The sequence below is a fragment of the Streptomyces sp. Y20 genome (genome assembly GCF_043195475.1).
GTDB lineage: Bacteria > Actinomycetota > Actinomycetes > Streptomycetales > Streptomycetaceae > Streptomyces.
Genome location: NZ_JBIDDP010000002.1, coordinates 402,925 through 633,610, shown reverse-complemented (window position 1 = coordinate 633,610; position 230,686 = coordinate 402,925). Strand labels below are relative to the sequence as shown.

The following is a 230,686-nucleotide window of genomic DNA, read 5'->3' as shown; positions in this document are numbered from 1 at the left end:
GTCGGTGTTCGAGTACGTGGACCGGCGCGGCTGAACCCGCGGGGACCGCGGCCCGGCCCCGGCCCGCGGTCCCCGGTCGAGTACGTCAGCCGCAGACGCGCATCTCCACGGTGAGGGCCCAGCGTTCGTGGTCGCGCCAGGCCCCGTCGACGTAGATCATGTCCGGGGAGAAGCCCTCCAGGCGGAAGCCCGCACCCCGGGCGAGGGCGATGGAGGCGGCGTTCCCGGGCTGCACGTTGATCTCCAGCCGGTGCAGGCCCAGGGGTCCGAACGCGTACCCGAGCACCAGCTCCAGGCCCTCGCGCATCAGGCCGCGCCCGGCCGCGTGCGCGAAGGCGCCGTAGCCGAGGGCGCCGCACCGGAAGCCGCCCCGCACGATGTTGTTGATGTTGATGAACCCGGCGATGGAGCCGTCGCCCTTCTCGCACACCAGGAAGCCGGCCCGGGCCGGGTCCTCGATGAGCCTGCCGGCGTAGTCGGCGTACGCCTCGTCGCTGTCCGGCGGGAACAGCCAGGGCCGGTGCAGCTCCCGGCTCTCCCGGGCCCGGGCGGTGAACTCGGGGCCGTCCGCGAGGGTGAAGCGGCGGAGCGCGACGCGGGGGCCTTCGGGGAGGCTCGGGGGCGGGGTGTGCGGCATCCGGCCAGCCTAGGGTGTCACTGGCCGCGGCGTCGCTGGAGACAGGCCCCGCACAGCCCGCCGACGAGCCCGGTGGCCAGCAGGGCCGTCCGCACGGCCCGGGTGACCTCGGCCCCCGGGACCAGCGCGAGGACGGCCAGTGCCAGGACGATCGTGCGGGCGGGCGTGGTCAGCTCGCGCCGGCCGTCGCCTGCCTCGGTGTTCCGGCTCATGCGACCGGGGTGGAACCCGGGGGGCGTGTCCGCACGGCGTGCGCCGCCGTCCGGGTGAGCCGGCCGCCCGGCGGCCGGGCGGGCGGCCGTCAGCGCAGCGCCGGTTCGTCGAGGGTCAACGTGCCGGTGTCCGCGTCCAGTTCGGCGGTGACACCGAACGGGATCGTCAACGCGCCCGCGCAGTGACCGAATCCGACGTTCTCCGCGACCGGGACGCCGAGCCCGCCGAGCCGGTCGGCCAGCAGGGGCCGCAGCCGGTCCTCGTCGGCGCAGCCCTCCCACGAGCCGAGCAACACGCCCCGGATCCCCTCCAGCAGCCCGGCGCGCAGGAGCTGGGTCAGATAGCGGTCCAGCCGGTACGTCTCCTCGCCCACGTCCTCCAGGCAGAGCAGTCCGCCGCGTGCCGAGGGCCGGGCGTGCGGGGTGCCGAGTTCCGCGGCGAGCAGGCACAGGCAGCCGCCGAGGGTGACACCGCGTGCCCGGCCGGGCACGAGGGCGGTACCGCCGTAGGCGATCACGCGCACCGTCTCGGGCGCGAAGAGCGTGGCCCGCAGATGCTCCTGCGCCCGCGCGTTCTTCACGAAGTCGACGCCGGCCGCCATCGGCCCGTACAGCGTGGCCAGTCCCAGGCGGACGGCGAACGCCTCGTGCAGCGCGGTGACGTCGCTGAACCCGACGAGAACCTTCGGGCCGGCCGCCCGCATCGCCTCCCAGTCGAGCAGGTCGATCACGCGCTGTGCGCCGTAACCGCCCCGGGCGCACAGCACCGCGTCCACGGCCGGGTCGCACCAGGCGTCCTGGAGGTCGGCGGCGCGATCGGCGTCCGTGCCGGCGAGGTAGCCCAACTCGGGGTGCCGGTCCAGAACGTGGCGGCCGGCCACCGGATCGAGGTCCCAGCCGCGCAGCACGTCGAGCCCCGCCTGGAGCCGCTCCTCGGGCACCGGCCCGCTGGGGGCGACGACGGCCACCCGAGCGCCCGGTGCCAGCCGGCGGGGTCGGACGAGTCCGTTCACGGGGCCAGCTCCACCTTGGGCGGCGGCGGTGCCGGACGCAGCTTGAACACCTGGGCGTACAGGGACAGTTCCGCCTCCAGGGCGCGGATCATCGTCTCGGCCCGCCGGAACCCGTGCCCCTCCCCTTCGAAGGCGAGGTAGGCGTGCGGCACGCCCCGGCCGGCGATCCGGGCCAGGAAGCGTTCGCACTGGGCGGGCGGGCAGATGACGTCGTCCAGGCCCTGGAGCAGCAGGAACGGCGCGCTGAGCCGGTCGGCGTGCGCGATCGGGGAGCGCTCGGCGTAGCGGGCCGGCACCTCGGCGTGCGGGCCGATCAGGGTCTCCAGGTAGCGGGACTCGAAGTCGTGGGTCTCCCCCGGGCCCCAGGCGGTGAGGTCGAGCACGGGATACAGGACCGTTCCGCAGGCGTAGACGTCGGTCGTGGTCAGGGAGGCGGCGGCGGTCCAGCCGCCGGCGCTGCCGCCCCGGATCGCGAGCCGGGCGGGGTCGGCGATGCCCTCGTCGGCGAGGGCCCGGGCGACGGCCGCGCAGTCCTCGACGTCGACCACGCCCCACTGCTCGCGCAGCCGCTCGCGGTAGGCCCGCCCGTATCCGGTGGAGCCGCCGTAGTTGACCTCGGCGACCCCGATGCCCCGTGAGGTGAAGTAGGCGATCGAGAGATTCAGCACCAGCGGTGTCCGGCCGGTGGGACCGCCGTGCGCCCAGATGACGTACGGCGGCAGCTCGCCGTCGGGCGCGGTCCGCCGGGGGTGGTGCGGCGGGTGGACGTGGGCGTGCACCTCGCGGCCGCCCGGGCCGGTGAAGGCGCGCTGCCGCGGTCGCGGGTAGTACGCCGGGTCGACGGGGTCCCGGTGCCGGGCGCCGACGGCGCGGGCGCGGCCGGTGACGGTGTCCAGCTCGATCACCTCGTAGGCGGTGTGCGGGCCGGCGCCGACCGCGATGACCCGCTCGCCGTGGGTGGCGAGGGTGGCGGTGTACTCCGTCCAGGGTCCGGCGGCGTCGACGATCTCGCCGGACTCCGGGTCCAGTATGCCGAGGACGGCCGGCCCCCGGCCGTGCACCACCGCCAGCAGGCCGCTGTCCAGCGGCGCGAACCAGCGCAGCCCGAGCTGCCACAGCGGTCCGCCGAACTCCTCCTCGCGCGGGCACAGCGGGGTGCCGTCGCGGTAGAGGTTCCACCAGCCGCCGCGGTCGCTCGTGTACAGCAGCCTGCCGTCCGGTGCCCACTCGGCCTGGGCGACGGCCTCCTCGGGTCCACCGGCTACCGACCGCGTGTTCTCCAGCCGGCCGTCCTCGGTCACGTCGGCGACCAGCAGTTCCGTCCCGTCCCACGGCATCCGGGGGTGGTCCCAGCCCAGCCAGGCGGCCCGCCGGCCGTCGGGTGAGAGGCGGGCGCCGGTCACGAACCGGTGCCGGGCGGGGGTGAGTTCGCGGACGGCGCCGCGGTCGCCGGCGGCCGAGCCGTCCAGCGGGACGGCGGCCAGGACCCGCCGTACATCGCCGGGGCCGTCGCCGGTGAACTCCTCCAGCACGCCCCACACCTCACCGCGCGCGAGGTCCACCCGGGGTTCGGCCCAGCGCAGCGCGCCGGCCACCGGGGAGGAGGGGGTGAGCGGGCGGGGCTCACCACCGGGCTCGAACCGGTACAGCCGCTGGTCGGCGAGGTGTACGAAGACGATCAGCGGCCGCCCGTCCCGTTCGGTCCCGGCCCAGGGCCGGCCGCCGTACTCGATGACCCGGCTGCGCACGTTCCACGGCGCGGGCAGCACGGACTCCTCGACGCCGTCGGCCCGGCGCCGGACCAGGGTCCGCCGGCCGCCCTCGGCGGGCCGGGGCTCGGTCCACCAGGTCTCGTCCCCGACGATACCCACCCAGTCCGGCCGCCCGTCGTGCGCGGCGGCGAGCGCGGCGTCGACGGGCGACGGCCACGATCCGTACGGCGCCTCGTGCATCACGTCCTCCATCGGTCACGCCGTCCGCAGGAAGCGGTCCAGGACATGGACACCGAAGTGCAGCGCCTCCACGGGCACCCGCTCGTCCACGCCGTGGAACAGCGCCTGGTAGTCGAGGTCCGGGGGCAGCTTCAGCGGGGTGAAGCCGTAGCCGGTGACACCGAGCCGGGAGAACTGCTTGGCATCCGTGCCGCCCGACATGCAGTACGGCACCACGTGGCCGCCGGGTGCGAACTCCTCCACCGCGGCCCGCATCGCGGCGTACACCGGCGTGTCCAGCGGCGCCTGGAGGGGCACCTCCCGGTGGGCGAACTCCCACCGCACGTCCGGGCCCACCAGCTCGTCGATCGTGGCGGCGAACTCCTCCTCGAAGCCGACCAGACAGCGGCCGTCGACGTAGGCGACCGCCTCGCCGGGGATCACGTTGACCTTGTAACCGGCGTCCAGCATGGTCGGGTTCGCGCTGTTGCGGATGGTCGCCTCGACCAGCCGGGCGGCCGGCCCGAGCTTTTCCAGCAGCCGGTCCACGTCGGTGAGGTCGGCGTCGATGCCGTTCAGGTCGGCGAGCCGGGTCAGGGCGGCCCGCACGGTCGGGGTGAGGCGGATCGGCCACCGGTGCTCGCCGATGCGGGTGACGGCGGCGGCGAGCCGGGTCACCGCGTTCTCCTCGTTCACCTTGGAGCCGTGCCCGGCCCGGCCGCGCGCGGTGAGCTTCAGCCAGCCGGTGCCGCGCTCCCCCGCGGCGATCGGGTAGATCTCCCGGCCGGTCCCGTCGTGGAAGGTGAACGCGCCGGACTCGCTGACGCCCTCCGTGCAGCCCTCGAAGAGTTCGGGGTGCCGGTCGGCGAGGAACCCGGAGCCGTCCTCGGCGCTGGCCTCCTCGTCCGCGGTGAACGCGATGACGAGGTCGCGGCGGGGCCGCACACCCTGCCGGGCCCAGGACCGGACCACGGCGAGGATCATCGCGTCCATGTTCTTCATGTCGACGGCGCCCCGCCCCCACACGACCCCGTCGCGGACCTCGCCGGAGAACGGGTGCACGCTCCAGTCGGCGGCCTCGGCGGGCACCACGTCGAGGTGGCCGTGGACCAGGAGGGCGTCGGCGGACGGGTCGGTGCCCGCGATCCGGGTGACGACGTTGGTGCGGCCCGGGGTGCGCTCCAGCAGCAGGGGTTCCAGACCGGCCCCGGCCAGCCGTTCGGCGGCGTACTCGGCGGCGGGCCGTTCCCGGCAGTCCCCGCCGCCGCGGTTGGTGGTGTCGACGCGGATCAGGCCGGAGGTGAACTCCACGACCTCGTCCAGGGCCTGCGCATCAGCCATACTGCTCCTCCACGGCGGCGGAGACGATCGTGGTGACCGCCTTGAACGTCCTGATCCCCTCGTACATGGTGGCGCCGGTGTACGCCACCTTCCGCTCACCCGTCCGCGCCACGCCGGGGACGATGGTGGCGGCCGACGCCAGATGCTCGGCGTCGAACTCGACGGCGACCGTGAACGGGCCGGCCTCGGCGGGTTCGTGGCGGACCGCCAGTGCGGCGGCGTCCTTGGCCGCCGCGCGGATGTCCGCGGTGGTCCGGGCCGGGGTCCGGCAGACGGCCGCGTACCGCGACACATGGTCCTTGACGGCGACCTTCAGAGCCTCCGGCGCGTATCCGAGCGCGTCCTCGCAGGCCACGTCGTCGCCGGTGACGAGGACGACGGGGACGCCGTACTCGGCGACGACGTGCGCGTTGAGCAGACCCTCACTGGCGCGGACGCCGTTCAGCCACACGCCGGTGATCTGGTTGGCGAGGTAGGTGTGGGCGAGGACGCCCGCCATGCCCGCGCCCGCGTGGTAGCCGACGAACGCGATGCCGTCCACGTCGCCGTGCTGGACGCCCTCCACCATGGACAGCGCCTTGTGCCGGCCGGTGAGCATCTCGACCCGCTCGTCGAGCCGCTCCAGGAGGAGGTTGCGCATGGTCCAGTGGGCCTCGTTGACGAGCACCCGGTCGGCGCCGCCGTCGAAGAAACCTTCCACGGCGGCGTTCACGTCCGAGGTGAACATCGTCCGGCACCGCTCCCACTGCGGCGTCCCCGGCAGCACGTCGGCGGGCCAGGTGACCCCGGTGGCCCCCTCCATGTCGGCACTGATGAGGATCTTCATCTCCGTCACGTTACGCGCCGGGCGCCGGTCAGGCTACGACCCGGGCACGCTCACCCACCTGCCGGAGGGCCACCGGGTCCCGGTCAGGCGCCCGCGAGGACGAACCAGCGGGCGGGCAGGTCGATGCGGGTGCCGTCCGCGAGGTACTCGGTCTGCGGCAGGGCCGTCCCGCCGTCGGCCAGGACGGTCAGGCCGGCCTCGGCGAGCAGGCGCGGGATCTCGTCGTCGCCGGCGTCGGCGGGCTTGAGCCCGTGGTGGAAGACGCGCTGGAGCTTGGGCGGCGGTCCGGCCGGTTCGGACGCCGCGCGCCGCAGGACGTCCCGGGAGGCGGAGGTCAGTTCCACCACGAACGCGCGGCCCTCCGTGCCGATGAGCCGGGCGACGGCGGCGGCCACCGCGGGGCGGGCGGCCGGCTCGCTCTGGTGGATGACGGCCCGCATGTAGACGTTGGTGTCGCCGAGCCGCTCGTGCAGGGTGCTGACGGCCTCGGTGTCGGTGAGGTCGAGCTGCTGGAACTCGACGTTGTCCGTGTGCGCGGCGCGGCGGGCGTGCTCCACGGCGGCGTGCGAGAGGTCGACGCCGACGGCGTGGGCGAACCGGGTGGCCAGGTAGTGGGTCTGGGTGCCGTTGCCGCAGCCGAGGTCGACGATCGTACGTTTGGCGTCGGCGTACGGCAGGAGCAGTTCGCTGTGCGGTGCGGCGCTCAGGGAGGGGTCGGCGTCCCATATCGCCTCACCCCGGGTGTCGGAGGTTTCGCTCCAGTAACTTTCCCAGGCGTTCCGGTAGTCGGTCGAGACGTTCATGCGATCTCCCCACGGTTCGGTTCCGTGATCGGGATATCGCGACGGCCCGGAGCGGGGCAAGAGTCCGGAGGCCACCTTCACGAGATGTACGGGCCCTGGCCGTCCCGCGAGGCGCGCGGCCCGACGTGCGCCTCGCGGGTCAGGCGGTGCCGGTGAGGGCCTGTTCGAACCAGACGGTCTTGCGGTGCCCGCTGGCGCTGGCGCCCCACTCCCGGGCGAGCCGGCTGACCACCCGCAGCCCGCGGCCGCACTCGTCGTAGGGACCGGCGCTGATCAGGCCGGGCAGGGCGGGTTCGTCGTCGGTCACCTCGAACAGCAAGGCGTCGGTGCGGACGACCCGCAGCCCGATCAGCGCGCTCCCCGCGTGCCGGACGGCGTTGGTGACGACCTCGCTGACCAGCAGTTCCGCCGTCTCCACGGCGTGCGCCAAGCCCCAGTGCACCAGCCGTTCGCGGACCAGGCGGCGGGCCCGGCCCACCTCGCGCGGGTCGGCGTCGAGCCACCACTCGGCGACGTCGTCGTCGGGGATGCCGTTGAGCCGGGCCATGAGCAGGGCGACGTCGTCCTTGCGTCCACCGCGGGTGTTGAGGGCGCGGATGATCGTGTCGCAGGCGTCGTCCATGGAGGCGGCGGGGTGTGCGGCGGACTCGCAGAGCGCGGCCAGGCCCTCGCCGATGTCGGAGCCGCGCACCTCGACCAGGCCGTCGGTGCACAGCACCAGCCGGTCGCCGGGCGCGACCTTGACCCGGGACACCTCGAAGGGAACCCCGCCGACGCCGATCGGCGCACCGGTGGGCAGTTCGAGGAGCTGGCTGCCGCCGTCCTCGGCGCGGACCAGCACCGGCGGGATGTGACCGGCATTGGCCAGGGTCAACTCGCCGCGGATCGGGTCGTAGACGGCGTACAGGCAGGTGGCGAGGTAGGTGTCGCCGAGCCGGCGGGCCAGGTCGTCGAGGTTGCGCAGGAGCTGGGCGGGCGGGGTCTCCATGGCGGCCATGGTCTGTACGGCGGTGCGCAACTGGCCCATCATCGCGGCCGAGTTCAGGCCGTGGCCCATGACGTCGCCGACGACGAGGGCGGTGCGGGAGCCGGGCAGTTTGATGCTGTCGAACCAGTCGCCGCCGATCCGGCCGAGCCGGGCGCCGGGCAGGTAGCGGGTGGCGACGTCGCAGCCGGCCATCCGCGGGGAGACCTGCGGCAGCATGCTGTCCTGGAGGGTGTCGGCGACGTTCTCCTGGTAGGTGTACATGCGGGCGTTGTCGAGCACGAGCCCCGCGCGGGCGGCGAGTTCGGCGCCGGTGGTGCGGTCCATGTCGTCGAACTGCGGCCGGTCGGGTCGGCGCATCAGCACCATGAAGCCGAGGACCACGTTGCGCGCCTTGAGCGGGACGATCAGCAGGGACCGGCCGCCGATGAGCGGCCTGAGGTCACGCTTCTCGAACTCGCCGGCGATGCGCTCGGACAGCTCCTCGGTGACCCGGGGGACGAGCACCGGCTCACCGCTGTCCATGCAGCGGTAGAACGGGGTGTGCTCGGGGAAGGCGAACGCCTCGCCGACCGGCACGGTGTCGTCCCAGCGGCCCGGTTCGTCGTTGTGCTCGACCCAGACGCGGAACATGACGGTGGTGGCGTCCGGCGGCCCGTCCGGGAAGCCCTCGCCGGCCAGCACGGCGGCGCGCAGATGGGTGCCGGCGAAGTCCGCGAACCGGGGTACGGCGGCGCTGGTGACCTCGCGGATGGTCTCGCCGAGGTCGAGGGAGGAGCCGATGCGGGAGCTGACCTCGTTGAGGAACTCCAGCCGCTCGCGGACGGCGGCGTACTCCAGGTCCTCCTCGGCGCCGGCCGGGACGCGGACCACCGGTGTCCGGTCCCGCGGTGCGACGGCTTCGGCGCGGGTGCGTCCGGCGCGGCGGGGCACACCCCAGTACGGGGTGACGGGCACTCGCTCGAACTGGCTGAACTCCAGCACGGGATAGCCGAGTTCGAGGACCTGGGAGACGATGCGGGCGCTGAGTCCCGGGCCCATGCTGGGCAGGATCTCGGGCAGGCGCCGTTCGAGCTCCTCGAAGGCGGGCAGTTCGGTGTGGCGGGCGAAGCCGGGCGAGATGCGTTCGGCCGTCTCGTCGTCGTAGCCGCGTTCGCCGCGCAGCCGGGTGGCGTCGGCGGCGAGCACGAGCAGCCGGGAGCTGCCCGGGCCGACCAGCGGGTAGGCCCACCACAGCACGTCCAGCCGCTCGCCGTCCGGGTCCTGCCGGGGCGGGACCAGCCGGGCCCGGCCCGCGGTGGCGTAGCCGGTGTGGCCGCCGAGTGAGGTCTCCAGGTCGGGGCCCGGCCCGTCGTACGCCTCGTACGCGTCGGGCAGGGCGCCGGCGTGCGGGTCGCCCGCCTCGTACGCGTCCGGCATCGCGGCGCGCAGGTCCTCCGGCAGGGCGCCGGAGACGGGCAGCAGATCCGTCACGGGATGTCCGACGGCCTCCTCCCGGCCCACGCCGAACAGGCGCCGTGCGCCGCTGCTCCAGTGGGACACCAGTCCGGCCCGGTCGACGACGACCACGGCCAGCGGGATCCGGCCCGCCGCGACGTCACCGGCGCCGTGCCCGGGGACGGTGTCCCGCTCGCTGCCACGGTCCATGGCCCAGGCCCTCTCTCCCCACGGCTGTACGCAGAACGATCTGTGCCGCCCGCCACCACGGTAAGGCGACGGCCGGTCGCGATGTGCGGCAATCCTTGAATTGATGTCACCGGATCGCACCGGCGCGCGGCCCGCCGCCGCACGTGCGCCCCCTCAGTCCTCGTGCCCGAGCTGGAGGTCCCGTTCGGTGCGTCCGCCGCCCGCGACCTGCAACACCGTGGCGACCGGCGGGTAACCGGCGGCGATGACGGTGTACTCGCCGGAGGAGAGGTCCACGAACCGGAAGGTTCCGTCGGCTCCGGTGGTGAGGGTGTCGACGACGTTCCCTGCGGCGTCGAGCAGCGTCACGCGCGCGTCCTCCACGGCTCGTCCGCCGCCGGCCCGTACGGTGCCCTTCAGCACGGCGCCGCCCGCGAGCTCGATGTCCTGCCGGGTCTCGCGGGAGGCCTGCACGGTGACCGGGAGGGCGGCGGGCCGGAAGACGGGGGCGCTGGCGGCGAGGGTGTACTCGCCGGCGACCAGCTCGGTGATCACGTAGCCGCCCTCGCGTCCGCTGCGGGTCGCGGCGACGACCTCGCCGTGCACGTTGGTGAGGGTGACGGTGGCGTCGCGGACGGGGGTGCCGTCGGCGGTGAGCACGCTGCCGGCGAGGCGTCCCGCGCCGCCGAGGACGACGTCGAGTTCGACGGGGCGTTCGCCGACGGTGACGGAGACGGCCTGCGGCTGGTGGCCGCCGGCGGCGGCGATGAGCACGTACGACCCGGAGCCGGGCGTGCCGAGGGCGTACCGCCCGTCGTCACCGCTGGCGCCCCGCCCGATCTGCTGGCCGGCGATGTCGATGAGGGTGAGGGCGGCGCGGGGCACCACGGTGCCGTCGGGGTGCTGCACGGTGCCGCAGACCGGGATGCCGGCGGTGTACGGCGCGCGGGACGGGGCGGTGCTCCCCGCGCCCGGCGGCTGGTGGCGGGCCTGCGGGACGGGGGCGGTCACGGACACGGGGTCCGTTGCGGCGGCGTTGTGGGACACCAGTGGTTTCTCCTTGAGGAAGAAGGCGATCAGCAGGCCGAGGACCAGTACCGGCACGAGGTAGAGGAAGATCCGCGGCATCGCGTCGGCGTAGGCGCGGATGTAGGCGTCGCGCAGCGCCGGGGGCAGCGCGTGGACGAGCTGCGGGGTGAGGGAGTCGGCGTCGGGCAGCCCGGTGCCCGCGTGCGGGGGCAGCTGGGCGCGCAGGGCATCGGTGAGCCGGCCGGCGAAGAGGGTGCCGAAGACGGCGGCGCCGACGCTGCCGCCGATCTGCCGGAAGTAGTTGTTGGCGCTGGTGGCGGTGCCGAGGTCGGCGGGGCGTACGGAGTTCTGCACGGCGAGGACGAGAACGGGCATCACCAGGCCGATGCCGGTGCCGAGCACGGCCATCCAGATGCTGTAGTGCAGCCGGGGCGTGTCGGTCTCCAGCCGGGACAGCAGCCACATGCCGACGGCGGAGACGGCGCTGCCGAGCACGGGGAAGATCCGGTACCGGCCGGTGTGGCTGATGAGCTGTCCGCCGATGACGGAGGCGCCGACGATGCCGGCCATCATGGGCAGCATCAGCAGCCCGGACTCGGTGGCGCTGGCCCCGTCGACCATCTGGAGGAAGGTCGGCAGATAGCTGGCCGCGCCGAACAGGGCGACGCCGATCACCAGGCCGACCAGGCCGCTGGTGACGAAGACGGAGTCGCGGAACAGCCGCAGCGGGATGAGGGGTTCGGCGGCGAAGTGCTCGGCGGCGAGGAAGGCAGCGGTGGCGGCGAGGGCGCCGGCGGCGAGACCGAGGATCTGCCGTGAGTCCCAGGCGTACTCGGTGCCGCCCCAGCTGGTGAGCAGGACCAGGCAGGTGGATGCGGTGGCGAGCAGCAGGGCGCCGGGCAGGTCGAGGCGGGCGCGGACCCGCGGTCGGGGGAGCCGGAGGACGGCGGTGACGACGGCCAGGGTGACCAGGCCGAAGGGGACGTTGACGTAGAAGCACCAGCGCCAGGAGAGGTGGTCGGTGAAGTAGCCGCCGAGCAGCGGGCCGGCGACGGAGGCGAGACCGAAGACGGCGCCGATCAGGCCCATGTACCGGCCGCGTTCCCGGGGTGGCACGATGTCGGCGATGATCGCCTGCACACCGATCATGAGGCCGCCGGCGCCGACGCCCTGGAGTGCGCGGTAGGCGATGAGCTGGTCCATGGTCGCGGCCCGGCCGGCGAGGGCGGAGCCGAGGACGAAGACGGCGATGGCGAACTGGAAGACGCCCTTGCGGCCGACCAGGTCGCCGAGTTTGCCGTACAGGGGCAGGCCGATGGTGGAGGTGAGCAGGTAGGCGGTGATCGCCCAGGACATCCGGTCCAGGCCGTGCAGTTCGCCGACGATCTTCGGCAGCGCCGTGGCGACGATCATCTGGTCCAGCGCGGCCAGCAGCAGGGCCAGCATCAGCCCGAGGAACACCAGGCGGACCCGGCGGGGGGCGAGTACGGCGGGGGACGGAGGCGGGGCGGCGCTCTCCTCGCCGGCCGCGTGCCCCTCGCCGGCGGCGCTCTCCTCGCCGGCCGCGTGCCTCCCGCCGGCGGCCGGTGCCACGACCGGCTCGTGCTGCACCAGTGTCGTCCCGCCCACGTACCGCTCCCCTCGCCCTACCTGTCACATGTGCCGCGCGAGGCGACAACTGCGAACAACTGCGGCGAGTTACGGCACGGCCCGGGGCCGGGTGGAGTTCCACCCGAACCGGTGAAGGGGTCAACACTCCTTCAACACCCCTTCGCCGGCCGGGCCTTGGGGCTACTTCTCCACTTCGGCGGCGAGGTTGGCGAGCAGGGCGTCGTAGATCCGGCCGAGGCCCTTGGGCGCGAAGGTGCGCTCGAAGAAGCCGCCGACGCCGCCTGCGCCCTGCCATGTGGTGGTGACGACGACCCGGGAGCCGCCCTCGCCGGCCGGGGTGACGCGCCAGGTGGTGACCATGGAGGAGTTGCGGTCCTTCTCGACCAGCTCGCCGTCGGTGGGCTCGGTCACCTCGAGCAGGCAGTCGCGCACGCGCTTGCTGGTGGCCTGGAGCTTCCAGTGGACGAGGGTGCCCTCGCCGTCGCCCCCCTCGCGCACCTCGTACTCGCTGAAGTGCTCGGGCAGCAGCTTCTGCCGTGTACCGCGGTAGTCGGCGAGGGCGTCGAACACCTTCTCCGCGTCCGCCGCGACGACCCGCTCCGTAGTGGCCTCGACCTGCGCCATTGCTTCCTCCAGGACCTGGTTGCTCGGGGTGGGGGCAAGCCAACCACCCCGGTACCCGGCCGCCCAAATCGGGGTGCGCACGATCATGGGAACATATGTTCTAATCTGGGGCTCAGTGCTACCGAGGAGGCGTCATGCGCTGGGAGAACCTCACCGTGGAGTCCGGCCCGCCCGGGGAGCCCGCCGAGCACGGCCGGGCCGCCGACGCGGCACTGTTCGGCGCGGACTCCGTCACCACGCGTACGTTCGACACGCCCGAGTTCCGCGGAATCACCTTCCACGAGGTCCGGGCGCGCTCGGTGCTGAACCGGGTGCCGGGCGCCTCGCGCATGCCGTTCGAGTGGACGGTGAACCCCTACCGGGGCTGCACGCACGCGTGCGTCTACTGCTTCGCCCGCCGGACGCACGGCTATCTGGACCTGGACACCGGCATCGGCTTCGACACCCAGATCGTCGTCAAGGTCAACGCACCCGAGGTGCTGCGCCGCCAGCTCGCCTCCCGCCGCTGGCAGGGCGACCACGTCGCGATGGGGACGAACGTCGACTGCTACCAGCGTGCCGAGGGCCGCTACCGGCTGATGCCGGGCATCATCTCCGCCCTCACCGACCACGCGAACCCGTTCTCCGTCCTCACCAAGGGCACCCTGATATTGCGCGACCTGGACCTGCTGGTCCGGGCGGCCCAGGTGACGGACGTGGGGATCTCGGTCTCCGTCGGCTTCCTGGACACCGAACTGTGGCGCACGGTGGAGCCGGGCACGCCCGCGCCCGAACGCCGGCTGGACGTCGTACGGACCCTCGGGGAGCACGGCATCGGCTGCGGCGTGCTGATGGCGCCGGTCATCCCGTTCCTGAGCGACGCCCCGGCCCAGCTGCGGGAGACCGTACGGGCGATCGCGGCGGCCGGGGCCACCTCGGTCACGCCCCTGGTGCTGCATCTGCGCCCGGGCGCCCGCGAGTGGTTCGCGGCCTGGCTCGGCCGGCACCATCCGCACCTGGTGGGGCGGTACGAGCGGCTGTACGCCGAGGGGGCCTACGCGCCCCGCTGGTACCAGCGCCGGATCACCCGTCAGGTGCACGAGCTGGCCGAGGAGTACGGCATCGGGCCCACGCGCGCGGGGCGGGCCCGCCGGATCGGCCCGGCGCCCGCACCGCCCCCGGCCGGCCCGGAACCCACCCAGCTCACCCTCATGTGAGCACGCCCGGGGCGTTGGGGGGATCTCGCGAACCAATCGGGTCAAGTATCGCCGGAACGCGTTCCCGGGGGGCCCGGCGCCGGGACGATGCGGCCAGAACCGTGAGCCTCGCGGTTCGCCGGCACCTCCGTCCCGGGAGGACGCACATGAGACACCGCGCAGCCGTGCTGTGCGCGGCCGCCGCCATGGTGGCGGGCTCGGCCACCACTGTTCCCGTCCGGGCGGCCGCCGCCTCTGCCGTGCCGGGACTCTCCTGGCACACGTGCGGCACCCGCGACCACCCGAGCCTGCAGTGCGCGTCCCTGAAGGTCCCCCTGGACCACGCGGACCCGTCGGGCCGGCAGCTCACCCTCGCCCTGTCCCGCGTCCCGCACACCGCGCGGACCTCCCAGGGCCCCCTGCTGGTCAATCCCGGCGGCCCCGGCGGCAGCGGCCTGACGCTCGCCGGTTTCGTCGCCTCGGCCCTGCCGCGGAGCGTGGCGTCCCGGTACGACGTCATCGGGTTCGACCCGCGCGGGGTCGGCGCCGGCGACCCGGCCCTGACCTGCGCGCCCGGCCACTTCCGGGCGGTGCGCCCGGACACCGTGCCGGTCACGCCCGCGCTGGAACGGGCCAACCTGGAGCGGGCGCGGTCCTTCGCCGCCGCCTGCGGCCGTACCTACGCCGACGTGCTGCCGTACCTCGACACCGTGAGCACCGCCCGCGACCTGGACTCCGTCCGGCAGGCCCTGGGCGCGCCGAGGATCAGCTATTTCGGCTACTCGTACGGCACCTACCTCGGCGCGGTCTACGCGAAGCTCTACCCGCGGCGCGTCCACCGGCTGGTGCTGGACTCGGTCGTCGACCCGACCGGCGTCTGGTACGACGACAACCTCGGCCAGGACTACGCCTTCGACGGGCGCCACCGGGCGCTCATGGCCTGGATCGCCCGGTACGACGCCGCGTACGGGCTCGGCCGGGACCCCGCCGGGATCGAGGCCCGGTGGTACGCGATGCGGACCGCGCTGGCGCGGACACCGGCCGGCGGCAAGGTGGGCGCCGCCGAACTGGAGGACACCTTCGTCCCCGGCGGCTACTACAACGGCTACTGGCCCTACCTGGCCGAGGCGTTCGCGGCCTACGTCCACCACAAGGACACCGGGCCGCTGGTGCAGGCGTACGAACACTTCGCCGCCGTGGACGCCTCCGGTGACAACGGCTACAGCGTCTACACGTCCGTGCAGTGCCGGGACGCCCCCTGGCCGCGCTCCTGGAACCGGTGGCGCTCCGACACCTGGAGGGTGTACGCGAAGGCGCCCTTCATGGCCTGGAACAACCTCTGGTACAACGCGCCCTGCGCGTTCTGGCCGGTTGCCGCGCGGCGACCGGTGGACATCACCAACGGCGAGCTGCCGCCCGCGCTGCTGTTCCAGGCGACCGACGACGCGGCCACCCCGTACTCCGGCGGTGCCACGATGCACCGGCTGCTGGCCGGCTCCAGCCTGGTGGTCGAGGAGGGCGGCGGCAACCACGGTGTCACGCTGAGCGGCAACGCCTGTCTGGACGGATACCTGGCCGCGTATCTCGCCGACGGCACGGTGCCGCGCGGCGGCGGTCCGGCCGACGCGGTCTGCGCGAAGTCGCCGGATCCCGAACCGCTCACCGGCAAGACGGTGTCGGCGTCGTCCGGCGGCTCGGCACTGCACGGCCTGCTGGGCTTCCGCCGCTAGGGCCGAACGACGTGCCCTGGCAACCGCCGGGCCCCGTCGCGGTGCCGGCGGCGGCACGGGTCACCATGAGGGCATGAGTGAACCGAGCCGTACCGCCGCCGCCCCCGACGGGTCCGCCGAGCCGCTCGTGAGCGCCCTGACGGTCCGCGAGATGACCCTCGCCGACTGCGGCCGCGTCTCCGAGATCCGCGTCCGGGGCTGGCAGCACGCCTACCGGGGGCTCATGCCGGACTCGTACCTCGACGGCCTGGACGTCGCGGCCGACGCCGAGCGGCGCCGGGCCCGGTTCGCCGAGGGGGACGGCTCCGTGGTGAACCTGGTCGCCGAGCGGGACGGCCGGGTGCTGGGGTGGGCGGCGCACGGGCCGTACCGGGACGGCGACGCGCCCGCCGGGGACGCCGAGCTGTACGCGCTCTACGTCGATCCCGCGCACCTCGGCGGCGGGATCGGCCGGGCCCTGCTGGCCGCTTCGGTCGAGCGGTGCCCGGCGTGTCCGCGCATGCTCCTGTGGGTGCTCCGGCACAACACCTCGGCCCGCCGCTTCTACGAGCGCGCCGGATTCCGGCCCGACGGGGCCGAGCAGCCGTTCGAGGTGGACGGCACCGCCGTGCCCGAGGTGCGGTACGCGGCCCCGCTGGGCGGCTGACGCGGGCGTCACCCGGTCATCTGCGCTGCTGTTCCGGAATCCGGGCCAGCGCGTGCACCGCCGCCTCCGCGAGCGCCGGATGGGCCAGGGCCTCGTTCAGCACCCGGCGGGCGCGGGCGTCGCCGAGCGTGCCGAGGCCCTCCACGCAGGCGAGGGCGACCTTGCGGTAGGGGTCGTGCGGGCGCAGCCGCCGCTCCAGAGTGGTGATCAGCGCGGGCACGGACTCCGGGGCGCGCAGGGCGGCCAGGAGCCGTACCGGGTGCAGGGCGTAGGCGACGCGCAGCTCGTTGGTGGCGAGGGCGGCGGCGGCCCGGGCGGTGCGCGGGTCGCCGAGCCGGGCCAGGGCGTGGGCGGCGGACGCGCAGCGCGGCGGGTCGCGGTGGTTGAGGAGCAGCACGAGGGACTCGAAGGCGCGCCGGTCGCCGGCGAGGCCGAGGCGGAAGGCGGCCAGTTCCCTGGCCCACAGGGGCTGTCCGGGCGCGGTGAGCACCTCGGCCAGTTCGGCGTGGTCCCGCGTGGCCCGCAGGCGGTCGAACGCCGGCGTGCCGCCCGACTCCTGCCGTAAGCGCTCGGTGAGCGATCGCAACTCTTCGTCCACGAGGTCCAGCGTAGGCGGGTCGTGGCGGCCGGGGGAGGTACATCACACGGTCGGTTTCCCCCCGGGGGCTGGCGCGCTCGTTACCCGCCGGTTAAGCTCATACGAGCGAGTAACCCTCTCGCTTATACGCCGACGACGGTCTGGTGACGCGGCCGTCGACGGTGTTGTCGGTCGGTTCGGTACGCCATGTGTACCGCAGTACGACCCGGCTCCGGGACAGGGCCGGTCGACGTTTCGCCGCTCCCGGGCGTGTGCACGCCCGCGGCACCGCCGGGCGTGTGCGCTCGCAGCCCGGAAACACCCGCACTCCTCCTCGCACCGTGGTGCGCCCTTCCGGCGCACCCGGCGCGCTCCTCGTCGTCACCCCTCATTCCTGGAGTCCCGCGATGGCCACTCCCCTGTCCCCCCAGCCCGGCACCCCCGTGTCCCCGTTCCGGACGGTCGCCGTGGTCGGCCTCGGCACCATGGGCACCGGCATCGCCGAGGTCCTCGCCAAGGCCGGCCGCGAGGTGATCGGCATCGACATCAGCGAGGCCCGGACCGCCCGGGCCCTGGCCGCCCTCGAGGCCGCCACCGACCGGGCCGTGGCCCGCGGCCGGCTCACCGCCGAGGATCGCGCCGACGCCCTGGCCCGGGTGCGCACCGCCACCGACCTCGGCGCGGCGGCCGACGCCGACCTCGTCATCGAGGTCGCCCCCGAGTCCTACGAGATCAAGCAGCAGATCTTCGGCGAGCTGGACGGCATCGTCCGCCCGGAGACGATCATCGCGACCGGGACGAACGCGCTGTCCGTGACCCGGCTGGCCGCCGGCTCCGCCCGCCCCGAGCGCGTGCTCGGCCTGCACTTCTTCAACCCGGCGCCGGCGATGCGGCTGGTCGAGGTCGTCTCCTCGGTGCTCACCGCGCCGCAGGCCGTCGCCGCCGTCACCGACTTCGCGATCGAGCTGGGCAAGGAGCCGGTCGCGGTCGGCGACCGCCCCGGCTTCGTCGCGGACGGGCTGCTCTTCGGCTACCTCAACCAGGCCGCCGCGATGTACGAGGCGAAGTACGCCTCCCGTGAGGACATCGACGCCGCCATGCGGCTGGGCTGCGGTCTGCCGATGGGCCCCCTCGCCCTGCTGGACCTGATCGGCGTCGACACCGCGCGGACGGTCCTGGAGGCCATGTACGCCGAGTCCCGGGACCGGCTGCACGCCCCCGCCCCCATCCTCAAGCAGCTCAGCGAGGCGGGTCTGACCGGCCGCAAGTCCGGGCGCGGGTTCTACACCTACGAGGCGCCGGGCAGCGCGACGGTGGTGCCGGACGCGACGAGCCCGGCCGCGGACGGTGCGCCCACCGCGGGCCGTACGGTCCGCTCCGTCGGTGTCGCGGGCTCCGGCACCATGGCCTCCGGCATCGCCGAGGTGTTCGCCAAGGCAGGCTACGACGTCGTCCTGGCCGCCCGCAGCGAGGAGAAGGCCCAGGCCGCCAAGGCCCGGATCGGCAAGTCGCTGGCCCGCTCCGTCGACAAGGGCCGGCTGACCGCGGAGGCCGCCGCGCAGGTCCTGGACCGGATCACCCCGGCGGGCTCCTACGACGCCTTCGCCGATGTCGACCTGGCCGTCGAGGCGGTCGCGGAGGACCTCGAGGTCAAGCGGCAGCTGTTCGGGACGCTGGACAAGGTGTGCAAGCCGGGCGCGGTCCTGGCCACCACCACCTCCTCGCTGCCCGTCGTCGCCTGCGCCCGCGCCACCTCGCGCCCGCAGGACGTGATCGGCATGCACTTCTTCAATCCGGCGCCGGCCATGAAGCTGGTCGAGGTCGTGCGGACGGTGCTGACCGCGGACGACGTGCACGCGACGGTGCGCGAGGTGTGCGGCCGGATCAGGAAGCACGCGGTCGACTGCACGGACCGGGCGGGTTTCATCGTGAACGCGCTGCTGTTCCCGTACCTCAACAACGCGATCAAGATGGTGGAGGAGCACTACGCGACGCTCGACGACATCGACGCGGCGATGAAGCTCGGCGGCGGCTACCCGATGGGCCCGTTCGAACTGCTGGACGTGGTGGGCCTGGACGTCTCGCTGGCCATCGAGAAGGTGCTGCACCGCGAGTTCCGCGAGCCCGGCCTCGCCCCGGCCCCGCTGCTGGAGCACCTGGTGGCCGCGGGCTGCCTCGGCCGCAAGACGGGCCGCGGCTTCCGCGAGTATGCCCGCCGCTGACGGCGCCGGCGACCGGATCCGCGCGGACACGGACTGGGGCGGGCTGCTGGATCCGGGCGCGTTCGCGCCACCCGCACGGCGCCGGGTCCCCCCGCCCTCCCGGACCGGCGGACCCCCGCCCTCCACGGGCGGGGGAACGCCCGCACCTGCGCACCGGGCCGCGCCCATGCAGTACGTTCGGGTCATGTCGCAGTCCGCCAAGTCCTCCCGTACACCCGCCACGCCCGACGCGCCGGAGAGTGCCGCGGGCAGCCGCGCCGCCGCCCAGCGACTCAAGATGCGCCGAGAACTGGCGGCGGCCGCCATGGAGCTGTTCGCGACCAAGGGGTACGAGGCGACCACCGTCGACGAGATCGCGGCCGCCGCCGGGGTCGCGCGCCGCACCTTCTTCCGTCACTTCCGTTCCAAGGAAGAGGCGATCTTCCCGGACCACGACGACACCCTGGTCCGCGCGGAGGCGGTGCTGAAGGCCGCCCCCGCGCACGAGCACCCGCTCGACACGGTGTGCCGCGGCATCAAGGAAGTCATGAAGATGTACGCGGCGCGGCCGGAGATCTCCGTCGCCCGCTACAAGCTCACCCGCGAGGTGCCCACCCTGCGGGAGGCCGAGATCGCCTCGGTGGCCCGTTACGAGCGGCTGTTCACCCGTTACCTGCTGGGCCACTTCGACGAGCACGCGCACGCCGACGACGCCAACGACGACCCGCTGCTGGCCGAGGTCGCCGCCTCGGCCGTGGTCACCGCCCACAACCACGTCCTGCGGCGCTGGCTGCGGGCGGGCGGCCAGGGCGACGTGGAGGCGCAGCTGGACCACGCCTTCGCGATCGTGCGGAAGACCTTCGGCAGCGGCATCGGAGCCGGCCGCGGCCCGGCCGGCCAGGCCGCGCAGGCGGCTCCCGCCGCCCCTGCGGCGGTCTCCGCGCACGGTGAGGTCCTGGTGACGGTCGCCCGCACCGACGCCTCGCTGGACGAGGTCATGAGGACCATCGAGGAGGCGCTGAAAGAGCGCTGACCGTACGGGCACGCTATCTGGACGGCCACCCTTCGGGGTGGCCGTTTTGGCATGTCAGGAGCCGTTTTCAGGGAGATTTCAGGGGCCGTTCGATCGATCATCGCTCATGTGTTACGTAAAGAATTCATCTGAGAGCAAGTTCTGGCACTCAGTGCCTTGTCACCTGACACGCGGTGTCATACGTTGAAGAGGTCCGGGCGGCCGGCGAGCAGCGACCAGACGCTCGCCGGCTGTCCCCGCAAGCCCCTTGGCCTGCGCGCCCGGACGCCTGCGTCACAGGCACCCTCCCGCGCCACAAAGCGCTGCCGAAGTACCACCGAGCCGAACCGACGGCACATCCGAAAAACCCTCAGCAGCACTCCTCGCAGCAACACCGACGAATCCACAGCGCCCCTCCCTCAGGGCGCTCACCGCCGGAGGCAATACCGTGACCGTGAAGGACATCCTGGACGCGATCCAGTCGAAGGACGCCACGTCCGCCGACTTCGCCGCTCTGCCGATCCCCGAGTCGTACCGCGCGATCACCGTGCACAAGGACGAGACGGAGATGTTCGCGGGCCTCGAGACCCGCGACAAGGACCCCCGCAAGTCGATCCACCTCGACGAGGTTCCGGTGCCCGAACTGGGGCCCGGGGAGGCCCTGGTGGCCGTCATGGCCTCCTCGGTGAACTACAACTCGGTGTGGACCTCGATCTTCGAGCCGCTCTCGACGTTCGGCTTCCTGGAGCGCTACGGCAAGGTCAGCGAGCTGACCCGCCGCCATGACCTGCCGTACCACATCATCGGCTCCGACCTGGCGGGCGTCGTGCTGCGCACCGGCCCGGGCGTGAACGCCTGGAAGCCGGGCGACGAGGTCGTCGCGCACTGCCTCTCGGTCGAGCTGGAGTCCTCCGACGGCCACAACGACACGATGCTCGACCCCGAGCAGCGCATCTGGGGCTTCGAGACCAACTTCGGTGGTCTCGCCGAGGTCGCGCTGGTCAAGTCCAACCAGCTGATGCCCAAGCCGGATCACCTCAGCTGGGAGGAGGCCGCGGCCCCGGGTCTGGTCAACTCCACCGCCTACCGCCAGCTCGTCTCCCGCAACGGCGCGGCGATGAAGCAGGGCGACAACGTCCTCATCTGGGGCGCCAGCGGCGGCCTCGGCTCCTACGCCACCCAGTTCGCCCTGGCCGGTGGCGCCAACCCGATCTGCGTCGTCTCCAGTGACCAGAAGGCGGACATCTGCCGGGCGATGGGCGCCGAGGCGATCATCGACCGCAACGCCGAGGGCTACAAGTTCTGGAAGGACGAGCGGACCCAGGACCCCAAGGAGTGGAAGCGCTTCGGCAAGCGCATCCGCGAGCTGACCGGCGGCGAGGACATCGACATCGTCTTCGAGCACCCCGGCCGCGAGACCTTCGGCGCCTCCGTCTACGTCACCCGCAAGGGCGGCACCATCACCACCTGCGCCTCGACCTCGGGCTACATGCACGAGTACGACAACCGGTACCTGTGGATGTCGCTGAAGCGGATCATCGGCTCGCACTTCGCGAACTACCGCGAGGCCTGGGAGGCCAACCGCCTCATCGCCAAGGGCAAGATCCACCCCACCCTGTCGAAGACGTACTCCCTCGAGGACACCGGCCAGGCCGCCTACGACGTCCACCGGAACCTGCACCAGGGCAAGGTCGGCGTCCTCTGCCTCGCCCCCGAGGAGGGCCTCGGGGTGCGCGACGAGGAGATGCGCGCCAAGCACATCGACGCCATCAACCGCTTCCGGAACATCTGAGGGCCTTAGATGACAGAGCGTCAGAAGGACCGTCCGTGGCTGATGCGGACGTACGCCGGCCACTCGACGGCCGAGGCGTCCAACGAGCTGTACCGGCGCAACCTCGCCAAGGGCCAGACCGGTCTGTCGGTGGCTTTCGACCTGCCGACGCAGACCGGCTACGACTCCGACCACATCCTCGCCCGCGGCGAGGTCGGCCGGGTGGGTGTGCCCGTGGCGCACCTCGGTGACATGCGCCGGCTGTTCCAGGACATCCCCCTGGAGCAGATGAACACCTCGATGACGATCAATGCCACCGCCATGTGGCTGCTGGCGCTCTACCAGGTCGTCGCCGAGGAGCAGGGCGCGGACATCACCGAGCTCCAGGGCACGACGCAGAACGACATCGTCAAGGAGTACCTGTCCCGGGGCACCCATGTGTTCCCGCCGGGACCGTCGCTCCGCCTGACGACGGACATGATCGCGTACACGGTCTCCCACATGCCCAAGTGGAACCCGATCAACATCTGCAGCTACCACCTCCAGGAGGCCGGGGCCACGCCGGTGCAGGAGATCGCGTACGCGATCTCCACGGCGATCGCCGTCCTGGACGCCGTCCGCGACTCCGGCCAGGTGCCCCGGGAGCGCATGGGCGACGTGGTGGCCCGCATCTCCTTCTTCGTGAACGCGGGCGTCCGCTTCGTCGAGGAGATGTGCAAGATGCGGGCCTTCGGCCGCATCTGGGACAAGGTCACGCGCGAGCGGTACGGCATCGAGAACCCCAAGCAGCGCCGGTTCCGGTACGGCGTCCAGGTCAACTCGCTCGGCCTGACCGAGGCACAGCCGGAGAACAACGTCCAGCGGATCGTGCTGGAGATGCTGGCCGTGACCCTGTCCAAGGACGCACGCGCGCGTGCCGTGCAGCTGCCGGCCTGGAACGAGGCCCTCGGGCTGCCCCGCCCCTGGGACCAGCAGTGGTCGCTGCGCATCCAGCAGGTGCTCGCCTACGAGAGCGACCTGCTGGAGTACGAGGACATCTTCGAGGGCTCGAAGGTGATCGAGGCGAAGGTGGACCAGCTGGTCGGGGACACCCTCGCGGAGATCGACCGCATCCAGGAGATGGGCGGCGCGATGGCCGCCGTGGAGTCCGGCTACCTGAAGTCGCAGCTGGTGGCCTCGCACGCCGAACGCCGGGCACGGATCGAGTCCGGCCAGGAGAAGATCATCGGTGTCAACATCTTCGAGGGCACCGAGCCGAACCCGCTGACCGCCGACCTCGACACCGCCATCCAGACGGTCGACCCGGCGGTCGAGGCCCGCGTCGTGGAGTCCCTGCGGCACTGGCGCGACACCCGCTACCAGCCGCCCTTCAATCACCCGCGCCCCTGCAAGGCGCTGGAGAGGCTGAAGGAGGCCGCCAAGGGGACCGGCAACCTGATGGAGGCCACCCTGGAGTGCGCCCGCGCCGGGGTCACCACCGGCGAGTGGGCGGGTGCCCTGCGCGAGGTGTTCGGCGAGTACCGCGCCCCCACCGGGGTCTCCTCCGCGCCGGTGGCCGTCACCGCCGAGGCAGGCTCGCCGCTCGCCGGGGTCCGCGCCAAGGTGGACGCCACCGCCCGTGAGCTGGGCTCCGGCAAGCTGCGCTTCCTGGTCGGCAAGCCGGGCCTGGACGGGCACTCCAACGGGGCCGAGCAGATCGCCGTGCGCGCCCGTGACGCGGGGTTCGAGGTGGTCTACCAGGGCATCCGGCTCACCCCCGAGCAGATCGTGGACGCGGCCCTGGCGGAGGACGTCCACGCCGTGGGCCTGTCGATCCTCTCCGGCTCCCACGCCCAGCTGGTCCCGGACGTGCTCCAGCGACTCCGTGTGGCCGGTGCCACAGATATACCCGTGATCGCAGGTGGCATCATCCCGAACGGTGACGCCGAACAGCTCAGGGCCGCCGGTGTGGCCGCGGTGTTCACCCCGAAGGACTTCGACATCACCGGGATCATCGGCCGCATCGTCGACGAGATCCGCAAAGCGAACAAGCTCGACCCCCTGGAGGTCCCCGCATGACCGTCAACCGTCTGCGTCCCCGCCGCTCCTGCCTGGCGGTCCCGGGAAGCAACCCGCGCTTCCTGGAGAAGGCGCAGGGCCTCCCGGCGGACCAGGTCTTCCTGGACCTGGAGGACGCGTGCGCGCCGCTGGCCAAGCCCGAGGCGCGGCACACCATCGTCAAGTTCCTCAACGAGGGCGACTGGACGGGCAAGACCCGGGTGGTCCGCGTCAACGACTGGACGACCGAGTGGACGTACCGCGACGTCGTCACGGTGGTCGAGGGCGCGGGGCCGAACCTCGACTGCATCATGCTGCCGAAGGTGCAGAACGCCCAGCAGGTCGTCGCGCTGGACCTGCTGCTGACGCAGATCGAGAAGACCATGGGCTTCGAGGTCGGGCGGATCGGCATCGAGGCGCAGATCGAGAACGCGCAGGGCCTGAACAACGTCAACGAGATCGCGCAGGCCTCCCCGCGCATCGAGACGATCATCTTCGGCCCGGCCGACTTCATGGCGTCGATCAACATGAAGACCCTCGTGGTGGGCGAGCAGCCGCCCGGCTACCCGGCGGACGCCTACCACTACATCCTGATGAAGATCCTGATGGCAGCCCGCGCCAACGACCTCCAGGCGATCGACGGCCCCTACCTCCAGATCCGCAACGTCGACGGCTTCCGCGAGGTCGCCGGCCGTGCCGCCGCGCTCGGCTTCGACGGCAAGTGGGTGCTGCACCCCGGCCAGGTGGACGCCGCCAACGAGGTCTTCTCGCCCTCCCAGGAGGACTACGACCACGCCGAGCTGATCCTGGACGCGTACGACTACTACACGTCCGAGGCCGGCGGCAAGAAGGGCTCGGCGATGCTCGGCGACGAGATGATCGACGAGGCCAGCCGCAAGATGGCCCTGGTCGTCTCCGGCAAGGGACGCGCCGCCGGCATGCAGCGCACCAGCAAGTTCGAGATCCCGGAGGGCTGAGCGCGATGCAGTTCGGACGCACGTACGAGGAGTTCGAGGTCGGGGCGACGTACAAGCACTGGCCGGGCAAGACGGTCACCGAGTACGACGACCACCTGTTCTGTCTCCTCACCATGAACCACCACCCGCTCCACATGGACACGAACTATGCGGAGAGCACGACGGACTTCGGCAAGAACGTCGTCGTGGGCAACTACATCTACTCCCTGCTGCTCGGCATGTCCGTCCCGGACGTGTCCGGCAAGGCGATCGCCAACCTGGAGATCGAGTCGCTCAAGCACGTGGCGCCGACCTTCCACGGCGACACGCTCTACGGCGAGACGACCGTGCTCGACAAGTGGCCCTCGAAGTCGAAGAACGACCGCGGGATCGTTCATGTCGAGACCAAGGGCTACAAGCAGGACGGCACCCTCGTGTGCGTGTTCCGCCGCAAGGTGATGGTGCCGACCGAGACGTACATCAAGGAGCGCGGCGGCGAGCAGCCCGGCCGCCCGGAGCTCAAGCAGCAGGAGAAGTAAGCCATGGCCCGTCTCGCCCAGACCGCCGGTCTGACCGACGTCCAGCAGGAGATCCTCTCCACCGTCCGGGACTTCGTCGACAAGGAGATCATCCCGGTCGCGACCGAGCTGGAGCACCGCGACGAGTACCCGCAAGCGATCGTGGACGGCCTGAGGGAACTCGGCCTGTTCGGACTCATGATCCCCGAGGAGTACGGGGGCCTGGGCGAGTCGCTGCTCACCTACGCGTTGTGCGTGGAGGAGATCGCCCGCGGCTGGATGTCGGTGTCCGGCATCATCAACACCCACTTCATCGTCGCGTACATGCTCAAGCAGCACGGCACGCAGGAGCAGAAGGACCACTTCCTGCCGCGCATGGCGGCCGGCGACATCCGCGGCGCGTTCTCGATGTCGGAGCCGGGACTGGGCTCGGACGTGTCGGCCATCACCTCCAAGGCCGTGCGGGACGGCGACGAGTACGTCCTGAACGGCCAGAAGATGTGGCTGACGAACGGCGGTACGTCCTCGCTGGTGGCCGTCCTCGTCCGCAGTGACGAAGGACACCCCGAGGGCACGGCGCCGCACCGGTCGATGACCACCTTCCTGGTCGAGAAGGAGCCGGGCTTCGGCGAGGTCCGCCCGGGCCTCACCATCCCCGGCAAGATCGACAAGATGGGCTACAAGGGCGTCGACACCACCGAGCTGATCATGGACGGCCTGCGCGTACCGGCCGACCGGGTGCTCGGCGGGGTCACCGGCCGAGGTTTTTACCAAATGATGGACGGCGTGGAGGTGGGTCGCGTCAACGTGGCGGCGCGTGGCTGCGGCGTCGCTCAGCGTGCCTTCGAACTGGGTGTCCGCTATGCCCAGCAACGCCACACTTTCGGCAAGCCGATCGCCCAGCACCAGGCCATCCAGTTCAAGCTGGCGGACATGGCCACCAAGGTCGAGGCCGCGCATGCCATGATGGTCAACGCGGCACGCAAAAAGGACTCCGGGGAGCGAAACGACCTGGAAGCGGGCATGGCGAAGTACCTGGCCTCCGAGTACTGCAAGGAGGTCGTGGAGGACGCCTTCCGGATCCACGGCGGCTACGGCTTCTCCAAGGAGTACGAGATCGAGCGCCTCTACCGCGAGGCCCCGATGCTGCTCATCGGTGAAGGTACCGCCGAGATCCAGAAAATGATCATCGGGCGCAGGCTGCTCGAAGAGTATCGCTTCCAGGGCTGATTGTCCGGGTACGGGGTGTTTTCTCCGAGAAGAAGATCACACCCCGTGAACGGGCTTCAGCCGCCGACTCGACTGCCTGGCTTGCCCAGTTGTGGCCCGCGACCGGTACGATCCCGGAAAGCCGCCGTCCCCCGTCAGAGCGCGGCATCATCCGCTACGAAGGTCATCCATGCCCCACAGCCAAACCTCTGCACACCGCGACAGCCTGGTAGGCGCACGCCTCGCGCGCGGAGCATCGCCGTGGCTTCTCCCGACCGTCGCCACCGCAGCACTCAGCCTGGCCCGCGCCCGCCGCTCGGGCGCCGCCAAGGCCGTCGCCGTGCCCGTCACCGCGCTCGCGGCGGGCATGCTGTGGTTCTTCCGCGACCCCGAGCGCGAGATCTCCCAGGGCCGGGTCATCTCGCCCGCCGACGGTGTGGTGCAGAGCATCATGCCGTGGAAGGACGGGCGTACCCGAGTCGCGATCTTCATGAGCCCGCTCAACGTCCACGTCAACCGCGCGCCCCTCGCGGGCACCGTGACGTCGGTCGAGCACATCGCCGGCGGCTTTGTTCCTGCTTTCAACAAGGAGAGCGAGAACAACGAGCGCGTAGTCTGGCATTTCGACACCGAACTCGGCGACATCGAGATGATCCAGATCGCCGGCGCGGTGGCCCGCCGCATCGTGCCCTACATCCCCGAGGGCACGAAGGTCGAGCAGGGCGACCGTATCGGTCTGATCCGCTTCGGCTCGCGTGTCGACCTCTACCTGCCCGAGGGTGTGGAGGTCGCGGTCGAGGTCGGACAGAAGACCGTGGCTGGGGTGACTCGCATTGACCGTGATTGATCCGGAGACCCAGGCGGGCTGGGTGCCAGAGGCCGACGACGTGGACGACGACGAGGAGATGCCCCTGTCTCTGCGCCTGTCGATAGCGGACACCCTGACGCTGGGCAACGCCACCTGCGGGTTCATGGCGGTGTACTTCACCACCACCGGCATCCTGATCCCGCACCTCACCGGCAGCCAGGAGTCCGGCATGGCCCGCCACAGCGCGGCCACGGCGGTCATCCTGATGCTCTGCGCGGCGGTCTTCGACCTGTTCGACGGCCTGGTGGCACGCAAGCTGCGCTCCTCCCCCATGGGCGCCGAACTGGACAACCTTTCCGACCTGATCAGCTTCGGACTCGCCCCCGCCTACTTCGTGCTCGTCTACGGCATGGTCGCCGACGACGCGCACCAGCGGGTGGCGGCGGTGGGCGCGATCGTGGTGCTGCTGGCGGTGGTGCTGAGACTGGCCCGGTTCAGCTGCGTGACGGTGAAGGACGGCACGTTCCAGGGCATGCCCTCGCCGTTCGGCGCGCTGACGGTCGTCTCGATCGTGCTGCTGGAGCTGCCGTTCGTGGCGACGCTGCTGGCGATCCTCGGGACGGCGTGGCTGATGGTGAGCCGCGTGGAGTACCCCAAGCCGCGGGGCCGCCTCGCCGGCGCGGTGCTCGGCTGGATCGTGCTGTCGATGGGCCTGCTGGCCGCGTGGGCCTTCGACGCCCCGAGCGGTCAGCTGCTGCTCCAGACGGGCTGCGCGCTCCAGCTGGTCATGGGCGCGGTGATCCCGCTGTTCGCCACGGCCCGACGGGTGAACAACTTCCGCGACAACCGGCGCGAGGCGCGGGCGACGCAACTGCCGTGACGTCCCGCCGAAAGGGCCCCGGATCCGACGAGGATCCGGGGCCCTTCGCCGTGTGCCGTGGCGGTCGCCTGTCCGAGGCGTCCGGGGGCTCCACGCCCGGGGCTCCCGCCCTGCCCACCTCCGGCTCGCCCGACCGGACCGGCCGTCGGCACCGCCGTTGCGGCGGGCGCCGTTCCGGCCCACGGCCGCACCGGGCGGGCGCCATGTCAGCCGCTCGATCCGGCCACCCCTCTGCCAGCGGGCCGAGCCGGGGGCCGGCGCCCCCGCCCAGCGACCAGCCGATCCGGCGGGAACTCTCGTCAGCCGGCCGAACCGGAGGGCAGGTCCCCCGTTGGTTCGCCGACCGACGCCGACGGGCACACTGTCGGGCCACCAGCCGGGCCCACCGGCGTCCATGGCCTACCGGCCCACCGCGGGGCCCGGCGGACTCCCCCGCCGGCCCACCGGACCGGTCCCGCGGGCGGCACGCCGGTGAACCGGCCGGGCCCCATGGGCGCCATGTCGGCCAGGCGGCCGTCCGTCCGGTCGGCCGGACGCAGCAGACACCTCACCAGCCGCCGGCCCACCGCGGGGCCCGGCGGACTCCCCCGCCGGCCCACCGGACCGGTCCCGCGGGCGGCACGCCGGTGAACCGGCCGGGCCCCGTGGGCGCCTCGTCGGCCAGGCGGGCCGGAACCCGCGCGTACCCAGCCGACCGAGCGAGCGGACGGCGGGTGCGCGGGGTGGGGGCAGGGTCAGCTGAGGTAGTCCTCGGCTATGCGGGCCGCGATCTGCTCCAGGATGGGGCCCGCGTCGGCGATGCAGCGGGTGACGTCCGGCTCGACGGACGTCAGGGGGTAGGCCCGCTCGATGCCGGCCCGTAGCAGCGCCTCGTCCGGCAGGGTGAGCCGTCCGCACACCGCCACCACCCTCCGGCCCGCGGCCCGCGCCGCCGCTGCGACCCCCGCCGGCGCCTTCCCGTGCAGGGTCTGCTCGTCCAGCGAACCCTCCCCGGTGATCACCAGCGAGGCCCGCTCCAGTGCGGGCGCGAAGCCCAGCACGTCCAGCATGACCTCGATGCCGGGCCGGAACCGGGCGCCCAGGAGCAGCGCGCCGAAACCGATGCCGCCCGCCGCGCCCGCGCCAGGTGCCGCGGCGTACTCCGCCGCGCGCGGTCCGGCCACCGCCTCCAGCACCTCGGCGAAGTGGGCGAGGGCCGCGTCCAGTGCCGCCACGTCGCCGGGTGTGGCGCCCTTCTGCGGGCCGTACACCGCCGGCGCGCCCTTGGGCCCGGTCAGCGGATTGTCGACATCACTGGCCAGCACCAGGTCGACCGTGGCCAGCCGGGGGTCGAGGCCGGAGAGGTCGACGCGGGCCAGGGCGGCCAGGCCGCCGCCGCCCGGCGCCACCGGTTCCCCCGCCCCGGTCAGGAACCGGGCGCCCAGCGCGGACAGCATCCCGGCGCCGCCGTCCGTCGTGGCGCTGCCGCCGACGCCGAACACGATCGTCCGCGCGCCCGCGTCCAGCGCGGCCCGCAGCAGCTCCCCGGAGCCGTACGTCGAGGCGGTCAGCGGCGCGAACACACCGGCCGGCAGGCGCTGGAGCCCGCTCGCCTCGGCCATCTCCACGACCGCGGTGCCCTCGCGCAGCGCGAACGCGGCCGTCACCTCCTGACCCAGCGGCCCGGCGACCCGCACCTCGCGCCGTTCGAAACCGGCCGCGACGGCCGCGTCCACGGTGCCGTCACCGCCGTCGGCCACGGGCAGCGCCTCGGCATCGAGGTCCGGCACGACCCGGCGCAGCCCGGCGGCCACCCGCTCGGCGACCTGCACGGCCGTCAGCGAGCCCTTGAACTTGTCCGCGGCGATGAGCACCCGGCGGGTCTCGTTCCCTGCAGCGTCCGCCACCTTGTTCTTCCCCTTGCTCTCCGGGCCCCGCGCATGTCGGGGCCAGTCGCGCCGCTGCGACCATAACCGCAGGACACCTCCGCCGTCATGCGCCGCCCGAACCGTGGGAAGCCGCCGCGCGCCGGGCCCGGCAAAGTGGGTACACCCCTGCCATGAGCACCCAGCGCACCGGACCCGGCCTCGGCGACCGCATCCACGGCGGCTGGCTCGGCCGGATCGCGGGCAACATGCTCGGCAAGCCGGTGGAGCAGGGCGAGGTGTGGACCCGCGACCGCATCGACCGCTATCTGCGCCGGGCCGCGGCGCTGCCGCTGACCGACTACCTCCCCGAGCCCGCCGACCCGGCCGAGGCCGCCGTCCTGCGCCCGGAGTGGCGCCGGTGCGTGCGCGGCCGGATCCACGGCAGCTGCCGGGACGACGACATCGACTACGCGGTCCTCGGCCTGCACCTGCTGGAGACCCACGGTTTCGGCTTCAGCACCGAGCAGGTCGGTGACCTGTGGCTGCTCAGGCTGCCGTACCTCCAGACGTTCACTGCGGAGCGGGCGGCGTACCGCAACCTCGCGAACGGGCTGAAACCGCCGCTGACGGCGACGTACGACAATCCGTACCAGGAGTGGATCGGCGCGCTGATCCGCGCCGACGTGTACGGCTGGACCTGCCCGGGCGACCCCGTCCGGGCCGCCGGCCTGGCCCGCCGGGACGCGGTGCTGTCGCACACCGGCAACGGGGTGTACGGCGCGATGTTCGCGGCGGCGCTGATCGCGGCGGCCTTCACCGCCCCGGACGTGCGGCACGCGCTGGAGAGCGCGCTCGCCGTGATTCCGGCGAGCAGCCGCCTCGCCCGGATCGTACGGCGGGTCGCGACCCTGCACGAGACCCGGCTGCCGTGGGAGGAGACGCTGGCCACCGTGGCCGCGGAGACCGCCGGGCTCGGCTGGATCCACACCGTGCCCAACGCGGCCGTCCTCACCGCCGGACTGCTGTACGGCGACGGCGACTTCACCCGGACCATCGCCCTGACCGTGCGCGGCGGCCTGGACACCGACTCCAACGGGGCGACGGCCGGTTCGGTGGCCGGCGTGTTCACCGGGGCGGACGCCATTCCGGCGCAGTGGCGCGATCCGCTGGAGGACACGGTCCGCAGCGCGGTGTTCGGCTTCGACGGCGTACGGATCGGTGCGCTGGCCGAGCGCACCCTGCGCCTGGCGGTGGACGGGACATGACCGGCCGGTGGCTGGTTACCCTTTCTTGATGACCACGACTCCTGATTTCGCCACGTACGTCGCAGGCCTGCCCCGGATCATCGCCGGTGCCGCCGCGCTCTTCCGGGACGCCGAGGGCCGGGTGCTGCTCGTCGAGCCCAACTACCGCGAGGGCTGGGCGCTTCCGGGCGGAACCATCGAGTCCGACGACGGGGAGACCCCGCGGCGGGGCGCGCGCCGGGAGACGCTGGAGGAGATCGGGCTCGACCGGGAGCTCGGCCGGCTGCTGGCGGTGGACTGGGTGCGCGGCGTGGGCCGGCCGCCGCTGGTCGCCTATCTGTACGACGGCGGTCTGCTGACCGAGACCGACCTGAAGGCCATCCGCCTCCAGGAGGAGGAGCTGCTGTCGTGGCAGCTGGTCGCGCGGGAAGACCTCACCGCGTATCTGCCCGGCGCGCTCGGGCGCCGGGTGCTGGCCGCCCTGGACGTCCTCGCGGAAGGCTCCGGCACGGCGGAACTGGAGAACGGCAACCGCGTGTCGTGACCGCCCGGCAGGCCCCTGATATCCGTTCGCGGCCGGGGGGAAGCCCCGCCTACGCTCGGTCCCATGACCAAGCCGCTCGTCGCCGTGTTCAGCGGGGCCGGTGTCTCCACCGACTCCGGCATCCCGGACTACCGCGGGCCGAACGGCCTGTGGCGCCGGGATCCCGACGCCGAGAAACTCGTGACGTACGAGTACTACATGGGCGATCCGGAGATCCGGCGGCGGTCGTGGCAGATGCGGCGCGCGAACCGCGCGCTGCGGGCCGAGCCGAACGCGGCGCACCGGGCGGTGGTCGAGCTGGAGCGGTCCGGCACCCCGGTGCGGGTCATCACGCAGAACGTCGACGGGCTGCACCAACTGGCCGGGATGCCCGCCCGCAAGGTGCTGGAACTGCACGGCAGCGCGCGTGACGTCCTGTGCACGCGGTGCGGTGCGCGCGGGTCCATGGAGGACGCGATCGCACGGGTGGAGGCGGGCGAGGACGACCCGCCCTGTCCGCGCTGCGGCGGCGTTCTGAAGCCGGCGACCGTGATGTTCGGTGAGCACCTCGATCCGGTCGTGCTGGGCGACGCGGTCGCGGTCGGCAAGGCCTGCGACGTCTTCGTCGCCGTCGGCAGCAGCCTCCAGGTGCACCCCGCGGCCGGCCTCGTGGGCGTCGCCGCCGACCACGGGGCCCGGCTGATCATCGTCAACGCCGAACCGACGCCGTACGACGAGCGGGCCGAGGAGGTGATCCGCGAACCGATCGGGACGGCCCTGCCCCGGCTCCTGCGGCTGCTCGGCGCCGGCGGCACTCCATAGGGCCGGGCTCAAGAGCAACTCCCGGCCGCGGCGCTCAGAAGAGTGCGCTGCCGCGCTCGAAGTCGAGCAGGCGCCGCTTGCGGTCCAGGCCGCCGCCGTAACCGGTGAGGCTGCCGTCGGAGCCCACCACCCGGTGGCAGGGGACGATGATGCCGACGGGGTTGCGGCCGTTGGCGAGGCCGACGGCGCGGGAGGCCCGGGGATTGCCGAGGAGGTCGGCGAGTTCGCCGTACGTCCGGGTTTCTCCGTACGGGATGCGGGCCAGTTGCTGCCAGACGCTGCGCTGGAACGGCGTTCCGTGCAGCCCGAGCCGGACGGTGAACCCGGTCGACTCGCCCGCGAAGTACGTCTCCAGCTGCTCCCGGGTCTCGGCGAAGACGGGCAGGGTGTCGTCGCGCGGCCCGAAGGACTCCTCACCGGGGCGGTGCCGCTGGCCTGCCATGTACAGGCCGCACAGGGCGCCTTCCGCGTCGGCGACCAGGGTGAGCGGCCCGTAGGGGCTGTCGGTCACGGTGTGGTGGTTCATCGGGTTCCTTCAGGCCGGGAGGAAGTTGATCGGGTGGGTGTCGGTCGCCCACAGGTACTGCACCGCGTACGCCCGCCAGGGCCGCCAGGTCGCCGCGCGGGCGGTGAGCGCGGCCGGGGTGGACGGCAGGCCCAGGTCCTTCGCGGCGCGGCGGATGCCGAGGTCGGTGGGGAGGAAGGCGTCGGGGTCGCCGAGGGCGCGCATCGCGATGATGTCGGCCGTCCACGGCCCGAAGCCGGGCAGCGCCAGGAGCCGGGCGCGTGCCTCGGCCCAGTCGGTCTCCACTCCCAAGTGAAGCGTACCGTCGGCAAGTTGGCGGACGAGGGTGGTGAAGGTGGTGCGCCGGGTGCGGGGCATGGCCAGGGTCTCGGGGTCGACGGCGGCCAGTGCCTGCGGGGTCGGGAAGAGGTGGGTGAGCCCGCCCTCCGGGTCGTCCAGGGGCTTGCCGTGCGCGGTGACGAGGCGGGCCGCGTGGGTGCGGGCGGCGGCGGTGGACACCTGCTGGCCGAGCACGGCGCGGACCGCGAACTCGTCCTCGTCGACCGTGCGCGGCACCCGGCGGCCGGGGCCGCGGTCCACCAGGGGAGCGAGCAGCGGGTCGGCGCGCAGCCGGTCGTCGACGGCGACCGGATCGGCGTCCAGGTCGAGCAGGCGGCGGCAGCGGCTGATGGCCACGGTCAGGTCACGCAGGTCGCTGAGGGTGAGGCGGCAGGCGATGTGGTCGGGCCGCGGGGCGAGGGCGGCGATGCCGTGCCCGTACGGCAGCCGGAGCGTGCGCCGATAGGCGCCGTCCCGCCACTCCTCGACGCCGGGTACGGCGGTCGCGGCGAGGTGGCCGAAGAGGTTGGAGGGGTTGAGGGGGGCGCGGAACGGCAGCCTGAGGGCGAGCACGCCCGGGGTGCCCGCGCCGCTGCGGGGCGCCCGGGCCCGCAGCTCGCTCGGGGACAGGGCGAAGACCTCGCGGACGGTGTCGTTGAAGGCGCGCACGGAGGAGAAGCCGGCCGCGAAGGCGATTTCCGCCATGGGCAGCGGGGTGGTCTCGATGAGCAGCCGTGCGGTCTGGGCGCGCTGGGCGCGGGCGAGGGCGAGGGGGCCGGCGCCCAGTTCGGCGAGCAGCTGCCGCTCCACCTGCCGGGTGCTGTAGCCGAGCCGGGCGGCGAGTCCGGGGACGCCTTCACGGTCCACGACGCCGTCGGCGATCAGCCGCATGGCGCGGGCCACCAGGTCGGCGCGCTGGTTCCACTCCGGGGAGCCGGGGCTGGTGTCGGGGCGGCAGCGTTTGCACGCCCGGAACCCGGCCTGCTGGCAGGCCGCGGCGCTCGGGTGGAAGGTCATGTTCTCCGGCTTGGGCGGCACGGCCGGGCAGCTGGGCCGGCAGTAGACGCGGGTGGTCAGGACGGCGGTGAAGAACCAGCCGTCGAAGCGCGCGTCCTTCGACCGCACGGCCTGTACGCACTGCTCCCGGTCGAGGTGCATCCCTGTCTGCATGCGTCCAGCATGGGCCACGGTCCACCCCGGCCGCTGGCGGAAATCCGACACGTACGTCGACCTGGCCAGGGACCCGGCCGACCGCATCGAGCAGTCGGGCCCGTTTCGCCGCTGCGTTCGGACGGTGCCGCCGGCGCCTCGGGTCCCCGGGCGCGCAGCGGCCTCAGCCGGCTCGCTCCTGGCGGAACCGGGTGATCCACTCGGCGGTGGTGCGCAGGCCGCCGAAGGTGTAGAAGTGCACCTTCACCACGCCGTGCCGCTCGGGGTCGTACCGGTCGGCCAGTGCGCGCAGGAAGCGGTCCGGGCCGGCCGTCCCCACGAGGTTGGTCAGCGAGAAGCCGTACTTGCGGGCCACGGAGGCGCTGGTGCCGACGCCGAACCGGGCGGCGTAGCCGAGCAGCCGGCGCACTCCGGCGGGGCCGGGAACGCCGATGCGGACGGGCAGGTGCACGCCGCGCGCCCGGAGGTCCTCCAGCCAGGCGAGGACCGGGTCGACGTCGAAGCCGAACTGGGTGATGACATCGCCGGTGAACCGGTGGGCCGCGATGGCCGCCGCCTTCTCCGTGAGCGCCGCCCACAGGGCCGGACCGGGAATCCCGGGATGGCCCTCCGGGTAGCCGGTGATGCCGACGTGCCGGACGCCGTACTGCCGGAGCGGCCCGGTGCGCAGGACGGCGAGGGCGTCCTCGTAGGGGCCCTCGGGCCGGGCGGGGTCGCCGCCGACGACGAACACGTTCCCGGCGGTGCCGTCGGCCGCCAGTCCGGCGAGGAACTCCTCCAGGGCGGGCCGGGAGGGCAGGCGCCGCGCGGAGATGTGCGGTACGGGCACGAACCCGAGCCGTCCGACCGCGCGCGCCGCGGCCAGCCGGGTGGTGGTGTCCTCACCGGCGAGGAAGGTGATGTTGATCCGGGTGCCCGGCGGAATGCCGTCGCGCGCCTCCTCGAGGCCGGGCGTGTCCTTGCCGGTCATCTCCAGGGAGAAGTCGTCCAGCAGGGAGGCGCCGGTGCCCCGACCCGGGCTCCCGGTGCCGTGCGGGCAGGGGGCACCGCCCTCGGACGGGGCGGTGACGGCGGGGTTCATCGTGCTCCTCGTACGGCGTGGTCCTGGCCCGGGCCGATGATGCCACGCCGTCCGCCACAACCGCCGCCCAGGGGGCCCGGGTCAGGCCGCGGCCGCTTCCTGCCGGGACGCGAGCGCCCAGATGACGAAGACGTCGAGCGCCATCACGATCACCGACCACAGGGGCGCGTACGGCAGGAACATGAACTGGGCGATGAGGCTGAGCGCGGCCAGGAACAGGCCGGTGAAGCGGGCCCAGGTCGCGTCCTTGAGCAGGCCGATGCCGGTGCCCAGGACGAGGGCGCCGAGGATGATGTGGATCGTGCCCCAGCCGGTGAGTGTCATCTTGTAGACGTAGGCGCCGATGCGGACGTAGACGTGGTCCCCGACGACCGCGGCGATCCCCTGCAGGAGGGCGAGGATGCCGCTGCACACCATGAGGACTCCCGCGAACGTGACGCCGCCGGTCACCCAGCCGCCGTCCCGGGCCCCGGCCTGACGTGGCGGCCGTGAGCCGCTCGCGGGTCCCGGTCCGGTGGGCTGCGCTGCCTGGCTCATGAGCGTGTCCTTTCTGCCTCCCCGTTCCCGAAGTGCCCGCACGCTCGCGGGGAGCGTGCGGGCACTTCCGAGCGTCGGGCCGGCAGCCCGCGGACGCACCGGGAGCGACGCCGTCCGGGTGAGCGGCCGTCGCGTGCCCGCGTCGCCGCGCATCGCACGGGAACGGGTCGGGCCGGCGTGGCGGAGTCCGCCCGCGCCGGCCCGCGCCGGTGGCTCAGGAGTTTCCGTGGTGCGGCGTCAGAACGTGACGTCCGAGCAGGCGTAGAACGCGTCGCCCGTGTCCGCGGTGGTCCACACGCCGAGGATGACGTGGTGACCGCTCAGTCCGGTCGGCAGGGTGCCGCTGTGGCTGAGGGTGGCCGGCGGCTGCTTGCCGCCGTAGGGGACCGTCAGGAACGGGGTCGTGTCCAGACCGGCGCGTGTCAGGGTGTGGTCCTGGTTCCAGCCCTGCTTGGTGACGTAGTACCGGAAGTCCGTCGTCGCGTGCCGCGCCTCGAACTGCCAGCGGAAGGTGTAGCTCTGGCCGCCGGTGGCCTTGGTGGTGGGCCACTCCGTGCCCTTGGGGGTCCGGGCGCCGTCGAGCTGGCCGAAGCGGCTCTCGCCGCCGGAGCAGAGCCGGCCGTCGGCCGGTCCGCCCGCCGGGAACCCCTTGGGACCCTAGACGTTCTGCGGTTCCCACTGGATCCCGCCGCAGCCCTTCACGGTGCCGTTGGCGCAGAGCGACTGCCTGCTGATGGGGAGGTCGGTGTAGCCGTGGCTGCTGGCGCCACCGCGCCGGACACACGTAGGGCCCGGCCGTCCCCGGCCGGGCCCTACGTACTTCACAGTGGCGTACGCGTCATACCGCGACGCCCGTGGCTACCAGCGGTACCAGCGGCCCTTGCGGCCACCGCTGTCCGCGGAGCGGACCACGAAGCCCAGCAGCCACACGATCAGGACGATCACCGCGATCCACCACAGCGCCTTCAGTGCGAAGCCCGCGCCGAAGAGGATCAGAGCCAGAAGAAGAACCAGAAGCAGGGGAACCATTGTTATCAACCTCCTGGCCACCGCATGCCCTTACTTCAGTCCTACAAGCACACAGAACACAAGTTATTTCTTCACATCGGCGGGCATACTCGCGCGCCGCGTGTTGTTCCCGCTCTCCCGCGCCGTACGCGTCACGGTTCGGGCACCGGCGTTCTCGGTCGGGCACCGGGGAAACCCCGCCCGTCCCGACCCGTGCGGTGGAGCACACGAGCCCACCGGGGACGGGCCGTGCCCCGTGCGGCGGACTATCCGGGCAGTTGCCGGGCGAACGCCTCGTACGCGCGGTCGTCGAACAGGACGAACCTCACCTCTTCGACGCCGGTCGGCGTGTTCCGTACGGTCCGCGTCGCGATGCGGGCCGCGTCGTCCATCGGCCACCCGTACACGCCCGTGGAGATCGCCGGGAACGCGACCGTGCGGGCACCCAGCTCGTCGGCGACCCGGAGACACTCCCGGTAGCAGGACGCGAGCAGCGCGGGCCCGTCGTCCGGGCCCCGGTACACCGGGCCGACGGTGTGGATCACCCAGCGGGCGTCGAGTTCACCCGCCGTGGTGGCGACGGCCCGGCCCGTGGGCAGGCCCTTGCCGTACCGGGAGGCACGCAGCGCGCGGCACTCCGCCAGGATCGCGGGGCCGCCGCGGCGGTGGATGGCGCCGTCCACGCCCCCGCCGCCGAGGAGCGAGGAGTTCGCGGCGTTGACGAGGGCGTCGGCGCGCTGCCGGGTGATGTCGCCCTGGACGAGGGTGAGGCGGGTCATGTCTGCCTCAGCCTGCGCCAGACGGCCTTGGCGGCGTTGTGCCCCGACATGCCGTGGACGCCGGGCCCCGGCGGAGTGGCCGAGGAGCAGATGAACACGGCCGGATGGGGCGTGTGGTACGGGAAAAGGGACAGCTTGGGACGCAGCAGCAGCTGGAGTCCGGAGGCCGCGCCGCAGGCGATGTCACCGCCTACGTAGTTGGCGTTGTGGGCGGCCATCTCGGCGGGGCCGGCGATGGCGCGGGCGAGGACGCGGTCGCGGAAGCCGGGCGCGAAGCGCTCCAGCTGGCGCTCCAGGGCGTCGGTGAGGTCGCCGGACCAGCCGTTCGGCACATGGCCGTAGGCCCAGAAGACGTGCTTGCCCTCGGGGGCGCGGGTGGGGTCGACGACGCTGGGCTGCACGGTGATCATGAAGGGCCGTTCGGGGGCGCGGCCCTCCCGGGAGGCGGCGCGCAGCGCGGTGCCGATCTCGGCCCGGCTCGCGCCGATCTGGACGGTACCGGCGACGCGGGCCTCGGGAGCCGTCCAGGGCACCGGGCCGTCCAGCGCGTAGTCGATCTTGAAGACGCCGGGGCCGTAGCGGTAGTTCGCGTAGTGGTCGCCGAAGCCCGCGATACGGGCGAGCGCGGTGGGCGAGGTGTCGAAGACGTAGGCGCGCGCCGGCGGCAGGTCGTCCAGGCGCTTGACCTCGAAGTCCGTGTGCACCTCACCGCCGAGGTCCGCCAGATAGGCGGCGAGGGCGTCGGAGATGGCCTGGGAGCCGCCGCGCGGCACGGGCCAGCCGCGGGCGTGGGCGGCGAGGGCGAACACCAGCCCGATGGCGCTGGTGGCCAGGCCGTTGAGCGGCGCCATCACATGGGCGACCAGGCCGGAGAAGAGGGCCTTGACCTGTTCGTCCCGGAAGCGGCGCATCAGCCAGGTGGACGGCGCAAGCCCGACCAGGCCGAAGCGGGCCAGGGTGACGGGGTCGCGCGGGAGCGCGGTCAGCGGCAGGGACATGAAGTCCCTCACGAGCGTGTCCCAGTGGGCGAGGAGCGGCTCGACCAGTCTGCGGTACGGGCCCGCGTCGCGCGGTCCGAAGGATGCGGCGGTCTCGGCCACCGACCGGGACAGCACGGACGCGGTGCCGTCCGGGAACGGGTGGGCCATGGGCAGCGGGGCGTGCAGCCACTCCAGGCCGTACCGGTCGAGGGGCAGGGCGCGGAACGCCGGGGAGTTGATACCGAGGGGGTGGGCCGCCGAGCACGGGTCGTGCCGGAAGCCGGGCAGCGTCAGCTCCTCGGTACGGGCGCCCCCGCCCACCGTGGGCCGCGCCTCGAACAGGGCCACGGAGAAGCCCCGGCGGGCCAGCTCCACGGCTGCGGTCAGTCCGTTCGGTCCCGCACCCACCACGACCGCATCGAGCATCGACGGCACCTTCGGACCCCTTCGTCAGCCGACGGCCATTCGCGAGCAGGATATGCCGGGAGCCTGCCCTCCCCCGGGCCGGGTGGCCCCGGACCTCAGGACGCCGCGCCCAGCAGGCCGGCCAGCCGGCGGGCGGTGGCGGCGTCACGGGCGGCGGTGAACGGCAGGACGTTCCCGCCGGTGACCCGGAACGGCTCACCGGTCAGCGTGACGTGCGTGCCACCCGCCTCCTCGACCAGGAGCAGCCCCGCCGCGTGGTCCCAGGCGGCCTCCCAGGAGAACGCGACCGCGTCCAGCTCGCCCCGGGCGACGGCGAGGTACTCCAGACCCGCGGAACCGCACGGGCGCGGCGCGAGGCCGTCGGTCCACAGGGCCTTCAGGGCCCGCTTCTGCTCTTCTGTGGTGAAGTCCGGGTGGGAGACGGCGACCACGAGGTCCCGGCCGGGCGCGGGCGGGCCGGCGAACAGCCGCTCGCCGTCGAGGAACGCGCCGCGGCCGCGGACGGCGGTGGCGAACTGGTCGCGGGCCGCGGCGTACGTCCAGGAGGCGATCACGGTGCCGCGGTGGGCGAGGGCGACCAGCGTGCAGAAGCCGTCGTCGCCGTGCACGAACTGGCGGGTGCCGTCGACCGGGTCGACGATCCAGACCGGCGCCTCGCCCTGGAGCGCCTCGTACACCGCGGGGTTGGCGTGCACCGCTTCCTCGCCGACCACGACCGAGCCGGGCAGCAGGGCGCCGAGGTCGTCGGTGAGCCGCAGCTCGGCGAGGCGGTCGGCGTCCGTCACCAGGTCGTGCGGGCCGCTCTTCTGGTCCACCTCGTGCTCGGCGAGACGGCGGAAGCGGGGCAGGATCTCGGCCGCGGCGGCCTTGCGGACCGCCTCTTCCACGTCGGCCGAGCAGCGGGCGAGAAACTCCTCGATGGTTTCCGTTTCTTCGATCATGCCTCCATGAGAGCACGTCCCCCTGACAGTCCCCGCCCCGCGGGTGCACTCCGGAGGGAATCGGTATGAACGACGGACGACGGAGCACGGAGGACCGAGCACGGAGCCCGGGGCTGCGGGAGGAGTCCCCGGGGGAGGCCCCCCGCCCGCGTCAGCGGCCCACGGCGTACCCCTGCATGCCGCGCGGGTTCGCCGCCGCCGACAGGATGCCGGTGCCCGGGTCCCGGGCCACCGCGCACAGCCGCCCCTCGGACCAGGCGGGGCCGACGGTGACGTCGTGGCCGCGCCGCCGCAGCCCCTCGATCACCCCGGGATCGGTGCGGGACTCGACGGTCACGCTGCCGGGACACCGGCCGCGCGGGTGGAAGGAACTGGGGAAGCTGTCGTTGTGCCAGTTCGGGGCGTCGATGGCGCCCTGGAGGTCGAGGCCGCCGCGGACGGGGGCGCGCAGCGCGGCGGCGAGGAGGAAGTGCAGCTGCCACTGGTCCTGCTGGTCACCGCCGGGCGTGCCGAACGCGAGGACCGGCACCCCGTCGCGCAGCGCGAGCGACGGGGTGAGCGTGGTGCGGGGACGGCGGCCGGGAGTGAGCGAGTTGGGCAGGCCCTCCTCCAGCCAGGCCATCTGCAGACGGGTACCGAGCGGGAAACCCAGCTCGGGGACGACCGGGTTGGACTGGAGCCAGCCACCGCTGGGCGTGGCCGCGACCATGTTGCCCCACCGGTCGACGACGTCGATGTGACAGGTGTCGCCCCGGGTCACGCCGTCCGCGCCGACCCGCGGCTCACCTGACACCTGGGGCTCATCGGGGAACTGCGCGACCGTCGGCTCGCCGGCGCCCGGCACGCGCGCGCGCAGGTGTCCGTGAGCGCCCGGGCCCGCGGCCGCCGATGCGAGCGCGGGCAGCCGTGGGGCGCGCCCGCCGGGGCTGCCGGGCCGCAGCTCGTAGGAGGCCGTACCGCCGACGAGTGCGCGCCTGGCCGCGTTGTATCCGTCGGACAGCAGCTCGGCGACGGGCACCTCGGCGGCGTCCCCGTACCAGGCCTCGCGGTCGGCCATGGCGAGCTTGCAGCCCTCGACCAGCAGGTGGACGTAGTCGGCGGTGCCGTAGGCGGGCAGTTCGGGCGGCAGCAGGGCCAGTTGCTGGAGCAGGACCGGTCCCTGGCTCCAGGGACCGGCCTTGCACACGGTCCAGCCGTTCCAGTCGTACGTCACCGGTGCCTCGTAGGACGCCGACCAGCCGGCGAGGTCGGCCTCGGTGAGGGTGCCGGTGTGGCGCTCGCCGCTGGTGTCGACCGTGGGCCGCCCGGACTGCCGTACCAGGGCCTCGGCGACGAAGCCCGAGCGCCACGCCTCCCGCGCGGCGTCGATCCGGGCCTCCCGGCCGCCCGCGCGGGCTGACTCGGCCAGCAGCCGCCTCCAGGTGGCGGCGAGCGCGGGATTGCGCAGCAGCGTGCCGGGGCGGGGCGCACGTCCGCCCGGCAGGTAGACCTCCGCGGACGACGTCCACTCGGTCTCGAAGAGCCGCCGTACGCTCTCGACGGTCGCGCCGACGTTCTCCACGGGCGCGTGCCCGCGCTCGGCGTACCCGATGGCGTACTTCAGCACGTCATCGAGGGACCTGGTGCCGTGGTCGCGCAGGAGCAGCAGCCAGGCGTCGAAGGCGCCGGGCACGGCGGCGGCGAGCGGTCCGGTGCCCGGTACGAGGTCCAGCCCCAGGCTCCGGTAGTGGGCGACGGTGGCGCCCGCCGGGGCCACGCCCTGCCCGCACAGCACCCGCACCGCGCCGCCCGCCGGGGCGAGCAGGACCGGCACCTCACCGGCCGGCCCGTTGAGGTGCGGCTCCACCACATGCAGCACGAACGCGCCGGCCACGGCCGCGTCGAAGGCGTTACCCCCGCCCTCCAGGACCGCCATCGCCGACTGGGAGGCCAGCCAGTGGGTGGAAGACACCATGCCGAACGTGCCGTGGAGGGTGGGCCGGGTGGTGAACACCTGTGTGCTCCTCTGCTCGCCCGGCATGCTACGGACCACACCGCCGCCGGGGAACACCCCGGGCCGACCGGGCGTTGATCTCGTGCGGGGGGAAAGGGAGGCCCTGGCAAGTGCATGGTGAGTACAAGGTGCCGGGCGGCAAGCTCGTCGTCGTGGACGTGGAGGCCGCGGACGGTGTGCTGCGGGACGTGCGGGTGGCCGGGGACTTCTTCCTGGAGCCGGACGAGGCGCTGGACGCGGTGGACCGGGCGCTGGAGGGCGCGCCGGCGGACACCGACGCGGCGGGACTCGCGGCCCGGATCGAGGCGGCTCTGCCCGCCGGGACGGTGATGTACGGCCTGACGGCGGAGGGCGTGGCGATCGCGGTGCGCCGGGCGCTCGCGCACGCCACGGACTGGACGGACTACGACTGGCAGCTGATCCACGACAGTCCGCAGCCGCCGGCCCTGCACATGGCGCTGGACGAGGTGCTGACCGCGGAGGTGGCCGCGGGCCGGCGCCCTCCGACGCTGCGCGTGTGGGAGTGGGGCGCCCCGGCGGTGATCATCGGCAGTTTCCAGTCGCTGCGCAACGAGGTGGACGCGGAGGGCGCCGTCCGGCACGGCATCGAGGTGGTGCGGCGGATCTCCGGCGGCGGCGCGATGTTCGTGGAGCCCGGCAACACGATCACCTACTCGCTGTCGGTGCCCGAGTCCCTCGTCCACGGCCTGTCCTTCCAGGACAGCTACGCCTACCTGGACGACTGGGTGCTGGGCGCCCTCGGTGACATGGGCATCCGCGCCTGGTACCAGCCGCTGAACGACATCGCGACCGACCAGGGCAAGATCGCGGGCGCGGCTCAGAAGCGGATCGTCGGCCCCGGCGGCGGGCCGGGGGCCGTACTGCACCACGTGACGATGTCGTACGACATCGACGCGGACAAGATGGTGGAGGTCCTGCGGATCGGGCGGGAGAAGCTGTCCGACAAGGGCACGAAGAGCGCCCGGAAGAGAGTCGATCCGCTGCGGCGTCAGACGGGGCTGGCGCGCGAGGCGGTCATCGACCGGATGATCGAGTCCTTCGGCGCGCGCTACGGCCTGACGCGGGGCAAGGTCACCGCCGAGGAACTGGAACGCGCCGAGGAACTGGCCCGCATCAAGTTCACGTCACGGCAGTGGACGGCGAGGGTGCCGTAGGGAAGGGGGGTTCCGCAGCCAGGGGGCGTCGGTTAACGGACATAGCGGCACACCGTGCCTGGACTGCCGTGACCGGGTGGGTACGCAGTGCGTCGGCACTTCCGCGGCACAGGCAGTCATGTGACACTGTCGTCCCCGTCCACCCTGCGGACCCTTTCCCCACCCCCTTCCCCACGAGAAGTGCGCCGTGCGTTCCCTTCCTCTGCCGCTCGCCCTCACCGCGCGCCTGTCGCCGGTCGCGGTGCTCGCCTGCGCCGGCTGGGCGCTGACGTCCGGACCGGTCACCCCGCCCGCCGCCGGGCAGCAGACGGCCCATAAGGTGCCCGCCGGTGCCTCCTCCGCGGCGCCCTCGGCCACGGCATCGGCGCCGAGGACGTACACCGCCGCGCCCGCCCCCTGCGCCAGTGTGCCCGCGGCCACCGTCAAGTCCCTGGTGCCGGGGGCCAGGACGGCCGGCAAGGAGATCCCGTCGACCGACACGGAGCTGCGCCGCACCTGTTCCTGGAACGCGCTCACGGGTTACGACTACCGCTGGCTCGACGTGTCCTTCGAGATCACCGGGTCGGACCGGGAGGCGCGCGAGGAGTACGAGCAGCGGATCCGCGAGAAGAGCGGTGGCGGGGCCGTCCCCGGACTCGGGGACGGCGGCTACTCGGTGGTCGACCTCACCACCGAGGACAAGCAGCAGACCCGCGAGGGCGTGGTGCTGGCCCGGGCCGCCAACGCGCTCGTGGTCGTCACCTACAACGGCAGCGACTTCGAGACCAAGAAGGCCCCCGCCACGGACGAGATCAACAAGGGGGCCATCAAGGCGGCGAAGGCGGCGGTCGCCGCGCTGGGCGGCGGTCGGGGCTGAGCAGCCGTACGCCGGGCCCTGGTCCACCGGGCCGGTGGGTTCCTTTCCCGATGCCGTGGACGACGACGTGGACCAGCGGGCCCAGTCGGACCCGGTCGTCGTTGCGCAGGCGGACCGCTTGGCCCGGCACCAGGACACGGCCGTTGACGCTGACGTCGTTGGTGGCGCCCCGTGGGACCTGTCGGGAACGGCCGTGCGGGCACCGGCCCCCTCCCCGGGACGGCGGGGAGGGGGAGACGAGGAGGGGCGGGGCCGGGGGCGTGCCCAGCGGGGTCAGGCGTTGACGGCGGGGATGATCCGGCTGCCGTAGGCGTCGATCGTCGCCTCCTGCGCGTCGTGCATGTCGTACACGGCGAACTGGTCGACGCCCAGGGCTCGCAGCGCGGTCAGCTTCTCGATGTGCTTCTGCGCGGGACCGATCACGCAGAAGCGGTCCACGATCTCGTCGGGCACGAACCGGGTGTCCGGGTTGTCGCTGCGCCCGTGGTGGGCGTAGTCGTAGCCGTGCCGGGACCTGATGTAGTCGGTGAGTTCCCGGGGGATCCGGCCGGAGTGCTCGCCGTACCGGGCGACCAGGTCGGCGACGTGGTTGCCGACCATGCCGCCGAACCAGCGGCACTGCTCGCGGGCGTGGGCGAGGGCCCCGGGCGAGTCGTCCTCGGTGACGTAGGCGGGCGCGGCCACGCAGACGGTGACCTCGGCGGGGTCGCGGCCGGCGGCGGCCGCCGCCTCCTTGACGCTCTTCACCATGTACTCGGTCAGGTACAGGTCGGCCAGCTGGAGGATGAACCCGTCGGCCTCCTCGCCGGCCATCTTCAGCGCCTTCGGTCCGTACGCGGCCATCCAGACGGGGAGTTCGGCTCCCTCCCCGACCCACGGGAACCGGATCCTCGTGCCGCCGAGGTCGGCCTCCTCGCCGCGGCCGAGGGCGCGGATCACCTTCATGGCCCCGCTGAGCCGGGCGAGGGTGTCGGGCGCGCGGCCGGCGACGCGCATCGCGGAGTCGCCGCGGCCGATACCGCAGACGGTGCGGTTGCCGAACATGTCGTTGAGGGTGGCGAAGGTGGAGGCGGTGACCTCCCAGGCGCGGGTGCCCGGGTTGGTGACCATCGGGCCGACCTTGAGCCTGGAGGTGTTGGCGAGGATCTGGCTGTGGATCACGAACGGCTCCTGCCACAGCACGGCGGAGTCGAAGGTCCAGCCGTAGCGGAAGCCGTTGCGTTCGGCCCGCTTCATCAGGCTGATGACGCGGGAGGCCGGCGGGTCGGTCTGGAGGACGAGGCCGAAGTCCATGGGGCCGCTCCTAGGCGAGGTACTGACAGGTGGAGCGCGGGGTGTAGACGCCGTGCCCGGCACGGCCGGTGTACTCCCGCTGGTCGATGACGAGTTCACCCCGGGAGAGGACCGTCTCGACACGGCCGGTGACGCGCCTGCCCTCGTACGCCGAGTAGTCCACGTTCATGTGGTGGGTCTCTGCGGACAGCACCTGTTCGGCGTGCGGGTCGTAGATGACGACGTCCGCGTCGGCGCCCGGGGCGAGGGTGCCCTTCTTCGGGTACAGGCCGAACATGCGGGCCGGGGTGGCGCAGGCGATCTCGATCCAGCGGCGGCGGGAGATGTGCCCGTCGACGACGGCCTGGTGCAGCAGGTCCATCCGGTTCTCCACACCCGGCAGGCCGTTGGGGATCTTGGAGAAGTCGCCGCGGCCGAGCTCCTTCTGGCCGGTGAAGCAGAAGGGGCAGTGGTCGGTGGAGACCACCTGGAGGTCGTTGGTGCGCAGCCCCTTCCACAGGGCGGCCTGGTGCTCCCTCGGCCGCAGCGGGGTGGAGCACACGTACTTGGCGCCCTCGAAGTCCGGTTCGGCCAGGTTGTCGGTGGACAGGAACAGGTACTGCGGGCAGGTCTCGCCGAAGACGTTCAGCCCCTCGTCCCGGGCCCGGGCCAGCTCGGCGACCGCCTCGGTGGCGGAGACGTGCACGACGTACAGCGGGGCGCCGGCGACCTGGGCGAGGCGGATGGCGCGGTGGGTGGCCTCGGCCTCCAGCAGGGCCTTGCGGACCTCGCCGTGGTAGCGGGGGTCGGTCTCGCCGCGGGCGAGGGCCTGTTCGACCAGGACGTCGATGGCGATGCCGTTCTCGGCGTGCATCATGATCAGGCCGCCGTTCTCGGCGGCGCGCTGCATGGCGCGCAGGATCTGGCCGTCGTCGCTGTAGAACACCCCCGGGTAGGCCATGAACTGCTTGAAGCTCGTCACCCCCTCCTCGATCAGCAGGTCCATCTCCTTGAGCGTCTCCTGGTTCACATCGGAGACGATCATGTGGAAGCCGTAGTCGATCGCGCAGTTGCCCTCGGCCTTGGCGTGCCAGGTGTCCAGGCCCTCGCGCAGGGTGTGGCCGACGCTCTGCACCGCGAAGTCGACGATCGTCGTCGTACCGCCCCAGGCCGCGGCCCGGGTGCCGGTCTCGAAGGTGTCCGAGGCGAAGGTGCCGCCGAAGGGCAGCTCCATGTGGGTGTGGGCGTCGACACCGCCCGGGATGACGTACTTGCCCCTGGCGTCGATGACCCTCCCCCACCCTTCGGCCCGGGGTTCCCCCCTCTCGCTCCGCTCGGCGGTGAACGCCCCGGCCGCGGGCGTGCCGGAGGCGGCGAGGGCGGCGATGCGGCCGTCCTCGATCAGGACGTCGGCGTGGATCTCGTCCGACGCGGTGATGACGAGACCGCCGCGGATGACGGTACGGCTGCTCATGCTGCTCCCTCGGTCGACGGTACGGTCGGGGCGCGGTCGGCGGCGCGCCCGCCGGGGGGCGGCGGTCGTCTCCGTACGCCCCCCGGCTGCCGCCGGTGGCGCTGGTCAGCTGCTGTCTTCCACGCTTCTCAGCGCCTGTTCCAGGATCGCCGCGCCCTCTTCGGCCTCGGCGACGGTCAGGGACAGCGGCGGGGCGATCCGCAGGGCGCTGGTGTCGTGACCGCCGCCCTTGCCGATGAGCAGTCCGCCGTCGCGGGCCGCCTCCAGCACCGCGGCGACGGCCTGCGGGTCGGCCTCGTCCGTGCCCGGTTTGACCAGTTCGACGCCGATCATCAGTCCCCGTCCGCGTACCTCGCGCACTCCTGGCAGCCGGGCGGCGACCGTGCGGAGCCGCTCGATGAGCAGTCCGCCGACCCGTCGGGCGTTGCCCTGGAGGTCGTGTTCCAGGAGGTGATTGAGGTTGGCGAGGGCGGCGGCCATGGTGAGCTGGGTGCCGCCGAAGGTCGAGATGCTGTTGGCGTCCAGGCAGTTCATGATCTCGGCGGGGGCGATCACCCCGCCGACGGACATGCCGTTGCCGATGCCCTTGGCGAAGGTGACGATGTCCGGCGGGCCGCCGCGGGCGTGCGCCTGCCAGCCCCAGAAGTGGTCGCCGGTGCGGCCCCAGCCGGTCTGCACCTCGTCGGCGATCCACAGGATCCCCTGGGCGGCGAGGACTTCGCGGAACGCCGCGTACAGCCCGTCGGGCGGCGAGGTGAACCCGCCGACGCCCTGGACGGGTTCGGCGATCAGCGCGGCGGGCGGCCGGATGTGCCCGAGGACGTCCTTCAGGTCGGCCACACACGCGTCGGTGAACGCGCGGTCGTCCAGCTCCGCGTACGGTCCCCGGGTGCGGACGCCGCCGTGGACGTACAGGGTGTGCAGCGGGGACAGCGAGGTCGGTGACCAGCCGCGGTTGCCGGTGATGCCGACCGTGCTGAAGGAGCGGCCGTGGTAGCTGTTGCGCATGGCCAGCACGGTGTTGCTGCGCCGGTAGGCGGTGGCGAGCAGCAGGGCGGTGTCGTTGGCCTCGGTGCCGGAGGTGGTGAAGAACACGCGGGCGTCGGGGATGGCGCTCACCTGGGCGATGCGCTCGGCGAGTTCGACCATCGGCCGGTTGAGGTAGAGGGTCGAGGAGTGGATGATCCGGGCGGCCTGCTCGCTGACCGCCTTGGTCACCTCGGGCAGCGCGTGCGCGGTCGACGTGGTCAGGATGCCGCCGAAGAAGTCCAGGTATCTGCGGCCGGCGGCGTCCCAGACGTACCGGCCCTCGCCGTGGGTGATCTCGATGGGGTCGTCGTAGTAGAGGGCGAGCCAGTCGGGCAGCACACGGCGGTGACGGGAGTAGAGGTCGTTCACGGCCGCACCAGCCCGTCGTAGGCGTCGGGGCGGCGGTCACGGTAGAAGGCCCACTGCTGCCGCACCTCCTCGATGAGGTCGAAGTCGAGGTCGCGGACGACGAGTTCCTCGGACTTGTCGTCGGCGGTCTCCCCCACGAAGCGTCCGCGCGGATCGACGAAGTACGAGGTGCCGTAGAAGTCGTTGTCGCCGTACTCCTCCTGCCCCACCCGGTTGATGGCGGCGACGAAGTACTCGTTGGCGACGGCCGCGGCGGGCTGCTCCAGCTGCCACAGGTGGGCGGACAGGCCCCGGTGGGTGGCGGAGGGGTTGTAGACCAGCTGGGCGCCGTTCAGGCCGAGTTGCCGCCAGCCCTCCGGGAAGTGCCGGTCGTAGCAGATGTAGACGCCGACCTTGCCGGCGGCGGTGTCGAAGACGGGCCATCCCAGGTTGCCGGGTTTGAAGTAGTACTTCTCCCAGAAGCCTTTGACCTGGGGGATGTGGTGCTTGCGGTACTTGCCGAGGTAGGTGCCGTCGGCGTCGATCACGGCGGCGGTGTTGTAGTAGAAACCGGACTGCTCGACCTCGAAGACCGGGACGACGATCACCATGCCGGTCTCGCGGGCGAGGTCCCGCATCCGGCGGACGGTCGGCCCGTCGGGCACCGGCTCGGCCCAGCGGTAGTGCTCCGGTTCCTGCACCTGGCAGAAGTAGGGGGCGTTGAAGACTTCCTGGAAACCGATGATCCGTGCGCCCCGGCGAGCCGCCTCCCGGGCGTGCTCCTCGTGTTTCGCCACCATGGACTCGGTGTCGCCGGTCCAGGTGGCCTGGACCAGAGCGGCGCGTACGACGTTGGCCATGAGCTGCTCCTTCGACGCGGCCTCAGAGCCTCTACGCCCGTAGAGCAGGCCGTAGAGGGACGAACTTAAGCCTCCGGGAGGCCCTTGCCAAGACCATCGCCGCCAACCCGCGCAGTCGATCACGTTTCACACTCCGGTGGGTGAGCGGCTCCGCCCGTCGGGGGCGGACCGGGTGCGCTCCCGCGCCGCCGGTCATAAACCGTGGCCGGCCACCCGCAGCGCGTGCACGACGTCCCAGTGCCGCTCGTCGGACACGCCGAGCGCGGCCGTCAGCAGGAGGGGCACCAGGCGCTCCGGACCGGCGGCGGCGCACCGGGCGGCCTCCTCGGGCGTACGGGCCCGCACGCAGGCGTCCAGCAGGGCCCACGCCTCCCGGTGCCGGCCCTCCTCGCCCAGCCGCAGCACGGCCGCACCGATCTGCTCCGCCGGCCTCGCCACGCCCTGCCGCAGCATCTGCCGCGCGTCGGCGTCCCGCCCGGCCGCGGCGAGCGCGTCGGCGGCGGCGACCAGCCGCTCGGCGGGCAGCGAGGCGGCCTCCCACAGCAGCGTGGTCCAGTCGGCCCCGAGTCCGGCCCGGCACAGGGCGTCCGCGAGCGGCGGCAGCCGGCCGGCCGGCCACCGCGCGGCCTCGGCCAGCAGCACGTGCGCCTCACCGCTGCGTCCCTCGGCCCGCAGCCGGGCGAGCCGCTCCACGGCCCCGGCGATCGCCTCCCGGGCCCCTTCGTCCACCACCGCGGCAGCCACCGGCTCCGCCACGGCCGGCCCCGCGGCCCCGGCGAACCGGGCCCCGCGAGGCGTACGGCCCCCGGCGCCGGCGCCCGGCCCGCAGGCCTGCGGCACGACCACCGGGGCGCCCGCGTCGCCCTCCCCCGCCCCGGCGAACCGCGCACCACCACGACGACGCCCGCGGGGCGGGGGCGTCACGGGCGGGGCGGGGGCCGTCGGGGGCACGGGGGCCGGTGAGGCGGGCGGCACCGGCGGCTCGGGGGCCGCCGGCGGGTACCAAGGCGCGCCGCCGGAAGCGGGAGACGGCGGACGAGCCGGGGGCGTCGCATGGGAGGGGACCTCCGGGCGCGCCGGACCCGGCGTCCGGCGGGGGAACGCGTGTGCCCTCGGTCGGTCCAACTCGGCCATGCGGGACTGCAGTTCGGCGCAGCGTGCGGTGGCGCGTTCGTGGTCGTCGCGGGCCTGGGCGAGGTGGGTGCGGAGAATCTCGGCGCGCGCCCCGGACACCGGCTCGGACAGCAGACGGCTCAGTTCGGCGTGGCGCTCCGCGGCGTAGCGCTGCTCGCCGAGCATGACGTCGAGCCGGTCGGCCAGAATGTCCCGCGCGCCGGGCCGGGCGTCGTACGCGGTGAGCGCGGCGGCGTGCAGCGCGCGGGCCCCTTCCCGTTCGGCCGCCGCGACGGCGGGACCGCAGGTCGCGCCGAGGTCCTCCAGCAGGGCCTCGACCACATCCCACGGGGGGATCTCGCGCCCGTCCAGGCAGGCCCGCATCCCCTCGGGATCACGGTGCCAGAAGACCGCGCTCCTGCCCCCGCCCTGCCCGGCCCGGGCCAGAAGTCCGTCCAGGTAGCTAGCGAACTCCCGCACGCTGCCGGGAAGTCGATCCACCGCCATCGCCTCCGCTCCCGCCCGGCTGCCAGCGCTCCGTCCGGTAGGCAACACCAGTCGTGTTACGGACCTGCTACGCAGAGTTTTCCGGCGGCGCGCGAACGGCTCCCGGCGGGATCCCCGGCCACGGCTGCCGCCCGGACCGGCACGGCCCCCGCTTCTCCTCACGGCACGAGGGCCCACCCGGAGAGGCGCGAGGAGCCGCATGGGCGGCACAGACCCCGTGCACCCGCCGACGAACAGCACCCGCTCACCCCGCCCCCGCGAGGGACACCGCGGCGAACATGCCCGCCCCAGGGGATCGTGTCATCGTGGGCATGAACCGCCCCCACCCGGTTACCCGGCGGAGCCAGTCGTCAGCGAAGGAACGCAACGCCATGACCAACGGCTACCCTCCTGACCCGTTCGGCGAGTTCCTGGCCCGCTTCTTCGGCGGCGCCCCCGGGGGTGCCCCCGGCCCCCGGCACATCGACATCGGCCGCCTGCTCAGCCAGCCGGCCCGGGAGCTGGTCAGAGGGGCCGCCCAGTACGCCGCCGAACACGGCAGCCGGGACCTGGACACCCAGCACCTGCTGCGCGCGGCGCTGTCCACGGAGCCCACCCGGAGTCTGCTGAGCCGGGCGGGCGCGGACCCGGACTCGCTCGCGACGGAGATCGACCACCGGGCCGGTCCGGCGCAGCACGGGCCGGGCGAGGCACCGCCGCCGACGTCGCTGTCGCTGACCCCGGCGGTCAAGCGGGCCCTGCTGGACGCGCACGACCTGGCGCGGGCGAGCGGCGCCGGGTACATCGGCCCGGAGCACGTGCTGAGCGCGCTGGCCGCGAATCCGGACTCGGCGGCCGGGCACATCCTGAACGCGGCCCGGTTCTCGGCGGGCTCCCTGCCGCCGGAGGCCCCGGAGAGCAGCCAGCCCCGCCCGGAGCGGCAGCGGCCCACCGGCACGCCGACCCTGGACAAGTACGGCCGTGATCTGACCGAGCTGGCCCGGCAGGGCCGGGTCGACCCGGTCATCGGCCGGGACGCGGAGATCGAGCAGACCATCGAGGTGCTGTCGCGGCGCGGCAAGAACAACCCGGTGCTGATCGGTGACGCGGGTGTCGGCAAGACGGCCGTCGTGGAGGGGCTGGCCCAGCGCATCGCGGACGGTGACGTCCCGGACGTCCTGGCGGGGCGCAGGGTCGTGGCCCTGGACCTGACGGGTGTCGTGGCCGGCACCCGTTACCGGGGTGACTTCGAGGAACGCCTGAACAACATCGTGGACGAGATCCGCGCGCACTCCGACCGGCTGGTGGTGTTCATCGACGAGCTGCACACCGTCGTGGGCGCGGGGGCCGGCGGCGAGGGCGGCGCGATGGACGCCGGGAACATCCTCAAGCCGGCTCTCGCCCGGGGCGAGCTGCACATCGTGGGCGCGACCACGCTGGAGGAGTACCGCCGGATCGAGAAGGACGCGGCGCTGGCCCGCCGGTTCCAGCCGATCCTGGTGCCGGAGCCGACGGCCGCCGACACGATCGAGATCCTGCGCGGGCTGCGCGACCGGTACGAGGCCCACCACCAGGTGCGTTACACCGACGAGGCGCTGATCGCCGCCGTGGAGCTGTCCGACCGGTATCTCACGGACCGGCGGCTGCCCGACAAGGCGATCGACCTGATCGACCAGGCGGGCGCGCGGGTCCGGCTCGGTGCCGGCACGAAGGGCACGGACGTGCGCGCGATGGAGCGCGAGGTGGAGCAGCTGGTCCTGGACAAGGACCAGGCGGTCGCGGACGAGGACTACGAGCAGGCCAAGCAGCTGCGCGACCGGATCACCGAGCTGAAGCAGCGGATCACGGCGGCCAGCGGCGACGGGAGGGCCGACGAGGGGCAGCTGGAGGTGACGGCGGAGGCCATCGCCGAGGTGGTGTCCCGCCGGACCGGCATCCCGGTCAGCAGGCTCACGCAGGAGGAGAAGGAACGGCTGCTCGGCCTGGAGGAGCACCTGCACCAGCGGGTCGTCGGCCAGGAGGAGGCCGTCGGCGTGGTCGCGGAGGCGGTGCTGCGCTCCCGCGCAGGGCTGGCCAGCCCGCACCGGCCGATCGGCAGCTTCCTGTTCCTCGGCCCGACCGGTGTCGGCAAGACGGAGCTGGCCCGGGCGCTGGCCGAGGCCCTGTTCGGCAGCGAGGACCGGATGGTCCGGCTCGACATGAGCGAGTACCAGGAGCGGCACACCGTCTCGCGGCTGGTGGGCGCCCCGCCCGGGTACGTCGGCCACGAGGAGGCGGGGCAGCTCACCGAGGTGGTGCGCCGGCACCCGTACTCGCTGCTCCTGCTGGACGAGGTGGAGAAGGCACATCCGGACGTCTTCAACATCCTGCTCCAGGTGCTGGACGACGGCCGGCTGACCGACTCGCAGGGGCGCACCGTGGACTTCACCAACGCGGTCATCGTGATGACGAGCAACCTGGGCTCCGAGGCGATCACCCGGCGCGGTGCCGGGATCGGGTTCGGGCCGGGTGGTGCGGACGCGGACGAGGAGGCGCGGCGGGAACAGATCCTGCGGCCGCTGCGGGAGCACTTCCGGCCGGAGTTCCTCAACCGTATCGACGAGATCGTGGTTTTCCGTCAGCTGACGGGCGAGCAACTGCGGCAGATCACCGATCTGTTGCTGGAGGGCACCCGGCGGCTGCTGGACGGGCAGGGCATCACGGTGGAGTTCACGGACGCGGCCGTCGACTGGCTCGCCGAGCGCGGCTACCAGCCGGAGTACGGTGCCCGGCCACTGCGCCGCACGATCCAGCGCGAGGTGGGCAACCAGCTGTCCCGGCTGCTGCTGGACGGCACGATCGCCAGGGGCAGCCGGGTGACGGTGGACGCGCAGGACGGGCGGCTGGACTTCCGCACGGAGGAAGCCCGGCCGCCCGCACCCGAGTTGTGAGCGTGTCCCCCGGCTCAGCCGGGGGACACCGGCTTCCCGGGGGACACTGCCGTCCGGGTGCCGCCGTCTACGGTGCCGGGTCGACCACCATCGCCGAGCCGCCGCCGCGCCGCACCTTCTCGGCGGCGGCCAGCCACTTCCCCCCGGGCAGCCGCTGCACGCCGGTCGCCGCGCCGATCTCCGGGTTCACCTTGAAGCTGTGCCCGAGGGCCTCCAGCCGCGCCCTGAGGTCACTGTCGTACAGGGCGGGCTCGATCTCCGTCTGGGCCGCGTTGCGCTGGCTGGCGCGCGGGGCGGCGATGGCGTCGACCAGCGGCAGCCCCCGGTCCAGGAACCCGGTGAGCGTCTGGAGCACGGTGGTGATGATGGTCGCGCCGCCGGGCGAGCCGAGCGCCACCACCGGCCTGCCGTGCCGGTCCAGGACGATCGTCGGGGAGATCGAGGAGCGCGGGCGCTTGCCCGGGCCCGGCAGGTTGGGGTCGTGCACGGCCGGGTTGGCCGGCGCGAAGGAGAAGTCGGTCAGCTCGTTGTTGAGCAGGAAGCCCCGGCCCGGGACGGTGATGCCGCTGCCGCCGGTCTGCTCGATGGTGAGCGTGTAGGAGACGACGTTGCCCCACTTGTCGGCCACGGTGAGGTGGGTGGTGTTCTCCCCCTCGTAGGTCGTCGGGGCCGCCGTGCCGCCCTTGCCGCAGGCCGCGGGGTGGCGCGGGTCGCCGGGCGCGAGCGGGCTGGTGAGGACCGCGTCGCCGCGGATCAGGCAGGCGCGCGAGTCGGCGAACCGCTGCGACAGCAGCTGCCTGGTCGGTACGTCCTCGAAGGCGGGGTCACCGACCCAGCGCCCGCGGTCCGCGAAGGCGATGCGGCTGGCCTCGATGAAACGGTGCAGATACTGCGTTTTGCTCGCCCTGGAGAGGTCGCTGTCCTCCAGGATGTTGAGCGCCTCGCCGACGGTGGTGCCGCCGGAGGAGGAGGGGGCGATGGAGTACACGTCCAGGCCGCGGTACGACGTCCGGGTGGGCGCCTGCGACTTGGCGTGGTAGACGGCCAGGTCCTTCTCGGCCAGCTTGCCGGGGCGCGCGTTCCAGTGGGAGGCGGGGTCCACGGGCGGGTGTTCCACCGTGCGGACGATGTCGTCGCCGATGTCCCCGTGGTAGACCGCGTCGACGCCCTTGCGGCCCAGCTCCTCGTAGGTGCGGGCGAGTTCGGGGTTCTTGAACGTGGAGCCGGTGACCGGGAGCCGTCCGCCCGGCAGGAACAGCTTCGCGGTGTCCGGGAAGTAGCGGAACCGGGCCTCGTTGGACGCGGTCTGCGAGCGGAAGGTGCCGTCCACCGTGAAGCCGGCGCGCGCGATCCGCTCTGCCGGTTTCAGTACCGCGGCGAGCCTCCTGGTGCCCCACTCCCCCAGCGCGCGCTGCCAGGTGGCGGGGGTGCCCGGAGTGCCGACGCTCAGGCCGCTGCTGACGGCGTCCTCGAAGGCGAGCGGTTTGCCCTTCTCCAGGAACAGGTCGGAGTCGGCGCTCAGCGGCGCGGTCTCGCGGCCGTCGATGGTGTGGACGGTGCGGGTTCGGGCGTCGTAGTAGACGAAGTAGCCGCCCCCGCCGATGCCGGCCGAGTAGGGCTCGGTCACACCGAGCGCGGCGGCCGTGGCGACGGCCGCGTCGACCGCGTTGCCGCCCTTCTTGAGGACCTCGATGCCGGCGGCGGAGGCGTCCGGGTCGACGCTGGCGACCGCGCCGCCGTACCCGACGGCCACCGGAACCTTCGCCGGCGTCCCGCTCGCCGCCGTGCCGGGCGGGGCCGCCGCCCCCACCGACACCATGGCGGCCGAGACCGCCAGTACCACCAGTTTCCGCGTGCCAGGACGACCCATCCGTACCTCCCGCCGGGACAGTCCGCGCAGCGTAACCAGATTGCCGTAGTACTGACAGTACGCCTCGGCGGCCCGCCACACGAACGTCACACATCGAACACCGGTACGTACGTCTACCCCAGGGCCCGCTAGCATGCGCGGCCATGAACGACGACGTGCGCAACATCGTCCTCGGCGTCATGGCGGCCGGCGTCAGTGCCGCGCTGGGCTGGCTGACCCGCACCTTCCTGTGGCGGCGGGGACTGCGCCGCAAGCAGGCCTTCTTCGGGCTGCCGGACCACTCCGAGGCGCTGCTGGTGGTCAACCGCAACGCGGGCGGCCCCGAACTGGCGGTGATGCGGCACGACGTGTTCGCCCTGCTGGAGTTGTCCGCGCTCATCAAGGACTGCCGCGCGCACGCCCAGGTCGTCGCACACGACGCCGCCCGGCAGGGTTTCGGGGAGCGCACGGAGTTCTGCCTCGGCGGCCCCGTCTCCAACCACCGCACGGCGGCTCATCTGTCCTCGCTGCTGCCGGGCGTGCGCGTGAACGTGGAGGCCGAGGCCGGTGCGGACCGCGGGGCCTTCCGGATCGACGGCTCCGACTACCGCGCGGAGACCGGCCGGAGCGAGTACGTGCTGCTCGCCCGGCTCACCGTGGGCGAGCGGCGCGACGCCCGCCCGGTGTTCCTCTTCTGCGGCCAGAGCGCCATCACCAACCAGGCCGCCACACGCTATCTGGCCCGCCACCACGAGCGGCTGGCCCGCAGGTACCGCACCGGTTCCTTCGTCCTGCTGCTGAAGGTGGTCAACTCGCGGGCGTACGGCCCGGATGTGGTGGAGCTGGTGGCGGACGTGACGCGGGCGGCGCGGACACCGCGACCCGAGCCCGTCACCGGCGGCGACGAGTGAGCCCTCAACAATCTTTACCCGTACGTAACTTACCGACGGGTTACTTACGGTAAGAAGGCGCGGTTACCGTCGGGTCACTTTGCACGGAACCAGTGAAGGAGTGACCCCGTGGGACACAGTCGCGCCGCCCTGCGCACCTCCGCCGCGGCAGCCGTCTCGGCGGCCCTGATCGCCGGCACCGTCACCGGCCTCGCACCGGCCGCCCAGGCCGCCCCGTCCGTCCGCTTCGTCGACATCACCGGCGACGGCGGCACCGTGCTCAAGGCCAACGTCCTCACGCCCGCGGGCGCCGGCGCCTCGGCCCGCTACCCGCTCGTCGTGCTGCCCACGAGCTGGGGCCTGCCCCAGGTGGAGTACCTCGCCCAGGCGCAGAAGCTCGCCGACTCCGGCTATGTGGTGGTCGGTTACAACGTGCGCGGCTTCTGGCAGTCCGGCGGCCGGATAGAAGTGGCCGGTCCACCCGACGTAGCGGACGCCTCCCGGGTCATCGACTGGGCACTGGCCCACACCCCGGCCGATCCGCGGCACATCGGCATGGCCGGGGTCTCGTACGGCGCCGGTATCAGCCTGCTCGCCGCCGCGCACGACAAGCGCGTCAAGGCCGTGGCCGCGCTCAGCGGCTGGGCGGACCTGATCGACTCCATCTACTCCGGCCGCACCCAGCACCTCCAGGCGGCGGCCGTGCTGGACGGCGCCGCCACCCTCACCGGCCACGAGAGCCCCGAACTGCGCGCCATCTTCGACAACCTGTACTCCTCGAACCTGTCGAAGGAACAGGAGATGATCGACTGGGGGCAGAAACGTTCCCCCGTGACCTATACCGACCAGCTGAACGCCAACGGCGCCGCGGTCATGCTGGCCAACGCCTGGGGCGACACGGTCTTCCCGGCGAACCAGTACGCCTCCTTCTACGAGAAGCTGACCGGGCCCAAGCGGCTGGAGCTGCGCCCCGGCGACCACGCCACCCCCGAACTGACCGGCCTGTTCGGGCTGCCCAACGACGTGTGGACGGACACCGAGCGCTGGTTCGACCACTACCTCAAAGGCGCCGACAACGGCATCGAGCGCGAACAGCCGGTCCGGCTGAAGCCCCGCAGCGCGGGGGGATACGAGGGCTACCCGGACTGGAAGTCGGTCGCCGCGACCCGGCGGAAGATCGCACTGGCGGGCTCCCCCACGATCCACGCGAACGTCGACTCCGGCGCGGACGGCGGCATCGTCTTCCTCTCCAGCATCCTGGACCAGGTGGCCCAACTGCCGCCCGTCGCCTCGATGCCGCTGCTGCCGCGCCGCTGGGCGGCCGTCTGGCAGTCGGAGCGGTACGGCAGCGCCCAGCGGGTGCGCGGCACGGCGAGCCTGCACACCACGCTCACCCCGACCGCGGAGAGCGGCACCCTGATCGCCTACCTGTACGACGTGGGCCCGCTCGGCCTGGGCAAGCTCGTCACCCACGCGCCGTACACCTGGCACGGGCGGACGCCCGGCGAACCGTTCACCGTCGACCTGGACCTGTTCTCCACGGCCTACGACGTCCCCGCCGGGCACCGCCTCGCGCTGGTGGTCGACACGGTCGACCCGCTCTACCTCGAGCACAACCCGTCCGGCGCGCAGCTGACCTTCTCCTCGCCCGTGGACGACCCGTCATACGTGTCCGTCCCCTTGCGCGAGCAGTGATCTCCGGCTGCCGCCGGACGAGCCTGGCCCGTGTGGTCTGCTGCCCCCTTGCGGTCCCGGGGCCATGGGGGGGCTCCCCACCCGGCAGCAGCGTCCCAGGGCCGGCCGCGGCGACCGCCACGGCCGGCCCTGGGACTGCGCTGCTCACGGCGGGACACCCGGCCGGCGAACCACGAGAGCAGCAGGCACATCCCGATGTGGATCGGCGGTCACCATCACCACGGGGATGAACGGCAAATCGTAGTCGAGGTTGGCGGCGATGCGTTTGCCGGCGTGGGGGAACTGCTCGCGGGACGCGCGCGAGCAGGGTGTGAACGCGGCCTCCCACCGGCCGCGTTCACCGGTGTCCACGGCCGCGCGAGGCAGCTCGTCCGCCGCCCCCGGCAACCGCAACTGGTCGGAATCGCAGTGGAGTTGCCGGGCCCCCGGCACCGTGCCGGCCCGAGCCCCAGGGACGCCGGCGGGGGGCAGGGAGGCCCCCAGGGAGTCAGGCCTCGGCGATCTCCGCGTACAGCTGGGACAGCTCGGGGACCCCGCTGACCGCCCACTCCTGTCCGGCCGGCACCACCTCGAACACGCGGCCGGAGGTGAGCCGCACGACGGGCTCGCCGTCGGAGGTGATCTGCCAGGCGGCGCCGGGTACGGTCCGCACCACGACCGTGCCCAGGTACAGGCCGGCGTCGTGGCCCAGCCAGGGCAGCAGCTCGGCGTCGTCCCGCCAGCGCGGCACCAGCTGGTCCAGGGCCTCCAGCGAGGCCGGAGTGTCGTCGAGGCGGACGCCCGCCCGCACCGCCTGCGAGCGCAGCAGCTCGCACTCGGAGAGCAGCGCCGCGACCGCCCCTGGGTCGGCGGGGAGCGCCGCGTCACCGTTCTTCTTGTGCCGGGGGCCCAGGAACGGAAGGTGCATGGACCCAGCGTGGCATCACACGTCCAGGTCGACCACCACCGGCGCGTGGTCGGAGGCGCCCTTGCCCTTGCGCTCCTCGCGGTCGACGTAGGCGTCCTTGACGGCCTGGGCGAACGGCACGTTGCCGTACACCAGGTCGATGCGCATGCCGCGGTTCTTGGGGAAGGAGAGCTGGCGGTAGTCCCAGTAGGTGAACGGCTGGTCGTACTTCAGCGGGCGCGGCACGACGTCGCTCAGGCCCTCCTCGCGCAGGGCGGCCAGGGCGGCGCGCTCGGCCGGGGTGACATGGGTGGAGCCCTCGAAGGCGGCCCGGTCGAAGACGTCGTCGTCCGTCGGCGCCACGTTGTAGTCACCCAGCACCGCGAACGGGCGACTGCCCTGCGCGTCGCCCCGCACCGCCGCTCTCAGGGCCTCGAACCACTGGAGCTTGTACGCGTAGTGCGGGTGCCCGACCTCGCGGCCGTTGGGCACGTACACCGACCAGACGCGGACCGGGCCGCAGGTCGCCGAGAGGGCGCGCGGCTCGGTCACACCGTCGTAGCCGGGGTCACCGGGCAGGCCCTTGACCACGTCCTCGATGCCGACGCGGGAGAGTACCGCCACGCCGTTCCACCGGCCGGTCGCGTGGACCGCCGCCTCGTAGCCCAGTTCGCGCAGCTGGTCGACCGGGAACTGCTCCTCGGCGATCTTGGCCTCCTGGAGGCAGAGCACGTCGGTGCCGCTGCTCTCCAGCCAGGCCAGCAGCCTCGGCAGGCGGGCGGTGATCGAGTTCACGTTCCAGGTGGCGATGCGCATGTCCCCCAACCTACCCGGCGGGTCCGACAACCGGCCGTGCTCACAGATCGGCGGAGGCCCCCGGATCCAGCCGCAGGTGGTCCGTGCCCCCCAGGGCGCCGATCTGGCGGTCGTAGATCGGCCGGGCGAGGTCGGTGAGCAGGGCGTCGTGGACGTCGTAGGCGCGCTGCGGCCCGACCTCGCGGACGTAGTCGATCACCTCGGAGATCTTGCTCCAGGGAGCCATCACGGGGAGCATCAGGGTCTCCACCGGGCGCGAGGGGACGGTGAGGGCGTCGCCGGGGTGGAAGACCCTGCCGCCGTCGATCAGGAAGCCGACGTTGGTGATCCGCGGGATGTCCGGGTGGATCACCGCGTGCAGCTCGCCGTGGACCTCCACCTCGAAACCGGCGGCGCTGAACGCGTCGCCGTGGCCGACGGTGTGCACGCGGCCCGGGAAGGCCGCCGCGATCTGGTCGGCGACGGACCTCGGCGCCCAGATCCGGGCGGCCGGGTTGGCCTCCAGGGCGGCCCGCAGCCGGCCCTCGTCGAAGTGGTCCGGGTGCTCGTGCGTGACCAGGACGGCGTCCGCGCCGACCGCCGCGTCCTCCTCGGAGAACCCGCCCGGGTCGATGACGAGGGTGCGCCCCTCCTTGTCGAGGCGGACGCAGGCGTGGGACTTCTTCGTGAGCTTCATGTCTCACCATCCTGCCGCGTACGACGGCCCCGCGGGGCCCTACTCGGCGGGCGTGGTCTCCTCCCGGATGACCTCCCGGGCCACCCGGAACGCGCGGTTCGCGGCCGGCACACCGCAGTAGACGGCCGCCTGGAGCAGCACCTCCGCGATCTCGTGCGGGGTCAGTCCGTTGCGCAGGGCCGCGCGGGTGTGGGCCGCCAGCTCCTCCTGGTGACCGCCCGCGACCAGCGCGGTGAGCGTGATGCAGCTGCGGGTACGCCGGTCCAGGCCCGGCCGGTCCCAGATCTCGCCCCAGACGTACCGGGTGACGAACTCCTGGAAGTCCCCGGAGAACTCGTCGGCCTGCGCCAGCGCCCGGTCCACATGCGCGTCGCCGAGCACCTCCCGGCGGATCTTCAGCCCGGTCCCGTACCGGTCGGGCTGCCCGGTGGCCTGCGCCGGTACGGCCGCCGGGGCGATCTCGGCGACCGGCGCGGCCTGCGGCGGCGCGGCCGGGACCGGGACGGCCGGGGCACTGGGCAGGACGTTCTGGCCGGTGTCGAAGGACTGCTGCCAAGCACTGGAGAAGTGGTGCACCAGCAGGTCGGTGACGGCGGCGGGCTGCTCCACCGGGACCAGGTGCGAGGCGCCGGGGACGACCGCGAGGCGGGCGTCCGGGATGCCGGCGACCAGGGTCCGGGCCTCGGCGGGACCGGTGACCTGGTCGTCGGCACCGACCAGCACCAGCGTCGGCACACCGACCCGGCCCAGCTCCGGCCGGACGTCGAACCCGGCGAGCGCCTCGCAGGCGGCGATGTAACAGCCCGGATCGGTGGTGCGGACCATCTGCACCGCCCACTCGGTGATCGCCGGCTGCGCGGCGGCGAACCCACCGGTGAACCAGCGGTCCGGCGCGGTCCGGGCGATCGGGTCGAGCCCGTTGGTGCGCACGATCACCCCGCGCTGGCGGAACTCGTCCGCGGTGCCGAACCGGGGGGAGGCCGCGACCAGCGCGAGGGAGGCCAGCCGCTCGGGGTGCCGCAGGGCCAGCTCGATGCCGACGGCCCCGCCCAGCGCACACCCCGCGTATCCGAACCGCTGCACTCCCAGCGCGTCCAGCGTCACCAGCAGCCGGGCGGTCAGCTCGGCGACGGAACCGGCCGGGTGGGCGGGGGCGCCGCCGTGGCCGGGCAGATCGAACCGGAAGACCCGCCACTGCTTGACCAGCTCCGGCACCTGGCGGTCCCACATGTGCCATGTGGTACCCAGTGAGGGACCCAGGATCAGGACTGGGGCGTCTTCCGGCCCGTCGAAGCGGTATTGCAGGGTGTTCGGTGGCGTCTCACTCACGCCCCAGACCTTCTCACGTATCACTAAATCCCACACAGCCGGGGAAAGCCGGCGGCACGCACCCGCGGCTCGACTCGTCGGGCGTCGAACCCCTGATGGTCAAGGCGATCACCGGGCGGAGAGAGCGGTGACGACCTGACACGACGTTGTGCCGCCAGGGCCGTGCCCGCTCAGGGGACGGCGGGGCGACAACGCCGCCAGCGCATCTGTCATCCGTTCATCACCACGCCCGGCCGCCGCCGGGAGGGCCTGGCCCGGGCGATGTGTACACCACGCGATGCCCGGCATCCCACACCTGCGCAACCTCGCCGTGCCGGGCCGAGTGAGCGACCCGCCCGGCGGGCATCCATGTCTCCGGCTCAGCGAAGACCATTTCGGGACAACCCTTGGCCGTGCCCACGAACAGAACTTCGCCACTTCGCCCGTAGGCCGACACCTCACATGACGAGCAGCCCGGACTCCATGGCCCTGACAACCGCAAGGGTTCGGTTGGGGCAATTGAGTTTGGCCAAAATGATGCCGACCGCGCGTTTGACTCCATGCTCGGAGATACCCAGCGATCGAGCGACTTGTCGGTTGCTCAACCCCTCGGCGATCAGGCGCAGCACCTGATGTTCACGTGCCGTCAGCGCGATCATCGACGCGCGCTTCGAGGCGGTGTCCTCACCGGCCTGGTCGGGCGACGCCACGGATCGTCGCGCCAGGGTCGCCGAGACGTGGAATCGTCCAGCCTTCACGTCGATGATCGCTTCGCGCAGGGTATCCGGACGGAGGTCCGCCCAATCCAGAAAACCGCTTGCATGATCGACCCAGGATTGCTCAACAACGTCTGCCGAATCCACCAAGATCAGTACATGGATGTTACGGAGGCGCAGCTTTTCAGCAGTCTCGCCCGGTACGGACTCCAGGGCTCTGCTGTCCGAAATGATCAGCTGACCGTTGCAGAATGTCGAGGGATCTTCGATATCCGCGACGGATTGCATGGTCAACTGGATGTCGAGCGAACGAAGCATTCCCTCGATACTGTATCGATGAATGTCGTCTTCGATTATCAGCGCCATTCCGGTCTGCAGCAGGGAACGTCCAGCCTGCGGCGAAGCCCGCCCGCCAGACATACCGGACGCCAAGTAGTCGATCTGACTGCTGTAGTTTTCGTTATTTCCGTTGTTCGAAATCAGTGGCCACGTCAGCCTGTTCTTCACGCTGCCCATGTCAGCGCGCAATCCTCCGTCGCCCATATCACTGACACCCCGTTAACTCATGTTAATTCAGTTCTGAAACGTTCGATCTTGATAGATGAGCATGGCACGGAGTCACGGGAACTGTCCACCCGGAACGGACCACCGCACGATGGGGCGTTAACGGACTCATACCGGGCTCAATCCGACAATCCTGTTGGCCGAGCGTGCGGCCTGTCGGCGCCGATCGCCGCGCTCGACTTTCACTTGTTCTTCGCGGCGACGACGCAGGAGAGCGGCAGCGAGCGACCGACTGGATGGACTCCGTGATGTTCACGGCGACCTCCGGGACGGGCAAGTCCGTCGGCATCTCCTTCGCCACGCAGAACTGCCGCCAGACCGTGCTCGATGAGGAGACATCGTAGGAGACTTATGAAGATCTTGCTCAGGGGACTGCCGGTGGAGGGCTGGGCGACCCCTTTGGCTATGTGGTGACTGGGGTGAGGTGCCAGGCGCCGTTATTGCGGGTGAGTCCGAGGTTGATCAGCGTTCGCAGTTAAGGGCGGCGGCGCGGGTGTGGAGCCATGCTGCAGGTGCTGGCGGGCGTCACCGGTGGAGTAGGCGGTGTCACCGAAGACGTCCAACGGCTGGTTCTCGCCGGCGAGCAGGTCGATGCCGACGGCGGCCTCGTGGTGCTCGGTTCCGGTGCCGGGTCGCAGGGAGACGGCGGTGTATAGCCCTGTTCTCCGGCTCGACGGCGCGGTGGGCCTTGAAGCCGTCCTGCTGGTGGCTGCGGGTCTTGTGCACGTGCCGGGAGGCGGGTGGATCGTGGAGACGCGGTCGTAGGCGGTGCCCCGGGTGATGCGCCAGCGCCCGTCGCGTCCGTCCGAGTCGTCGGCCGGCTCGACGTCTTGTCCGGCGATCAGGGCCAGGATGCCGACCGCGTTCGCGGCCCTCTCGCCCAGCTGCTGCTCAGGCAGGTGGCCCAGCAGCCGCAGCGCGTCGCCGACGAGCGCATCGACGAGATCGACGCGGGCCTGCTCGTCGTTCCAGGCGATCCGCGGTTTGCCCGGGTCGGTGTAGTCATGGGCCGTGCACTGCACCGAAGCCACCCGGTCGGCCCCGGGAACCTCACGAGTCACCGCGCGGACGGCGCCGATGAGCAGGGTGACGGTGTCTTGGGTGGCCACCGCGCCGTCCAGCACGGTGGAGTCCAGGGCCCGCTGGTGCTTGCCCTTGAGCGCCCCGGTGGCCTTCACAATCTCCCGCACCGCCTCGAAGACGCGGTCTGGTCGGGCCGAGCGGGCCGGCCGACGACGGAAGTAGGCCAGCAGAGAAGGGTCGAACGCGGTGTCGTACAGGCCCAGCCCGCACGCGGCCTTCCATCGCAGGTCGCACCGCAGTTCCTGGACGGTCTCGAAGTTCCGACACCCCGTACAGGGCGGCCTGCAGCGTGATCGTGGCGGCCAGGATCTGCGGCGGCATGCTCGGCCGCCGCCATTCGCCGAGGGATACAATGTCCGCGAACATCGCTGCCGGGAACAACGCACCGCGACGCTCGGCCAGGAACGCGAACACACTGCCCGCGGGGATCAACTCCCGGCAGGTCTCCCACACCGGGCCCTACCGTCTCGCCGACCCATTCCATCGCCACAACAAGCAGTCTGGGCCCGCCGCTCGCGCGGCGGGCCCAGAACCCAAGATCTTCATGAGTCTTCTAGCGGTTCGTCCGCAAGCATCCGGCAGCCGGAGGACGAACCGGCCCCGCCTGACGACGCGGGCGACGCGTCGTCAGGCGGGCTGGACGGTGATGGTGCAGAGGCGCTTGGTGGCCCGAGTCAGGGCCACGTACAAGTCCCTCTCCCCGCCGGGGCGGGTCGTGATGATTTCCCCGGGGTTGATGACGACGACCCCGTCGAATTCCAGGCCGCGTGCTTCGGACGCCGGCACGATGCGTGCGTGGTGGGCGATGCCTTGGGCCATCAGCTCGCTCACCCTGGTGTCCGCGCAGATCACTCCCAGAAGTTCGCCCGGGTGCGCGGCGCTCTGGGTGTGAAGTTCCTGGGCGACGGCGGTGACCAACTCGTCCGGAGATGTGGTCACGGTGCGAGGGCTCTCACCGTTTCGCAAGGACCGCGTGGGCTTCTGGTCCGGAGCGATCCGCGTGAGCAGGCCCCGCACGCTCTCCAGGATCTCCTGCGTGGTCCGGTAGCTGACGGTCAGGTTGTGCAGTTTGAACCGCGGTCCGACGTGGGGGCTCAGCGCCTCCTTCCAGTCGCGTGCTGTCGCGACCGGGCCTGCCTGGGCGAAGTCACCCACCAGCGTCATCGCCCTTGCCGGGCAGCGGCGGACAATCATCCGCCACTGCATGGCGGTCAGTTCCTGCGCCTCGTCGACGACGACGTGCCCATACGTCCGCGCGGGAGGGCCGTCGACCAGGCTCGCCGCCTCGTCCAGCAACGGCACATCGGCGTCGGTCCACGCGCCGTCCGGGCCGCGCAGCAGGAGGGACCGCTCCTGCGCGGTCAGGCGGGGCAATTGCTCGGCGAGAGCACCGGCGTCCGTCAGCAGCGCTTTCACGAGGTCACCGGGTACCAGCCGCGGCCACAACTTCTCGATCGCCTGGTCGACGCCGTCGTCATCGAGGAGATCGGCTCGGATGGCGTCCAGGTCCAGCTCGTGGACAGGACCGGGGTCGGCGGCGCCTTCGACACGGCGCTGGGCGGCTCCTGTGAACCGGTCGAGGTTGATGCCGGTCATCCTTTCGGCATCGGCGTCGATCTGCTCCAGGAGGTCGCCCATGTCTCGTTGCATCGCGTCGGTGACGGCATCGACCAAGAGCTCTTTGAACACCTGGCGCGCGGGGTTGTGACCCTGTGCAGCCGCCAGCGCGGCGTCGCGTGCCATGGCGACTTCCTCGCCGGACAGGTGGACCAGTTCCTGTCCGACCCGCACGGTGAAGTCACCGGCGGGGGCTTGGTGGACGCGCAACAGGCCGGCCAAGGCTTCGGCTAGGTCCGCGCCGCCCTTGAGACGCGCCGTATCGAACGGGTCCGCCGTGTCCGTGGCCACTCCGGCCAGTTCCTGGCAGGTCGCCAGATCGACGTCGTTCTCTCCGAGCGAGGGAAGGACCTGGGAGATGTAGTCGAGGAACCGGGCGTTCGGGCCCACCACCAGGACACCCTCCTCCGCGGCGCGCGGGAACGCGTACAGGACATAGGCCGCCCGGTGGAGTGCGACCACCGTCTTGCCCGTGCCGGGCCCGCCCTGCACCACGGTCACCCCGCGGTGGGCAGAGCGGACGATCTCGTCCTGCTCCGACTGCAGCGTCGCGACGGCCGCGTGCATCCTGCCCGTACGCCGTGCCGACAGAGCCTCGGTCAACGGCCCGTCCCCCACGACGTCCTCGTCGGTCGGGGCGGTCCCGTCCAGCAGTTCGTCGCTCACCGAGATGACCGTGCGCTCCTCCAGGCGCAGGTGCCGTCGCCGCCGCAGGTCCATGGGGTGGACCGGGGTCGCCTCGTAGAAGGGCCGCGCCGCGTTCGCGCGCCAGTCCACGAGCAGAGGCAGGTCATCCTCCTCCGTATGCAGTCCTATACGCCCGATGCGCAGGGCCGTGCCGTCCGTCCAGTCGATGCGCCCGAAGACCAGCCCCTTCTCAGCGCCCTCCAGCCGACTGATTTCCTTGGCCAGACGCTCAGCGGCCATTTCTCTCTCGTATGCCTCACCGGCGCTCTCCGTCGGGGCCTTCAGCACACTCGCCCGGTTTGCTCTCGCCTCGGAAATCCGCTCGGTGAGCAACTCGTACAAGGAGGACACGTAGTTCTGCTCGGATTCGACCGCACGCACAGCGGGATCATTCGCACTCGACAACAGGGGGCTCCTTCGATTCGATCCGCACCATACGGTCAGAATTTCCTGAAAGATAAGCCTTCACTTACTTGGTGAAGCTTGCCGCTGCTACCAGGCCCACCGCCCGCCCCGCGGACGGACGGTGGGCAGCTGGCGTTCATCGCCCTCTTCCTGTAGTCACCAACGAGCGATCGAGGGCGCGGGGAGGGCATCATGGCCCTTGGCGGAATCCATGACCGGCCGGCCGAACGGCGTGTCACACATTCCACTGGTTCGTATACCGACCAGGTCGGGTTCAGCGAATGCGCCAAGTGGTTCCGCGGATCTGCGCGACACTTCCACTTCGTTCAGAGGCGCCTTGTCGATCGAGCGTGGTGGAAACGTGGGAGTTCCCACCCTTCCACGTCAGCAGGCACCTCTTCCCATTCCCCGTCCGCGAACAGCCCGTCACGCGGTGGAGCGAGGCTCGGAGCTGCGGACCTCTTCGTATTCCGGCTCGGGTGTCGGGCTCTTCTTCTTTCCGGCAGCGGGCAAGGCGATCAGCAGCACGGCTGCCGCGAAGAGCGCGATGAGCATGATCCAGACCGAGCCGACGTGCATGGCGTGGATGAACGCATGATCGGCAGCGCGCGCAAGAGTGGGCTGGTGGAGAGTGGCAGCGACATGCCGAGCCTGCTCTGCGGAAATCCGGGCGTCGTCCCGTAGCGCCGCCGGGACATCGCCCAGCGAGGGTTCGATCGCGCCTCGATATGTGATCGACATGATCGTGCCGCCCACCGCAATCCCGATCACACTGCCGACCTGTCGCGCCGTGTTGGTGACGGCCGATCCGGCACCGGACCGTTCCAGCGACAGGCTGCTGATCAGTGCTCCGGTCACCGGGGCCATCACCATGCCGACGGAAAGGCCCTGCACCAGCAGCAGGATTTCGATCCAAATGAGCGGGGTGTTCAGATCGAGAAGTGCGACCGCGCCAAAACTGACCGCCGCCACGGTGAGGGCCGGCACGGCGATGGGGCGCAGCGACCAGCGGCCGACCAGACGTGCGCCCAGCGGTGCCCCTACGACAGCGCCGACCGCGGTCGGAACATTGGCCAGGCCCGCCTCCATCGGCGAGTAGCCCAACGCACCCTGCATATAGAACGCGTTGTAGAAGGTGATGGCAGCCACGGAAAAGAGCAGCAGCCCCATGGCCGCGTTGCCGCCACCGAACATACGCTGCGCGAGCATCCGGGGGTCGAAGCTGGGTTCCCTGGTCCGCAATTCGACGAGCACGAAAGCGGTCAGCAGGACAAGCCCGACCGCGACCGGCACCCAGACGTCCGAGCGGCTCCAGGAGTCCACCTGCCCCGCGCGAATCAGGCCGTAGGTCAACGCCGCGAGTCCGGTGATCGACAGCAATATCCCGGCCGGGTCCATCGACCGCACGGTAGGGCTACGAAAATTGGGGACCAACAGGACGATTCCGGCCAGTGCGAGGACGATGATGGGAACGTTGACGAGGAATACCGAACCCCACCAGAAATGGCTGAGCAGGAGTCCTGCCAGCACCGGGCCCGCTGCCATTCCGACACCGGTGGATGTCGAAGAAATGGCGATTGCGGTTGCCCGCGAGGGGCCGGTGAAAGTCCACAACAGGATGGCGAAGTTGGCAGGCATGATCAGTGCGGCGCCGACGCCCATCGCGGCCCGCGCGGCAATCAGCTGGCCCGCATCGCCCGCGTACGCCGCCCAGATCGAGGCCCCGGCGAAGATCACCAAGCCGATCGCGAGCACATTCCGGTGGCCGAAGCTGTCGCCCAGCGCACCGGCGGTGAACATCAGGGTTGCGAAGACCAGGGTGTATGCGCCTGTGGCCCATTGCAGCTCGGCCGGGCTGGCGCCCAGCCCACGGACCGGATCGGCAAGGGTCTCCAGGAGAATGCTGAGGACGGTGTTGTCCAGCCAGATCACCAGCGAACACACCATAAGAACGGCAAGAATTAACTGCTGCCTAAACTTCGGCAGCGCGGGAGGCGCAGTCATGAACACCTTGGATATCGATCGGCAGGAGCTTGGACGACAGGACTATAAGCAAACTGCACAACGCTGTCAATCGTAGAGTTTCTCGCCGACACTGTTGCGGACGAGCGAACTGTATGCCTCTGCCGAATTTGCGGACTGAATAGTTTTGTGCCTTTGACGGATTTCCAAGTTGAGGAGATTCACCCTCGAGGAGGTTGCGACTGAGCGAACTTTTTGCCTTGAGCGAGCTGTCGCGCTGTGTCCTGCGGACCAGCTGGCTGCACGCCTGCGGTCATCGGGGCTCCGCCTGCTTCGACGCGGGGTCACCCGTGGGCGTCCCGGGCAGGGACACGGTTGCGTGGTCGACGCCGAGGTGATCGCCCACTCGCGCCAGGGACCGGCCGAGGCTGTACGGGTGGAAGGCCCGTGCCCGGTCGCAGCGTGTGTACGTCGTCGCGCCGGACCGGTGGTCGCCCATCAGCTGCTCGACTTCATCAGGTAGGGCTCGTGTTCGTCCAGGATCGATGCCCCGTTGGTGGCCTTGACCAGCAGTTCGTCGAGACTCCGGGCGCGGGCTAAGCGCCGTACGGTCGAGTGGTACGGCCGCAGTTGACGGCCGATCGCGGCCAGGGACTCGCCCGCGAACAGGAGTTGCCGCACCGCCGTGTACCACTGGGTGGTGCGGGCCACCAGCCGCCTCGGGTGCCCGAGGACGTCCCGGGTGCCGTCCGGCGGGACGAATGGCATCCCTGCCGGCGGGGGCGCCACCGTCCCCTTGGGAGCCGTGGCGGACTCCGTGACGGCCGGGGATGTCATGAACGCCGCGCGGATGCACCGGTGATGGGCGCCGACCGGCTTCTCCACAGCTTCGGCGAGGTTGCGCAGCAGGTGCCAGGCGTCTGCGGGCTGGTCAGCCCCTCGATCTGCTCGGCGGACGTCACCGCCGGACGCTGCGGATTGAGGCACTTGAACCAGCGCACCATGAGTTCGACCACCACCGGGGCTCCGCCGACGGGCGCGTCAGCGAGCCGGCGCGCGTACCGGCCGTGGACACGCCACGGCACCACCCCGCATCTTGGGCACCTCGCCGTCGGCACGGCGGAGTGAGCGCAGAACGTGACCGTTCCGGCCGCAGCTCGATCGACTCGACCACCACACCGGCTAAATGCGGTAGCAACCGTTCCAAACCCCCTGAACCGCACACCCGGTAGATGCCCAGACAGGGCAGGTGACGTCACAAGATTGCCGACAGAGCCGATTACCTGACCATCGAGACTGGCCCCGCCCCAAGCAGCGGCGGACCGCGTGAACGGCGTCGATGCCCGGCCGCCCGCCCATACACGCCTGGCGGGCGGCCGGGCTCATCCAGGCCTGTCAGGTGGCCTCGTTCCTCGAGTCCGACGGTTCGGGCATCAATGGCCGCTGAGTGAATCGAGCCAGCGCCGGAGGTGCCCGGCGGTCTCTGCCGCCTGTTCCTCGATGATCGAGAAGTGATCTGCCTCGACGTGCTCGATCAGGCCACGGTGTTGCCAGTCGGGGACGGGGGCAACGTCTCCGAAGCTGCTCAGCGTCACATCGGCCCGCAGATTCAGCGTCGGCGCGGCGATCGGCTTGGCCTCACGCTCGGGATATATCTGCATGTAGGCGCCCAGAGCGACCAGGCTGTGGTCGTCGACGGGGGTCAGTGCGTTGTCCCGGGACAGGATCTGCCCCAGCGCGTCGGTGAGCACGAGACGGTTGAGTTCGTGCTCTTCCGGGGAGTAGGTGTCGATCATCGCGACGCCCGCGAGTTCGCCGCCGTCGTCTTCGAGCCGCCGGGCGACCGCATGGGCGAGCGCACCACCGGCCGAGTAGCCGATGAGCGCCACCGGGCCTCGCTCGAGTTCGGATGCGACGGCCGCGGCGAGGCTCCCGATCACCGCCGCCCACGTCGCCGGCAGGTCGTCGCCTGCGCGCATGCCGGGCAGCCGCAACGCACTGACCTGCCGCTCGCCGCCCAGCTCGCGAGCCAGGCGGGCGAACTGGTGCGGGCCCGATCCCGCCAGGAACGAGGGGATGCAGATCAGTGCCGGTGCCGCGGCGCCGCGCGCCAGAAGCTGCGCAGCCGGGCGCCGCGCGGCGGCCTCGTCGGCGGAGTACGTGGTCATCAGAGCCGAACTCGCGATCAGCAGGGGCATCGCCTCTGCCAGTTCACCCCTGCGGTGCGCCGCCGACACCAGGTCGGTGATCGTGCCGCGCACACCGGCCGGTGCCTGCTCGCCCACGCCGTTGTCGGATTCCTCGATCCGCGATCGCACCAGTTTCGCCACATCGGCGGCGGTCGGGTGGTCGAAGATCAGCGTCGACGGCAGCGTCAACCCGGTCAGCTGTGCGAGCCGGTTCCGGAATTCGACGGCCCCGAGGGAGTCGAAACCGAGCTCGGTGAACGGCGCGTGCGGGTCGATCGCGTCGCCGGACAGGTGGCCGAGGACCGCGGAGGCCACGTTGCGCACCTCCCGCAGGATCACACCGTCGCGGTCGGCGCAGGGTAGTGCGGCCAACTGCTGCGCCAGGCCGACATCGGCAGTCGCGGCGGCCTGGGGAACCCGGATCATGCCGCGCAGTACCGCGGGCAGGGTGCCGCCGCGCGCCAGGTCGGTGAGCGCCGCCGTGTCCAGCAGTGCCGTCATCGGTGTCGCCCGCTCGGTCGCGAGTGCGTGGTCGAGCAGCGCCATCCCGGACTCCGCATCGATCGGGACCAGGCCCAGCCTGGCCCGGATCTGGCGGGCGTACTGCTCGGCGCCATCCCCGCTGAGCATCCCCGCCATGCCGACGGTCCACAGTCCCCAGGCCAGCGAGTGCGCGGGCAGGCCCGCCCTCCTCCGTACACGTGCCAGCGCGTCCAGCACGCTGTTCGCGGCGGCGTAGTTGCCCTGTCCTTGTCCGCCGAGCAACGGCGCCGCGGAGGAGAACAGCACGAACGCCGACAGATCCAGGTCGCGGGTCAGCTCGTGCAGGTGCAGTGCCCCATCGACCTTCGGTGTCAGCACCCGCGTCGTCTGCGCGGTGGTGAGGGTGTCGATCGTGCCGTCGTCCAGAACGCCCGCCGCGTGGATGACGGCGGTCAGCGGGGCCTCGGTGCCGATGTCGGCCAACAGGGCTTCGACGGCGGCCCGTTCGCTGACGTCGCACGCCACGACCCGGACGTGGGCGCCGAGTTCGGCCAGCTCCGCGACCAGTTCGGCGGCGCCGTCCGCGGCGGCACCGCGCCGCGAAGTCAGCATCAGTCGTCGTGCGCCGTACGCTGCGACCAGGTGCCGGGCGACGATCGCGCCGATCCCGCCCGTGCCGCCGGTGATGAGCACCGTGCCGTGGTCGAACGACAGGGGCACGCGCGGTTCGGTGGCGGGCAGCTGCTGAAGTCGCGGTGCCAGCAGCCGGCCCTGGCGAACGGCCACGTGCGGTTCGTCCTGGGCCACGGCATCGGCGAGCGACTTGATCGGCAGGGCGTCGCCGTCGTGGTCGATGAGCAGGAACCGGCCCGGGTGCTCGGACTGTGCGCTGCGCACCAGGCCCGCCACGGCGGCTCCGACCAGATCGGGTTCCTCGCCGGGCAGGCCGGCGGCCGTGTGCGTCACGATCGCGAGCCGGCCTGGGCGTTCGGCGCCTATCCAGTCCTGCAGCAGCGCGAGCGCCGTCAGCACCCCGGCGTGTACGTCGACCGCGCCGGCGCCGGTTCCGCGGGGCGCCGTCCACACCACCGTGTCGGGAACATCCCGCAGTCCGGCGAGTTCCGCGAGATCGACACGGCACGTCGGAGGCTCGGAGGCCTCGATGGTCGTCGGGTCGCCGAGTACGACGATGCGTCCGGCGTCCGCCTCGGGGGCGGCAGACACGGCGACCCACTCGAGGTCGAACAGCGGTGCCGCACCGCGCAGTCGGGCCAGCTCCCGCCGCTCGACAGGGCGGGCCCGCACCGACTCCATGCTCAGCACGAGGGCACCGGCCGCGTCGACCGCTTCCACGCACCAGGTGTCCGGTGCGATGCGGGCGATGCGGACGCGCAGGGCACCTACGCCGGACTGTGCCAGCTGGACGCCGTCGAAGGCGAAAGGCAGTGACACCCGGCCGTCGGACCCGCCCTCGTCGAGCGGGTCGACAACCGCGTGGAACACCGCGTCCAGCAGTGCCGGATGCAGTCCGAAGGCGGTGGCGCGCGCTGCGGTATCGGTGTCGAGCGCCAGGTCGGCGAACACTTCCTCCCCACGCGACCACACGGCACGCACGCCCTGGAACACCGGTCCGTACCCGAAGCCGAGGTCGCCGAGCGCGCCGTACACCTGCTGCCCGTCGACCCGATCGCCCGCAACCGGAGGCCACACCTCGGACCAGCCCGGCGCCGCGACCGGCGCGGCGGGCGTGAGCCGGCCACGGGCATGCAGCACCCAGGCGTCGCCGGCGCGGGTGTGGATGGCCACAGTCCGGTGTCCGTCGGCGGCGGGTTCACCCACAGCGAGCTGAAGGTCCGCGCCACCATCGGGCGTGAGACTCAGCGGCGCCGCGAGCACCAGTTCCGCCAGGCGCGGCATGCCGAGCCGGGCACCAGCGGCCAGCGCCAGTTCCACAAATCCCGTACCCGGCACCAGGACCGTGCCGAAGACGGCGTGGTCGGCGAGCCATGGGTGCGTGCGCAGCGAGAGCCTGCCGGTGAACAGCCACTCGTCCTTGCCGGCCAGCTGCACCTGGGCGTGCAGCAACGGATGGTCGACCGCGTCGGCGCCGGCGAGCGGCGCGGCGGTCTCCGCGGGCAGCAGCCAGAATCGTTCGTGCTGGAAGGCATAGGTGGGCAAGGTGATCCGCGCCTGCGGCCGAGCGCCGAAGTAGGCCGCCCACCGCACCGGCCGGCCCGCGCAGTGCGCGGTTGCCAGCGCGGCAGCCAGCTGCTCGGGTTCGGCGACCGTGCGACGGGATCCCGCGACCACCGATGCGTGCGCGGCGAGGTCTGTCGGCACAGTGGCGCGGGTCATGGTCGTCAGCACCGCGTCCGGGCCCAGCTCGACAAAGAGGCGCACCCCCGAATCGAGCAGTGACCGCACCGCCGGGGCGAAGCGCACTGCCTCGCGCACCTGCCGCACCCAGTACTCGGGTGTGCCCATCGAGTCTCCGGCGAGTGCGCCGGAGACCGTGGAGCACAAAGGTATGCGTGGCTCGTGATAGGTCAGGCCCGCGGCGATCTCCGCGAACTCGCTCAACATCGGATCCATCAAAGCGGAGTGGAACGCGTGGCTCACCCGCAGCCTGTTGGTCTTGACGCCCTCGGCCACCAGCCTCGACTCGAGCGCCGATATCGCCTCGGTGTCTCCGGAGAAGACCACCGAGTCGGGAGCGTTCACAGCGGCCAGCGAGAGTGGGCCGGCCGCCGGATCGGCATGATCCGCCGCCAGCAGCTCCACGGCCCGCCGCTCCGGCACCGCGGCGGCGAGCATGCTCCCACCCGTCGGCAGCGCCCCCATCAATCTTCCCCGGGCCGCGACGAGTCTGCACGCGTCCGACAACGACCACACACCGGCCACGTACGCCGCGGCCAGCTCGCCGATCGAATGCCCGGCCATCACGTCGGGCGTCACGCCCAACGACTCGACAAGGCGATACATCGCCACCTCGAACGCGAACAACGCGGGCTGGGCGTACTCGGTGCGGTCCAGCAGGGTCTCGTCCGTCGCGCCGCTCGCAGCGGCCGGCGCGTCGAGCTCACTCGCGTCCTGCCCGATGCCGGTGCGCCGCATGCCGAACATGACGTCCCGGAGCGGAATCCCCAGGCGCGCGTCGAATTCGGCGCACACCTCGTCGAGCGCGGCGGCGAAGGTCGGGAACGCCCGGTACAGTCCAGCGCCCATCCCAGTCCGCTGCGCGCCCTGACCGGTGAACAGGAACGCTGTCGTGCCCGCCCGGCCGGCGCCGTCGGCGATGCCCGGTCCTGGCTCGTCGGCTGCCAGGCGTGCCAAGGCCGCCAGCAGCGTCTCCCGGTCCGAACCCACGACGGCTGCGCGTTGCTCCAGCTGCGCGCGGTGCAGCGCGAGCGTCGCCGCGACGTCGGTCAGATCGAGCTCCGGACGTTCGCGCAGCGTGTCGTGCAGACGGCGCGCCTGGGTCCGCAGCGCGGCAGTCGTCCGCGCGGACAGCAGCAGCGGCAGGGCCGCCGGGCGCGGTGGATCGACCGGCCGCGGCGCGACCGCGGGCGCCTCTTCAAGGATGACGTGCGCGTTGGTCCCACTGATCCCGAAGGACGACACTCCTGCCCGGCGCGGACGCTCCCCGACCGGCCACGGCTCGGCCTCCGTCAGGATCCGTACCGCGCCCGCCGACCACTCCACGTGCGGCGACGGTGCGTCGACATGCAGGGTGGACGGCAACTCCTCGTGCCGCAGCGCCTGCACCATCTTGATCACACCGCCGACACCGGCAGCCGCCTGCGTGTGACCGATGTTCGACTTCAATGACCCGATCCGCAGCGGCTCGGCGCGCTCCTGTCCGTAGGCGTTGATCAGTGCCTGCGCCTCGATCGGGTCACCCAGCGTGGTGCCGGTGCCGTGCGCCTCCACTGCGTCCACGTCGGCCGCGGACACCCCCGCGTTGACCAGTGCCTGCGCGATCACCCGCTCCTGGGACGGACCGTTCGGTGCGGTCAGGCCGTTGCTCGCACCGTCCTGGTTGATTGCGCTGCCGCGGATCACGGCCAGCACCGGGCGCCCGTTGCGCTGCGCGTCGGACAACCGCTCGAGGGCGAGCATGCCGACGCCCTCGGCCCACGAGACACCGTCCGCAGCACTCGAGAACGCCTTGCAGCGCCCGTCCGGTGACAGCGCCCGCTGCCGGGAGAACTCCACGAACAGCAGCGGGGTCGACATGACCGTCACCCCGCCGACCAGGACCAGCGACGTCTCCCCGGCGCGCAGTGCCTGCACCGCCAGATGCAGGGCCACCAGCGACGACGAGCAGGCCGTGTCCACCGTCACCGCCGGTCCTTCAAGACCGAGGGCGTAGGACACCCGTCCGGAGACGACGCTGCCGGCCGCTCCGGTCGCCAGATAGCCTTCCGCGGCACCGTCGGCGGCATCGCGCGCCAAGTAGCCGTAGTCCTGGTACATGACGCCCGCGTACATCCCGGTGTCGCTGCCCCGCAGTGAGGTCGGATCGATACCGGCGTCTTCGAGCGCTTCCCAGGACGCCTCCAGCATCAACCGCTGCTGCGGGTCCATCGCCGCTGCCTCGCGGGGCCCGATCCCGAAGAAGGCGGCATCGAAATCACCTGCGGCATGCAGGAATCCGCCTTCGCGGGTGTACATCTTGCCGGGTTTGCCAGGGTCGGTGTCGTACAGGTGGTCGAGGTCCCAGCCGCGGTCGCCCGGGACCGGGGTGATCGCGTCGACCCGCCCGGCGACCAGGTCCCAGAGCTGGTCGGGATTCTCGACTCCGCCGGGATACCGGCAGCTCATGCCGACGATCGCGATCGGCTCGTCGGCCCTGCCCCTGCCTCTGGCGCCGGTCGGGGCGGGGCGCGGGCGCGTCGGCTCCGAACCGTCCACCCGGGTTCGCAGGAAGCCCGCGACGGCGGCGGCGGTCGGATAGTCGAACACGAGCGTGGACGGAAGCTGAACACCCGTGGCGGCGGTCACCCGGTTGCGGAACTCGACTCCGCCGAGCGAGTCGAAGCCCAGTGCCGTGAACGGCGTTTCGGGGTCGATGGCGTCCGCCGACTCGTGGCCGAGGACCGCGGCGGCGATCGCGCGGACCTCATTGCGGATCAGGGCCTCCCACTGATCGGCGGGGGCGTCGAGCAGCCGTTGGCGCAGCGGGCTGTCGGCGATCCGGCCGCGCGGCGGTACGTGGATCAGGCCGCGCAGCAGCGCGGGCAGCGTGCCGAGCCGGCCCAGCGCGGTGAGGGCGGGCGTGTCGAGCAGCGCGGTCATCAGCATCGGTTCACCGGTGGTCAACGCGCTGTCGAACATCTGCATGCCCGTGTCCGGCTCGATCGGGGACAGACCGAGACGCGTGCGGATCTGCCGCACCAGATATTCGGCACCCGGGTCGTTCAACGCCGCGGCCATGCCGCGCTTCCACAGCCCCCAGGCCAGCGAGTGCGCGGGCAGACCGGCGCCGCGGCGCGCCTGGGCGAGCGCGTCCAGCGCCGCGTTCGCGGCCGCGTAGTTGCCCTGGCCCTGCCCGCCGAGCAGCGGCCCGGCGGAGGAGAACAGCACGAACGCCGACAGATCCAGGTCGCGGGTCAGCTCGTGCAGATGCCAGGCGGCATCGACTTTCGGGGCGAGCACCCGATCCACCTGCTCGGCGGTGAGGGTTTCGATGGTGCCGTCGTCGACCACGCCCGCGGTGTGCACGACGGCGGTCACCGGTTGCTGCGCCGGTACGGATCGGAGCAGCGCCGCGACCGCGGCGCGATCGCTGACATCGCACGCGGCGACGCGTACGTCGGCGCCCAGCGTGGTCAGCTCGGTGACCAGCTCCTCGACACCCGGCGCGGACGAGCCGCGGCGCGAGACGAGCAACAGGCTGCGCACCCCGTGCCGGGTGACCAGGTGGCGTGCGGTGACGGCGCCCAGTCCGCCCGCGCCGCCGGTGATCAGGACCGTGCCATCGCCGAAGTGCCCACCGGTCGGTTCGAGGGTGGTCGCACGGATCAGCCGCGGTGCCAGCGTGGCGCCGCCGCGGACCGCGAGCTGCGGTTCGTCCGTGGCGGCTGCGGCGGCGATCCGCTGGTGCGGGTCCGCAGGGTCGTCGTCGAGGTCGACCTGCACGATGCGGCCCGGATGTTCCGATTGCGCACTGCGCACCAGGCCGCGGACGGCCGCTGCCGCGGGGTCCGGCGTCTCACCGGGCAGGCCTGCTCCCTTGCGGGTCAGCACGATCAGCGTCGAGTCGGCGCAGCCCGGTTCGGTGAGCCAGTCGCGCAGCACCGCGAGGGCGTTGTGCACGGCGGTGCGGATCGTCGCGGGGACGTCGTCACCGTCCGCCGGTGCCGTCTCGGGCGACCAGACGACAGCCGCGCCTGCGCGGCCCCCGCCGGCCGCGAACGCCGCGACATCCTCGAACGTCTCGCCGCAGCCCTCGACGGGCCGCCCCAGTGCGACCAGTTGCCGGTCCGGCACCGCGGGCGCCGTCACCGGCGTCCAGTCGACGGCGTAGAGCGGGCTGCGGGCACCGGCGAGAGCGGTCGCGTCCGCGGGGCGGGCGAGCACGGCGTCGATCGACAGCACCGCGGCGCCGGTGGCGTCGCAGGCGTCGATGCGCACCTTCTCGGAACCCGAACGGATGATGCGGGCGCGGACCGCGGTGGCGCCGTGCCGGAACACACGGACGCCGTTGAAGGAGAACGGAAGGGGCAACCTGCCGTCGGGGAGGTCCTCGGCAAGCACGTCGATGGCGGCGTGGAAGGTCGCGTCCAGCAGCGCCGGATGCACCCCGAAGGCCGCCGTCCGGCCGGCTGTCGCCTCGTCCAGGGTCACCTCGGCGAACACGTCGTCACCACTGGTCCAGGCTGCGCGCGCGTTCTGGAAGCTCGGGCCGTAGCCGAAGCCCAGGTCGGCGAGCCGGTCGTACAGACGTGTCCCGTCGATCGGCGTACCGTCGGCCGGCGGCCACTCGGGGTCGGTCCAGGCCGGCGTCCCGCCGTCGGCGGGGGCGAGGGTGCCGGTGGCGTGCAGCGCCCAGTCCGGCTGGCCCGGGTCGGAGCCCGCGCCGCCGCTGACGGCACGCGAGTGGATCGACAGGCGTCGGCGGCCCTCGTGGTCGGGCTCGGTCACCGAGACCTGCACGTCCACGGCAGCGGAACCGTCGAACAGAAGCGGCGTGGCCAGGACGAGTTCGTCCAAGACGGGCAGTTCCAGGCGGCTGCCCGCGGCCAACGCGAGATCCACGAACCCGGTGCCGGGCAGCAGCACCGTTCCGAAGGCCGTGTGGTCGGCGATCCACGGCTGGTCGGCGGTGGAGAGCCTGCCGCTGAACAGCCACTCGTCGCGCCCGGCGAGCGGCGCGGCGACGCGCAGCATCGGATGGTCGAGCGCGCAGAGACCAGCGCGGCCCATGTCACCGAGCGCATCGTCGTCGGGCCGCACCCAGTAGCGGCGATGCTGGAAAGCGTAGACGGGCAGGTCGAGGTGGGAGACCGATCCTCCCGGTGAGAGCGGCGCCCAGTCGACGGGCAGCCCCGAGCAGTGGGCGGCGGCGAGCAACCGCAGGAACTGGTCGACCTCGTCGACGCCGCGCCGTGCCCCCGCCGCGACCAGCGAGCGGGACGCCACCTCGTCGCTCAGTGTCTGGCGGGTCATCGCCGCCAGCACCGCGTCCGGACCCACCTCGACGAACCGTCGCACGCCCACGTCGACGAGTGACTGCACCGCCGGGGCGAATCGCACGGCCTCGCGCACCTGCCGCACCCAGTACTGCGGTGTCAGCAGTTCGGGACCGACCGGCGCGCCGGACACCGTGGAGCACACGCCCAAGCGTGGCGTCCGGTACGTCACCGATCCGGCGACCCGCTCGTACTCGGCAAGCATCGGCTCCATCAACGCCGAGTGGAAGGCGTGACTGACCGTCAGGCGGGTCGTCTTCACGCCCTCGCCCGCCAGCCGGTCCTCCAGTGCGGCGATCGCCGCCGTCTCTCCCGAGAACACCACCGCCGCAGCCGCGTTCACGGCCGCCAACGAGACCGTCCCGGCCGCGAGCAGTTCCAGCGCCCGCTCCTCCGACACCGCGGCGGCGAGCATCGCTCCATCGGTCGGCAGCGCGCCCATCAGTCGGCCGCGGGCGGCGACGAGCCGACACGCGTCGGCCAGCGACCACACTCCGGCCACATGCGCCGCGGCCAGCTCACCGATCGAGTGCCCGACCACCACGTCCGGAGTCACGCCGAACGACTCCAGGAGGCGGTACAGCGCCACCTCGAACGCGAACAGCGCTGGCTGCGTGAATTCCGTCCGGTCGAGCAGGGCCATGCCGTCGGAGTCGACGGCGCTGTTCCCGGCACCACCGGTCTCGCCGGACATGACCTCGCGCAGCGATACCCCCAGCAGGGCGTCGAATTCCGCGCACACCTCGTCGAGGGCGGCGGCGAACACAGGGAACGCGGCAGCCAGCCCTGCGCCCATACCGAGCCGTTGCGCGCCCTGACCGGTGAACAGGAAGGCCGTCTCGCCCGCGGTGGCGGCACCCGACACCACGTGTGGGGACGCCGAACCCGCGGCCAGGGCTGTGAGGCCCGCGAGCAGACCGGCCCGGTCGGCGCCGAGCACCGCGCCGCGTCGGCCCAGCTGAGCGCGCGCGGTGCTCAGGACGGCAGCGACCTCGGCGTCATCGACTTCTGGGTGGTCGGCCAGCCAGGCCAGCAGCCGGCTCGCCTGTGCTTGCAGCGCGGTCTCCGACTTGGCCGAGAGCAGCCACGGCGCCGGCAGCGTCGCCGGGCCCGACTCACGTACAGCGGCATCCGGTCCTGTCACCGGGGCGACGGCACGGTCGCGCGGCGCCTCTTCGAGAATCACGTGAGCGTTGGTCCCACTGATCCCGAAGGACGACACACCCGTCCGACGCGGACGATCGAGCTCCGGCCACTGCTGAGCCTGCGTCAGCAGCTTCAACGTGCCCGCCGACCAGTCGACCTCGGGGGTCGGCTCATCCACGTGCAGGGACGCGGGCATGACCCCCTTACGCATCGCCATGACCATCTTGATCACGCCCGCGACACCCGCCGCGGCCTGCGTGTGACCAATGTTCGACTTGACGGAACCCAACCACAACGGGTTGTCGTCCCCCCGGGCCTGGCCATAAGCGGACAACAGCGCCTGCGCCTCGATCGGATCACCCAGCCGTGTACCCGTGCCGTGTGCCTCCACGGCATCCACCTCGGACGCCGACAGACGGGCGTTGGCCAACGCGGCGCGGATGACCCGCTCCTGCGAAGGCCCGTTCGGCGCGGTCAGCTGGCTGCTCGCACCGTCCTGGTTCACCGCGGAGCCACGGAGCACCGCCAGCACCCGGTGCCCGTTGCGCTCCGCGTCCGACAGCCGCTCCAGCACCAGCACGCCCACGCCCTCGGCCCAGCCCGTACCGTCCGCCGAGGACGAGAACGCCTTGCACCGCCCGTCCGAGGACAGCCCGCGCTGCCGGGAGAACTCCACGAATGTGCCCGGCGTCGCCATCACCGTCACGCCACCGGCGAGTGCCATCGAGCACTCCCCCTGGCGCAGTGACTGAGCGGCGAGATGAAGCGCGACGAGCGAGGAGGAACACGCGGTGTCGACCGTCACCGCCGGCCCCTCCAGGCCGAATGTGTAGGACAGACGACCCGACGCGACGCTGCCCGCGCTTCCGGTCAGCAGGTAGCCCTCGAAGCCCTCGGGCGCATGCGGGATCCGGGAGCCGTAGTCGTCGTACATGACGCCCATGTACACCCCGGTACGGGTGCCCTTCAGCGTTGTCGGGGCGATGCCGGCGTGTTCGAAGGCTTCCCAGCCCGTCTCCAGCAGCAACCGCTGCTGGGGATCCATCGCCGCCGCCTCACGAGGACTGATGCCGAAGAACTCGGCGTCGAACCGGTCCGCCTCGTACAGGAAGCCGCCTTCGCGGGCGTACGAGGTCCCCAGGTGGTCGGGGTCCGGGTGATACAGGTTCTCCAGGTCCCAGCCGCGGCCTTCCGGGAAGGGACCGACCGCGTCACGTTCGGCGCTCAGCAGCTCCCACAGGTCGTCCGGGGAGGCGATGCCGCCCGGGAGCCGGCATGCCATGCCGACGATCGCGATCGGCTCGTGTGCGCGCTCCTCCAGATCCTGCACCCGCTGACGGCTCTCCCGCAGGTCGACCGTTGCCCGCTTGAGGTAGTCGCGAAGTTTCTGCTCGTTGTCCATGTCTACCTGCCGAGTTCGTTGTCAAGTGCCGCGAAGAGTTCGTCGTCGGTTGCCAGATCGAGATCGGCGCCGTCGGAGCCGCCGTCCACCGTCCGGAGCAGGCCGCGCAGTCGCGCCGCGTACGTGCCCGCCGGTCCGTCGCCGTCGGACGGGCCGGCGGCCGAGAGGGCGGCCTCGAGTGCGTCCAAGGCTGCCTGGACCGGGTCCGCCGCTTCGCCGACCAGCACGCCCCGGAGGTACTCGGCGATGGCTCGGGTGGTCGGGTGGTCGAAGACGAGCGTGCTGGGCAACCGCAGTTCGCCGATGGTGTTCAGCCTGTTGCGCAGTTCGACCGCGGTGAGGGAGTCGAAACCCAGGTCCAGCAGGCCGCGCTCGACGTCGATCGTCCGCGGGGCCGGGTGGGCCAGGACGACGCCGACCTGTTCTCTGACGAGGTCGAGCAGCAGTTGCTGCTGCTCCGCCACGTCCAGGCCCGCGAGCCGCTGCGCCAGCGGGATCTCCGCCGGAGCGGAGGTGCGCCGGCCGGCCCGGCGCTCGGTGCGCACCAGGCCCCGGTACAGCTCGGGCAGTGCGTCACCGAGGCTCCGCAGTACCGCGAGGTCGAGTGCCACCGGCGCGAGCACGGGTCGGGCTCCCGCCTCGCCGGCCTGTGTGGCTCCGGCCAGGGCCGCGTCGAGGGCCGCGAGTGCCCGGTCGGTCGGCATCGGCAGGATCCCGTTGCGCGCGAGCCTGGCCCGGTCGGCACGGTCGAGGTCGCTCGCCATGCCGTCCTGCCACATGCCCCAGGCGAGGGACACGGCGGGCAGGCCCTCGGAGCGGCGGTGTTCGGCGAGGGCGTCCAGGAAGGTGTTGCCGGCGGCGTAGTTGGCCTGTCCGGCGTTGCCCACCAGGCCGGCGACGGAAGAGAAGAGGACGAAGTCCGTCAGCTCCAGTCCGGCGGTCAGCTCGTGCAGGTTCCACGCGGCTTCGACCTTCGGCCGCAGAACCCGGGAGAGGCTCTCCGGGCTGATCGCGTCCAGCGTGGCGTCCTCGACGACTCCGGCCGCGTGCACGACCGCGGTGAGCGGGTGCTCGTCCGGGATCGACGCGAGCAGCCCGGCCAGCGCGTCGCGATCGGCCGCGTCGCATGCCGCGACCCGTACGTCGGCGCCGAGCGCCGTCAGTTCGGCGACCAGGTCCTCCGCCCCGCCGCGCCGACTGGCGAGCAACAGGCGACGGGCGCCGCGGCCGGTCACCAGGTGCCGGGCGACCTGGGCTCCGAGTGCGCCTGTGCCACCGGTGATCAGCACCGTGCGCCCCGGGTCGAACGTGTCCTTGACGTCCGGGGTGCGGACCGGATACGGGACCTTCGCGAGCCGGGTCACGTAGGCCCGTCCCTCGTGCAGTTCGAGCTGCGGTCGGGGGTCGGCCAGGGCCGAGGCCAGCAGCTCGCGGCCGGCCGGCAGGCCGTCCGTGATCACGTGCTGGAAACGTCCCGGGTGTTCCGACGCGGCGGCCCGCATCAGCCCGGAGAGTGCGCTGTGCGCCAGTTCCCCGGTGCTGACCACGGCGAGCCGCGCTCCGGGCGGCGCGTCGGTGGCGAGCCACTGCCGCAGGACCGCCAGCACCTCCCCCGTGACCCGGCCGGTCTCCTGCGCGGTGGCCGGGCGTACCGGAAGGACGACCACGTCGGGTGCGACAACGCCGTCCGAAGTCGAGGCGGCCAGGTCGGCGAGGTCGGAACGGTGTTCGGCGACGAGTCCGAAATCGGCCTCGCCCAGGACCACGATCGCCGTGTCACCACCGGTGGGGAGTTCCACGGCGGCCCGCTCCACCGCGTACACGTGCTGGTCGAAAGTGCGGGTCAGCGCGGTCTTCGCCGGCAGGGCCCGCAGGGCGAGCGATGCGACGGTGGCGACCGGCGCACCGGTGCCGTCGGCGATGCCGACCGCGACCGTTCCGTCCGGGCCGGGTGACAGCTTGACCCGCAGGGTGTCGGTCCGGGACCCGGTCAGCTGGACGCCGTCGAAGGAGAACGGCAGCCGTAGTTCGGCCGACTCCTCCAGGAGCAGTGCGTGCAGCGCGGCGTCGAACAGTGCCGGGTGCAGGGCGAAGCCATCGGGGTCGACGTCCAGCCGTACCTCGGCGTAGAGGTCATCGCCCGAGCGCCATGCCGCCTGGAGGCCCTGGAACGCGGGACCGTAGCCGTAGCCCTGGTCGGCTAGGCGCTCGTACAGGTCCTCGACCGGCTGGGGCTCGGCGCCGGTCGGAGGCCAGGACGCGAGGTCGGGTTCGGGGCCGCCGGGAACGGCGTTCCCCACGGTTCCGGAGGCGTGCCGGTTCCAGACGTCTCCCTCCCGGTCCCCGCGCGAGTGGACGGCGACGGGCCTGCGGCCGTCCCCGTCGGGGTCGCCGACGGTGATCTGGAGCTGGAGCGCGCCCTCGTCGGGAAGGACCAGGGGTGCCTGGAGGGCGAGTTCCTCCAGGCGCTCGCAGCCGAGTGCGGCGCCCGCGTGGAGCGCGAGCTCCACCAGGGCCGTGCCCGGGACCAGCAGGGTGCCGGCGACGGCGTGGTCGGCGAACCAGGGGTGGCTGCGCGCCGAGATCCGGCCGGTGAACAGGACTCCGTCGGAGTCGGCGAGCGGAACCGCGGCCCCGAGCAACGGGTGCCGTGCGGAGTCGAGTCCGGCCGAGGCGACGTCACCGCCGGTCCCGGCGGAGAGCCAGTAGCGCCGGCGTTGGAAGGGGTAGGTCGGCAGCTCCGCGGCCGGTCCGGCGTTCTCCCCGAACAGTGCGCGCCAGTCCACCGGCACGCCCCGTACGTGGGCATGGGCCACGGCGGTGACCGCGGTGTGCGGCTCGTGGCGCCCGCCGCGCAGCATCGGGACCAGGAGCGATCCCGCGTCGAGGAAGCCCTGCCCCATCGCGCTGAGCACACCGTCCGGGCCGAGCTCCAGGAAGGTCCTTACGCCTTCGGCCTCCAGGGCGCGTGCCGCGTCCAGGAAGCGCACGGGACGGCGCACGTGCCGGACCCAGTACTCGGGCGTGGTCAGTTCCTCGGCGCCGACCGGCTGCCCGGTCAGGGTGGAGACGATCGGGATGGTGGGCGCGGTGAACGTGAGCCCCTTCGCGACCGTTTGGAACTCGTCCAGCATCGCGTCCATGTGCGGGGAGTGGAAGGCGTGGCTGACGCGCAGTCGCTTCGTCCGGTGTCCCCGGGCGAAGAGTTCGGCTCCGACGGCCTCGACGGCTTCCGCGTCGCCCGAGAGCACCACGGAGTCGGGGCCGTTGACGGCGGCGATGTCCAACAGGTCCTCCCGCCCGGCGAGCAGCGGCAGCACCTCCTGCTCCTCGGCCTGCACGGCGAGCATCGCGCCGCCGCGGGGCAGTGCCTGCATCAGCCGGCCGCGAGCCGCGACGAGCTCCGCCGCGTCCGCCAGCGACAGGACGCCGGCGACGTGCGCGGCGGCCAGCTCACCGATGGAGTGGCCGGTGAGGAAGTCCGGCCGTACGCCCCAGCCCTCCAGGAGCCGGAAGAGCGCGACCTCGGTCGCGAACAGGGCGGCCTGCGTGAAGCCGGTCCGGTCCAGTGGCGCCGGGTCGTCACCGAAGAGGACGTCGAGCAGCGGTGCTTCCAGCCACTGGTCGAGCTCTTCGCACACGGCGTCCAGGGCCTCGGCGTAGGCGGGGTAGGCGGTGTACAGCTCCCGGCCCATGCCGAGTCGCTGGCTGCCCTGACCAGTGAAGAGGAAAGCCGTACGGCCGTTCACGGGTGTGCCCCGCACGGTCAAATCCGCGAATCCGTCGGCCGCTTCGGTGGCGTTGGAGGCCACCACCACGGCGCGGTGCGGCAGTCCGGCCCGTCCGACGGCCAGGGTCCGGCCCATCGATGTCAGGTCATGCTGCCCGGTGTCGGCGATGGCCGCGCCCACCTGGTCGGCCTGCGCCAGCAGGGCCGCGTCGTTGTGCGCGGACAGCAACAGCGGCACGACCGGCATCGGCTCGGCCGGCGGGACCGTCCCCTCGGTCGGCAGCTGCTCCACGATGACGTGGGCGTTGGTACCGCTGATGCCGAAGGAGGACACGCCTGCCCGACGCGGCCGCCCGGACTCGGGCCACGCCACCGCCTCGGTGAGCAGTTCCACCTCGCCCGCGGACCAGTCCACCTGCGGGGTGGGCTCGTCGATGTGAAGGCTCTTGGGGAGCACCCCATGCTGCATCGCCATGACCATCTTGATGACACCGGCCACACCGGCGGCGGCCTGGGAGTGTCCGATGTTGGACTTCAGGGAGCCCATCAGGAGGGGCGACGGACGCTCCTGCCCGTAGGTGGCGAGTACGGCCCGGGCCTCGATGGGGTCGCCCAGCGTGGTGCCGGTGCCGTGGGCCTCCAGCGCGTCGACGTCCGCGGCGGCCAGGCCCGCGTTGGTCAGGGCCTGGCGGATCACCCGCTCCTGGGCGGGGCCGTTGGGGGCGGTGAGGCCGTTGCTCGCACCATCCTGGTTGACGGCGGTTCCGCGGATCACGCCGAGGATGCGACGGCCGTTGCGCCGGGCGTCGGAAAGCCGCTCCAGCAGGAGGATTCCGGCGCCTTCGGCCCAGGCCGCCCCGTCCGCCTGCGCGGAGAAGGACTTGCACCGGCCGTCGGGTGCCAGGCCGCGCTGCCGGCTGAACTCGACGAACAAGGTGGGGGCGGCCAGCACGGTCACACCGCCGGCCAGGGCCAGTCCGCATTCGCCGTTCCGCAGCGCCTGGGCGGCGAGGTGGAGCGCGACGAGCGAGGAGGAGCAGGCGGTGTCGACGGTGATGGCCGGTCCCTGCAGGCCGAAGGTGTAGGCGACGCGGCCGGAAGCGACACTGACCGTGCTGCCGACCGCCAGGTAGCCCTCCAGGGCGTCGGGGGCGTCCTTCAGGCGTGCCGCGTAGTCGTTGGCCATGACACCGGCGAACACACCGGTCTGGCTGCCCTTGAGAGAGGTCGGGTCGATGCCCGCGCGCTCGAAGGCCTCCCAGCAGATTTCCAGCAGCAGGCGCTGCTGCGGATCGATGGCGGTGGCCTCCCGTGCGCTCACGCCGAAGAGATCGGGGTCGAACTGGGGAGCCTCGTAGAGAAATCCGCCGTGCCGGGTGTACGAGGTGCCCATGTGGTCGGGGTCCGTGTCGTACAGGCCGTCCAGGTCCCAGCCGCGGTCGTCCGGGAACGGGCCGATGGCGTCCCGCTCGTCGGACAGCAGCTCCCACAGCTGCTCCGGGGAGCTGACCTCGCCCGGGTAGCGGCAGGCCATCGCCACGATCGCGATCGGCTCGTCGGAGGCGCCGACGACCGGTTCGGCCACGGCCGTCTCGGCGGCCGAGCCGAGCAGTTCGGTCCGCAGGAGGCCGGCCAGCTCGACCGTGTTGGGGTAGTCGAACACCACCGTCGCCGACAGCTTCAGACCGGCGGCCGCGTTCAGCCGGTTGCGCAGTTCCACTGCCTTGAGCGAGTCGAAGCCCAGCTCGCTGAAGGCACGGTCGGGCGCGACCTGGGCGGCGTCGGTGTGCCCCAGTACGGAGGCCACCACGCCACGGACCAGTTCCAGCAGCGCGCGCTGCTGGTCCTGGGGGGCCAGCGGTGCCAGGCGTTCCTGGAGGGAGTTCGCGCCCGCCTGTTCGCCGACGGCGGTGCGCCGCGCCGGGCGCACCAGGCCGTGGAAGAGTGCGGGCAGGGTGCCGTCCGCGCGCTGTGCCCGCAGTCCGGTGTAGTCCAGCAGCGCCGGAACGAGCACGGGCCGACGGGTCGCGAGGGCCGCGTCGAACAGCGCCAGCCCCTGCTCGCTGCCGATGGGGGCGATGCCGCCCCGGGACATGCGGGCGAGGTCGGCGTCGGTCAGGTGACCGGTCATCCCGCTGCCCTCGGCCCACAGGCCCCAGGCCAGTGACGTTCCGGGCAGACCCAGGGCCCGGCGGTGGTGCGCGAGGGCGTCCAGATAGGTATTGGCCGCGGCGTAGTTGGCCTGTCCCGCGGTGCCGACCGTACCGGCCAGCGAGGAGAACAGGACGAACGCGTCCAGTTCCAGGCCGGCCGTCAGCTCGTGCAGGTGCCGGGCGGCATCGACCTTGGGGCGCAGTACGGTGTCGAGCTGCTCGGCCGTGAGGGCGTGCAGCGTGCCGTCGTCGAGGACGCCGGCGGTGTGCAGGACCGCGGTGAGCGGGTGCTCCGAGGGGATCGCGTCCAGCATCGCGGCGACCGCCGTGCGGTCGGCCGTGTCACAGGCGACCACGGACACGTCGCTTCCGTGGGCCGTGAGTTCGGCCTCCAGCTCCAGCATGCCCGCCGCGTCCCGGCCGCGGCGGCTGGCCAGCAGCAGGTGTCGTACGCCGTGTTCGGCGACGAGGTGGCGGGCGAACAGCCGGCCCAGGGTGCCGGTGGCGCCCGTGATGAGAACGGTGCCCTGGGGGTCGAGGGCGGGCACGGTGTCGTCCGTCGGCGGCGACTTGACCAGTCGCGGTACGAGCAGCGCCCCCTCCCGCAGGCTCACCTGCGCTTCCGGTACGGCCAGCGCGCGGCCGAGCGCGGTCGTGGAGACGTCCCAATCCGTCAGGTCGAGCAGGCCGAACCGGTCTGGGTTCTCGGCCATGGCGGTACGCACCAGCCCCCAGACGGGAGCCGAGGCCAGTCCGGCCTCCGTGCGGGCGGTGGTCGCGTCACGGGTCACGAAGACCAGGCGCGAGTCGGCGAACCGCTCCTCGGCGAGCCACTCCTGGGCCAGCCGCAGGGCCCGGTGTGCCACGGCGCCGGGGCCGTCCTCGCCGGGGAAGGGAACGACGACGAGCGACGGGGTTCCGACGATGCCGGCGAGATCCGAGTAGCTGCCCAGGGGGGCGGGCAGACCGTGGCCGGACTCGTCGAGGACGGCCCATCCGGCGGCCGGGGCGGCCTCCGGGGCGGTCGTCCACTCCACTTGGAGCAGCGGCTGGCGGGGGGTGCCCGAACCGGCCAGCTGCGCGGGGTCCACGGCCCGCAGGCCGAGCGTCTTCACCGACGCGATCGGCGCACCGGCGGCGTCGGCGAGGGTCAGGGCGGCCCCCGAGCCCCCCGGGGTGATCCGTACGCGCAGCACGCCGGCTTTCACCGCGTGCAGCCGAACGCCGGTCCAGGCGAACGGCAGCATCAGGCGGCCGTCCTCCGCGAGCGCCAGCGGGTGCAGGGCGGCGTCGAGGAGGGCCGGGTGGATCCCGAACTCGCCCGGGGGGACGTCCTTCGGGAGTGCGACCTCGGCGAACATCTCCTGGCCGGTGCGCCACAGCGCCCGCAGGCCCTGGAAGGTGGGTCCGTACTGGAAGCCCCGCTCGGCGAGCGTGTCGTACGCCGCCGTCAGGTCGACCGGCTCGGCGCCGGCCGGGGGCCAGGCGGTGCCGGCGGTTGTGTCCGCGCCTCCTTCCGCGTGACCCAGGACGCCGGTGGCGTGCAGAGTCCACGGGTGGGTCGCGGCGTCGTCGGACTCGGGCTCCGGGCGGGAGTGGACCGACAGCGCGCGTCGGCCCTCCTCGTCCGGGGCGTCGACCACGACTTGGAGCTGTACTCCGCCGCGGCCGGCCAGCACCAGCGGTGCCTGGAGGGTCAGCTCGTCGAGTTGGTCGAGGCCGGTGTGGTCACCCGCCCGGACGGCGACGTCCACGAAGGCGGTACCGGGGAGCAGCACGGTGCCGGCCACGGCGTGGTCCGCCAGCCACGGCTGCGTGTTCAGTCCGATCCTGCCGCTCAGGACCAGCTTGTCCTCGTCGGCCGTCCACAGCGCGGCGCCGATGAGCGGGTGCCGTTCGGCGGCCATGCCGAGCCCGTTCGCGTCCCCGGCCTGCGCCGGGCCCTCCAGCCAGTGGCGCCGGCGCTGGAAGGGGTAGGTCGGCAGGTCTACGACCGCGCCGGGTCCGCCGACCACGGCAGCCCAGTCGAGCGGGGCGCCGAAGACGTGGGCCTGCGCAGCGGAGGTGAGGAAGTCGTCGAGTCCACCCTCGTCACGGTGCAGCGAGGGCACGGTGACGGCGCTGTCGTACGCCGTGTCGTCGATCGTCTCCTGGAGCGCGACGGTCAGCACCGGGTGGGCGCTGGCCTCGATGAAGACGCGGTGCCCCTGGTCGAGCAGGGTCCGGGTGGCCTCTTCCAGCTGGACGGTCCGGCGGAGGTTGCGGAACCAGTACGAGCCGTCAAGCTCCGTACCGTCGAGCGGCTGCCCGGTGACCGTGGAGAGGAAGGGCACCGTGACGGCGCGCGGTGTGAGCGAGGACAGGGCGTCGAGGAGCTCGTCCCGCAGACTGTCGACGTGGGCGGAGTGGGAGGCGTAGTCGACCGGGATGCGCTTGGCGCGCACCCTGTTGTCCTTGCAGTGGGCGACCATCTCCTCCAGAGCGGTCACCTCTCCGGCGACCACCACGGAACGCGGGCCGTTGTGTGCGGCGATGTCGATGGCACCGCCCCAGCGAACGATCAGCGCCCGGACCTCATCGGCCGGCAACGCCACCGACACCATCCCACCCGTACCCGCCAACCTCACGATCGCCCGACTACGCAACGCCACAACCCGCGCCGCGTCCTCCAACGACAACGCCCCCGACACCACAGCCGCCGCGATCTCACCCTGCGAATGACCCATCACCGCATCCGGCACCACCCCCACCGAACGCCACAACGCCGCCAACGACACCATCACCGCCCACAACGCGGGCTGCACCACATCCACCCGCTCAAAACCGGGCGCACCCTCCACACCCCGCAACACATCCAACAACGACCAGTCCGTGAACGGCCCCAACGCCCGCTCACACTCCACCAACCGAGCCGCGAACACCGGGGAGGAGTCGAAAAGCTCCAACGCCATACCCCGCCACTGCGAACCCTGCCCCGGGAACACGAACACCGTCTTGCCCAAGCCCGTCACCGCGCCCTGCGTCAGGTTCGCCGCGGATCCCCCCGAGGTCAGCGCATCGAGGCCCGCCAACAGTTCATCCCGGTCGGCGCCCGACACCGCCGCCCGGAAAGGAAGGTGCGGGACCCGGGTCGCCAGGGCCGAAGCCAGCCGCGCCGGCTGGACGGCCTCCGAGGCCAGCAGCTCACGCACCTGGCCGGCACGCGCCGCCAGTGCCGCCTCGCTCTTGGCCGAGACCACCAGCGGAAGCCCCGCCACCACCGGCTCACCGGCCACGACCGGCTCCGGGCCCTGTTCCAGGACCACATGCGCGTTCGTACCGCTGATGCCGAACGAGGACACGGCCGCGCGGCGCGCACGCGCCACCCGCGGCCACGCCCTGCGCTCGGTGACCAGCTCCACCGCACCCGTCGACCAGTCGACGTGCGGTGTCGGCTCGGTCACGTGCAGCGTTGCCGGAAGCTCTCCGTTGCGCATCGCCATCAGCATCTTGATGATGCCCGCGACACCCGCGGCAGCCTGCGTGTGACCGATGTTCGACTTGATCGATCCCAGCCGCAGCGGCTCTTCGCGGTCCTGGCCGTAGGTGGCAAGGAGTGCGTTGGCCTCGATCGGGTCACCGAGCCGGGTGCCGGTGCCGTGCGCCTCGACCGCGTCCACCTCGTGCGGAGCGAGTCGGGCGTTGGCGAGGGCCTGGCGGATGACGCGTTCCTGCGAGGGCCCGTTGGGGGCGGTGAGGCCGTTGCTCGCACCGTCCTGGTTGACCGCGGAACCCCGGATCACACCCAGGATGTCGTGCCCGAGCCGCTGAGCGTCCGACAGACGCTCAAGCACCAGCATGCCCGCGCCCTCGGCCCAACCCGTACCGTCCGCCGTAGCCGCGAACGACTTGCAGGTCCCGTCCGGCGACAGACCACGTTGCCGCGAGAACTCGACAAAGGTCGTCGGCATGGACATCACGGTGACACCGCCGGCCAGTGCCATCGAGCACTCGCCCTGGCGCAGCGCCTGCGCGGCCAGGTGCACCGCTACCAGCGACGAGGAACACGCCGTGTCCAGCGTCACCGCCGGCCCCTCGAAGCCGAATGTGTAAGCCACCCGGCCCGACAGGACACTCCCGATCGTGCCCGTCAGCAAATGCCCCTCGAAGCCCTCCGGAGCACGTCCAAGGCGCGACCCGTAGTCGTTGTACATCACACCCGCATAGACACCGGTCGAGGAACCGCGCAGCGAGGCGGGGTCGACGCCCGCACGCTCCAGCGCCTCCCACGCGACCTCCAGCAGCACACGCTGCTGCGGGTCGGTGGCGATCGCCTCACGCGGACTCAGACCGAAGAACTCGGCATCGAACTCGGCTGCCTCGTAGAGGAATCCGCCCCTGCGCGTGTACGACTTGCCGATCTTCTCGGGGTCCGGGTCGAAGAGGCCTTCCACGTCCCAGCCGCGGTCGGACGGGAACTCGTCGATCGCGTCACGGCCCTCCGCCACGAGCCGCCACAGGTCCTCCGGCGAGGAGACCCCGCCCGGATAGCGGCAACCCATACCGATCACGGCGATCGGCTCGTCCAGTCCCGGGGCGTGGGCGATCACCGACGGCACGACGGCCGTTCCGGTCGCGTCGAGCCGGTCCAGCAGGAAGTCCGCTACCGCCTGGGGCGACGGATGGTCGAACACGAGGGTGGTGGGCAGTCGCAGACCGGTCACCGCGTTGAGCCGGTTGCGCAATTCGACAGCCGTGAGGGAGTCGAAGCCGATGTCCCCGAAGGCCTTGGCCGCGTCGATGCCGGCGTTGGCCCCGTGGCCGAGAACCACCCCCACGGTCTCCCGTACGGTCTGGAGCGCGGCCTGCGCCCGCTCGTGGGCCGACAGCGCGCTCAGCCGCTCGACCCACGACGAGTCGACGCCGGCCGCCTGCCGGCGGCGGCCGCGGACCAGGCCGGTGAACAACTCGGGGAGCGCGTCCTGCTCGGCCCGGGCCCGCAGGGCGCCGAGGTCGAGTTCGGCGGGGACCAGCAGCGGCTCCGCCGAGGCGAGCGCCGCGTCGAACAGATCGAGACCCAGTTCCGGGGACAGCGGGACGATTCCGCTTCGCTTCCACCGCGCGACGTCGGCGTCGGCGAGGGTTCCGGCCATGCCGTCGGCGCTGTCCCACAGGCTCCACGCGAGGGAGGTGGCGGGCAGGTTCCGGGCGCGGCGGTGCTGCGCGAGGGCGTCGAGGAAGGTGTTCGCGGCCGCGTAGTTGGCCTGGCCTGCGTTGCCGATGAGACCGGCGATGGACGAGAACATGACGAACGAGGCGAGGCCGTGGGCCTCGGTGAGGCGGTGGAGGTTCCAGGCCGCGTCCACCTTCGGACGCATCACCCGCTCCAGCTGACCGGCCGACAGCGACGCCACCGTCGCATCGTCCAGGACACCCGCCGTATGCACCACGGCGGTCAGCGGACGCTCGATCGCGACCTCGTCCAAGAGACCCGCGAGCGCGTCGAAGTCCGACACGTCGCACGCCGCGGTCCAGGCCCGCGCACCCAACGCCGCCAGCTCGGCCACGAACTCGGCGGCCCCCGGGGTGTCACCACCACGACGCGACACCAACAGCAGGTGCCGCGCACCGTGATGCGTCACCAGCCGACGCGCCACCAGACGGCCCAGCGTCCCCAGAGCACCGGTCACCAGGACCGTACCCTCCGGATCCAGACCCTCCACCGCACCCGCCACGACACCCGCGGCCCGCGTCAGACGCGGCACGAACAACTCGTCGCCCCGCACCGCCACCTCGGGCTCGCCTGAAGCCAGCACGGCAGGCAGCAACCGCGGACCGGCCTCGTCCACGTGGGCGAGGACCAGTCGGTCGGGCTGCTCGGTCTGCGCGGTGCGGATCAGGCCCACGAGCGGGGCCGTGTGCAGCGCCCCGTCGGGCACGACGAGCACGAGCCGGCTCTCCGCGAACTGCGGGGCGGCCAGCCACTCGCGCACTGCCTCCAGCCCGCGCGCCGCCGTGGCGTGAGTCCGGTCGAGTACCTCACCGGTGGTGCCGACGACGAGCTCCTGCTCGCCGATCACCACGAACTCCGGTACGGCATGTCCGTCGTCGACCGCGGCCCTGAGCGCGGCGAGGTCGTCGTAGGGCGCCTCGCCCAGTCGGACCCACCGCCGGTCGGCGACCGGCTCGGCCGCCGGGACGGCCTCCCAGGCCACCCGGTACAGGGACTCCACGCCCGGGCGGGCGACGGCGAGCTGATCGCGGGCGATCGGTCGCAGGGCGACCGACTCGATCGCCGCCACCGGAGCGCCGGCGCCGTCGGCGAGAGCGAGACGGGCAGTGTCCTGGCCGGTACGGGTCCAGCGGACGCGCAGCACCGTGGCACCGACCGCGTGCAGCACGAAGCCCGAGAACGAGAACGGCAGACGGATCGTGCTGTCGTCCTGCGCCGAGGCCGCGTCCTCCAGCACGAGCACGAGCGGGTGCAGAACCGCGTCGAGGACGGCGGGGTGCACGCCGAAGCGCGCGGCTTCACTGTGGAGCTGGTCGGGCAGGGCGACCTCGGCGAAGAGGTCGTCGCCTGCGCGCCAGGCGGCTCGCAGGCCGTGGAAGGCCGGCCCGTAGCCGTAACCCACGTCCTCGAGGCGGTCGTAGACGCCGTCCAGCGGGATGGGGGTGCCTTCGGCCGGGGGCCACTGGTCCAGGGAAACGCCTGGCGAGGGGACGGTGGAGGTGAGCAGACCGGTCGCGTGGGCGGTCCACGGCTCTTCGCCGGTCCGCGAGTACACGGTGAACTGACGCTCGTCGCGCGCGTCGGTCCGGTCGACGGTCAGCCGCAGCTGGGCGCCCGTCTGCTCCGAGAGGACGAGGGGTGTCTGGAGGGTGAGTTCCTCGACGGTTGTGCACCCCAACTGCTCGGCCGCGGCGCTCGCGAGCTCCAGGAACGCCGTCCCCGGAACCAGCACGGTCCCACCGATCGTGTGATCAGCCAGCCACGGATGGGAAGACAACGACACCGAAGCCGAGAACTGCACCGCATCGCCGTCAGGCTCCGCGATCACCGCGGCCAACAACGGATGGTCCACAGCCGTCAGACCCAGGCCCGCCGCATCGCCGGAACGCGGCGCGTCCAACCAGAAGCGCTCACGCTGGAACGCGTACGTCGGCAGCTCCACCACACCGGAACCCGGCAGGAACCCCTCCCAGTCCACATCCACGCCATGTGTGTGCACAACGCCCAGGGCGGTGAGGAGCGAGCGCTTCTCGGCACGGTCCTTGCGCAGCACCGGAACCACGACGATGCCCTCGGTGTCGGCCAGGCACTCGCCCGTGAGCCCCGCGAGCGTCCCGTCGGGACCCAGCTCCACGAAAGCCGTCACACCCAGACCGGCCAGCGTGGCGATACCGTCGGCGAAACGGACCGCCGAACGGGCCTGAACGGCCCAGTACTCGGCGGTGAACTCCTCGACCACCTCACCGGTGACATTCGAAACAACCGGGATCCGGGGAGCCGAATGGGTCAGGGTCCGGGCGACCTCGGTGAGTTCCGCCAGCATGCCGTCCAGGTGCGCGGAGTGGAAAGCATGGCTCACCCTCAGCCGCGTCGCCTTCACACCCTCCCCGCGAGCCAGCTCCGCGACTTCGAGCACTGCCGTCTCATCACCCGAGATCACGGTGCTCGCCGGGCTGTTGAACCCGGCCACGTCCACACCGCGACGCCCCTCGAGCCATCCAGCGACGCGTGCTTCAGCCGCGTTCAGGGCAACCATCGCCCCGCCCTCGCCGACACCCTCCATCAGACGCGCCCGCGCACACACCAGACGTGCGGCGTCCGCGAGCGACAGCACACCCGCCACATGGGCCGCCGCCAGCTCGCCCACCGAATGACCCACCAGGTAGTCCGGGGCCACCCCGTAGTGGGACAGCAGACGGAACAGGGCCACCTCGACCGCGAACAACGCCGGCTGGGTGAACGCCGTTCGCTGAAGCAGTTCCGGCTCGCCCTCGATCACCGCGGCGAGCGGACGGTCCAAGTGGACGTCCAACGCCCCGACGACCTCGTCGAACGCGGCCGCGAACGCCGGCTCCGCCGCATACAGCTCACGGCCCATACCGACACGCTGACTACCCTGCCCGGAGAACAGGAATGCGACCGAACCCGCCGAGACCGCCTCGCCCCCGGTCAGCGCGCGCAGAGCGTCCAGGAGTTCCTCGCGGGTCTCCCCCACGACCACCGCACGGTGATCGAAGCGAGCGCGCGACGCGGCCAGCGAACGGCCCACAGCCACGGCGTCCAGCTCCGGGCGCTCCTCCAGGAACGACACCAGCCGATCCGCCTGCTCCGACAGAGCAGCCTCCGACTTGCCCGACACCACCCACGGCACCGGACCCGGCACCGGCCGCTCCGCCACGGGCGCTTCGCTCTGCGTGACCTGCTCGATGATGAGGTGTGCGTTGGTACCGCTGATGCCGAAGGACGAGATGCCCGCCCGGCGCGGACGGCCGGACTCCGGCCACTCCTGGGTCCGCGTCAGCAGCTCCACCGCGCCGCCCGACCAATCGACGTGTGAGGTCGGCTCGTCCACGTGCAGCGTCGCCGGGAGAGCCCCGTGGCGCATGGCCATGACCATCTTGATGACGCCCGCGACACCCGCCGCGGCCTGCGTGTGACCGATGTTGGACTTCAGCGAGCCGAGCCGAAGCGGCTCTTCGCGGTCCTGTCCGTAGGTGGCCAGCAGTGCCTGCGCCTCGATCGGGTCACCGAGCTTCGTGCCCGTGCCGTGCGCCTCCACCGCGTCCACCTCGGACGCCGACAGACGGGCGTTGGCCAACGCGGCGCGGATGACCCGCTCCTGCGAAGGCCCGTTCGGGGCCGTCAAACCGTTGCTCGCACCGTCCTGGTTCACGGCGGAACCACGGATCACCGCGAGCACCTGATGCCCGTTGCGCTCCGCGTCCGACAGCCGCTCCAGCACCAGCAGACCCACGCCCTCGGCCCAGCCCGTACCGTCCGCCGACGAGGAGAACGCCTTGCACCGCCCGTCCGGCGAGAGCCCGCGCTGCCGGGCGAACTCCACGAACATGCCGGGCGTGGCCATGACGGACACACCGCCGGCGATGGCCACGGAGGACTCGCCCTGGCGCAGCGACTGCGCGGCGAGGTGGAGCGCGACGAGCGAGGACGAGCAGGCGGTGTCGACCGTTACCGCCGGGCCCTCAAGGCCGAAGGTGTAGGCCAGCCGGCCCGAGGCCACACTGGCGGTGTTGCCCGTCAGCAGGTAGCCGTCGTATCCGCCGGACGGTTCGTGCAGCCGCGGCCCGTACTCCTGCGCCGTCGCGCCCACGTAGACACCGGTTCGGGTGCCGCGCAGCGTGGCGGGGTCGATGCCGGCCTGCTCGAAGGCCTCCCAGGCCGTCTCAAGGAGCAGCCGTTGCTGGGGCTCCATGGCCGCGGCCTCGCGGGGGCTGATGCCGAAGAACTCGGCGTCGAACCGGTCCGCCTCGTGCAGGAAGCCACCGTTGGTGGCGTAGGTCTTGCCGGGGCTGTCCTGATCGGGGGCGAAGAGCGATTCGAGATCCCAGCCCCGGTTGGTCGGGAATCCGCCGACCGCATCGACCTCGCCGCTGACCAGACGCCACAGGTCCTCTGCGGAGGCGACCCCTCCCGGCAGCCGGCATGCCATGCCCACGATCGCGATCGGCTCGTCAAGGGCTGCGGCCTCGTACTCGTCGGCATCCTGGTCCTGGTCCAGGCCGTGCAGCTGACCACTGAGGTGTTCGGCGAGTACGGCCGGGGTCGGGTGGTTGAAAAGGAGGCCGGAGGGCAGCAAGAGCCCGGTGGCCCTGTTCAGCGCGTTCCGGAGTTCGACGGCCGAGACGGAGTCGAAGCCCAGGTCCTTGAAGGTCGTGTCGATGTCGACGTCGCGCGCCGATCCGTGGCCCAGCACTGCCGCCACGTGCGCACGCACCAGCTCCAGCTCGTCACCGCGCGGTGCGGACCGCTTCGGACCACTCCGCCTCGCCGCGACGGTCCGGACCTGGGTCGGCCCGATCGCCGAACCCTCCAGCCAGAACGGCTCGCGCTGGAAGGCGTACGTGGGCAGATCCACCAGACCCGAACCCGGCAGGAACCGCTCCCACTCCACCTCCACGCCGCCCGCGTGCGCCTCTGCGGCCGAGACCAGGAAACGACCCTGTCCACCGTCGTCACGCCGCAGCGATCCGACGACGACAGTGCCGCCGACGCCGGCCTCTTCGGCCGTGTCGCTGAGGGCCGAGGCGAGCACCGGGTGGGCACTGACCTCGATGAAGACGCGATGCCCGTCGCCCAGCAGAGCCCGGGTGGCCTCTTCCAGCTGGACGGTCCGACGGAGGTTGCGGAACCAGTAACCGCCGTCCAGCTCCTCGCCGTTCAGCGGCTGCCCGGTGACGGTGGAGAAGAAGCGGATGTCGCCCGTACGCGGCGTGACGTCGGCCAGCACCTCCCGCAGCTCTTCCTCCAGCAGGTCGACGTGGGCGGAGTGGGAGGCGTAGTCGACCGGGATGGAGCGGGCACGGTATCCCTCGGCCTCACTTCGAGCGACGAGTTCGGCCAGGGCCTCCGGGTCGCCGGAGACCACCGTGCTCGCCGGGCCGTTGTGTGCGGCGATGTCGATGGCACCGCCCCAGCGAACGATCAGCGCCCGGACCTCATCGGCCGGCAACGCCACCGACACCATCCCACCCGTACCCGCCAACCTCACGATCGCCCGACTACGCAACGCCACAACCCGCGCCGCGTCCTCCAACGACAACGCCCCCGACACCACAGCCGCCGCGATCTCACCCTGCGAATGACCCATCACCGCATCCGGCACCACCCCCACCGAACGCCACAACGCCGCCAACGACACCATCACCGCCCACAACGCGGGCTGCACCACATCCACCCGCTCAAAACCGGGCGCACCCTCCACACCCCGCAACACATCCAACAACGACCAGTCCGTGAACGGCCCCAACGCCCGCTCACACTCCACCAACCGAGCCGCGAACACCGGGGAGGAGTCGAAAAGCTCCAACGCCATACCCCGCCACTGCGAACCCTGCCCCGGGAACACGAACACCGTCTTGCCCAAGCCCGTCACCGCACGACCGGACACCACACCAGCCGCGGGCGTACCCTCGGCCAGCGCCCAGACACCCGCCAGAAGCTCCTCCCGAGTCTCCCCCACGACCACCGCACGGTGATCGAAACGAGCACGCGATATGGCGAGCGAACGGCCCACAGCCACGGCGTCCAGCTCCGGCCGCTCCTCCAAGAACGACGCCAGCCGCTCCGCCTGGCCGGCCACCGCCTCGGCCGACTTGCCCGACACGATCCACGGCACCGCGCCCGAGCCGGACTCGGCGCCGGGCAACTCCGCTTCCGCCGCCGGCTCGGTACGCCAGTCCGACAGCACGACGTGGCAGTTCGTACCGCCCATACCGAACGAGCTGACACCTGCGTAGAGCGGCTCGTCCGGCCGCGGCCATGCCTCCAGGCTTCGCTGCACGGCGAGCTGCAACTCGTCGAACGGAATGTCCGGGTTGGGGGTTTCGAAGTTCAGGCTCGGCACAAGCTCGCGGTTGCGGATGCAGAGCGCCGCTTTGAGCAGGCCGACGATGCCGGCGGCACCCTCAAGGTGTCCGACGTTGGTCTTGACCGATCCGACCCGCAGCTCGGCTCCGTCCACACGACCGTCACCAAGCACCGCGCCCAGAGCCGACGCTTCGATGGGGTCGCCCACCTTGGTACCGGTGCCGTGCAGTTCGACGTACTGCACCTGCTCCGCGGATACCTTGGCACGCTCGTACGCCTGCCGCACGACATCCTGCTGGCCGGCCGGACTCGGCACGGTGAGACCCTCGGTCGTCCCGTCGTTGTTCATCGCGCTGCCGTGCAGCACGCAGTAGACCGGGTCGCCGTCCGCCACGGCGGCGTGCAGCGGCTTGAGCACCACGAACGCGCCGCCCTCACCGCGTACATATCCGTTCGCCCTGGCGTCGAAAGTGAAGCTGAGGCCGTCCGGTGAAAGCGCGCCGAACCGCTCCGCGCCGATGGTGCTGTCCGGCACCAGATTGAGGTTGACACCGCCGGCGAGGGCCACGGCGGACTCGCCGCGGCGCAGGCTCTCGGCCGCCAGGTGCACAGCGACCAGCGAGGAGGACTGGCCGGTGTCCACGGCCGCGCTCGGTCCGTGCAGACCCAGGGTGTAGGAGATCCGGTTGGCGACGACGCCGCGGTTGAGACCGGTCAGGGTGTGGCGGGTGATTGCATCGACCCCGTGCTGACGCGTGAGGGCGGCGTAGTCGTCGGCGATCACGCCGACGAAGACACCGGTCCGGCTGTCGGCGAGATCGGACGGGAGGATCCTGGCGTCCTCCAGCGCCTCCCAGGCGAGCTCGAGCATCAGCCGCTGCTGCGGGTCCATCGACGACGCCTCACGCGGACTGATGCCGAAGAAGGCTGCGTCAAAGCCGCTGACGTCCTCAAGATAGCCCCCCGGCCGAGAGGGCAGTTCGGGGCGGCCTGCCGGGGGCGCGCCTATCGCACTGCGGCCGTCGCGCAGCAGCTGCCACAGTTGTGCGGGGTTCTCCGCATGCGGCAGTCGGCAGGACATACCGACGATGGCGATCGCCTCGGTCGATATCGACGTGTCAGCTTGGAATTCACCCATGGTCGGTCGCCCTACCTACTTGTTGCGTACGAAGCCTGAGCGGAGGCGTAGCACCCGCAGCGGTGCCGCGGGTGCTACGCCGATGTGTTTCTGTTGCGGGCCGGTCAGTCGCATGGGAACCGGGTAATGGCTCCGAGCGCGGGCCCTTCGTTGTTTCAGCTACGAGCCGACGGTCTGCTCGTATGTCGAGACGAGCATCCGCTTGAGGACTTTTCCGCTGGACCCCAATGGAAGCGCGTCGATGAACTCGACTCGTCGAGGGTACTTATACGCGGCGAGGCGCTCTTTTGCCCATTCGACGATCTCTTCACCCGATCCTGCGGTGATGTCCTCAGGCCGGGCAGGCACGACGATCGCCCAGACCTCCTCGCCCAGCACAGGGTGCGGAACACCGATGACAGCGACCTGCGCCACGGCCGGATGCCCGACGAGGATCTCCTCGATTTCGCGCGGATATATGTTGTAACCGCCACGTAGAATCAAGTCCTTCTTACGGCCTACGACCGAAAGGTAGCCGTCGCCATCGAGCCTGCCGAGGTCGCCGGTGAGGAACCATCCCTCGGTCAAAACCTCAGCGGTGGTCTCCGGGCGACCGAGATATCCGGCCATGACGTTCGGACCGCGCGCCACGATCTCACCCACCTCACCGACGGGCAGGAGCTCGATCCTGTCCGCATTCGGCCGGGCTATGCCGACGGTGATGCCAGTGATCGGAACACCGACCGTTCCGGGTCGAAAAGTCAGGCCGGGATAGTGATAGGCAAGGCTGCAGGAGGTCTCGGTCATCCCGTAGCCCTCGTACACGGGACATCCGAACACGCTTCGGACATCGTCGAGGGTCTTGCCCGGAAGCGCCGATCCCCCGCTGTACACGCGGTCGAGTCGAGGAGCCGGCTCTCCCTGGGCCACCGCATCGAGCAACCCGACATACATGGTCGGCACGCCCATGAACACCGTGCATCGGTGTTTCTTCATCAGCGCGAGGGCCTCTCGCCCGGAGAATCTCGGCATCATGACAATGGATATACCGGCGCGGAATCCGGTCAGCATGCCGCAAATCTGACCGAAGCCGTGCGACAGCGGCAGACATCCGAGCAGTACGTCGTCACTCCGGAACATGTACGGAGTGGTGACCATCCTCTCGACGTTGTACAGAATGTTCCGGTGGGTGAGCATCACCCCTTTGGGCTTTCCCGTCGTGCCGGACGTGTAGAACACGACCGCGACATCATCGGCTTCCCGCACCGCGGAATCGTCGATCGGCGCCGTGTCCCGTGCCGCGCTCTCCAGGTCGACCGTGCCCGCGGGGCCCGGGCCGACGGAGAGGAGCACCACGCCGAGCGGCTCGGCCGCCTCCCTCGCCCGGGGGAGCAACGAGGCGGCGCAGACCAGAAAGGGGGCGTCCGCATCGGTCAGTACGTGATGTATCTCCGACGCCGTCGACATGACGTTCAGCGGGATCGCGACGGCGCCGGCCGCCAGCACACCGAAATACACGGCGGGAAACTGCGGGGTGTCGACCAGGAGCATCACGACCCGGTCGCCCGGCCGTACCCCATTGGCCCGCAGCACGGAGGCGTAGCGACGCGCCTGTTCCCACAGCCACCCGTAGGTGAAGTGCTCGGACTCGTGGATCAAGGCCGAGTGGTCAGGTCGCTGCGTCGCTGTGTCAGCCAGTACTCCGGCAACTGACATGGTCATCGCTACAGCAGTCCGTCTTCCGCGGCGGTGCGGGCGCTGCCACCGCGGAGCTCGGACGTGGACCAGTCCCGGGCACTCGCGGTCGGGATGTTCAGTTCCTGCCAGATGCCATGGAGGGCCCGGGCGAATCCCTCGACATCACTCTGATCGTGCACGGCGGACGGAGCGATGCGCAGGATCTCCTCGCCCGCGGGAACGCTGGGGGCGTTGATGGACTGGACGTAGATCCCGTGCCGCTCGAACATCAGCTGGGACGCCCGCTTGCACAGGTCGTCCTCACCGACGAAGGCCGCGACGATGTGGGAGTCCGTCGAAATGAACGGGATGTCGGCCGAGATCAGAAGGCTGTGCAGAAGCCGCGCGTTCTCCGAAAGAAGCTTTCGCTCGACATCGGAGGACCGCAGGTACTGAACCGACGCCAGCGAACCGGCCGCGACCGCCGGCGGCAGCGAGGTGGTGAAGACGAACGAGCGCGAATAGGTCCGCACCGCGTCCACGAGGGCCGCCGGGCCCGCGATGTAGCCGCCGACCGTTCCGAATCCCTTGGCCAAGGTCCCCATCACGACCGTGAACCGATCGGCTATGCCTTCGCGCGCGGCGATGCCGGCGCCCTGCGGGCCGTACATGCCGACCGCGTGGACCTCGTCGATGAAGGTCGTGGCACCGTACTTGTCCGCGATGTCGGCGATCTCAGCGAGCGGCGCAACATTGCCCGACATGGAATAGACCGATTCCACGACGATGAGCTTCGGGCAGTCGACGGGAGCGGCCGCGATCAATTCTTCCAGGTGGGCGACGTCGTTGTGCCTGAATACATGCTTCTTCGCACCACTGTGTCGGAGACCGTCGATGATCGAGGCGTGGTTCTTCGCATCGGAAAACACAACGGTGTCCTTCGGAAGCCCCGCCAGAACGGAGAGCGATCCCTCGTTGGCCGTGTATCCCGACGTGAAGAGGAGAGCGGATTCCTTGCCGTGCAGGTCCGCCAGCTCATTCTCGAGAAGGACGTGATAGTGGTTGGTTCCACCGATGTTCCGGGAACCTCCGGAGCCCACGCCATGAGTATCAAGCGCATCATGCATGGCCGCGATGGCCTGGCGGTTCTGGCCCATTCCCAGATAGTCGTTGCTACACCAGACACTTACTTCCGAGTCCACCCCATCACGCCGCGCACTGGCCAGGGGGTATTGACCGGACCGACGGCCGATCTCCAGGAACTCGCGCTTGCTGCCAGCAAGATCGTCAGCGGTGTTCCCACTCAGATATGACGCCAGGTGAACGTTCATTCACTCGCCTTCTCGACGTAGCGGTTTGGATGGACCTGCGAACCGAAAGGTCTGCGCTAGGAATATTGCGACTTCAGCAGCACCTTGTCGGGCTTGCCGTTGCTGTTCATCGGCAGTGCGCTCAACACATGTATTTTCTCGGGCACGTGAATCGGGGAAAGCGTCTCAGCAATCCTCGCGCGGATGCCTTCCACGTCGACCACCTCGGCCGGATCGCATTCGATTGCGGCATGGATGTGATCGCTTCCGTCCTCGTCCTGCACACCGTAGACAGCGGCGTGCCGGACACCCGGGCAGGAAAGGATCTCCGCCTCGAGAACTATGGGATGAACCTTGACGCCGCCGACCTTGATGAGGTGGGCGACGCGGCCCAGGAGAGTCAGATAGCCTCGCTCGTCGAGTCGGCCGATGTCTCCGGTGAAATACCAGCCGTCACGAAGAACTTGTGCAGTCAACTCCGGGTTGCCGTTGTAGCCGTCCATCATCTGAGGCGAGCGGACACGAACCTCGCCGGTTTCCCCCACCGCCAGCTGCGCGCCCGAATTCGAGTTGCAGACGACGACCTCGACCTCGGGGAAGGGCCGGCCGACAGTGGCCGCGAGCTCCGGGTCGCCGTGCTCCTGAGGCGTCAGGATCGTGATCCGACCGCTCTCACTCGTGGCATACCCCTGCGCCAGAGCAGGGCCGAAGAGCCGGAAAGCCTGCGCGAGACGGGCGGGCGCCGCGGGGCTGCCGCCGTAGACGATCCGCTTCAGCGAAGACAGGCCCGCAGCTTCCAGGGCCTCCCTGTCACGGATTCCTCGCTCGCCCAGATGGTCGATGACTTGGAACACGTGGTTCGTCGCCATGAACGTCCACGAGACTTCCTTCTCTGCGGAGACCGTGTCCACGAATTCCTCGGCGTCGAAGCTCTCATGGAGATAGAGCGTTCCGTCCAAGGCGAAGACTGCGTCCGCCATCGCGGCGACGCCATGACTCAGCGGGGTCGACACCAGGATCGACGCGCAGTCGTATTCACGACCGACCTCCATCCATGCACGCATGGTGGCTTCCCATGCGCGGCCCGACAAACGGATGCCCTTGGGCCGTCCCGTGCTGCCACTCGTGAAGCCGATGAAGGCCAGCGCATCCGGGTCCCATGAAACGGCATCCGGGGTATCGGCGAGATCGACCTCGCCGACCTCGTCGCGTGCCCCGTGCTCACGTCGCGTGACAGCGATCCCGCTGCCTTCAGCGAGTTCTGTCGCGCGCTCCGAACCTTCGGCATCGGCATAGATGGTTACGGCTTCGGTTTCGCGCAGGATCTGGATCTGGTGATCCAGCGGAAGGATCGTTGTCCTGGTACCGGGATTAGTGGTCCGCGCATAGCACACGGCGCCGCCGAGCAGATGTGTCGCGTACCGCACGGTGAGCATCTCAGGGCTGTTGGGCGCGACCAGAATCGCTACTACGTCCCCCTTGCCCACTCCGCGGTTGCGCAGCGCAAGGAACGTTTCAGTCACGGACCGAATCAGGTCGCCACCCGAGAAGGCTTCGCCACGCCAATGAACGACATCTCGATCCGGCGCGGCTGCGAGCAGCGAGAGGATCTCCGAGACATAACTTTGACTTGCACTCCACCAGGGCCCGGGCAGACTCATGGGACTTCCTTTGATTTCGCCAACATCGACGTTATCCGATTGGGCGGTTCAATCTTCGCGATGCAATTGCGGTCAGCGGAAGATCGTTCGACTGGCTACAACGGAGCATCGGAAGGCATCCCGATCCGGGTAGCCGATCTGGGTAGCCGTACGGCCCGTGAGCCGTGGTGGCGGCGTTCCCGACCGGGTGCGGATCGTTTCGAGGGATGCCCTGACCTGGGGAGATACCGATCGGCGGGTGGGCGGGCCGGTCTCTCCTCGACGAGAGGGGCGATGCCGGTGGAGTCGTTGTTCGATGCGCTCCAGGCCGAGAAGGCCGTGGCTCGAGAGTGAGGGGAAGAACCGCTTCTCGGGTGGCCGAGTTGACGGTGGTGCGGCTGGGGGCGGGCGAGGCGTCGGCGGCGAGTGTGTGCCGAAGCGGCGTTCGGCGCCGCCCTGCGGTCCCCGCTCGGCGGCGGACTGCTCACCGGCGAATACCGCAGCTCCACCGCGGGACGCCTGAGTGACCTGGGCATGGTCATACACACCGAGAGCTCCGGTCAGAAGACCGCCGTCGTCGACACCGTCCTGGCGATCGCCGAGGAGAGCGGCGTGACGCCCGCCCAGGTGGCGGTGGCCTGGGTGCGCGAGCGCGCCGCGCGGTCCGTGGCCACGCTCGTCCCGATCATCGGCCCGCGCAATCTCTCCCAGCTCGACAGCTACCTCGGCGCACTCGACGTCCAGCTGACCGACGAGCAGTACACCCGCCTGTCCGAGGTCGGCGCGGTGCCGCTCGGCGCACCCCACGAGGGAACCGCCGCCTCACCGGACCGCCTCCAGGGAGGCGCCGCCGACCGCGCCCCCGCCCCGGTCGTACCGGTCGCCTGATGGGTGAGCGCGGCTGAGGACCCAGCACGCCCGAGCCGCAGCCGGAGAAACAACCCGAACCATCTCGTACTGGTCGACGGCCGGACGAGCGCAGACCCCGCCCCCTCAAGGACGGAACACAGAACGGAGACGACGATGAGGGCCTTCATGGTCGAGAAGTACGGCGACCGAGCCGGGATGCGCGCCGCCGAGCTCCCCGACCCGCAGGTAGGCGCCGACGACGTCCTGGTCAAGATCCACGCGGCGGGCGTCAACCCGCTGGACCTCAGGATCCGCAGCGGAGACTTCAAGGCGTTCATGCCCTACCGTCTCCCGCTCGTTCTGGGCAACGACCTCGCCGGGACGGTGGTCCGCGTCGGCCCGTCCGTCACCCGCTTCGCGGTGGGCGACGAGGTCTACTCCCGGCCCGACAACGACCGCATCGGTACCTTCGCCGAACTCATCGCCGTCCACCAGGACGACCTGGCACCCAAACCCGCCACCCTCACCATGACCGAGGCCGCCTCCCTCCCCCTGGTCGCCCTGACCGCATGGCAGGCACTGGTCGAGCGGGCACGCGTGCAGCCGGGCCAGAAGGTCGACAAAGCCATTTCGCTCTCGTCGTTCCGCGGCCAGTTGAAGGCGATCCATCGCTGGGGCCTTCAGGCGCCGGCCGATCTGTCCCTCATCCGTCAACCGGTCCTGGTGGCCAACGGCGAGAGCGACCGGATGGTCCCGAGTGTCAACTCCATCGACCTGGCGGCCCGGCTGCCCCAGGGCGAACTCGAACCCCTCTACCCCGACGCCGGACACGGTGGGATCTTCCAGTACCACGACAGATTCGTCCCGCGGGCGCTTGAATTCCTGGAACCGTAGCCAGCCGCCGGGCAGGTCCAGGCCCCTGTCCCGCGCTCAGCAGGACCGGCAGCAGCAGATCCGTCCTCGCGCACCCCACCATGAACAGCGGCCTTGTTCGCGTAGATCACCTTGATGCGAACTTGTGGGAAGGAAGATGCCAGTACCTCGAGGATGTGCAGGAAGCGGCGCGTAGAACTCGTAAGACGATCACTGCGTCTGTCGGTTGAGGCGTCGCCAGCAGATGAGGCCGCAGGCGAGTGAGACGAAGGCGTTGTGGAGGTCGAGGCGTCGTTCCCATCTGACGGCGAGGCGCTTGAACTGGTGGAGTTGGGCGAAGGTCTGCTCAACGACGTAGCGGAGCTTTCCGAGGCCGATGATGTCGCGCTCGCCACGGTGGGAGATGACCGGCAGGATCCGGCGCTTGCGTAGCTCTCGGCGGTTGGGGTTGCTGTCGTAGCCCTTGTCTCCGAGGAGCGCGTCCGGGCGCTTGCGGGGGTGGCCGACGTGGCCGGTGACCGGTGGGATGCCGTCGACCAAGGCGAGGGTCTGGGTGACGTCGTTGACGTCGGGCCGCGGTGGTGATCACGTGGAACGGGATACCGCTGCCGTCGCTGATCAGGTGGTGCTTGCTACCGGTCTTGCGCCGGTCGACCGGCGATGGGCCGGTCGCCTCGCCCCCTTTTTCGCGCGTACGTGGGAGGCGTCCACGCAGGCCCGGGTCCAGTCGATCAGGCCGGCGGCGTTCAACTCCGCCAGGAGTACGCGGTGCAGGGCCTCGAACACCCCGGCCTCCTGCCAGCGGCCGAGCCGCCGCCAGCAGGTCTGGCGAGAGCCGAAGCCCAGCTCCAGCGGCAGCTGCATCTCCAGGATCATCCAGGACTTCGACGGGGCCATGACCCCCGTCGACTGGACCTCGTAGCAGCCGTCCCGACAGGTACCCCCTCCCTCGCCCGGGTGCGGCCCGCCCCCGCCCCTCCCGGGCGAGGGGCGCGGCTGGTACGCCTATACCGCTCCCCCGAGCCGCTGGTAGAGCACGTGCCGGGACCGTCGGGCACGGGTGACGAGCCCGGCCCGGTGGAGGATCTGCAGGTGGTAGGAGACGGTGGCCGGACTCAGGTAGAGCCGCTGGGCGATCTCCGTCGTGGAACGCGGTTGGCTCAGCTCGGCCAGGAGCTTTCGCCGCATCGCCCCGATCAGCGGGTGGTCCTGGGCGGGCGGAAGACAGTCGACCTGCGCGGCGGGATAGACGATGAGCGGAGTGCGCGGCGCCGGCGTCCCGGGCGATTCCCCGGCGCAGAAGAGGGCCCAGTCGACGAAGACGCTCGGCGTGAGGATCACCGCTTCCGCGTCCAGCGTCAGCCGGTGGATGCTGTCCGTGCGGAGGTGGACGAGCAGTTCGCCGTCGCGCCATTCCAGGTTCGGGGCCAGCCGGTTGAGGGCCTCGGCGAGCCCGTACTGGGCGATCTCGGAGGCCCGGGCGGTGACGTCGGCTTCCAGTCGGGCCCGGATGGCCGGCCACGAGGGCTTCAGCGCCGCGTGCCAGAACCGCGCCATCTCGTCGGCGAGGCGGCGCGCGAAGTGGTCCTCCCCCCGGTCGAGGGCTTGCAAGAGCTGCCGCGGCGCCGGGTGGCCGGAACCGAGGTCCCAGGAGTGGCCGTTGACGGCCCCGGCCAGCTCGTAGCGGATCCGTTCCCGCGGGGTCGTCGCGATCTGGTGCAGCGCGGTGTCGATGTCGGTCAGGAAGGCCGGGGGTTCCGGCCGCAGGAAGTCCGGGGCGTAACCGAGGGGGCCTCCCCCGCCGACCACGGCCAGCAGCCCGAGCCGGTGCCGGGTCAGCGCGTCCGTGGCCCTGGTCGGCCAGGGCGGGGTCAGGGTGCCTGGGCTGAAGCCGACGACGCGGAGCAGGTCCTTGGCCGAGCCCACCGGTGAAACCGCGAACCTCACGCCCCCCAGCCCCCGGGCGCCCAGGCGGATCCGGATCACACGCGTTCCCCCTTCGCCAGTCCCTTCGAAAGAAATCGAATCATTCGACCGGTCAATCGGCGTGGCTTTTCCTGGATTCACCGCACAGACCGGCCCCGAAAGGAATCCAGAACCCGTGATCGTTCACAAGAAGCTGGCCGCCGTCGCGACCGCCGTGGCAGCCCTCACCGTCGGTGCCACAGGCGCGACATCCGCCCAGGCCGCGGAGCCCGCCGCCCACCACGTGGCCTGGGAGCAGGGCCAGGCGCCCGGCGCCCGGGCGGGCTCCCTCACCGCGGGCATCTACGTCCGGATCTACAGCCTGTACCGGGCGACCCCGGGCCAGTGCCTGGACGCCGACGCCACCGCCGGCGGCAACGGCACCAAGATCCAGGTGTGGGGGTGCAACGGCACCACCCAGCAAGAGTGGCTGCTGTCCACCGACGGCAGCCTGCGAAGCGTGCGGTTCCCGGGCATGTGCCTGGACGCCGACACCAACGGCGGCGGCGCCAACGGCACCCGGGTGCAGCTGTGGCAGTGCAACGGCACCACCCAGCAGCAGTGGTACCACCCCTCCGGGGACCTGGCCATCTACAACGTCCGCTTCAACAACGGCAACAACACCGTGCTGGACCGCGACACCAACGTCCCCGGCAACGGCGCCCAGGCCCAGCTGTGGGGCAAGAACTTCCAGTCCCAGCAGTGGTGGGACATCCGGACCGCGTGACGCCTCCGACGCCGTCGGCGCTGGCGCCCGGTGAACAGCACGTCTCGACACGGAGGGAACACGCATGAACGCAGCGGCACGTGCCCGGAGGAAGCTCAGCGCGGGGGCCGTGGGGCTCGCCGCCGCGATCGCGTTCGCGGCGGGGGTGACGCCGGCCTCGGCATCGGCATCGGCACCGACCGCGATCGCGTCCTCCTCGCTCAAGGACGGGGAGATCGTGGAGCTCTGGAACTACCACAGCCAGCACTGCCTGTCCGTCGGCGCCGGGAGCACGGCGGGCGGCGCCGGGATCATCCAGTGGTCCTGTTACGGCGGCGCCGAGCAGTACTGGGGCCTCTACCCCATGCCGAACTCCGGCGGCGGCTACGAGGTCGTGAACAAGAACAGCGGCAAGTGCCTGGCTGATCCGGCGAGTTCGCCGAACGCCGGCGTCCAGCTGATCCAGTACGGCTGCGACAAGGGGGCGGAGCAGACCTGGTACTTCGACCGGAACCCGGACACGGGCTTCGCCCAGATGCGGAACCGGGCGAGCGGCCTGTGCGCCGCGGTCGGCGCCTCGAGCACGACGCCGGGCGCCCCGGTCGTCCAGTGGCCCTGCTACGGCGGCGCCGAGCAGCGGTGGACGACCTCCGCCTGACCGCCGACCGGACGGCCACAGGCGGTCGTTGACCGACGTCTCGCGGCTTCTTCCCCACGAAGCCGCGAGACGACCCGCCCGGGCCGCGCCCCTCGCCCTCCCCGGGCGAGGGGCCGACCCCGGCCTCCTGCCAGCGGCCGAGCCGCCGCCAGCAGGTCTGGCCAGAGCCGAAGCCCAGCTCCAGCGGCAGCTGCTGCCAGGTCATGCCGGTGTACAGCACGAACAGGATCCCCTGCAGGCACAGCCGGTCGTCCACCGGACGAGTGTCGGCATCGAGGACGACCTGTTGATCGGCGGATCACCGAAGGTACTGAACGGACGTGTCCAGGACGGCTCAGACGCTGTGATCACACCAGCCGCACGGGCGGCAGGATTACGTGCCGTCAGTCCGACCGTCAGTCGTAGAGCTCGAAGACATGTCCGCGCGGCCATTGACCGGCGCCGCGCGACCATTGACGGACGCCACTGAAAACGGTTACGCCAGTAGGATCTCGGCGAAGATCGTCACCGCCAGCACAACATACACCGCGCACGCGATGTAGTTGAGCACAGCCGTCGCTTTCGTCGAGTCGACGAGGCGGGCGTGAAAAAATCCCGACAACACCCCGATGGATCCATAAAGAATCACTTCCATCAGAATGTCAATCGCACCAAGAATTGCCATCTGCAATCCTGGATTTTTCGCACTTCCGATGAACTGCGGGAGCACTGCGAGGAAAAACAGAATGATCTTCGGATTCGTCAGGCTGACAAACATGCCCCGCAGATACCATCGACCTGTCGTGATGCCGCCGTGCCCACTGATCGCACGACGCGCATGTCGCATTGTCACGTATGCCAACCACAGCAGATACGCTGCACCTAAAATTCTGACCGCGTCAAGTATTAATGGGTGCGATTGGGCGATCTTTCCTATACCGGCAACGACGGCGGCGGCGTAGACACTCATGCCGGTCGCGATGCCGAGGATGGCCTTCAGTGCGGCCCGGCGACCGCCTTCGAGACCCACCGCGAGCATGTAAGCCATATCCGGCCCGGGCGGCCCGAGGAAAAGCAGGATCACTGCGATGTAGCCCGGCAGTACCGTCACATCGACCACCGTCAATAACCTCCGGCCCTGGCGTGGCGTGCGAGAGATCTGCGGTGCTGGTAGCGATCACTCCGCACCGGGTTGCCGCAGCCGGTGGTCGGGCACCCGATGCTGACCTTGGAGGGTGTCATGAGATCTCCGAGTCGACGTAGAACCACGTAAGGCGGTTCTACCATGTCCGCGCTTCGGTGAGCAACCGGCCAAGCTGGTTCCACACCCGTCTGGCATTTCCCCGAGCTCCGCATTGGCAACGTGCTGGCGGCCAGTTTCAGGTCGGCTCCGACAGAGTGTTGCGGCAGGGCGCTGGAGCGCATTTCTGCGCCATCAGCAGCTGCGCCGTGCGGGCCATCAGGCCTACTCGCCAACGGGATTGAGGGCGGTCGCCCTGTCCGTCCTGCGGTAGGGGGCGACAGTGGTGGCGGTGGCCGTGCACACGAGCTCGGGCGCATCGAGGACATCGGCGGCACTCTCGCCGGCTCCTGTGCGGGCGCTGAGGACTTCGCATGCCTGGAGCTCGACCACCCGGCGCAGCCTGGTCTGTCGTACCAGCCGCCCGTGTGCCTCGATGTAATCGCCTGGCTTCGCGGGTGCGGCGAAGCGGACGCCCTTTTGAACGGCGTGCGGTTGCGAGACTACGGGGAGTGCCGCCACGAAGTCACAAGGACCAGCGATCGCGAACCCGAGGTGTAGGCGGCCACCGTGTCGCGGGCCGCTCCGGCAAGCAGTGCCGCCAACCCGGCGCCGACGTGGACAGCATCGACCCCACCGAAGACGATCGTGCTGTCATCGCCGTAGAAGTCACGGCGCACAAGGGATGTCGGTCAGCCGGCAAGGCTTGCGTTTTTGCGCTTGTTGGCGAGGAAGCGCGCCTTTTTCTCACGATTGCCACACGTATTCATGTCGCACCATCTGCGGGTGCAGCCTCGGCTCGTGTCGAAGAAAGCGGCTCGACACGTGGGTGACGCGCACAAGGAAATCTTTCCTTCTCGTTCTCCCGCAAGGAGGCTGATCGCATCGGCGGCGATCACGCTGAGCGCATCTTCTACAGAGGCAGAACGCAGCCGCCACTCGCGCCTGCCGTCGGCCGTCAGGATCGCCGAGGCCAGGCCGTGAGCACTGCAGTCATTGATGACCTGGACGGCTGAAGGGGGAAGCGGATTCTGGTTCGCGACGGCGGTAGCGGCTGCGTGAATGCATTCCCGTAGTTCTCGAGCGCGGTCGAGCTGGGACTGGGTGCAGGAGTCGACCGCGAGCCCATTGACTGCCAACCAGTCCACAAGCCGGGATGGCACAGGAATGCGCTCCAGTGCCTCGCCGCAACGCTCCGACAGGGTCGCCGTGAAGCTGGTCGCTAGCACCTTGCCCAGACGGAACTCGGGGAAATACACGACAGCCATCGAACCAACTTAGCCGGTTTCTTCTCGCGGCGCAAGGATGACAGAGCTTCCCCGCGCGGAGCGCCGGCTGCGGCAACCCCGCCGGGTCGGCGGAGTTCACCGTGCGGCGGGCGCCGGAGCACTGTGGTTCCCAGGAACCGCCGCCTGTGCAGGCCCGGTCGGCCGACGGGCCCCGGCACTCGCAGATCAGGATGATCCGGTGGGCGCGGGCCGCGGTGAGGTCGGGAGCGCGGCCGGGCAGTGGCGGCGGTATCCACCGCGGCTGAGGGGTTGGCGGAAGCGGCAACAGCGTCTCTGCCTCCAGGGCTGTGAGTTAGCTCGAGGCCCTGGGCCGGCTCAGGATGATGCGGGTGGCTCGGGCCACGGCGTCCTCATCGCCTCCTGCGCTGCATGAACGCTTGCTAACCGTCCGCAAGGAGGGGGGCGTACGGGGTGCTCGTGCGGCGGGCGGACATGAAGGAGAGGAAGTCGTTCACGAAGGCGCTGCGGCCGTAGGCTCCGTCGGTGGTGACGAGGTCGCGGTGGAAGGCGGTGCGGAAGAGGACGCGGTACTCGTCCGCGTCGATGATCCCGTTGCCGTCCGTGTCGGTGGCGTCGAAGAGCACCTCGGCGACGCGGATGAGCGCGGGTCCGGCGAGGGAGGGGACGGCGGCGGCGTACTCATCGGCACTGACGCGGCCGTCGCCGTCCGTGTCGAGAGCGGCCTGGAGTTCGCGCCACCAGGCGGCGAAGGCGTCGTAGAGCCGGGTTTCCTCGGGTTCGTCCAGGTCGAGGCGGGTGGAGAGTTCGCGGGCCATGGCGGCGAGGTCCGGCCAGTCGAGGTGGCCGTCACCGGTCTGGTCCAGCACCTGGCGGAAGAACTCCTCCGCCGAGCGCCGGCCCTCCTCCGGGCGCGTCGCGGACGCCGGGTCCGGATCGGGTCCGCCGCTCAGCGGGGTGAGGAGGCGGAGCAGGGCCGAGGCCCGCTTCATTCTGCCGCGCAGAGCGGCCACGGTCCGGGCGCGGGGGTCGTCGCTCCCGGGCGAGAGCGAGAGGAGTTCGATGACGCTCTCGGCGTCGAGCCAGCCCTCGGGCAGGAAGCGGGCCAGTCCGGCGGCGAGGTAGGCACCCTGCATGAGGGTCCGGGTGCCGGGCATCTCCGGTAGGCCGGCCCGGCGACGGTACGGCTCGGGGAGCGAGGCGACGGTGATGGCGCCGAGGAGCGGTCCGGCGACGGCCCGGCCTGCCGCCCACAGCGTCGGCGCGCCGTCGAGGAGAGCCGGGGCGGGCAGGTGGTCGAAGAGCCGGTAGAGGATGACGCGGGCCGCCTCGGTGTTCTCCAACTCGTTCTCGACGACCCGGTCGAAGTACTGCCAGAAGTCGTGCAGTTCCCGGGGCAGTTCCCCGGCGTCCCCGTCGAGGGCGGCGAGAAACGCGCGGTACTCGGCGTACATGCGCTCCATCGTGTCCTGGTCGAGCGGCTGGCCGCTGAGCCGGCACATGGTGACGGCGCTCTCGAACAGGGTGGCGACCACCCAGGCGCGGGTCGCGCGGTCCATGGCGTCATAGGCCCGGCCGCGGGCGTCGGAGCCGCTCATGCGGGCGTGCAGCCGGTTGAGCCGGGCGGCCTCCCGTTCGCGTACCGCGGGGTCGGCGCCGAACATGCGTCGCATGCTGAGGAAGGTGTTGCGGAGCCGGCGCCAGGGGTGGGCGACGAAGGTGGAGTTGTCGGCGAGGGCGGCTCCGATCTGTGGATGGGCCGCCTCCAGCACGGTCGCGCGGATCATGGCGAGCGCCCAGCGCGGGTCGTCGAAGAACGCGTGAAACTGTGAGTCCGGACTGAACAGGGAAGATCCGTCATCCGGTGGCGTGGTGTCCATGCGGGGCACGCCGGTCGTGTCCGTCGTCATCGTGAGTCTCCGTTCGTCCGGGTCGGTAGGCCGCCGAAGCGGCGGTCGCGGCTCCGGTAGGTGTGCAGGCAGGCGAGGAAGTCGGGGGCGCGGAAGTCCGGCCAGAGCACCTCGGGGAAGGTCCACTCGGCGTAAGCGACCTTCCAGAGCATGAAGTTGGAGATGCGCTGCTCGCCGGAGGTGCGGATGACCAGGTCCACATCCGGGGTGTCGGGGAACGGCAGGTGCTCGGCGAAGGACCGTTCCGTCACCTCGTCCGCGGTGATCCCGTTGCGGATCAGTGACCGGGCGGCCTCCACGATGTCCCGGCGCCCGCCGTGGTCGAAGGCCACGGTCAGCGTCATCCCCCGGTTCTCGCCGGTCAGCGTCGCCAGGTCCTCGAAGTCCCGTGCGAGTCCGAGGGGGACGCGCGCGTCGGTCACCCCGAGGAAGCGGCATCGGATGCCGCGGGCGAGCAGCAGCGGCGCGTGTTTGCGCACGACCCGGCGGACCAGGCGCATCAGGTAGTCGACCTCATCACTGGGCCGGTTCCAGTTCTCGGTGGAGAAGGCGTACAGGCTGAGCCACTCGACGCCGGCGGCCCGGGCCGCCTCGATGATGTCGATGACGGTGGCCTCGGCCGCCCGGTGGCCCGCCGTGCGCGGGAGTGAACGCCGCTCTGCCCAGCGGCCGTTGCCGTCCATCACACACGCCACGTGCCGGGGCACCGCACGTGCCGCCGCCCCGTCGCTCTGCCGTTGGCCGCCCGGCCCGTCGCTCCGCCACTCCCGGCCCGGTGGGCTCTCCGCCACCGTGCGTCCGCCCGCCATGCGGTGGTCCGCCATGCCCGGCCCCACCCCACCTGGAGCGGCATGGCCGTTCGTGCCGTGTCCGTTCAACGCCCACCCCGCCTCACCCGCGCCCCCGCCGACGCGTTCCCTGCCGGAATACTGGCAGCGTGGAGGGGCCCCTGAGAGGCCGATACGGGGCGCCGTCACCCTTCACTCGTATGTCCGAGTGCGCGCAGGTGCCGGGTAGCGTCCCGCCGGTGACCACCGGCTGCGAGGCCGATCGGGGAACGCATCCGCCGCCAGCCCGTCTTCCGCGACGCCCTCCTCGTGCAGGAGCCCCAGGCGCTCGTCGTGGGTGCACCACCGGGATCCCATCGCCCTCACGCAACCGACAGGCCGTTCGAGGGCGAGGCGCAGCAGGGGGATGCCGATCTTGGCGTCGTGGGCGAGGACGCATACGATCGTGCGTTCGTCCACGCTGGTGCGTTCCAGGTGGCGGTGGGGCCGGCCGGCCACCACCGGTCGCCCGGCTGCCGGTGAGCTGGGCTGAGGATGCGGGCCTGCGTCGTGCACACCGGATCCGGCACCGTTCGGTCCACGATGAGTCTGTCGGCGGGGTCCGCCCGGCCGGGCGGGCTTGAGCAAGTGCTTCACGGCGAACCGGGTACTCGCCACGATATGACCGCACGAGGAACGGCTTCACCATTGAACTCGCAGGTCAGGGCGCTGCACAACTGGTTCGAGAATGGCCTCGCACTCCACATGCGACGTCATCAGGAACACGTCGTAAGGATCGGGGTCGCGAAAATCCGCTGTTCCACGGGTGGTTCCCCACCTTGGAGACGGTCTCCAAGGTGTTCGGAGCACCGTACGAGCGTCACGGCCACGCCGGGCGAGGGTGTGCAGGGGTGTGCAGGACCTCGCCCACCTGTACGCCGCCCGCACGCGCGGCCGGACCACCGTGCACGACCGAGGCGACCACGTTCGCCGACGGGGTCACACCCCACCACCTGATCGACCGGATCCAGCAAGCAGCCAACGAGGGGAACGAGCGGTGGGGCGACAGGAATATTTCTCAGTGCCTCTGTGGTGCAATAACATTCGCCCGGCACCGGGCTGGCGCTGCCCCCTCGGGCACCCGGGACGGAACCCTGAGCACCAACGAGCGGCGAGGAACCATCGTGACCGTACGCGGGCCTGACGGGGACGGTAGGCCGACCGCTCGCCCTCCGGAGAAGGGGGATGTCCAAGGCCGGGCGATGACCTTGGCGGAGACGCTGGCGGCGGCGGAGAGCGCGGCGCCCGTGGAGTCGCTCGACGTGGTCGCGCGCATGCTCAGGGAGCATCTCGGGGCGGCGTCGGTGTCGTTCCTCATCACCGACTTCACCGGTGGTTCGGTGGTACGGCTGGGGACGGCGGGCAGCGTCGACACCGATGAACCCGCCCGGCGCATCACGCTGCGGGGCACCCTGTACGACGACGTCATCCGCACCCAGCGACCGAGCGTGGAGGACCATGGCGACGGCGCGCTGGTTCGGATCGTCGCCCCGGTGACCAATCGCGGGGACGCCATCGGTCTCCTCGAACTGTTCCTGCCTGCGGCGCCGGACGCGGAGGTGATGCGGGAGATCGGCGAGACCGCGCACGCCCTGGCGTACATCGTCATCGCCAACCGGTCCTTCACCGATGTATATCAGTGGGGCCGCCGCACCACCCCCCTGAGCCTGGCCGCGGAGATCCAGCACCGGCTGCTCCCGGCGTCGCTGGCCTGTGAGGCGGCACAGTTCGCGGTCGCCGGGGCGCTGGAGCCGGCCGACCACGTCGGGGGCGACACCTTCGACTACGCGGTCGACCGCGACACGGTCCAGCTCTCCGTCACCGACGCCATGGGGCACGACGTCGACGCCGCGCTGCTGGCCACCCTTGCGGTGGGCGCCCTGCGCCGGGCCCGGCGGGCCGGCGCCGACCTCGCCGAACAGGCCCGCCAGGCCGACCAGGCCATGCGCGAGCACGGCCGCCAGAGCTACGTCACCGGGCAGCTCCTGCGCATCAGCCTGCTCGACGGCAAGACCGAGTTCGTCAACGCCGGGCACCCCTGGCCGCTGCGCATGCGGGACGGACAGGTGCGGGAGATCACTCCGCAGGTCGACACGCCGTTCGGCTTCCCCGCCCCTCACACCTACCGGGTCCAGTCGCTGGACCTGCGTCCGGGCGACCGGCTGGTGATGCTGACCGACGGCATGCTGGAGCGCAACTCCAACCGCCTCGACCTGTCCGACCTGATCATGCGCACCCGCGCGCTGCATCCCCGCGAGGCGGCCCGCACCCTCATCGCGGCGGTCGTCGACGCCAACGACGGTCACCTGCAGGACGACGCGACCGTCATGTGCCTGGACTGGCACGGCGTCGGTCACTCCCAGCGGGACGCCGACACCGGCGCCGACCTCGCCGACGCCTCCGCACCGTCGCGGAAGGGGCGGAGCATTCCTGGCCAATGACTCGGGGATCCGGGACTCGGGGATCCGGCACTCGGGGACGCGGGGATCCGGGACTCGGGGACTGGGGACTGGGAGGCGGTATCCCGCCTCGGCGGGCCTCGGGCGGACGGGACGGGGTGATCTGCCGGGCGATTCCTCGGCCACCGCCCGGCCCGTTCGCGGACCGGCACGCGGCCACACCTGTGACTGGCTGCCCAGGCCCGGACACTGCCGCGGTCAGTAGGCGGCCAGGGAGATGGCGAAGTAATGCGCGGCGAAGGCTGCCACGGTCAGCGCGTGGAAGACCTCGTGGTAGCCGAACCAGCGGGGTGAGGGATCGGGCCGCCGCAGGGCGTAGACGACCGCGCCCGCGCTGTAGAGGAGACCGCCGACGACGATCAGGACGACTACGGCTGCTCCGCCGCTGTGCAGGAAGTCGGGCAGGTAGCGCACCGGCGCCCAGCCCAGGGCCAGGTAACACGGGGTGTACAGCCACCGCGGAGCTCCGACCCACAGGACCCGGAACGCGATGCCGGCCGACGCGCCCGCCCACACGATCCACAGCAGCATGGAGCGTGGTGCCGTCGGGAGGAGGAGCACGGCCAGGGGGGTGCAGGTACCGGCGATGATCAGGAAGATGTTGGCGTGGTCGAGTCGTCGTAGAAGAGCCTCGCCCAGTGGTCCCCAGGTGCCTCGGTGGTAGATGGCGCTCGTTGCGAACAGCAGCCAGGCGGTGACCGAGTACACGGCGCAGGCCAGGGCTGCCTGCGGAGTACGGGCCAGGCAGATCAGTACGACGCCCGCGATCAGTGCTGCGGGGACCATTCCGGCGTGGAGCCAGCCACGCAATCTCGGCTTGATCGGTTGGGCCAGGTCGGCCGCCCGCTCCACCAGGGCGGCAACCGGGTGACCCTTCTCCCCTGCATGGCCGCCTTGTGATCCGCCGGGTAGCCCGTCTTCACCGCACCCACCACACGCTGAGGCGGCGTGACCGTCTTCGACTTCAGCGGCGTCGCGGGACACAGCTTCTCGTCCTCCCTCGGGCGGCTGGGCATCACCGGCAGCAATGCGCCCATGCTAGAAGGTCTCACTGCGGCAGCATCTCGGGAGGTTGGTCCAGAACCGGCACGCCGACCGCAGTTCGGACGATCCCGCTCGGCGAAAAGCCTGCGAAGAGCCTTCCCTGGAGCCTGGACGAGCGTCTGGCCGTCTACTGCTCAAATCTGCGCGAACCGCGGCGCAGGGCGTGCGGCACCCGAACCGGACGACGCTCGAAGCGACTGAGGTCGGGAAGTCCGGGCCGCGGTCGCACCCGCCTCCGCCTCAACAGATCGGGGCCGCGCAGCAATGGCTGCGCGGCCCCTGCAAACTGTGCACGCCCGGCACGAGAGCAGGCACTTCACCCGGGTGGGCGGCATAGCCCGCTCGGGCGGCGCTCACCGGACGCAGTGTGCGCCCCCTGGGGCAGGGCTGCGACGTCAGGCCGGGGTGATGTTCTCGGCCTGCGGGCCCTTCTGGCCCTGGGTGACGTCGAACGTCACGATCTGGCCCTCCTGGAGCTCACGGAAGCCCGAGGAGTTGATCGCGGAGTAGTGGGCGAAGACGTCCGGGCCGCCGCCGTCCTGGGCGATGAAGCCGAACCCCTTCTCCGCGTTGAACCACTTCACAGTTCCCGTTGCCATGTCTTATGCCTTCCGGTCGATGAACGCCTTCCACTCCATGTGGAAGGCGGAGGTGATCGCCCTGGTCCCTGCGGCACAGCACAGCAAAACGCCCACACCAAAGGCACGGGCAGGAGGGAATTCCGAACCACGACAGCTGACACAGAACGCTACACGCCCACACGCCACGTCACCATAGGAAAGATCAGACCGCCCGGCATACCGCGCGCGCGGTGTCCGCCGACGCGGACGGGGCCGCCCGTCTCATGCTGCTGCGGTCGGGTTCGCCGATTCGGTGGCGCGGCGGTGTTCGGCGTTGAGGCGGTGTTCGGCGTTGAGGCGCCGCGCTTCCTCGAGCTGGTCTTCGAGGATGACGATGCGGCAGGCGGCCTCGATGGGGGTGCCGTGGTCGACGAGTTCCCGGGCGCGGGCGGCGATGCGCAGTTGGTAGCGGGAGTAGCGGCGGTGGCCGCCCGCGGAGCGGAGCGGGGTGATGAGGCGGGCTTCGCCGATGGCGCGGAGGAAGCCCTGGGTGGTGCCGAGCATCTCGGCCGCCCGGCCCATGGTGTAGGCGGGGTAGTCGTCGTCATCGAGACGGCCGAACGAGTCGTCTGCTGTCATCGCACCTCTCTGCGGGACAAGTTGAGGGGCCCCGGTGCCGTATCGCACCAGGGCCCCGAAGGAACTGCTACACCATCTGCCGGCCCTGCTACTGCGCCGGCCTTCTGTTTCCGCGAACCCGACCTGGACGCTGTCGGGGGCGCGGGGATCGCGGTTGCTCGACCGGAGACCACCTCACTATCGATGTCCTGCGGTACCCGGGGCCAAGACTTCCTCCCGGGCGATCCTGACGGTGCGGGGCTCCTCCGTTCTTCCCTCTTGACCAACTACTCACTGACGGGAACTGCGTACTACTGGTACTGCGAACTGCTGGTGGCCTCGAACAGCGCCACTCTCCGGCAGCCGGCCCGTCGCCCGTCCTGCGTCTGCCCTGGCTTCGAACCCCACTGCCGAACATCCCGGCACGCGCGTCCGCAGCCCGACGCCTTTACCGAGAACTACTGACCACTGCACTGCTGGTACTGCGAACCGCACTTACGGAACCACTGATGCACCACTCACGGCGGCCCCTGATCACCGCGGGCCACCCGGTCCGGTCGTCAGTCCCGTCACCGTCCTGCAACTGCTCTGGCTTCGGAACTCCACCACCGCACCGTCCTGCGAACTGCGACTGCGTGTACTGCTGCCCGGCAGTTCATCTCTGCCGGGCCTCGCTCGATCTCGGCTACGACAGAAACCATAACCACACCACTGCCCAATGTCTACTCTGGCGGACATAGATTTTCGTGCGCTCGAAGAGGAGGTAGTCAGCCTGGACCGGTTCATGACGCCGGTGACACTGCTCCTCGTCCCGCAACCCCTCGGGCAAACCCTGTGGCCCTGCCGGGTTGGCGGGTGGAGGGCGGGGCACTGGGGCTGGGTAGGCGAAGGCCGGGCATGGACGATCCAGAGAACCAGGGTGACCCTGATGAACACGATGACCGTCGACGCCACAACCGTCCGTTGCCCAACAGCCATTGCCGACGCGCGCGATACGGCACGGGCCTTCCTCCAGGGTTTGCGGCAGCCGGCCGTGGCCCCTGATGCCGCGGACACTGTGGTCCTGGTCGTGTCGGAGCTCGTCACCAACGCCCTGCGGCACGGCGGAGGCCGCTGCACACTGGATCTGACGGCCCGCCCCGACAGCATCGAGGTGGCCGTTCACGACCCCAGCCGGCATGCGCCGCGCATGCGCACCCCCGACCTGAACGGCGGCACCGCGGGCTTCGGCTGGCCCATGGTCAACCGCCTCGCCCGCGCCACCGCGGTCACCCGCCGGGCTTCCGGCGGCAAGACCGTGAGCGCCTGCCTTGCCCGGTAACGCCACCGCTCGAGCAACCGCAGGCCAGCGAATACGTCCGCGTCACGTCGAAGCCTGACGAGCTGCTCGTTGACGCCGCCGCCCTGGTGGAGTCGGTCGGAGCGACCGGATGTCCGTGTCCGTGGTCACCTGTCGACTGGCTTTCGAAGCAGCGTGAGGGCAGAGGGTGCCGGATGTGCCGACGGATTCCGCCCGCTCGCGAGAGTTCGCCGCCGTCTTCGACACCCCCGCGAGGAAGGACGGGCCGCCCACCCGTCTGCACTTCCGTGTCGCCCGGTCGTGCGGGGCACGGTGGGGATCCCTGAGGCGGGCGGAGATGTGCCGGGTCGCGATCGAGGACGTCAGCGCCTGGGCTGTGGGCGGCTTCCCTCACTCCGACCTCTGAGCATCCACGGCGACGGGGAACGCCGCACGCAGTGTGGGCCCGACCGGCACGCCGGTCGGGCCCACACTGCCGTTCAGGTGCCGGCTCGTGCTCTTTTGCTCGGTCAGACCGTGACGGGTGTGCCGAGCATCGCGGAAGCTCGCTGGAGCGACCCGACGGTGTCCACGGGCGCGGGCACGGCTTCGGGGGGAGTACGGCAGGTGAAGCCGAGCTGTGTCATGGCTCGGAGGACCTCGGCGGCGCTGAAGTCACGGCGGTCCTGGCGGGTGATGACCTGGCCGACTTGCTTGACGGGGTAGTGGCGGCGGCCGATGATCACGGATTCGCCGGTGACCGGTTCGGGCTTGACGCCCTTCATCGATTCCAGCACGCCGCCCTTGGTGAGCTCGAAGGGGAAGCGGGCGATGACGCAGCGCATGCGGCCTCACAGGGAGAAGGGGAGAACGGTCCGACGGAGTTGAGGCGTTTCAGCGGAAGAGGCGAGGGTGCCCGCAGCGCTGCCTTGCCCGCCGACCACCGGTAGGGCACCGGGCCGACGGGTGCGCTTCACGTGCTCGGCTTCGGCCATCGTGGTCACGGGTGGGGCGGACGAACCGGGGTCGTCAAGGACGTCGCGCGGGTGGACGCGGTCCCTTGCAGCCGGCACTGGCGCCGACCTGTGCACGGGGTTGGCGTCCGTGGGACGGGGCGGCGCCTGAACCAGCGTCAAAAGGCGCCTTCAGAGGCGCCAGGGCCTCCTGATCACGAAGGTTCTAGACCGCCGCACCGATGGCGGACTGGCGTACGGGCGCACGCCGGGTCGCCGAAGAGGGGCGGCGTCGGCCGCGTGAGGAGGCACTGCGCGTGGGGCGCTCGACCACCGGTGCGGTGATGACCACCGGGATGCCGGACGGGGCCTGGGCACCGGTGATCCGGCTCAGGGCCTCGTCACCCGAGTGGACCTGGGTGGTCTGCGGCCGGATCCCGGCAGCCGACATGAGACGGACCATGCCGCGGCGCTGCTGCGGTGTGACGAGCGTGACGACGCTGCCGGACTCGCCGGCTCGGGCGGTGCGGCCGCCGCGGTGGAGGTAGTCCTTGTGGTCGGTCGGCGGATCGACATTGACGACGAGGTCGAGGTTGTCGACGTGGATGCCGCGGGCGGCGACGTTGGTCGCCACCAGCACGCTGACGTGCCCGGTCTTGAACTGCGCCAGTGTGCGGGTGCGCTGCGGCTGCGACTTGCCGCCGTGCAGCGCGGCGGCCCGTACCCCGCTGTCGAGCAGGTCCTGGGTCAGCCGGTCGACGGCGTGCTTGGTGTCCAGAAACATGATCACGCGGCCGTCGCGGGCGGCGATCTCCGTCGTGGCGGCGTGCTTGTCGGCGCCGTGGACGTGCAGCACGTGGTGCTCCATCGTCGTCACCGCACCGGCCGACGGGTCGACCGAGTGCACGACCGGGTCGGTCAGGTAGCGGCGCACCAGCAGGTCGACGTTGCGGTCCAGGGTGGCGGAGAAAAGCATCCGCTGCCCTTCGGGGCGTACCTGGTCGAGCAGGGCGGTGACCTGGGGCATGAATCCCATGTCGGTCATCTGGTCGGCCTCGTCCAGGACGGTGATGGCGACCTGGTTCAGCCGGCAGTCGCCGCGGTCGATGAGGTCCTTGAGCCGGCCCGGGGTCGCGACGACGATCTCGGCTCCGCCGCGCAGCGCGCCGGCCTGCTTGCCGATGGACATCCCGCCGACGACGGTGGCCAGCCGCAGCCTGACCGAGCGGGCGTACGGAGTCAGCGCGTCGGTCACCTGCTGCGCGAGCTCACGCGTCGGTACGAGGATCAGCCCCAGCGGCTGGCGGGACTCCGCACGCCGTCCGGCCGTGCGGGCGAGCAGGGCGAGGCCGAAGGCGAGGGTCTTGCCGGAACCGGTGCGCCCGCGGCCCAGGACGTCACGGCCCGCCAGGGAGTTGGGCAGCGTCGCGCCCTGGATCGGGAACGGCGCGGTCACACCCTGCTTGCCGAGTTCGGCCAGCAGCGGCTCGGGCATGTCGAGATCGGCGAACGCCTCGACGGCGGGCAGCGCGGGGGTGATCGTCCTGGGCAGCGCGAACTCGCCCTGCACTGCGTCGGACCGGCGGCCGTAACCACCGGAACGAGCGGGGCCGCCCGAACGGCGCGGTGCCTGCGAGCCGAAGCGGCTGCCGCCCTTTCCGGCGTCGGCACTGCCATTGCGAGCGCGGGCGGGGCGGTCGTTCGTGTATGTGCGGTTCATGCGGAACCTTCCTCGATGTGGCACATATCAAGGAATTCCCGCACCGATGAGCAGCATGAAGAATTACGAGTATGAACCGGTGGCAAAAGACAGCAGATCCGGCTGGCGGAAATCTCCGGGAGCACAGACGCTGAAATGAGTGACGCGATGGGGATGTGGGATCCGGGCGTCGGCTGCGGTGCGGCTCCCCAGGATGCTCTGCATGCCGGGGGGCATTCGCGCGTGGTGGGGCTGCGGATTCCTCCGCGTCGTCCCGCAGGTGAAACCGCTGCGGGAGCTGCGTGCAGCTGGGGCCCGCACCCCGAAGGATGCGGGCCCCAGCTGCAGCTTGTGCGTGAGCGTCAGGCCGGAACGATGTTCTCGGCCGTCGGGCCCTTCTGGCCCTGCGCGATGTCGAAGCTGACCTTCTGGCCTTCGAGCAGCTCACGGAAGCCCTGCGCGGAGATGTTCGAGTAGTGGGCGAACACGTCCGCGCCGCCACCGTCCTGCTCGATGAAGCCGAAGCCCTTTTCCGCGTTGAACCACTTCACGGTACCAGTAGCCATGTCATATCTCCTTTGGGGCAGTACACCGGAATCCGCACCTTACGGACACCGTGTCGCCGCGATGATTACCCCGCCCGGAGCATGACCGGAAATACAAAAGTGCTCCCAACCGGCAGAACCGGGAGGGGGCACTTGAAGTTTCGGGAACCACAACTGCAACTGAGATGAACAGTAGCACGCGGGAGCGGTCTGTGCACGTTACATAACTCCGCTCTGCCCATTGCGGCAAAAAGCCTTACTGCGGGATCTGCCGAACTCTCATCTCGCGGGAACAGATATCTGAGAAAGAGCGGTGTCGTCAGGTGTGACCGGGGCCGCCAGTACGTAATCACCTGCGCGGCTGTCCGCGAGATCGGCTGCAGAAGGCGCCCCCGGCAGCTCGTCCCGGCGTGCCGGCACCGGATCACGGCTCCCGCCACCGACCGTCTGCGGGAGCGGCGGGTCGCCACATCGGGCGGTCCCACGGGCGCAGCCGCCATCCGGCGGCCGGCGGGCCGCCGGTCGATGCCGGCAGGGCCGTCACGGCACGCTCGACCGGGCTGACCCCGTACAGGGGACGGCCCTGAGCTGGTTGATCGCTTGAGTGCGGGGCGGCGGCGGTCGCTCTGGCCGGTTCACGTCGAACACTCCCCTGCCCCGGGCCGGCATGTGGCGGGACGTGGCCGCCCCGAGGACGGCAGGCCGCCGCGGGTGTCCCGCTCCGTCGGGAAGGAGAGATCACACCGGCGATGGATCATCCTGTCCCCGCTCTCCGGGTACCGTCAGGGTATGAGTCATCCGCACCCCGAGCTGAAAGCCGCCCCTCCCCTGCCTGAAGGGGGGTTGCGGGTCATCGCCCTGGGTGGCCTGGGCGAGATCGGCCGCAACATGACCGTATTCGAGTACGCGGGCAAGCTGCTCATCGTCGACTGCGGCGTGCTGTTCCCGGAGGAGACCCAGCCCGGCGTGGATGTGATCCTGCCGGACTTCACCTCGATCCGGGACCGGCTGGACGACATCGTGGCCGTGGTACTCACCCACGGTCACGAGGACCACATCGGCGGCGTGCCGTACCTGCTGCGCGAGCGGTCCGACATTCCCGTCGTCGGCTCCAAGCTGACGCTGGCGTTCCTGGAGGCCAAGCTCAAGGAACACGGCATCCGGCCGCGCACGGTGCGGGTGCGGGAGGGTGACCGGCGCGGGTTCGGGCCCTTCGACTGCGAATTCGTGGCGGTCAACCATTCCATTCCCGACAGTCTCGCGGTCGCGATCCGTACCGGCGCCGGGATGGTGCTGCACACCGGTGACTTCAAGATGGACCAGTTCCCTCTCGACGACCGCATCACCGATCTACGGGCCTTCGCCCGCCTCGGTGAGGAGGGCGTGGACCTGTTCCTCACCGACTCCACCAACGCCGAAGTGCCCGGCTTCACCACCTCCGAGCGTGAGCTGAATCCGGCGATCGAGCAGGTGATGCGGACCGCGCCGCGCCGGGTCATCGTCTCCAGCTTCGCCAGTCACGTGCACCGCATCCAGCAGGTCCTGGACGCCGCCCACCAGCACGGCCGCAAGGTCGCCTTCGTCGGCCGGTCGATGGTGCGCAACATGGGCATCGCCCGTGACCTGGGCTATCTGAAGGTCCCGTCCGGTCTGATCGTGAGCACGAAGGAGCTGGAGAAGCTCCCGGACCACAAGATCACTCTGGTGTGCACCGGCTCCCAGGGCGAACCGATGGCCGCGCTGTCACGGATGGCCAACCGTGACCACATGATCCGCATCGGCAAGGGCGACACCGTCCTGCTCGCCAGCTCTCTCATCCCCGGCAACGAGAACGCCATCTACCGGGTGATCAACGGACTCACCCGGTGGGGCGCTCACGTGGTCCACAAGGGCAACGCCAAGGTGCACGTCTCCGGGCATGCCAGCGCCGGCGAACTCGTCTACTGCTACAACATCGTCAAGCCCCGCAACGTCATGCCCGTGCACGGCGAATGGCGCCACCTGCGGGCCAACGGCGACCTCGCCATCCGTACGGGCGTCGCCCCGGACCGGGTCGTCATCGCCGAGGACGGTGTCGTCGTCGACCTGGTCGACGGGCGCGCATCCATCACCGGCAAGGTCCCCGCCGGGAACGTCTACGTGGACGGCATGGAGGTCGGCGGCGCCACCGAAGCTTCTCTCAAGGACCGCCTCACCCTCGCCGCCGAAGGCGTGGTCACGGTGGTGGCGATCGTCGACGCGGACACCGGCGCCCTCGCCGAGGCCCCCGACTTCCTGGCCCGCGGCTTCGTCCACGACGAGACCACCTTCGAGCCGGTCATCCCCGTCATCGAGAAGACCCTGGCCGCAGCGGCCGAGGAAGGCGTCGGGGACGCGCGCCAACTCGAACAGCTCCTCGCCCGCGCCGTGGCCAACTGGGCGTTCCGCGCCCACCGCCGCAAGCCCCTCATCATCCCGGTCATCATCGACGCCTGAGCCACAGCCCGACCTCGATGCCCCGGCCCCGGTTCCGCGGGCATCGAGGTCCGGCACGGCAGTCGGCGTCCACCCGATGAGGGGCCCATCGCCCTGCGGAAAGCGTTCATCACCGGCTCGGCTCATCCGCCGGAGGCCCACACATACGGTCACGCTGCCGTCATGCCGGATGCGATGGGGTCACTCGGGAGCGAAGGAGAAACTGCGCCACAGGCCGGTGGACCTGACGGCTTCGTCCGAGGACTGGGCGTCCACATAAACGCTCGTTCCGCCCGGCGGCACGGAGCAGTCGGGCGTCGTGTACAGCAACAGGCTGTTCTGTGTGTAGTTGGTGACTCGTGTCACATCTTCGCGGAAACGGCGGCATCCGTGGGTCGAAGCGTTCGAGACGATCTCCACGATCCTGGCACCGTTCAGCGCCACGATCTGGCCGGAAGCCTGGTTCTGGCAAGCGGTGAGGGCGAGGCCGAACGCGAAGATGCCGGTGAGCGCGGTCACGGAACGTGATGCGGACATCGAGCCTCCTGTATCGGACGGGGAGCTGCCTGGAACGTCATCCCGTGACCACTATCTGCCAAACCCGTCGACCACGCATGACGGTCGTCCGGCGCCTACCGCGCGGGTCGGGGCCGCCCCGGCACGACATCCCCATGTGGCTGTGGAGACGACGGGCGATAGTGGATGTGTAGCCGTGTCCGTGTCGTGCCGGCACCTTCGGGAGGTTCGTTGACCGAAGCGCTCGGGGCCTCGCGCGTCGTGATCGTGATGGGCGTGTCCGGGTCCGGCAAGTCCACCGTCGCAGCGGGGCTGGCGCATCTGCTCGGGGTGCCGTTCCTGGAAGGTGATGACCTCCACTCGGCGGCGAACCGAGCCAAAATGGCGTCCGGACAGCCTCTCGACGACAGCGACCGGCTGTCCTGGCTGGTGGCGTTCACCGAGTGGATCCGGACCGCCGCGGCCAGTGGGCAAGGTGGCGTCGCCGCGTGTTCCGCGCTGAAACGGGCGTACCGCGACGGGTTCCGGCGTACGGGAGCCGATCTGTGGTTCATCCATCTGGCTCTCGGCCGTGAGGTGGCCGCGGAACGCATGGCGCGCCGCCAGGGGCATTTCATGCCGGCCGAGCTGCTCGGCTCCCAGTACGACAGTCTCGAACCCCTGCGCGCCGATGAACCGGGCATCACCGTCGACGCGTCCGGCAGCCCGGCACAGGTCATGGCGGCCGCGCTGCGGGCTGTCCGCGATGCGGGCCGGTAGCGGATCCCGGCCGAGGCCGGCGGCCGGGGTACGAGGCCGCGCCGCAGCGGACCGACCGGTAGGCGCTCCCCATCCCCCGGGAACTCGACCGAGCGGCCGTGACCAGACCTGCGGCTCGACGGTCGGTTCCGGAGGTCCTTCGGGGGGTTGACGCGGAAGCGGCGCTGGGCGAGGGCTGCCCTCGGACCCAGCGAAGGGCGTTGAGGGACGTGTGGACAAGTTATCTATGCGCAGATAATCTGCGTGAAGATAATCTGCCTGCCCAGGAGGCCCCTGATGTGGACATACGAGCACAGCATCGAGACCGACGCCGCGCCCGAGGCGATCTGGCGCCTGTGGGCCGACGTCGAGAACTGGGGAGTCTGGAACGCCGACATCGCGAGCGTCCGGATCAACGGCCCGTTCGCGGCGGGTACTGAGATCGTGATGGCGCCGGCCGACCAGGACCCGGTGCACCTGATCGTCGCCGAGGCGACAGTCAACGAAATGTTCGTGGACGAGGCCCGGTTCGGCGAGCTGCTCCTGCGCACGGCCCACCGGATCGACCAGGGCGAGCGGGGTCGCGTTCGAGTGACATACCGGATGGAGATCACCGGCACCGGCGCCGACGAGCTCGGCCCGCAGATCGGTCCGGCCGTCACCGCGGACTGGCCAGAGACCATGGCCGCCCTGGTCAAACTGGCACAGGGCTGATGGCCCTCACCCCCGGCGACAGCCCCGGATTCCTGCTCTGGCACGCCACGCTGCGCTGGCAGCGCGATGTCGCCGCGGCCCTCGCACCCCTGGACCTCACCCACGTCCAGTTCGTCCTACTCGCCTGCACCTGGTGGCTGAACACGCACGGCGAACACCCCAACCAGCAGGCCCTGGCCCGGCAGGCCGGCACCGATGTCAAGATGACCTCGCAGGTCCTGCGCGCTTTGGAGGCCAAGGGTCTGATCGAGCGCGAGGTCGACCCCGCCGACACCCGCGCCAAACGGCTGCGTGTCACCAGCGTCGGTGCCGAGCTGGCCCCGCGCGCGATCGCCGCCGTCGAGAACGTCGACGCACGCTTCTTCCAGCCGGTGGCGCGCAACGACGCCGTGACCCTGCTCAGCCGCCTGGCCAACCCTGAATCCTGAAGCCCCGACGCGGACGCCGTCAGCCCCGAACCCGCCGGCCGACGGCGTCCGCCAGACACCGCCCGGCCCACTCCGACGCCGAGGAACGGCAGTCCTTCGTGACCGTCCGTTCCGCCGGGCCGGTCTCGCCGCGTGCCTGCGAGCGCCATCGCCTGAAGGAGAAGACCTCCGGCCACAAGAGTCCCCGGCAACTCCGCCCGGGCCAAGGTGGTGCTCGCGGCAGCCGTGGGCACTCCAACGCCGGGATCGCACGGGACACCGGCCTGCGCCTGGACACGTGCGATGTCATCGTCGCCGCCGATCCGCGCGTAGGGGATCAGCCGCATGAGGTCCTCTTGCTGGTGGGCAACCGGCCCGCGTGCCCTCCTGGCTGGCGGGCACCCCGGCGCCCACCGGGCCCCCGGACCGGCGCGCCCCCGACGACAGTCCCGGTCGCCGGCCGAACATGATCACGCCCGAGCCAGTGGCGGCCACGGCCTGGGTGCCGCGGTCCGCGCCGCGGGCGCGTTCCGGCAGCACCGCCGGCCGGCTCGGGACCGCGTCCGCCCGGGTACCGGACCGGGAGCCGGTCCGGTACCCGGTCCGTGCCGGTGCGGGGCACGCGCGGCGGCACCGGAAGGGGCCCGGCCGTCAGCCGCCCGACCCGCCCCGGGCCTCGCCGGCGACCTGCTGCCCCGACTCCCGTGCCTGGGCCGTCAGCTGCTCGCCCTGGCCGCGTGCCTCCTCCTGGGTCGCGCGGGCGGCGTCGGCGGCGGTGTCCCTGACTTGCCCGGCGGCCCGCTGCGCGACCTCCTTGGCGTCTTCCTGCACATGCTGCACGGACTCCAGAGCTGCCTGCTTCAGCGGCTCCAGCGCCTCACCACCGCTTTCCATCAGCCCGGCGGCCGCCCGTTCCTCGGCCTGTGAGGCCGGCAGCAGCGAGGACAGCAGCACACCGGCACCGAAGGCGATGAGCCCGGCGGCCAACGGGCTGCCCTGCGTCCGGCGCATCACCTCGTCAGGGGCCCGGCCGACCGCGTCCCCGACCTGCCCCGCCGTTTCGCGCACCGCGTCCGTCGCCTGTCCGGCGCCCTCCTGCAAAGAGCCGGCCGCCGACTGGGCACCGCTCGTCACCCCGTGGGCGGTCTGCGAGGCACTCCCCATGACCCGGTCGCGCAGACCCGTGAGCCTGCCCCGGGCGCGCTCGGTCTGGCGGCGGGCCACACGGCGCGGGCTGGTCCGGTCCGCGAGCTGGTTCACGTCCGCGGACAGCTGGTCCCGGGTCGCATCGATCTCGGCCCTTATTTGGTCGGGTGACGTGCCCATTGCGCATCCTCCTTCAACGATTCGACGGTTCGCTCGGGCTTGGGCTCGACGGTTCGCATCTGCGTGCGGCCCCGCTGGTAGAGCACGGCCGCGACGACGGCCCACACGGCGGCGACGATCAGGGCGGCCCAGCCGCCGTCCATCACGTTCGACAGGCCGAGGACGGCGGCCAGTGACAGGAACAGCAGCACCATGTAGCCGCCGAACCCGGCGCCGCCGTACATGCCGGCCGCCTTGCCCGCCTTGGCCGCCTCCTGCCGCACCTCCGTCTTGGCCAGCTCGATCTCCTGCCGGAACAGGGTCTGCACATCGGACGTCACCACCGCCAGCAGTTCACCGACCGACCTGTCCCGCCCGTGCTCCGCGGGCCTCGGAGGGACCGACGACACCTCACACCTCCGGGTAGGGTCGGGCCGGCGTGCCGGGATGCGGCGGATCCACCGGCACCGGCGGAGCCTGCGGCGTGCCGGACGGCTCCGTCGCCTCCGGCACGACCGGGGGTGACGGCGGCATCGGCGGGACCTCCGGACCGGGGCCGGCCGGGAGCGTCGGCGTGGCCGGTGTACTGTCCGCGTCGAATTGCGGGGCACCGCTCGTGTGCTGCTCGGGCTGCGACGACTGCTTGGCGCTTCCCGCCGCCCTGGCCAGGCGGCCGACCGCCACCCCGGCCAGCAGCGCACCGCCCAGGAAGGCTCCCGGGCGCCTGCGGGCGAAATGGCGCAGGTCGGTGACCACGCCGTCGATGCCATGTTTCTGGACGTAGTCGGCGACCCGGTGGCCCCTGTCGGCCACCTGGTTGGCGAGGTTGCGGGCGGGCGAGTCGCCCGGGGCGTTCTCGGCCAGGCCCGCGATGTCGTCCGACCACTGGCGCAGCGTCTCCGTCGCGCGCCGCGTCTGCTCGGCGGCCTCGTTCATCGCCCGGCCCCGCAGCTCGTCGATGACCGTACCGGCCTGCTGCCGCGCCTGCCCGGCCACCGCCTTGGCCTGCTCCGCGGCGGTCCCCGCCACCTGGCCCGCGGCCTGCCTGGCCTGATCGGCCGTGGCGGACGCCTCTGTCCTGGCTGTCTCACCGGTCTGCCGTAGCCTTCCGGCACCTTCCTGTACGGACTCGCTCATCAGCCACTCTCCTCGGCACCGCAGTGCTGTTCTGTGTCAGCTCCGGGAGGCCCCGCACCGCGGTGGCGGGTCGCCACCTCCACGGACCTCGCGATCGGCCGTTCTTCACACTCACGAGTAACTGGTCAGCGGAAAATGACACATGGATCGGCCTATCGGCTTTTTCGTCTCTGCCGCGTTTAGGCCCCCGCCCGCGTCCGCGCGGACGCCGGCCGCAACCGGAGGGCGTCCGCGCCGACGCCCTCCGGTCCCGGCCGCAGGCCCGTCTGGGTCAGCAGTGATGGCGGGGGCAACGGGCTGCGGCGAGGGTGGAGTCACGCCCGACCTCATGTCGGCTCATCACACGCCTTTTGCACGAAGGAGCACTGCCATGTCCGGACGCAACACCATTGTCCGCAGCTTGCACGACGTGGGCCTCGCAGCGTGGTTCGGCGGCTCGCTCATGGGCGCGGTCGGTCTCAACGGGGCCGCCAAGGACGAAGGCACCACGGAGACGGAGGCGGCACGGATCTCCTCCTCGGGCTGGACGAAGTGGACGCCCGTCAACGCCGCCGCCATCGGCGCCCACCTCTTCGGCGGCGGCGCACTGCTCGCCGCGAACGCCCACCGGGTCAATACCCAGAAGGGCGTGGCCGCCTCCACCACCGCCAAGACGGTCGTCACCGCGGCGGCGCTGGCCGCGACCGCCTACGCGCGTGTCCTCGGCAAGAAGATCGAGCTGGCCGCCTCCCCGGACCCGCGGGACACCGAGAAGGCCGCCCAGCACCCCATCGACACGGAGAAGGCACAGCGGCAGCTCGCCTGCGTGCAATGGGTGGTGCCGGCCCTCACCGGATGCCTCGTGGTCCTCAACGCCCTGCACGGCGAGCAACAGCGTCCCTTCGAGCAGCTCCACGGGATGTGGCAGCATGCCCGCGCCGTCACCCCGCTCATCCCGTGAGGCTCCACCGCGCGCCGATGTGACCACCGTCCACGGGGACGCCGATGTGTCCGGCCTGTGATCCCGCGGCGCCAGGCGTCCCCGCCCCGTGACGTGAGCGGCGAGATGCGCGGGAGCGGGCGGCCGGCCTCGCGTCAGTGGTCCTGGGCCGGCCGGTCATCACGATCGGTGTCGGTGGGACACAGTCGTACGCAGCATTCGCCGGCCTCGGGGGCCAGCACGGCCTGGACCCCGCGGACCTCCAGGCCGGTGAGGTAACCGCTGAGGAAGGCCTGGTTCATGCCGCACACCAGGCCGGGCGCCTTCGCGGCCAGCGGATGGAACGGGCAGTTGCGCAGCCGGAGCCGGGTGGGAGCCTCCCGCACCGGTTCGTAGCCGTACGCGTCCAGCAGCCGCTCGCACGCGGTCAGCCCCCGCTCGGGACCCAGGCGACCCGGACGGGTCTCCTCCCGCGCCGCCTCCCCCAGCCGCCGGCCGCGCTGCCCGGCGGTCCGCACCGCCGCCTGCGCCGCATCCTCACCCGCCCCCTCACCCAGGACCGCCTCCAGCAGAAGGTCCGCCAGGAACTCGTGGCGCCGGTCGGGGATGCTCACGGTGATCTGCGCGCCGCTGGGCTCGTACACCTTCGGCCGTCTGCCGACCTTGCGGATCCCGCCGGGCGTCTCATAGCGCGCGCGGAGCAGACCCGCGTCGACGAGCTTGTCCAGGTGGAAAGCGGCGAGCTTGCTGGATATCCCGGCGCTGGCGGCCGCCTCGTCCCGGGTGACGGCACGGCCGGCCCGCCGCACGAAGGCGAACATACGCCGCCGCGAGTCCTCGCTCAGGACGCTGACGGACTCGATCGCGCTGGGGACCGCATCGGCCGGTGCTGTCGGTTCGGAAGCCACACCACCACGGTAACCCCCATGGGCGTACGCACAAGAGTTCTTTTGGCCCTGTGGGCTGCACATCTTGACGACCCAGCGGAATAACACCAAGATTTGTTGGTGAAATCAGAGGAGGTCGCGATGGCTCATGAGTCACAGCTCCAGGCGAAACGTCCGGTCAGCGCGTCGCTCGCCGGCCCGTACGGCCATCCGTTCCACCCGATGCTGGTCACCGTGCCGATCGGCGCCTGGGTGACCAGCCTGGTGTTCGACATCGCGTCCCACGTCGTCGACCGCCCGGGCTTCCTGACCCAGGGCTCGGAGTGGCTGATCGCGGTCGGCGTGATCGGGGCCCTGCTGGCGGCCACCGTCGGATTCCTCGACCTGTTCGCGATCCCGACCGGCACCCCGGCCTTTCGCACGGCCCTGATCCACATGACGTTGAACCTGGCGGTCACCGCCGCCTACGCCGTCAACTTCCTGTGGCGCTACAGCACCTACACCGACGGCGGGAGCGTCGGCCCGGGCAGGCTCATCCTGTCCGCGATCAGCCTGGCCGCCCTGGGAGTCTCGGGATTCCTGGGTGGCAAGCTCGCCTACCGCTACGGCGTACGGGTCGCCGACGAGAGCACCCAGGCCGAGGGATACACGCCCCGGCACGGCACGGGAGACCCCCACTCAGCCGTGTGACCCGGCCCGCGACCCGCCGCGGTGCGGCCTCGCCCGGCCGGCTGGGGCGGGTCGGCTCTTCTCGACACCGACACCGACCAGACATCGGCACCACCACCGACACGGCAGCGACACCGGCACCGGCACCGGCACCGCTGTCGACAGCGACACTCACTCGGGAGTCACCCATGGACATCGCCGCACTGATCACCTGGGTGGTCACCGCCCTCGGCGGCTTCTACATGCTCGGCACCTGGATCCGGCGCGGCGGTATCCAGCAGCAACAGTCCGGCACCAGCCGCCTGCCCGCACCCGTCGTCTTCGGGCACTTCGCCCTGGCCGCGATCGGACTCGTGGTGTGGATCATCTATGTCGTGGCCGACAAGAGCGCCCTGGCCTGGACCGCCTTCGGCCTGCTCCTGCCGGTCGCCCTGCTGGGATTCGTGATGCTGGCCCGCTGGATCCCCGTCTACCGCGACCGGGCCCCGGTGCCGGCGGCCCCGGCCGCCGCAACGGCCCAGGGAGCCGACGGCTCCGTACCCGCCGAACGCCACTTCCCGCTGCCGGTCGTCCTCGCACACGGACTGTTCGCCGTGGCCACCCTCGTCCTGGTCCTGCTCACCGCCCTGGGCATCGGGGGCAGCTGACATGACCGAGCGCCCGCACATCACCACGCCCGAATAGACCCGCACGAAGACCCGCGTGACGAGGAGAACGGCTGACCAAGCAGGTCGCCGACTGGCTGCAGACCCACCTGGAACCCAAGGGTGTCGGCGTGGTCATCGAGGCCGAGCACTGCTGCATGACCCTGCGCGGGGTCCAGGCCACCGGATCGAGCACCATGACCTCCACCCTGCTCGGCCTGCTGCGTTCCGACGCCCGCTCCCGCAGTGAGTTCCTGGCCCTGCCCGGCGCGACCACCTCCTGACCACCGGCGCCGACGCCCGTGGCCCGGCCCGAACATCGGAACATCACCACACATGGAAATCTGGATCAACCCTGCCTGCTCCAAGTGCAGCTCCGCTCTGTCCCTGCTGGACGCGGAGGGCGCCCAATACACCGTGCGGCGCTATCTGGAAGAGCCGCCCACCGCGGACGAACTCGAGCGTGTGCTGGACCGGCTGCAACTGGAACCCTGGGACATCACCCGGCTCTCCGAACCGGCCGCGGTCGAGCTGGGCATGGAGACATGGGAACGGGACACCGCCCACCGCGACCGCTGGATCAAGGCCCTGGCCACCCGGCCGATCCTCATCCAGCGCCCGATCATCACGGCGGACGACGGCACAGCGGTCGTAGGCCGCTCACCTGACGCCGTACGGTCGGCCCTGCGCTGAAGTCCTCTGCTCCGCCGGCGGGATCATGGGTCGCGGGGGGTGCATGGCCGACGAGCGGCAGCGGGATCACGGCGAGGGAGACGTCGCGGGGCTCGGGTCCTGGGCCGCCGTCGCCGTTCGCCAGGCGTACGAGGTGTGGCCCGGCGCGCGGAAGGATCCGCAGCCGGCCGCGTCGCGGTTGGTGACCGGGCATCTGGCCACCGCGGCCGACAATGTCGCCTGGAGCCGGGACCGGCTGGCGGGCTACGGGTATCCGCGCCGCGTCGAGTTCGCCCGCGCGCTGCCCACGGGCCACAGGGGCCATGTGGTGAACGCCTGCTGGACAGCGCTACGCGCGAGACCTGGCTCGCGAGGTCAGCCGGCCGGGCACGGGTGGGGCGGTGGCGCCCGCTCCGGTGCCGGTGCCGGTGCCGGTCACAGACCGTCCGGTGCGCCGAGTCCGGTGAGGGCGCCCACCGGGTCGAGGTCGGGAGTGCCACGGGGCCACCAGTCGTCCCGGCCGGGCTCCGACTCGTAGGCGTACCACAGGCCGTCGCGGCCCAGGCGGAGCTGGACGTGGCCGCGCGGGTGGGTGAGGCGGTTGCGCCGGGGGCGGAACGCAGGGAGGTCGGCGGCGAGCAGCAGCGGACGGGCCCGGTCGAAGCGGCCGGCCGGCGGATCCCAGGGCTCCTCCAGGACGGCCAGCCCCTCCGCGCCGCCCTGCCGCCAGGCCGCGACGGCCCGCGCCAGGTCGGCCGGGGTGCGGCCGGCCGCACCGGCCAGCGTGGCGTAGAGCGTGCGGGTGCCGGCGGTCAGTCCGGAACCGGGGCGGGCCGCGGCGAGGCGTACCGCGTCCTGCCACAGGGTCAGCCCGCCGACCGGATCGCGTCCCGTACCGAGCAGCGCGTGGGCGCGGGCGGCGGCGTCGGTCGCCAGCTGGTCCAGGGCGAAGGGATCCGGACCGCCGGGCGCCGACGGATACACCGGGGGCTGCTCGGGATGCGGCGGCACCGGCAACGGCGGGGGCAGCGGCGGTAGTCGGCGCGGGGCGAGAGCGTCCGCGGCCCGAATGCCGGGCAGGGACTCCGGCTGCCGGTCCCGGGCGGCACGGGCCGCGCGGGCCGCGCTGCGCCGGGACAGCGCGTCGATCAGCTCCTTCTCGCCCCGGCCGCGGAGCAGGAGCAGCACGAACGGGTCGGCGTCGAGGAGGCGGGCCGTCTGGTAGCAGAGGGCGGCGGCGTGTTTGCAGGGGTGGCCCGAGTCGGGGCAGCTGCACCGGGGGGCGAGGTCGCCGGGGCCGGGCAGCAGGCCGACGCCGCAGTCGGCGAGGGAGTGGGGCAGCTCATTGTCGAGCAGCGCCGCGATGTGTCCCGGCCGGTCGGCCGCCGCGTTGAGGAATCGCTCCCAGTCCTCGTCCTCCAGCGTCCGTAGCCTCACCTGTACGCGGTAGGGCCGGGGCCGGCTGCCGCGCACGTACGCCAGCACAAGACCCGGGGTGACGGTGATCGCGTCCACATGCCCCTGGTCCGCGTAACCACGGCCACGCGCCAGCCGTTGGGGATCCAGCGCCCCCTGCTCCAGCGCCTCCACCCAGGCGTTCCCCCACCAGGTCCCCGCGAACGGCTCCCCGTCCCCGCGGGCTTCCCGCGGCCCGAACGCCGCGAATGTACGCCGTACTTCCGTGTCCCGGTGCGGGGTGGCCATGCTGGCGGGCACTTGCACGGCCGCGGACCCGCGAACGGCCGACGCGGACACCGAGCCAGCGTGCACGGGCCCGACGGGAGCGGACCCGGCGTGCACGGGCCCGACGGGAGCGGACCCGGCGGGGGCGGGCTCGGCGGGCCAGAGAGCGGGGGCCGGTGAGGGAGACGCGGGCGTCCAGGAAGCCGGGGCCGAGGGGACGTCGGGGGGTGCCGCGGGCGCGGATGAGGCGGTCGAGTGCACGGGCCGGGGGGCTGACGGCACGGGGGGCGGGGAAGCGGGTGTCGACGGCGCGGGCGGGTGGGCGGACGCGGGCGCCGGGGGTGTGGAGGGCGGAGGGGTGGGCGGCTGTGTGACCGCAGACGCCGAAGAGGGCGGCTCGGTGGGTGTGGTCGTGGCCCGGGTGGGCTCCTGGGGCGCCACCGACCCCCCGGACTCCACCAGCCCCTTCGACTCCACCGTCCTCTCGGACTTCAGGGACCCCTGAGGCTCCACGCACCCCTTAGACTCCGACGCCCCCCCGGGCTCCAGGCACCCCTCAGACTCCAAGCACCCCTCAGACTCCGACGCCCCCCCGGGCTCCAGGCACCCCTCAGACTCCAAGCACCCCTCAGACTCCGACGACCCCCCGGGCTCCAGGCACCCCTCGGACTCCACGCACACCTCAGACTCCACGGACCGCTCGGGCTCCACTCCGCTCTCGGGCTCCGCCCCCTCCTCCGGGGATTCCGCCCACGTGGGCATCCGGAAGGCGTTCGCCAAGTAGTGCCGCATGTCCTGCACGGCCCTGGTCCTGGCGCCCCCGCCGCCCTCCCCCGGTGCGGACGGGGAGCCCGGCCCGGAGGGACCGGAACCCGTCGGTACGCGCCGCCCACGCCGGCGCTCCTCCGCCTCCGCGCTGAGGGCTTCCCGCCGGGCCGCGCGCAGCGCCTCGCGGGCGATATCACCGGGACGCCTGCCCGCGGCACCGGCCGACCCCGCCTCCGGCCCCGTGGCGTCGGCGCGGGCGTCGGGCGCCGGTGCCGAACCGGCGGCCGGCGGTGTGACGGCGCTGTCCCGGCGCGTGGCAACGGCAGCCCTGAGCGCGGCGCGCGCCATCTCGGCCGCCTCCGGCTCACCCTCCTCCGGCAGCACCACCCGCTCCTCTTCACTCGCCTCCGGCTCACCACCACCCGGAGCCACGGCACGCGCCTCATCTCCCGCTCCCAGGTCCCCACGCCCCGGAAGCACCGCCCGCTCTCCCTCCCCGGCCCCCGGCTCACCGCCACCCCGGACCTGCGCGCGCGCCCCCTCGGCCGGGTGCGGCTCCACGGAGCCGGGGGTCTGCGCCGGGTCCGTGACCGGGTGCTGGGCCTGAGGGGCCGGGGGCCGGGTGTCGGCCTCGGGGCGGTTCCTGGCCGCCCGCAGGGCCCGGCGGGCGGCGTCTCCGGGGCGGTCGGCGGCCGTCACCGGGTCCTCCGCAGGGAGACGAGGTCGGACAGTTCACGGTCGGTCAGTTCGGTGAGCGCGGCCTCGCCGGAGCCGAGGACGGCGTCCGCGAGGGCGCGCTTGGCGGCGAGCATCTCGGCGATGCGGTCCTCGACGGTGCCCTCGGTGACCAGGCGGTGGACCTGGACGGGCTGGGTCTGTCCGATGCGGTAGGCGCGGTCGGTGGCCTGCTCCTCGACGGCGGGGTTCCACCAGCGGTCGAAGTGGACGACATGGCCCGCGCGGGTGAGGTTCAGGCCGGTGCCGGCGGCCTTGAGGGAGAGGACGAGGACCGGAATCGCGCCGCTCTGGAAGCGGTCGACCATGCGCTCGCGCTCGGGCACCGGGGTGCCGCCGTGCAGGAGGTCCATGGGGATGGCGCGGGCAGACAGGTGGGCGGTGAGGAGGCGGGCCATGCCGACGTACTGGGTGAAGACGAGCGCGGAGCCGTCCTCGGCGAGCAGGGTGTCCAGCAGTTCGTCCAGGAGGGCGAGTTTGCCCGAGCGGGCGGCCAGGCCGTCGGGGCGCGGCTGCTCCTTCAGGTACAGCGCCGGGTGGTCGCAGATCTGCTTGAGGGCACCGAGCAGCTTGAGCACCAGGCCCCGGCGGGCCATGCCCTCGGCGGTCTCGATGGCCAGCATCGATTCGCGCACCACCGCCTCGTACAGCGCGGCCTGCTCCCGGGTGAGCGGCACCGGGTGGTCCGTCTCGGTCTTGGGCGGCAGTTCGGGGACGATGCCGGGGTCGGACTTCTTGCGGCGCAGCAGGAAGGGGCGGACCAGGCGGGAGAGTCGCTCGACGGCTTCGGCGTCCTCGCCGTTCTCCACCGCGCGGGCGTGCCGGGCCCGGAAGGACTTCAGCGGGCCGAGGAGGCCGGGGGTGGTCCAGTCGAGCAGGGCCCACAGCTCGGAGAGGTTGTTCTCGACGGGGGTTCCGGTGAGTGCCACGCGCGCCGGGGCGGGGATGGTGCGCAGTGCCTTCGCGGTGGCCGAGTACGGGTTCTTCACGTGCTGGGCCTCGTCGGCGACGACCATGCCCCAGGGCTGTTCGGCGAGTCGCGCGGCGGTGGAGCGCATCGTGCCGTACGTGGTGAGGAGGAAGCCGCCGGCGAGGTCGTCCAGGGTGCGGTCGGGGCCGTGGAAGCGGCGGACGGGGACGCCGGGCGCGAACCGGGTGATCTCGCGCTGCCAGTTGCCGAGGAGGGAGGCCGGGCAGACGACGAGGGTCGGTTCGGTGCGGGCCCGCTTGAGGTGCAGGGCGATGAGGGTGACGGTCTTGCCGAGGCCCATGTCGTCGGCGAGGCAGCCGCCGAGGCCGAGGGAGGTCATGAGGTCGAGCCAGGCGAGGCCGCGCAGCTGGTAGTCGCGGAGGGTGGCGTGCAGGCCGGGGGGCGGGTCGGCGGGGTGCAGGCCCGCGGTGAGGCGGTCGCGGAGGGCGGCGAGCGCGCCGGCGGGTACGGCCTCGACTGTCTCGCCGTCGACCTCGGCGGTGCCGGTGAGTGCGACGGACAGCGCGTCGACGGGATCGAGCAGGCCCAGTTCGCGTTTGCGGGCCTTGCCGACGAGGGCGGGGTCGACGAGCACCCAGCGGTCCCGGAGCCGTACGACGGGGCGGTGGGCCTCGGCGAGGGTGTCCATCTCGGCCTCGCTGAGCGGGTCGCCGCCGAGTGCCAGCTGCCAGCGGAACCGGAGCAGGTCCTCGCTCTCGAAGAAGCCGGTGCCGTCGGTCGCCGAGCCGGGCGCCGGCCGGACCACCGCGGCGGCGGTCAGATCGCGGGCAAGGTCGCGGGGCCAGTGGACGGCGACGCCGGCGGCGGCCAGCCGGCTCGCGGCGACGCCGAGCAGTTCGCCCAGCTCTTCCTCGGAGAGGGCGAGGACGTCGGGTACGTCCTGCTGGGCGAGGCGGTCCAGGGGCGGCCACACGCGGGCGGCGCGCCGTACGGCCAGGGCCGCGTCGACGCGCGCGCGGGGGCCGAACGCCGTGTCGGCCTCTCCGGCCCACAGGGCCGCCGCGTCGGCCACCAGGGTGGGGTCGGCGAGGCTGTGGACCTGCACGATGGCGGCTCCCGCGGCGCGCGTGTCCTCGTGCGCGCCGGCGTCGAACACGTCGTACGCGGACAGGTCCAGGCGGAGGGAGACGCGCACACCGGCGTCCATGCCGGCGGCGACCTCGGCGGCCCAGGCGTGGGCCCCGGGCAGCGCCTGCGGCTCGCGGGCGGCGAACGGGCGGCCGGCGGCGGCGAAGGCCGCGGGGGTACGGGGCAGGGTGTCGGCGACCGCGTCCAGGAAGGCGCGGACCAGGGCCTCGGGTTCGGGCAGCCGGAGCGTGCCCGGGCCCGGGAGCGGCACGGCGTGGCCCTCGGGGGGCAGGGCGGCGGCGATCGCGCGCAGGTGGGCGATGTCGTCGGGTTCCAGTGGGCCGGCCCGCCAGGCGTCGTGACCGGTGGGGGTCAGGCCGGGGAGCAGCCGGCCGCGGGCGACGAGCCGCAGGGCGTGCAGGGCGGCGGCGCCCCAGCAGGCGGTGGCCGGGTGGGCGGCCGGGTCGCGGCGGGCGCGGGCGAGCAGCGGCAGGGCCTCGGCGAGCGGCAGGGTCAGCGCGGGCACCTGCCGGCGGCGCACGCCGGCACCGTGGCGTCGCACGACCGTCAGTTCCTGGGCGTCGGTCCCGGCCGCGGGGGGCAGCGGGTCGCCGTCGGGGTCCCAGAAGGCGAGGCGGCCCTCGCGCGGCAGGGGCGCGGGCAGGTAGACGGACGCGAGGCGCGCCGGGACCGGGTGCCCGGTGTCCGCCCCCGGGCCGCCGCCCCTGCGCTCGGCGAGCGCCGCCGTGCCGTCCATACGTCCTGCCACCTCCCGTCCGGGTGTCCGTTCGCGATGTCTTCGACTCTACGGGCGGGGTCCGACAGTCGGCTCCGGGGGCGGGGCGGGGCCGGTGGTCAGGGGACCGTGCGGGAGACGACGAACACCATCGGGCGCTCCGGGTCGGACAGGTTGACGACCACGTCCTGGGTCGGCGCCGGGTTCTTCTGCGCGTGGGTCAGGCCCCACCAGGGGCCGGGGCCGGTGAAGGTCCAGCCGCTGACCTTCCGGTCGCGTTCGCCGACGGCGATCTCGTTCTTCCTCAGCTGGTCCCGGCGCGCGCCCATGGTCTGGAGGAAGCTGTCCAGGCCGGCGGGATTGGTGCGGAACTGCACGTAGAGGCGGCTGGTCTTCCAGTTGTTGGTCTCGTAGTAGGCGATGTCGCCGGCGGGGTGGGGGACGGTCACCTGGTAGAGGCGGCGCTGCACCTTCGACGGCCAGCCCGGGGTGAGGCCGGTCGCCGAGTACTTCTCCTCCTTGTCCTTGCCGCTGTTGCGGCTCTGGTTGGCGGAGATCACCAGGTAGCCGGCCGGTACGCCGATGAGCAGGACGATGATCAACAGGGTGAGCGCCCGGCGTCTGGCCTTGTGGCGCGGGTCCTCGGCCGGCCGGCGGGGTTCGTCCGGCGGGGGGGCCTGGCGGGGCAGCGCCGCGGTCATGCCGTGTCCGCGTCGCGGCGGGACTGGGTGTAGCGCTCGTAGCGCTCGTAGCGCTCGTGGCGTTCCACGCGGCGGCGTTTGGCGCGGCGGAAGCGGCGGGCGACCAGCCGGGCCAGGTCGGCGGCGCCCACCATGCCGGCCTCGGGGCCGAGCTGGGCGCGGACGATGCGGGCCTCGGGCCGGTAGCCGCGGCCGGTGAGGTGGCGTTTGAAGGCTTCCCGGGCGGGGCCGATGAGCAGGTCGTCGGCAGCCGAGACACCGCCGCCGATCACGAAGCAGGAGGGGTCGAGGGCGGCGGCGAGGTTGGCGATGCCGACGCCGAGCCACTGCCCGATGTCCTGGAGCAGCTCCACGCACATCGCGTCGCCCTCGCGGGCCAGCTCGGTGATCATGGGGCCGGTGATGTCGCCGATGCTGCCGTTGACGTGCTCGATGATCCCGTAGGCCACCGGGGAGTCGGCGGCGGCCAGTTCCCTGGCCTCACGGACGAGCGCGTTGCCGGAGCTGTACTGCTCCCAGCAGCCGCGGTTGCCGCACGGGCAGCGGTGTCCCTGGGGGACGACCTGCATGTGGCCGAACTCGCCGGCGACGCCGAACTTGCCGCGCTTGACCTGGCCGTCCTCCAGGATGGCGCCGCCGATGCCGGTGCCGAGGGTGATCATGACGAGGTGGTCCTCGCCGCGGCCGGCGCCGAAGCGCCATTCCGCCCAGGCGGCGGTGTTGGCGTCGTTGTCGACGAGGACGGGCACGGAGAGCCGGCTGGCGAGGCGGTCGCGCAGGGGCTCATTGCGCCAGGAGAGGTGGGGCGCGAACAGGACGCGGTTGCGGTCGGCGTCGACCCAGCCGGCGGCGCCGATGCCGACCGCGTGCACGTCGTGCCGGTCGGAGAGGTCCAGGACGAGTTCGGCGATGGTGTCCTCGACGACCTTGGGGCTCTTGGACTTGTCCGGGGTCTCCGTGCGGAGCTTCTCCAGGATGTTGCCCTCGGCGTCCACGACGCCCGCCATGACCTTGGTGCCGCCGATGTCGATGCCCACCGTCGGCACCCGGGGCGCGGTCAGGTGGGACCGGCGTTCGCGGGTGCCGACCGTACGGAGCACGGGGGCCCGGCGGGAGCCGATGGGGGCGGTGAGGTCGCGGTAGGTGCTCATCGCTTGTCGATTCTGCCGCACGCTCACGCCGAGTGCTGCGCGGGGCGGGACGAGGCAGTGCCCGTCCGGTGCCGGGCGAGGCCGCGGGCCGGCCGGCCGCGGCCTCGCGCGTGGCCGTGCGCCGGACCGGCCCCGCGTCGCTCAGCCGCGTCGTAGTTCGTGGCGCAGGGTCTCCAGGTCGGATCCGCCCGCCATCTGGCGCGTCAGCGCGTCCAGGGTGATCTCGTCCCGTGTGTGGTTGCCCACCATGGTGCCGCGCCGGAGCAGCACGAACCTGTCCCCCACCAGATACGCGTGATGCGGGTTGTGGGTGATCAGGACAACGCCCAGACCTTCGTCACGTGCGGCAGCCACATATTTCAGCACCACACCGGACTGCTTCACGCCCAGGGCCGCCGTCGGCTCGTCCAGGACCAGGACCTTCGCACCGAAGTGGACGGCCCGAGCGATCGCCACGCACTGGCGTTCGCCGCCGGAGAGGGTGCCGATGGGCTGGTCGACGTCGCGGAGGTCGATGCCCATGCGGAGCAGGGCCTCGCGGGTGGTGCGGCGCATGAGGCCGGTGTCCAGCCGCTTGAAGGGGCCCACGCCCGTGCGGGGTTCGGAGCCGAGGAAGAAGTTGCGCCAGACCGGCATGAGGGGGACGACGGCGAGGTCCTGGTAGACGGTGGCGATGCCGCGGTCCAGGGCGTCCCGGGGCGAGGAGAGGGTGGTCTCCTCGCCCTCGATGCGCAGGGTGCCGGCGTCGTGCCGGTGCAGACCGGCGATCACCTTGATCAGTGTCGACTTGCCCGCGCCGTTGTCGCCGAGGACACAGGTGATCTCGCCCGCGCGGACCTCCAGGGAGACCCCTTCGAGGGCGCGGACGGTGCCGTAGCGCTTGCTGACGCCGGTCAGCTCGACGAGTGTCACTTGGAGGCCTCCGCGCGCTTGCGGACCCAGGCGTTGAGCAGGGTCGCGAGGAGCAGCATCGCTCCGAGGAAGAACTTGAACCAGTCGGGGTTCCACTCGGCGAAGACGATGCCCTTGCTGGTCATGCCGAACAGGAGCGCGCCCACGGCGGAGCCGACCGCGCTGCCGTAGCCGCCGGTGATCAGGCAGCCGCCGATGACGGCCGCGATGATGTAGATGAGCTCGTTGCCGACGCCCTCGCCGGACTGGACGGCGTCGAAGGAGAAGAGCAGGTGCTGGCCGGAGATCCAGGCGCCGAGGGCGACGCCCATGTAGAGGCCGATCTTGGTGCTGGCGACCGGGACACCCACCGCGCGGGCCGCGTCCTCGTTGCCGCCGACGGCGAAGATCCAGTTGCCGGCGCGGGTGCGCAGCAGGATCCAGGAGGCGACGGCCACCAGGCCGAGCCACCACAGGATGGTGACCTTGACGCCGACGCCGCCGACGGTGAGCGTCGAGGCGAAGACGGCGTGGGCGCTCGGGAAGCCCTCCATGTCGCCGATGGTCTTGGTGGAGACGGTGCCGTCGATCAGCTTGGTGAAGCCGAGGTTCATGCCGGTCAGCATGAGGAACGTGCCCAGGGTGACGATGAAGCTGGGCAGCTTCGTGCGGGTGAGCATGAAGCCGTTGAACGCGCCGACGGCCAGGGTGACCAGCAGCGACACGCCGACGCCGACCCAGGCGTTCGCGGTCATCTGGTAGCTGAACATCGAGGAGACCAGCGCCGAGGACGTCACCAGGACGCCCGCCGACAGGTCGAACTCGCCACCGATCATCAGCAGGGCCACGGGTACGGCCATGATGCCGATGGTCGAGGAGGCGTAGAGGACCGTGCTGAGGCTGGAGGCGCGCAGGAAACCGTCGGCGGCGCAGGCGAAGAAGACGAGGACGGCGAGGGCGCCGACGACGGATCCCAGTTCCGGGCGGGAGAGCAGTCGCCGCAGCGACGAGGCGGGCAGAAGCCTCTCGTCGGCGGCCGGTTCCGTGGTCGCGCTCATCGCGTGCCCCGCTGCGTGTACTCCGCCAGCGCGGACGCCTGGTCCTTGGTGATGATCTGCGGGCCGGTCAGGACCGGCTTGCCGCCGCCGAGGACGTCGCCGTTGTACTTGTACAGCCACAGCAGGTCGACGGCCTGGTAGCCCTGGAGGTACGGCTGCTGGTCCACGGCGAAGCCGAGGGTGCCGTTCTTCAGCGAGGCCGCGACCGTGGCGTTGAGGTCGAAGGTGTCGACCTCGGCCTTGCTGCCCGCGTCCGACCGGGCCTTGACGGCGGTGTCGGCGTAGGGCGCGCCGAGGGTGACGACGGAGTCGACGGACTTGTCGGCCTGGAGCTTGGCCTCGATCGCGGACTGGACGTCGGGCATGTCGGTGCCGTTGACGTAGAGCTTCTGGAGCTTGCCGCGGAAGGTCTGGGCGACGCCGTCGCACCGCTGCTCGTGGCCGACGTTGCCCTGCTCGTGCAGCACGCACAGGGCCTTCTTCTTGCCGCGCCGGTTCAGCTCGTCGCCGACGGCCTCGCCGGCGATCGTCTCGTCCTGGCCGATGTGGGTGAGGGCGCCGAAGGCCTTGGACTCCTCGGAGCCGGAGTTCACCGTGATCACCGGGATGCCGGCCTTCTCGGCGCGGGCCACGGCGGCCTTCATGGCGTCCGGCTTGGCGAGGGTGACGATGATGCCGTCGACCTTCTTGTCGACGGCCGCGTCCACCAGCTGCGCCTGCTGCTGGGCCTCGTCGTCGTGCGAGTACAGGAACTTGATGTTGTCCTTGACGGCGGCCTGTCTGGCGCCGCTCTGCACGATGTCCCAGAAGGTGTCGCCGTCCCCCGAGTGGGTGATCATCGCGAAGGTCCAGCGAGGGGTGTTCACCGCCGCCCTGCCCTGGGCGGCGGCGGCCTTGCGGGCGTCCTCCGCCCGCTTGCCTCCGGTGCTGCTGCACGCGGCGAGCGACACGGAGAGTGCCCCCGCCAGCGCTATGCCTACCCAGGTCCGAAACCGTGCCACGAGGCCGTGCCCTTCTTGCTGTGCTGTTGCTCTGCTCCGACGTGCGTGAGGGGCGGGCGACCTCTGCCGTCGGCGTGTCCCGGCGGTGACCTCACCAGCCCCAAACACTTCAGTATCGAACACGGGCAGCGGCGGTGACACGGGCGGGGATCGCCCGCCGGTCGCCTTGTCCGGACATGGGGACGCCGGACGCGCAGCGGAGGGAGGCCGGTCAGGAGCGTACGAGCAGCTGGAACTCGAAGGAGTAGCGGGTCGGACGGTAGATGTGGTCACCGAACTCCACCGCGCGGCCGGTGTCGTCGAAGGTGGTGCGCTGCATGGTGAGCAGGGGGGCGCCCTCGGTCTCGGTGAGGCGCTCGGCCTCGGGGGCGGTGGCACCGCGGGCGCCGATGGACTGGCGGGCGCTGTGCAGGGTGATCCCGGCGGAGCGCATCAGCCGGTACAGCCCGGTGGCCTCCAGCCGGCCGGTGTCCAGGTCGAGCAGGCCGGGCGGCAGGTGGTTGATCAGGTACGCCATCGGCTCGCCGTGCGCGAGCCGGAGCCGCTCGACACGGTGGACGTCGCCGCCCTCGGCGACGCCGAGGGCGGCGGCCACCGCGGCGGAGGCCGGGACGACCGTGTTGACCAGCACCGTGGTCGCGGGCCGCTGGCCGGCCGCAGCCAGGTCGTCGTAGAGGCTGCTCAGTTCCAGCGGGCGCTTGACCTGGCTGTGCACGACCTGTGTCCCCACGCCCCGGCGCCGGACGAGGAGCCCCTTGTCGACGAGGGACTGGATGGCCTGGCGGACGGTCGGCCGGGAGAGGCCGAGCCGCGCGGCCAGCTCGATCTCGTTGCCCAGCAGACTGCCCGGGGTGAGCCGGCCCTGCTCGATGGCGGCCTCCAGCTGCTGGGCGAGCTGGAAGTACAGCGGCACCGGGGAGCTACGGTCCACGCGGAGGTCGAGCGGCACGGTCGGGTCCACATCTGGTTTCGGCACGGGCCCGAGCGTAGTCCGGTGCCTGGTTGACGGGAAGTCGTGTAGTCCGATTGTCAGGACATACGCATTGACAGGGTGCGGGGTCGCCGTTCACTTTGTTTCCATGCGCATCGGGGTCATCGGTACGGGCCGCATCGGCACCCTTCACGCGAGGACGCTCAGCCGTCACCGCGAGGTCGGCTCGCTGATCCTGACGGACGCGGACCCGGCGCGTGCCCAGGAACTGGCCCACCGGCTGGGCGAGACGGCGGCGCCGGGCGTGGACGAGATCTTCAGGTGGGGCGTGGACGCGGTGGTGATCACCACGGCGACACCGGCCCACGCCGAGCTGATCGGCCGGGCCGCCCGCTCCGGACTGCCCGTGTTCTGCGAGAAGCCGATCGCCCTGGACCTGCCGGGCACGCTGGCCGCCCTCGCCGAGGTGGAGGCGGCCGGGACGGTGCTGCAGATGGGCTTCCAGCGGCGCTTCGACGCGGGCTACGCCGGCGCCCGGGAGGCCGTGCGCGCGGGCCGGCTCGGCCGGCTGCACACCGTGCGGGCCATGACCTGCGACCAGTCCCCTCCCCCGGCCGACTGGCTGCCCGTGTCCGGCGGGCTGTTCCGCGACACGCTGATCCACGACTTCGACGTACTGCGCTGGGTCACGGGCCGCGAGGTGCTCGACGTCTACGCCACCGGGTACGACGGCGGTCCCGGGATGTTCCGCGACGCGGGTGACGTCGGCACCGGGGCGGCGCTGCTCACCCTGGACGACGGCACCCTGGCCACGGCGACGGCGGCGCGGCTGAACGGCGCGGGGTACGACGTGCGGATGGAGCTGGCCGGGGAGCGGGACACGGTGGTGGTGGGCCTGGACGACCGTACGCCCCTCGCGTCCACCGAGCCGACCGGCCCGCCACCCGCCGACAAGCCGTGGTCCGGGTTCGTGGACCGGTTCGGGCCCGCCTACGAGGCCGAACTCGAGGCCTTCGTGGAGGTCGTGCGGGGCGAGCGGCCCAACCCCTGCGACGGCCGGGAGGCGTTGCAGGCGCTGCGGATCGCGGAGGCCTGCGAGATCTCCCGCCGCGAGCGGCGACCGGTGCCCCTGACGGAGGTGCCGGACCGGGCGTCCCCTCCCTACGGCTGACCGGCGCGCACCGCGCTCGCGGGAGGGCCCGTCGGACGGCGGGCGGCCACCGCCCGCCCCCGCGCGACGCCGGGGCGCGGGGCCGCGAGGTCGAGGGAGGCGACGAAGGGGTGTGGGGGCCGGGGAGTCGGCCGGGAGCAGGAGCGGACCGCCGAATCGGCCCCCGCCCGGCCGGCCCCCGTCCGTCGAACTCCTCGGCGAGCCGCGGATCGGACCGCTTCCCGGGCATCCCCGCTCCGGGGGACTCGTCGCGGCCCGGGGCAGCACCCGTGCCGGGGGACTCGTCGCGGCCCGGGGCAGCACCCGTGCCGGCATCGCCCCCGAGGGGCCGCCGCGGATCGGGCGGCACACCGATGAGGAGGCCGTCCGCGCCGACCCGGTCGCCGATGCCGTGTCGGGGCCGGCAGAGCCGCGGAAGCGGGCCGGTGGGACGGACCGGTCTCGGACGACGTCTCCGACCGGGTGCTCCTGGCCGACCGTGTGCCGGCATGGAGGTGCGGCGCCGGGAGAGCGCCACCGTCCACTGGGTGATCCGGCACGGGGACGTGGCCGCGCGGCGCTTCGCGGCGCGGTCAGCGACGTCTTCCGGAACCCCTGCCCGGTGCCTGGTCCCCGTCGTCGTTCTCTAGCCATCCCGCGTCGTGGGCCAGCAGGGCGATCTGCACCCGGTTGTCGAGGCCGAGCCGCGCGAGGACGCGGGAGACGTGGGTCTTGACGGTGGCCACGCTCATGAACAGCTCGGTGGCGATCCGGGCGTTGGCGAGTCCGCGGCCGACGGCGACGGCCACCTCGCGTTCACGGTCGTTGAGGACGGCGAGGCGTTCGCGCGCGCGTGCGCGCCGCACGTCGGCGGCGCTGCCGGCCGCGTGCCGCATCAGCTGCCGGGTGACGGCGGGCGACAGGACGGGGTCGCCGGCCGCGACCCGGCGCACGGCGTCGACGATCTCGGCGGGCGGGGTGTCCTTCAGTACGAAGCCGGCGGCGCCGGCGCGCAGGGCGTGCAGCACCTGTTCATCGGCGTGGAAGGTGGTGAGCACCACGACCTGCGGCGCGTCGGGCCGGGCGCGCAGCCGCCGGGTGGCGGTGAGTCCGTCCACCGACGGCATGCGGAGGTCCATGAGGACGACGTCCGGCGCGGTGCGGCGCACGAGTTCCTCGGCCGCCGCGCCGTCGCCGGCCTCCCCGACGATGTCGATGTCCTCGGCCCCGCTGATCATCAGGGCCAGCCCGGCCCGTACGAGGGGGTCGTCGTCCACGATGAGGAGCCTGATCGGGGTCGCAGTCATGGGATCACGTAACCACGGCCGGGGGCGGGAACGCAGGGGGCGGACCGGAACCTGGGGGCACGCGCGCGCGTGCGGTCCGCGCCCGTCACGCCAGGGACCAGGGCAGCCACCCCCGCACCTCGAACCCGCCGTCGGGCCGCGGGCCGTGCTCCAGGTGCCCTCCCGCCAGCGTGGCGCGTTCCCTGAGACCGATCAGGCCCTGTCCGGAGCCGGGGACGGGCGGGACCCGGGCGGGCGGGGCGGCATTGGTGACGGTGACGGCCAGGCCGTCGCCGGGGGCGCCGGCGAGGCGGACCGTGACCTCGGTGCCGGGCGCATGCTTGCGGGCGTTGGTGAGGGCCTCCTGGGCGATGCGGTAGGCGGTGCGGCCGACGGCGGCGGGGACGGCGGCCGGATCGGTGACACGGCGTTCGAGGGTGATCTTCATACCGGCCTCGCGGCACTCGGCGACGAGGGCGTCCAGCGCGGCCGGCGTCGGCTGGGGCCGCTCGCCGGGCGGCTCCTCGGCGTCGCCGGTGCGCAGGACGCCGATGATCTCCCGCAGGTCCTGGAGGGCTTCGTGGGCGCTCTCCCGGATCACGCCGGCGGCGCGCGCGATCTCCTCACGGGACGCGTCCGGCCGGAACTCCAGCGCGCCCGCGTGGACACTGAGCAGGGTGAGCCGGTGGGCCAGGACATCGTGCATCTCGCGGGCGATGGCCTCCCGGGCCAACCGCTGGGCCTGCTCGGCGCGCAGTCGGGCCTCGGTCTCCGCCCGCCGGGCCCGGTCCCTCAGGCTGAGCATCAGCATCCGCTTGGAGCGGACGAGCATGCCCCAGCCGGTCACGGACACGGTGATCAGGGTGGTGAACGCGACGATGCCGGCGTAAGGCAGGTCGGGGTCGGGCCGCAACCAGAAGAACAGCGGGACCAGCGCGAGCCCGGCACCGCCGATCCAGGCCACGTACCGGAAGGGCCGGTGCACGGCGAGGGTGAACAGGGCGACCATCGCCGCGCCGCCCGAGGTGTTGGACAGCATGCCGACCGGGATCATCGCGACGGCGAGCCCGACCGGCCGGCGGCGGCGCAGCCACAGAGCGGCGCAGGCGAGGGCGCCCAGGACCTGGTCGAGGACGGCGAGGGAGTGCGGCAGACCCGGTTCGTCGGCCAGGGACCGGGCGGCCGCCAGGCAGATGCCGACGGCCAGCAGGAAGCAGGAGAGGTCGACGGCCCAGTCCCGCGCCGTACGCCTGTGCCGCCGGGCGGACTCCTCGCCGTCGGGCTCCAGTTCGCGCATCAGGGCGGAGGGGAACAGCCAGCGGTGGCCGGCGAACTCCCGCGCCGCCCGCGCCGGCTCGTCAGTGCTCACGATCGGCCAATCTACGCACGGGCCGCGCATCGCCGCCGCTCCGTGCCCGGATCACCGACCGAAGTCGCGGCACCGTGAACTTTCGGCGGCGGGCGCCGGCCGGGGTGCGGCCGTGTGGCGGGGCGGAATCCGCCCCGCGGCCGATGTGCGGGGAAGGCCGCGGGGTGAGACTCGTGCCGTGAAAGGTCTGCTGGAGGTTCTCGGATTCGTCGCCCTGGTGCAGGGAGTGCTGGGCCTGGTGCACGAGTTCACCGACTGGGACGTGGGACTCGTGCAGCGGCTCGGCTTCCTCGACGGCTACGGGGTCTGGGCGAGCGCCGCCCTGCTGGTGCTGGCGTTCGTGCTGTTCGCCGTCGCGGAGAGCCGGGATCCCGGCTGAGCGCGGGCCGGACGCACCGCTTTGCCGGCCGCACCGCGCGGGCGGCAAAGCGGTGCGGCCGACCGGACGGCCTCAGCAGCCGTAGTCGATCAGGTCGAAGCTGGCGTAGTGGTCGGCGGTGTAGTAGTCCTCGTCGTAGGCCTTGCCGGTGATGACGCGCCGGGCGCCGCGGGTGGAGGAGCCGGGGGTCTGCACCGTGTACTCGTGGTAGTAGCCGCTCGTCTGCCGGGGCAGGACGCCCTCCCGGTTCTGGAAGACGGTCCCGTCCTGCGCGTACGGGAAGGGGCCGCCCTGGTCGATCAGGTGCAGGGTGGTGTGGGCCTGCGACGGCAGGGCGCCGTAGCAGACGCTGCCGACGGACGCCGCCGCCGCGTCCGCCGTGCCGGCGGTGACGGTGCCGCCCACGAGGAGGGCGGACAGGAGCGCGGCTGCGGCGCCGATGCGGGTCGCGCGTGGGGGGAAGTTCATGGCTTCATGATGACGCGCGTAGAGATTGGCATGTCAACGTCAAAGTTGAAGATTTTCCCATCGCGTCACGCGCGTTCGCGGGAAGTTAACCCGGCCGGGGCCCTGCGGTAAGTCCGTACGCCCGCACGGCGGGTGCGGGGTCCGCCGTCCCCTCGGACCCCGCCCGCGACTCAGCCCGTGTGCGTCGAGAACATGCCACCGGTCGGACCCTGCTTGTCACCGCCCTGGGCCTTCTTCAGGGCGTTGGCGAGGCTCTCGATGGTGAGCGACTGGAGGATCACCCGGCCGCTGCCCTCCAGCGTGGCCAGGGACAGGCCCTCGCCGCCGAACACGGCGTTCATGAGGCCCTGCCGGTTCAGGCCGCCGATGCGCTGGACGCCGTACTCGATGCCCTCCTCGAAAGCCACCACGCAGCCGGTGTCGACCTCGATACGGCCGCCGAAGTCGGCCGGGTCGAGGTCGATGAAGTTGCCCGCGCCGGCGATGATCACCGTGCCGTGCCCGGTGAACTTCTCCAGGACGAAGCCCTCGCCGCCGCTCCTGCCGGTCCGCCCGCCGGCGAAGGCGATGCCGAACTCGACGGTGGACTCGGCGGCCACGAAGGCGTCCTTCTCGGCGAACCACGCGCGCGTGCCGTTCAGCTCCAGGGCGCGCATCTCACCCGGGAGCACGCCCGCGAAGCCGACCGTGCCCTCGCCGCCCTGGGAGGTGAAGTACTGGAACGCGACCGACTCGCCCGCCATCATGCGCTGGCCCACCTGCATGGCGGTGCCCATGGCCTGGCGCAACATGCCGCCCATGCCGGCGCCCGGGCCGTTTGGTTGTGGTGCGGTGCCGCCGGAGGGTCCGGACAGCCGCGTCTCCATGGTCACGTTCGTCGTCTTGAACAGGAACTTCCCGGCCTCGCAGTACACGGTCTGGCCGGGGTGCAGGTTGACGACCGCCATCTGCATGGCGTTGCCGACGATCTCTTGCTGAAGGGTCACACGCACAGAACGCGGGAGGGGGACGGAAGAGTTCCGGCGGGCGCGGGCGGCATCCGCACGGGTGGCGCGCGGGGCGCCCGGTGCTGTCCGTCCGGGGCGCCCCGCGCGAGGGAGGTCAGCCGCCCAGCTCCTGATGGCGGGCGGCGAGGCCGCTCGCGCCCTGCTCGGTGAGCGAGCCGAACAGGCGCAGCCGGGAGATGCCGCCGTCGGGGAAGATGTCGACCCGCGCGTGCGTGCCGGCCACCGGCCCGGGCAGGACGAAACGGTGGTTGGTGTCGGGCTGGAGGCGGGTGCGCGGAAGGATCTCCGTCCAGTCGCCGTCCGCGCCGTCCCGCACGGACACCGACGCCCAGCCGGCGCTGTTGCCCTTCAGACAGGCGGTGTCGATCTCGAGCGCCCGGATCAGGGACTGGGCGACGAGCCGGTAGCTGATCCAGTCGTTGCCCCGGTCGCGGCGGCGGCGGGTCTCCCAGCCGTCGTCCATCTTGCGGGAGCGGCCGGGCTGGATGGTGTTGGTGGCCGGGGAGTAGAAGCGGTCGGAGGCGTCCTCGACCCGGCCGCCGTTCTCCAGGGCGACCACGTCGAAGGTGCCGAGGGCCGCCAGCCACTCCGGGTCCGGGACGACCTCACCGTAGACCCGCAGGCGGGCGATGCCGCCGTCGGGGTGCTGGTTGATCCGCAGGTGCGTGAAGCGCTGCTCGGCGGTGACCTCGAAGCCGTTCGCCGCGTGGCCGCCGACCGGGGTGCGCGGGACGAGGGTCGTCCACTTCACGTCATCGCCCAGCAGCTCCTCCGGCGCCGGTGAGCCCGGTACGCAGGCGCCCTCGACGGAGACGGCCTGCGGGTAGTTGCCGCGGAAGTGGGCGGTGTCGACGACGATCCCCCGGATCACCCCGGGCGCGCCGAGGCGGACCAGCGCCCAGTCGTGGTCCTCGGCGGTCGGCCAGGGCTGCCCGGCAAAGGCACCGCGCCGGCGGCGGGTCTCCCAGCCGTCCATGATCTTGCCCTTGTGGCCGAAGCGCTCGGGGTCGAACTCGGCGCGCTCGGGCACCAGCAGGTTCTCCCGCTCGGCGAAGAACTCGTCGTTGGCGGCGATGACGCCGGCGCCGAGCCGGCGGTCCGCGAGGTCGGCGTGGTGGGTGAAGGGGAAGTCGGCGGTGCGGTAGTCCGCGTACGGGTCGCCGCCTCCGTAGGGGTTCGCGTCGCCGGTGAAGCGGGCCGGGGAAGAATGGTGCAGCGCCGTCACGGTGATCAGGGGTTCCTTTCGGGGGTGGGCGAGGTGCGGGGGCGGGGGGCGGCTCACTGGGGGCGGACGAGCAGCGTGCCCTTCGGCTCGGTGAACGCGCCGTCGGCGACGATGCGCTCGCCGCGCAGCCAGGTGGACTTGACGACGCCGTACAGAGTCTTGCCGGCGTAGGCCGTGACGCGGTTGCGGTGCTGGAGACCGGCCGGATCGACGGTGAAGGTCTCGTCGGGGGCGAGGACGGCGAAGTCGGCGTCACGGCCGGGCGCGATGGCGCCCTTGCGCGCGTCCAGGCCGGCCAGGGCGGCGGTCCGGGTGGACATCCAGCGGACGACGTCCTCCAGGGTGTGGCCGCGCCTGCGGGCCTCCGTCCACACGGCGGAGAGACTGAGCTGGAGGCCGGATATGCCGCCCCAGGCGGTGGCGAAGTCGGCGGTCTTCAGGTCGGCGGTGGACGGCGAGTGGTCGGTGACCACGCAGTCGATGGTGCCGTCGGCGAGCGCCGCCCACAGCAGGTCCTGGTTGGCGGCCTCGCGGATGGGCGGGCAGCACTTGAACTCGCTGGCACCGTCGGGGACTTCCTCGGCGGTGAGGGTGAGGTAGTGCGGGCAGGTCTCCACGGTGACGCGGACGCCCTCGGCGCGGGCGGCGCGGATCAGCGGCAGCGCGTCGCTGGAGGACAGGTGCAGGACGTGCACGCGCGCGTCGAGCCGCCGGGCCTGGCCCATCAGGGCGGCGATGGCCGTGTCCTCGGCGTCGCGCGGGCGGGAGGCGAGGAAGTCGGCGTAGCGGGGGCCGCCGTGCTGCGGGGCGGCGGCCAGGTGGTGCGGGTCCTCGGCGTGCACGATCAGCAGCCCGTCGAAGCCGGCGATCTCCGCCAGGGACCGGGCGAGCTGGTCCTGGGCGAGGTGGGGGAACTCCTCCACGCCGGACGGGGACAGGAACGCCTTGAAGCCGAAGACGCCGGCGTCGTGCAGCGGGCGCAGGTCCTTGACGTTGCCGGGCAGGGCGCCGCCCCAGAAGCCGACGTCGATGTGGGCCTTGTCCCGGGCCACGGCCTGTTTGACGCGCAGGTGGTCGACGGTGGTGGTGGGGGGCAGTGAGTTGAGCGGCATGTCGATCAGGGTGGTGATGCCGCCGGCCGCCGCCGCGCGGGTGGCCGTCCAGAAGCCCTCCCATTCGGTGCGGCCCGGGTCGTTGACGTGCACGTGGGTGTCGACCAGTCCGGGCAGCAGGACGTGGTCGCCCAGGTCCTGGAGCCGGGCCGTGGCCGGGACCGCGGTGTCGTACGGCAGGACGGCCGTGATCTTCCCGGCGGACACGGTGACCGTGGCGGCCCGCGTCCCCTCCGGGGTGATGACGCGCGTCGAGCGCAGCACCAGTTCAGCGTCGGACACCCGAACCCCTCTCTGTACCCGCCGTTCTACATCCGGGAAACAGGATGTACACCTGCACAACGGACTTCAACGTTCTGTTGAAGGAGTCTTCACTCCCCCTTCCCCCTCGTCAAGGGGCACACTTCTCGGCAGCGGGCGGCCGATGCCCGCCCTGGACGTTTCCACAAAGCGGAATTAGAATTCCAGCAAGCAGAACGTAGCTACGCACAAGCGGGCAGTCAACCGGCCGCCGGGTAGGCTTCTGCCCTCCCGCCAGTCCCGAAAGGAACGCGCCGTGCCGACGTCCAGCGCCAGCACCACCGACTCCGCCAAGCCCTCCGCCGCCGGCGGGGTGCAGTCCCTGGAGCGTGCCTTCGACCTGCTCGAGCGGATGGCGGACGCGGGTGGCGAGGTCGGCCTGAGCGAGCTGTCCGCGGCCAGCGGACTGCCGCTGCCGACCATCCACCGCCTGATGCGCACGCTGGTCGCCTGCGGCTATGTACGCCAGCAGGCCAACCGGCGCTACGCGCTCGGCCCCCGGCTGATCCGACTCGGCGAGTCCGCGTCCCGCCTGCTGGGCACCTGGGCGCGGCCGTACCTGGCCCGGCTGGTCGAGGAGACCGGCGAGACCGCGAACATGGCGCTGCTCGACGGGGACGAGATCGTGTACGTCGCACAGGTGCCGTCGAAGCACTCGATGCGCATGTTCACCGAGGTGGGCCGGCGAGTGCTCCCCCACTCGACCGGGGTGGGCAAGGCACTGCTGGCCGGGGTGCCGGACGACGAGGTGCGGGCCCTGCTGGCCCGTACGGGCATGCCCGCGGCCACCGACAGGACCATCACCACGCCGGAGGGCTTCCTCGCGGCGCTGGAGGACGTACGGCGGGCGGGATACGCCGTCGACGACAGCGAGCAGGAGATCGGGGTGCGGTGCCTGGCGGTGTCCGTGCCGGAGTCCCCGACGGCCGCGGCGATCTCGATCTCCGGGCCGGCGGGACGGGTCACCGAGGCGGCGACGGACAAGATCGTGCCGGTGCTCCAGCAGGTCGCCGTCGAACTGTCCCAGGTGCTGGCGAGCTCGGGCGCCTGACGGGAGGGCCGGGGCGGAGTCCCCCCGGCCCGTTCCCCGGTTGTCACCGTCCCGGTGGTCCTCCGAACAGGTCCACCGCGTCCCGGACCTCCCTCAGCCCCCGGGCGAGGGCGCTGACCGAGCCGATCGCCGCGGCGACCAGTAACAGGGAACTGCGCAGGCGCGGGATCTCGGGCGAGCCGCCGCAGGCCATCGCCGCCAGTGCCGCCAGTTCGTCCTCGGCTATCGCCCGGTCGGGGAACTCCGCGGGATGCGCGGCGAGTTCGCGGCGCAGCCGGGACACCGCCGTCCGCAGTCCCGCCACTCTCGGGTCCTCGTCGCTGCCGGTCACCGGCCTCTGCCCCAAGCTCCGCAACACAGCCCTCCCCCTGCCACGGCGTCGTGCGCGGGCCAGTAAACGCCACCCCGTACGGCGAGCGCCACAGGGCGGACCGAAATTCAGCCCTACGGAATCCGTGCCGGAAAACCCGGCCGGTTCCGTCGCCGTCGGGTATGCAGGACCCATGACGGACAACCACGAACCGCGGACGGACGTCGCGGGGCTGCTGCTCGCCGCCGGCGGGGGCAGACGGCTCGGCGGACGGCCCAAGGCGCTGCTGGTGCACCGGGGGCGGCCCCTGGTCGAGCACGCGGTGGGGGTGCTGCGCGCGGCCGGATGCGGGCGGATCCACGTCGTCCTGGGCGCCCGCGCGGACGAGGTGCGGCGGCGCGCCGGGCTGGACGGCTGCGTGCTCGTGGACAACCCGGACTGGGCCGAGGGGATGGGGTCGTCCCTGCGCGCGGGCCTGGCCTCGCTCGCCGGGACGGGGGCGCGCGCGGCGCTGGTGAGCCTGGTGGACCAGCCCGGTATCGGGGCCGCCGCGGTGGCCCGGGTGCTCGGCGCCTACGAGGACGGGACCTCGCTGGCCGCCGCCTCCTACGACGGGGTGCGCGGGCATCCGGTGCTCTTCGGCGCGGACCACTGGGCGGGCATCGCGCGCACGGCCACCGGGGACCGCGGGGCGCGGACCTATCTGAGGGAGCACGAGGACCGGATACGGCTCGTGGAGTGCGCGGACGTGGCCGAACCGTACGACATCGACACCGAGGCCGACCTGGGCCACCTGCGGTGATCGGGGTGGCACCGAGCGCCACCTTGCCTCGACCCGGAGAATCTCGACATCAACAAACCATTGAAGTTCCACGATGAGGAAACTAGTATCCACTGATCAGAAGCGTCCGACCGCACAGTGGGCGCTCACTGCCCAGTTCGTGCCCCTTGGCACGAGGTGCCACCGCTGAAGGAAGTGACAGCTCATGTCCGCACCAGCGCCGTCCCCGCTGGCCATCGTCGACGCCGAGCCCCTGCCCCGGCAGGAAGAGGTCCTCACGGACGCCGCGCTCGCCTTCGTGGCGGAGCTGCACCGGCGGTTCACCCCGCGCCGTGACGAACTCCTGGCCCGCCGGGCCGAGCGCCGCGCCGAGATCGCCCGCACCTGCACGCTCGACTTCCTGCCCGAGACGGCCGCGATCCGCGCGGACGACTCCTGGAAGGTCGCCCCGGCCCCCGCCGCGCTGAACGACCGGCGCGTGGAGATCACCGGGCCCACCGACCGCAAGATGACCGTCAACGCGCTCAACTCGGGCGCGAGGGTCTGGCTCGCCGACTTCGAGGACGCCTCCGCGCCGACCTGGGAGAACGTGATCCTCGGCCAGCTCAACCTGAGCGACGCCTACACCGGGAACATCGACTTCACCGACGAGCGCACCGGCAAGTCGTACGCCCTGCGCCCGGCCGGGGAACTGGCGACCGTCGTGATGCGCCCGCGCGGCTGGCACCTGAACGAACGGCACCTCGTCGACGCCGACGGCCGCCAGGTGCCCGGAGCCCTCGTCGACTTCGGGCTGTACTTCTTCCACAACGCGCAGCGCCTGCTGGATCTCGGCAAGGGCCCGTACTTCTACCTGCCGAAGACGGAGTCCCACCTGGAGGCCCGGCTCTGGAACGATGTGTTCGTCTTCGCGCAGGGTTACACCGGCATCCCGCAGGGCACCGTCCGCGCCACCGTGCTGATCGAGACGATCACGGCCGCGTACGAGATGGAGGAGATCCTCTACGAACTGCGCGACCACGCCTCCGGGCTGAACGCCGGCCGCTGGGACTACCTGTTCTCCATCGTGAAGAACTTCCGTGACGGCGGGGCGAAGTTCGTCCTCCCGGACCGCAACGCGGTCACGATGACCGCCCCGTTCATGCGGGCGTACACCGAACTGCTGGTCCGCACCTGCCACAAGCGCGGCGCCCATGCCATCGGCGGCATGGCCGCCTTCATCCCGTCCCGCAGGGACGCCGAGGTCAACAGGGTGGCCTTCGAGAAGGTCCGCGCCGACAAGGACCGTGAGGCGAACGACGGTTTCGACGGTTCCTGGGTCGCCCACCCCGACCTGGTGCCGATCGCCATGGAGTCCTTCGACAAGGTCCTCGGCGACCGGCCGAACCAGAAGGACCGGCTGCGCGAGGACGTGCGCGTCGAGGCCGCCGACCTGATCGCCGTCGACTCGCTCGACGCCAGGCCGACGTACGCGGGCCTGGTCAACGCCGTCCAGGTCGGCATCCGGTACATCGAGGCCTGGCTGCGCGGTCTCGGCGCGGTCGCCATCTTCAACCTCATGGAGGACGCGGCCACCGCCGAGATCTCCCGCTCCCAGATCTGGCAGTGGATCAACGCGGGCGTCGAGTTCGAGAACGGCGACAAGGCCACACCCGAGCTGGCCCGCAAGGTGGCCGCCGAGGAACTCGCCGCGATCCGCGCGGAGATGGGCGCGCAGGCGTTCGCGGCCGGGCACTGGCAGGAGGCGCACGACCTGCTGCTCCAGGTGGCCTTGGACGAGGACTACGCCGACTTCCTCACCCTGCCGGCGTACGAGCGGCTGCGGTAGCCGGCCCCGACCTCACCGCTCACCGGGGGCGCACGGCCCCGCCCTGGTCCGTCCCCGGCCCGCCGTGCAGGTCGGGGACCCACTTCAGCCAGTCCGGGCGGCCCGCCTGCGTCCTCGCGGCGCGGGCGGCCTCCTCGGCGGCCAGTTCGTCACGGCTCGGGAAGTCGGTGGGCAGCCACTGTGCGGAGAGCCGGACGCGGGCCAGGAGATAGCCGACGTAGGCGTCCCGGACGTCGTCGGGAGCGGCGAACCCGGCGTCCTCGGCCAGCCACGCGTCCGGCACCTCGGCGACGATCCCGCGGAGCAGCTCCTCGGTGACGCGGGGCGCCAGTTCCGCGTCGGCGGCCCGCACGTCGGGGCCGTACTGGCCGAGGGCGTGGTGCCGGAAGTCGTACGCCCGGCCCGGGGCCGTGGTGTCCCAGCGGTGGTGGAAGACGAGGGCGGCGCCGTGGTCGATGAGCCACAGCCGCGGGGGCACGGTGCCGAGCGTCGGCCAGACCATGAGGTTGGAACTGTGCACCGTCCGGTCGACGTTGACGGTCAGCGCGTCCAGCCACACGATCCGGCCGGCCTCCAGCGGATCCACGGGGAAGATCCGCGCGATCTCCGGCGTGAGGTCCCGCGCGCCCGGCAGGTAGTCCATGCCCAGGTTGACGCCCGCGCTGGCACTGTGCAGTTCGCGCACCTCCTGGTGCGGCTCGGCTGCGGCGATGGCGGGATCGAAGCGGACGAGGACCAGCTCCGGGAAGCGCAGGCCGAGCGCGCGGGCGAGTTCCCCGACGATGACCTCGGCGACCAGCGCCTTGTGCCCCTGCGCCGCACCGGTGAACTTCACGACGTACGTGCCGAGGTCATCGGCCTCCACGACTCCGGGGACGGAGCCGCCGGAGGTCAGGGGCTGGACGTAGCGGGTGGCAGTGACGTGTCTCATCATTTCCGCAGCCGACCTGACCCTTCAGCCTTGCGATCCATGGCCGTCCGCCCCTTGCTTCCGGCTTCCGGCTTCCGGCTTCCGGCTTGAAGTGTGCATAGTAACCGAGGGTGATCGCCCGCGAGGAGCGCCCCAGCCACCGGGCCACGGTCCTTACGGAGGCTCCGGTGTTCCAGGGCGCGGAGCTGACCTTCGCCGAGCCGTAGACGCGGGCCGACCGGCTGGGCGCGCCACCAGATCCGGCCGCCGCTCGGCCGACCGTTCGGCCCATCCCCGCCGCGTCACCGGCACCGGCGGGCCCGGGCCGTCCGGCGGGCTGCATACACTGCAGCCCCAGCCGCGCGACCGCGACGCCGAACGACCCCAGGCGTGACGGATCCCACCGGCTTCCGCCGCCCTCATCCGCCCGAGAGGCGGCCGAGCAGCGCGCAGCCCCTTCGACCGGCAGTCGCCGGACAGACATCCAGGAGTCATCCATGGACCGACGATTCGAGGAACTCGACTGGCAGCAGACGCCGTTGGGCGAGCTCGCCCTGCGACGGCGCTGGTACCCGGCCGTCGAGCAACACGTGTACGAGATCAAGCTCAACGACGAGTTCCTGATGTCCAGTCTGTTCACCGTCGCAGAGGAGGAGCTGGCGAATCTGGCGTTGGCCGAACTCCCCGCGGGCCGGCCGCTGGACGTGGCCGTGGGCGGGCTGGGCCTCGGCTGCACCGCCCAGGCCGTACTGGCGCATCCCGACGTGCGCTCGCTGATCGTCGTGGACGCGCTGGGCTCGGTGATCGACTGGCACGAACGCGGGCTGCTCCCCGGCGGGGTGCTCGCGGACCCGCGCTGCCGTGCGGTGCACGGTGACTTCTTCGCGATGATCCAGTCTCCCGCCGGGGTGGACCCGTCCGTACCCGGCCGCCGGTTCGACGCCGTCGTGGTCGACATCGACCACTCACCGCGCCATCTGCTGCACCCCGGGCATGCCGACTTCTACCAGCCGGCCGGCCTGCGCCGGCTCGGCGAACGACTGCGTCCCGGCGGGGTGTTCGCCCTCTGGTCGGACGACGGGCCCGACGACGCGTTCATGGCCGTACTGGCCGAGTGCTTCACCGGTGTCAGGGCGGAGGTCGTCACCTTCGGCAATCCGCTGCGCGGCGGCGAGTCGGCCAACACCGTCTACCTCGCCCGCACCCCCGGCACGACCGCCTGAGCGTCGCCGTGACCGGCTGTTCCTGGCGACGGCTGGCGCAGGCGTCCGGTGCGTACCACTCCCTGGGCGCGGGCGTGACCCTGATGCTCGTCGGATGAAGGTCCAGCGAGGTGACGCGCCACCGCCCGCTCAACGCCCGGTAGGACGGCCCGGCCACGACCACGCAGCTCGCCGAACGCCTTCGCCTGGCCGAGGCGGCGTGAGCTTCCACCCCCGCGTCCCGGCGGAAGCGGCTCCGCCGGAAGTGCACAGCGTGACCGGTTGAGTGACGGCCGAGGAGGAGCGCGGCGGGGGGCGGTCACCCCTCGGCGGACTCCAGGACCCAGCCCCGCCGGACCGTCCACACCCTGCCCTCCGGCGTCGCGCCGCGCATCCCGTCCAGCACCCCCGGTCCCGCGGCGGTCACCAGCCGTGTGTCCCCCGTGGCCGCGAAGCCGAACGTGCGGCGCGGGTCCCAGCCGGTGCTGTGCCGCAGGCGCCGGCTCAGCTGGGCCCAGCCGACCGGCGCCGCGGCCACCACCCAGGCGTCCGGTTCCGGATCGGTCAGCCGGCGGGCCTGACGCAGCCAGGAGGCGGCGTCCTCCGGCCAGTCGACCACCGCGGCGAGCCGTCCGCCGCGTTCCTGCCAGGCGTCGGCGAACGCCGCGGCGGCGGCCTTCGACGCGGCGTCCCGGCCATGCCCCAGGGCGACGCTGCCGCCGCGGACGCCGCAGGCCTCCAGCAGTGCCAGCAGCCGCTGGAGTTCGCGGCCGGTGTGCGGCCGGGGAGCGGGCCAGGGCCCGTAGCCGGCGAGGACGGCCGCATCCAGCCGTGGCGAAACTTCGCTCATGACGCCTCCCCCTTCCGCCATGCCCGGTGGCGCAGGGGCAGGCAGACCGCGCACGGCCGGTATCCCGCGGCGCGGGCGGTGGCCTCGTCCGCGAAGAACACACGGTGGCGCACGTAGTTCCCGCGGGCGATGTGCCGCAGGGCGGACGGGCAGTCCAGTCGACCGTAGATCCGGCCGCGCCGGTAGCCACCGAACCGGCCGGGCACGTCACTGCGGTACGGCCGGCCGTCGCCACCGGTCAGCGTGTACCCGCGGGCGGCCGGCGTCGTGGGGGCCGTGTCGTGGGGCCGTCGTCTGTCCACGGAGGCACTGTGCATCATTCCGGGCCGCCGCACGAGCGGTATTCGGACGTCGACGGCGCGGCCCGCCTCCCGGCGGGTGTTTCCGGTCAGCCGGTGCGCAAGGGGTTCGGCAGGGGCAGGTAGCGGGCGTCCGCGCCGCCCGCGCCGGTCCAGCGCAGCAGCAGGTTGGTCTTGCCCGGCAGGGTGGGCGCGGTCAGCAGGGCGGGGATCTCGGGCAGGTGGTGCCGGGCGAGCGCGCGGCGGGCGGCGGGCCACGGGTCGAGGCCGGGGTGGTGGTCGGCGAGGGCGCCGGCGATCTCGGTGAGGTGGTTGACGACCAGGCAGTACACCAGCCGCTCCCAGCCGGCGGCGCGGGTGACGTCCGGCAGCAGCTTGGCGCCCTCGGCGTCCCGGAACAGGGCCTGCACGGGCGTACCGGAGGCGTCGACGGCGACGAGGGTGTTCTGGAGGTGGGCCTCGAGGACGATCCCGTGGTCGCCGAACGCGGTCAGGGCGGGCGGGACGACCTGGCGGAGATACGCCTCCCACCAGCCGGCCGGGTCGGCGGTGGCGGCCAGCGGGCTGCCGTCGAAGCCCTCGGCGAGGCCGGCGGCGAGCAGCGGGGTGGCACCCGGCACGAGGTGGTCGCGCAGCCCGTCCCGGACCAGCACGGCCAGCTCCTCGCAGGCGAAGGCGGCGGTGCGGTAGCCGCGGTCGCTGAGCCAGGCCGCGGGCGGCCCCATCGCCGCGAAGGCGCGCCCGGCGGCGCTGTCGGTACGGCGGAGTCCGAGCAGGTCGTGGCGCCACAGCCGGCGGATGTCGTTGGTGATGCGCACGTCGAGGCTGAACTTCAGGAACACGTCGCGGCCGGGCTCGTACAGCGTGCGGACCGCCGCCGTGGGCCACACGTCGAACGCGCTCGGGCCGAGCCGCAGCAGGCGGCCGTCGGCGAAGGCGGGGGCGAGGTCGCGGGCGACCAGGTCGAGCTGCCAGGGGTGGGCGGGCAGCAGCCGGTAGCCGGGCGGAGCCGTGCCGAGGGCGTCCAGGGCGCTGGTGTCGCCCTCCTCGGCCACCTGGTCCTCGCGGACGCCGAGCAGCACCAGCGGGAAGCGGGCGTGCGCCTCGGGCGCGTACGGCAGCCAGGACGCGGCCGGGCCGCCGCCGCGTGCCTTGGGGGCCGGGTGGTGGGGGTGCCCGGTGAGCAGGGACTGCTCCGAGCGCAGATACGCGTCGGCGGGGGGCGTGGCCCGTGCGCGGGCGGTGAGCAGGGCGGCGACCGTGTCCCGGCTGTCGATCATCTCGGCGGGCAGGTCGCCGCCGGGCAGTCCGGTGTGCCGGCGCAGTTCCTCGGCGACCAGTTTGACCAGTTCCGAGTGGCCGATCCGGCGCCAGACCCCGGCCGTGCGCACCTCGGGGTCGGCGGGGCGCCGCCCGGCCCGCACCCGCAGCAGCCGTCCGCCCGGCAGCCGGTGGACGCTCCGGTCCCCGAAGTCCGCGAGCGGTTGGGCCACCTCCCGCAGGAGGCAGTTGAGCAGGGGCGCTGCCGCGTACGCGTCGGCGCGGCGGCCGGTCTCATCGGCGGAGGGTGTGAGGTCCACGCGTTCTCTTCGTCCGTCGTCGTCCGTCGTCGTCCGTCTCCATGGTCCGGTCTCCATGGTCCGGTGTCCGTCGTCCGGAGGGACCGGCGGCGTTCCCGCGCACGCCGGGGCGTGCCGCGGGGGCCGGTCGCGATCAGTATGGCTGCCGTCCCCGACAATCGTGCCGTGCCCCGTGTACCCGAGGAGCCGTCCGTGGACCGTCCCCCGACCGCCGAGACCGAGGTCGCCGACGAGCTGGCCGCCGTCCGGCCCGCCCTGCTGCCCAGGTACGGGGTGGAGCTGCCGGGTGCCCGCGCCGCCGTGCTGACCCGCCTGTGGCGGGCGCTGGTCCATGAGCCGCTGCCGTGGCTCACCGGCCGCACGCCCGGACCGCACGGCCTCGTCCTGCGCCTCGCCGACGGCCGCACGCTGCACGGACCGCACGCGGACCCGTACGCCACGAGCGCTCACGTCACGGCGGTCCACCTCGGCCGGGAGCGCTACACGGACCCGGCCCTCCTGATGACCGCGCTCGGGGTGCCGCACGCGTCGCCGTTCGCGGCCGAACTCGCGCACAGCGTGGCCTCGCTGGCGCTGTCCCGGGCCGGCGCGGATCACCCGAAGGAGTGGCCCGAACAGGACTGGGAGTGGGAGCAGCGGGTCGTCGACGGGCATCCGTTCCACCCCAACTGCCGTGCCCGGCCCGGGTTCTCGGTGGCGGACCAGCTGGCGTACGGCCCGGAGCACGGGCCGGTGGTGGAGCTGGGGACGGTGCCGGTGCCGGCGGACCGGTGCCTGGTGTCCGGCGACTGGCCGGCCGAACTGCGCGACGGCGGACGGCTGCTGGTGCCGGTGCACCCGTGGCAGGCCGCGCACGTGCTCCGGCGGCCGTACGACCCCTGGCGCCCGGCCCGTCCGCTGATGTCCCTGCGCACGCTGGCGCTTCCCGGCGGTCCGCATGTGAAGACCGCGCTCAGTGCCCGGCTGACGTCGTCGGTGCGGGACATCTCCGGCTACTCGGTGGAGGCCGCCGCGGCGCTGTCCTCCCTCGGCGGGGAACTGGCGGCGCGTACGGACGGTCTGCTGCACGTGACCCGGACCCTCGGGGCGGTCACCGCCGGCTCGCCCGCTCTGGCGGCACTGCTGCGGGAGTCACCCGAGGTGTACACGGGCCCGGGTGAACGCGTGCTGCCGGTGGCCGCGCTCGCCGGCACGTCCCTGCCCGGTGACCCCGCCTGGCTGACCGCCTTCACCCGGCTGGCGCTCACGGTGGGGCTCGGGTTGCTCGACCTCGGGGTCGCCCTGGAGGCCCACGGGCAGAACCTCCTGGTGATCCTCGCCGCCGACGGCAGCCCTCGGCGGCTGGTCTACCGGGACCTCGCCGACATCCGGATCAGCCCCGCCCGGCTGGCCCGTCACGGCGTCCCGGCGCCGGACCTGACCGGCCGGCTGATCACCGACGACCCGGCCGTCCTGCGCCGCAAGCTGTTCGGTTCCCTGGTGGCGGGGGCGCTGGCGGGCACGGCGGGTTCGGGTCCGGCGCTGGCCGCGGCCCTGGCGGCCGCCCTTCCCGGCCTGCCGCACACCCCGGACCTCGCGGCCCTGCGTGACGACCCGCTGCCCACGAAGGCGCTGACACTGATGCGTCTCTCCCCCGGCCGCACCGGCGACATCTGGACGGTTCTGCCCCCGCCCTGCTCGCCCATGTCCCTGACAGTGAGCTGATTTTGCGTCATATTGGGGGCGGAAGAACCGCGTTGGCCTCACGCCCGTCGCCCGGACGTGTACCCCTGGGGTGCCAGCCCGGACACGAGAACCCCGAGAGCCGCAGATGACTGACGCCGACTGCATTGACAACCTGATGTCGCCGATCCAGCCCGAACAGCTGGACCCGGGCGCCGTGATCGCGCAATCGCTGGACAACCAGTGGGTTCCCGCACAGCTCACCAGGAAGATGATCGAACACGGCCGGTCCCTGGACCAGGTGAGCCGGCAACGCGTCCGGGAGGTCCGGGCCGAGTACTTCCGCAGCCTCATCAACGCCAGCCAGGTCGTCATCAACCGCGCCTACTTCTACAACAACGACGCGATCAGCCGGGACCTCGTGGAGGAGGGGGAGGCCCGCGCGGCGCACCGCAGGCTCCTCGCCTCCGGAGCCATCGTCCCCTTCCTCCTGAACGAACGGCATCCGGCGGAGGAGCCGCCCGCCCATCTCCACGTACGGCGCGACGGGTTCAGCGCGTGGCAGGAGACGCTGGCGGGCATGCCCGCCGGGGACCGGGTGCGCTGTGTGCGCATGTCCTGGGACGACTCCCCGGGCGACCGGGAGAACCGCGACCGCACCATGATCCGGCTGTACCAGCCGTTCACGGAGAAGGTCCAGGGACTCACCGCCAAGGACATCGACGTGCTCGCCGCCCAGGTCGGTGTGGCCCGCGAGGACACCGACCGGTTCGGCGAACGCCTCGGCGAAGTGGTCGGGTTCAGCAACAGTCGCCGCGTGCGCAGACAACAGGTCGTCCGCAACACCCTGTACGAGGAGTTCGTGTCCGTCCCCGGGACGAACGTCGCCGAGGGCAGGTACGACCGCGACAAGCCGTTCGCCGCGGAGATAAAGCAGCTGCTGGACCTGATCTACAACGTCAACCTGGCCGACGCCCTCGGCCGTTACCCCCTCACGCCGGTCGGCAGTCTGCGGCGGGTGGTGCTCCAGGAGGCCCGCGAGGCGAGGGCCTCCACCGTCGGCGTGGTCCAGGACCCGGAGCAGCTGGTGACGTTCCTGCGGCGGCAGTCGTTCGCCGCGGTGCAGGACCGGTTGACGCCCCGGGCGGTGAACGACCTGACCCTGCACGACATCTGGCGGCTGCGGCAGAGCCCCGTCTGGAACGCCTACATCGAAGCGTTCGGCGCGCTGACCGCCGCCCCGGAAGCCTTCCACGACGGCGCCGGACAGGTCTTCGACTGCTACGTCCGGCTCAACTCGGAGATCCTGAAGCTGGCGCGGGAGCGGCGGCAGGCACGGTCGGCCGCCTGGCGTCCGGTGGTCGAGGTCGTCGTCACCGTGGGCGCGGCCGTGTTCACGGCGGTCAGCGGCAATGACATCTGGGAGGTGGCCGGTTCGGTGGTGCCGCTGACGGTGAGCGGTTCACTGACCGGCTCGGTGCAGCTGGTGCTGCGCAACCGCTTGGCCGGCCGGCAGGAGCAGCGGTTCGCCCGTGAGATCGCCGGCGTACGGCTGGCCAGTGAAGGAGAATGGGCGCAGTTCCACGACCTGGTGCGGCGTCTGCCCGGCTATCGGGACGCGGGGGGCCCGGCCACGACGGGCACCGCGTCGACGACCACCCAGGACAACGAAGACCTGCCCGAATACTGACCCGGAGTACGCCCTTGCACAGTCTGCCGAGTCCCCGATGAACCGGTACGAGTCCCTGCGCCGGGAGGTGCCGGAGTGGTTCCGCGACGATCCCGGGGGTGTCAGAATCCTCACGGACCCGGCGCTGATCCGCGACGCCCGGCGCCGGACGGCCCCCGTCCGGCAGGACGCGGACGGCGGGGCGTTCGGGACTCTGTGGGCACGGCTGCGGGCCGCGCTGCGGCCGGTCCCGGCCGGTGTGGTGTCGGCCGGGCGCTACCTGTGGTACCTGCGTGATCCGGTGCGCTTCCCCGACGGCCGCCTCGGCCTGTACGACCGGATCATGCCGCCCCCGGGTGCGTCCGCCGGCGTGGTGGTCCTGCCGCTGGCCGGCCCCGAGGCGAAGGTGGTGCTGATCGAGCACCACCGTCACGCGACCAGGGACCGGCACTGGGAGGTGGTGCGGGGCTTCGGGGATCCGGGGGCCACACCCGAGCAGAACGTCACCAGGGAGCTGCGGGAGGAGATCTTGGCCACGCCGACGGCGGTGTTCCCGCTCGGCGAACTGCACCCGGACACCGGTCTGCTCGGACACAAGGTCGCCCTGTACGCGGCGCGTGTGGACGGTGTCGGCGAGGTCGAGCGGGGCGAGGCGATCCGCCGGGCGATCACGGTGACGGCGGCCGAGGCGGAGGAGATGGTGGCCGACGGGCGGATCACCGACGGCTTCACGGTCGCCGCGCTGTACCGGGCCCGGCTGGCGGGGGTGTTCGGGACGGGAGCGCCGGACGGCGGGCGGTGAGCGCGGCGGGGCTTACGGCGGCAACGGCCGCCCGGCGTTTTGGAGTCCGGCCGGTCTGATCAATAGGATCCGGCGATGATCAGAAGACAACGGCTGGCGGCGGGCGTCTGCGCTCTGCTCGCCGCCCTGACGGCCGGGATCGCGTTCCCCGCCGGCGCGGTCGCCGACGAGACGGAGCAGGCCGCTCCCAAGGTCGAACTGGTGCTGGACGTCAGCGGTTCCATGCGCACCCGCGACATCGACGGCGGCACCCGCATGGCCGCGGCGAAGCAGGCGTTCGACGAGGTGCTGGACGCGACCCCGGAGGAGGTCCGGCTCGGTATCCGCACCCTCGGCGCCAACTACCGCGGCAACGACCGCCAGGAGGGCTGCAAGGACACCGAGCAGCTGTACCCGGTCGGCCCGCTGGACCGTACCGACGCGAAGACGGCCGTGGCCACGCTGGCGCCGACCGGCTGGACGCCGATCGGACCCGCGCTGCTGAAGGCGGCGGCCGACCTGAACGGCGGTGACGGCACCCGCCGTATCGTGCTGATCAGTGACGGCGAGGACACCTGCCAGCCGCTCGACCCGTGCGAGGTGGCCCGGGAGATAGCCGCCAAGGGCATCGGGCTGACGATCGACACCCTGGGCCTGGTGCCCGACGCGAAGACCCGCGACCAGCTCAGCTGCATCGCGGACGCGACCGGCGGCACCTACACCTCCGTACGGCACAAGGAGGAGCTGACCGACCGGGTCGGGGATCTGGTGGACCGGGCGGCCGATCCGGCGGTCACGCCGGTGGCGACCGAGGGCGCGGCGCGGTGCGCGAAGGCGCCGGCGCTGAAGTCCGGGCTGTACACCGACCGTGAGGAGTTCGGGCAGCAGCGCTGGTACCGGGTGGACGTGCGGCCCGGCCAGGAGCTGCGCGCCTCGGTGAGCGTGGCCGACGACCGGGCCGTCCACCCCGACTACGGGGTGCTGCTGCGGGCGGTGACCGTGCACGGGCGCGAGATCGTGCGCGGCGAGGCCGCCGGCACCGGCCGGACGGACGTCATCTCCACGGGCCTGCGCTATCCCAGGCCGGACAGCGACGACGACGCGGCGCCGGCGGAGACGGTGTGCCTCCAGGTCACCAACTCCTTCTCGGCCGCCGCGGGCGTGAAGACCACGCCGGGCCTGCCGCTGGAGCTGACCGTGGACGTCGTGGACGGGCCGTCGGGCCATCACGACGTGGCCTCCTTCGGTCTCGGCCGCGGCTGGTGGCTGCTGGGCGCGCTGGTGCTCGTCGGCTTCCTGGCAGGTCTGCTGTGGGGCTGGCTGTCACGCTGGCGGGTCGCCGTCTGGAGGACGAACTGATGCGTATCACACGTGTGCTGGGCGCCACGCTGCTGGCGCTGGGGCTGGCCGCCGGGCCGGCCGCCGCCGACTCCTCGCCGTCCCCGTCCGCCTCCGGCGACGGCAAGGCACCCACTCGGGCGGGCACGTCCTTCCGTACGGCGACGGAGATCGAGCAGGGGCAGCGGGCCACCGCGTCCGGCTCCACCGGTGACTACCTCTACTGGTCGTTCCCGGCGGACACCGGGCAGCGCCCCACCGTCCGGGCGACCGTGAAACTGCCCGGCACGCACGGCTCCCAGGCGTGGCAGATCGACGTGTACGACGGGCTGCGGCGCCGGCAGGCCTGCCAGTACGGCGCCCAGACCCGAACCGCCGCGCAGGGCACCGGATCGGTCGAACTGGCCTGCGTGCTGCGCACGGTGCGGGGCTGGTCGGAGCCGTGGGCCGACGACCCGCTGCCGGGCACGTACTACGTGCGGCTGACCGTGGTGGACCTCGGCGCCTCCGACCTCGGGCAGCCGGTGAGCGCCGAGGTGCGCGTCGACACCAAGGACATCGGCGGCGCGGCCGCCGTGGACGGTTCGCTGGGCAAGCCGCTCGTCCCCGGGATCGCCGTCAAGGCCGAGGAGGACAAGGGTGGTTCGAAGGCGGCGGTGCTGTCCAGCTTCGGTTCGGACGACGGCTGGTCGTCGGGCTGGTGGTCCGACCGCTGGGTGTGGACCGCGATCGGCGGCGTGCTGGCCGCGCTCGCCGGCATCGGCGGGTACGTGCTGACCCGCGGGCCGGGGCGGCCGTCCCGGGTACCGCCCAACGTGTGACCCGTTCCGTGTGAAGGCCCGCCCACCGGCGGGCCTTTCACTTTGCGGCGGGGGCCGCGGGTGACCGCGGCGGGGGCCGTTGGTTGCCTCCGGGACCCGCGGATCGCCTCCGGGGCCGCGGCGTGCGTCACGCGTTCCGGAGCGCCTTGGCGAGGGTGCCGTCGCCGGTCACCGTCACCCGTCCCTCCCGTACCGCCTCCGGCAGGCCGATCTCGCCCCGGGCGAGGGCCTCGCAGGTCGCCGCGTCCATCGTCAGCCGCGCCGCGGGCTCACCGGGCGCGGGCCCGTCGCCGTACACCGGCCCGGTCCCGGCGCCGACCCGCAGATGGAAGTCGCCTTCCTCCAGGCACACTTCGACCGTGCCCTCGCCCTCCAGCGCGCGCAGCAACGGCAGCGCGAACCAGTGCGCGCGGACCGCGTCGGTCGGGCGCCGCTCCCCCAGCTCGGCCTCGCCCCAGCTGCCCAGCGCCTGCAACACCGGCAGCAGCCGCCGCCCGCGGTCCGTGATCTCGTACACGTACGCCGCGCCCGGCGGGGGCAGCCGCCGCCTGGTGGTGAGCCCGTCCCGTTCCATGTCCTTCAGCCGGGAGGCGAGGACGTCCGTGCTCACGCCGGGCAGGTCCGCGTGCAGGTCCGTGTAGCGGCGGGGGCCGGCGAGCAGTTCCCGGACGATCAGCAGGGTCCAGCGGTCGCCGACGAGGTCGAGCGCACGGGCCGCGGAGCAGTACTGGTCGTAGCTTCGGCGAGGTGGCATGCGACGCAGTCTAGACATGTTGTTGGACTTTCCAAGCGCACACTTGGTAAAACCAAGTAACACGAGTTCCCGGAGGGGCGCATGGAGTTCCGGCAGTCGAACAAGCTCAGCGAGGTCTGCTACGAGATCCGCGGCCCGGTGATCGAGCACGCCAACGCGCTGGAGGAGGCGGGGCACAGTGTGCTGCGCCTGAACACCGGCAACCCCGCGGCCTTCGGCTTCGAGGCGCCGGAGGAGATCATCCAGGACATGATCCGGATGCTGCCGCAGGCCCACGGCTACACGGACTCCCGCGGTGTCCTCTCCGCCCGCCGCGCGGTGGCCCAGCGCTACCAGACCCTCGGCCTGGACGTCGGCGTGGACGACGTGTACCTGGGCAACGGCGTCTCGGAGCTGGTCACCATGGCCGTCCAGGCGCTGGTCGAGGACGGTGACGAAGTCCTCATCCCGGCACCGGACTTCCCGCTCTGGACGGCCGTCACCACCCTGGCCGGCGGCAAGGCCGTCCACTACCTGTGCGACGAACAGGCCGACTGGAACCCGGATCTGGCCGACATGGCCGCCAAGATCACGGACCGGACCAAGGCCGTGGTCATCATCAACCCCAACAACCCGACCGGCGCGGTCTATCCGAAGGAGGTCGTCGAGGGCATCCTCGACCTCGCCCGACGGCACGGCCTGATGGTGTTCGCCGACGAGATCTACGACCAGATCCTGTACGACGGCGCCGTCCACCACTCGGCCGCCGCCCTCGCCCCCGACCTGGTCGTCCTCACCTTCTGCGGCCTGTCCAAGACCTACCGCGTGGCGGGCTTCCGCTCCGGCTGGCTGGTGGTCACCGGACCGAAGCAGCACGCGAAGGACTACCTGGAGGGCCTGACCATGCTGGCCTCCATGCGGCTGTGCCCCAACGCGCCCGCGCAGTACGCCATCCAGGCCGCGCTCGGCGGACGCCAGTCCATCCGCGACCTGACCGTGCCCGGCGGCCGGCTGCACGAACAGCGGACCGTGGCCTGGGAGAAGCTCAACGAGATCCCCGGCGTGTCCTGCGTCAAACCCAAGGGCGCGCTGTACGCGTTCCCACGCCTGGACCCCAAGGTGCACCGCATCCACGACGACGAGAAGTTCGTCCTGGACCTGCTGCTCCGCGAGAAGATCCAGGTCGTGCAGGGCACTGGCTTCAACTGGCCCTCCCCCGACCACTTCCGCATCCTCACCCTGCCGTACGCCGACGACCTGGAGGCGGCGATCGGCCGGATCGGACGGTTCCTCAGCGGGTACCGGCAGTAGCCGGCCGGCCCGTTTCCCGTGCTTCTTCGAAGATCACCCCCGTCGACGGCCGCGGCGCCCGCGCCGCAGACCCCGCCGGGGGTCCGGAGGGCGGCCGTCTGGCGCAGTCCGTCCTGCGGGCGGTGGCGGCCCTGTGGCACCGTGCCGTCATGGGTGACCTCCTCCTCGTCCGGCACGGTGAGACCGAGTGGTCGCGGACCGGCCGGCACACCGGCTCGACCGACGTGCCCCTCACGGGCCACGGGCGGGACGAGGCACGCCGGCTGGCGCCGCTGCTCCGCTCGCACAAGGTCGCGGCGTCCTTCGTCAGCCCCCTGTGCCGGGCCCGGGAGACCGCCCGGCTCATCGGCGTCCCGGACGCTTCTGTCGACGGTGACCTGCGCGAATGGGACTACGGCGGCTACGAGGGCGTGACCACCGCTCAGATCCAGCGGCACCGGCCCGGCTGGTTCCTCTTCACGGACGGCGTCGTGCCCGGGCCGCCGGACCACCCGGGCGAGACCCCGGAGCAGGTCGGAGAGCGCGCCGACCGGATCCTGGCCAGGGCCGACGCCGCCCTCGCCGGCACCGAGGGAACCGTCGTCCTGATCGCCCACGGCCACTTCCTCCGCGTCCTCACCGCCCGCCGGCTGGGCCTTTCGCCCCGGCAGGGCGCGCTGTTCCAGCTGGCGACGGGGGCACTGTGCCGGCTCGGCACGGAGCACGGGCGGCCGGTGGTGGCGGAGTGGAACATCCGGCCCCCGGAGTAAGGGGGGCGTCGCGCGTACGGGATGCGGGCGGCGGCGCGCGCGGGGACACCTTGCGCGCGGGCGCCCTCCGCCCGGGCCGTTGTCGGACCCGGCCCGTACTCTGCGAGGAGGCCGGTCCACCCTGACGGCCCCCTGCCCCGCCGGCCCCGGAAGGAGCGTCCCGTGACCCGACCGCCCACCGCCGCGCAGCGCCGCGTGATCGAGGCCGCCGATCCGGTCACCGGCCGGCTGCGTGGTACGGAGTCCCAGCTCGCGGCGCTGGTGAGGCAGGGGCTGGCCTTCCGGCATCCCCGGCCGCCGCACGACCACTTCCTGACCCCGGCCGGCCACCGGATACGGGAGGCGGTGCCCGAGGTGCCGGCCGCACCCGTGGCGGACACCGGGGTGTTCGCTGCCCGGGTCGGCGGCGAGGAGGAGCCGCCCGCGTCCGGCCCGGCCCGGCTGCGTGAGGTGCGCGGCGCCTGGCAGGGGTTGCTGGAGCTGCGCCGGATGACCAGTGCGGACGGCGCGGTGGACCGGCCGTGCGGCTGGGAGCGGGCGCATCTGGTGCGGGCGGCGGCGCTCGCCCTGGAGGCGGCCGGGCACCGTCCGGCGGGCGGGGACGAAGACGGTTACCGGGTGCGGGCGACCCCGCAGCCGGAGGCGGTCGCGGTGTACGCGCCGGACCCGCCGACCCTGGCGGCCTGCGCGGCCACCTTGGAGCGGGCCGGGTGGCAGGCGGGCGAGTACAGCGAGCCGCGCACGGGGGTGCGCTATCTGCTGGCCTCGCCCCGCCGGGTCTGAGCGGCGTGCCAGGATCGGTGTGTCCGGAGTGCGAACGCGAGAGGGGCGAGCAGTGTCCGAACCGTTTTCCGTGCGGGTGAGCGTCCGTGGTTACGAGACCGACGCCCAGGGCCACGTCAACCAGGCGGTGTACGTCAACTACGCGGAACACGCCCGCTGGTCCCTGCTGAGCGCGGCCGGGATCACCCAGGCCCGGCTGCTCGGTCACGGTGTCGGCCCGGTGGCGCTGGAGACGACCATCCGCTACCGCCGTGAGCTGCTCGCCGGTGACGAGATAGACGTCACCTGCGTGTTCGAGTGGGGCGGCGGCAAGACGTTCCGGATCCTCCAGGAGATCCGCAGGACGGACGGCACGGTGGCGGCCGAGGTCACCGCGGTCACCGGTCTGCTCGACCTGACGGCCAGAAAGCTGGTCGCCGATCCGGGCGGGGTGTTCAAGCATCTCGCGGCCGAACCGGCCCTGTTCGGGTTGTGACCGTCGACGGGTGACGGCCTGGCCGGGGGAGACGGGTCGGCCCCGTCTCCCCCGGCCCCGCGCGCGGATGGCCGTCCGGTTCAGCGGGCGGCGGCTATCTCCTCCCCCGCCTCCATCGGGTGGGTGACGTCCTGGGCCTCGTGGCCCTTGCCGAGGTGGTTGAAGAGGAGGTTGAGCACGACGGCGGAGACGCAGCCGGTGGAGATGCCCGAGTCGAGGACGATCCTCGCCGTCTCGGGGAACGCGTGGTAGAACTCCGGCGCGGTGATCGGGATGATGCCGACCGCGAGGGACACGGCGACGATCAGGACGTTGTTGTCCCGGTCCAGGCCGGCCCGGACCAGGGTCTGGATGCCGCTCGCGGCGACCGAGCCGAACAGGACGACGCCGGCGCCGCCGAGGACCGGCCGGGGTACGACCGCGATGAGCGAGGCGGCCATGGGACACAGGCCCATGAGGACCAGGAAGCCGCCGCCGGTGGCGACGACGTACCGGCTGCGGATGCGCGTCATCGCGACCAGGCCGATGTTCTGGGCGAACGCGCTGCACATGAAGCCGTTGAAGAACGGGCTGAGGGCGGAGCCGAGGGTGTCGGCGCGCAGGCCGGCCGCGATCGTCTTCTCGTCGGCGGGGCGTTCGACGATCTCGCCGAGGGCCAGCATGTCGGCGGTCGACTCGGTCATCGAGACCACCATCACCACGCACAGCGAGAGGACGGCGGCGAGCTGGAACTGGGGGGCGCCGAAGTGGAACGGGGTCGGGAAGCCGACCACGTCGGCATGGGCGACGGGGCCGAAGTCGGTCACGCCGAAGGGGATGGCGATCAGCGTGCCGGTGACCAGGCCGAGCAGGACGGCGATCTGCTTGACGAAACCGCGGGTGAAGCGGCGCAGCAGCAGGACGATGGCCAGGGTGATGCCGGCGAGGGTCAGGTAGGTCGTCGAACCGTAGTCGTGCGCCCGGGGATCGGGTCCCTGGGCCCAGCCGAAGGCGACCGGCAGCAGGGATACGCCGATCAGGGTGATCACGGATCCGGTGACGACGGGCGGGAAGAAGCGGACGGCTTTGCAAAAGACGGGAGCGGCCAGGAAGCCGAGGAGGCCGGCGACGATGACCGCGCCGAAGATGACCGGCAGGGCGTCCGTCTTGTCCTTGGTGGAGGCGACCACCGCCGTCATGGGGGCGACACCGGCGAAGGTGACACCGTTGACGAAGGGCAGCCGGGCGCCGATCTTTCCTATGCCCAGCGTCTGGAGGATGGTGGCGAGGCCCGCGGTGAACAGGCAGGCGCCGGTGAGGAAGGTCAGGTCGGTGGCGGACAGGCCGATGGCCGCGCCGACGATCAGGGGTGGGGCGACGACTCCGGCGTACATGGCGGCCACGTGCTGCAGGCCGCTGGTCGCCATTTTGAGGGCGGGGAGTTTCTCGTCAACAGGATGGGCGGCCACGGCTGCTCCTCCGGGCGGGTAACACGTCGTCACAGACGCGGGTTTCATGGAGGTGGTGCGTGTGGTCGTGCGGGACCGTGACGGGGGTGGGGCGTGAGCGGTGCGGCGGTGACCGCTCCGGGGCGCGCGCGTCCGCACGCACCCCGGAGGCGGCCGGCCGTGGATCCCGCTCGGATCCACGGCTCCGGCCGGAAGCCGTCCCCTCCGGCCGGAGGTGTATGGCGGACCGGCCGTACTACGGCCGGTCCGGGTGCCGCGGTGGTCAGCCCTGCGCGGCGATGCGGGCGAGGCGCCGGGCCTCGTCGCGGGTGGAGACGGCGATGGTGTCCTCGTCGGCGGTGAGCAGGCGGCCGTTCTCGACGATCTGCCGGCCGTTGACGAAGGAGGCGGTCACCGGGGCGGCGGCGCCGAGAACCAGCGCGGTCACCGGGTCGGCGATGGAGGCGTGGGCGAGGGTGTCCATCTTCCACAGCACCAGGTCGGCCAGCTTGCCGGGCTCCAGGGAGCCGATCTGCCCGGCCCGGCCGAGGACCCGGGCGCCGCCGTGGGTGCCGAGCCGCAGGGCCTGGCGGGCGTTCAGCGCGGCCTCGCGGTGGGCGCCGAGGCGGTTGATCAGCAGGGCGTTGCGCAGTTCGGTGTGGAGTTCGCCGGACTCGTTGGAGGCGGTGCCGTCGACGCCGAGGCCGACAGGGACGCCCGCCCGGAGCATGTCGGGGACGCGGGCGATGCCGGCGGCGAGGCGGGCGTTGGAGGAGGGGCAGTGGGCGACGCCGGTCCCCGTGCGGGCGAAGGCGGCGATGTCGGAGTCGCTCATGTGGACGCAGTGCGCCATCCACACGTCCTCGCCGAGCCAGCCGGTGGACTCGAAGTAGTCGGTGGGGCCCATGCCGAAAAGTTCGTGGCAGAACTTCTCCTCCTCCACCGTCTCGGAGCCGTGGGTGTGCAGGCGTACGCCGAGTCGGCGGGCCAGTTCGGCGCCCTCACGCATGAGTTCGGTGGAGACGGAGAACGGGGAGCAGGGGGCGACGGCCACCTGCGTCATGGCGTCGAAGGAGGCGTCGTGGTGCGTGCGGACGGTCTCCTCGGTCGCGGCGAGGGCGCCCTCCAGGGTCTCGACCGCGAAGTCCGGCGGCAGGCCGCCGTCCTTCTCGCTGCGGTCCATGGAGCCGCGGGCCAGCGTGAAGCGGACACCCAGTTCGGCGGCGGCCCGGATGATCGAGCCGGACAGGTCGCCGGAGCCGTGCGGGTGGACGTAGTGGTGGTCCATGGCGGTGGTGACACCGCCGCGGGCCATCATGGCGAGGGACCCCTGGGCCGCGGTGTACGTCATCTGCTCGTCGATGCGCGCCCAGGTGGGGTAGAGCGCGACCAGCCAGTCGAACAGGTTGTGGTCGGTGGCGAGGCCCCGGGTGATCCACTGGTAGAAGTGGTGGTGGGTGTTGACCAGGCCGGGGGTGGCCAGGTGGCCGGTGCCGTCGATGCGGCGCACCACGTTCTGCAGGCTTTCGGGGGCCCGCCCCGCGCCGACCGACTCGATCCGGTTGCCGGTGAGGACGAGGTGCCCGGAGGCGTACTCGGTGCCGCCCGCGTCCACGGTGGCGATGGCACAGTTCTCGATGACGGTGCGCTGGGCTGCCGGTGCTGCCATGGTGCTTCCTTGTCTTTCAGTGGCGGCCCGTGGCCGGGGAGGGGTCCACGGGGAGGGCACGGCAGGACCCTAGGAGGATTTGAGTACCGGGGCCGGCCCGCGGCTCCGGGTGCCGAGATGGTGGAAGAACAGGTTGAGCAGGACCGCGACGAGGGCGCCGGCGCTGATGCCGGAGCCGAGCACGGTCTGCGCCCAGGCCGGGAAACCGGCGTAGAAGGCGGGGGCGGCCAGCGGGATGATGCCGGCGCCGAGTGCCACGGCCACGAGGATGATATTGGAGCTGTCGTCCAGGCCCGCCTCGGACAGCGTACGGATGCCGCTGACGGCGATGGAGCCGAACAGCACGATGCCCGCGCCGCCGAGGACCGGCATGGGCACCAGGGAGACGACGGCGCCGAGGACCGGGAAGGCGCCGAGGACGAGCAGGGTGGCGCCGGCGACGGCGACGACGTAGCGGCTGCGTACCCGGGTGAGGGAGACGACGCCGACGTTCTGGGCGAAGGCGGAGGTGGGGAAGCCGCCGAAGACGGGGCCGAGCAGGGTGGCGAGGCCGTCGGTGCGCAGGCCGCGGGTGATGGTCCTGGCGCCGGCGCGGCGGTCGCAGATCTCGCCGAGGGCGAGCATGCCCGCGGAACTCTCGGTCATCAGCACCAGCATCACGATGCACAGGGAGAGGATGGCCGCGGGCTGGAACTCGGGGGCGCCGAAGGCGAACGGGGTGGGGAGGGCGGCGACGGGCGCGGACCGCAGGCCCGTGAAGTCGGCCATGCCGAAGGGGATCGCGGCGAGGGTGCCCACGAGCAGCCCGAGCAGCAGGGCGACCTGCCGGACGAATCCCCTGCCGAAGCGCTGGATCACCAGGATGACGGCGAGGGTGAATCCGGCCAGCGCGAGGTGGCGCATGGCGCCGAAGTCGGCGGCGGTCGCGTCACCGCCCTGCGCCCAGCTCACCGGGACGGGCATCAGGGTGACGCCGATCAAGGTGATGACGACGCCGGTGACCAGCGGCGGGAAGAAGCGCAGCAGCCGGCCGAAGAACGGGCCGAGGGCCAGGCAGAAGGCGCCGGCCACCATCACCGCGCCGTAGATGGCGGGGAGTTGGTGGCCATGGCCGTTGGCCTCGGCGATGGCGAGGATGGGGGCGATGCCGGCGGAGGACGCGGCGTTGACGAAGGGCAGCCGGTTGCCGACGAGCCCCTTGACCCCGATGGTCTGGAGGATGGTCGCGACGCCGGCGATGAGCAGGCCGGCGGCGATGAGCCGGGTGCGGGCCGCGATGTCGAGTCCGCAGGCCTGGCCGATGATGAGCGGAGGAGTGACAACGCCCGCGTACATCGCGGCGATGTGCTGGAGCGCGGCGGGGACGAGCCGCGCCGGACGGAGCTTCTCGTCCACCGGGTGCACGGACGTGACGGCGTCCTCGGTGTGCACCGGCGGGGTGGAACACGGGGCTGTGGCGGGCCCCTTCGCAGGCTGTGCCATTTCGTTCCCTCCGGTGTGGCGCGCCCCCGGCCCTGGTGGCGGGGCCGGGGGCGCGCGTCCCGCGTCAGAGGTTGGTCATGTCGACCGGGATCTTCGCCTCGCAGCCGTCCCGGAGGATGGTCGCCTCGATCAGGCCGTAGGGCCGGTCGGCGGCGAAGTAGACCTCGTTGTCGTTCTTGAGCCCGAACGGCTCCAGGTCGACGAGGAAGTGGTGCTTGTTCGGCAGCGAGAAACGCACTTCGTCGATCTCGCTGCGGTTGTTGATGATGCGCGAGCCCATCTGGTACAGCGTCTGCTGCAACGAGAGGGAGTAGGTCTCGGCGAAGGCCTGGAGCATGTGCTTCTTGACCTGCTCGTAGGACTTCTCCCAGTGGGGCGCCTTCTGCTCGTCGTCGGTCCAGTTGAACCGCCAGCGGCTGGAGACCTGGGTGGCCAGGATGCGGTCGTACGCCTCCTGGAGGGTGGTGTACTTGTCCTTGACGTAGCCCCAGAACTCGGAGTTGGTCGAGTTCATCACGACCAGGTCCTTGAGGCCGGAGATGACCTCCCACCGCTCACCGTCGTAGGTGATCTGGGTGACGCGGGTCTCCTGGTTCTTGCGGACGAAGGAGTGCTTGACCTCGTCGGCACCGATGAACCTGGAGTTGGCGTCGGAGGTCTCGATCCGCTCCCAGGCGTACTCCTCGATCCGGATCCGCGCGGTCCTGATCGGCTCCTGCGAGGTGACGAAGTGGCGGGCGAGGTGGATGCCGAACTGCTCGGCGGACTCGATGCCGTACTCCTTGGCGAACGCGAACACCGTGTTCTTGGTGGTGTCGGTCGGCAGGACGTTCGCGTTGGAGCCGGAGTAGTGGACCTCCTCCATGTCGCCGCTCAGCGCGACGGAGACGTTCAGGTCCTTGATGTGGTGGGTGGCGCCGTCCCGCGTGATCTTGACGACCCGGTTCTCGGCCTTGCCGTACTGGTTCTGTCCCAGGATGACAGGGCGGGCAGGGCGGGAATTGTCGGTCATGTAGCTAGCTCCCTCGGTAAACGGAGTAGCCGAACGGGTTGAGCAGCAGCGGTACGTGGTAGTGCTCCCCGGGTACGACGGCGAACGTGATCGCCACCTCCGGGAAGAACACGCCGGGTCCGCTGTCCCGGTTCGCGGGGGCGTCCTGCTGCGCATCGGCTTGCTTCTTCGCGGCTTGCTCTTCGAAGTACGGCTCCACGGCGAAGTCGAGCCGTACGTGGGTCGTCCCTTCCGGCAGCGCCGGCAGGTCCTTGCACCGGCCGTCGGCGTCGGTCGCGGAGCCGCCGAGCGCCTGCCAGTCGGCTGCCGCGCCACCGCGGGCGCGGAGCAGGACGGCGACGCCCTCGGCGGGGCGGCCGGCGGAGGTGTCCAGGATGTGTGTGGACACGGAGGCGGTGGTGCTGGTGCTCATGGTGTCAGGCGTCCTCTTCGACGAGTCGGGCCAGTCGGATGCGGTTGATCTTCCCCAGCTCGGTGCGGACGATCTCCCGTTCCTGCTCCGGCGCGTTGCCGATGCGCTCCTTTACCGCGTCGCGCATCTGCTCGGCGGTCCGGCCGGTGGCGCAGATGAGGAAGACGTGGCCGAACTTCTCCTGGTAGGCCAGATTGAGTTCGAGCATCTCCGCCTTGAGTACGGCGGAGGCCCCGGCCATGCCGCGCTGTTCGCGGGCGGAGGTCGGGTCGCCGGGCCGGGGCCGTCCGATCGGCGGGTGCCCGGCCATCGCCTCTTCCAGGTCCGCGGTGGTCAGCTCGGCCATGGCGGCGTCGCTGGCGGCGCAGAGGTCCTCGACGGTGGTGTAGGGACGGGCGGCGGTCAGGCGCCGGGCCCACTCGGTGGAGGCGCACGCCTCCTGGAGGGCGGCGAGGGCCGCCGGCTCCTCCAGGGCGTTGAACCGGGCCAGACCCGGGGGCGTGGAAGTCGACGTCACGGGAGCCTCCGTGGCCACGATGGGCCGTCGTGCTGAACGGGCTGCCGATAGCTAACGCCCTCGGAAACATCACGTCAACACTTTGTTGAAAATTCCGCGTAACAAGAGAGGACCGGGCCCGGGCGGTCCATCGGCCCCCGCCCCGGGCCCGTCAGGCGCCCTTCTCCCGGTTGAGGTAGTTGTAGACGGTGAAGCGGCTGACGCCGAGCGCGCCCGCCACCGTCTCCACGCCGTGCCGCACGGCGAACGCGCCGCGCGCCTCCAGGATCCGTACGACCTCCTGCTTCGCCTTGCGGTCCAGGTCGGCCAGCGGCCGGCCCTGCCTGCGCTCCATGGCGGCGAGGATGTGGTCGAGGGAGTCGGCGAGCTGGGGCAGGCGTACGGCGACGACGTCGGCGCCCTGCCAGGCGAGGACGACGTCCTCGGGGCCGGCCTCGTCGGGTGGGAGCATCTCCCCGCCCATGGCGTCGACCAGCGGTTTCACGGCCGCGATGAAGGGCTCGTCCCCGGTCACCTCCCCTCCTCCCCGATCCCGTCGTCGATCACGTTGACCTGGAGCGAGACCCGGGTCGCGCCGGCCTGGAGGGACTTGCGCAGCAGCGCGTCCACCGCGGCGAGCACCCGGTCGGCTCCCCCCTCGGCGGTATTGCCGAACGGGCCGACGTCGACGGCGTCCAGCCCGGCCGTCTCGATGACCTCCCGCGCCACCAGGGCATGCGCGGGCGCTTCGTCCAGGTCGAAGGGTTCGGTCGTGAACTCCACTCTCAATCGCACGGGCTCAACCTAACGCGCGGGGCGATTCCTGGGCAGTCCTGCCGGACTCCGCGCCCGGCCCCCCTTGACAAGCGGCGACACACAACGGCAATCTTCCATTACGCAGAAACGAACTTCCGTAATACGGAATAACGACCACGGAAGGGAGCGCGGCCCGAATGCCAGGTTCTGAGTGGAGCACGACCACAGACCAGCGCTTCGACGTCAACCTGTCGATCCTCTTCACGGAACTCCCGCTCCTGGAGCGCCCCGCGGCAGCCGCCGCGGCGGGCTTCGGCGCGGTCGAGCTGTGGTGGCCCTGGATCGACTCCCCCACCCCCGGGCGGTCCGACCTGGACGCCCTGAAGCAGGCGATCGAGGACGCGGGCGTCCGGCTCACGGGGCTGAACTTCTACGCCGGACAGCTGCCCGGCCCGGACCGCGGCGCCCTGTCGGTGCCCGGCGAGGAGTCGGAGCGGTTCCGCGCCAACATCGACGTGGCGGCGGACTTCGCGGCCGCCCTGGGCTGCAAGGCGCTCAACGCGCTGTACGGCAACCGCGTCGAGGGCGCCGACCCGGCCGAGCAGGACGCGCTCGCCCTGGAGAACCTGGTCCTGGCGGCCCGGGCCGCCCACCGTGTCGGCGCGGTCCTGCTGATCGAGGCCCTCAACAAGCCCGAGTCGCCGCTCTACCCGCTGGTGTCGGCACCGGCCGCGGTCGGCGTCGTCGACAGGGTGAACGCGGCGACGGGCCTCGGCAACGCCAAGTTCCTGATGGACCTGTACCACCTGTCCATGAACGGCGAGGACCTGCCGGCGGTCATCGACCGGTACGCGGCGAAGACCGGGCACGTGCAGATCGCCGACAACCCCGGCCGCGGCGCCCCCGGCACGGGTGCGCTCCCGCTGGCGGAGCTGCTGGAGCGGCTGGGCAAGGCCGGTTACGACGGCTGGGTCGGTCTGGAGTACAAGCCCGGCGACCGCCCGAGCGCCGAGGCCTTCGAGTGGCTGCCGCGCGCGGCGCGCCGAACCCCCGACCTTGCAGAGCAGTGAGAGAGGCACCCCGAAGATGAGCAACCTCCCCGAGATCGCGTGGATCGGCCTCGGCATCATGGGCTCCCCCATGGCCGAGAACCTGATCAAGGCGGGCTACCGGGTCACCGGCCACACCCTGGAGCAGGACAAGCTGGACCGCCTGGCCGCCGCCGGCGGCACGGCCGCCTCCTCGATCGCCGAGGCCGTGCGCGAGGCCGACGTGGTGATCACGATGGTTCCCGCGTCCCCGCAGGTCGAGGCCATCGCCTACGGCCCGGACGGCATCCTGGAGAACGCCCGCCGGGGCGCCCTGCTGATCGACATGTCGTCCATCACCCCGCAGACCTCCGTCGACCTGGCGAAGGCCGCCGAGGACAAGGGCCTGCGGGTGCTGGACGCCCCCGTCTCCGGCGGCGAGGCCGGCGCCGTGGAGGCCGTCCTGTCCATCATGGTCGGCGGCCGGCAGGCCGACTTCGACGAGGCCAAACCGGTCTTCGAGGCGCTCGGCAAGACCATCGTGCTGTGCGGCCCGCACGGCTCCGGCCAGACCGTGAAGGCCGCCAACCAGCTCATCGTCGCCGTGAACATCCAGGCGTGCGCCGAGGCCGTGGTCTTCCTGGAGAAGTCGGGCGTGGACCTGAAGGCCGCGCTGGACGTCCTCAACGGCGGCCTGGCGGGCTCCACCGTGCTGACACGCAAGAAGGACAACTTCCTCGCGCGTGACTTCGAGCCGGGCTTCCGCATCGACCTGCACCACAAGGACATGGGCATCGTCACCGACGCCGCCCGCACCGTCGGCGCGGCCCTGCCGGTGGGCGCCGTGGTCGCCCAGCTGGTCGCGTCACTGCGCGCCCAGGGCGACGGCGGCCTGGACCACTCGGCCCTGCTGCGCGCCGTGGAGCGCCTGTCCGGCGCCCAGGCCTGACCGGTCGCACAAGACTTCCGGGCCGCGGTGCCGCTGACACCTGTCCTGTCGCGCCCAGGCGGTGCCGCGGCCCGGAATCAACTTCAACAAACTGTTGACGCTCGAATGTCCCACTTCTAGGCTCCACCAAGCGGAAGAAGATTTCCGCTGCCACTCGCACGGAAGTGCCACCGCACGGAAGGTCCCCGATGTCCAAGCGCGTGCTGACGACAGAGTCCGGCGCCCCGGTCGCCGACAACCAGAACTCCGCCTCCGCCGGCGCAGGCGGCCCGCTCCTGATCCAGGACCAGCACCTGCTGGAGAAGCTCGCGCGCTTCAACCGCGAGCGCATCCCGGAGCGTGTGGTGCACGCCCGTGGTTCCGGCGCCTACGGCCACTTCGAGGTGACGGACGACGTCACCGGCTTCACCCGCGCCGACTTCCTCGACCGGATCGGCAAGCGCACCGAGGTGTTCGTGCGCTTCTCCACGGTCGCCGACTCCCTCGGCGGTGCGGACGCCGTCCGTGACCCGCGCGGTTTCGCCGTGAAGTTCTACACCGAGGAGGGGAATTACGACCTCGTCGGCAACAACACCCCGGTGTTCTTCATCAAGGACCCGATCAAGTTCCCGGACTTCATCCACTCGCAGAAGCGGGACCCGTTCACCGGCCGGCAGGAACCCGACAACGTCTGGGACTTCTGGGCCCACTCCCCCGAGGCCACGCACCAGGTGACCTGGCTGATGGGCGACCGCGGCATCCCGGCGTCGTACCGCCACATGGACGGCTTCGGCTCGCACACCTACCAGTGGACGAACTCCGCGGGCGAGGCCTTCTTCGTCAAGTACCACTTCAAGACGAACCAGGGCATCCGCTGCCTGTCCGCCGAGCAGGCCCGGGAGACCGCGGGCCAGGACCCCGACTCCCACCAGACGGACCTGCTCCAGGCCATCGAGCGGGGCGTGCACCCGTCCTGGACCCTCTACGTGCAGCTCATGCCGGCGGCCGAGGCGGCCGACTACCGCTTCAACCCGTTCGACCTGACCAAGGTCTGGCCGCACCGGGACCACCCGCTCCAGCGCGTGGGCCGCCTGGTCCTCGACCGCAACCCGGACAACGTCTTCGCCGAGGTCGAGCAGGCCGCGTTCTCCCCGAACAACTTCGTCCCCGGCATCGGTCCCTCCCCGGACAAGATGCTCCAGGGCCGCCTGTTCGCCTACGCCGACGCCCACCGCTACCGCCTCGGCGTCAACCACACCCTGCTCCCCGTGAACGCGCCGAAGGCGGTCCCGGGCGGCGCCCTGAACTACGGCCGCGACGGCCTCATGGCCGTCAACCAGCAGGACCGGCACGCCAAGAACTACGAGCCGAACTCCTACGACGGCCCGGTGGAGACCGGCCGCCCCCTGTCGGCCCCCCTCGCCGTGCACGGCCACTCGGGCACCCACGAGGCGCCCCAGCACACCAAGGACGACGACTTCTTCCAGGCGGGCGAGCTGTACCGCCTGATGTCGCAGGAGGAGAAGTCCCGCCTGATCGCGAACATCGCCGGCGGCCTCTCGCAGGTCTCCCGCGACGACGTGATCGAGAAGAACCTGGCACACTTCCACGCCGCCGACCCCGAGTACGGCAAGCGCGTGGAGGAGGCGGTCCGCGCCCTGCGCGAGGACTGATTCCGGCAATCACCGAGCGGCGTACGGGATCTGACTGGAGGTCATGGTCGCGTACGCGGCCCGCGCAGGACGCCGGACGGCCCCGATGAGGGGTGGCCGCCGGCGGAGAGCGCGGGCAGGGCGGGGACCGCGGTGGCGTGCGAGCCAGTGCGGTGGTGAAGGACCGGACCCCCTTCTCGACCAGAGGGAAGGGCGCCCGGCTCCGTCGCTCCCACCGCGGTCCCCCCAGCCCCGTCCCACGGGGCCCGCCCACCCCGTCCGGCGGCGCGAACGACCTGTCGCGCCCGGCCTCGCGCCGTCGGACGGTCACCACACGGTGCCCGCAGCGCCCCCTGGCCCCAGGGGGCGCTTTCGCGTGGTCCGGCCGGCCCGGGGTGCGCGGGCGCCGCTTCCGCAGCACGCTGAAGCCATGGGCAATCCGACGCAGTACCCGCACATCGTGGTCCACCCGCCCGCCCTGGACGGCTCCCGGCGCGTCACCGAGGGGGACGTCATCCTCGGGATCGCGTCCCATCTGGACGACGTCGTGGAGATCCTGCGGCTCACCGACCTGGACCGCGTCGAGGTGGAGGAGAGCGATCTCATCGAGTGGCAGGGCGGGGGGCCGGACGACTGGCCGGGGCTGTCGGAGCACGAGCCGTAGGACCACGAGCCGGAGCGGCGGCGCGTACGGCAGCGGCCGTACGCGGGCCGCGCAACCTCAAATCAACCTCTGAACACCGCCGCGGGGGCTTCAACTACGCCTGCAATCGGGCACATTATCGGCACACGGGGCCCGCCGACACGGGGGCGGCGGACCCCGCACGGGGGCGTCACGCAGGCCGTACGGACCGTACGCCGCCGACCCCCGGTGGGGCGGGACGCGGGCGACGGGGGGCCGCTTCCCGCCCGGCCGGGGCGGCGGGGGCCGGCGGCCGGTGTGCGGGCACGGGAAAGGGGCGGCCGTCCTGGTGGACGGGCCGCCCCTTGTCCGTGCCGGGCCTGTCAGACCTTCAGGGGCCTGATCGACGTCGGCGCGTGGCCCGGCTCGGTGGCCAGGTCCTCGAACTCGGAGATGTCGCTGATGTCCATCGTGCGGCTCATCGAGATGTTGGTGATCCGCTCCAGGACCGCCTCGACGACGACCGGCACCCGGTACTCGGCGGCCAGCTTCTTCGCCTGCTCGAAGGCGGCGCCCAGCTGGTCCGGCTCGGTGACGCGGATGGCCTTGCAGCCCAGGCCCTCGGCGACCTTGACGTGGTCGACGCCGTAGACGCCCAGCTCGGGCGCGTTGATGTTCTCGAATTCCAGGTTGACCTGGAAGTTGATGTCCAGGCCGAGCTGGGCCTGCCGGATCAGGCCGAGGTAGGCGTTGTTCACCAGGACGTGCACGTACGGGATCTTGTGCTGGGCGGCGACCGCCAGCTCCTCGATCATGAACTGGAAGTCGTAGTCGCCGGAGAGCGCGACGACCGGCGAGTCCGGGTCGGCCTTGGCGACGCCGATCGCGGCCGGGATGGTCCAGCCGAGCGGGCCGGCCTGGCCGCAGTTGATCCAGTGGCGCGGCTTGTAGACGTGGAGCATCTGCGCGCCGGCGATCTGGGAGAGGCCGATCGTGGTGACGTACCGGGTGTCCGGGCCGAAGGCCCTGTTCATCTCCTCGTACACGCGCTGCGGCTTCATCGGCACGTTGTCGAAGTGCGTACGGCGCAGCAGCGTCGCCCTGCGCTCCTGGATGGAGGCCACCCAGTCGGAGCGGTCCGGGAGCCGGCCCGCCGCCTTCAGTTCCTTCGCCACCTCGACGAACAGCCCGAGCGCGGCCTTGGCGTCGGAGACGACCCCGTAGTCCGGCGGGAAGATCCTGCCGATCTGCATGGGCTCGATGTCGACGTGGACGAACGTGCGGCCCTGCCGGTAGACGTCCAGCTTGTAGCCGGTGTGGCGGTTGGCCCAGCGGTTGCCGATACCGAGGACGAAGTCGGACTCCAGGAAGGTGGCGTTGCCGTACCGGTGGGAGGTCTGGACGCCGACCATGCCGGCGTTCAGCTCGTGGTCGTCGGGCAGCGCGCCCCAGCCCATCAGGGTGGGGATGACCGGGGTCCGGGTCAGCTCGGCGAACTCGGCCAGGAGGTCGGCGGCGTCGGCACCGATGACGCCGCCGCCGGCGACGATGACCGGGCGCTCGGAGTCGAGCAGGTAGGAGATCGCCTTCTCGATCTGGGCGCGGGTCGCGGCCGGCTTGTAGACGGGGAGCGGCTCGTACGTCTCCACGTCGAACTCGATCTCGGTGAGCTGCACGTCGATCGGCAGGTCGATCAGGACCGGGCCGGGCCGGCCCGAGCGCATCAGGTGGAAGGCCTGCTGGAAGACGCCGGGAACCTGCGCGGCCTCCAGGACGGTCACCGCCATCTTCGTGACCGGCTTGGCGATCGAGGCGATGTCGACGGCCTGGAAGTCCTCCTTGTGGATGACGTGCGTCGGCGCCTGGCCGGTGATGCACAGGATCGGGACGGAGTCGCCGATGGCCGAGTACAGACCGGTGATCATGTCGGTGCCGGCGGGACCCGACGTGCCGATGCAGACGCCGACGTTGCCCGGTCGGGTGCGGGTGTAGCCCTCGGCCATGTGCGAGGCGCCCTCGACGTGGCGGGCGAGGGTGTGGCTGATGCCACCACCCTCCTTGAGGGCCTTGTAGAACGGGTTGATCGCCGCGCCCGGCACACCGAAGGCGTCGGTGACGCCCTCGCGCTTGAGGATCTCAACTGCCGCGCGGGCAGCGGTCATACGGGCCATCGAGTACTCCTGCTTCGGCTGTCGGATGCGTACTCCCGTCGCGCCCCGCGGCGAGCACGGTCTCCAGTGGTCGACCTTCCGCAATATTTCGCATTACGGAAAAACACTTCTACTATCTGGAAGCAATGTAGGTGTGCCGGGCAGGGGCGTCAAGAGTGGTCCGGGAAGCGGCGAGCGCCGGCCGGGAGCGCGGAGAGAGGGGACGGGACAGGAGACCACCGGGCGCCGGTCACACCGGCGCGGCCACCGGCACGCCGAACGGGCCCCGGACGAGTACACCGCCTGCGGCGCGCTCGTCCGGGACCCGTGGGGCACTCGGCGGATGCTCGGCTCCCGCCGTCTCACACCCCGTACGTCTCCCGGAGCTCCACCTTGCGCACCTTGCCCGACACCGTCATGGGGAAGGCGTCGAGGATCCGCAGCCTGCTGGGGATCTTGTAGTGCGCGAGCCGGCCCGCGCAGAAGGAGCGGAGGTCCTCCAGGGTGAGCGGGTCCGCGGGATCGGCCGGGATGACACAGGCGAGGACCTCCTCGCCGTACCGCTCGTGCGGCACCCCGACGACCTGGACGTCCCGGATGGCGGGGTGGGCGTGGAGGAACTCCTCGATCTCGCGCGGGTAGATGTTCTCGCCACCCCGGATGATCATGTCCTTGATCCGGCCGACGATCTCCACGTATCCGTCCTCGCGCATCACCGCGAGGTCGCCGGTGTGCATCCAGCGGCCCGCGTCGATCGCCTCGGCCGTCCTCCCCGGCTCGTCCCAGTAGCCGAGCATCACGCTGTAGCCGCGCGTGCACAGTTCGCCCGCCGTCCCCCTGGGCCGGGTCACCCCGGTGGCCGGGTCGACCACCTTGACCTCCAGATGGGGCAGGACCCGGCCGACGGTGGCGGTGCGGTGCTCCAGGTCGTCCTCGATCCGCGTCTGCAACGACACCGGTGACGTCTCCGTCATGCCGTAGCAGATCGAGACCTGCTCCATGTGCATCTCAGTGACCACCCGCTTCATCACCTCCACCGGACAGGGGGAGCCGGCCATGATGCCGGTGCGCAGGGAGGTCAGGTCGTAGGCGGCGAAGTCCGGCAGGTTCAGCTCGGCGATGAACATGGTCGGGACGCCGTAGAGGGACGTGCAGCGCTCCCGCTGTACGGCGTCCAGGGTGGCCGCGGGGTCGAAGGCGGGGGCCGGGATGACGATGCAGGCGCCGTGCGAGGTGGCCGCGAGGTTGCCCATGACCATGCCGAAGCAGTGGTAGAACGGCACCGGGACGCAGATCCGGTCCTGCTCGGTGTAGGCGACCGACTCCCCTACGAAGTAACCGTTGTTGAGGATGTTGTGGTGGGAGAGGGTGGCTCCCTTCGGGAAGCCGGTCGTGCCCGAGGTGTACTGGATGTTGATCGGGTCGTCGCAGGACAACGCGGCTTCCCTGGACCGCAGTTCTTCCCGCAGCGCGTCCGACGGGTGCGCCCCGCGCGCGGTGAAGGCGTCCCAGCCCGGGTCGCCGATGTACACGGTCTCCCGCAGCCGCGGACACGCGTGCCGCACCTCCTCCACCATCGCCCGGTAGTCGCTCGTCCGGTGCCGCAGGGAGGCGAACAGCAGGGAGATCCCGGCCTGGTCGAGGACGAACCGCACCTCGTGCGTGCGGTAGGCCGGGTTGATGTTGACCATGACGGCGCCGACCCGGGCGGTGGCGTACTGCACCAGCACCCACTCGGCGCAGTTGACGGCCCAGATGCCCACCCGGTCACCCCGGGCCACCCCGCTCGCCAGCAGCGCGCATGCCAGTTCCTCGACGTCGGCGGCGAACCGCGCGTACGTCCAGCGCCGCCCGGACGGGACGTCGACCAGCGCCTCGCGGTCCGGCCACGCGGCCACGGCCCGGCCGAGGTCGGCACCGATGGTGTCGCCCAGCAGGGCCGTGGCGCCCGTCCCGTGGGCGTACGACAGCTGAGGGGTCACCGTCATCTGAAGTCCTCCTCGCGGTACTCGTTCCGTGAGCCCGCGGCCGTCGCCTCGCGCAGCTCGATGCGGCGGATCTTGCCGGAGACGGTCTTGGGCAGCGCGCCGAACTCCAGCCGCCGGATGCGCTTGTAGGGGGCGAGCACGCTGCGGGAGTGCTCGAAGAGGATCTTCGCGGTGCCGGGGCCCGGTTCCCAGCCCGCGGCCAGGACGACGTACGCCTTCGGCACGGCGAGGCGCAGCTCGTCCGGGGCGGGCACGACGGCCGCCTCGGCCACCGCCTCGTGCTCCAGCAGCGCGCTCTCCAGCTCGAAGGGGCTCACCTTGTAGTCGGAGGCCTTGAACACGTCGTCACTGCGCCCGATATAGGTGAGGTATCCCTCTTCGTCGCGGGAGGCGATGTCACCCGTGCGGTAGTAGCCGCCCGCCATGACCTCGGCCGTGCGGTCCGGGTCGCCGTGGTAGCCGGTCATCAGGCCGACCGGGCGCTCGGTGAGGTCGAGGGCGATCTCCCCCTCGGTGACGCCGGGCGCGCCGGACACCGGGTCGAGGAGTTCCACCCGGAAGCCGGGACCGGGACGGCCCATCGAGCCCGCCTTCAGCGGCTGGCCGGGGCTGTTGGAGACCTGCACCGCGGTCTCGGTCTGCCCGAAACCGTCCCGGACGGTCACGCCCCAGGCCCGGCGGATCTGCTCGATGACCTCGGGGTTGAGCGGCTCGCCGGCCGCCAGCGCCTCACGGGGCGGGGTGCGCAGCCGGCCCGGGTCGGCCTGGATGAGCATGCGCCACACGGTCGGCGGCGCGCAGAACGTGGTGACGCCGGCCCGGTCCATCTCGGCCATCAGCCGGGCCGCGTCGAAGCGGGCGTAGTTGACGACGAAGACGGTCGCCTCGGCGTTCCACGGGGCGAACAGGTTGGACCAGGCGTGCTTGGCCCAGCCCGGCGAGGAGATGTTCAGATGCACGTCACCGGGTTTCAGGCCGATCCAGTACATGGTGGCCAGGTGCCCGATCGGGTACGAGGTGTGGGTGTGCTCGACCAGTTTGGGGCGGGCGGTCGTCCCCGAGGTGAAGTAGAGCATCAGCGGGTCGTCGGCGAGGGTGGGGCCGTCGGGGAGGAACTCGGCGGAGCCCGGGTAGGCGTCCTCGTACGGCTCCCAGCCCTCCTCCGGCAGGCCGCCGACCGCGATCCGCGTGTAGGCGCCGGGCACGTCATCGAACTTGGCCGTGTCCTCCGCCCGGACGATCACGTGCTTCACGCGGCCCCGCTCCACCCGGTCGCGCAGGTCCGCGGGGCCGAGCAGCGGGGTGGCCGGGATGACGACCGCGCGCAGCTTCATCGCGGCCAGCGCGGTCTCCCACAGCTCCACCTGGTTGCCGAGCATGACGAGGACGCGGTCCTCGGCGGCGACCCCGCGCTCGCGCAGCCACCGGGCCACCCGGTTGGAGCGGTCGGCCAGCTCGGCGAAGGACAGCCGGGTCCCGGTGCCGTCCTCCTCCACGATGTGCAGCGCGGTCCGGTCGTTGCCGTCGGCGATCACGTCGAACCAGTCCAGCGCCCAGTTGAAGTGCTCGGGCCGCGGCCAGGCGAACCCGTCGTAGGCGGTGGCGTAGTCCTCGCGGTGCCGCAGCAGGAAGTCCCTCGCACCCCTGAAGGCGTCGGTCGCCGTCGTCATCTGTCCTCCCATGTCCCCGGCCATTGCCGGGCGGCTCTCCGGCATCGTCTAATCCGTGATGCAGGTCTCACTACCCCCGAACGGGGGTGAGGACTGCCGAAGGGGCGGACAAGGTGACGGTAGACCCGGTGAGCGAGGCGGTGATCGGTGGCGCGCTGGCACGGCTGCGGCGTGCGACGGGGCTTCCGGTCGCCTTCGGCGGGCTGGTGGAACCCGGCCGGCCGCGAATCCGCATCAGCGAGCTGAGCGGCACGACCACGGCCTCGCTGCACGCGCTCGCGGTCACCTCCGGCAGCGGGCTCGGCGGCAGGGCCGTGGCGCTGGCCCGGCCGTGCGCGGTGACGGACTACTCCAGCTCCCGTCGGATCAGCCACGAGTACGACGTGCCGGTGGCCGCCGAGGGCATCCGCTCGGTGCTCGCGGTACCGGTCGTGGTCCGGCGCCGGGTGCGCGGGGTGCTGTACGGGGCGCTGCGCTCGGCCGAGCCGCTCGGCGACCGCACGCTGGACGCGGCGGTGGCGGCGGCGCGGGACGTGGAGCAGGCGCTGGTGGTGCGGGACGAGACGCGGGGGCTGCTGGCCGCGGCCCGGCCGGAGCCGGACCGCGCCGGCCGGGGCGCGGGGTGGGAACAGGTGCGCGAGGCACATGCCGCGCTGCGGGCCCTGGTCCCCCGGGTCACCGACCCGGGTCTGCGGGCCGAACTCCTCACCGCGTGCGGGCTGCTGACCGCGCCGCCACGCACCGGCGGCGTGACCCTGGCGCCACGCGAGCTGGACGTGCTGTCCTGGGTGGCGGCGGGCGCCACCAACACGGCGGTGGCCGAACGACTGGGTCTGCGGCCGGAGACGGTCAAGGGTTATCTGCGCTCGGCGATGCGGAAGCTGGGCGCCCACACACGAGGAGAGGCGGTGACCGCGGCCCGCAGGGAGGGACTGCTGCCGTAGCGCGGAGACCGGTAGGAAACCTGCCATTCATGCGGCGGCGCTTTCAATTTCCCCCTGCGTGACCGTTTGTTATTTCCCTCACCACGGCTTCCGTCCGAATTTCCAGGATCGTTGCCTAGAATTTGGCCCGGACACGACACACGAGGGGAGCGGTGACCGTGCGACGGGACTTCCAGGAGCCTGCCAGGTGCCGCCCCGACCTGGTCATCGGCCGCGAGGAGCTGTTCACCGGCGCCCGCGGGCAACTCGCCTCCGGGGGCAGTGTGCTGCTCCACGGCCCCGCCGGAATAGGGAAATCCACCGTCCTGCGGGCATTGGCCGAGGAATACGGCGCCACCGCCCGCAGGGTCTTGCGCTGCTCGGCCACGGAGTCCGAATCCCACCTTCCGTTCCTGGCCCTCGCCGACCTCCTCGGCCTGGTCCTCGACGACATCGCCCCGCGCCTGCCGGTCGCCCAGCGCACCGCCCTGGAGTCGGCGCTCACCGGCCGCGGCGAGTCCAGCCTCCAGCGCGACGGCCTCGCCCTGCGCCTGGCCGTGCTCTCCGCGCTGCGCGCCCTCGCCGCCGACGGCCCGGTCCTCATCGTCGCCGACGACCTCCAGTGGCTGGACCCGGCCAGCGCCGAACTGCTCGGCTTCGCCGCCCGGCGCCTGGAGGGCACCCCGGTGCAACTGCTCTGCGCGGTACGCACCGAAGGGCAGAGCAACCAGGAGTACGACCGCCACCTGCACTCGTGCCCGCCGGACACCCTCGCCGTCCGGCTCGGCCCGCTCTCCCGCGTCCAGGTCGCCCAGCTGCTCGGCCACCGCGGCCACGGCGGCCTGTCCCGGTCCACGCTCCGCGAGATCCACCGCACCAGCGGCGGCAACCCCCTGTTCGCGCTGGAGCTGGGCCGCGCCCTCGCCGAGAGCCCCACCCCGCCCCGCCCCGGCGAACCGCTGCCGGTACCGACCTCGCTGCGCGCCCTGGTCCTCAGCCGCCTGGACATGCTGTCGGTGGAGGCCCGCCGCACCCTGCTGGTGGCCAGCGCCGGCGCCCGGCCCACCCAGGCGCTGCTGCACGCGGCCGGCCGGCACAACGCCGAGGCCGAGTGCGCCCAGGCCGCCGAACTCGGGCTGCTGGCCACCGAGCCCGACGCGCCGGCCGTACGGTTCGCGCACCCGCTGATATCCGCCGCGCTGTACGCGGAGACCCCCGCCCAGGAGCGGCGGGCCGCGCACGCGGCGCTGTCCACCGCGGCCTGCGACCCCATCGAACGGGCCCGGCACCTGGCCCTCGCCACCACCGGCACCGACCCGCGGGTCGCCGCCCGGCTCGCCGAGGCCGCGGCCCTCGCCCGGGACCGCGGCGCACCCTCGGTCGCCGCCCAGCTCGGACTGCTCGCCGCCCGGCACACTCCCGCCGAGGGGACACCGCGGCAGGAGGAGCGCCGACTCCACGCCGCCGAGGACGCGATCACCGCCGGCGAGGTCGACCTGGCCCGGGACATCGCCCGCGAGGTGCTGTCCCGGGCGACCGTGCCCGCCGACCGGGTGCGGGCCTGGATGATCGTCATCGACAGCGCCGGCCACACCATGGCCGAGGTCGACGCCGTCTTCCCGCAGGCCCTCTCCGACGCCGGCGAGGACCCCCGGCTGCTCGCCCTCGTCCACTACCAGCTGGCCTGGCGGGCGCTGATAGTGGAGGGCGACTTCACCGAGGCCCGGGAGGCCGCCGCGCACGCCGCCGGGCTGGCCTCGTCCGGCGGCGACCGGCGCACCGAACTGCTCTCCCTCGCCTTCCAGGCGCAGACCGAGACCCTGATGGGCCATCCGGAGGCGCCCCGCACGATCAAACGGGCCCTGCGGGAACCCCAGGACCCGCGGGTCGCCTGGCACCACAACGGCGCGGGCAGCGCCCGGTTCCGCTGGCTCGTCATGGGCGACCAGCTGGCCGAGGCACGGGCCACGGTCACCGCGCTGCTGCGCGAGGTCCGCCGGCGCGGCTCGGTCGAGAGCGAGGTGCACTTCCTGCGCGGCCTCGCCGAGACCGAACTGCGGGCCGGGCACTGCGGGCGCGCGCTGGAACTGGCCCGCGAGAGCCTGCGGCTCGCCCGGGACTCGGGCATCGGCGAGACCGCCTCCGCGATGCTGACCTCGCTCGCGGAGGCCTCCGGCGGCGACGTGGACCGGGCGCTGGCGCTCGCCCGGGAGGCGGTGGAGCACGCCGAGGAGGACGGCGACCAGATGTATCTGTCACGGGCGCTGGGCGCCCTCGGGTACGCCCAGCTGGTGGCCGGGGACCCGGCGGGCACCGTCCGTTCGCTGCGCCGGGTGCGCGGGCTGGAGCTGGCACTCGGCATCACCGACCCGGCCCGGGGCCGCTGGCAGGGCGACCTCGCCGAGGCGCTCGTCCGCACGGGTGAGCCCGGCGAGGCGCAGGACGTCATCGACGTCAGCCGCGAGCACGCGCTGCGGCTCGGCCGGGAGAGCGTCCTCGCCGTCCTCGACCGGTCCGAGGCCCTGGTGCGTGCCGCGCGGGGCGACCTGGAGGCCGCGCTCGCCCAGCTGACGTCCGCTCAGGACCGGCTCGGCAAGCTGGGCTACGGCCTGGAGGAGGCGCGGGCCGCGTTCGCGCTGGCCCGGCTGCGGGGCAGGCGCCCGGCCGAGGGGGCACCCCGGACCGGTGCGGCCAGCGTCTTCGACGAGGCCGCCCGGATGTTCCGGCGCTGCCGGGCGCTGCCCTGGTTGCGCCAGGTGGACGAAGCACTCACCACCCCCGAGCAGGACGTGGCGCCGGCCGTGCCGGAGGCGCTGCACGCCCTGGACGGGCTGGCCGCGATGGAGCGTCAGGTGGCCGCGCTGGTCATGGAGGGAGCCACCAACCGGGAGATCGCCGCCCGCCTGTTCATCAGCGTGAAGACGGTGGAGGCGACCCTGACCCGGGTCTACCGGAAGCTGGGGATCCGGTCGCGCGTCGACATCGTCCGATTGGCGGCAGGTCACCGCGCGAACTGAGCAGCGTCCTTGTTAACTGAGCCGGACCGAGGGTTTTCCCTCACCCAACCGCCTAGGGGGTTCCCTCATTGGGAGCCGAGGGATCCGGGTCCTAGCGTAAAGGGCGTACCGCTCGCCCGGGCACATGGGGGTCGGTCCCTTCCCCGAGCTCCCGACCGGGCTCGAGCAGGGAACCCCGCCCCATGCACTCTCCACGCCCGCGCGACCCCCCACCGGTGCGACCCCCACTGAGGAGACTCATGTTCGGGACCCTACGTGTGAGAAAGACCGCCGCGACCCTGGTGGCCAGCGCCGCCGCCACCGCGACCGCGCTGCTCGCGGCGCCCACGGCGGGCGCCGCCCCCCAGCCCGTCGTCGGCGGTACGACGACCACGACGACCGCGTACCCGTTCATGATGCAGATCACGGACGCGTCCCAGAACCAGTTCTGCGGCGGCACCCTGGTGGCGCCCAGGAAGGTCGTGACGGCCGCCCACTGCATGGTCGGCGAGACCACCGCCGGCGTCCGCGTCGTCGGCGGCCGGACCTACCTCAACGGCACCAACGGCACGGTCGGCAAGGTCAGCAAGATCTGGATCAACCCGGACTACTCGGACGCCACCAACGGCGACGACGTGGCCGTGCTGACCCTGTCCACGTCGATGCCGTACACCCCGGCGTCGTACGTCTCCTCCACCCAGACGGGCGTGTACGCGGCCGGCACCACGGCCCGGATCCTCGGCTGGGGCACCACCTCGGAGAACGGCGGCTCCTCCAACCAGCTGCGGACCGCGACCGTCCCGGTCGTGGCCGACTCCAGCTGCCGTTCCTCCTACGGTTCGGACTTCGTCCAGTCCGACATGGTCTGCGCCGGATACACCTCCGGCGGCGTCGACACCTGCCAGGGCGACAGCGGCGGTCCCCTGCTCATCGGGGGCGTCCTGGCAGGGATCACTTCCTGGGGCGAGGGGTGCGCGGAGGCGGGCTACCCGGGTGTCTACACCCGGCTGGCCACCTTCTCGGACCTGGTGACCGCACAGGTCGACTCGTGACCCGGAAGACTTCCCGAGCACTCCTCGGGTAACCGCCGGGGGGCGTTGCGGGCCACCACGAGCGGCCCGCAACGCCCCCCATCCAACCCCCCTCTCCCCGGCACCGGCCCCCGCGAGCGCATGGTCCGAACGACAGGCCCCTGTCCGGCACCGCCCCGACCGCGGCGAACCGGATGTCGTACGACCGGCCCGGGTGCGGCATGCGCAGCAGCCGCTCCCCCTCCTCGACCACCTCCTCGCGTGCGGCCTCCGGCAAGGGGGCCGACGGCTCGATGACCAGGGCGCCGGCCGGGCCGCCCCAGGCCGGTCACGAAACCGTCGGCCGGCAGGGCCCGGTGCGCCGTCACGGCGGCGAGGCGGTCGGCACCCTGCCGCAGGCCGCACGCGCGTCCAGGGCGAACCGCCCGGAGCGGTGCGGCAGGAGCTGCCGGGCGAGGGTGGCACGGTCCAGGGCGCGGGCGCCGAGGACCGGAACGGCCGCCGCGCCGTTCGACCTCACACCGTTCGTCGTCATGACCGCCTGGTGACACCGATCGCGGACCCCTTCGGTCCGCGGTTTCCGCCCGGGCCGCACCGTGGCTTCCGCCGGTCGCGGCGGGCCGCGGATATCCTGCTGGTAGCCGCGCAGGGTGAGCACGCCCGGCGCGGGCACCACCGGGAGGCGGCCGATGCCCGAGCGACCCAACGGCAGGAACGGCGGCCGCAGGTCCGGCTGGCGCCGCGCCCTCACCCCGCCCCAGCCCCCCACCGCCGGGCCGCCCGCACCGTCCCCCGCCGAGCCGGCGGACGTCGTACGGGCCGTGCTCTACCGCGACGGCGTCCGCGTCTCCTCACCCACCACCCTGGCCGAGACCTACCACGAGCTGCGCGCGCAGCCGAGGGGCATGGCCTGGATCGGTCTCGCCCGGCCCACCGGCAGCGAACTCCATTCCCTGGCAGCCGAGTTCGACCTCCACCCGCTGGCCATCGAGGATGCCATGGAGGCCCACCAGCGGCCCAAGCTGGAACGGTACGGCGACACGCTGTTCGTCGTGCTGCGCGCCGCCCGCTACCTCGACGCGCCCGAGGAGGTCGACTTCGGCGAGCTGCACGTCTTCGTCGGCCCCGACTTCGTGATCACGGTCCGGCACGGCGACGCCCCCGACCTGTCGGCGGTCCGCCGCCGCATGGAGGACGCACCCGAGCTGCTGGCACTCGGCCCGGAGGCGGTGCTGTACGCGATCCTGGACGCGGTGGTCGACGGCTACGCGCCCGTCGTGGCCGGCGTCCAGAACGACATCGACGAGATCGAGACCGAGGTGTTCCGCGGCGACCCCGAGGTCTCCCGCCGCATCTACGAACTCTCCCGTGAAATGGTCGAGTTCCAGCGCGCCACCCGCCCCCTCGTCGGCATGCTGCACGGCCTGATGGCCGGGTTCGCGAAATACGAGACCGACGAGGAACTCCAGCGCTACCTCAGGGACGTGGCCGACCACGTCACGCACACCAGCGAACGCGTCGACGGCTTCCGCCAGGCCCTCACCGAGATCCTCACCGTCAACGCGACCCTGGTCACCCAGCAGCAGAACGCGGAGATGCGGGCCCTGGCGGAGGCGGGCTTCGAACAGAACGAGGAGGTCAAGAAGATCTCGTCATGGGCGGCGATCCTGTTCGCGCCGACCCTCGTCGGCACGATCTACGGCATGAACTTCGACCACATGCCGGAACTGCACTGGCTGTTCGGCTATCCCTTCGCGATCGGCCTGATGGCGCTGGTGTGCACCGCCCTGTACCTGGTGTTCAAGCGGCGGGACTGGCTGTAGGGGATCGCGGCGGCCGACGGGGACGCGCCGGCCGGTTCACGGCACGCGGTCGCACACCGAGGGGACCCAGGTCAGGCCCGGGGTGCCGCTGAGGGTGTCCAGGGAGCGCAGCAGGGCCTCCAGGTGGCCGGGGTGGGCGAGGAACTCGATGGCCGCCTCGGCGAACGCGTCGCGCACCGAGGGCGGCATCGCGTCGGAGGCGTCGAAGCAGTGCACCGCGTGGCCGTCGACGAGGATGCGCGCGAGGGAGCGGTGCCAGGCGGAGCCGGCGCTGGCGGGGGCGGGCTGTGCCTCGGCGTTGACGGAGAAGCCGGACTCCGCGACGCTCCAGGCGCGCTGGGCTTCGGCGGAGGCGAGGTAGCGGATCAGCCGTTTCGCCTCCGGGGTGGCGTGCAGCAGGGCGACCAGGTCTCCGGACACCTCCCACGCGTCGTTGCCGGTGGCCCCGGGGATGTGGCGGGCGGAGGGCTCGTACCGGCCGTCGGCGCGCTGCCAGCGGGTCTTCTTGCGGATGAACGACGCCTGGTGTTCGAGGGTGCAGCCCCGCGGGACCGTGGTGATCGGCTGGGACGCCTCGCCGTACGGGGTCATCAGGGCGCGCCGGACGAGGTCCCGCTCGCCGCCGGCACCGATCAGCTCGCGCCAGGTCGTCCACGCCCGCCGGACCGGCTCGGACCGCCAGGACAGGGCGCCGCGCGCCCACTGCGTGTAGACGCGCGGGCCGGACTGCTGGAGCAGGATGTCCTCGATCCAGTCCGTGCCGGGCCAGCCGCTGGTGGCGCCGGAGCCCATGCCGACACACCACTGGGCCGGCCGCTTCGCCGCCTCGGCGCGCTGCCGTGCGCCGACACCGGCCGGATACCAGACGATGCTCTTCAGGTCTGCCTTGAGCGGGAACCAGTACACGTGCCCGTCCGCGAGCGGCGCGGCCCAGGACGCTCCGAAGGCGCCGCGCGGGACGAGGTCCTCCAGGGCGACGAGGTTCTTCTGCCGGGCGTACTCGGCGAGTTCGCCGGGGCCGGTGAGCACCACCACGTCGGGCGGTGTCCCGGCCTCCACGTCGGCGCCCAGCACCTGGCTCTCGGCGGAGCTGCCCTGGTACTCGACCCGGATGTGGTACTCGCGCTCGAACGACTCGATCACCACCTTGCGGAACCTGCCTTCGTCGTCGCCGGTCCAGTTGGCCAGCAGGGTGACGGTGGGTTCCCGCCCGAAGGTGCGTACGCCCACCACGACGGCCGCCACCAGGACGGCCAGACAGGTCGCCACCAGCGTGACGACGCGGACGAGGCGGCGGGAGGGGCGGGGGCGGCGCCCGGGGGCGGCCGGCGCCGGACCGCTGCGCCGCGCCCTCACCGGGGCCTGAACCGGTAGTCGTCGATGTGCCGTCGCAGTCCCGTCTCGGCCAGTGCCATGAGCAGCACGCCTCCTATCAGGATCCACACCGCGGCCGCCGCGCGGAAGCCGGTGTGCGCGAGGTACGAGGCGGTGTCCCGCCCCGCGTCGGTGATCTCCGGTCCGTCCAGCCCGCGCCCGAGCAGGGCGCGGGTGTCCGCCATGCCCTGCTGGGTCCACACCGTGAACAGCACGGTGACGGCCACCCCGCCGAGCAGCAGGACACAGGCCGCGATGAGGTGCCGGTTGTAGCGGCGCCGGAAGCGGCGGCGGAGGAAGAGCTGGGTCTCCACGAGCGCGGCGGCCAGAGCCAGGGCCAGCAGCAGCGTCACGCTCCAGGCGAGCCACAGCAGCGGGCCGAACGAGGTCTGCCGGTGCACGGCCGCGCGCTGCTGGCGCTGGAGGACCGCCAGCCGGCCCTGTATGCCCGAGCGCTCGTCGCTCAGGATGCTGGTGGCGTAGCGGCGGTAGGCCTCACGCAGCACGTCCCCGTCCGGCTGGAGCTGGGACTGCTGCACCTTCACGGCGTACACGGTGATCAGCCCGGCGACCGTCAGCAGGGCCTGCCGACCCGCCGGGCCGCCGACGTCGTCACCGGCGGCCGCCGCGAGGCTGTGTGCCGCGACCGAGATCTGCTTCTGGAAGTCGCTGGTCGGTGCCGCCGCCCCGGCGTCCCGCTGGGCCTGGCCGAGGGCGTACTGCGCGGTGTCGAGGGACAGCACGGCCGGGGCGCTGGCGGTGCGCAGCGGGTCGGCGTCACCGTGCACGCCCTGGTACGACAGGAACAGGGACAGGGTGAGCAGGACCGACAGGCCCAGCAGCAGGCGGCGGCGTACCGCGAGGTCGTACGCGGTCGTACTGCCGCCCTCCGGCGGGCGGCCACCGGCACGGAGGAGCCGGGTGAGCCGGTTGCGGTCCGCCCGGGCGGATGCGCGGCCGCCGGCCGCCCGCGCGCGCCTGCGCGGCGGCCACGGCGCCCCGGACCGGCCGGTGCCCCTGCCGCCACCGGCCCTCGTCGCCTCGCCGCCCTTCACTCCGACGCCTCCCTCAGCCGCCGCCCGCAGGCACCCCCGCAGTACACGGACTCAGCCGGCCCGAGCCACCGGCACCCCGGACACTCCACAAGCCCGTCGGCACGCACGAGGACGGCGGGGACGAGGGGGGCACGGGGGGCAGCATCCTGGGCGCCGGGGTCCCCGGGTCCGCCGGGTCCGCCGGGTAAGGCGGAAGGGACGACACCGGCTCCCGCCGGTCCGGGGGCGTCGGCCTCGGGGTGCGGTGGGTCGTCGGCCTCGGGAGGCAGGAAGCCGTCGGGCGTGTGCGACGCGGGGGCGCCGTACCCGGGGCGTACGGGCACACCGGGCCCGGGCGACACGCGGGCGTCCGCCACGGGTGGTGCGGGCACGCCGGCTCCGCGGTTCGCGGGCGCGCCGGCCGTCGGATGCGCGCAGGCAGCCGACCCCGGCACCGGCCGCACGTTCCCACCGGCGTCCGGCCGTCCCTCCCCACCCCTCCCCGCCCGCCCGTCCTCGGCCCCCCTCGGTGACCCGGGAGCCGCGTCCCGCGCCGCCGGAGCCACGCCGGCAGGGACCTCGGAGCCGTCGCCCGAGGTCCCGGACGCGTCACCGGCGCCGGCCCGGTTCACGCCGCTCCCGGCCGTCCGGGCCGGCGGGGTGGTCAGGGCGCTGGAGAGGATGAGGTGTTGCCAGTCGACGTCCTTGAGGCCCGGGCGGACGCGGCCGGTGCCCGGTGTCGCCTCGATGCGCCGGAGCGCGGCACGGAGTTGGGCGTCGCCCAGTTCGCCGGCCAGGGCGAGCGCCTGGGTGAGGGCACGGTCGGCCGTGGCATGGCCGTCCGGGCCGCGCAGCCAGGCACGGTAGGCCCGGGCGACGGCGGCGCCGACTTGCTGGTACCGCTCGTGCCGGCGCACGCCGGGGTACTGCCGGGAGGCGTCGCGCGGGTTGTCGGTCCAGCGCACCAGGACGGGCTGCGGTGGGGGCAGCCGTACCGGCCGGCCGAGGCCGGGCAGGACGAGCTCCACGGCGGCGAGCTGGAGGTCCTCGTCGGTCTCACGGCCGGTCGGGTCGGCGGTCAGCACGACCTGGAAGTGCCGTACCTCGTCGCCCCAGGCGCGGGTGACGTACTCCACGGCGCGCCCACCGGACCCGGCCGGGACGGCCGGCAGGTCCTGCTCGGCGGGCACCACCTGCTTGACCTGGCGGATCACCGTGCCGGGGGTGGGGGTGAGCCGGATGCGCAGTTCGGGCACCGCCGTGCCGAGCAAGCCGGCCATCAACTCCTCGTAGGCTGATGTCAGTTCGGTTTCGGCGCGGACGGCGTGGGCGCGGCCGTGCAGTCGCCGGGTGATGCGCAGCAGCAGTTCGGCGTCCCAGTCGTCGCCGATGCCCCAGGCGTCGCAGACGAACCTGCCCTCGCAGGCGTCGAGCGCGGTGTCCAGGGCCATGGCGGCCCGGTGGTCGTGTTCGTTGCGCCCGTCGGTGAGCAGCAGGACGTGTTTGACGGGCGCGGGGTGGTCCTTGAGCAGCCGCCGGGCGAGGTCGAGCCAGGTGCCCAGGGCGGTGCCGCCGTCGGCGTCCAGGATGCGTACGGCGCGTTCGGCGGCCTCGCGTTCGGCGGGCCCGGCGACGGCAAGCACGGGCCGGTCGGGCCCGGGGTGGACGAGGGTGGCGTCGAACCGCCCGGAGAGTACGGCGAAGGCGGTCCCGTCGGGCAGCATCCGGACCGCCGCCGCGGTGGCGTCCTTCGCGGCGTGCAGTTTGGCGGCGGGGTGGAGCATCGAGCGGGAGGTGTCGACGATCAGCACCTCGGCGAGCGCGGGCCCGGTGCCCGGCGCGGGCGCGCCGGTGTGCTGCGGGCCGGGCCGGCTCCTGACCCCGATCTCCAGGATGGCGTGCATCTCCTGTTCGGGGTGGCGTCCGGACGCGTCCGGTACGGCGGGCAGTTCCTTGTGCTGGCCGACCGCGAGCGTCACCTCGGTCTCCTCGGCCACGGTCATCGCTGCCTCTTCCCGGGGGTGTGAGTGGGTCAGAAGGTGGTCATCGGCCGGACGGCGTGGGCCAGGTCGAGCAGCCTGCCGTGTTCGCCGGCGGTGCGGGCCTGCGCGGCGAGCTGCCGGAAGGACTGTTCCAGCAGGATGCGCAGGCTGTCCTCGTCGCCGGGGCCCAGCAGGTCGCCGGCGGGGAAGTCGGGGCCCCAGCCGGGTGCCGGGCGGCTGTGCAGGGTGTTCTCCCGGACCTCGGCTACCAGCCGGGCCCGGGACTCGCCGGCCGCGGCCCCGCCGTCGAGGCGGAGCCGGGGCAGCCGCTGGGCGGCGTCCCGCAGGCCGGCCGGGGTGGGCGGGGTGCCGTGCAGGATGCCGGCGCGGACGCGTACGGCCGCGATGCGGGCGGCGTCGTGGTGGCGGGAGGTGGCGGGGACCTCGTCGAGGACGTGGACGGCGGCGTCCCGGTCGCCACCGGCGAGGTGGCCGCGGGCCAGGCCGAAGGCGGCGGGCGTGTGCGCGGAGTCCCGTTTCCAGACGGCCTCGTAGAACCGCATGGCACGGGCCGGCCGCCCGCCGCCGATGCGCTCGGCGCAGTAGCCGAGGGCGAGCTTGGGTACGTACTCGCCGGGCAGGGCGCGGTAGACGGCGTCGAAGCGGGCGCCGGCCAGGGCCACTTCGTCCCTGCTGAGATGGAGGACGCCCCGGTGCCAGGCGATGCGCCAGTCGTGGGCGGCGGCGCGTTCGCCGAGCTGCGTCTCGGCCTCGGCGAGCCAGCCCTCCGCCGCCTGCTGTTCGCCTTTCCTGAGGTAGGCGCGGCACAGCCACAGCGCGGTCTCGGGGGTGCCGAGGCGGGATTCGCGGGGCCACTGCCGGGCGACGCGGTCGGGGGCGTCGGGCGGGAAGGTGTCCAGCAGCAGGGCGGCGCCGTCGTCGGGGTCGGGAACAGGTTCGGGCAGGGCACCGGCGACCTCGGCGGCGGGGGGCGGGGAGACGTCCAGGCCGGCGGGGCGCTCGCCGGGGCGGGCGGTCCAGTGACCGAGGGCGGGGATGGCGCCGAGTCCGGCGTCGAGGCTGGCGCCGGTGGCGCGGAACCGGGTGGAGCTTTCCGGCAGTTGCTCGCCGAACTGCAGGGAGCGGTATTCGCGCAGGACCTCCCAGAGCTGGCGGGACATCTCGGCCGCCGAGCGGAACCGGGCGCGGGGTTCGGCGTGGGTGGCGCGGTCGACGAGTCGGCGGAAGGAGTCGGGGGCGAGGCCGCGGGCGGGTTCGATGTCGCGGGCCAGGGCCTGGAGGGTCATGCCGACGGTGTAGAGGTCGCTGTCGACGTGCCAGCCTCGGCGGTCGATCTCCTCCTGGGGCGGGGCGAAGCCCGCGGTGTGGACATAGGCGGACGTGCGGTCGCCGATGGCGCGGACGGCGCCGAGGTCGACGACCTTGACCGCCCGGCCGAAGTGGATGACGTTGGCGGGCTTCATGTCGCAGTGGAGCAGACCGCGTTCGTGCATGTACTGGAGGGCGCCGAGGATCTTGCAGCCGTAGGTGAGGACGTGGTCGAGGCGGGGGCGGCCGTGGAAGATCCGTTCGGCGTCGTCTGCGTCGAAGAGCTGCTGGAGGGAGCGGCCGCCGATGTAGTCCATGACCAGGTAGCCGGTGGGCGGGTGGCCGGGGGTCCGGTGCTGGGTGTAGGTGATGAGGCGGACGATGTCGGGGTGGTGGAGGTCGGTGAGGGAGCGGCGTTCCTCGACGGCGGCGTGACGGGCGAGATCGTCGCGCACGTTGATCTGGCCCTTGAGGACGACGCGGTGTCCGTCGGCGTCGGTGTCCTCGGCGAGGTATATCCAGCCGAGGCCGCCGTGGGCGAGGCAGCCGAGGACCTTGTAGTGGCCGGCGACGACGTCGCCCGGGGCGAGCTGGGGCAGGAAGGAGTACGGCGTGCCGCAGCGGGGGCAGCGGCCGGTGTCGCGGGCGGGCTGGCCGCCGTAGCCCACGCCGATCGTCATCGTGCAGCCGTCGGCGCCGCAGCGGCGGCCTCCGGTGGGCGGCCGGGGGTCCTTGACGAGGACGTCGCCGGGGACGGGGACCTCCGGCAGGACGACGAGTCCGTGCTGGTCGAGTCCGCCGATGCCGGCCACGGCGTGGACGGCCGCCGGGCCGACCGTGTCCTCGGTGGTGGTGACCGGTGGCGGCTGCGGCGGTGCCGTGCGCGGCTCGGCGTGCCGGTGGCCGCAGGTGCCGCAGTAGCCGGTGACCATGATGCGGCCCGCGCAGCCGGGCCGGAGGCACGAGGTCACGACGCGCCCTCCTCTTCGGGTGCGGGGGCGGAGCAGAAGCCGACGAACGCGTCGACGGCGGTCTCGGCCCGTTCGATGTCGCAGGGCGTGTGCCGCAGCAGCGACAGGGCGTGTTCGTAGAGCCGGTAGGCCTCCACGACCCGGTCGCCGTGGGCGGTGGCCCGCTGCCGGCACAGCGGCCATTCGGCGCCGATCCGGCCGAGGAGTTCCTCGCGGCGGCGCAGCCGGGCGTCGAGCATGCCGACGGCCTGTTCCAGGCGCCGCCTGCGGCGGCCGACGGCGTCCTCGAAGCTGAACAGCAGCTCGGCGCGCCCGGGTTCGCGTTCGTGTTCCGGGGTGTGTGCGACCCAGGCGCGCAGCATGCGGGTGCGCCGTACGCCGGCTTCGGCCCGGTCGAGCAGGTCCCGGGTGCCGGGGGCGGGCAGCACGCGGTCCTGGCGTACGTCGAGCGCGGGCCCGAGTTCGTCGGTGATCCGGCGGAGTTCGTTGTTCAGGCGTGTCCAGCGCTCGCGCAGCGGACGGTGGACGAGCAGGTCGGTGGCGTGTGCGGCGCGCTCGCCGGGGCGGCGGAACACCAGCAGCAGCCGGGCCCCCTGCCGGGCGAGCCGGTCCAGCAGGCCGAGCACGGCGTCAGGTTCGGCGGCCTCGTCGACGGCGACGAGGACGGCGGCGAGCGGGAGGCGCAGGGTGCCGAGCCGTTCGGGCCGGGGGTCGTCGCGGATGCCGAGGCGTTCGGCGATGCGGTCCATGACCTCGGCGGCGGTGAGTCCCGCGACGTCCAGGGCGAGATCCTGGGCGCCGGCGGGGGGCACGGTCTCGGGTGGGTCGTGGCTGACGGCGCTGGTGTTGCGGTGGGTGCGCAGTTCCCGGTCGGCGAGGGTGACGGCCCGTTGCAGGGTCCAGGCGCGGTCGCCGGCGGCGGGGACGACGGTGACGAGCACCGGCCAGCCCGCGCCGCGGAACCAGGCGGTGAGCTCGGTGGCGAACGGGAGGTCGAGCCGGCCGGTGGGGCCGCCGGTGTCGCTGCGCAGCCGCGGGTCGACGGCCTCGGCGCCGTCGGTCCAGGCGGCGACCTGCGGGAGGTGGCTGAGGATGGTCTCGGTGGGGCTCATGTAGCTGAAGGCGTAGCCCGGTCCCTCGTCCACGCTGAGGACGATGCCGATGACCTGGTCGGTGGCGTGGTCGACGACTCCGCCGCCGCTGAAGCCGGGGGCGGCCAGTTCGCCGGGGGTGAGCGGGCGCAACTGCACCTGGCTGTCCCGGCCGCGGGCGGCGACCAGGGTGGCGCCGTGCCAGCGTCCGCCGTCGTCGCCGTCGGGGAAGCCGTACATGCTGACGGGTCCGTGCGGCGCGGCGAGCCGGTAGAGCCGGGTGGTGTGCTCGGTGGGCAGCGGTGCGGCCAGGCGCAGCAGGGCGAGGTCGCCGCTGCGGTCGCCGAAGGCGTCCCGGCGCTGGGGCACGTGTTCGTCGGCGCGGACCGTGGCGGCGACGGCGGCGAGGCCGGGTACGCCGACGAGGCGGACGGTGTAGCGGGGGCCGGGATCGACGACGTGGCCGGCGGTGAGGACCCGGTCGGGGGCGAGGAGCACGCCCGCGCCGAGGACCCGGCCGTCCGGTGCCTCGATGCGCGCGATCCAGGACGGTGTCCGTAAGCGCGATGTGACGACTCGCTCCCCCGTGCGCGTCATGCCTTCGAGGTTACTCCCCGTACCCGGCCGGTACCACTGGTGTGCACGGGGTCGTCGCACCGGCGGGGGAACGGGACGCCCGGGGGTGGGGCGGGCGACGGCCGGGTCGGCGTTCTCACCGGCCTGAGATTCGAACACTTGCGCTATACACGCAGTGTATAGTCCGCCCATGCCTCTTTCGACCGACACGATCTCCACGCCGGACCACGCGACCATGAAGACGCGCGTGGCGGGCCGGAGGTTGTCTCTCTCCGCCCTCGCGTCCGCCGCGGCCTGTCTGGCGCTCACGCTGTCCGGCTGCGCCCAGGTCGACACGACCGCGCCCAGCACCGCCCGCGCCGCGGCGGCGCACGGGGCACCGGCCCGGCTCGGCACCGTCGACTGCCGCGAGGCCAAGTGCATCGCGCTCACCTTCGACGCGGGGCCCAGCGAGAACTCCGCCCGCCTGCTGGACATCCTCAAGGAGAAGAAGGTCCCGGCCACCTTCTTCCTGCTCGGCAAGCGGCACATCGAGAAGTACCCGGAGCTGGTCCGGCGGATGGCGGACGAGGGCCACGAGGTGGCAAGCCACACCTGGGACCACAAGATCCTGACCCGGATATCCGACGCGCAGATACGCGAGGAGCTGAAGCGGCCGAACGACGCCATCGAGCGGCTCACCGGGCACAAGCCGACGCTGATGCGCCCGCCCCAGGGCCGCACCGACGCGAACGTGCACGCCATCAGCAAGGAACTGGGCCTGGCGGAGGTGCTGTGGAGCGTGACCGCCAAGGACTACACGACCACCGACTCGGCGCTCATCACCAAGCGGGTCCTCGACCAGGCCTCCCGGGACGGGATCATCCTCCTGCACGACATCTACCAGGGGACCGTGCCGGCCGTACCCGGCATCATCGACGCGCTGAAGGCGCGCGGCTACGTCTTCGTGACGGTCCCCCAGCTGCTGGCGCCCGGCAAGGCCGAGCCGGGCAAGGTCTACCGCCCCTGACCCCGCGGGCCGGGCCAGGCGTACGGCCGCACCGGGCGACCATTGCTCCGGACAGGTGACCCGGGGGCGAAAGCGCAGGTGGACGGCGCCGGTTGCCTACGATCGTGCCGTGCCCTTCTTCTCTTTCGAACGCACCGTGCCGCTCCCGCTCGAGGAGACGTGGCGCCGGCTCACGGAATGGCCCCGCCACGCCGACGCGGTCCCGCTGACCCGGATCAGGGTGCTCACGCCCGCGCCGACCCGGGAGGGCACGCGCTTCGTGGCCCGCTCGGGCGTCGGCCCGTTCACTTTCGACGACGTGATGGAGGTGACGGTCTGGCACCCGCCCGCCGACGACGAGGGCGGCCTGTGCCGATTGGAGAAACGCGGCCGGGTGGTCCTCGGCTGGGCCGAGATCGAGGTACGACCGGGGCCCGGGGGCCGCAGCCGGGTGGTGTGGCGGGAGGAACTGTGGGTGCGCTTCCTGCCCCGCGGCTTCGACGGCGTCCTCGGGCAGGTGTCCCGCCGGATGTTCGGCCGAGCGGTGAACCGACTGCTCCGGCAGGCATGAGGCGGCAGGCGTGAGGCGACAGGTGTGAGGCGACAGGTGTGAGGCGCGTGAGCCACGCGGGTGCGAGGCGTGAGCCGGGTACAGGGACGGCGCGCGGCCGTCGCGGCGGCTCTCGGGCGCCGGGCCCGACCCGGCCGAACCGCCACCCGGTGGCTCCCGGGCACTGGAACCGGCGCGGACGGCCCGGCGCGGTGGCTCAGGCGACGGACCCGATGCGTCCGGCCCGCCGCGCTTCCCCGTCATGGTGGATCGGGGTGTGCGCACCCGTCAGTGAGGCCCCGCTGCCGCCCCGCCGGTCGGCGACGATCTCCGCCGCGATGGACAGGGCCGTCTCCTCGGGTGTCCGCGCACCGAGGTCGAGGCCGATCGGGGAGTGCAGCCGGCCCAGCTCCCGCTCGGTGACGCCGACCTCGCGGAGCCGCTCGTTGCGGTCCAGGTGGGTGCGGCGGGAGCCCATCGCGCCGACGTAGGCGACCGGCAGCCGCAGCGCCAGCCGCAGCAGGGGCACGTCGAACTTGGCGTCGTGGGTGAGGACGCACAGCACGGTGCGGCCGTCGACCTCGGTGCGCGCGAGGTAGCGGTGGGGCCACTCCACGACGATGTCGTCGGCGTCCGGGAAGCGGGATGCGGTGGCGAACACCGGGCGGGCGTCGCACACCGTGACGTGGTAGCCCAGGAACTTGCCCACGCGGACCAGCGCCGACGCGAAGTCGATCGCGCCGAAGACGATCATCCGGGGGGCGGGCACCGAGGACTCCACCAGGACCGTGAGCGGGGAGCCGCAGCGTGAGCCCTGCTCACCGATCTCCACGGTGCCGGTGCGGCCCGCGTCCAGGTGGGCGCGGGCCTCGGCGGCGACCGTGCGGTCCAGTTCGGGGTGGGCGCCGAACCCTCCGTCGTACGACCCGTCGGGCCGGACCAGGAGGGCCCGGCCCCGCAGCTCGGCCGGGCCCTCGGCGATCCGCGCGACCGCCGCCGCCTCCCCGCGCGCGGCGGCGGCCAGCGCGGCGGCGGCCACCGGCCGGGCGGGAGAGTCCGCCCGGACCGGCGTGACGAGGACGTCGATGACGCCGCCGCAGGTCAGGCCGACGGCGAAGGCGTCCTCGTCGCTGTATCCGAAGCGTTCCAGGACGGTCTGGCCGTCCCGGAGCGCCTGTTGGCACAGCTCGTACACCGCGCCCTCCACGCACCCCCCGGAGACCGATCCGACGGCCGTGCCGTCGGCGTCCACCGCGAGGGCGGCGCCGGGCCGGCGCGGGGCGCTGCCTCCCACGGCCACGACGGTGGCGACGGCGAAGTCACGGCCCTGCTCGACCCACCGGTTCAGCTCATCGGCGATGTCCAGCATGTCTCGGTCTCCTCAAGGGGGTTCGCGGATGGGTGCGGGCGGCGGGCGACTAGCGGACGCCCAGCCAGCCCTCCAGGGGGTGAAGGGCGAAGTAGACCAGGAAGACGACGGTCAAACCCCACATGAAGGCGCCGATCTCCCGGGCCTTGCCCTGGGCGGTCTTGATGGCCGTGTACGAGATGACGCCCGCGGCCACGCCGGTGGTGATGGTGTAGGTGAACGGCATCAGGACCACGGTCAGGAAGACCGGGATGGCGGTGGCGCGGTCGGCCCAGTCCACGTGCCGGGCGTTCATCAGCATCATGGCGCCGATGACGACGAGGGCGGCGGAGGCGACCTCCTGCGGCACGATCGCGGTGACCGGGGTGAAGAACAGGCAGGCCGCGAAGAACAGGCCGGTGACGACGGAGGCGAGACCGGTGCGGGCACCCTCGCCGACGCCGGTCGCGGACTCGATGAACACCGTTTGGCCGGAGCCGCCCGCGACACCGCCGATCGCGCCGCCGGCGCCGTCGATGAACAGCGCCTTGGACAGGCCGGGCATGCGGCCCTTGTCGTCGGCCAGACCGGCTTCGGTGCCGACGCCGATGATGGTGGCCATCGCGTCGAAGAAGCCGGCGAGCACCAGGGTGAAGACGATCATGCCGATCGTCATCGCGCCGACCTTGCCCCAGCCGCCGAACTCGACGTTCCCGAAGAGCGAGAAGTCGGGCATCGAGACCGCGCTGCCGGGCAGTTCGGGGGCGCCGTTGGCCCACTGGCCGGGGGCGATGACGCCGAGGCCGTTGAGGACCGCGGCGACGACCGTGCCGGTGACCAGCCCGATGAGGATGGCGCCGGGGACGTTCCTGGCCTGGAGCATGAAGATCAGCAGCAGGGTGCCGGCGAAGAGCAGGACCGGCCAGCCGGCGAGTTCGCCGGCGGGGCCGAGGGCGAGCGGGGTGGCCTTGCCCTGGTGCACGAAGCCGGACTTGTAGAAGCCGATGAGGGCGATGAACAGGCCGATGCCCATGGTGATGCCGTGCTTGAGCGCGAGGGGGATCGCGTTCATGATCATCTCACGCAGGCCGGTGACGACCAGCAGCATGATGACGACGCCGTACATCACGCACATGCCCATGGCCTGCGGCCAGGTCATCTGGGGAGCGACCTGCGAGGACAGCACGCCGGAGACGGAGAGGCCGGCGGCGAGGGCGAGCGGCACCTTGCCGGCCCAGCCCATCAGGAGCGTGGTGAAGGCCGCCGCGAACGCGGTCGCGGTGATCAGCGCCTTCTGGCCGAGCGTGTCCCCGGCCGCGTCCTTGCCGGACAGGATCAGGGGGTTGAGCAGGAGGATGTACGCCATCGCCATGAAGGTGGTGATGCCGCCGCGGACCTCTCGCGAGACCGTGGACCCCCTTGTGGATATGTGGAAGTAACGGTCGAGCCAGGACCGCCCTGCCGGGACGCGGCTGCCATCGCCCGCGTCGTCGGCTGCGGTTCTCGGCTCCACTGACTGCTGGGTCATGGGCCAACTCCCAAGGTTCACAGGGGCACCCGTGCGGACGCCAGTCGGGACACGGGATTTGGGATTGGACGGCCCGGGGGACGGCCCGAGACGAACAGTGGGGGCCCGGGGGAACAGGAAGTCCCCCCAGGGGATCACCGGTTGGGACCCCGGAGGGTCACGTTCCCGTCAGGTGCTCGGGCCGTACCGGAGTGCGGTTCAGCTCCAGCCCGGTCGCGTTCCGGATCGCCGCCAGGACGGCCGGTGTGGACGACAGGGTCGGGGCTTCGCCGATGCCGCGCAGCCCGTAGGGGGCGTGGTCGTCGGCGAGTTCGAGCACGTCGACCGGGATGGTCGGCGTGTCGAGGATCGTGGGGATGAGGTAGTCCGTGAAGGAGGGGTTTTTGACCTTCGCCGTCCTGGGGTCGACGATGATCTCCTCCATCACCGCGACGCCCAGGCCCTGGGTGGTGCCGCCCTGGATCTGGCCGATGACGGAGAGCGGGTTGAGCGCCTTGCCGACGTCCTGGGCGCAGGCCAGTTCGATCACCTTGACCAGGCCCAGCTCGGTGTCGACCTCCACGACCGCGCGGTGCGCGGCGAAGGAGTACTGGACGTGCCCGTTGCCCTGCCCGGTGCGCAGGTCGAAGGCCTCGGTCGGCCGGTGCCGCCACTCCGCCTCGACCTCCACGGCCTCGCCCTCCAGGACGTCGGCCAGGTCGCCGAGGACCTCGCCGCCGTCGGTGACGACCTTGCCGCCCTCCAGGAGGAGTTCGGCCGTGGCCCAGGCCGGGTGGTAGGAGCCGAACTTGCGGCGTCCGATCTCCAGGACCTTCTCGCGGACGAGCTCGCAGGCGTTCTTCACGGCGCCGCCGGTGACGTACGTCTGCCGGGAGGCCGAGGTGGAACCCGCGGAGCCGACCTGGGTGTCGGCCGGGTGGATCGTCACCTGGGCGACGCCGAGTTCGGTGCGGGCGATCTGCGCGTGGACGGTGACTCCGCCCTGGCCGACCTCCGCCATCGCGGTGTGCACGGTGGCGACGGGCTCGCCGCCGGCGACCTCCATGCGCACCTTGGCGGTGGAGTAGTCGTCGAAGCCCTCGGAGAAACCGACGTTCTTGATGCCGACCGCGTAGCCGACGCCGCGGACGACGCCCTCGCCGTGCGTGGTGTTGGACAGGCCGCCGGGCAGCTGCCGTACGTCGGCGCCCTCGCTGGACTCCCACTGGCGCTCCGGCGGCAGCGGCATCGCCTTGACGCGCCGCAGCAGTTCGGCGACGGGGGCGGGCGAGTCGACGGGCTGGCCCGTCGGCATGAGCGTGCCCTGCTCCATCGCGTTCAGCTGCCGGAACTCCACCGGGTCCATGCCCAGTTCCTTCGCCAGCTTGTCCATCTGCGCCTCGTACGCGAAGCACGCCTGGACCGCGCCGAAGCCGCGCATGGCGCCGCAGGGCGGGTTGTTGGTGTAAAGGGCGACGGCCTCGATGTCGACGTCCTCGACGACGTACGGCCCGACGCTCAGCGAGGAGGCGTTGCCGACGACCGCGGGGGAGGCGGAGGCGTAGGCGCCGCCGTCCAGCACGATCCGGCACTTCAGGTGCGTGAGCTTGCCGTCCCTGGTGGCGCCGTGCTCGTAGTACAGCTTGGCCGGGTGGCGGTGGACGTGCCCGAAGAAGGACTCGAACCGGTTGTAGACGATCTTCACCGGCTTGCCGGTGCGCAGCGCGAGCAGGCAGGCGTGGATCTGCATGGACAGATCCTCCCGGCCGCCGAACGCGCCGCCGACGCCGGCCAGCGTCATCCGCACCTTGTCCTCGGGCAGGCCCAGGACGGGGGCGATCTGGCGCAGGTCGGAGTGGAGCCACTGGGTGGCGATGTAGAGGTGGACGCCGCCGTCCTCCTCGGGGACGGCGAGGCCGGACTCGGGGCCGAGGAAGGCCTGGTCCTGCATGCCGAACGTGTACTCGCCCCGGACGATGACGTCGGCCCTCGCGGCGGCCGCGGCCGCGTCGCCGCGGACGATCGGCTGGCGGTGGACGATGTTCGGGTGCGGGACGTGGCCGATGTGGTGGTCGTCGCGGTTCTCGTGGACGAGGATCGCGTCCGGCGCGGTGGCGGAGGCCTCGTCGGTGATGACGGGCAGCTCCTTGTAGTCCACCTTGATCTTGGCGGCGGCGCGGCGGGCCGTCTCCGGGTGGTCGGCGGCGACGATCGCGACCGGCTCGCCGTGGTGGCGTACCTTGCCGTGCGCGAGGACCGGGGTGTCCTGGATCTCCAGGCCGTAGTTCCGCACCTCGGTGGGCAGGTCGTCGTACGTCAGGACGGCGTACACGCCGGGCAGCGCGAGTGCCTCGGAGGTGTCGATCGACACGATCTCGGCGTGTGCGACGGTGGAGCGCAGGATCTGCCCCCACAGCATGTCCTCGTGCCACATGTCGGACGAGTACGCGAACTCGCCGGTGACCTTGAGGGTGCCGTCCGGGCGGAGCGTGGATTCGCCGATGCCGCCCCGGGTCGGGGTGCCCTGCGTGATCTTCGTGGGTGCGCCGTTGGCCGGCATGCTCAGACCCCCTCGGACTGGCGGGCGGCCGCGAGGCGGACCGCGTCCATGATCTTCTCGTAGCCCGTGCAGCGGCACAGGTTGCCCGACAGCGCCTCACGGATGTCGGCGTCGGACGGGTTCGGGTTGCGCTCCAGCAGTTCGTCGGAGGCGACGAGCAGACCGGGGGTGCAGAAGCCGCACTGGACGGCGCCGGCGTCGATGAACGCCTGCTGGACCGGGGACAGCCCGCTGCCCTCGCCGGTGCGCGGGCCGGTGCCCTCGGCCTGCCACTGCCGGGCCTCGTCGAGCGAGGTCGTCGGCGTGCCGCAGGCGCCGGTGGCGCAGCCGCCCTCGGTGCGCTGCCTGGCGTAGTCCGCCAGGCCCTCGACGGTCACGACCTCGCGGCCCTCGGCCTGGCCGGCCGCGACCAGGCAGGAGCAGACCGGCACGCCGTCCAGCCGGACGGTGCACGACCCGCACTCGCCCTGCTCACAGGCGTTCTTCGACCCCGGCAGGCCGAGGCGTTCCCGCAGCACGTACAGCAGGGACTCGCCCTCCCAGACGTCGTCGGCCTCCTGCGGGCGTCCGTTGACGGTGAAGTTGACGCGCATTACGCAGCTCCCTCGGATGCGCGGCGGGCGCCGCGGTAGGACTCCCAGGTCCAGGTGAGCGTCCGGCGGGCCATGACGCCGACCGCGTGCCGGCGGTAGCTCGCCGTGCCCCGGACGTCGTCGATCGGATTGCAGGCGCCGGAGCACAGCTCGGCGAACCGCTTGGCGACCGACGGAGTGATGATCTTCCCGTTGTCCCAGAAGCCGCCCTCCTCCAGGGCCGCGTTCAGGAACTCCTCGGCGGCCTTGGCCCGCACGGGGGTGGGGGCGGCGGAACCGATGCCGGTGCGCACCGTCCGGGTCCGGGGGTGCAGGGCGACACCGAAGGCGCACACGGCGATGACCATGGCGTTGCGGGTACCCACCTTCGAGTACTGCTGCGGTCCGTCCGCCTTCGCCACGTGAACGGCGCGGATCAGCTCGTCGGGCCGGAGCGCGTTGCGCTTGACGCCCGTGTAGAACGCGTCGATCGGGATGAGCCGGGTGCCGCGGGCCGCCGACTCCACCTCGACCTCGGCGCCGGCCGCGAGGAGGGCGGGGTGGGCGTCGCCGGCGGGCGAGGCCGTGCCGAGGTTGCCGCCGACACCGCCGCGGTTGCGGATCTGCGGGGAGGCCACCGTGTGCGAGGCGAGCGCCAGGCCCGGCAGCTCGGCACGGAGGTCATCCATGATCCTGGTGTACGGGACGGAGGCGCCCAGCCGTACGGTGTCCTCCCCCACCTCCCACTCGAAGAGGTCGCCGACACGGTTGAGGTCGAGGAGGTACTCGGGCCGGCGGTGGTCGAAGTTGATCTCGACCATCACATCGGTGCCACCCGCAATCGGCACAGCGGTGGGGTGCTCGGCCTTCGCGGCGAGCGCCTCCTCCCAGCTGGCGGGGCGAAGGAAGTCCATGACCGGCTCTCTTCTTCGTCTCGTGAGTCGTACGTGAGTCGTACAGATTGAGCCAATCCGTGTGCGGCGGTCCCGGCTCGTTCAGGTGCTGTTCACGCGGAGTGGACTCAGTACACCGCTCCGTACTCCGGCGGGGTCAGTCACCGAAACCATGAAGGAGTTGGCTGGCCAGGCCAGGCATCTTGTAGATTCGTATGAACAGAGGTCGTCGGTAACCTCTCCGTTTTCCTGGGGAAACGCAGGAAACAGCGGTGAGACCACGGCGTACGCGCCGTGTGCGCCCGCACCGGGCGCGCCCCGCGCCCCCCCTCAAGATCCATCGTAGGTTTCGAGACAAAGAACGGCGGCGACGAGATGCGGCTGCGCGCACTGCTGGACACCGACGCGCTGGGCCTGCGGCTGCTCGGCGGCGAGGACGAGCTGGACCGCGCGGTACGCGGGGTCATGACCACCGACCTGCGCGACCCCAGCCGCTACCTCACCGGCGGCGAGCTGGTGCTGACCGGCCTGGCCTGGCGCCGGGACGCCGACGACTCGGAGCCCTTCGTACGGATCCTGGTGCAGGCCGGGGTGGCGGCGCTCGCGGCCGGCGAGGCCGAGCTGGGCGATGTGCCGGAGGACCTGGTGGCCGCCTGCGCCCGGCACCGGCTGCCGCTGTTCGCGGTGCACGAGTCGGTGGCGTTCGCCACGATCACCGAGCACGTCGTCCGGCAGGTCTCCGGCGAGCGCGCCGGAGACCTGGCCGCGGTGGTGGACCGGCACCGGCGGATGATGACGTCGGGCCCGGCCGGCGGCGGCCCGGACGTGGTCCTGGACCTGCTCGGCTCCGACCTGGACCTGCGCGCCTGGGTGCTCTCCCCCACCGGCCGGCTGATCGCCGGCTCCGAGGTAGGCGGCCCGGCGCTGCCCGCCGAGACCTGCGCCCGGCTCGCCGCGGAGCACCTGGCCGCCACCCGTACCGGCCGCCGCGGCCCGCACCGGGCCCTGCTGAACGGCTCCACCTACTCCCTGTTCCCGGTCCGCTCCGCCGCCCGCTCCCCGCAGGCCCCCCGCGACGTCCGCGAGACGGTCCTGGCGGAATGGCTGCTGGCCGTGGAGGCGGACGCGGGTGACTGGCCCGCGGAGCGGCTGGACCTGCTCCAGGGCGTCACCCAGCTGATCGCCGTCGAACGGGACCGCCGCGACGCGGCCCGCACGGTGCGGCGCCGGCTCGCCCAGGAGGTGCTGGAACTGGTCCAGACGGGCGCCGCGCCCGCCGAGATCGCCGCCCGGCTGCGGGTGGCCGCGCCGGTGCTGCTGCCCGGGCTCGGGGCGGCGCCGCACTGGCAGGTCGTGGTGGCCCGCGTGGAGTGGGAGGGCGAGGAGGCCGGGGGCGGCGCGGTCGCCCAGTCCCTGCTGGAGGAGGTGCTCGTCGACCCCCTGGCGTCCGGCCCGGAACCGTCCGACCGCATCGCCGTCGCGCACACCGGCGACGAGGCGATCGCCCTGGTCCCCCTCCCCGCCGTCTCCACCGAGCACGACGGCTCCGAGACCGGGCTGCTCGCCGACGCCCTGCTCCGGTCGGTACGGGAGCCGCTGTCGGCCGGCCTCGACGGCGACGGGCGGCTCACCCTCGGCGTCAGCGCGGCCGTGCACTCGGCGGAGGGCCTGCGCGGCGCCCTGGAGGAGGCCCGGCACGCCCGCCGGGTGGCGGCGGCCCGCCCCGGCCGGGTCTGCGCCGCCGGCCACCATGAACTGGCCAGTCACGTCCTGCTGCTGCCCTTCGTCCCGGACGACGTCCGCCGCGCGTTCACGGCCCGCCTGCTGGACCCGCTGACGGAGTACGACCGCCGGCACCGCGCCGAGCTGATCCCGACGCTGGAGGCGTTCCTCGACTGCGACGGCTCCTGGACCCGCTGCGCCACCCGTCTCCACCTGCACGTCAACACGCTGCGCTACCGGGTGGGCCGGATCGAGCAGTTGACGGGACGGGACCTCTCCCGCCTCGAGGACAAGCTCGACTTCTTCCTGGCCCTGCGCATGAGCTGACGCCGGCGGGGGCGCGCGATGGCCGGGGGCCGCCGCGCCCGCGCCCCACGACTTTGTGAAATCTTTCACCCACCCTCTTGGCCCGGCCCCGCGATCGGTGCTGGAATGCCGCCACCACTCAACAGCTCGATGGCGTGCTTCGGGGAGGGCAACGTGGCGCATACCGCCATGTCTGGTAACGGAACCACCGGTGACGATCCGCTCCAGACCGCGGTATGGCGGTTGCGCAGCCGCGCCTGCTGGGCCGACGCCGCGGCCCTGCTGCCGGCCGACCGTCCCGGTACGGCGTTGCAGCGGGCCGGGCTCCTGGTCGAACGGTGCCTGTACACCGAGCGGGGCTGGCAGGACGCGGAGGACGCGCTGCGGACCGCGGAGGCCCTGGCCCACGACGACGAGGAACGCGGGGCCGCCGCCTGCGAGCGGGGCCAGCTCGCCTACGCCGCCACGCTGCACGGGGTCCGCGACCGGGCCGACGAGGCGCGGGCCGCGCTCGGCCGGGCGGCGGCGCTGATCCCTCCGGGAGCGGCCGGGCGGCCCCTGCTGGACTTCCGCCGGGGGCTGCTCGCCGAGAACCTGACCCGCTCCCCGCAGGCGGCCCGGGCCGCGTACCGGCGCGCGCACACGGGCGCCACGGCCCACGGCGACCCGCTCCTGCTGTCCTTCACCTGGCGGCACCTCGCCGGACTCGCCCTGCGCGAGGGCGAGGTGGCGGAGGCCCGGCACGGCTTCGCCGAATCCCTGCGCATCCGCGAGGAGTTGGGCTACCTGGTGGGCACGGCCCCCGCGCTGGCCTCCCTGGCGGACACGGAGGAGGAGCCGGAGGCGTCCCGCCTGCGCGAGGAGGCCCGCCGCCTGTTCCGCCTCCTCGGCGGAGTCCCCACCTGGCTGTCCCGCCACCTGAACCCCCCGACCCCGGGAGCGGCAACGGCGTAGGACCGGCCCCACCGGCTCCGGGTGCGGGGCACCCCGTCGGCCACGGCAATCCCCGAAGGGGTGCGGGGAACCGCGCGACCGGCCCCGACGGGCCCGCACCCGGGAGGCGACCTCAGCCCGCCCCCCGACCCGACAACCGCTCAGCCCGCGCCGGCGAAATGCTCCCCCACCAGCCTCCGCACGACATCACAGTCCCCGGCACTCAACGCGTCCAGCAACGCCAGGTGCTCCGCCGCGTCCGCCACCAGCCCGGCCCGCCCGGGCCGCCCGCGCCGTACCGGCGGCCACTGCGACCGCCGGTGCAGATCCTCGGCGATCCGGACGAGCTGTTCGTTGCCCGCCAGGGCGAGCAGGGCCCGGTGGAACGCCCGGTCGGCCTCCCAGTACGTCGCCGGACAGCCGCACGCGGCCGCCCGGACCGTCTCCTCGGCGAGGGGCCGCAGGTCGGCCCACCGCTCGGCCGGCACCGTGCGGGCGAGCCGCAGTATCACCGGCAGCTCGATCAGCGCGCGGACCTCGGCCAGTTCGGCCAGTTCCCGCGCCCCCCGCCGGACGACCCGGAAACCGCGGTTGGGGACGACCTCGACGGCGCCCTCCAGGGTGAGCTGCTGCATGGCTTCCCGCACGGGCGTGGCGGAGACGCCGAAGCGTTCGCCGAGCGCCGGCGCCGAGTAGACCTCGTCAGGCCGCAGCTCGCCGGTGACCAGGGCGGTGCGCAGGGCGTCCAGGATCTGCCCGCGCACGGAGGAGCGCCGCACCGCGGCCCGCGGTCCCGGGACCGGCCGCTCGCCTCGGGGGTGCTCATCGTGGAGGTGCTCACCGTGTGGGGCACCGTGGAGGTGCTCACCGTGGGTGTGCTCGCCCCGCACCGCGCCCCGCACCGGGGCGTCCGCGGCGTCCCGTTCCCGGACGGGAGCCTCCGCGCCGGACGGACGCTGCTGCGCCGGCACCCGGGCGGCACGCGCGCCCGCGGAGCCCTGCACGCCCTGCACGCCCTGCTTCACGGGTCCTCCTGGCGGCTTGTCGGTACTTGGGTCATTAACGACGGGTTGACACTGATCCGTCAAGCACCTTAGGCGCACCGGGCGGCAGCGCAAACTCCGCCAGGATGAGTAAGGACAGGCTTGCCTGTGCACTCCAGTCCTGCCCAGGACGTGTCGAAGGGGCGGTGGTCCTGCCATGCCCGCTGCGGCCTCTCCGCTCACCGCCGCGTACGACCGCCTCGGCGCGGTCCTGCCGGCGCCGACCGTGGCCGAGCTGGGCCCCAACGCCCCCGCGGCCTCCGGCGAGGGCTGGACCAGTGCCGCCGGGCTCGCCGCCGGCGGGGCGGAGCTGGACGCTTTCCTGGCCTGGGACGCGGCCCAGGTGCCGCGCGACCATGGCCGGCCGGCCCGACCCGACGTCGTCGCGAGCTTCGGCCTGCATCGCTACGCCTGGGCCTCCTGCCTGCTGATCACCGTGCCGTGGTTCCTGCACCGCCGGGTGCCGCGGCTGCCCGTGACGCACGTCTCGTACCGACGCACGGCCGGCCGGATGGCCGTGCGGCCGCCCGTCGCCCTCGCCTGCCTGCCCGGCGATCCGGCCGCCGCGCTGCCCGGCACGGTCGTCGTACCGGACGAGGAGGCCCTGCGGGCCCGGGTGCGGGCAGCCGTGGCCGAGCACCTGGAGCCGGTGCTGGACGCCTTCGGGCCCCGTGCCCGGCGGCGCGGGCGGCACTGTGGGGCATGGCCACCGATGAGGTCGTGGAGGGGCTGTGGTATGTCGCCCGGCTGCTCGGTGAGGACGAGGAACGGCGGGCCGTGCGGGAGCTGGGGCTGCTGCTGCCCGGCGCGACCGGGCCCTACGCGGGTGCGGCGGCCTTCCGGACGTCGGCGGGTCCGGACGGGGCGCCCCTGGCGACCCGGGTCCGGGCGAGCTGCCGCATGTTCTGCACCGTCCGCCCCGAGGACATGTGCGCCACCTGTCCGCGCACCCGCGACGGCGCGCGGATCGGCAAGGCGGCCTCTGCTGCCGCCGCCTGAGAAGCCGTCAGGTCAGCGGTGCGGCCGCGCGTCCACTAGGATCACCGCGACAGGAGCCCGCCGCTCACGGCGCAACTCCCAGACAAATACTTCACCGTTTCCTCACCTGCCACGGGAACTTTCCGCGGGACCACCCGTACGGGTAGTCTTATTCGAACTCAACTCCCGCCCCTCACGCGGCAGTTCGAGCAGAAAGCCGTCTGCGGGCATCCCCTTGCACCTCCTTGGCGGCCTCTTGCCCCGAAACCCCTTGAGGGCCGTCGGGAGTGGGCCACTATGGCGGGCATTACGCCCTATCCCAATGCAAGGGACCCCTGATGAGATTGACCGACATATCGCTGAACTGGCTGCTTCCGGGCGCCGTGCTGCTCCTGGGCATGCTGGCGGCGGTGGCGGTGCTCGCGCGCGGCAAGCGCACCTCCGGGGAGAACGCGAGCGCGGACGACTCGTGGGAGCGCACCGAGGAGCGCCGGCGGCGCAAGGAGGCCGTCTACGGCACGGCCTCCTACGTGCTCCTCTTCTGCTGCGCGGCGGTCGCGGCCGCCCTGTCCTTCCACGGGCTCGTCGGCTTCGGCGAGCAGAACCTGGGGCTGACCGACGGGTGGCAGTACCTGGTGCCGTTCGGTCTGGACGGTGCGGCGATGTTCTGCTCCGTGCTCGCGGTGCGCGAGGCCAGCCACGGTGACGCGGCCCTCGGTTCGCGGCTGCTCGTATGGATGTTCGCGGCGGCGGCTGCCTGGTTCAACTGGGTGCACGCACCCCGGGGGGCCGGTCACGACGGCGCGCCGCAGTTCTTCTCCGGCATGTCGCTGTCGGCGGCGGTGCTGTTCGACCGGGCGCTGAAGCAGACCCGCCGGGCCGCGCTGCGCGAGCAGGGCCTGGTACCGCGTCCGCTGCCGCAGATCCGCATGGTCCGCTGGATGCGCGCGCCCCGCGAGACCTACCGCGCCTGGTCGCTGATGCTCCTGGAGGGTGTGCGCAGCCTCGACGAGGCGGTCGAGGAGGCCCGCGAGGACAAGCGGCAGAAGGAGGCCAACCGCCAGCGCCGGCGCGACCAGCAGCGTGTGGAGCGTGCCCAGCTGAAGGCGATCAGCCGGGGTCACCGCGGGTTCGTCGGCCGGGGCGGCCGGCAGGTCGAGGTGCAGGCGGTGGAGCGCGGTGCGGCCCCGACGACCGCGGAGCCTGCCATATCGACCGCGGAGCAGCTGCCCGTCCGCGCCCGGCCCTCCCTTCAGCCGGTCCGCAGCGGAGCTGAGCCGGTGGCCGTCGACCTCACCGCGGAGGACGACACGATGGCCCTGCCGCGTCTGGACTCCCTGGAGCGCAAGCTGAAGGACCTGGAGCAGCAGTTCGGCTGACAGCCGGTCCGCGGGTGACCGCGCTACGGGGCGGGGGCGTGACCACGCGGGTCACGCCCCCGCCCCGTTGCCGTCCGCGCCGTCCCGCCGTCCATGCCGTCACGCCGCCTCGGCGCCCAGTTCGAACCACACCGACTTGCCGACCCCGTGCGGCCGCACCCCCCAGGCGTCGGCGAGGCACTCCAGCAGCACCAGGCCCCGGCCGTGCGTGTCGTCGTCCGGTCGCGGGGCGTGCGGCGCGGGTCTGCGGGCCACGAAGTCCCGTACCTCGACCCGTAGTCCGCCCGGTTCCACGACGGCCGTGAGGACGGCGTCGTCGTCGGTGTGGACGAGCGCGTTGGTGACGAGTTCGCTGGTGAGGAGCTCGGCGATCTCCGAGCGGCCCGGTTTGCCCCAGTGCCGCAGCAGTTCGCGCAGCTCCCGGCGGGCCTCCGGCACCGCCCTGAGGTCCGCCCGGTCCAGCCTGCGCCTCAGTCGCTGCGCGTGTTCCGTGATGGTGGCGGCCCTTTCCCCCGCGGTCTGCCCCGTCTTCATCGAGGAGGCCCCGATGGTCGCGGGACCGCCCCCTCGTGCCTGCCTCTTCATGACCCCCGCCCGCACGCCGCCGGTCCCTGCCCTTCCTGGTCGAACACGTTCACGGGGGGATGCTTGCCCAACAGGCTCCCGGGCAGTCCTGGGGTGTGCCCGATGACCGGAGGTTCGGCCACATCCGCACCCGGCCCCGCCCGGCCGCCGGACTCGGTCGCGGCCGCGCCCCGGGCTCCTCGCACGTCGCTGGGCGCCACGGACGCCCCGCGACACCGGTCCGGCTCCGCCCGGCACCAGCTGTCGGCACGCCGTCACGGCGCGTGAAACTGGCCGAAAGCCGCCCCTGGACCGGTCAAGGACGCGGCACGTTGCGCAGGTTGGAACGGGCCATCTGCAGCATCCGGCCCACTCCGCCGTCGAGCACGATCTTCGAGGCGGACAGCGCGAACCCGGTGACCATCTCCGAGCTGATCCGCGGCGGGATGGACAGGGCGTTGGGGTCGGTGACCACGTCCACCAGGGCCGGCCCCTTGTGCCGGAATGCCTCCTTCAGGGCGCCGGCGAGCTGCTTGGGCTTCTCCACCCGCACCCCGTGGGCACCGCACGCCCGGGCGACGGCGGCGAAGTCGGGGTTGGTGTTGGTGGTGCCGTACGAGGGCAGACCCGCGACCAGCATCTCCAACTCGACCATGCTGAGGGCGGAGTTGTTGAACAGCACCACCTTGACCGGCAGGTCGTACTGCACGAGCGTCAGGAAGTCGCCCATCAGCATGGAGAATCCGCCGTCACCGGACATGGCCACCACCTGCCGGCGGCGGTCGGTGAACTGGGCGCCGATCGCCATGGGCAGCGCGTTCGCCATCGACCCGTGCGAGAACGAACCGATGATCCGGCGGCGGCCGTTGGGCGTGAGGTAGCGGGCCGCCCAGACGTTGCACATGCCGGTGTCGACGGTGAACACCGCGTCGTCGGCGGCGACCTCGTCCAGCACGGCGGCCACGTACTCGGGATGGATCGGGACGTGCTTGTCGACCTTCCGGGTGTACGCCTTGACCACGCCCTCCAGCGCGTCGGCGTGCTTCTTCAGCATCTTGTCGAGGAAGCGCCGGCCGGTCTTCTCCCGCACCCGTGGGATCAGGCAGCGCAGCGTCTCGCGGACGTCGCCCCACACGGCGAGGTCGAGCCGGGAGCGGCGGCCGAGCACCTCGGGCCGCACGTCGACCTGGGCGATCCGCACGTCGTCGGGCAGGAAGGCGTTGTACGGGAAGTCGGTGCCGAGCAGGATCAGCAGGTCGCACTCGTGGGTGGCCTCGTAGGCGGCACCGTAACCGAGGAGCCCGCTCATCCCCACGTCGAACCTGTTGTCGTACTGGATGAACTCCTTGCCGCGCAGGGCGTGGCCCACCGGCGACTTGATCTTCTCCGCGAACCGCATCACCTCGGCGTGGGCGCCGGCCGTGCCGCTGCCGCAGAAAAGGGTGACCTTGCCGGCCGCGTCGATCATCTCCACGAGCCGGTCGATCTCGGCGTCACCGGGCCGGACGGTCGGCCGGGACGTGACGAGCGCGCTCTGCGGCGCCTTCTCCGGAGCCGGTTCACCGGCGATGTCGCCCGGCAGGGACACCACGCTCACGCCGCTGCGTCCGACCGCGTGCTGGATGGCGCTCTGGAGCAGCCGCGGCATCTGCTTCGGGCTGGAGATCAGCTCGCAGTAGTGGCTGCACTCCTGGAACAGCCGGTCCGGGTGGGTTTCCTGGAAGTAGCCGAGACCGATCTCGCTGGACGGGATGTGCGAGGCGAGGGCCAGGACGGGGGCCATGGAGCGGTGGGCGTCGTACAGGCCGTTGATGAGGTGGAGATTGCCCGGCCCGCAGGAGCCGGCGCAGGCGGCCAGGCTGCCGGTGACCTGGGCCTCGGCACCCGCCGCGAACGCGGCGGTCTCCTCGTGCCGTACGTGGACCCAGTCGATGGCCGCGTTGCGGCGGACGGCGTCCACCACCGGGTTGAGGCTGTCCCCGACGACACCGTACAGACGGCGCACTCCGGCGCGGACGAGGATGTCGACGAACTGCTCGGCGACGTTCTGTTTGGCCATGGCCTCTGCCCCTTCGCTGTCCCGGGATAGCCGTCCCGGTCCATCAATCCACAGGGGCCGCGGTTACGCCTCCCACACGGCCGCCGCCGTACGGTCGTCGGCGTAGCCCTTCACCCGCACCTGGGCATCGGCGAGGAACGCGGCGAGGCCGGGCGGGGTGCGTCCGGACCAGCGGCGGGCCAGGTAGGCGCACAGGGCGGGCTCGCCGCGCAGCGGCTCGGCCATACCCGCGGTGCACATCACCAGCGCGTCACCCGGGCGGGCTACCGAGGCACGGAAACGGAACGGCTCGCGGGGCGGCTCGGGCACGGGATCCGGGACGGGCTCGAACGGGCTCGGCGGGGCCGGGATACCGAGGTCCATCGTCAGCCGGTCACCCTCGGGGGTGCGCTCCGGCCGCGAACCGCTGCCGGCGGCCGGGCTGCCCGTGGTCCCCGTGACGCCGTCGGGCGGCGTGACCGGCTCGATGTCCTGCCACACGCCGTCCCGCAGCCGGAACAGGCCGCCGTCACCGACACCGAAGAAGACGCGCGTACGGCAGTCCGGATCCGCGGGAAGCAGCAGACAGCGCAGGCTCGCCGTGTACTCCTCGGGGCCGACGCCCCGCTCGGCGGCACTCTCGCGCAGCCTGCCCATGCCCCGGTCGGTCAGCCGGTGCAGGCCTGCCTTGAGATCGCCGCGCCGGGCCGTGCGGATGTCCTCCACGAGCCGCTGGTGACTGCGGCCCACGGCCCGGCCGATCCACCGGCACGCCTCGGCCGCCGCCAGGTGCGCGCCGGGCGTGGACCGGGCGCCGGTGGCCATCGCGACGAGGACCAGCGCCTGGTCGCCGGCCCCGAAGCGGGCGGTGAGCAGCGCGTCCCGGCGCGGCTCGCCGCGGTAGCGCGCCGAGTCCCCGCGCGACGACACGGCCCGCAGCGTGCACGCCCCGTACCGGGCACCGTCCAGCACGGTGTCCGCGACCAGCTCGTCCAGCCCGTCCGGGGCGGCGAGCGGGAGCGCGGTGGGTTCGGGGTCGTAGGTGGGAGGCCCGGAGCCGACGTGATCGACGTGATCGACGTGATCGACGTGATCGACGTGATCGACGTGATCGACGTGATCGACGGAAGAGCCGATGGGGGCCGGCGGTGGGCCGGCAGCCGGGGCGGGGGAGGCGGTCGCGGGCTCCGGTGCGCAGGACTCGCCGGCCTCACGGGACACGGGAGCGGCCGGGGGCGGGGGCGGGGTAGTGCCCTCGGGGGGCGCGGGCGGTGCGGGCCGTCTTGGTCCGGTGGGCGGACAAGGGTCGGCGGGGGCGGCGCGTTGGGGTGGGACCGGGGGCGCGGCCGGGGGCGCCGGCGGGTCCCGTCGGGCCACCGTGTTCCGCGCCGAGGTGAAGCGGTCGTCCAGGGAATCGGGCGCGGCCGTGGGACCCGTGTCCTGGGTGGAGTCGTCGTACAGCTGACCCCACCAGTCGTCCTCGGAACGGGCGGGACTTCCCCCCTGCTGGCTCATGCCCCTGATTGTCCACCGCACGGGCGGTGGGGAAACGGGGCAACGGGAAAATTCGGTGTACGCGGCCGCACCGGCGGCCTGGCGAGTGAGCGGGTGAACAGGCGTACGAGGGGCGGTCGGCACCCGCCGGCGTCCTTGCCGAGTCCGGTCGGCCTGACCTGTGCCGGCCCGGCGCTCAGTGGGTCAGGGCGCGGTGGACCGTGTCGGCGACGACGCCCATGCCGGCGTCATTGAAGTGCAGGTGGTCGCCGGGGTCGTACGCGGGCAGCAGGCGGGCGGGGTCGGCCGGATCGCGTACGGCGGCGTCGGCGTCGGCGACCGCGTCGAAGACGCCGCCGCCCCGGATGAAGGCGTTCACCCGCCGTCGTACGGCCTCGCGGGCGGCGGACCAGGCGGGGTGGCCGCGGTACGGGGTGAGGGTGACACCGACGACCCGGACACCGCGGGCGTGAGCCCGGGTGACGAGGGTGCGGTACGCGGCGGCGTAGGCGGCCGGATCGCCCGCCTCGGGGGCGCCGTTGATGTCGTTGACGCCTTCCAGGACGACCAGGACCCGTACCCGGGGCAGGTCCAGCGCGTCGGCGTCCAGGCGGGTGAGGGCGCTGGGGCCGGTGCCGTCGCGCAGCAGCCGGTTGCCGGCGACGCCGGCGTTGAGGACGCCGTACCGGTGGCCGCCCAGCCGCCGTGCGAGCCGGTCGGGCCAGCGGCGGTTGGTGTCGGGGGTGGAGCCGGTGCCGTCGGTGAGCGAGTCACCGAACGCGACGACGCTGCCCAGGGCGGTGCCGCGGACGTCGACGCCGGTGACGTAGTACCAGTGGCCGGTGGTCGCGGTGTACGCGGCGCCGCCCTCGTCCTCCGCTCGGCCGGCGCCGGCCCGGGCCAGGTAGCTGGTCTGCAGGGCGGTGCGGTGATAGGTGGCGGGTCCGGAGTCGCCCGGCGTGTACACGGTGACGAGCAGGTCGGCACCGGACCGCACCGGCAGCGGCACCGGGTCGCTGACCGTGTCCGCGCCCGGCGGGACGGTGGTCCGCGGCGCGCCGTGGAAGGTGGCGGCGCGCAGGGTGCCGGGGACGGCGGCCGGGCCGGCCGCGCGGCGCAGTGCGACGGTGACCGCGCCCAGGCGCAGCGGGGCGGTGCCGAGCCGGTTGCTGAGCCGGACGCGGACGGCCGTGCCGCCGATGCCGAGGTGGACGACGTTGCGGACGGCGGCGCCGGGCAGCGGGGCGGTCGTACCGGAGGGCGCCGTCTCCCAGGCACCGGTCCAGGGCAGCGCGGCGGGCTCGGCGACGGCAGGCGGCGTCAGACCGGGCGCCAGCGCCGTCAGGACGACCGCGAGAACCCGTACGACCGTGCGCATCCGTGTCCGCCCTTCCCCGTGGCCCGCCGCAGGCGACCGTGCCACACGACCGGCCCGCGCCACGGGAACGCCGACGCGGGTCCACCCACTCGGCGTAAGGACGCCCATGCTGGCCGGCGGCCGGGACGACCGGGTGACCGGGACGACCGGGTGACCGGACCAGCGGGGTGACCGGGTGCCCGCTTCGCCCGGGCCGCTGGTGCACCGGTCGGCCGGCCGGTCAGCCGGTTCGCCGGTTCACCGGTCGGCCGGCCGGTTCACCGGACCGCTACCTGGACGGTCCGCCGGGGCGCAGGTTCACCTGCCCGCCGGACCGGGCCACCCGACCAGGGTCCGCCGGGGCGCCGGGGCGCCAACGGTCGCCGCGAGCACCGCCGTTCCGCGGCGGGCCGTGCCCCTCGGGACGGGCGCCCGGGCCCGGCGCATGCGGGTCACCAGGGCAATTGCCCGGCCACGCGCAGGTGTTGCACGGCGTACGACCGCCATGGGCGCCAGGCGCCGGGGATGTCGGCGCCGGGCGGGGACACGTCCGGATCGCCGAGGGCACGTACGCGCAGGGCGGCGGCCACGGCCGGGTCCATGCCGGGCAGGGCGAGCAGGGCTTCCTCGGCTTCGTCCCGGTCGGCGCCCGCGTCCAGCCGTACGGTGCCGTCGGCGAGGGCGGCGGCCAGCGCGCCCAGCGGGCCGGCGGGCTCGGCCTCGGCGAGGACGGCGGGCTCGGGGAAGAGATGCGTGAGGCTGCCGCAGGGCGCGTCGAGGGCCTTGCCGTACCTGCGGACCAACTCCTGGGCGCCCCGGGTCCCCGCCAGGGCGCGCACGGCGGGCTCCAGCGGGTCCACCGCACCGGGTGAGCGCAGTCCGGGCCGGGCGGCGACGAGCGGGGCGAGCCGCGGGGCGGCGCCGAGGCGCTCGTCGACGGCGTACGGGTCGGCGTCCAGGTCGAACAGCCGGCGCAGCCGTTGCACCGCGGTCGTCAGGTCCCGGGGGTCGGTGAGGTTCAGCCGGGCCTCCAGCCAGCCGCCCGGGTGGGTGCCGGCGCCGGCCCGGGAGGCCCGGGCGCGTTCGTGGACGGCGACGAGCGCGGTGCCGTACGGCAGCCGCAGACTGCGCCGGTAGGTACGGCCACCCGGGCCCCCGGTCACCTCCTCTACGCCCGGTACGGCCTCCCGGGCGAGCTGGTCGAAGACGGCGGCGGCCTGGTACGGGCCCCGGTGGGCGAGCCGGAGCGGGATGCCCGCGCCGGGCGCGGCACGGCGGACGCCCCGGCCGCGGAGGGCGGCGGCACGCACCTCGGTCGGTGTCGCGTCGTACACCTCGCGGATGGTGTCGTTGAACTGCCGCACGCTGGCGAACCCGGACGCGAAGGCGATCTCCGTGACGGGCAGGTCGGTGGTCCGCAGCAGCACCCGCGCGGTGTGTGCCCGCTGGGCCCGGGCGAGCGCGACGGGCCCGGCGCCCAGTTCCGCGGTGAGCTGCCGCTGGACCTGCCGGGCGCTGTAGCCGAGCCGCGCGGCGAGCCCGGCGACGCCCTCGCGGTCCACGACGCCGTCGGCGATCAGGCGCATGGCCCGGCCGACGGCGTCCGCGCGGACGTTCCACTCCGCCGAGCCGGGCACGGCGTCCGGCCGGCACCGGCGGCAGGCGCGGAACCCGGAGCCCTGGGCGGCGGCGGCGGTCGCGAAGAACCGCACGTTGTGCCGCTTGGGCGTCACCGCCGGGCAGCTGGGCCGGCAGTAGATCCCGGTGGTCTCGACAGCGAAGAAGAACGCCCCGTCGAACCGTCCGTCGCGGCTGCGTACCGCCTCGTACCTGGTGTCCGCGTCCATCACGTGTCCCAGTGTGCGCCGGGCCGACGGACACGGCTGGCGGAAATCGGACGTGGACCGGGGGCCGCCGAGCGACGGGACCGGGAGCGGTGGCTTCCGGGTCGCGTCGCTCGGCGTGAACCGGTCAGTGCCAGGACCTGCGTTTGGCCTCGCCCGCGGCCTTGCCGGCGAGGCCCTTGCGCTGCCACTCCTTCTTCAGCTCCGACCGGAGTCGCGCGTCGGACTTGGCCACGGTCCACTGGTTCTCGCGCACGAGCTTGCGGTAGCTCTCCAGCCGCCGGTCCGGAAGGTCGCCGTTCTCCACGGCGGCCCGCACCGCGCAGCCCGGCTCGGCCTCGTGGGCGCAGTCGTGGAACCGGCACCCGGCGGCCAGTTCCTCGATCTCGGCGAACACCTGCCCGACCCCGGTCGCGGCGTCGTACATGCCGACGCCGCGCAGCCCGGGCGTGTCGATGAGGACGCCGCCGGAGGGCAGGGTGAGCAGGTTGCGGGTGGTCGTGGTGTGCCGGCCCTTGCCGTCGACGTCACGGGCGGCCTGCACCTGCATGATGTCCGCCCCGGCGAGCCCGTTGGCGAGCGTGGACTTGCCCGCGCCGGACTGGCCGAGCAGCACGCTCGTACCGGAGCCGACCAACGCGACGAGGGCGTCGAGACCGTCGCCGTGCAGGGCGCTCACGGGGATCACGGGCACGCCGGGCGCGCTGGTCTCCACGTCCTGCACGAGGTGGGCCAGGGTGACCGGGTCCGGCACGAGGTCGGCCTTGGTGAGGACGACGACAGGCTGTGCGCCGGACTCCCAGGCGAGGGCGAGGAAGCGTTCGACGCGGCCGAGGTCGAGTTCCACGGCGAGGGACACGGCGACGACGGCGTGGTCGACGTTGGCGGCGAGGATCTGCCCCTCGGACCGCTTGGAGGAGGTGGAGCGGACGAAGGCGGTGCGGCGCGGCAGATACGCGCGGACGTAGCGGGGGGTCCCGCCGGGGTCGACGGCGGCCCAGTCGCCGGTGCACACGACCCGCAGCGGGTCGTGCGGGGTGACGAAGGCGGTGTCGGCGCGGACGACTCCGTCGGCGGTGACGACGTCGCACTGGCCCCGGTCGACCCGGACGACCCGGCCGGGCAGGAGGCCCTTCTCGGCGTACGGAGCGAACTCCGTCTCCCACCCCTCGTCCCAGCCGTACGGGGCGAGAGGGCGCGACGAAGCGGAAGAGGCCGAAAGAGAGGAGAGATTCAAGGGGAACCCTTCACAGGGCGGTCCCAGCTGCGCGCACTCGCGGGCGCGAAGTAGAACAGGCAGGATCAGCCGGAGACCACGGAGATGGAGTGGATGAACTTCTGGTTGCGGGCAGCGCCCACCAAAGAGACAGCCATCGGTCACACCTCGCGTTCTCACTCGATCGACCACAGCGGCCGACAGCCACTGCGTGAAGCGAACCCCA

At 72.3% G+C, this 230,686-nt stretch carries 170 protein-coding genes and 8 pseudogenes (1 of these 178 cut by a window edge); 66 read left to right on the top strand and 112 right to left on the bottom strand.

The window, feature by feature from the left end; all coding sequences use genetic code 11:
• On the top strand, positions 1 to 34 hold the final stretch of the coding sequence (locus tag ACGFT1_RS07720) for a VOC family protein (protein ID WP_356825067.1). It extends 314 nt beyond the left edge of the window; only the last 34 of its 348 coding nucleotides appear in the window; its start codon lies beyond the left edge, outside the window; it ends in the stop codon at positions 32 to 34.
• 51 nt (positions 35 to 85) lie between these two features.
• On the opposite strand, the gene ACGFT1_RS07715 is transcribed toward ACGFT1_RS07720, so the two are convergent.
• The 10 genes from ACGFT1_RS07715 to ACGFT1_RS07670 form a co-directional block, all read right to left on the bottom strand.
• On the bottom strand, positions 86 to 637 hold the full coding sequence (locus ACGFT1_RS07715) for a GNAT family N-acetyltransferase (protein WP_373908117.1): 552 nt from the start codon (positions 635 to 637) through the stop codon (positions 86 to 88).
• 17 nt (positions 638 to 654) lie between these two features.
• Positions 655 to 849, bottom strand: coding sequence for a hypothetical protein (locus ACGFT1_RS07710; protein ID WP_373908116.1), 195 nt, complete (start codon positions 847 to 849; stop codon positions 655 to 657).
• Positions 850 to 938: 89 nt separating this feature from the next.
• Entirely contained in the window at positions 939 to 1,862 is a 924-nt protein-coding gene (locus tag ACGFT1_RS07705; RefSeq protein ID WP_373908115.1) for an LD-carboxypeptidase, read from the bottom strand.
• On the bottom strand, positions 1,859 to 3,814 hold the full coding sequence (locus ACGFT1_RS07700) for a prolyl oligopeptidase family serine peptidase (protein ID WP_373908114.1): 1,956 nt from the start codon (positions 3,812 to 3,814) through the stop codon (positions 1,859 to 1,861). Before ACGFT1_RS07700 ends, ACGFT1_RS07705 begins: the two co-directional genes overlap by 4 nt.
• Before the next feature lie 15 nt (positions 3,815 to 3,829).
• Positions 3,830 to 5,134: a M20/M25/M40 family metallo-hydrolase gene (locus ACGFT1_RS07695; RefSeq protein ID WP_373908113.1), complete on the bottom strand. Its 1,305-nt coding sequence runs from the start codon at positions 5,132 to 5,134 to the stop codon at positions 3,830 to 3,832.
• Positions 5,127 to 5,960, bottom strand: coding sequence for a M55 family metallopeptidase (locus tag ACGFT1_RS07690; protein ID WP_373908112.1), 834 nt, complete (start codon positions 5,958 to 5,960; stop codon positions 5,127 to 5,129). The genes ACGFT1_RS07695 and ACGFT1_RS07690 overlap by 8 nt, the downstream gene beginning before the upstream one ends.
• A gap of 83 nt (positions 5,961 to 6,043) precedes the next feature.
• The gene (locus ACGFT1_RS07685; protein WP_373908111.1) at positions 6,044 to 6,763 is read right to left on the bottom strand and encodes a class I SAM-dependent methyltransferase; all 720 of its coding nucleotides are present in this window, start codon (positions 6,761 to 6,763) and stop codon (positions 6,044 to 6,046) included.
• 139 nt (positions 6,764 to 6,902) lie between these two features.
• The gene (locus ACGFT1_RS07680) at positions 6,903 to 9,395 is read right to left on the bottom strand and encodes a SpoIIE family protein phosphatase (protein WP_373908110.1); all 2,493 of its coding nucleotides are present in this window, start codon (positions 9,393 to 9,395) and stop codon (positions 6,903 to 6,905) included.
• A gap of 153 nt (positions 9,396 to 9,548) precedes the next feature.
• Positions 9,549 to 12,032: an MFS transporter gene (locus ACGFT1_RS07675; RefSeq protein ID WP_373908109.1), complete on the bottom strand. Its 2,484-nt coding sequence runs from the start codon at positions 12,030 to 12,032 to the stop codon at positions 9,549 to 9,551.
• 162 nt (positions 12,033 to 12,194) lie between these two features.
• Positions 12,195 to 12,638, bottom strand: a complete 444-nt coding sequence (locus ACGFT1_RS07670; protein ID WP_373908244.1) for an SRPBCC family protein — start codon at positions 12,636 to 12,638, stop codon at positions 12,195 to 12,197.
• Positions 12,639 to 12,772: 134 nt separating this feature from the next.
• On the opposite strand from ACGFT1_RS07670, the gene ACGFT1_RS07665 reads away from it, so the two are divergent.
• From ACGFT1_RS07665 to ACGFT1_RS07655, 3 genes are all read left to right on the top strand, one after another.
• Positions 12,773 to 13,834, top strand: coding sequence for an Rv2578c family radical SAM protein (locus ACGFT1_RS07665; RefSeq protein WP_373908108.1), 1,062 nt, complete (start codon positions 12,773 to 12,775; stop codon positions 13,832 to 13,834).
• A 146-nt stretch (positions 13,835 to 13,980) separates the two neighbouring features.
• Positions 13,981 to 15,543 (top strand): alpha/beta hydrolase, encoded by a 1,563-nt coding sequence (locus tag ACGFT1_RS07660; RefSeq protein ID WP_373908107.1) that lies wholly within the window; start codon positions 13,981 to 13,983, stop codon positions 15,541 to 15,543.
• Between the two features lie 151 nt (positions 15,544 to 15,694).
• Positions 15,695 to 16,189 (top strand): N-acetyltransferase family protein, encoded by a 495-nt coding sequence (locus ACGFT1_RS07655; RefSeq protein ID WP_373908243.1) that lies wholly within the window; start codon positions 15,695 to 15,697, stop codon positions 16,187 to 16,189.
• 16 nt (positions 16,190 to 16,205) lie between these two features.
• Here the strand turns inward: ACGFT1_RS07655 and ACGFT1_RS07650 are convergent, their stop codons facing one another.
• Positions 16,206 to 16,787, bottom strand: a complete 582-nt coding sequence (locus tag ACGFT1_RS07650; RefSeq protein ID WP_373908106.1) for an adenylosuccinate lyase — start codon at positions 16,785 to 16,787, stop codon at positions 16,206 to 16,208.
• Positions 16,788 to 17,173: 386 nt separating this feature from the next.
• Between ACGFT1_RS07650 and ACGFT1_RS07645 the strand changes: the two genes are divergently transcribed.
• From ACGFT1_RS07645 to pssA, 9 genes are all read left to right on the top strand, one after another.
• Positions 17,174 to 18,988, top strand: a complete 1,815-nt coding sequence (locus ACGFT1_RS07645; RefSeq protein WP_373908105.1) for a 3-hydroxyacyl-CoA dehydrogenase family protein — start codon at positions 17,174 to 17,176, stop codon at positions 18,986 to 18,988.
• Positions 18,989 to 19,172: 184 nt separating this feature from the next.
• Positions 19,173 to 20,000, top strand: coding sequence for a TetR family transcriptional regulator (locus ACGFT1_RS07640; protein WP_373908104.1), 828 nt, complete (start codon positions 19,173 to 19,175; stop codon positions 19,998 to 20,000).
• A gap of 433 nt (positions 20,001 to 20,433) precedes the next feature.
• On the top strand, positions 20,434 to 21,771 hold the full coding sequence (ccrA, locus tag ACGFT1_RS07635) for a crotonyl-CoA carboxylase/reductase (protein WP_373908242.1): 1,338 nt from the start codon (positions 20,434 to 20,436) through the stop codon (positions 21,769 to 21,771).
• Between the two features lie 9 nt (positions 21,772 to 21,780).
• A complete protein-coding gene (locus ACGFT1_RS07630) occupies positions 21,781 to 23,808 on the top strand; it encodes a protein meaA (protein ID WP_373908103.1) in 2,028 nt (675 codons plus the stop codon).
• On the top strand, positions 23,805 to 24,764 hold the full coding sequence (locus tag ACGFT1_RS07625; RefSeq protein WP_373908102.1) for a CoA ester lyase: 960 nt from the start codon (positions 23,805 to 23,807) through the stop codon (positions 24,762 to 24,764). The genes ACGFT1_RS07630 and ACGFT1_RS07625 overlap by 4 nt, the downstream gene beginning before the upstream one ends.
• A gap of 5 nt (positions 24,765 to 24,769) precedes the next feature.
• Positions 24,770 to 25,282 (top strand): MaoC family dehydratase, encoded by a 513-nt coding sequence (locus tag ACGFT1_RS07620; RefSeq protein ID WP_373908101.1) that lies wholly within the window; start codon positions 24,770 to 24,772, stop codon positions 25,280 to 25,282.
• 3 nt (positions 25,283 to 25,285) lie between these two features.
• Entirely contained in the window at positions 25,286 to 26,491 is a 1,206-nt protein-coding gene (locus ACGFT1_RS07615; protein WP_373908100.1) for an acyl-CoA dehydrogenase family protein, read from the top strand.
• Between the two features lie 169 nt (positions 26,492 to 26,660).
• Entirely contained in the window at positions 26,661 to 27,317 is a 657-nt protein-coding gene (locus tag ACGFT1_RS07610) for a phosphatidylserine decarboxylase (protein WP_373908099.1), read from the top strand.
• A gap of 22 nt (positions 27,318 to 27,339) precedes the next feature.
• Positions 27,340 to 28,158 carry a CDP-diacylglycerol--serine O-phosphatidyltransferase gene (pssA, locus tag ACGFT1_RS07605; RefSeq protein ID WP_373908241.1) on the top strand — a complete coding sequence of 273 codons (819 nt, stop codon included), beginning with the start codon at positions 27,340 to 27,342 and terminating at the stop codon, positions 28,156 to 28,158.
• Positions 28,159 to 28,892: 734 nt separating this feature from the next.
• Here the strand turns inward: pssA and ACGFT1_RS07600 are convergent.
• A complete protein-coding gene (locus ACGFT1_RS07600; RefSeq protein ID WP_373908098.1) occupies positions 28,893 to 30,044 on the bottom strand; it encodes a glycerate kinase in 1,152 nt (383 codons plus the stop codon).
• Between the two features lie 152 nt (positions 30,045 to 30,196).
• Here ACGFT1_RS07600 and ACGFT1_RS07595 point away from each other — a divergent pair, with 152 nt between their 5' ends.
• The 3 genes from ACGFT1_RS07595 to ACGFT1_RS07585 all read left to right on the top strand — a co-directional run bounded on the left by ACGFT1_RS07595 (position 30,197) and on the right by ACGFT1_RS07585 (position 32,594).
• Positions 30,197 to 31,270, top strand: a complete 1,074-nt coding sequence (locus ACGFT1_RS07595) for an ADP-ribosylglycohydrolase family protein (RefSeq protein WP_373908097.1) — start codon at positions 30,197 to 30,199, stop codon at positions 31,268 to 31,270.
• A 28-nt stretch (positions 31,271 to 31,298) separates the two neighbouring features.
• A complete protein-coding gene (locus ACGFT1_RS07590; RefSeq protein ID WP_373908096.1) occupies positions 31,299 to 31,793 on the top strand; it encodes an NUDIX domain-containing protein in 495 nt (164 codons plus the stop codon).
• Between the two features lie 63 nt (positions 31,794 to 31,856).
• Positions 31,857 to 32,594: an NAD-dependent deacetylase gene (locus ACGFT1_RS07585; RefSeq protein WP_373908095.1), complete on the top strand. Its 738-nt coding sequence runs from the start codon at positions 31,857 to 31,859 to the stop codon at positions 32,592 to 32,594.
• A 34-nt stretch (positions 32,595 to 32,628) separates the two neighbouring features.
• On the opposite strand, the gene ACGFT1_RS07580 is transcribed toward ACGFT1_RS07585, so the two are convergent.
• The 10 genes and pseudogenes from ACGFT1_RS07580 to ACGFT1_RS07535 form a co-directional block, all read right to left on the bottom strand.
• On the bottom strand, positions 32,629 to 33,120 hold the full coding sequence (locus ACGFT1_RS07580; protein WP_373908094.1) for a methylated-DNA--[protein]-cysteine S-methyltransferase: 492 nt from the start codon (positions 33,118 to 33,120) through the stop codon (positions 32,629 to 32,631).
• Between the two features lie 9 nt (positions 33,121 to 33,129).
• The gene (locus ACGFT1_RS07575; RefSeq protein ID WP_373908093.1) at positions 33,130 to 34,608 is read right to left on the bottom strand and encodes an AlkA N-terminal domain-containing protein; all 1,479 of its coding nucleotides are present in this window, start codon (positions 34,606 to 34,608) and stop codon (positions 33,130 to 33,132) included.
• 163 nt (positions 34,609 to 34,771) lie between these two features.
• A complete protein-coding gene (locus ACGFT1_RS07570) occupies positions 34,772 to 35,578 on the bottom strand; it encodes a methylenetetrahydrofolate reductase (protein WP_373908240.1) in 807 nt (268 codons plus the stop codon).
• Positions 35,579 to 35,770: 192 nt separating this feature from the next.
• A complete protein-coding gene (locus tag ACGFT1_RS07565; RefSeq protein ID WP_373908092.1) occupies positions 35,771 to 36,226 on the bottom strand; it encodes a hypothetical protein in 456 nt (151 codons plus the stop codon).
• Positions 36,227 to 36,463: 237 nt separating this feature from the next.
• A pseudogene (locus ACGFT1_RS07560) lies at positions 36,464 to 37,051 on the bottom strand (lytic polysaccharide monooxygenase).
• A gap of 33 nt (positions 37,052 to 37,084) precedes the next feature.
• Entirely contained in the window at positions 37,085 to 37,255 is a 171-nt protein-coding gene (locus tag ACGFT1_RS07555) for a hypothetical protein (protein ID WP_037661814.1), read from the bottom strand.
• 245 nt (positions 37,256 to 37,500) lie between these two features.
• Positions 37,501 to 38,013: an O-acetyl-ADP-ribose deacetylase gene (locus ACGFT1_RS07550; RefSeq protein WP_373908091.1), complete on the bottom strand. Its 513-nt coding sequence runs from the start codon at positions 38,011 to 38,013 to the stop codon at positions 37,501 to 37,503.
• Complete coding sequence (locus ACGFT1_RS07545; protein ID WP_373908090.1) at positions 38,010 to 39,419, bottom strand: phytoene desaturase family protein; 1,410 nt, start codon at positions 39,417 to 39,419, stop codon at positions 38,010 to 38,012. The genes ACGFT1_RS07550 and ACGFT1_RS07545 overlap by 4 nt, the downstream gene beginning before the upstream one ends.
• Positions 39,420 to 39,514: 95 nt before the next feature.
• Positions 39,515 to 40,360: an inositol monophosphatase gene (locus ACGFT1_RS07540; protein ID WP_373908089.1), complete on the bottom strand. Its 846-nt coding sequence runs from the start codon at positions 40,358 to 40,360 to the stop codon at positions 39,515 to 39,517.
• A gap of 151 nt (positions 40,361 to 40,511) precedes the next feature.
• Entirely contained in the window at positions 40,512 to 42,353 is a 1,842-nt protein-coding gene (locus ACGFT1_RS07535) for a gamma-glutamyltransferase family protein (protein ID WP_373908088.1), read from the bottom strand.
• Positions 42,354 to 42,463: 110 nt separating this feature from the next.
• On the opposite strand from ACGFT1_RS07535, the gene ACGFT1_RS07530 reads away from it, so the two are divergent.
• Complete coding sequence (locus ACGFT1_RS07530) at positions 42,464 to 43,528, top strand: biotin/lipoate A/B protein ligase family protein (RefSeq protein WP_373908087.1); 1,065 nt, start codon at positions 42,464 to 42,466, stop codon at positions 43,526 to 43,528.
• Positions 43,529 to 43,715: 187 nt separating this feature from the next.
• Positions 43,716 to 44,384 (top strand): hypothetical protein, encoded by a 669-nt coding sequence (locus ACGFT1_RS07525; RefSeq protein ID WP_373908086.1) that lies wholly within the window; start codon positions 43,716 to 43,718, stop codon positions 44,382 to 44,384.
• Between the two features lie 273 nt (positions 44,385 to 44,657).
• Here the strand turns inward: ACGFT1_RS07525 and ACGFT1_RS07520 are convergent, their stop codons facing one another.
• The 5 genes from ACGFT1_RS07520 to ACGFT1_RS07500 form a co-directional block, all read right to left on the bottom strand.
• Positions 44,658 to 45,677, bottom strand: coding sequence for a TIGR03842 family LLM class F420-dependent oxidoreductase (locus tag ACGFT1_RS07520; RefSeq protein ID WP_373908085.1), 1,020 nt, complete (start codon positions 45,675 to 45,677; stop codon positions 44,658 to 44,660).
• A gap of 10 nt (positions 45,678 to 45,687) precedes the next feature.
• Entirely contained in the window at positions 45,688 to 47,130 is a 1,443-nt protein-coding gene (hydA, locus tag ACGFT1_RS07515; protein WP_373908084.1) for a dihydropyrimidinase, read from the bottom strand.
• A gap of 105 nt (positions 47,131 to 47,235) precedes the next feature.
• Positions 47,236 to 48,528, bottom strand: coding sequence for an aspartate aminotransferase family protein (locus ACGFT1_RS07510; RefSeq protein ID WP_373908083.1), 1,293 nt, complete (start codon positions 48,526 to 48,528; stop codon positions 47,236 to 47,238).
• Positions 48,525 to 49,367, bottom strand: coding sequence for a nitrilase-related carbon-nitrogen hydrolase (locus ACGFT1_RS07505; RefSeq protein WP_373908082.1), 843 nt, complete (start codon positions 49,365 to 49,367; stop codon positions 48,525 to 48,527). Before ACGFT1_RS07505 ends, ACGFT1_RS07510 begins: the two co-directional genes overlap by 4 nt.
• 192 nt (positions 49,368 to 49,559) lie before the next feature.
• Complete coding sequence (locus ACGFT1_RS07500) at positions 49,560 to 50,987, bottom strand: hypothetical protein (RefSeq protein ID WP_373908081.1); 1,428 nt, start codon at positions 50,985 to 50,987, stop codon at positions 49,560 to 49,562.
• Between the two features lie 371 nt (positions 50,988 to 51,358).
• On the opposite strand from ACGFT1_RS07500, the gene ACGFT1_RS07495 reads away from it, so the two are divergent.
• Positions 51,359 to 53,896: an ATP-dependent Clp protease ATP-binding subunit gene (locus ACGFT1_RS07495; RefSeq protein ID WP_373908080.1), complete on the top strand. Its 2,538-nt coding sequence runs from the start codon at positions 51,359 to 51,361 to the stop codon at positions 53,894 to 53,896.
• 67 nt (positions 53,897 to 53,963) lie between these two features.
• Here the strand turns inward: ACGFT1_RS07495 and ggt are convergent, their stop codons facing one another.
• Positions 53,964 to 55,766, bottom strand: coding sequence for a gamma-glutamyltransferase (gene ggt, locus ACGFT1_RS07490; RefSeq protein WP_373908239.1), 1,803 nt, complete (start codon positions 55,764 to 55,766; stop codon positions 53,964 to 53,966).
• Between the two features lie 143 nt (positions 55,767 to 55,909).
• Here ggt and ACGFT1_RS07485 point away from each other — a divergent pair, with 143 nt between their 5' ends.
• A complete protein-coding gene (locus tag ACGFT1_RS07485; RefSeq protein WP_373908079.1) occupies positions 55,910 to 56,656 on the top strand; it encodes a hypothetical protein in 747 nt (248 codons plus the stop codon).
• Between the two features lie 108 nt (positions 56,657 to 56,764).
• Positions 56,765 to 58,330, top strand: a complete 1,566-nt coding sequence (locus ACGFT1_RS07480; protein WP_373908078.1) for an alpha/beta fold hydrolase — start codon at positions 56,765 to 56,767, stop codon at positions 58,328 to 58,330.
• Between the two features lie 79 nt (positions 58,331 to 58,409).
• Here the strand turns inward: ACGFT1_RS07480 and ACGFT1_RS07475 are convergent.
• The 16 genes and pseudogenes from ACGFT1_RS07475 to ACGFT1_RS07400 all read right to left on the bottom strand — a co-directional run.
• Positions 58,410 to 58,618 (bottom strand): annotated as a pseudogene (locus ACGFT1_RS07475) (amino acid ABC transporter permease); the annotation flags it as partial.
• 199 nt (positions 58,619 to 58,817) lie between these two features.
• Positions 58,818 to 59,237 carry a DUF6278 family protein gene (locus ACGFT1_RS07470; RefSeq protein ID WP_373908077.1) on the bottom strand — a complete coding sequence of 140 codons (420 nt, stop codon included), beginning with the start codon at positions 59,235 to 59,237 and terminating at the stop codon, positions 58,818 to 58,820.
• 15 nt (positions 59,238 to 59,252) lie between these two features.
• The gene (locus tag ACGFT1_RS07465) at positions 59,253 to 60,032 is read right to left on the bottom strand and encodes an exodeoxyribonuclease III (RefSeq protein WP_373908076.1); all 780 of its coding nucleotides are present in this window, start codon (positions 60,030 to 60,032) and stop codon (positions 59,253 to 59,255) included.
• A gap of 40 nt (positions 60,033 to 60,072) precedes the next feature.
• Entirely contained in the window at positions 60,073 to 60,708 is a 636-nt protein-coding gene (locus ACGFT1_RS07460) for an MBL fold metallo-hydrolase (RefSeq protein ID WP_373908075.1), read from the bottom strand.
• Positions 60,709 to 60,747: 39 nt separating this feature from the next.
• On the bottom strand, positions 60,748 to 62,037 hold the full coding sequence (pcaC, locus tag ACGFT1_RS07455; RefSeq protein ID WP_373908074.1) for a 4-carboxymuconolactone decarboxylase: 1,290 nt from the start codon (positions 62,035 to 62,037) through the stop codon (positions 60,748 to 60,750).
• 437 nt (positions 62,038 to 62,474) lie between these two features.
• Entirely contained in the window at positions 62,475 to 63,248 is a 774-nt protein-coding gene (locus tag ACGFT1_RS07450; protein ID WP_373908073.1) for a response regulator transcription factor, read from the bottom strand.
• Between the two features lie 518 nt (positions 63,249 to 63,766).
• Positions 63,767 to 64,832: pseudogene (locus ACGFT1_RS07445) on the bottom strand (transposase); the annotation flags it as partial.
• Positions 64,833 to 65,006: 174 nt separating this feature from the next.
• Complete coding sequence (locus ACGFT1_RS07440) at positions 65,007 to 67,034, bottom strand: ATP-dependent DNA helicase (protein WP_373908238.1); 2,028 nt, start codon at positions 67,032 to 67,034, stop codon at positions 65,007 to 65,009.
• Positions 67,035 to 67,514: 480 nt separating this feature from the next.
• Positions 67,515 to 69,092: an MFS transporter gene (locus ACGFT1_RS07435; protein ID WP_373908072.1), complete on the bottom strand. Its 1,578-nt coding sequence runs from the start codon at positions 69,090 to 69,092 to the stop codon at positions 67,515 to 67,517.
• A 456-nt stretch (positions 69,093 to 69,548) separates the two neighbouring features.
• Positions 69,549 to 69,761, bottom strand: coding sequence for a hypothetical protein (locus ACGFT1_RS07430; RefSeq protein WP_373908071.1), 213 nt, complete (start codon positions 69,759 to 69,761; stop codon positions 69,549 to 69,551).
• A 122-nt stretch (positions 69,762 to 69,883) separates the two neighbouring features.
• Entirely contained in the window at positions 69,884 to 70,168 is a 285-nt protein-coding gene (locus ACGFT1_RS07425) for a transposase family protein (protein WP_373908070.1), read from the bottom strand.
• Between the two features lie 315 nt (positions 70,169 to 70,483).
• On the bottom strand, positions 70,484 to 81,964 hold the full coding sequence (locus ACGFT1_RS07420) for an SDR family NAD(P)-dependent oxidoreductase (RefSeq protein WP_373908069.1): 11,481 nt from the start codon (positions 81,962 to 81,964) through the stop codon (positions 70,484 to 70,486).
• Positions 81,965 to 81,966: 2 nt separating this feature from the next.
• Positions 81,967 to 100,524 (bottom strand): SDR family NAD(P)-dependent oxidoreductase, encoded by an 18,558-nt coding sequence (locus tag ACGFT1_RS07415; protein ID WP_373908068.1) that lies wholly within the window; start codon positions 100,522 to 100,524, stop codon positions 81,967 to 81,969.
• Positions 100,525 to 100,683: 159 nt separating this feature from the next.
• Positions 100,684 to 102,219: a long-chain fatty acid--CoA ligase gene (locus ACGFT1_RS07410; RefSeq protein ID WP_373908237.1), complete on the bottom strand. Its 1,536-nt coding sequence runs from the start codon at positions 102,217 to 102,219 to the stop codon at positions 100,684 to 100,686.
• A gap of 8 nt (positions 102,220 to 102,227) precedes the next feature.
• Complete coding sequence (hemA, locus tag ACGFT1_RS07405; protein ID WP_373908067.1) at positions 102,228 to 103,511, bottom strand: 5-aminolevulinate synthase; 1,284 nt, start codon at positions 103,509 to 103,511, stop codon at positions 102,228 to 102,230.
• Positions 103,512 to 103,567: 56 nt separating this feature from the next.
• Positions 103,568 to 105,151, bottom strand: coding sequence for a class I adenylate-forming enzyme family protein (locus ACGFT1_RS07400; RefSeq protein ID WP_373908066.1), 1,584 nt, complete (start codon positions 105,149 to 105,151; stop codon positions 103,568 to 103,570).
• Positions 105,152 to 105,556: 405 nt separating this feature from the next.
• On the opposite strand from ACGFT1_RS07400, the gene ACGFT1_RS07395 reads away from it, so the two are divergent.
• Together ACGFT1_RS07395 and ACGFT1_RS07390 are read left to right on the top strand one after the other, a co-directional pair.
• Positions 105,557 to 106,018: an aldo/keto reductase gene (locus ACGFT1_RS07395; RefSeq protein WP_373908065.1), complete on the top strand. Its 462-nt coding sequence runs from the start codon at positions 105,557 to 105,559 to the stop codon at positions 106,016 to 106,018.
• A gap of 135 nt (positions 106,019 to 106,153) precedes the next feature.
• Entirely contained in the window at positions 106,154 to 106,873 is a 720-nt protein-coding gene (locus tag ACGFT1_RS07390) for an alcohol dehydrogenase catalytic domain-containing protein (RefSeq protein WP_373908064.1), read from the top strand.
• 189 nt (positions 106,874 to 107,062) lie between these two features.
• On the opposite strand, the pseudogene ACGFT1_RS07385 reads toward ACGFT1_RS07390, so the two are convergent.
• From ACGFT1_RS07385 to ACGFT1_RS07375, 3 genes and pseudogenes are all read right to left on the bottom strand, one after another.
• Positions 107,063 to 107,410: pseudogene (locus ACGFT1_RS07385) on the bottom strand (transposase); the annotation flags it as partial.
• A gap of 60 nt (positions 107,411 to 107,470) precedes the next feature.
• A complete protein-coding gene (locus tag ACGFT1_RS07380; RefSeq protein WP_373908063.1) occupies positions 107,471 to 107,749 on the bottom strand; it encodes a hypothetical protein in 279 nt (92 codons plus the stop codon).
• Between the two features lie 108 nt (positions 107,750 to 107,857).
• Complete coding sequence (locus ACGFT1_RS07375) at positions 107,858 to 108,838, bottom strand: ArsR/SmtB family transcription factor (RefSeq protein ID WP_373908062.1); 981 nt, start codon at positions 108,836 to 108,838, stop codon at positions 107,858 to 107,860.
• A 115-nt stretch (positions 108,839 to 108,953) separates the two neighbouring features.
• Between ACGFT1_RS07375 and ACGFT1_RS07370 the strand changes: the two genes are divergently transcribed.
• Positions 108,954 to 109,544, top strand: coding sequence for a ricin-type beta-trefoil lectin domain protein (locus tag ACGFT1_RS07370; protein ID WP_373908061.1), 591 nt, complete (start codon positions 108,954 to 108,956; stop codon positions 109,542 to 109,544).
• A gap of 64 nt (positions 109,545 to 109,608) precedes the next feature.
• Positions 109,609 to 110,181, top strand: coding sequence for an RICIN domain-containing protein (locus ACGFT1_RS07365; protein ID WP_373908060.1), 573 nt, complete (start codon positions 109,609 to 109,611; stop codon positions 110,179 to 110,181).
• A 115-nt stretch (positions 110,182 to 110,296) separates the two neighbouring features.
• On the opposite strand, the pseudogene ACGFT1_RS07360 reads toward ACGFT1_RS07365, so the two are convergent.
• From ACGFT1_RS07360 to uppS, 5 genes and pseudogenes are all read right to left on the bottom strand, one after another.
• A pseudogene (locus tag ACGFT1_RS07360) lies at positions 110,297 to 110,437 on the bottom strand (transposase); the annotation flags it as partial.
• Positions 110,438 to 110,656: 219 nt separating this feature from the next.
• The gene (locus ACGFT1_RS07355; protein WP_373908059.1) at positions 110,657 to 111,280 is read right to left on the bottom strand and encodes a LysE family translocator; all 624 of its coding nucleotides are present in this window, start codon (positions 111,278 to 111,280) and stop codon (positions 110,657 to 110,659) included.
• A gap of 812 nt (positions 111,281 to 112,092) precedes the next feature.
• The gene (locus tag ACGFT1_RS07350; protein ID WP_373908058.1) at positions 112,093 to 112,668 is read right to left on the bottom strand and encodes an ABATE domain-containing protein; all 576 of its coding nucleotides are present in this window, start codon (positions 112,666 to 112,668) and stop codon (positions 112,093 to 112,095) included.
• Positions 112,669 to 113,069: 401 nt separating this feature from the next.
• The gene (locus ACGFT1_RS07345) at positions 113,070 to 114,557 is read right to left on the bottom strand and encodes an oxygenase MpaB family protein (protein ID WP_373908057.1); all 1,488 of its coding nucleotides are present in this window, start codon (positions 114,555 to 114,557) and stop codon (positions 113,070 to 113,072) included.
• The gene (gene uppS / locus ACGFT1_RS07340; RefSeq protein WP_373908056.1) at positions 114,554 to 115,381 is read right to left on the bottom strand and encodes a polyprenyl diphosphate synthase; all 828 of its coding nucleotides are present in this window, start codon (positions 115,379 to 115,381) and stop codon (positions 114,554 to 114,556) included. Before uppS ends, ACGFT1_RS07345 begins: the two co-directional genes overlap by 4 nt.
• A gap of 1,205 nt (positions 115,382 to 116,586) precedes the next feature.
• On the opposite strand from uppS, the gene ACGFT1_RS07335 reads away from it, so the two are divergent.
• On the top strand, positions 116,587 to 117,825 hold the full coding sequence (locus ACGFT1_RS07335; RefSeq protein WP_373908055.1) for a PP2C family protein-serine/threonine phosphatase: 1,239 nt from the start codon (positions 116,587 to 116,589) through the stop codon (positions 117,823 to 117,825).
• A gap of 216 nt (positions 117,826 to 118,041) precedes the next feature.
• On the opposite strand, the gene ACGFT1_RS07330 is transcribed toward ACGFT1_RS07335, so the two are convergent.
• From ACGFT1_RS07330 to ACGFT1_RS07320, 3 genes are all read right to left on the bottom strand, one after another.
• Positions 118,042 to 118,827: a hemolysin III family protein gene (locus ACGFT1_RS07330; RefSeq protein WP_373908054.1), complete on the bottom strand. Its 786-nt coding sequence runs from the start codon at positions 118,825 to 118,827 to the stop codon at positions 118,042 to 118,044.
• A gap of 455 nt (positions 118,828 to 119,282) precedes the next feature.
• On the bottom strand, positions 119,283 to 119,486 hold the full coding sequence (locus ACGFT1_RS07325) for a cold-shock protein (protein ID WP_053751759.1): 204 nt from the start codon (positions 119,484 to 119,486) through the stop codon (positions 119,283 to 119,285).
• Positions 119,487 to 119,729: 243 nt separating this feature from the next.
• Positions 119,730 to 120,086, bottom strand: a complete 357-nt coding sequence (locus tag ACGFT1_RS07320) for a MerR family transcriptional regulator (RefSeq protein WP_373908053.1) — start codon at positions 120,084 to 120,086, stop codon at positions 119,730 to 119,732.
• A 907-nt stretch (positions 120,087 to 120,993) separates the two neighbouring features.
• Between ACGFT1_RS07320 and ACGFT1_RS07315 the strand changes: the two genes are divergently transcribed.
• The gene (locus tag ACGFT1_RS07315; RefSeq protein ID WP_373908052.1) at positions 120,994 to 121,386 is read left to right on the top strand and encodes an ATP-binding protein; all 393 of its coding nucleotides are present in this window, start codon (positions 120,994 to 120,996) and stop codon (positions 121,384 to 121,386) included.
• Positions 121,387 to 121,448: 62 nt separating this feature from the next.
• A pseudogene (locus tag ACGFT1_RS07310) lies at positions 121,449 to 121,771 on the top strand (hypothetical protein).
• Between the two features lie 103 nt (positions 121,772 to 121,874).
• On the opposite strand, the gene ACGFT1_RS07305 reads toward ACGFT1_RS07310, so the two are convergent.
• From ACGFT1_RS07305 to ACGFT1_RS07295, 3 genes are all read right to left on the bottom strand, one after another.
• Complete coding sequence (locus ACGFT1_RS07305; RefSeq protein ID WP_373908051.1) at positions 121,875 to 122,189, bottom strand: SCO5918 family protein; 315 nt, start codon at positions 122,187 to 122,189, stop codon at positions 121,875 to 121,877.
• A gap of 334 nt (positions 122,190 to 122,523) precedes the next feature.
• On the bottom strand, positions 122,524 to 124,017 hold the full coding sequence (locus ACGFT1_RS07300; protein ID WP_373908050.1) for a DEAD/DEAH box helicase: 1,494 nt from the start codon (positions 124,015 to 124,017) through the stop codon (positions 122,524 to 122,526).
• A 341-nt stretch (positions 124,018 to 124,358) separates the two neighbouring features.
• Positions 124,359 to 124,562, bottom strand: coding sequence for a cold-shock protein (locus tag ACGFT1_RS07295; protein WP_030730357.1), 204 nt, complete (start codon positions 124,560 to 124,562; stop codon positions 124,359 to 124,361).
• Positions 124,563 to 125,330: 768 nt separating this feature from the next.
• Between ACGFT1_RS07295 and ACGFT1_RS07290 the strand changes: the two genes are divergently transcribed.
• Positions 125,331 to 127,016: a ribonuclease J gene (locus ACGFT1_RS07290; protein ID WP_373908049.1), complete on the top strand. Its 1,686-nt coding sequence runs from the start codon at positions 125,331 to 125,333 to the stop codon at positions 127,014 to 127,016.
• A 180-nt stretch (positions 127,017 to 127,196) separates the two neighbouring features.
• On the opposite strand, the gene ACGFT1_RS07285 is transcribed toward ACGFT1_RS07290, so the two are convergent.
• A complete protein-coding gene (locus tag ACGFT1_RS07285; protein ID WP_373908048.1) occupies positions 127,197 to 127,532 on the bottom strand; it encodes a hypothetical protein in 336 nt (111 codons plus the stop codon).
• Between the two features lie 210 nt (positions 127,533 to 127,742).
• Here ACGFT1_RS07285 and ACGFT1_RS07280 point away from each other — a divergent pair, with 210 nt between their 5' ends.
• The 3 genes from ACGFT1_RS07280 to ACGFT1_RS07270 all read left to right on the top strand — a co-directional run bounded on the left by ACGFT1_RS07280 (position 127,743) and on the right by ACGFT1_RS07270 (position 129,391).
• Positions 127,743 to 128,270 carry a gluconokinase gene (locus ACGFT1_RS07280; RefSeq protein WP_373908047.1) on the top strand — a complete coding sequence of 176 codons (528 nt, stop codon included), beginning with the start codon at positions 127,743 to 127,745 and terminating at the stop codon, positions 128,268 to 128,270.
• Positions 128,271 to 128,546: 276 nt separating this feature from the next.
• A complete protein-coding gene (locus tag ACGFT1_RS07275; RefSeq protein ID WP_373908046.1) occupies positions 128,547 to 128,963 on the top strand; it encodes a polyketide cyclase in 417 nt (138 codons plus the stop codon).
• Complete coding sequence (locus ACGFT1_RS07270; protein WP_373908045.1) at positions 128,963 to 129,391, top strand: MarR family winged helix-turn-helix transcriptional regulator; 429 nt, start codon at positions 128,963 to 128,965, stop codon at positions 129,389 to 129,391. Before ACGFT1_RS07275 ends, ACGFT1_RS07270 begins: the two co-directional genes overlap by 1 nt.
• 630 nt (positions 129,392 to 130,021) lie before the next feature.
• Here the strand turns inward: ACGFT1_RS07270 and ACGFT1_RS07265 are convergent.
• From ACGFT1_RS07265 to ACGFT1_RS07255, 3 genes are read right to left on the bottom strand one after another with little or no spacing between them, the layout of a single operon-like run.
• Positions 130,022 to 130,696 (bottom strand): DUF3618 domain-containing protein, encoded by a 675-nt coding sequence (locus tag ACGFT1_RS07265; protein ID WP_373908044.1) that lies wholly within the window; start codon positions 130,694 to 130,696, stop codon positions 130,022 to 130,024.
• The gene (locus ACGFT1_RS07260; protein ID WP_373908043.1) at positions 130,672 to 131,085 is read right to left on the bottom strand and encodes a phage holin family protein; all 414 of its coding nucleotides are present in this window, start codon (positions 131,083 to 131,085) and stop codon (positions 130,672 to 130,674) included. The genes ACGFT1_RS07265 and ACGFT1_RS07260 overlap by 25 nt, the downstream gene beginning before the upstream one ends.
• A gap of 1 nt (position 131,086) precedes the next feature.
• Entirely contained in the window at positions 131,087 to 131,812 is a 726-nt protein-coding gene (locus tag ACGFT1_RS07255; RefSeq protein ID WP_373908042.1) for a hypothetical protein, read from the bottom strand.
• Between the two features lie 370 nt (positions 131,813 to 132,182).
• Here ACGFT1_RS07255 and ACGFT1_RS07250 point away from each other — a divergent pair, with 370 nt between their 5' ends.
• On the top strand, positions 132,183 to 132,752 hold the full coding sequence (locus tag ACGFT1_RS07250; protein WP_373908041.1) for a hypothetical protein: 570 nt from the start codon (positions 132,183 to 132,185) through the stop codon (positions 132,750 to 132,752).
• A gap of 134 nt (positions 132,753 to 132,886) precedes the next feature.
• Here ACGFT1_RS07250 and ACGFT1_RS07245 read toward each other — a convergent pair whose 3' ends face one another.
• On the bottom strand, positions 132,887 to 133,639 hold the full coding sequence (locus tag ACGFT1_RS07245; RefSeq protein WP_373908040.1) for a helix-turn-helix transcriptional regulator: 753 nt from the start codon (positions 133,637 to 133,639) through the stop codon (positions 132,887 to 132,889).
• 120 nt (positions 133,640 to 133,759) lie between these two features.
• Here ACGFT1_RS07245 and ACGFT1_RS07240 point away from each other — a divergent pair, with 120 nt between their 5' ends.
• From ACGFT1_RS07240 to ACGFT1_RS07225, 4 genes and pseudogenes are all read left to right on the top strand, one after another.
• The gene (locus tag ACGFT1_RS07240; RefSeq protein ID WP_373908039.1) at positions 133,760 to 134,308 is read left to right on the top strand and encodes a DUF2231 domain-containing protein; all 549 of its coding nucleotides are present in this window, start codon (positions 133,760 to 133,762) and stop codon (positions 134,306 to 134,308) included.
• 167 nt (positions 134,309 to 134,475) lie between these two features.
• Positions 134,476 to 134,934 (top strand): hypothetical protein, encoded by a 459-nt coding sequence (locus ACGFT1_RS07235; RefSeq protein ID WP_373908038.1) that lies wholly within the window; start codon positions 134,476 to 134,478, stop codon positions 134,932 to 134,934.
• A gap of 65 nt (positions 134,935 to 134,999) precedes the next feature.
• Positions 135,000 to 135,215, top strand: a pseudogene (locus ACGFT1_RS07230) (GTP cyclohydrolase I); the annotation flags it as partial.
• Positions 135,216 to 135,267: 52 nt separating this feature from the next.
• Positions 135,268 to 135,624: an ArsC/Spx/MgsR family protein gene (locus tag ACGFT1_RS07225; protein ID WP_373908037.1), complete on the top strand. Its 357-nt coding sequence runs from the start codon at positions 135,268 to 135,270 to the stop codon at positions 135,622 to 135,624.
• A gap of 414 nt (positions 135,625 to 136,038) precedes the next feature.
• On the opposite strand, the gene ACGFT1_RS07220 is transcribed toward ACGFT1_RS07225, so the two are convergent.
• The 8 genes from ACGFT1_RS07220 to ACGFT1_RS07185 form a co-directional block, all read right to left on the bottom strand.
• A complete protein-coding gene (locus ACGFT1_RS07220; protein ID WP_373908236.1) occupies positions 136,039 to 137,745 on the bottom strand; it encodes an SWIM zinc finger family protein in 1,707 nt (568 codons plus the stop codon).
• A 1,004-nt stretch (positions 137,746 to 138,749) separates the two neighbouring features.
• Entirely contained in the window at positions 138,750 to 141,605 is a 2,856-nt protein-coding gene (locus tag ACGFT1_RS07215; RefSeq protein ID WP_373908036.1) for an SNF2-related protein, read from the bottom strand.
• 98 nt (positions 141,606 to 141,703) lie between these two features.
• Positions 141,704 to 142,285, bottom strand: coding sequence for a sugar kinase (locus tag ACGFT1_RS07210; protein WP_373908035.1), 582 nt, complete (start codon positions 142,283 to 142,285; stop codon positions 141,704 to 141,706).
• Positions 142,282 to 143,436 carry an ROK family glucokinase gene (locus ACGFT1_RS07205; protein ID WP_373908034.1) on the bottom strand — a complete coding sequence of 385 codons (1,155 nt, stop codon included), beginning with the start codon at positions 143,434 to 143,436 and terminating at the stop codon, positions 142,282 to 142,284. The genes ACGFT1_RS07210 and ACGFT1_RS07205 overlap by 4 nt, the downstream gene beginning before the upstream one ends.
• 141 nt (positions 143,437 to 143,577) lie before the next feature.
• Positions 143,578 to 144,348, bottom strand: coding sequence for an ATP-binding cassette domain-containing protein (locus ACGFT1_RS07200; RefSeq protein ID WP_373908033.1), 771 nt, complete (start codon positions 144,346 to 144,348; stop codon positions 143,578 to 143,580).
• Entirely contained in the window at positions 144,345 to 145,385 is a 1,041-nt protein-coding gene (locus tag ACGFT1_RS07195; RefSeq protein ID WP_373908032.1) for an ABC transporter permease, read from the bottom strand. The genes ACGFT1_RS07200 and ACGFT1_RS07195 overlap by 4 nt, the downstream gene beginning before the upstream one ends.
• Positions 145,382 to 146,386: a sugar ABC transporter substrate-binding protein gene (locus ACGFT1_RS07190; protein WP_373908031.1), complete on the bottom strand. Its 1,005-nt coding sequence runs from the start codon at positions 146,384 to 146,386 to the stop codon at positions 145,382 to 145,384. The genes ACGFT1_RS07195 and ACGFT1_RS07190 overlap by 4 nt, the downstream gene beginning before the upstream one ends.
• A gap of 211 nt (positions 146,387 to 146,597) precedes the next feature.
• The gene (locus ACGFT1_RS07185; protein WP_373908235.1) at positions 146,598 to 147,335 is read right to left on the bottom strand and encodes a GntR family transcriptional regulator; all 738 of its coding nucleotides are present in this window, start codon (positions 147,333 to 147,335) and stop codon (positions 146,598 to 146,600) included.
• A gap of 130 nt (positions 147,336 to 147,465) precedes the next feature.
• Between ACGFT1_RS07185 and ACGFT1_RS07180 the strand changes: the two genes are divergently transcribed.
• Entirely contained in the window at positions 147,466 to 148,488 is a 1,023-nt protein-coding gene (locus tag ACGFT1_RS07180; protein ID WP_373908030.1) for a Gfo/Idh/MocA family oxidoreductase, read from the top strand.
• Between the two features lie 572 nt (positions 148,489 to 149,060).
• Here ACGFT1_RS07180 and ACGFT1_RS07175 read toward each other — a convergent pair.
• Both ACGFT1_RS07175 and ACGFT1_RS07170 read right to left on the bottom strand, forming a co-directional pair.
• On the bottom strand, positions 149,061 to 149,774 hold the full coding sequence (locus ACGFT1_RS07175; protein ID WP_373908029.1) for a response regulator: 714 nt from the start codon (positions 149,772 to 149,774) through the stop codon (positions 149,061 to 149,063).
• An 85-nt stretch (positions 149,775 to 149,859) separates the two neighbouring features.
• Positions 149,860 to 151,122, bottom strand: a complete 1,263-nt coding sequence (locus ACGFT1_RS07170; protein ID WP_373908028.1) for a sensor histidine kinase — start codon at positions 151,120 to 151,122, stop codon at positions 149,860 to 149,862.
• 178 nt (positions 151,123 to 151,300) lie between these two features.
• Between ACGFT1_RS07170 and ACGFT1_RS07165 the strand changes: the two genes are divergently transcribed.
• Positions 151,301 to 151,501, top strand: coding sequence for a hypothetical protein (locus tag ACGFT1_RS07165; protein WP_373908027.1), 201 nt, complete (start codon positions 151,301 to 151,303; stop codon positions 151,499 to 151,501).
• 72 nt (positions 151,502 to 151,573) lie between these two features.
• On the opposite strand, the gene ACGFT1_RS07160 is transcribed toward ACGFT1_RS07165, so the two are convergent.
• From ACGFT1_RS07160 to allB, 4 genes are all read right to left on the bottom strand, one after another.
• Positions 151,574 to 151,969 (bottom strand): ribonuclease domain-containing protein, encoded by a 396-nt coding sequence (locus ACGFT1_RS07160; RefSeq protein ID WP_373908026.1) that lies wholly within the window; start codon positions 151,967 to 151,969, stop codon positions 151,574 to 151,576.
• A 170-nt stretch (positions 151,970 to 152,139) separates the two neighbouring features.
• Positions 152,140 to 152,955, bottom strand: coding sequence for an AIM24 family protein (locus tag ACGFT1_RS07155; protein ID WP_373908025.1), 816 nt, complete (start codon positions 152,953 to 152,955; stop codon positions 152,140 to 152,142).
• 115 nt (positions 152,956 to 153,070) lie between these two features.
• Positions 153,071 to 154,201, bottom strand: coding sequence for an allantoicase (gene alc / locus ACGFT1_RS07150; RefSeq protein ID WP_373908024.1), 1,131 nt, complete (start codon positions 154,199 to 154,201; stop codon positions 153,071 to 153,073).
• 53 nt (positions 154,202 to 154,254) lie between these two features.
• Positions 154,255 to 155,595, bottom strand: a complete 1,341-nt coding sequence (allB, locus tag ACGFT1_RS07145) for an allantoinase AllB (RefSeq protein WP_373908023.1) — start codon at positions 155,593 to 155,595, stop codon at positions 154,255 to 154,257.
• Positions 155,596 to 155,869: 274 nt separating this feature from the next.
• Here allB and ACGFT1_RS07140 point away from each other — a divergent pair, with 274 nt between their 5' ends.
• Entirely contained in the window at positions 155,870 to 156,664 is a 795-nt protein-coding gene (locus tag ACGFT1_RS07140) for an IclR family transcriptional regulator (protein ID WP_373908022.1), read from the top strand.
• A gap of 43 nt (positions 156,665 to 156,707) precedes the next feature.
• On the opposite strand, the gene ACGFT1_RS07135 is transcribed toward ACGFT1_RS07140, so the two are convergent.
• Complete coding sequence (locus ACGFT1_RS07135) at positions 156,708 to 157,022, bottom strand: DUF5955 family protein (RefSeq protein WP_373908021.1); 315 nt, start codon at positions 157,020 to 157,022, stop codon at positions 156,708 to 156,710.
• A gap of 145 nt (positions 157,023 to 157,167) precedes the next feature.
• Between ACGFT1_RS07135 and ACGFT1_RS07130 the strand changes: the two genes are divergently transcribed.
• A complete protein-coding gene (locus ACGFT1_RS07130; RefSeq protein ID WP_373908020.1) occupies positions 157,168 to 157,776 on the top strand; it encodes an NTP transferase domain-containing protein in 609 nt (202 codons plus the stop codon).
• Positions 157,777 to 157,960: 184 nt separating this feature from the next.
• Positions 157,961 to 159,583, top strand: coding sequence for a malate synthase A (gene aceB / locus ACGFT1_RS07125; protein WP_373908019.1), 1,623 nt, complete (start codon positions 157,961 to 157,963; stop codon positions 159,581 to 159,583).
• A gap of 19 nt (positions 159,584 to 159,602) precedes the next feature.
• On the opposite strand, the gene ACGFT1_RS07120 is transcribed toward aceB, so the two are convergent.
• Entirely contained in the window at positions 159,603 to 160,517 is a 915-nt protein-coding gene (locus ACGFT1_RS07120; RefSeq protein WP_373908018.1) for a HipA family kinase, read from the bottom strand.
• Between the two features lie 473 nt (positions 160,518 to 160,990).
• Between ACGFT1_RS07120 and ACGFT1_RS07115 the strand changes: the two genes are divergently transcribed.
• The gene (locus ACGFT1_RS07115) at positions 160,991 to 161,716 is read left to right on the top strand and encodes a spermidine synthase (protein WP_373908017.1); all 726 of its coding nucleotides are present in this window, start codon (positions 160,991 to 160,993) and stop codon (positions 161,714 to 161,716) included.
• 298 nt (positions 161,717 to 162,014) lie between these two features.
• Here ACGFT1_RS07115 and ACGFT1_RS07110 read toward each other — a convergent pair whose 3' ends face one another.
• The 3 genes from ACGFT1_RS07110 to ACGFT1_RS07100 form a co-directional block, all read right to left on the bottom strand.
• Positions 162,015 to 162,545 carry a hypothetical protein gene (locus tag ACGFT1_RS07110; protein WP_373908016.1) on the bottom strand — a complete coding sequence of 177 codons (531 nt, stop codon included), beginning with the start codon at positions 162,543 to 162,545 and terminating at the stop codon, positions 162,015 to 162,017.
• The gene (locus ACGFT1_RS07105) at positions 162,542 to 162,847 is read right to left on the bottom strand and encodes an Ada metal-binding domain-containing protein (protein WP_373908015.1); all 306 of its coding nucleotides are present in this window, start codon (positions 162,845 to 162,847) and stop codon (positions 162,542 to 162,544) included. The genes ACGFT1_RS07110 and ACGFT1_RS07105 overlap by 4 nt, the downstream gene beginning before the upstream one ends.
• An 86-nt stretch (positions 162,848 to 162,933) precedes the next feature.
• Positions 162,934 to 164,481 (bottom strand): IucA/IucC family siderophore biosynthesis protein, encoded by a 1,548-nt coding sequence (locus tag ACGFT1_RS07100; RefSeq protein ID WP_373908014.1) that lies wholly within the window; start codon positions 164,479 to 164,481, stop codon positions 162,934 to 162,936.
• A gap of 135 nt (positions 164,482 to 164,616) precedes the next feature.
• On the opposite strand from ACGFT1_RS07100, the gene ACGFT1_RS07095 reads away from it, so the two are divergent.
• From ACGFT1_RS07095 to ACGFT1_RS07075, 5 genes are all read left to right on the top strand, one after another.
• Positions 164,617 to 166,128, top strand: coding sequence for an IucA/IucC family protein (locus tag ACGFT1_RS07095; RefSeq protein WP_373908234.1), 1,512 nt, complete (start codon positions 164,617 to 164,619; stop codon positions 166,126 to 166,128).
• 106 nt (positions 166,129 to 166,234) lie between these two features.
• Positions 166,235 to 167,776 carry a hypothetical protein gene (locus tag ACGFT1_RS07090; RefSeq protein ID WP_373908013.1) on the top strand — a complete coding sequence of 514 codons (1,542 nt, stop codon included), beginning with the start codon at positions 166,235 to 166,237 and terminating at the stop codon, positions 167,774 to 167,776.
• A 37-nt stretch (positions 167,777 to 167,813) separates the two neighbouring features.
• Entirely contained in the window at positions 167,814 to 168,557 is a 744-nt protein-coding gene (locus tag ACGFT1_RS07085) for an NUDIX hydrolase (RefSeq protein ID WP_373908012.1), read from the top strand.
• A gap of 75 nt (positions 168,558 to 168,632) precedes the next feature.
• Positions 168,633 to 169,895: a VWA domain-containing protein gene (locus ACGFT1_RS07080; RefSeq protein WP_373908011.1), complete on the top strand. Its 1,263-nt coding sequence runs from the start codon at positions 168,633 to 168,635 to the stop codon at positions 169,893 to 169,895.
• The gene (locus ACGFT1_RS07075; protein WP_373908010.1) at positions 169,895 to 170,695 is read left to right on the top strand and encodes a hypothetical protein; all 801 of its coding nucleotides are present in this window, start codon (positions 169,895 to 169,897) and stop codon (positions 170,693 to 170,695) included. The genes ACGFT1_RS07080 and ACGFT1_RS07075 overlap by 1 nt, the downstream gene beginning before the upstream one ends.
• Positions 170,696 to 170,822: 127 nt before the next feature.
• Here ACGFT1_RS07075 and ACGFT1_RS07070 read toward each other — a convergent pair whose 3' ends face one another.
• Positions 170,823 to 171,449, bottom strand: coding sequence for a winged helix-turn-helix transcriptional regulator (locus ACGFT1_RS07070; protein WP_373908009.1), 627 nt, complete (start codon positions 171,447 to 171,449; stop codon positions 170,823 to 170,825).
• An 81-nt stretch (positions 171,450 to 171,530) separates the two neighbouring features.
• Here ACGFT1_RS07070 and ACGFT1_RS07065 point away from each other — a divergent pair, with 81 nt between their 5' ends.
• The 4 genes from ACGFT1_RS07065 to ACGFT1_RS07050 all read left to right on the top strand — a co-directional run bounded on the left by ACGFT1_RS07065 (position 171,531) and on the right by ACGFT1_RS07050 (position 174,746).
• On the top strand, positions 171,531 to 172,739 hold the full coding sequence (locus ACGFT1_RS07065; RefSeq protein WP_373908008.1) for a pyridoxal phosphate-dependent aminotransferase: 1,209 nt from the start codon (positions 171,531 to 171,533) through the stop codon (positions 172,737 to 172,739).
• 149 nt (positions 172,740 to 172,888) lie between these two features.
• Positions 172,889 to 173,488 carry a histidine phosphatase family protein gene (locus ACGFT1_RS07060; RefSeq protein WP_373908007.1) on the top strand — a complete coding sequence of 200 codons (600 nt, stop codon included), beginning with the start codon at positions 172,889 to 172,891 and terminating at the stop codon, positions 173,486 to 173,488.
• A 162-nt stretch (positions 173,489 to 173,650) separates the two neighbouring features.
• A complete protein-coding gene (locus ACGFT1_RS07055) occupies positions 173,651 to 174,271 on the top strand; it encodes a hypothetical protein (protein ID WP_373908006.1) in 621 nt (206 codons plus the stop codon).
• Between the two features lie 52 nt (positions 174,272 to 174,323).
• Positions 174,324 to 174,746, top strand: a complete 423-nt coding sequence (locus ACGFT1_RS07050; RefSeq protein WP_373908005.1) for an acyl-CoA thioesterase — start codon at positions 174,324 to 174,326, stop codon at positions 174,744 to 174,746.
• A gap of 80 nt (positions 174,747 to 174,826) precedes the next feature.
• Here the strand turns inward: ACGFT1_RS07050 and ACGFT1_RS07045 are convergent, their stop codons facing one another.
• The 8 genes from ACGFT1_RS07045 to ACGFT1_RS07010 form a co-directional block, all read right to left on the bottom strand.
• Entirely contained in the window at positions 174,827 to 176,242 is a 1,416-nt protein-coding gene (locus ACGFT1_RS07045; RefSeq protein ID WP_373908004.1) for a nucleobase:cation symporter-2 family protein, read from the bottom strand.
• Between the two features lie 214 nt (positions 176,243 to 176,456).
• Positions 176,457 to 177,842, bottom strand: a complete 1,386-nt coding sequence (locus ACGFT1_RS07040) for an 8-oxoguanine deaminase (protein WP_373908003.1) — start codon at positions 177,840 to 177,842, stop codon at positions 176,457 to 176,459.
• A 69-nt stretch (positions 177,843 to 177,911) separates the two neighbouring features.
• The gene (locus ACGFT1_RS07035; protein WP_373908002.1) at positions 177,912 to 179,324 is read right to left on the bottom strand and encodes a nucleobase:cation symporter-2 family protein; all 1,413 of its coding nucleotides are present in this window, start codon (positions 179,322 to 179,324) and stop codon (positions 177,912 to 177,914) included.
• A gap of 64 nt (positions 179,325 to 179,388) precedes the next feature.
• A complete protein-coding gene (gene pucL, locus ACGFT1_RS07030) occupies positions 179,389 to 180,336 on the bottom strand; it encodes a factor-independent urate hydroxylase (protein WP_373908001.1) in 948 nt (315 codons plus the stop codon).
• A gap of 4 nt (positions 180,337 to 180,340) precedes the next feature.
• A complete protein-coding gene (gene uraH / locus ACGFT1_RS07025) occupies positions 180,341 to 180,748 on the bottom strand; it encodes a hydroxyisourate hydrolase (RefSeq protein ID WP_373908000.1) in 408 nt (135 codons plus the stop codon).
• 4 nt (positions 180,749 to 180,752) lie between these two features.
• A complete protein-coding gene (gene uraD, locus ACGFT1_RS07020; RefSeq protein WP_373907999.1) occupies positions 180,753 to 181,265 on the bottom strand; it encodes a 2-oxo-4-hydroxy-4-carboxy-5-ureidoimidazoline decarboxylase in 513 nt (170 codons plus the stop codon).
• Positions 181,266 to 181,416: 151 nt separating this feature from the next.
• Positions 181,417 to 181,728 (bottom strand): helix-turn-helix domain-containing protein, encoded by a 312-nt coding sequence (locus ACGFT1_RS07015; RefSeq protein WP_373908233.1) that lies wholly within the window; start codon positions 181,726 to 181,728, stop codon positions 181,417 to 181,419.
• A 47-nt stretch (positions 181,729 to 181,775) separates the two neighbouring features.
• The gene (locus ACGFT1_RS07010) at positions 181,776 to 182,039 is read right to left on the bottom strand and encodes a thiamine-binding protein (protein WP_373907998.1); all 264 of its coding nucleotides are present in this window, start codon (positions 182,037 to 182,039) and stop codon (positions 181,776 to 181,778) included.
• 158 nt (positions 182,040 to 182,197) lie between these two features.
• Here ACGFT1_RS07010 and ACGFT1_RS07005 point away from each other — a divergent pair, with 158 nt between their 5' ends.
• From ACGFT1_RS07005 to ACGFT1_RS06990, 4 genes are all read left to right on the top strand, one after another.
• Positions 182,198 to 183,070, top strand: a complete 873-nt coding sequence (locus tag ACGFT1_RS07005) for a TIM barrel protein (protein WP_373907997.1) — start codon at positions 182,198 to 182,200, stop codon at positions 183,068 to 183,070.
• A 16-nt stretch (positions 183,071 to 183,086) separates the two neighbouring features.
• Positions 183,087 to 183,977, top strand: a complete 891-nt coding sequence (locus ACGFT1_RS07000; RefSeq protein ID WP_373907996.1) for a 2-hydroxy-3-oxopropionate reductase — start codon at positions 183,087 to 183,089, stop codon at positions 183,975 to 183,977.
• Between the two features lie 188 nt (positions 183,978 to 184,165).
• Positions 184,166 to 185,629, top strand: a complete 1,464-nt coding sequence (locus ACGFT1_RS06995) for a catalase (RefSeq protein WP_373907995.1) — start codon at positions 184,166 to 184,168, stop codon at positions 185,627 to 185,629.
• A gap of 409 nt (positions 185,630 to 186,038) precedes the next feature.
• The gene (locus ACGFT1_RS06990) at positions 186,039 to 186,272 is read left to right on the top strand and encodes a hypothetical protein (protein WP_356816793.1); all 234 of its coding nucleotides are present in this window, start codon (positions 186,039 to 186,041) and stop codon (positions 186,270 to 186,272) included.
• Between the two features lie 341 nt (positions 186,273 to 186,613).
• Here the strand turns inward: ACGFT1_RS06990 and gcl are convergent, their stop codons facing one another.
• The 3 genes from gcl to ACGFT1_RS06975 all read right to left on the bottom strand — a co-directional run bounded on the left by gcl (position 186,614) and on the right by ACGFT1_RS06975 (position 192,038).
• Positions 186,614 to 188,401, bottom strand: coding sequence for a glyoxylate carboligase (gene gcl / locus ACGFT1_RS06985; RefSeq protein ID WP_373907994.1), 1,788 nt, complete (start codon positions 188,399 to 188,401; stop codon positions 186,614 to 186,616).
• 341 nt (positions 188,402 to 188,742) lie between these two features.
• Positions 188,743 to 190,368 carry an AMP-binding protein gene (locus ACGFT1_RS06980; RefSeq protein WP_373907993.1) on the bottom strand — a complete coding sequence of 542 codons (1,626 nt, stop codon included), beginning with the start codon at positions 190,366 to 190,368 and terminating at the stop codon, positions 188,743 to 188,745.
• On the bottom strand, positions 190,365 to 192,038 hold the full coding sequence (locus tag ACGFT1_RS06975) for an AMP-binding protein (RefSeq protein ID WP_373907992.1): 1,674 nt from the start codon (positions 192,036 to 192,038) through the stop codon (positions 190,365 to 190,367). Before ACGFT1_RS06975 ends, ACGFT1_RS06980 begins: the two co-directional genes overlap by 4 nt.
• Positions 192,039 to 192,151: 113 nt before the next feature.
• On the opposite strand from ACGFT1_RS06975, the gene ACGFT1_RS06970 reads away from it, so the two are divergent.
• The 3 genes from ACGFT1_RS06970 (at position 192,152) to ACGFT1_RS06960 (ending at position 197,009) form a co-directional block, all read left to right on the top strand.
• Positions 192,152 to 192,982 (top strand): response regulator transcription factor, encoded by an 831-nt coding sequence (locus tag ACGFT1_RS06970; protein WP_373907991.1) that lies wholly within the window; start codon positions 192,152 to 192,154, stop codon positions 192,980 to 192,982.
• 152 nt (positions 192,983 to 193,134) lie between these two features.
• On the top strand, positions 193,135 to 195,978 hold the full coding sequence (locus ACGFT1_RS06965; protein ID WP_373907990.1) for an AAA family ATPase: 2,844 nt from the start codon (positions 193,135 to 193,137) through the stop codon (positions 195,976 to 195,978).
• Positions 195,979 to 196,217: 239 nt separating this feature from the next.
• Entirely contained in the window at positions 196,218 to 197,009 is a 792-nt protein-coding gene (locus tag ACGFT1_RS06960; protein WP_373907989.1) for a trypsin-like serine protease, read from the top strand.
• Positions 197,010 to 197,352: 343 nt separating this feature from the next.
• On the opposite strand, the gene ACGFT1_RS06955 is transcribed toward ACGFT1_RS06960, so the two are convergent.
• The gene (locus tag ACGFT1_RS06955; RefSeq protein WP_373907988.1) at positions 197,353 to 197,523 is read right to left on the bottom strand and encodes a hypothetical protein; all 171 of its coding nucleotides are present in this window, start codon (positions 197,521 to 197,523) and stop codon (positions 197,353 to 197,355) included.
• 154 nt (positions 197,524 to 197,677) lie between these two features.
• Here ACGFT1_RS06955 and ACGFT1_RS06950 point away from each other — a divergent pair, with 154 nt between their 5' ends.
• Complete coding sequence (locus tag ACGFT1_RS06950) at positions 197,678 to 198,811, top strand: magnesium and cobalt transport protein CorA (protein ID WP_373907987.1); 1,134 nt, start codon at positions 197,678 to 197,680, stop codon at positions 198,809 to 198,811.
• Positions 198,812 to 198,847: 36 nt separating this feature from the next.
• Here ACGFT1_RS06950 and ACGFT1_RS06945 read toward each other — a convergent pair whose 3' ends face one another.
• From ACGFT1_RS06945 to ACGFT1_RS06925, 5 genes are all read right to left on the bottom strand, one after another.
• Entirely contained in the window at positions 198,848 to 200,080 is a 1,233-nt protein-coding gene (locus tag ACGFT1_RS06945; RefSeq protein WP_373907986.1) for an extracellular solute-binding protein, read from the bottom strand.
• Between the two features lie 83 nt (positions 200,081 to 200,163).
• The gene (locus ACGFT1_RS06940; protein WP_373907985.1) at positions 200,164 to 201,240 is read right to left on the bottom strand and encodes a hypothetical protein; all 1,077 of its coding nucleotides are present in this window, start codon (positions 201,238 to 201,240) and stop codon (positions 200,164 to 200,166) included.
• Positions 201,237 to 203,222 carry a VWA domain-containing protein gene (locus ACGFT1_RS06935; protein ID WP_373907984.1) on the bottom strand — a complete coding sequence of 662 codons (1,986 nt, stop codon included), beginning with the start codon at positions 203,220 to 203,222 and terminating at the stop codon, positions 201,237 to 201,239. Before ACGFT1_RS06935 ends, ACGFT1_RS06940 begins: the two co-directional genes overlap by 4 nt.
• A 29-nt stretch (positions 203,223 to 203,251) precedes the next feature.
• On the bottom strand, positions 203,252 to 205,501 hold the full coding sequence (locus ACGFT1_RS06930) for a tetratricopeptide repeat protein (protein WP_373907983.1): 2,250 nt from the start codon (positions 205,499 to 205,501) through the stop codon (positions 203,252 to 203,254).
• On the bottom strand, positions 205,498 to 207,189 hold the full coding sequence (locus tag ACGFT1_RS06925; RefSeq protein ID WP_373907982.1) for a trypsin-like peptidase domain-containing protein: 1,692 nt from the start codon (positions 207,187 to 207,189) through the stop codon (positions 205,498 to 205,500). The genes ACGFT1_RS06930 and ACGFT1_RS06925 overlap by 4 nt, the downstream gene beginning before the upstream one ends.
• A gap of 214 nt (positions 207,190 to 207,403) precedes the next feature.
• Here ACGFT1_RS06925 and ACGFT1_RS06920 point away from each other — a divergent pair, with 214 nt between their 5' ends.
• Together ACGFT1_RS06920 and ACGFT1_RS06915 are read left to right on the top strand one after the other, a co-directional pair.
• Positions 207,404 to 208,177 (top strand): polysaccharide deacetylase family protein, encoded by a 774-nt coding sequence (locus tag ACGFT1_RS06920; RefSeq protein ID WP_373908232.1) that lies wholly within the window; start codon positions 207,404 to 207,406, stop codon positions 208,175 to 208,177.
• A gap of 109 nt (positions 208,178 to 208,286) precedes the next feature.
• Positions 208,287 to 208,727 (top strand): SRPBCC family protein, encoded by a 441-nt coding sequence (locus ACGFT1_RS06915; RefSeq protein WP_373907981.1) that lies wholly within the window; start codon positions 208,287 to 208,289, stop codon positions 208,725 to 208,727.
• Positions 208,728 to 208,923: 196 nt separating this feature from the next.
• On the opposite strand, the gene ACGFT1_RS06910 is transcribed toward ACGFT1_RS06915, so the two are convergent.
• The 5 genes from ACGFT1_RS06910 to ACGFT1_RS06890 all read right to left on the bottom strand — a co-directional run bounded on the left by ACGFT1_RS06910 (position 208,924) and on the right by ACGFT1_RS06890 (position 215,607).
• The gene (locus ACGFT1_RS06910) at positions 208,924 to 210,075 is read right to left on the bottom strand and encodes an XdhC family protein (protein ID WP_373907980.1); all 1,152 of its coding nucleotides are present in this window, start codon (positions 210,073 to 210,075) and stop codon (positions 208,924 to 208,926) included.
• Between the two features lie 49 nt (positions 210,076 to 210,124).
• Positions 210,125 to 211,582, bottom strand: coding sequence for an NCS2 family permease (locus ACGFT1_RS06905; protein ID WP_373907979.1), 1,458 nt, complete (start codon positions 211,580 to 211,582; stop codon positions 210,125 to 210,127).
• 157 nt (positions 211,583 to 211,739) lie between these two features.
• Complete coding sequence (locus ACGFT1_RS06900) at positions 211,740 to 214,121, bottom strand: xanthine dehydrogenase family protein molybdopterin-binding subunit (protein WP_373907978.1); 2,382 nt, start codon at positions 214,119 to 214,121, stop codon at positions 211,740 to 211,742.
• 2 nt (positions 214,122 to 214,123) lie between these two features.
• Positions 214,124 to 214,714 carry a (2Fe-2S)-binding protein gene (locus ACGFT1_RS06895; RefSeq protein WP_373907977.1) on the bottom strand — a complete coding sequence of 197 codons (591 nt, stop codon included), beginning with the start codon at positions 214,712 to 214,714 and terminating at the stop codon, positions 214,124 to 214,126.
• On the bottom strand, positions 214,714 to 215,607 hold the full coding sequence (locus ACGFT1_RS06890; RefSeq protein WP_373907976.1) for a xanthine dehydrogenase family protein subunit M: 894 nt from the start codon (positions 215,605 to 215,607) through the stop codon (positions 214,714 to 214,716). Before ACGFT1_RS06890 ends, ACGFT1_RS06895 begins: the two co-directional genes overlap by 1 nt.
• Positions 215,608 to 215,961: 354 nt before the next feature.
• Between ACGFT1_RS06890 and ACGFT1_RS06885 the strand changes: the two genes are divergently transcribed.
• Positions 215,962 to 217,635, top strand: coding sequence for a PucR family transcriptional regulator (locus ACGFT1_RS06885; protein ID WP_373907975.1), 1,674 nt, complete (start codon positions 215,962 to 215,964; stop codon positions 217,633 to 217,635).
• Positions 217,636 to 217,803: 168 nt separating this feature from the next.
• Positions 217,804 to 218,568, top strand: coding sequence for a hypothetical protein (locus ACGFT1_RS06880; RefSeq protein WP_373907974.1), 765 nt, complete (start codon positions 217,804 to 217,806; stop codon positions 218,566 to 218,568).
• 140 nt (positions 218,569 to 218,708) lie between these two features.
• Here the strand turns inward: ACGFT1_RS06880 and ACGFT1_RS06875 are convergent, their stop codons facing one another.
• Positions 218,709 to 219,572 (bottom strand): GntR family transcriptional regulator, encoded by an 864-nt coding sequence (locus ACGFT1_RS06875; protein ID WP_373907973.1) that lies wholly within the window; start codon positions 219,570 to 219,572, stop codon positions 218,709 to 218,711.
• A gap of 175 nt (positions 219,573 to 219,747) precedes the next feature.
• Between ACGFT1_RS06875 and ACGFT1_RS06870 the strand changes: the two are divergent.
• Both ACGFT1_RS06870 and ACGFT1_RS06865 read left to right on the top strand, forming a co-directional pair.
• Positions 219,748 to 220,589: pseudogene (locus ACGFT1_RS06870) on the top strand (iron-sulfur protein).
• Positions 220,590 to 220,906: 317 nt separating this feature from the next.
• Positions 220,907 to 221,947 (top strand): DUF2637 domain-containing protein, encoded by a 1,041-nt coding sequence (locus ACGFT1_RS06865; protein WP_373907972.1) that lies wholly within the window; start codon positions 220,907 to 220,909, stop codon positions 221,945 to 221,947.
• Positions 221,948 to 222,046: 99 nt separating this feature from the next.
• Here the strand turns inward: ACGFT1_RS06865 and ACGFT1_RS06860 are convergent, their stop codons facing one another.
• From ACGFT1_RS06860 to rsgA, 6 genes are all read right to left on the bottom strand, one after another.
• Positions 222,047 to 222,481, bottom strand: coding sequence for an ATP-binding protein (locus tag ACGFT1_RS06860; RefSeq protein WP_373907971.1), 435 nt, complete (start codon positions 222,479 to 222,481; stop codon positions 222,047 to 222,049).
• A 346-nt stretch (positions 222,482 to 222,827) separates the two neighbouring features.
• Complete coding sequence (locus tag ACGFT1_RS06855; protein WP_373907970.1) at positions 222,828 to 224,570, bottom strand: pyruvate dehydrogenase; 1,743 nt, start codon at positions 224,568 to 224,570, stop codon at positions 222,828 to 222,830.
• A gap of 63 nt (positions 224,571 to 224,633) precedes the next feature.
• Complete coding sequence (locus tag ACGFT1_RS06850; RefSeq protein ID WP_373907969.1) at positions 224,634 to 226,064, bottom strand: protein phosphatase 2C domain-containing protein; 1,431 nt, start codon at positions 226,062 to 226,064, stop codon at positions 224,634 to 224,636.
• 175 nt (positions 226,065 to 226,239) lie between these two features.
• The gene (locus tag ACGFT1_RS06845) at positions 226,240 to 227,421 is read right to left on the bottom strand and encodes a GDSL-type esterase/lipase family protein (protein WP_373907968.1); all 1,182 of its coding nucleotides are present in this window, start codon (positions 227,419 to 227,421) and stop codon (positions 226,240 to 226,242) included.
• Between the two features lie 431 nt (positions 227,422 to 227,852).
• The gene (locus ACGFT1_RS06840) at positions 227,853 to 229,247 is read right to left on the bottom strand and encodes an AlkA N-terminal domain-containing protein (protein ID WP_373908231.1); all 1,395 of its coding nucleotides are present in this window, start codon (positions 229,245 to 229,247) and stop codon (positions 227,853 to 227,855) included.
• Positions 229,248 to 229,371: 124 nt separating this feature from the next.
• Positions 229,372 to 230,481 carry a ribosome small subunit-dependent GTPase A gene (gene rsgA / locus ACGFT1_RS06835; protein WP_373907967.1) on the bottom strand — a complete coding sequence of 370 codons (1,110 nt, stop codon included), beginning with the start codon at positions 230,479 to 230,481 and terminating at the stop codon, positions 229,372 to 229,374.
• Positions 230,482 to 230,686 lie beyond the last annotated feature (205 nt).

Excerpts from the sequence above, each read along its gene's own strand:
- ACGFT1_RS06935 (WP_373907984.1), bottom strand. The coding sequence starts at position 203,222 with ATGACCGTGGCCGAGGAGACCGAGGTGACGCTCGCGGTCGGCCAGCAC.
- ACGFT1_RS07670 (WP_373908244.1), bottom strand. The coding sequence starts at position 12,638 with ATGGCGCAGGTCGAGGCCACTACGGAGCGGGTCGTCGCGGCGGACGCG.
- ACGFT1_RS07085 (WP_373908012.1), top strand. The coding sequence starts at position 167,814 with ATGAACCGGTACGAGTCCCTGCGCCGGGAGGTGCCGGAGTGGTTCCGC.
- ACGFT1_RS07575 (WP_373908093.1), bottom strand. The coding sequence starts at position 34,608 with ATGCAGACAGGGATGCACCTCGACCGGGAGCAGTGCGTACAGGCCGTG.
- ACGFT1_RS07660 (WP_373908107.1), top strand. The coding sequence starts at position 13,981 with ATGAGACACCGCGCAGCCGTGCTGTGCGCGGCCGCCGCCATGGTGGCG.
- ACGFT1_RS07545 (WP_373908090.1), bottom strand. The coding sequence starts at position 39,419 with ATGCTCGATGCGGTCGTGGTGGGTGCGGGACCGAACGGACTGACCGCA.
- ACGFT1_RS06845 (WP_373907968.1), bottom strand. The coding sequence starts at position 227,421 with ATGCGCACGGTCGTACGGGTTCTCGCGGTCGTCCTGACGGCGCTGGCG.
- ACGFT1_RS07225 (WP_373908037.1), top strand. The coding sequence starts at position 135,268 with ATGGAAATCTGGATCAACCCTGCCTGCTCCAAGTGCAGCTCCGCTCTG.
- ACGFT1_RS07180 (WP_373908030.1), top strand. The coding sequence starts at position 147,466 with ATGCGCATCGGGGTCATCGGTACGGGCCGCATCGGCACCCTTCACGCG.
- ACGFT1_RS07320 (WP_373908053.1), bottom strand. The coding sequence starts at position 120,086 with ATGACAGCAGACGACTCGTTCGGCCGTCTCGATGACGACGACTACCCC.
- aceB (WP_373908019.1), top strand. The coding sequence starts at position 157,961 with ATGTCCGCACCAGCGCCGTCCCCGCTGGCCATCGTCGACGCCGAGCCC.
- ACGFT1_RS07205 (WP_373908034.1), bottom strand. The coding sequence starts at position 143,436 with ATGAGCACCTACCGCGACCTCACCGCCCCCATCGGCTCCCGCCGGGCC.
- ACGFT1_RS06855 (WP_373907970.1), bottom strand. The coding sequence starts at position 224,570 with ATGGCCAAACAGAACGTCGCCGAGCAGTTCGTCGACATCCTCGTCCGC.
- ACGFT1_RS07115 (WP_373908017.1), top strand. The coding sequence starts at position 160,991 with ATGGACCGACGATTCGAGGAACTCGACTGGCAGCAGACGCCGTTGGGC.
- ACGFT1_RS07090 (WP_373908013.1), top strand. The coding sequence starts at position 166,235 with ATGACTGACGCCGACTGCATTGACAACCTGATGTCGCCGATCCAGCCC.
- ACGFT1_RS07035 (WP_373908002.1), bottom strand. The coding sequence starts at position 179,324 with ATGGCACAGCCTGCGAAGGGGCCCGCCACAGCCCCGTGTTCCACCCCG.
- ACGFT1_RS06865 (WP_373907972.1), top strand. The coding sequence starts at position 220,907 with ATGAGATTGACCGACATATCGCTGAACTGGCTGCTTCCGGGCGCCGTG.
- ACGFT1_RS07550 (WP_373908091.1), bottom strand. The coding sequence starts at position 38,013 with ATGACCCGCCTCACCCTCGTCCAGGGCGACATCACCCGGCAGCGCGCC.
- ACGFT1_RS06955 (WP_373907988.1), bottom strand. The coding sequence starts at position 197,523 with ATGACGACGAACGGTGTGAGGTCGAACGGCGCGGCGGCCGTTCCGGTC.
- ACGFT1_RS07120 (WP_373908018.1), bottom strand. The coding sequence starts at position 160,517 with ATGATGAGACACGTCACTGCCACCCGCTACGTCCAGCCCCTGACCTCC.
- ACGFT1_RS07300 (WP_373908050.1), bottom strand. The coding sequence starts at position 124,017 with ATGAACCGCACATACACGAACGACCGCCCCGCCCGCGCTCGCAATGGC.
- ACGFT1_RS06950 (WP_373907987.1), top strand. The coding sequence starts at position 197,678 with ATGCCCGAGCGACCCAACGGCAGGAACGGCGGCCGCAGGTCCGGCTGG.
- ACGFT1_RS07685 (WP_373908111.1), bottom strand. The coding sequence starts at position 6,763 with ATGAACGTCTCGACCGACTACCGGAACGCCTGGGAAAGTTACTGGAGC.
- ACGFT1_RS07590 (WP_373908096.1), top strand. The coding sequence starts at position 31,299 with ATGACCACGACTCCTGATTTCGCCACGTACGTCGCAGGCCTGCCCCGG.
- pucL (WP_373908001.1), bottom strand. The coding sequence starts at position 180,336 with ATGACCGACAATTCCCGCCCTGCCCGCCCTGTCATCCTGGGACAGAAC.
- ACGFT1_RS07305 (WP_373908051.1), bottom strand. The coding sequence starts at position 122,189 with ATGCGCTGCGTCATCGCCCGCTTCCCCTTCGAGCTCACCAAGGGCGGC.
- ACGFT1_RS07195 (WP_373908032.1), bottom strand. The coding sequence starts at position 145,385 with ATGAGCGCGACCACGGAACCGGCCGCCGACGAGAGGCTTCTGCCCGCC.
- ACGFT1_RS06960 (WP_373907989.1), top strand. The coding sequence starts at position 196,218 with ATGTTCGGGACCCTACGTGTGAGAAAGACCGCCGCGACCCTGGTGGCC.
- ACGFT1_RS07325 (WP_053751759.1), bottom strand. The coding sequence starts at position 119,486 with ATGGCAACGGGAACTGTGAAGTGGTTCAACGCGGAGAAGGGGTTCGGC.
- ACGFT1_RS07620 (WP_373908101.1), top strand. The coding sequence starts at position 24,770 with ATGCAGTTCGGACGCACGTACGAGGAGTTCGAGGTCGGGGCGACGTAC.
- ACGFT1_RS07570 (WP_373908240.1), bottom strand. The coding sequence starts at position 35,578 with ATGACCGGCAAGGACACGCCCGGCCTCGAGGAGGCGCGCGACGGCATT.
- ACGFT1_RS07595 (WP_373908097.1), top strand. The coding sequence starts at position 30,197 with ATGAGCACCCAGCGCACCGGACCCGGCCTCGGCGACCGCATCCACGGC.
- ACGFT1_RS07075 (WP_373908010.1), top strand. The coding sequence starts at position 169,895 with ATGCGTATCACACGTGTGCTGGGCGCCACGCTGCTGGCGCTGGGGCTG.
- ACGFT1_RS07130 (WP_373908020.1), top strand. The coding sequence starts at position 157,168 with ATGACGGACAACCACGAACCGCGGACGGACGTCGCGGGGCTGCTGCTC.
- ACGFT1_RS06905 (WP_373907979.1), bottom strand. The coding sequence starts at position 211,582 with ATGACCCAGCAGTCAGTGGAGCCGAGAACCGCAGCCGACGACGCGGGC.
- ACGFT1_RS07565 (WP_373908092.1), bottom strand. The coding sequence starts at position 36,226 with ATGAGCCAGGCAGCGCAGCCCACCGGACCGGGACCCGCGAGCGGCTCA.
- ACGFT1_RS07665 (WP_373908108.1), top strand. The coding sequence starts at position 12,773 with ATGCGCTGGGAGAACCTCACCGTGGAGTCCGGCCCGCCCGGGGAGCCC.
- ACGFT1_RS07460 (WP_373908075.1), bottom strand. The coding sequence starts at position 60,708 with ATGAAGCTCACGAAGAAGTCCCACGCCTGCGTCCGCCTCGACAAGGAG.
- ACGFT1_RS07100 (WP_373908014.1), bottom strand. The coding sequence starts at position 164,481 with ATGGAGACCGGACCATGGAGACGGACGACGACGGACGACGACGGACGA.
- ACGFT1_RS07210 (WP_373908035.1), bottom strand. The coding sequence starts at position 142,285 with ATGACCGCGGCGCTGCCCCGCCAGGCCCCCCCGCCGGACGAACCCCGC.
- ACGFT1_RS07080 (WP_373908011.1), top strand. The coding sequence starts at position 168,633 with ATGATCAGAAGACAACGGCTGGCGGCGGGCGTCTGCGCTCTGCTCGCC.
- ACGFT1_RS07450 (WP_373908073.1), bottom strand. The coding sequence starts at position 63,248 with ATGGGCAGCGTGAAGAACAGGCTGACGTGGCCACTGATTTCGAACAAC.
- ACGFT1_RS07015 (WP_373908233.1), bottom strand. The coding sequence starts at position 181,728 with ATGGGCGGGGAGATGCTCCCACCCGACGAGGCCGGCCCCGAGGACGTC.
- uppS (WP_373908056.1), bottom strand. The coding sequence starts at position 115,381 with ATGGCGGACCACCGCATGGCGGGCGGACGCACGGTGGCGGAGAGCCCA.
- ACGFT1_RS07625 (WP_373908102.1), top strand. The coding sequence starts at position 23,805 with ATGACCGTCAACCGTCTGCGTCCCCGCCGCTCCTGCCTGGCGGTCCCG.
- hemA (WP_373908067.1), bottom strand. The coding sequence starts at position 103,511 with ATGAACGTTCACCTGGCGTCATATCTGAGTGGGAACACCGCTGACGAT.
- ACGFT1_RS07065 (WP_373908008.1), top strand. The coding sequence starts at position 171,531 with ATGGAGTTCCGGCAGTCGAACAAGCTCAGCGAGGTCTGCTACGAGATC.
- ACGFT1_RS07400 (WP_373908066.1), bottom strand. The coding sequence starts at position 105,151 with ATGAGTCTGCCCGGGCCCTGGTGGAGTGCAAGTCAAAGTTATGTCTCG.
- ACGFT1_RS07275 (WP_373908046.1), top strand. The coding sequence starts at position 128,547 with ATGTGGACATACGAGCACAGCATCGAGACCGACGCCGCGCCCGAGGCG.
- gcl (WP_373907994.1), bottom strand. The coding sequence starts at position 188,401 with ATGGCCCGTATGACCGCTGCCCGCGCGGCAGTTGAGATCCTCAAGCGC.
- ACGFT1_RS07640 (WP_373908104.1), top strand. The coding sequence starts at position 19,173 with ATGTCGCAGTCCGCCAAGTCCTCCCGTACACCCGCCACGCCCGACGCG.
- ACGFT1_RS06895 (WP_373907977.1), bottom strand. The coding sequence starts at position 214,714 with ATGCGCGTCAACTTCACCGTCAACGGACGCCCGCAGGAGGCCGACGAC.
- uraH (WP_373908000.1), bottom strand. The coding sequence starts at position 180,748 with ATGAGCACCAGCACCACCGCCTCCGTGTCCACACACATCCTGGACACC.
- ACGFT1_RS07240 (WP_373908039.1), top strand. The coding sequence starts at position 133,760 with ATGGCTCATGAGTCACAGCTCCAGGCGAAACGTCCGGTCAGCGCGTCG.
- ACGFT1_RS07215 (WP_373908036.1), bottom strand. The coding sequence starts at position 141,605 with ATGGACGGCACGGCGGCGCTCGCCGAGCGCAGGGGCGGCGGCCCGGGG.
- ACGFT1_RS07290 (WP_373908049.1), top strand. The coding sequence starts at position 125,331 with ATGAGTCATCCGCACCCCGAGCTGAAAGCCGCCCCTCCCCTGCCTGAA.
- ACGFT1_RS07495 (WP_373908080.1), top strand. The coding sequence starts at position 51,359 with ATGACCAACGGCTACCCTCCTGACCCGTTCGGCGAGTTCCTGGCCCGC.
- ggt (WP_373908239.1), bottom strand. The coding sequence starts at position 55,766 with ATGGGTCGTCCTGGCACGCGGAAACTGGTGGTACTGGCGGTCTCGGCC.
- ACGFT1_RS07365 (WP_373908060.1), top strand. The coding sequence starts at position 109,609 with ATGAACGCAGCGGCACGTGCCCGGAGGAAGCTCAGCGCGGGGGCCGTG.
- ACGFT1_RS07415 (WP_373908068.1), bottom strand. The coding sequence starts at position 100,524 with ATGGGTGAATTCCAAGCTGACACGTCGATATCGACCGAGGCGATCGCC.
- ACGFT1_RS07110 (WP_373908016.1), bottom strand. The coding sequence starts at position 162,545 with ATGAGCGAAGTTTCGCCACGGCTGGATGCGGCCGTCCTCGCCGGCTAC.
- ACGFT1_RS07645 (WP_373908105.1), top strand. The coding sequence starts at position 17,174 with ATGGCCACTCCCCTGTCCCCCCAGCCCGGCACCCCCGTGTCCCCGTTC.
- ACGFT1_RS06890 (WP_373907976.1), bottom strand. The coding sequence starts at position 215,607 with ATGGACTTCCTTCGCCCCGCCAGCTGGGAGGAGGCGCTCGCCGCGAAG.
- ACGFT1_RS07580 (WP_373908094.1), bottom strand. The coding sequence starts at position 33,120 with ATGAACCACCACACCGTGACCGACAGCCCCTACGGGCCGCTCACCCTG.
- ACGFT1_RS07060 (WP_373908007.1), top strand. The coding sequence starts at position 172,889 with ATGGGTGACCTCCTCCTCGTCCGGCACGGTGAGACCGAGTGGTCGCGG.
- ACGFT1_RS07520 (WP_373908085.1), bottom strand. The coding sequence starts at position 45,677 with ATGGACTTCGGCCTCGTCCTCCAGACCGACCCGCCGGCCTCCCGCGTC.
- ACGFT1_RS07265 (WP_373908044.1), bottom strand. The coding sequence starts at position 130,696 with ATGGGCACGTCACCCGACCAAATAAGGGCCGAGATCGATGCGACCCGG.
- ACGFT1_RS07235 (WP_373908038.1), top strand. The coding sequence starts at position 134,476 with ATGGACATCGCCGCACTGATCACCTGGGTGGTCACCGCCCTCGGCGGC.
- ACGFT1_RS07710 (WP_373908116.1), bottom strand. The coding sequence starts at position 849 with ATGAGCCGGAACACCGAGGCAGGCGACGGCCGGCGCGAGCTGACCACG.
- ACGFT1_RS06885 (WP_373907975.1), top strand. The coding sequence starts at position 215,962 with ATGCGGCTGCGCGCACTGCTGGACACCGACGCGCTGGGCCTGCGGCTG.
- ACGFT1_RS07470 (WP_373908077.1), bottom strand. The coding sequence starts at position 59,237 with ATGCACCTTCCGTTCCTGGGCCCCCGGCACAAGAAGAACGGTGACGCG.
- ACGFT1_RS06840 (WP_373908231.1), bottom strand. The coding sequence starts at position 229,247 with ATGGACGCGGACACCAGGTACGAGGCGGTACGCAGCCGCGACGGACGG.
- ACGFT1_RS07285 (WP_373908048.1), bottom strand. The coding sequence starts at position 127,532 with ATGTCCGCATCACGTTCCGTGACCGCGCTCACCGGCATCTTCGCGTTC.
- ACGFT1_RS07630 (WP_373908103.1), top strand. The coding sequence starts at position 21,781 with ATGACAGAGCGTCAGAAGGACCGTCCGTGGCTGATGCGGACGTACGCC.
- ACGFT1_RS07410 (WP_373908237.1), bottom strand. The coding sequence starts at position 102,219 with ATGTCAGTTGCCGGAGTACTGGCTGACACAGCGACGCAGCGACCTGAC.
- ACGFT1_RS07380 (WP_373908063.1), bottom strand. The coding sequence starts at position 107,749 with ATGGCCCCGTCGAAGTCCTGGATGATCCTGGAGATGCAGCTGCCGCTG.
- ACGFT1_RS07040 (WP_373908003.1), bottom strand. The coding sequence starts at position 177,842 with ATGGCAGCACCGGCAGCCCAGCGCACCGTCATCGAGAACTGTGCCATC.
- ACGFT1_RS07465 (WP_373908076.1), bottom strand. The coding sequence starts at position 60,032 with ATGCGCATCGCCACCTGGAACGTGAACTCGATCACCGCCCGCCTGCCG.
- ACGFT1_RS06925 (WP_373907982.1), bottom strand. The coding sequence starts at position 207,189 with ATGACGCGCACGGGGGAGCGAGTCGTCACATCGCGCTTACGGACACCG.
- ACGFT1_RS07000 (WP_373907996.1), top strand. The coding sequence starts at position 183,087 with ATGAGCAACCTCCCCGAGATCGCGTGGATCGGCCTCGGCATCATGGGC.
- ACGFT1_RS07005 (WP_373907997.1), top strand. The coding sequence starts at position 182,198 with ATGCCAGGTTCTGAGTGGAGCACGACCACAGACCAGCGCTTCGACGTC.
- ACGFT1_RS07540 (WP_373908089.1), bottom strand. The coding sequence starts at position 40,360 with ATGATCGAAGAAACGGAAACCATCGAGGAGTTTCTCGCCCGCTGCTCG.
- ACGFT1_RS07175 (WP_373908029.1), bottom strand. The coding sequence starts at position 149,774 with ATGACTGCGACCCCGATCAGGCTCCTCATCGTGGACGACGACCCCCTC.
- ACGFT1_RS07315 (WP_373908052.1), top strand. The coding sequence starts at position 120,994 with ATGAACACGATGACCGTCGACGCCACAACCGTCCGTTGCCCAACAGCC.
- ACGFT1_RS07070 (WP_373908009.1), bottom strand. The coding sequence starts at position 171,449 with ATGCCACCTCGCCGAAGCTACGACCAGTACTGCTCCGCGGCCCGTGCG.
- ACGFT1_RS06910 (WP_373907980.1), bottom strand. The coding sequence starts at position 210,075 with ATGCTGGACATCGCCGATGAGCTGAACCGGTGGGTCGAGCAGGGCCGT.
- ACGFT1_RS07695 (WP_373908113.1), bottom strand. The coding sequence starts at position 5,134 with ATGGCTGATGCGCAGGCCCTGGACGAGGTCGTGGAGTTCACCTCCGGC.
- ACGFT1_RS07690 (WP_373908112.1), bottom strand. The coding sequence starts at position 5,960 with ATGAAGATCCTCATCAGTGCCGACATGGAGGGGGCCACCGGGGTCACC.
- ACGFT1_RS07270 (WP_373908045.1), top strand. The coding sequence starts at position 128,963 with ATGGCCCTCACCCCCGGCGACAGCCCCGGATTCCTGCTCTGGCACGCC.
- hydA (WP_373908084.1), bottom strand. The coding sequence starts at position 47,130 with ATGAGCAGCCGTACCGTCATCCGCGGCGGTCTCGTCATCACCGCGTCG.
- ACGFT1_RS06990 (WP_356816793.1), top strand. The coding sequence starts at position 186,039 with ATGGGCAATCCGACGCAGTACCCGCACATCGTGGTCCACCCGCCCGCC.
- ACGFT1_RS07045 (WP_373908004.1), bottom strand. The coding sequence starts at position 176,242 with ATGAAACCCGCGTCTGTGACGACGTGTTACCCGCCCGGAGGAGCAGCC.
- ACGFT1_RS06980 (WP_373907993.1), bottom strand. The coding sequence starts at position 190,368 with ATGACGGTGACCCCTCAGCTGTCGTACGCCCACGGGACGGGCGCCACG.
- ACGFT1_RS07500 (WP_373908081.1), bottom strand. The coding sequence starts at position 50,987 with ATGGCGGTGGATCGACTTCCCGGCAGCGTGCGGGAGTTCGCTAGCTAC.
- ACGFT1_RS07250 (WP_373908041.1), top strand. The coding sequence starts at position 132,183 with ATGTCCGGACGCAACACCATTGTCCGCAGCTTGCACGACGTGGGCCTC.
- ACGFT1_RS07555 (WP_037661814.1), bottom strand. The coding sequence starts at position 37,255 with ATGGTTCCCCTGCTTCTGGTTCTTCTTCTGGCTCTGATCCTCTTCGGC.
- ACGFT1_RS07610 (WP_373908099.1), top strand. The coding sequence starts at position 26,661 with ATGCCCCACAGCCAAACCTCTGCACACCGCGACAGCCTGGTAGGCGCA.
- ACGFT1_RS07485 (WP_373908079.1), top strand. The coding sequence starts at position 55,910 with ATGAACGACGACGTGCGCAACATCGTCCTCGGCGTCATGGCGGCCGGC.
- ACGFT1_RS07615 (WP_373908100.1), top strand. The coding sequence starts at position 25,286 with ATGGCCCGTCTCGCCCAGACCGCCGGTCTGACCGACGTCCAGCAGGAG.
- ACGFT1_RS07715 (WP_373908117.1), bottom strand. The coding sequence starts at position 637 with ATGCCGCACACCCCGCCCCCGAGCCTCCCCGAAGGCCCCCGCGTCGCG.
- ACGFT1_RS07420 (WP_373908069.1), bottom strand. The coding sequence starts at position 81,964 with ATGGACAACGAGCAGAAACTTCGCGACTACCTCAAGCGGGCAACGGTC.
- ACGFT1_RS06880 (WP_373907974.1), top strand. The coding sequence starts at position 217,804 with ATGTCTGGTAACGGAACCACCGGTGACGATCCGCTCCAGACCGCGGTA.
- ACGFT1_RS07295 (WP_030730357.1), bottom strand. The coding sequence starts at position 124,562 with ATGGCTACTGGTACCGTGAAGTGGTTCAACGCGGAAAAGGGCTTCGGC.
- ACGFT1_RS06920 (WP_373908232.1), top strand. The coding sequence starts at position 207,404 with ATGAAGACGCGCGTGGCGGGCCGGAGGTTGTCTCTCTCCGCCCTCGCG.
- ACGFT1_RS07700 (WP_373908114.1), bottom strand. The coding sequence starts at position 3,814 with ATGCACGAGGCGCCGTACGGATCGTGGCCGTCGCCCGTCGACGCCGCG.
- ACGFT1_RS06900 (WP_373907978.1), bottom strand. The coding sequence starts at position 214,121 with ATGCCGGCCAACGGCGCACCCACGAAGATCACGCAGGGCACCCCGACC.
- ACGFT1_RS07255 (WP_373908042.1), bottom strand. The coding sequence starts at position 131,812 with ATGAGCGAGTCCGTACAGGAAGGTGCCGGAAGGCTACGGCAGACCGGT.
- ACGFT1_RS07350 (WP_373908058.1), bottom strand. The coding sequence starts at position 112,668 with ATGGCTGTCGTGTATTTCCCCGAGTTCCGTCTGGGCAAGGTGCTAGCG.
- ACGFT1_RS06975 (WP_373907992.1), bottom strand. The coding sequence starts at position 192,038 with ATGACGACGGCGACCGACGCCTTCAGGGGTGCGAGGGACTTCCTGCTG.
- ACGFT1_RS07335 (WP_373908055.1), top strand. The coding sequence starts at position 116,587 with ATGACCTTGGCGGAGACGCTGGCGGCGGCGGAGAGCGCGGCGCCCGTG.
- ACGFT1_RS07160 (WP_373908026.1), bottom strand. The coding sequence starts at position 151,969 with ATGAACTTCCCCCCACGCGCGACCCGCATCGGCGCCGCAGCCGCGCTC.
- ACGFT1_RS06860 (WP_373907971.1), bottom strand. The coding sequence starts at position 222,481 with ATGAAGACGGGGCAGACCGCGGGGGAAAGGGCCGCCACCATCACGGAA.
- ACGFT1_RS07390 (WP_373908064.1), top strand. The coding sequence starts at position 106,154 with ATGAGGGCCTTCATGGTCGAGAAGTACGGCGACCGAGCCGGGATGCGC.
- ACGFT1_RS07680 (WP_373908110.1), bottom strand. The coding sequence starts at position 9,395 with ATGGACCGTGGCAGCGAGCGGGACACCGTCCCCGGGCACGGCGCCGGT.
- ACGFT1_RS07585 (WP_373908095.1), top strand. The coding sequence starts at position 31,857 with ATGACCAAGCCGCTCGTCGCCGTGTTCAGCGGGGCCGGTGTCTCCACC.
- ACGFT1_RS07505 (WP_373908082.1), bottom strand. The coding sequence starts at position 49,367 with ATGGCCAACGTCGTACGCGCCGCTCTGGTCCAGGCCACCTGGACCGGC.
- ACGFT1_RS07435 (WP_373908072.1), bottom strand. The coding sequence starts at position 69,092 with ATGACTGCGCCTCCCGCGCTGCCGAAGTTTAGGCAGCAGTTAATTCTT.
- ACGFT1_RS07345 (WP_373908057.1), bottom strand. The coding sequence starts at position 114,557 with ATGACGACGGACACGACCGGCGTGCCCCGCATGGACACCACGCCACCG.
- ACGFT1_RS07655 (WP_373908243.1), top strand. The coding sequence starts at position 15,695 with ATGACCCTCGCCGACTGCGGCCGCGTCTCCGAGATCCGCGTCCGGGGC.
- ACGFT1_RS06995 (WP_373907995.1), top strand. The coding sequence starts at position 184,166 with ATGTCCAAGCGCGTGCTGACGACAGAGTCCGGCGCCCCGGTCGCCGAC.
- ACGFT1_RS06850 (WP_373907969.1), bottom strand. The coding sequence starts at position 226,064 with ATGAGCCAGCAGGGGGGAAGTCCCGCCCGTTCCGAGGACGACTGGTGG.